The following is a 230,686-nucleotide window of genomic DNA, read 5'->3' on the forward strand; positions in this document are numbered from 1 at the left end:
ATCAGCACGCTGGCGACGACCAGGTCGATGATCAGGAACGGAATGAAGATCATGAAGCCGATCTGGAACGCGGTCTTCAGTTCGGAGGTGACAAACGCCGGCACCAGAATGGTCAGCGGCGCCTGATCCGGCGTCGCGATATCGGTGCGCTTGGACAGACGCATGAACAGCTCAAGGTCGCTGGAGCGGGTCTGCGCGAGCATGAAGTCCTTGATCGGCACCTGCGCCTTTTCCACCGCTTGCTGCGCGGTGAGTTTTTCCGCCAGATAGGGCTGCAACGCATCGTTGTTCACCCGGTCGAACACCGGCGCCATGATGAACATCGTGAGGAACAGCGCCATGCCGGTGAGGATCTGGTTCGACGGCGTCTGCTGCAGGCCGAGAGCCTGACGCAGAATCGAGAAGACGATGATGATCCGGGTGAAACTGGTCATCAGCATGACGAACGCCGGAATGAAACTCAGCGCCGTCATGATCAGCAGGATCTGCAGGCTGACCGAGTATTCCTGCGCGCCGTCGGCGTTGGTGCCAAGTGTGATCGCCGGAATCGACAACGGATCTGCGGCCAGCGCCAGCGGCGCGACCAGCATCAAGGCCAGGGTCAAGACGATGCGCAAAGCGCCCATTACTTCTTATCCTTTTGATCCTTGCCGAGCATCTTCAACAAATGCTGGGCAAACTCCGGGGTCGCTTTTTCAGTTGTTGCCGGCATCGGCACCGGCTCTTTGAGCACGTGCAGCGCCGTAATGGTGCCTGGACTCAGACCGAGCAGAATCTGCTCGTTGCCGACTTGCACCAGCATCAACCGGTCACGCGGGCCGAGCGCGCGCGAACCGATCAGCTCGATCACCTGCCCCTTACCCGCCGGCCCGGCCTGCTGCACACGTCGCAACAGCCAGGCGAGGAAGAAGATCAAACCCAGCACCAGCAACAGACCAAACACCAGTTGCGTCAATTGCCCGGCCACGCCGCTGCTGACGACGGGCGCCGCAGCGGTGGCGGCAGTGGTTGCCGGCTCGGCTGCCAGCACGCTCAAGGGCAGCGCCAGCAACGCCCACAAAAGCCTTTTCACTCAGCGCAGCTTCTTGATGCGTTCGCTTGGGCTGATCACGTCAGTCAGGCGGATGCCGAACTTTTCGTTGACCACGACCACTTCGCCGTGGGCGATCAGCGTGCCGTTGACCAATACGTCCAGCGGCTCACCGGCCAGACGATCGAGCTCGATCACCGAACCCTGGTTCAGCTGCAGCAGGTTGCGGATGTTGATGTCGGTGCTGCCCACTTCCATCGAGATCGACACCGGGATATCGAGGATCACGTCCAGGTTCGGGCCGTCCAGGGTCACCGGATCGTTGTTCTTCGGCACGCTGCCGAATTCTTCCATCGGCAGACGGTTGGAGCTGGCAGCGCCGGCGTCGGCGGCCAGCAGTGCGTCGATGTCAGCCTGGCCGTCACCGGTTTCTTCAAGAGCCGCAGCCCACTCGTCAGCCAGAGCCTGATCGTCCTGGGCGTTCATATCGTCGTTCATCATTTGTCCTCGGCGGGCAACAATTCAGTTAAATGCGTGGGGGTGAGAGCGCCGCTTCAGCGACGCTCGATCGGCTCGATCACCTGCAACGCGAGGTTGCCTTTGTGCGAGCCCATCTTGACCTTGAAGGCCGGTACGCCGTTGGCGCGCATGATCATGTCTTCCGGCATTTCCACCGGGATCACATCCCCCGGCTGCATGTGCAGGATGTCGCGCAGCTTCAACTGGCGGCGGGCAACCGTGGCGCCGATCGGCACGTCGACATCGAGCACGTCCTGACGCAGGGCGTTGACCCAGCGCTCGTCCTGATCGTCGAGGTCCGACTGGAAACCGGCGTCGAGCATTTCGCGCACCGGCTCGATCATCGAGTACGGCATGGTCACGTGCAGGTCGCCGCCACCGCCGTCGAGTTCGATGTGGAACGTGGAGACCACAATCGCTTCGCTCGGGCCGACGATGTTGGCCATGGCCGGGTTCACCTCCGAGTTGATGTACTCGAAATTGACTTCCATGATCGCCTGCCAGGCTTCCTTCAGATCGACGAAGGCCTGCTCCAGCACCATGCGCACCACGCGCAGTTCGGTCGGGGTGAATTCACGCCCTTCGATCTTCGCGTGACGACCGTCGCCGCCGAAGAAATTGTCCACCAGTTTGAACACCAGTTTGGCGTCGAGGATGAACAGCGCGGTGCCGCGCAGGGGTTTGATCTTGACCAGGTTGAGGCTGGTCGGCACGTACAGCGAGTGCACGTATTCGCCGAACTTCATCACCTGTACGCCACCGACGGCAACGTCCGCCGAGCGGCGCAACATGTTGAACATGCTGATGCGGGTGTAACGGGCAAAACGCTCGTTGATCATCTCAAGAGTCGGCATGCGTCCACGGACGATGCGATCCTGGCTGGTCAGGTCGTAGCTTTTGACACTGCCGGGTTCGGCAGCGTTATCGGTCTGTACCAGACCATCGTCGACGCCATGCAACAGCGCGTCGATTTCATCCTGGGACAGCAGATCCTGCACGGCCATGTCGTGTTCCTACTGCAGTACGAAATTAGTGAAAAGCAACTGTTCGATCACCACTTTGCCCAGCTCTTTCTGCGCCACTTCCTGGACGCTCGCTGTGGCCTTCTGGCGCAACATCTCTTGCCCGACCGGGGTCGCCAGCGTGGCGAAATCCTGACCGGAGAACAGCATGACCAGGTTGTTGCGGATCACCGGCATGTGCACTTTGAGCGCTTCCAGATCGGCTTGATTGCGGCCAAGCATGGTGATGCTCACCTGCATGTAGCGTTGACGACCGTTCTGGTTATAGTTGGCGACAAACGCCGGCGCCATCGGCTCGAAAATCGCCGGCTGTTTGCCCAGCGGCGCAGCCTCGGCGGCTTCGGCAGGCTTGCTCTGAGCGCTGTGCATGAAGAACCAGGTCGCCCCCACGGACGCGCCAATGGCCAGCAGCAACGCCAGCACGATCACAATGATCAGCTTGAGTTTGCCTTTGGTTGCGGGGTCTTTCACTGCTGCTGTTTCGCTCTTCGCCATGCCAATAATCCGTCACTAATCGGGTTTTCACAGTCGCACGGCAAGGCAAGAGCAAGTGTTATGCCAGAAGTGTCGGAGGTGGTGGAGACAACGCTAAAGTCAAAGGCTGCCCTCACCCCAGCCCTCTCCCGGAGGGAGAGGGAGCCGACCGAGGTGTCAGACGTCAAACATCGACCTGAAAGACCGAGTCGATGATGGATTCACAGCCGAAGTATCAGGTCGGCGTACTTCGAGGGCATCCCCCGATCAGTCCCCTCTCCCCTTGGGAGAGGGCTAGGGTGAGGGGCTCTTGATTTGATCAGGCGTAATAGTCGACGGCGCTGGAGCCAATGACATGGGTAGTCTGAGCCGCGGCTTCAGCCGCCGTCGCAGGCTTCAGCTCTTCTTCAGCCGAGTCCAGGCGACCGCCGGCAGCACTGGTGCGACCGCCCTGCCCCTGCTGCGCCTGCTCCTGACCTTGCTGGCCCTGCCAGCCACGGTTCTGGTCGGACACATTGACGTCGACCTGGCCCATGCCCTGCTGCGTGAACATCTCGCGCAGGCGATGCATCTGGCCGTCGAGCGCTTCACGCACACTCGGGTGCGCGCTCATGAACGTTACCTGGGTCTGCTGATCCGGCACCATGTTCACGCGAATATCCAGACGACCGAGCTCTGCCGGCTGCAACTGAATGTCCGCCGCCTTCAGATTGGCGCTGGACAGGTACATCACACGGTTGACCACTTCTTCTGTCCAGCCGTTCTGATGCATGGCGATTGGCTGGTTGACCGGCAAGGCATTCGCGGTCTTCGGCGTTGCGGCCTGAGTCAGCGCCGCCAGACGGTTGGCGAAGTCATCGACGCGGGTATCGCTGGTGGCGGACTTGAGGTCTTTGAGGCCGTCATCGATCAGGCCGCTGAACGCCTTGTCGCCACCCTGGCTGGTACTGTCCTTGTCGGCCTGCACGTCGAGCATGCTCGCCATGCCAGCGGCAAAGTTTTGCGCCGAGGTCAATTCACCGTCGGCTTGGGCCTGCGCAGGCGAAGCTTTCGGCTGCGCCTGACTGGCAGCGGAAATGTGCCCGCCCTGCTCCATCGCCATGCGCACTGCGGGCAAGGCGTCGAGCGGATCGGCTTCGGGGTCGAAAGCGCTGTCGGCGGCGGCCGCAGGCTCTTTGACCACGGCTGGCAATACTGCAACGGCTGGCGTTTCGGGCTGTGGTTGTGTCGGCGTCGCGACGACCGGAGTTGGCGCGACGGGCGGCGTCACCGACGGCTGAACGACCTGCGCCAGGGCCGGGTCGAGCGTCGGGTCCACCGGAGCGGCATCGGCCACGGGGGTTTGCGTGGAATCCGGGGTGTCATCGTCGCTGGCCGCTTTGTCGTCGGCAGCCACCGGCTTGTCGGCAGGCAACGTTTTGCCGCTATCGGCAACCGCCGGTTCCGGGGCGGCAGACTGATCCTTGCCAAGATCCTTTTTGCCGCTGTTGTCCGATGCCTTGTCGCGTGCCGGTTTTACCGCGTTATCTGTGGCGGCGGCAGGCTTGGCCGGGCCTTGATCGGCGAACACCTGAGCGAAGCTTGAGGCCTTGTCCCCGGCGTCTGCGGCCACGGCCGACGTTTTGGCAGAGGCGGCTTGCGCCTTGGCCTGAGCGGCGGTCTGAAGAAGAATGTTGGGGGTCGCAGGCATGAAACGGTCTCCGCTGCACTGGAATCGTAGGTACAGTTGCGGGAGATGACTGCAAGTGCCGGGCCAATTTTGCCAGAGCTCCGACAAAACCGCCCGGCGGCAGGATCAGTGCGTCAGCGAGCGCTGTCGCTCGGCGACATAAACGGGCCGCACGTCGGCGAATTCGTTATGGATATCGGCGACCAACTTGATGATTTCAGAAGGGCTTTTGTCTTTGGCATGCTGTTCCAGCTCTTGGCACAGCACCGCAAGACGGGTCGCGCCCATGTTGCTGCTGCTGCCCTTGAAGCTGTGCGCAACGGAAGACAATGCATCGGCATCAGCAGTCTGCTGCAACTCGCGCAGGCGATTTTCGGAATCAGCGAGGAAGGTATCCAGCAGTTCCGGATAGCTGTCTTCCATCACTTCCCGCAGCGCGCTTAGCGCCTCGTGGTCCACATGTGTATCAGCCACTTGCTCACTCCTTGATCAAGAATTGCGCGGATTATGCCTGAACCTCCCAGAAAAACTCCACGCAGGCACTACGACCCTCGTCCGCCCAACTCGCATTGCGCCCCAATTGCCGGACCAGGCTGACACCACGCCCCGACAGACGGACACCGTCCAACGGCCGCTCCATCACCCGCGCCACGTCGAAACCCTTGCCACTGTCCTCAACCCGAATCTGCAGGCAACCGCCGCCCGCGACCGGCCTGACTTGCAAGTGCACGCGAACGTAACCGTCCTGCAGCGCCTCGAGCCGCGTGTTGCGCTGCTCATAATAGCGGGCGAATCCCGAGGCATCGCGCTTGAGACTGGAATCCAGCCCCAGCACGCCGTGTTCCAGCGCATTGGAATACAGCTCGGCGAGCACGCTGTACAGCGCGCCACTTTGCGTGCGCAAGCCATGCACTTCGAGCAGCAGTTGCAACAGATACGGCAACGGATTGAAACGTTTGAGCGTGGCGCCGCGAAACTCGAAACTCACCGACCAATCGAGCGGGCATGACTGGCCGCTGTCGGAGTACACCGGCGGTGACAGACTGACCTGCGCAGGTTCGGGCAGACTGACCTCGACCATGCTCACGTCATCACGCGCCTCGCCGCGAAAATCACGCAGCGCCTGTTCGATGTCCTCGAACAGCCGGTCAGGCTCCCGGTTAGCAGCGAATACCCGCTGCAAACGCTCGACACCGAACAACTGGTCATTGGCATCGCTGGTATCGATCACGCCGTCGGACAACAGAAAGACCCGATCACCCACGGCCATCGAATGCACTTCAGTGCGGTCATCGAAAGCCTGCGGGCTGAGCACGCCCAGTGGCAGATGCCGCGCGGCCAGCGGTTCGCGCTCGCCAGTGGCAATGCGATGCAGGTAACCGTCGGGCATGCCACCGTTCCACACCTCCACCGAACGCCGCTGAAAGCTCAGGCACAACAGCGTCGCGCAGCAGAACATGTCCACCGGCAGAATCCGTTTGAGCTTGGCGTTCATCTCGCGCAGGGTTTCGGCCAGGCCATAACCCTTGGCGGTCATGCCGTAGAACACTTCGGCCAACGGCATTGCCCCGACCGCCGCTGGCAGACCGTGGCCGGTAAAGTCACCGAGCAACACATGCATGTCGCCGGCCGGCGTATAGGACGCCAGCAACAGGTCACCATTGAACAAGGCATAGGGCGATTGCAGGTAACGGATGTTCGCCGCATTCAGGCAGCCGGAGTGGGCCACTTTGTCGAACACGGCTTTGGCGACACGTTGTTCGTTGAGCAGATAATCGTGATGTTTGGCGATCAGGTCGCGTTGCTGCAATACCGTGTCTTGCAGACGACGCAAGCGATCCATCGCCTTGATTTTGGCGGCGAGGATCACCTGGTTGTATGGCTTCGCCAGAAAATCGTCGCCGCCAGCCTCCAGACACCGGGCCAGCGCTTCGCTTTCGGTCAGCGAAGTGAGGAAGATGATCGGCACCAGGGTTTCCCCCGCCAGCGCCTTGATCCGCTGCGCGGCCTGAAAGCCGTCCATCACCGGCATCATCGCATCCATCAGTACCAGATGCGGTTGCTGCTGACGGAACACCTCGACCGCTTCGGCACCGTTGGCGGCGGTCAGGACGTCATGGCCCTGGCGACGCACAATAGTCGACAGCAATAAGCGGTCGGCGGCGCTGTCCTCGGCAATCAGAATCGTCAGCGGCTCTTGCGCCTGCATGGCTGTCAACTGATGTCGAACAGTTTGTCGAAGTTGGAAATGGCGAGGATCTTGCGCACGTCGGAGCTGCTGTTGACGACCCGCACATCGGAATCGTCGCCGCCGGCGTGATCCCGCAGCAGGAGCAGCATACCCAGCGCAGAGCTGTCGAGATAAGTCGCCTCTTTCAGGTCGACCACGATGGATTCGGGCTTCTTGTTGAGCCGCTCATAGGACTCGCGAAATTCCTGATGACGACCAAAATCGAATCGACCCTTGACCGAGATCGTCAGCTTTTGCCCATCCGGGGAGACTTCTGTAACGACTGACATTGACTGGCTTCCTTGTCATTGACGAACGTGTACAAGGTTTAGCACCTGGAAAGGCTTGGGGCAAGGCGCGAAGCAAGATCACATGCAGGTGGGGCGCGGCCGTATAGAGTGAACGACGCTGACACGGTGGGAGGGGGCTTGCTCTTGAAGGCGTCGTGTCAGCCTACATCAGCATCGAATCATCCACCGCATTCGGGAGCAAGCTCCCTCCCACAGCGATTGTGGCGCTGTTTTAAAAAGACTGATGGCGCGGCAAGCGCTGGGACAACTCGTCCAGCAGCTTCTGCTCACGCTTGTCTTCGAGGCGTTGCGCCTCTTCACGGTAACGCTGCACCAGTTTGCGCAAGCCTTCGACCCGGGCGAACGCCTGTTGCCAGGCGTCCCGGGCCTTTTCCAGATTGTTCTGGTGCCAGACCAGGCTCTGGCGCTGCTGGTCGATGGCGGTGTCGAGTTGCGCGAGAAAGCCGTGGTAACCGAGCAGCCACTGGCCAGACACGCCGTCGCTGCCGCGCACGACCCACTGCTCCTGATAATCGAGACGAAAGGCATCAAGGTCGGCGAGTTTGCTTTCGGCTACCTTCACCTGCCCCTGGAAATAGCCCAGGCGCTGCACGGCGGTTTTCTCGGCCTTCTCGGCCATGTCCACCACCGGTGCCAGACGCGCAGCTCGACTCAGGGCCATGGCCGGTTAACCGCCGGGAGCCGGGGCGAAAATCGAGGCCAACTGATTGGCACTGGCGCCCATGTTTATGTTGTCGTTCAAGCCCTGACGCAGGTACATCGACATCGTCGGTTGCAGATTGATCGCGGTGTCAGTTTCCCGGTCACCACCCGCCACATAGGCGCCGACGCTGATCAAGTCGCGACTCTGCTGATAACGCGACCAGTACTGCTTGAACATCTGTGCATGGTTGAGGTGTTTGATGCCCACCACCGACGGCATCACCCGGCTGATGGAGGCCTCGATGTCGATGGCCGGATAGTGACCTTCCTCGGCCAGCCGTCGCGACAACACGATGTGACCGTCGAGCACACCCCGCGCCGAGTCGGCAATCGGATCCTGCTGGTCGTCACCCTCGGACAACACGGTGTAGAACGCGGTGATCGACCCCCCGCCCTTCTCGGCGTTACCGGCACGCTCGACCAGTTTCGGCAGTTTGGCGAACACCGACGGCGGATAACCCTTGGTCGCCGGCGGCTCGCCAATGGCCAGGGCAATTTCCCGCTGAGCCTGGGCGAAACGGGTCAGCGAATCCATGAGCAACAGAACGTTCTTGCCCTTGTCGCGGAAATACTCGGCAATGCGCGTGCAGTACATCGCTGCGCGCAAACGCATCAGCGGCGCATCGTCCGCTGGCGAGGCAACGACCACTGAACGTTTGAGGCCTTCTTCACCGAGGATGTGCTCGATGAATTCTTTAACTTCACGACCCCGCTCACCGATCAGGCCGACGACGATAATGTCGGCCTCGGTGAAGCGCGTCATCATCCCCAGCAGCACGGATTTACCGACACCCGTACCGGCGAACAGACCGAGACGCTGGCCGCGACCGACCGTCAACAAACCGTTGATACAACGGATGCCGACGTCCAGCGGCACGCTGATCGGATCACGGTTGAGCGGGTTGATCGTCGGGCCATCCATCGGCACCCAGTCTTCGGCCTTCATGCCGCCCTTGCCGTCCAGCGCACGTCCGGCGCCATCGAGCACGCGACCGAGCATGCTCATGCCCATCGGCAGGCGACCGGTGTCCGCCAGCGGCACCACGCGGGCGCCCGGGGCGATGCCGGCGACACTGCCGACCGGCATCAGAAAGACTTTACTGCCGGAGAAACCCATGACCTCGGCTTCGACCTGCGAAGGATGGTAACTGTCGTCGTTGATCACCAGGCAGCGCGTGCCCATGGCGGCGCGCAGACCTTCGGCTTCCAGCGTGAGGCCGACCATGCGCAGCAGGCGACCTTCGAGAATCGGCGCCCCGGCAATTTCGGTGGCCTCGGCGTAGGTGCTCAGGCGTTTGGCGAAACTGGTGCGTTCAAGGCGCATCGGGATTGTCCGCGAGCGACTCGTCAGCGGCGACGGCCGGTTTGGCGTCTTCGGGGATTTCCAGGCTCAGGTCCGCTGCCGCCGGATGCAGGGCCTGTTCGTGCAACTGATCGAACAGTTTGGCCATGACCTGACTGACACGCGACTCGATACTGGCGTCGATGCGGCTGTGCTCGGTTTCAACCCGGCAACCGCCCGGCAACAGCGAGTCGTCTTCGACGATGCGCCAGGTTTCCTCATGACGTTCGCGCAGGGCTTTGACCTGAGCGAAATCCTGCGGATTGACGTACAGTCGCACGTTCTCCACGCCCAGCGGCAACAGCTTGAGGGCGTCGCGCATGACGTGTTCGATCTGCGTCGAATCGATGGCCAGCTCGCGCTTGATCACTTGCCTGGTGATGTGCTGAACGAGGTCGACCAGCGACTTTTCAATCTGCGTGTCTTGTTCGGCAATCGGTTCGAACAGGTGGGCCATCAATTGCTCGAGGCTGGCGATTTTCGCCGCCAGCGCCACTTCGGCTTCCTGACGCACCTTCAGCGTGGTGCTATGAAAACCTTCTTTTTCGCCGATGGCGAAACCCTCGTTGTAGGCCTCCTGACGGATGCTTTCGAGTTCTTCGAGGGTCAGTGGCTGGACTTCTTCCAGCGGCACTTCTTCCATTTCCGGCGGTTCGGGTTCCGGTTCCGGCTCGGGTTCAGGGGCCGGCGGATCGAAGCTGGGCATCGCCCAGGATTCGAAACCACGGACATCCCGGGCACGGATCAGATCCGTCACATCGTCATCGTGCTTATCCATGGGCTTAGATCATTTCCTCGCCGCCCTTGCCACCGAGCACGATTTCGCCGGCTTCGGCCATGCGACGGGCAATCGTGAGGATTTCTTTCTGCGCGGTTTCCACATCGCTGACGCGCACCGGGCCTTTGGCCTCGAGGTCGTCGCGCAACAGTTCGGCGGCACGCTTGGACATGTTCTTGAAGATCTTCTCTTTGACGCCTTCGTCCGAGCCCTTGAGGGCCAGCACCAACACGTCGGAGGAGACTTCGCGCAGCAACGCCTGAATGCCACGGTCGTCGACATCGGCAAGGTTGTTGAACACGAACATGAGGTCTTCGATCTGACCGGACAGGTCTTCGTCGACTTCGCGGATCGAGTCCATGAGCTGGCCTTCGATCGAACTGTCGAGGAAGTTCATGATGTCCGCCGCACGCTTGATGCCACCCAGGGTGGTGCGCGAGGCATTCGAGTTGCCGGAGAACTGCTTCTCGAGAATCTGGTTCAATTCTTTCAGCGCCGCTGGCTGTACGGTGTTCAACGACGACACGCGCAGGATGATGTCCAGACGCACTTTGTGGTCGAAGTTGCCGAGCACTTCACCAGCCTGATCCGGGTCGAGGTACGCGACCACGATGGCCTGAATCTGCGGGTGTTCGTAACGGATCACGTCGGCAACCGCGCGTGGCTCCATCCATTTCAGGCTGTCCAGACCGCTGGTGTTGCCACCGAGCAGAATGCGATCGATCAGGCCGTTGGCCTTGTCTTCACCCAGAGCCTGAGTAAGCATTTTGCGCACGTAGTCGTCGGAACCGACGCCCAGGCTGGTCTGGTCGCCGACGATGTCGACGAACTCACTCATGACCTGTTCGACCTGCTCACGATGGACGTTGCCCATCTGCGCCATGGCCACGCCAACGCGCTGAACCTCTTTGGGGCCCATGTGACGCAGCACTTGTGCGGCATCGGTCGAACCCAGGGACAGCAGCAGAATCGCGGCTTTGTCGACCTTGTTCAGTTTGACGGTAGCGGCTCGGTTATCACTCATCTGCGTTAATCCACTCTTTCACGACCTGAGCCACGCGACCCGGATCCTCGGCCACCAGACTCTTGATTGCATTCAGCTGCGCGTCATAACCCTCGCTCGGGCTCGGCAACAGAATGCTCTGCGGACCACCGAGGCTCACGCGGTCGTTGGCCAGTTCGCCGTCCAGGCCGCCCATGCCACCGAGTTCCACGTCGCTGCCAAGACCGGCCAGCTCCTTGCCTTTGCCGCCGCCGGTGATGTTGTTGAGCACCGGACGCAGCACACCAAACACCAGCACCAGGATGAACAACACACCCAGCACTTGTTTGACGATGTCCCAAAACCATGGTTGGGAGTAGAACGGAATATCGGCAATCACTTCACCGCGCTCGGCAGAGAACGGCATGTTGATCACGCTGACGCTGTCGCCACGACTGGCGTCGAAACCGACGGCGTCCTGCACCAGACGGGTGAAGCGCGCCAATTCGTCGGCGCTCCACGGCGCGCGAGTGGTTTCACCGTTGGCGGCATTGACCTTGACCTGGTCGTCGACCACCACCGACACCGACAGACGATTCAGGCGACCCTGCTGCTGCTTGGTGTGGCTGATGGAACGGTCAAGCTCGAAGTTCTTGGTGGATTGTTGACGCTTGTCTGCCGGATACGGCGCGAGCATCGGCTGCCCGGTGGCCGGGTCCATGATCTGCTGACCGTTGGCGTCAACCAATGGCTGACCTGGCTGCACCATGCCGGCGGCGGCTTGTGCGCCACCCGTGGTTTGCGGAGCAGAGGCTGGCGACGGCGGCTGATTGCTCAGGGCACCCGGCACACCTTGCGGGCCATTGCTGGCGGTGCGTTGTTCGTTGACCGACTGCTCGCTGCGCAACGCCGGCTGATCCGGGTTGAACTGCTCGGCAGTCGATTCGACGGCACTGAAGTCGACGTCGGCCGACACTTCAGCCTTGTAACGGTCGTTGCCCAGTACCGGTTGCAGAATGTTGTGCACGCGCTGCGTAAGCATGCTTTCCATGCGGCGGCTGTAATCGAACTGCTTGCCGGCCATGGTCATTTCGGAATTTTCCGCCTGATCGGAAAGCAGGTTGCCCTTCTGATCGACGACGGTGATCTGCGATTTGCTCAGCTCGGGAACGGAAGTCGCCACCAGGTTGATGATTGCAACCACCTGACCTGGCTCCAGCGAACGACCGCTATACAACTCGACCAGGACCGATGCGCTCGGTTTGCGTTCGTCACGCACGAACACCGAACTCTTCGGAATTGCCAGGTGCACACGGGCACCCTTGACGTTGTTCAGACTGGAAATGGTGCGCGCCAGCTCACCTTCGAGTCCGCGACGATAACGGGTCGCTTCCATGAACTGGCTGGTGCCCAGCCCCTGTTCCTTGTCGAGGATTTCAAAACCGATGTTGCCGTCGCTGGGAGTGACACCAGCGGCCGCGAGCTTGAGTCGCGCACGGGACAGGTCATCGGCCTTGACCAACAAGGCACCGGAGTTGGGTTCGACGGTATAAGGGATATCAGCGGAGGCCAAGGTGTCCATGACCTGCTTGGCGTCCATGCCGGCAAGGCTGCCGTACAACGGACGGTAATCCGGCTGCTGCGACCACAGCACCACGGCAAAGCCAATCGCCACGCTCGCAGCCAGGCCGACCAACAGGCCCACCTGACGCAGCATGGTCATCTCGGAGAGGTTTTCCAGGAAGGACAGGCCGAACAGCGGCGGTTTGCCGTCTATCGGGGTGGCCTTGGCCGGAACGTTATCGGCGACTGCTTCTGCCATGACTCAATCTCGTCCTTAAACCGGCATCTGCATGATGTCTTGATACGCCTGAACCAGTTTGTTGCGCACCTGGGTCAGAGCCTGGAACGACACGCTGGCTTTCTGTGAGGAAATCATCACGTCCGTCAGATCTACGCCGCTTTTGCCTACTTCAAATGCATTGGCCAACTGAGTCGACGCCTGCTGGGTATCGCTGACTTTGTTGATCGCCTGACCGAGCATGTCGGAAAAGCTGCTGCCCGCCAGTTCAGGGACAGCGGCAGTCGATTTCGGCGCAGACATGGCATCCATTTGCATGGCCTTCATGTCCATCATCAACCGATTAAATTCAATACCTTGGCTCATGGTCTACTCTCTTGGGCGGCCCGCAATTTTTTGACACTCACTCGGCGGGTACACAGGTGTTAGCAACAAGGGTGCCAGCTCGGCGAGTCACGCTTCACAAAAGCTGACCGGGCTACGCGCGGACTGTTTAATCACCGCAAAACCGTGGGAGGGGGCTTGCTCCCGAAGGCGGTCTGTCATTCACGATGTTGTGACTGACAGGGACTCTTCGGGAGCAAGCCCCCTCGCACATTTGCTTGCGTCAACTTTCAAGTGGCGAACAGATAGCCTTCGACGTCCATGCCGGCGTCACGCATTTGCGCCAGTTTGTAGCGCAAGGTACGCGGGCTGATGCCGAGCTTTTCGGCGGCCTCCTTGCGTCGGCCACGCTCGGTGCGCAGGGTGTCGATGATCATCTGAAACTCGCGCCGGCGCAGGTCATCGCCCAGTGCACCGGCGGATTCGGCCTCGACTTCGATCTCGCGCACCGGCGACTGCACCGGCGTAACGGCGGGCGTAGCGGCAAACGTCACCGCGCCCGTCAGGCAGAAATCCTGCGGTTGAATCAAACCGCCCTGCTGCAAGATCAGCGCGCGCTGAATCGCGTTATCCAGTTCACGCACATTGCCAGGCCACGGGTAACCGGTCAGACACGCCTGCGCCTCCGGCGACAGTTTCGCTGCGGCATGCTTCATTTTATTGACGTGTTTGGCCAGCAACCGCTCAGCCAGCGGCAAGATATCGGCAGTGCGCTCGCGAAGTGGACGCCAGGCCAGAGGGAAAACCGACAGACGGTAAAAAAGATCTTCACGGAAACGCCCCGCCGCCACCTCTGCCGCCAGATCGCGGTTAGTGGTGGCAACCACGCGGATATCCAGGGAGATCGGTTTGCGCGCACCGACGCGCTCGACTTCGCGTTCCTGCAGAACCCGCAGCAATTTGGCTTGCAGCCCCAAAGGCATTTCGGAAATTTCATCGAGCAGAATCGTGCCGCCGTCAGCCTGCTCGAACTTGCCTGCCTGCGCCGCGATGGCGCCGGTGAATGACCCCTTTTCGTGACCGAACAATGTCGCTTCGAGCATGTTGTCGGGAATCGCCGCGCAGTTGATCGCGATGAATGGCTGGCTGGCGCGACGGGATTGCTGGTGAATGTAGCGCGCCAGCACTTCCTTGCCGGTGCCGGACTCTCCGGAAATCAACACGGTGGAATCACTGCGCGCGACTCGCGCCGCCAGCTCCAGCAATTGCGCGCTGGCCGGCTCGACGGCCACCGGCCCCTCGCCTTCGCTCGTACCGACGCTGCCTAGCGCATGCCGCGCGACCAGATCAAGCAAGGCCTTGGGTTCGAACGGTTTGACCAGGTAATCCGCCGCCCCCTGGCGCATCGCATCGACCGCGCGCTCGACCGCACCGTGCGCGGTCATGAGCAATACCGGCAATTGCGGCTGTCGCCCACGCAGCAGCGCGAGCAATTGATGGCCGTCCATACCGGGCATGTTGACGTCGCTGACCACCAGACTGAACGCCTCGCGCGCCACCGCCGTCAGCGCTTCTTCAGCACTGCCGACTGCGTGATAGTCGTGCCCGGCCAACAGCAATGTGTCAGCCAGCGCCTCGCGCAACGAACGGTCATCCTCGACCAGCAAAACCTTGATGCCCATGACGTTTACTCAGCTCCCTGTACAGCGGAAAACAACGGCAGAATCACCTGCGCGCACGTGCCGCGCCCAACGCGCGAACGCAGCTGCAATTCTCCCTGATGCGCCCGCGCCACAGCCTTGACCACGGTCAGGCCGAGGCCGGTGCCGGTGACTTTGGTAGTGAAAAACGGCTCGCCGAGTCGCGCCAGCACGATCGGCTCAATCCCGCTGCCGCTGTCACTGACGCACAGGCGCAACGTGTTATCGCGGGTGTAGCAATGCACTTTCAGGCGCACGTTGCCTGAACTGGCCTGAATCGCGTTTTCGATCAAATTGAGAATGGCCCCGACCAGCGTGTCGCGATTGCACAGCAACTCGCCGGCGTGACTGTCGCACTGCCAGCGGATCGGCAGATCCTGCACATGGGTCAGCGCGGCAGCCTGAAGCGACTGCATCAAGGCATTGGGCGTGAGGCGATCGGTCAGCGGCAATTCACCGCGGGCAAACACCAGCATGTCGCGCACTTGATGCTCCAGTTCGTGCAGGCGCTCTTTCAACCGACCGGCAAAGCGCTGCTGCGTGGCGACCGGCAGTTCCTGCTCAGTCAAATGACTGGCGTAGAGCAGCGCAGCCGACAGTGGTGTACGAATCTGATGGGCCAGCGAAGCGACCATGCGCCCCAGAGAAGACAAGCGTTCGTGACGAGCCAGTTGATCCTGCAGATGACGGGTTTCTGTCAGGTCATTGAGCAGCACCAACTGCCCCGGCTCGGCGTCCAGCGAGCGGGTCGCAATCGACAGCCGTCGACCGTTTTTCAGCGAGATTTCGTGACCATCGTCTTCGCGCGGAGCGAAGCAGCGGGCAATGACGTGGCGCCACAGTTCACCTTCCAGCGGCAGGCCGAGCAGATCACTGGCGGCCGGATTGGCTTCACGGACAATGCCGTGGCCGTCGATCACAATGACGCCACCGGGCAGCAAATCAAGGAGGTTTTGCAGACGATTGGCCAGACGCTCTTTTTCCGCCAGTTCCTGCATGCGCTGGGCACTGACCACGGCCAGCTCACCCTTGAGCTCGGTGACCCGCGCTTCGAGCATGCTGTAGGAATCGGTCAACTGACTGGACATCTGATTGAACAGCGCGAACGCCTGCTCAAGACCCTGTCGGCTTGCCTGCTCTACGGAGGACGATTGCCCCTCGGGACTGGAGGCAGAGGAGATCTGGGCGGCTTGGGGCATTGTGCTCTCTCGCTTGGCTGACCGTCAGTTAAACGGAACGTTGCGAGGGATGTAGCAATACCCGTGCCTAAAAAAAACTGCTTATAAATGAAGCAGTTGAAAAACAGGCGTCAATCATCCGCCTGTTCGTCTCCATCACGTCGGCTCATGCCGTACTTGCGCATTTTCTCGACGAGCGTGGTGCGGCGGATGCGCAGACGTTCGGCGGCACGCGCCACGATTCCGTTGGCATCATCCAGCGCCTGCTGGATCAGTCCCTGCTCGAGACCACCGAGGTAGTCCTTCAGGTCCAGACCTTCCGGCGGCAACATAGCGTTGGCGGTGAAGTCCGGAGTATGGCCATTGATTGCCACGCGCTCTTCAAGATCGCTGCGCAGGCTATCGACCATTTGTTCGTCTTCATCATCGACGTAGCGGAATTTCTTCGGCAACTCGACGACGCCGATCACCCCGTATGGGTGCATGATCGCCATGCGCTCCACCAGGTTGGCCAGCTCACGGACATTGCCCGGCCAGCCGTGGCGGCACAGCGACATGATCGCCGCCGAGTTGAAGCGGATCGAACCGCGCTTCTCGTGCTCCATGCGCGAGATCAGTTCGTTCATCAACAACGGAATATCTTCAACGCGCTCACGCAGCGGCGCCATCTCGATCGGGAACACGTTCAGGCGATAGTAGAGGTCTTCGCGGAATGTGCCGATCTCGATCATGCTTTCGAGATTCTTGTGGGTCGCGGCGATGATGCGCACGTCGACGCTCTGGGTCTTGTTGCTACCCACGCGTTCAAAGGTGCGCTCCTGCAAGACGCGCAGCAGCTTGACCTGCATCGGCAGCGGCATGTCGCCGATTTCGTCGAGGAACAGCGTACCGCCGTTGGCCAGTTCAAAGCGGCCGGCACGGCTGGTGATTGCGCCGGTGAAGGCGCCCTTTTCGTGGCCGAACAATTCGCTTTCCAGCAGTTCTGCCGGAATCGCCCCGCAGTTGACCGGCACGAACGGCGCATCGCGGCGCTTGGAATGGTAATGCAGGTTACGCGCAACCACTTCCTTGCCGGTGCCGGACTCGCCAAGGATCAACACGCTGGCGTCGGTATCGGCCACTTGCTGCATCATCTGGCGCACGTGCTGAATCGCCCGGCTAGTGCCGACGAGACTACGGAAAAGATTGGGTTCACGATGACGGCCGCGCTCGCGGGCCTGGTCATACATTTCGCGATAGACCTGTGCGCGGTGCAGGGAGTCGAGCAGTTTACTGTAGCTGGGCGGCATTTCGAGGGTCGAAAGCACGCGGCGGCGCTGGTCTTCAGGCAGGTCGACGGAAGAATTATCGCCCATCAACAAAACCGGAAGGAACTCATCCCAGGTTGAGAGTGTCTTTAACAGGCCCAAAAGCGCACCAGGAGCATTAACCGTCCCGATCAGTACGCAAATGACCTCACGACTAGACGACAAAGAGCCGACGGCCTGCTGCCAGTCATGGCTACCGCAGGGTAAATTTTCTTCGCCGAGAAAATTTAAAATCACCGCCAGGTCGCGGCGGCGGACGCTATCGTCATCGATCAGCAGAATTTTGGTTTCACGCCACATGCAATAGCAACTTCCCTAGTCAACTCAATGCCCGAAAAATGGGGCAAGCGAGACGCTTGCAGGACACCATGTGCCTGTAGACGCCTGAAATCTCAAATCAGCCACTAGTTAAGTCAAAAAACCGTGCACAGTCAAATTTATGGCGCACATGTCTGGATTAACTGGGGGTTAATTAACCAAACAGATGGTAAACCTTTGCCGCGTTCTGCGCTTGGGTGATCTGCGACATCTCATCGACTATCGCCTGGCGCTCACCGGTCGCTGCATCCAGCAACTGTTTGTACACCCCGAGCAATTCCTCAAGGTTGTCGCGCAACGCGGCCTCGTCCACCGAAGCTTCACTCAAGACATCTTCCATGCAGGAACGGCAAGCCATATCCAGCTCGCTGATCGCTTCCCAGTTGCGCTCGGCCAGAGCACCGACCAGAGCCTCGCGGGTTTCTTCGATTCGCTGCAATACAAGACTCATGGTGATCTCCTTAAAACTGTGGAGCCGGTACCGGACTGATGGCATCCCAGCCATCCTTGACCGTGCGCAGCAGGTCAGCGACTTCGTCGAGGATCTTCGGATCGGTCTTGGCGTTGGCTTCGGTCAGACGCTTCATCATGTATTCGTAGAGATTGGCCAGCTCACCGACCTCGCCCGAACGATTGTCCAGATCCAGCCCCTCGAGCAGACCACCGATGATGCCGATGGCCTTACCAATCAGGATGCCCTTGTTCGGGATGTCCTTGCGCTCCATGGCGCCTTTGGCCTGGGCAATACGGTCGAGGCCGCCTTCCATCAGCATCTGTACCAGACGGTGCGGGCTGGCTTCGGAAGTCTGGGCCTGAGCGCCAATCTTCTGGTATTGGCGAAGGGCTAACATCGGATTCATGTTCTACCTCATCAAAATTCTGTGGTTCGCATATCGAGTGTATCGACGACGCGTCAAAAAACTTTAGATTGAAATACAAAAAGCCCGGAGCGTGGAAATACGCTGCCGGGCTTTTGGCGTTTCAGGCCTTAGCCTTTCTGCTGAGCGGTCAACGCCTCGAACATCGACGTGATGTTGCTGGCGGTGGCTTTCAGCTTGCCGACCAAGGTGTCCATGTCATTGTACTTTTTGGTCAGTACAGCGGTCAGGGTCTCGACACGACGATCCAGTGCAGCCTGATCGTTGGTCAGTTTGGTCTTGGTCTTGTTCAGGCTGGTGGTGCGTTGATCAAGGATACCGCCGGTGGTGGAGAACGGGTTGATCGCTTTCTGCATGCGCTTGAGCAGACCGTTGTCGGAGCCCAGGTCGCCGACGAACATCTTCTGCACTTCGCCGCCCAGCTTCTTGTCGTTCATGGCCGCGGTGAACTTGGTGGTGTCGAAATTGAGCGCACCGGTTTTCTGATCGGTGGTAATGCCCAACTGTGCCAGAACGGTCAGTTTGTCGCCCGACCCCGTCTGCGATAGCGGCTCGCGAATGGCCGACAGGATCGAACGCGGCAATGCATCGCCGGTCAGTGCTGCGGCAACGGTCGGCTTGCCATCGTCATCGAGGGACGGCTTGGTCAGCGCAGTGATGCCGTTGGCCAGTGCATTGTAGGCGTCGACGAACTTCTGAATGGAAGCCTTCAGACCGTCGTTGTTGCTGGCCACGGTGACGGTGGACGTACCGGTCGCCACCAGGTTCAACGTCAGGCCGGAAACAGCCTTGTCGACCGTGTTGCTCTTGCTGGTCAGGGCCATACCGTCAATGGTGAACTCGGCATCGATCGCCAGCGCACCGATGGAACCTGCGGAGGTCGCCGTCATCGGAGAGCCGCTGGTACCAATCACGGTGCCGCCGTTGATGGTCAATTCCGGAATGCCGCTGACGGAGATGTCGGAACCGGCACCCGTGGTGGTCGAACCGAGCACCAGACGCGAACCGAAGGAGTCAGTCACGATGTTGGCGCTGATGCCTGCACCCTTGAGCTTGTCATCGGCGTTGATCGAGTCACGCACCGATTGCAATGTGGCACCGGCCTTGATGTCGAGGTTGTAGGAGCCGGTGCCTTGCTTGATGGTCAGCGTGCCCGCTGAAATCGCGCTGGTGTTACCACCGGCGAACGCGGCGCTGGCGACCTTCGAGGAGGTGGCAAGCTTGCCTACATTCACCACGTAATTTCCGTTCACCGCCGTGTTGCTGGCAGTGGCGCCGAGGATCTTGGGATCGGAGGAGGTCGCTGCAAAACCCGGAAACTGCGGATTGGAGATGCTGCCCAAGTCGGTCAAGGTCTGAGTAAACGCCGACATCAACGACTTCAAGGTACCGATACCGGAAATGCTTGCGGTGTTGGTCGCAGTCCCACGGTCGATCTGACCTTGCTTGGCCGCTTTGTCAGCGTTTACCAGGGCTTTGACGATAGCACCGGTATCAAGGCCGGAGCCTAAACCCGTGCCCGGTAGAATTGGACTTGCCATGCGGAACTCCCTTCAGTGTGTCGCCGGTCTTTTGACCACTACAACGCCCAAAAGAACATAGCAACAAAATTCGTGCCAGCTGTCAGACTTTTGCGCTGAACAACAGGCTGCTTGCATCATTCAAACTGTTTGCCAGTTTCAGCACTTCTTCGTTGGGGATCTGACGGATCACCTCACCGGATTCGCTGGCAATCACTTTGACCACTACTTTGCCTGAAGGCTCATCAATCGAGAACTCCAGGTTGCGCTTGACCGACTGCACAAACTTTTCGATTTCCTGGACGGCCATCTTCAGTTTTTCCTGCTCGGTCTGATCGCTTTTGCTTTCTTCCTTGACGGCAGCCACCGGGGCAACCACCGGGCGAGGCTTCTCCGCAGGCTTGTCGGCAACAGTCGTCGCCTGCTTCGCCGCAGGATAAGACAAGTTCAGCTTGGCGCTCATATCCATGTCCATCACCTCTTAAAAAAGTAAAAAGCGAGAGAGCGCGACAAGCGCACTCCCCCGCCAAAACTCATCAGCTATTACTGAAGCAGTTTCAGTACAGCGGATGGCAGTTGGTTGGCCTGGGCCAGAACTGCGGTGGAAGCTTGTTGCAGAGTTTGTTGCTTGGTCAGCTGTGCAGTTTCAGCAGCGAAGTCGGTATCTTGTACGCGACCCAGTGCAGCACTGGCGTTTTCGTTGATGTTCTGCAGGTTGGAGATAGTGCTGGTCAGACGGTTCTGAGCAGCACCGAGGTCCGCACGGCTGGTGTTGATGGTTTTCAGAGCTTTGTCGATCGCGTCGATTGCAGCTTTGGTGCTGGCTTCAGCAGTGGTGCTGTCAGTACCGGTAACAGCGATGGTGGCCGAACCTACGCTCAGAGTAGCAGCGTCGAAGCCGCTGTTCAGAGTGATGGTGATCTGGTTGGTAGCACCGGTGTTGGAACCGACCTGGAAGGTCATGGTGCCAGCAGTACCGTCGATCAGGTTTTTGCCGTTCAGGTTGGTCGACTTGGCGATACGAGTCAGCTCGTCCGACATGGTCGCGAATTCTTTGTTCAGAGCAGCACGGTCGTCGGTGCCGTTCGAGTCGTTTCGAGCTTGAACAGCCAGTTCACGCATACGCTGCAGAATGTTGGTCGATTCTTGCATCGCGCCTTCAGCGGTCTGAGCGATCGAGATACCGTCGTTGGCGTTTTTGATCGCCATGGTCTGACCACGGATCTGCGAAGTCATACGGGTAGCGATTTGCAGGCCGGCGGCGTCGTCTTTAGCGCTGTTGATTTTCAGGCCGGAGGACAGACGGGTCATCGAAGTCGACAGAGCGTCGGAAGCACGGTTCAGGTTTTTCTGAACGTTCAACGATGTGACGTTAGTGTTTACTGTTAAAGCCATGACGAATTCCTCGTTGGTTGGGTACTGCGGCTTCCGGCCCTGGCAACCGCCGGGTATGGCCTAGAGAACCTTCGTAATAGTTATCGTCGGGATTGGAACTTGCTTTAGGGGATTTTCGAAAAAATTTGCCATCAGACGGCCACCCCTCGTAAATCAAGGACTTGGCGGCTACAGACGAACGAAAAAATGGCGTCAGGAATACGCCGGAAGCTCACGAGCGGGAGCCAGAACCGGCGCTGGAAGAGAAATTGTTTAAACGGACAGGGTGTCGCTGATCAACTGAGTCAATTCGTATTCGAGGTAGTCGGCCAGCGCCAGCCAGTTTTGCGCCTCCTGACACTCGAGCAGCAAAGCGAGGATTTGCAGCCATTGCCCCTGACGATTCATGTCAGCGCGATCAAACGACGGCTGCAGTGCGGCGGCCAGATCGATCATCGCCAACCCCGCCTCGACATCCCGCCCCAGCCGAAACAATGTCGCACACTGCTGTGCCTGACTGATAAACCCCTCACTCATACCGCCAACTCCGGATGAAACGCAGTTCCGGCAATCATTGCCCCGGCCCGACTGCTGTTATAGAAGCGCACCTGCGGATGCCCGGCGATGAAGCGCTCCAGTTCACACAGATAGCTGCGAAAGTTGAGCTGGGTCTTGATCCGCTGGCCGTGACCATCGAGCACCCAGTGCTTCGCCGCTACCAGTTGCGGCCCCAGCTCGCCGTCTCCCCACCCGGCATGGGTCTTGTCGCCCGGGAAGGCAAAGTCAGCGCCGAACAGAGTGATGTCCCCGGCGCCCATTTTCACCGCCAGATCCACTGCCGGGTGGATGACACTGCCGCCACCGTGCAGCTCGCCCTTGGCCAATTGCTGACGCATCGCCTGGTAAATCGGGCTTGGCGAATACGCCACATAGCGCGGGCCTTGCCACGCACCAAGCACCGCCGGGTCGACCATGGGCATATACACCAGACGAATGGCGGCCGTATCGGCGGGCGGCAGGTGGCGCTCGGAAATACGCTGATCGATGGTGACCACAATATCGGGTCGAATCCCCTGCGCCAGCAATGGCCGGTACGCGGTGTCGACGCAAATGAACAGGGGTCGCTGTGGTTGCTCGCGAATCGCCCGCAGCGCCTGAAAATGGCTTTCGAGACTGGGTCCCGTCGCGATGACAAACACCGGCATGCCCGCGCACGAGCCGAACAGCTCGGCCACGTCTGCATCGCCGCGAACCAGAGCCTGGCTGGCCTGCAAGCGCTCGACAATCTCCGGCGAACGCGGATCGAACTCGCGATTATTGAACGTGAGGTGAGTTTCGCTGATCAGGCGGTCACGGATTTTCGCATTGTAATCGTCGGCCAGCACCAGTTCCGACGGCAAGGCAAAGAATGGCAGGCAGATTTCCCCGCGATCACCGGCGTAGTGCAGTTGAATACGCGAGTCCGATAGCCACGGTGTCTGATCAAGCAATTGCAACACCAGCGAGAATACTGCGCCGTTGAGAATGTGCACGTGCAGTTGCGCAAGTGCCGGACGTTGCAGCAATTCCAGTTGCAGATCGCCCAGACCGGTGCCGTAGACATGCAGCACTTCGTTGTCCGTCGGCAGGCTGGCGGCCTGTAACTGCGCTTCTCGCGTGCGGTCATGGCGACTGGTCAGTTGAATGCCGTAGATGCTCAGGGTCGAGCCGAGCCCTTCGACCAGATCGGCCTGCAACGGGCGCGAGTCTTCAGTCAGCAGACGTGCCGCCACCGCCGGCCAGCGCGTTTCGATGATCTGGGCATTGGCTTGAAAAAACTCGCTCATGGCGCCTCGCGTTGCATCCGGGCAAAAAAATAGCGCTCAAGGTTACACCTTGAGCGCTTTTTTGTGCCCGCGTTTTATGGACTACGGGACAAGTCAGGGACGGTAAATGATCGCCGAACCCCACGACAGACCGACACCAAAACCGCTGAGCGCCACACGTTGCCACTGCGAATCGAGCGCGTGTTTTTCCAGCAGCAGCGGAATGCTCGACGACACTGTGTTACCGGTTTCGACCATGTCCTTGATGAACTTCTCCGGCTCGCCTTCGAAACGCCGGGCCACGGCATCGACAATCGCCGCACTGCCCTGGTGAATGCAGAAGGCATCGATGTCATCGGCCTTGAGGCCAGAGTCGTCGAGCAGTTCGTGCAGATGCGCCGGGACTTTCAACAGTGCAAAGTTGAACACCTGACGCCCGTTCATGAAGAACACACCGTCGGTTACTTTCAGATGCGGTGCGCCGGAACCGTCGGTGCCGAACTTGGCCTTGCCCAGCGCCCAGACCGGGTCTTCGCCCATCCAGGTGGCAGTGGCGGCATCGCCAAACAGCATGGTGGTGTTGCGGTCTTCCGGGTCGACGATCTTCGAATAAGGATCAGCGGTGATCAGCAGGCCGTTCTTCAGGCCGGCGGCTTCCATGAAGCCTTTGATTGCGTAGATGCCGTAAACGTAGCCCGAGCAGCCGAGCGAGATGTCGAACGCGGCAACATTGGTTGGCAAACCGAGTTTGTCCTGAACGATGGCGGCAGTGTGCGGCAAGCCTTCTTCATCACCGTTCTGGGTGACGACGATCAGCGCATCGATGGATTCACGCTTGAGTTGCGGATTGCTGGCGAACAGCGCATTGGCCGCTTCCACACACAGATCGGAAGTTTCTTGATCAGCGTCTTTGCGCGGCAGAAACGCCGAGCCGATTTTGCCAAGGATGAATTCTTCATCCTTTTCGAATTTTGCACCTTGTGCGTAATTGTCCACGCCGGCTACAGGAACGTAGCTCGCAATGCTTTTTATGCCAATCATTACGGCTTCCCAATAAAAAACAGCCCAAGACCACCGCTCGCAAGGATTCGAGGGGCGCCGACAAACAGAAAACGGCCGCCACAACGGGCAGCCACGGGGAGCGCAAAGGGCTATCACTGGAACCGATAACGGGCCAGGCGCCATCTCCCCGACAAATACAATACAGTGAAGATGCGCGTTATGACTCGCAGGTCACGCTATTTTGCCGAATCGGTTGCAGATCGGGTTATTCGACCAACGACCAATCCAGCGGCGTGCCGCGCTTGATCGGGCCGCGAGCGCGGCGACCGAGGATGGCATCGGTGTGCTTGGGCGGCAGACCGAGGCCCGGACGAATGGCGCGCAGATTGTCCCCGGTAAAGGGGTCGCCGGCGGCCATGTCGGCGGTGACGTACAGCGAACGGCGGTAAACCAGAGACTTCTGCTCGGCCTCGGTGGCGCCGTATTGCACCTGACCCAGCGCCTGCCAGGCGCGTTCGGTTTCGACGACCAGACTGGCCATTTCCGCAGGTTCCAGCGAGAAACTGGCATCGACGCCACCCGCCGAACGGTCGAGGGTGAAGTGTTTTTCCACCACCGTTGCGCCGAGAGCCACTGCCGCCACCGACACCCCGACGCCCATCGAGTGATCGGACAAACCGACCTCACAACCGAACAATTCACGCAAATGGGGAATCGTCCGTACGTTGCTGTTCAGCGGCGTCGCCGGGTAAGTGCTGGTGCACTTGAGCAGCACCAGATCCTTGCAGCCGGCCTCACGGGCAGCGCGAACGGTTTCATCCAGCTCGGCAATGCTGGCCATGCCGGTGGAAATGATCAGCGGCTTGCCGGTGGCGGCGACGCGGCGGATCAACGGCAAATCGGTGTTCTCGAAACTGGCGATCTTGTAGGCCGGCACGTCGAGGCTTTCGAGAAAGTCCACCGCCGAGTCATCGAACGGCGTCGAAAACGCGAGCATGCCCAGTTCTTTGGCCCGGGCAAAAATCGGCGCATGCCATTCCCACGGCGTGTGGGCCTTTTCATAGAGTTCGTACAGCGATGTACCTGCCCACAGGCTGCCCGGATCCTTGATGAAGAACTCGCCTTCAGCAATGTCCAGCGTCATGGTTTCGGCGGTGTAAGTTTGCAGCTTCAAGGCGTGCGCGCCGGATCTGGCCGCCGCCTCGACAATCTGCAGGGCCACATCCAGCGACTGGTTATGGTTGCCGCTCATCTCGGCAATGATGAATGGCGGTGCGTCGGCACCGATCAGACGATTGCCAATCCTGAAACTGCTCATTTGCGCTGATCCTTCAAAACACGGGTGAACGCGCAGGCACTTTGAGTGAACCCGGCGTCGCGAAAAACATTCAATGAAGCCTGATTGGCCGGCAGTACTTGAGCGGTGATGGCGTGCATGTGCGGCCAGTGCGCAGTGGCGAACGTTTCGCCGCGTGCCAGCAGCGCCCTGCCCCAACCCAGACCAAATCGCCCTTGCAGCAAATACAGCGACACCTCGGCGTCAAAACCGCGCAAGTCGTAGCGCAGAACGCCGACCGGGCCGTCATCGGCTTCAGCGATCAACAGCAGCCGCTGAGGATTGCGCAGGCTCGCGTTCAGCCAGTCCAGATGCTGCGCCCAGTCGATAATCCCGGCGTCCAGCGACCAACGCCGGACCGCTTCGGCATTACGCCCGTCGAACAACAACTGCGCGTCCTCCAGCGTGGCCGGCCGCACCTTGAGCACGGCCCCCGCCAACGCCGCCGCGACACGCTGGGCACCTCGCCCGTCGACCAACTGTCGCGAACGCTCGGCGAGACTGCGGCGCAGATAAACATTGTCGACAACCAGGCCGATGGCCTGCCGCAGTTGCTCGACCGTAACGTGCGCGCGCGCGCCCATGAATACATGCGCACCGGCCGCGGCCATCACCTCGCCGTTGGCTTGCTGGTTATTCGACACGGCGATGCAGATCGTCGGCAAGCCCATGGCCGCGCGCTCCCAACTGGTGCCGCCACCGGCGCCGATAAACAGGTCAGCCTCGGTCATGCGTTGATGGAAATCGCTGACAAAACTGTGCAGCCGCCAATGCGGCCGGTTCTCGGCAAGAGCCTGCATCTGTGCCCACGCCGGATTGTCGGCGCCAGCGACAAAATCCACTTCCAGCTCAGCAAAATCAGCCAGTGCGAGCATGGCGTGATGAGTCTGGCAAGCGGCATCGAAGCCGCCGAAATTCACCAGAACACGACTGGCCTTCTGCTTGATCTCGATGGCCGGGCAGATGAACTCTTCGCGCAACATCGCATAGCGCGGGCCCAGCAATGTACGGCAGCCAGCCGGCAACAACGGCGCGTAGTTTTCACTGAGGCCGGAGAGATTCTGATTGAGCAACAGGTCGACGTCGTAACGGCGCGTCGCCAGATCATCGACGGCGGCAATCCGTGGCGCCCACTGACGGGCAGCGGTTTGCCAGTGATGATCGAGGCCGTAGTGGTCGGCGATGATCCAGTCGAATCCGGGATGATCACTCAGCAAAGCGGCCAGCGCGTCAATATCCGCTTGCCACGGCAGCATCGACTCGATGGCTTGCCGAGGATCCTCATCGGGGTAGCGCTCCGGCAGCACGAAGGTCTCGAAACCTTCGGTCCGCAATTCGTCAAGCCGATGCCCCGGCAACCGCCGGCAAGCGAACGCGACCTCACTGCCCTGCGCACGCAGCACCCGCGCCAATGTCAGGCAACGGGCGATGTGGCCGCTGCCAATGGTCGGCGAGGCGTCGGCGCGGATCAGCACCTTCATTGCAACTCCCCACCAGCCTTGAGCGCGGCGTACAAGTATTCGGCGCGCTTCCAGTCTTCGACGGTGTCAATGTCCTGCACCAGATGCCGGGGCAGGATCACCGGGAGACTGGACGGCGAATACAACACTTCACCGTTGAGCCATGCGTCGCGGCGGCCCCAATAGAACTGACCGGCATCCTGAAAAGCCTCGGGCAGATCCTGCGAACGAGTGTTGCGAAACTCCGGATACAAGGCACTCAACGCGCCCTCGCCGTTCACCGTCAGCGCGCGCTGTACGGGAAAGCCAAAGCTGCACACCGAAAAGGCAAAAGACTTTTCGGGATGCTGCGCGAGTAACTCAAAACCCTCACACAGAAACCGCGCCTGCAACAGCGGCGCCGTGGCATAGAGACAACAGGCGTAATCGAACGCCGGCAACTGCTCCAGCGCATGCACAATCACCGCGGCGGTGCCGGTGAAATCATCCGCCAGAGTTGCCGGGCGCATGAATGGCACGGTGGCGCCATGCGCCCGCGCAACGTCGGCAATTTCTTCGTCATCGGTGCTCACCACCACTTGCTCGAACAAGCCGCAATCCAGCGCCGTACGAATCGAACGGGCAATCATCGGCACGCCGTCGAACAGCGCCAGATTCTTGCGCGGAATGCGTTTGCTGCCTCCGCGAGCCGGGATGATGACGACATTGCTCAAGGGCGTTTTTCCAGAAGGAACCAGGTGACATCGTCGGCCGGGAACTGGGGATCGCGGTGATACACGAAGCCGTAATCCAGCAACTGCAGATCCGCAAAGCGATCAAGCATTTCGCCAGCGAAATCGCGCTTGAACAACTTGCCACTGTTGCCGCGATAAGTGACTTCCACCGGCGCCGGGTTGTAATACTCGGCGATCAGGATGTAACGCTGGCTCAACGCGTACAACTGCGCGTACGCCAGCGGCAAAAGCTCCGGCGCCAGATGAATCAGCACGCCTTTGCTCAGGGTCAGATCGTAGGTGCGATCGCGGGGAAAATCGAACAGTGAACCGTGCCAGACCTGCGCAATGTCCAGCGCTCGGGCCTGCGCACACGCGTTGGCGTTGATCTCGACACCGAACAATTCACAGCCTGGCATCAACTGATGCAGCGCCTGCAAGTTGTTGCCGGCATTGGTGCCGAGTTCTACCAGACTGCCGATACGCCCGGCGCGTCCCAACGCCCGGGCAAACAACGCCAGGTTGGCCGACACCAGCGATTGCCCGACATTGCGCGCAACGTACTGATTGCCAAACTCACCCTGCCAGAATTGTTCCTGCTCACTCAAATTACGCATAACCGTTTTCCATTCAACATCCCGCAGATGCTCACTCAATCAACCGTCGCAATTGCTCGACCACATAATCCTGCTGCTCCTCGCTAAGCAACGGAAACAGCGGCAGGCTGATAGCTTCGGCGTAATAGTGCTCGGCCTCGGGAAAGTCACCCTCGGCAAAACCCAGGTCACGATAGTACGGCTGCAAGTGCACGGGAATATAGTGCAGATTCACTCCGACCCCGGCCGCGCGCAAGCCTTCGAACACCTGACGGTGGCGGAGCGTGATGCGCCCGGCTTGCAGGCGAATCACATACAGATGCCACGCCGATTCGGCTTCGGTCTGCGCGCTCGGCAGCGTCACCGGCAGGTACGCCAGCAAGCGGTCGTAACGCGCCGCCAGCTCGCGTCGACGAGCGACAAAATCATCCAGTTTGCCAAGCTGCGACAGGCCCAGTGCGGCTTGCAGATCGGTGATCCGGTAATTGAAGCCCAGTTCCACTTGCTGGTAATACCAAGGCCCGTGGCTGGGCTCGGTCATCTGTTGCGGATCGCGGGTCATGCCGTGGCTGCGCAGCCGTTGCAGGCGCTCGGCCAGTTCCCGGCGATTGGTCAAGACCATGCCGCCCTCGGCACTGGTGATGATTTTCACCGGGTGAAAACTGAACACGGTCATCGCCGCGAAATCGCCACAACCCACCGGGCGTCCCGCGTAAGACGCACCCACCGCGTGGGAGGCGTCTTCGATCACGGTAAAATTGTAGCGCTCGGCCAGTTCAGCGATCCGGCGCATGTCACAGCTCTGCCCGGAGAACGCCACCGCCACCAAGACTTTCGGCAGCGTGCCGTCGCGCTCGGCCCGTTCAAGCTTCGCATGCAGCGCAAACGCATCAAGGTTCCAGGTCAGCGGATCGATATCGACAAAGTCGACGTCGGCGCCGCAATAGCGCCCGCAGTTGGCCGAAGCCAGAAAGGTATTCGGCGTCGTCCACAAACGGTCGCCTGCTCCCAAACCCGCCGCCAGACAGGCAATGTGCAGCGCCGCCGTGGCGTTGCACACCGCTACCGCGAAATCCGCCTGACAGCGCTCGGCCATCGCTTGCTCAAAGCGCTCGATGGTCGGACCCTGGGTCAGCCAGTCAGACTGCAACACCTCGACCACCGCATCGATGTCGGCCTGATCGAGGCTCTGGCGACCGTAGGGAATCATGCCGAGAGCTTCGCGTGCAGGTCGGCGATCTGTCCCACCGAGAGGAAGTGCGGATTGGTGTCGGAGCGATACTCGAAGTCCTCGCCCACCGGCCGGCCGCGCTCACCGAGCTTGTCGAGCGCGAAATCGACATCGACGCTGGTGAAGCGGATCGACGGCTGAATGGTGTAGTGATCGGCGAATTCCAGGGTCATCCGTGCATCGTCCAGCGGCACCATCAGTTCGTGCAGCTTCTCGCCAGGGCGGATGCCGACGTTCTTGTGCGGCAAGTGCTCGGCCATACCACGAGCCAGATCGACCACACGAATCGACGGGATCTTCGGTACGAACACTTCACCGCCGTGCATCCGCGCGAAGCTGTCGAGAACAAACTGCACGCCGTGATCGAGGGTGATCCAGAAACGCGTCATGCGCTCGTCGGTGATCGGCAATTCGCTAGCGCCGTCGGCGATCAGTTTGCTGAAGAACGGCACCACCGAGCCCCGCGAACCGGCAACGTTGCCGTAGCGCACTACGGCAAACCGGGTCTGCTGCTCGCCAGCAATATTGTTGGCGGCGACGAACAATTTGTCCGACAGCAACTTGGTCGCGCCGTACAGGTTGATCGGGCTGGCCGCCTTGTCGGTGGATAGCGCGACGACTTTCTTCACGCCGTTGTCGATGGCCGCTGCAATGATGTTTTCGGCGCCGTTGACGTTGGTGCGAATGCATTCGGTCGGGTTGTATTCCGCTGCCGGCACTTGCTTGAGAGCGGCCGCGTGCACCACGTAATCAATGCCACGCATGGCTTGGCGCAGACGATCGGCATCGCGCACATCGCCGAGGAAGTAACGCATGCACGGCGCGTTGAACGTCTGCTGCATTTCGTACTGCTTGAGCTCATCGCGGGAGAACACCACCACGCGCTTGGGCTGGTATTGCTCAAGCAGGCGGCGGATGAAATTGCGCCCGAACGAACCGGTGCCGCCAGAGATGAAAATCGATTTACCGTTGAACATGTCTTGAGTCCTGTTTCCCGTGCACGAGGCGTCAGGCGAGCAACTGCGCCCAGTTCACACTGGACGCTGCGCCGAGAGTAAAGCCCTTGCCGGTCAGGGAAAGGTTCTGGTTATAAGCCGTGTCTTGAGCGAAACGCGCCTGCCACTTGTCACGCAGTGCGGCGGCCAGTTGCGGCGCTTCGGGCAGCACGCCCGGATGCTGGATCTGTGCCTGCGGGCACCAGACCGTCAGGTAACCGGCGTCAGCCGCTTTCAGGCACAAGTCAATGTCGGCGAACGCTGTGTCGAAATGCTCTTCGTCCAGACCGCCCAGCGCTTCGAACAAGGCTTTGCGAATCATCAGGCACGCACCGGACACCGCCGAATAGTTCTGCTCGACCTGATGCCCGAACAAGTACCCCGGCGCGTCTTTCTTCTCACCGACATACACCGCGCCCAGCAGATCGTTAAGCCCCAGGATCAGACCACCCTGAGTGGTCACGCCGCGCGCATCCACCAGTTTGGCGCCGACAATCCCGACTTCCGGTCGCTGTGCCTGATTGAGCAGCGCATCGAGCCAGTTGGCATTGACCACTTCAGCCTGGGCAGAGAACAGCACCAGATACTCGCCTTTGGCGTGGGTGCCCGCGAGGTTGTACAGCGCCGATTCACTCAGCCGCGCGTCGCTGCGCACGACGCGAATCCGCTCACCCTTGCCTTGCAGACTGCCCAGCCACTCAGCCAGTTCTGCCGATTGGCTGTGGTTGTCGACAATAAGGATTTCGTGGCGCTGATAACGCGTGCGCTGCAGCAGGCTGACCAGCGCCGGTTGCAGTTCTGCAAGGTTGTCCTGACTGCGCAGAATGATCGACACCATCGGCCGCTCACTGTGCTGATAATCGATCTGCCAGGTTTGCGCCAGCGTCGAACCGACCTGGCCACGGTAGCCGCGCTTGGCCAGCGAACGTGTCAGAGCCTGACGCTCATGCGCGTTTTCTTCAGCAGGTGCGGCATCGCAGATCAGCAACGGCTCCGCCAGGTGCGCCAGCCCTGCCAGACCGCCGTCTTCGATCAGACGCAGCAGCAGGTCAAACTCCAGCGCATTGCTGTACTCGGTGGCAAAACCTTTGGCTTGCACCAGCACGTCGCGCTGGAACAACCAGTGCCGTGCCATCATCGACGGCGCAGTTTGCAGCAGATCGAGGTTGACGCCCGGACGGAATACATCCGCCAGCGCACCACTTGGTTGACGCTGAATCTCATCCATCGCCACAGCGCGCACACCTTCAACGCCGATCAGTTCGAGGCTGGCGCGCAGCAAACCGCTGGCAGTGAACTGGTCGCCAGCCTCGGCGAGCATGATCCAGTCGCTGTTGAGTTGCGGCAGCAGTTGATTGATCCGCTCGACGTAGTTGCCCGGGGTCACTTTGACAAAATGCACGGTGTCGCGCACGGTCGTGGTTGCCGGCAAATCGCCGGTGGTCAGCACCACCAGTTTGAACGCCTTGCAGTGGCCACCGACGAGGCTGTCGAAGGTCATCTGCAGTTTGGCCATATCGGCTTGCAGATCCAGCAGGAAGATCCCCACTTGCGGGCCGCCGTCATGACTGCCCAGGTGCCGGGCGATTGCCGGCAACTGCGCAGTCTCGGGATTGCGCGCTTCAAGCCACTGAAGCAAACGCCCGGTGGGCATGTTTTCAAAGAGCTTGCGATCCTGCTGCCCCGGCACCGAATTCAGGCGCTGCAGCCAGGCTTGCAGCTTCAGCCCTTCCTCATGCTCTTCACTGGCAAGCATCGAGTCGGCCAGGCGTTTCACCACCTCGCGGTTGAACATGTTGAGGGTCAGTGCTTCCCAGAGACGGGCGCGGATTGTCCGCTCATCGTCGTTGGGATGAACGCGCATCAACTCGTGCTGACGCAGCAACACGCCTTCCAGTTCTTGCAACTGCAAACGCCCGGCAGGCATGGCGTGCAGCAGGAATTCAAACTCGGTCAACAAGTCGAATACCGGTTTGTTGTAGATCGGCATTTCAACAAATTGCTCAGGCGCGAACGAACGCACCGGCTCCTTCCCCGGCTCGATCCAGGCCGAGCGGAAAATCGCGGCACCGGCCAGGGAACGGCCGGTGAGCAAGCAGTCAGCCATTTCGGCAAAACTGTTCAGGGCGATCTGTTTGATGGCTGCCGGATCCTGACCGCTGAAAGCGGTTGGAATCGACGCCAGAAACTCGGCAAAACGCTCACGCTCGGCCACGGTTTTCGCATCCTGCCAGCTCAGCACGGTCAACACGTTGGTGTTGTGGTCGGAGCTGCCGTAGTTGGCCTCGCGCACTGCGAAGGCAATCGGCAGAACCCGTGCCTTGGCACAGGCCAGCAGGTAAAACGTGTGACCGATTTCCTGCCATTCGAAACTGGTGCCTGCCGGCAGCAGGCTGTACCACTGTTGCAGCAGATCGGTGCGAGTCACCGCATAAAACGGTGGCAGAAACTGCCCCATGAACTCCATGACGCGAGTTTCCGGCTGCGTCGAGTCGTAGTCTTCCTGAACGCGCTTGTCGCGACGGTAGTACGTCACTTCATTGGCACGGGTCAGGTACATGATCCCGTAGCCGTGGCACAAGCCGTAATCGGGATTGGCCTGGAGAAACTCCACCGACGTCGTCAAGGCGTCATGAATCAGGAAGTCATCGTCGGCTGCAAACACCATGTAAGGCGTGGTGACCTGCTGTACGCCCCAACTGAGTTTTTCCTGCAGGCCCGTGTAGGAATATTGCGGCAAATGCCGGTAGTCGACCGACGGGAAATCGACAGCGATGCGGTCATCGCCCTGCACCGACGAATCGAGCACCAGTACCTTGGCCGCATAGCTGCTGTAGTACTGCAATGTCCGGCGCAGAAACGCATTGCGGTTGTGGGTGATCACCACCACCGTGAACAGCTCGTTCAGCGGTGTCACGTTGGTTTGAGTGCTGCTTTGAACCTGCATTTTTCCTATCCCCACAACCGGTCTTCGACGATCTTTTTGATTAACGAACGCGACGCAGATAGCCGTCCGGCGCCACGGTGATCAGCAGCTTGTTTTGCAACTGCACATCGATTTCGAAATCCTTGTTCTCTTCCAGGTACTTCCACACGGCGGTTTTCGGGTTGTCGCCCGGGCCCCATGGACGATCCGGGAAGAAATCGGCCGGCATGTCTTCCACCACGGTGTCCATCACCACGCAGTAGCTGTCCACGGACACCAGCGGTGCATACAAACGCAACTCTTCCAGTACGTGGTCGTGGGTGTGGTTGGAGTCGAGCACCAGAATGACTTTTTTGCCTTCGGCGACAGCGCGCACTTTGGTGGCGATGGCCGGGTCGATGCTCGAACCTTCGATCATCGAGATGCGCTTGGCCATCGGGTGGCTTTCGATCGCTTCACGGTTGTGCGGACGAATGTCGAGGTCGATGCCCAGCACTTCGCCGTGACCTTGCAGTTCCAGCAACGAGGCGTAGTAGATGATCGAACCGCCGTGGGCGATGCCGCACTCGATGACCAGATCCGGTTTCACCTGCCAGATGATTTCCTGCATCGCCATCATGTCTTGCGGCAGTTGGATGATCGGACGACCCATCCATGAGAAGTGGTAGCTGTATTTGTGTTTGGCCGATTCGTTGAAGAAATCACGGGCAAGGCCAGTGAGTTTCTGGTCGTCACCCTGTTGGGCGATCTGCTCGCGGCATTCGGCTTCGAAAGCTTGATTGATGCTGTTGTCGGTCATGTTCAAAATCTCAATGGTCACTGGAACGAAGCGCTATCGACGGCGTGATAGACGTAGCGTCCACCGGTCATCCGCTTGATTTCTTCGAGGTAATTGGAGTTCATCACAAACAGGTTGGCGCCTTCGGGCAGCGCGTCCATGGCCTCTTGTGGCGAAGACACCCGTGCACCGCTCAGCGGCAGGTAACGCCCCTGCTTGGCCGGGTTGATATCGACCACACGATCCACCGCCACGCCCGCGCGTTGCAGGAACAGCGAATAGATCACGCCCTTGGACGACGCACCCCAGATCGCCGAACCCTGTTCCGGCGCGGACTGGATGATCTGCACCGCACGCTCGAGGCTGGCGGTGAAATCGTCTGGCAATGCCAACCGCTGCACCGGTTGTTCCGGGGTCAGGCGCAGCGTGGCAAGGTCAGCGACGATGTACAGGTACTGGCCGCCGAACAGGTGGCCGGCCTCATGCACCGTGCCGAACATCCGGCGCAGGTCATCGAGGCGGAAGTAATTGACGTGCTCGTAGAACAGATCGAACCAGGCGCGGTGTTCGAGGATCCAGTCGAAGCACGGCACTTCGATGTAGATCTGCCCAGCACCCTGATTGGCTTCGGCGATCACCGCCAGAAAGCTCAGCGGATCCTCAATGTGCTCCAGCACATGGCGCAACACGATGGCGTCCGCCTCCAGGCCCAGACCACGGGTGAACGGGGCCTTGATCACGTCGGCGTTCTCGCCCTCGTAGGCCGGATCGATGCCGGTGATCGAGTAGCCGAGGCCCTTGAGCAATTCGAGAAAGTAGCCTTTGCCGCAGCCGACCTCGATTAGCTCCTGACCTTTGAAGTGCCGGGCAATGATGCCTTCGACATCGCTCAGGTGCTTCTGGAACTGGCCGGAATGTGCCTGCTCGTTCTGATAGTCGGCGTCGTAGCTGAGCTTGTCGGCGTCGAACGCCGCATTGAAGATCAGCCCGCTGTGTTCATCCTGCACCAGCAACATGTCGGCGCTGGCCGATGCCTTCGCCGATTCGGGATCGACAAAGGTGCGGTTCTGCAACACCGGCAGGTCGGTGACCCGATACAACTCGTGCCTCATTGCGACTCTCCCAATAACTGTTGCAAACGCTCGGTCACCGCCCAGAATGCCAGGGGTTCGTGGCTCGGGTACGGGTAGTGGCCGAGGTTCAGCTCGATACTCGCGCCGCGTTCGCGCAGACGCTGTTCGACCAGCGCACGCACCGACACCGGCTGGCCGCTGGCGCAATTGATCGTGCCGTCGAAATCGCGTTTGTGCAGGATCGCGGCGAGATGACCGGCAGCTGTTTCAATCGGCAGAAAATCGCGCAGTTGCTCACCCGCCGACATGTTGAACATCGCATCGCCGGCATCGATTGCCCGGTCCAGCGCCGCCAACAGACTGCTGGGGTTCTGCCCTTCACCGTGCAGGTAAAACAGGCGCGCCCATTGCAGGGTGAACGGATGCTCCTGCTGCAGATTTTGCAAAAACAGGTGCAGGGTGTGCTTGGCCAGACCGTAAGGATTGGCGGGCTGCGCGTCGTTCTGCTCGCTCAACAGGCCGCTCTGCATGCCGTACTCGAAGCAGGTGCCGGTCACCAGCACCTGCTTCACGCCCGCCTCTACCGCACCTTTGATGAAGCGGTAGTCGGCCATCAGGTTGTGCTCGAAATGGAACAGCGCCCGATAGTTCGGCAGCCCCGGCCACGCCAGGTGCGCGAGCGCATCGATGCCCTCGGTCAGCGCTGCGACATTCAGATCCGCCGCGTGAATATCCCCGCTCAGGAACTCGACATCATTGATCCACGGCATGTCGGCGGCTTTCTGCGCGTCGCGCGCGACCGCCCGCACCGTGCAGCCACGAGCCAGCAATGCCCTAACCAGGTGTCGACCGACGAAGCCTGTGGCTCCCGTGACGAGCACTTTCACAGGACTTTCATCTCAGGCACGGCGATCACGAAGCGACCGTCCCACTGACGCACCTGAGCCAGCTGCTGACTGACTTCGTGCAGCAGGTTCCACGGCAGCACCAGTACGTAATCCGGCTTCTCGATGTCGATCTGCGCCGGCGCGACGATTGGAATACGGCTGCCCGGCAGGAACTTGCCCTGTTTGTGCGGGTTGGCATCGGCGACCCAGGCCAGCAGATCCGGTTTGACTCCGGCGTAGTTGAGCAAGGTGTTGCCCTTGGCCGCCGCGCCATAACCGACCACGCGCTTGCCATCGGCTTTGGCCTGCAACAGGAAGCGCAGCAGTTCGTGCTTGATGCGTTCTGCGGCCGGCGCGAGGGTAGCGTAGTACCCGGCGGTTTTTACCCCGGCATCGAGCTCGGCCTGCAACTGCTGTTGCACCGCTGGCTGCACGGCGCGGCGTTCGCCATCCTTGCGCTGGACGAACACCCGCAGCGATCCGCCATGGGTGGTCAACTGGCTGACGTCGAACACTTCCAGCCCGTTGCGTTCGCACAGCGTCTGCACGGCAGTCAGGGACAGGTAGGAATAGTGTTCGTGATAGAGCGTGTCGAACTGCGCGCCCGCCATCAGCGTCAGCAGTTGCGGGAATTCGAAGGTGGCGACGCCGGTCGGCTTGAGCAGCGTGGCGAAACCGCCGAGGAAATCGTTGATGTCCGGCACATGAGCGAGCACGTTGTTGGCGGCCATCAGGTCGGCGGCCCAGCCTTCGCTTTTCATCTGTGCGGCGGTGTCGCGACCGAAGAACAGTTCACGAATCTCCAGGCCTTTTTCCCGTGCCGCCTGCGCGGTGCTGCGGGTCGGCTCGACGCCCAGGCACTGAATGCCGCGACCGGCCACGTATTGCAGCAGGTAGCCGTCGTTGGCAGCGACCTCCACCACCCGGCTGTCAGCCGTCAGGCCAAAGCGCTCGACCATCTCAGCCACATAACGCTCGGCGTGAGCCAGCCAAGTGCTGGAGAACGAACTGAAGTAGGCGTACTCGGCATCGAACAGGCTGTCGGCAGAGGTGTAATCCTCAGTCTGCACCAGCCAGCATTGCTGACACACGGCAACCTTGAGCGGCACCCATTGCTCGGCCTGCTCCAGTCGATGGGCGTGCACATAGGCGTTGGACGGCGGCGAGGTGCCGAGGTCGATCAGCGGCAGGCTCAGCGGTGCGGCGCACCCACGGCAGTTCATAAACGCACTCCGGCAAAGTGTTGATCGAGCGCGGGATGGCTGGAATCACGCACCGACAAATTATTGACAGGCAACGGCCAGGCGATCGCCAGCCGAGGATCATTCACCGACAGCCCGCCCTCGTGCTCCGGGGCGTAATCGGCGCTGTGCAGGTAAAGCAGCTCGGCATCATCGGTGAGTGTCTGGAAACCGTGGGCGAACCCGGCCGGAATCAGCAGGCCGCGACCGTCGCCGGCCTTCAGGTGCTCGGCGTGCCAGTGCAGGAAGGTCGCGGAATCCGGACGCAAATCCACCGCCACGTCCCACACTTCACCGCGCAGGCAAGTGATCAGTTTGGCTTCCGGTGCATGCGCGTTCTGATAATGCAGACCCCGCACACTGCCCTTCTCGCGGGTGCAGGAATGATTGATCTGACGGATATGAAATTCGCTGCCAAACGCACTCAGGCTGCCTTCGCAGAACAGCCGGGCGAAATGCCCGCGCTGGTCTTCGAAGCGTTTGTGCTGGACGCTGAACAGTCCGGCCAGCGGCAGCGCCTTCAGGGAAAACTCGCTCACAACGCGCCTCGGTACAGGTTCAGTTGGCCAAGGGTGACGGCGCGCATGTCATCGCCGTTCTGCCACGCCAGGTGCCAGTCGAGGGTTTGCGTCAGGCATTGCTGCAAGGTCCAGCGCGGTTGCCAGCCCAGCAGTTGCCGCGCCCGGCTGCTGTCCAGACGCAGCAGACCGGCTTCGTGCAACTCACTCGGTTCGATGCGCAGACCACGGGCCTGTGGCCAGCGATTGGCGAGCAGTTCGACAACTTCACCGACGCTGCACATGTCCGCTTCGCCCGGGCCAAAGTTCCATGCCCCGGCGTATTCCGGGCCTTGTTCGTAGAGGCCGGCAGCCAGTTGCAGGTAACCGGCCAGCGGCTCCAGCGCGTGCTGCCACGGGCGCACGGCCTGCGGGAAGCGCAGGGTCACCGGCTCGTCCGCCGACCAGGCTTTCAGCACATCGGGAATCAGTCGTTCCGGGGCGAAATCGCCGCCGCCCAGCACGTTGCCGGCGCGCGCGGTGGCCAGGGCCAGACCGTGCCCGGCGTACTTGTCGGCGGGGAAGAACGATGCGGCATAGGATTGCGCCAACAGCTCGCAGCAGGCCTTGCTGCTGCTGTATGGGTCGTGGCCACCGAGGGCTTCGTCTTCGCGGTATGGCCACAGCCATTCCTTGTTGGCGTAGACCTTGTCGGTGGTCACCAGCACACAGGCGCGCACGCAACCGACCTGACGAATCGCTTCGAGCAGGTTGAGCGTGCCCATCACGTTGCTTGAATAAGTGCCCAGCGGATCGCGATAGCCTTCGCGCACCAGTGGCTGCGCCGCCAGGTGCAGGACGATTTGCGGCTCGGTGTCGGCGATGATCTCGAGCAAGGCGCCGAGATCACGCAGATCGCCGCGCTGGTCATTGATACCTTCGTGAACGCGCGCGAGTTCGAACAGGCTCGGCTCGGTCGCCGGATCAAGGGCAAAACCGCTGACTTGCGCGCCGAGGCTTTGCAGCCACAGGGTCAGCCAACTGCCTTTGAAACCGGTGTGGCCGGTGACCAGCACACGCTTGCCGCGCCAGAAATCAGCACTCAGGCCCATTGTTTCCATGGGGCCTCCCCGCTCTGCCACAGCGCTTCGAGATGGTTCTTGTCACGCAGGGTGTCCATCGGATGCCAGAAGCCTTCGTGCTCGAAGGCCTGCAACTGTTCGTCCTGAGCCAGGCGTGCCAGAGGCTCGGCTTCCCACGTGGTGGCGTCATCGGTGATGTAGGGCAGTACCTTTGGCGAAAGCACGAAGAAACCACCGTTGATCCAGCCACCGTCGCCACGGGGTTTCTCGGTGAAACCAAGCACCTGATCGCCATGTCGCTCAAGGGCGCCGTATCGGCCCGGCGGCTGCACCGCAGTGACGGTAGCCAGACGCCCGTGAGCCGTGTGGAAGTCCACCAACTGGCGAATGTTGATGTCGGACACGCCGTCGCCGTAGGTGAAGCAGAACGCCTCTTCATCCTGCAGATAACGACCGGCTCGCAGCAGTCGGCCACCGGTCATGGTTTCCTCGCCGGTATCGATCAGGGTGACGCTCCACGGCTCGCTGTAATTCTGGTGCACGTCCATGCGGTTTTCGCGCATGTTAAAGGTGACGTCAGAGGTGTGCAGGAAGTAGTTGGCGAAGAAGTCCTTGATCGCGTAGCCCTTGTAGCCGAGGCAGATCACGAAGTCGTGAATTCCGTGTGCGGAATACTGCTTCATGATGTGCCAGAGAATTGGCTTGCCGCCGATTTCAATCATCGGCTTGGGCTTGAGGTGCGACTCTTCACTGATGCGCGTGCCGAGGCCACCCGCCAAAATAACTGCCTTCATCGTCTCCCCTCTTGTTCGTCACCGAGCCGCGCGTGGCGCTGTTACGCGTTGCGGGCCTTCTGGCTAAACCTTTTTGCCGTCTCGAACGCCAGTGCAAAGACCGTGAGCGCTCGTTTTATGGCGATTTGAGGGGGACTTGCAGGAAACGCGCCAGCTATACAGGCGCTGCGTCGGCGGGTGGTGCCGGCATGAAAAAAGGGATGAATCCGACAGCGGATTCATCCCTTCAAGGGAGCTTTCTGGTTGGGTGCTCAGTCCGGCAACCAGCCCCACAGCCAGTGATTAAGGTTGTCGCCACGCAACATGAAGTCGCGATGCACGGCCTCTTTCAATTCATCGCCCATGCGAAAGCTCGCATCCGGGTCGGCGAGGTGCATGCGGATTGCTTGCAGCCATTCCTCGGTGCTGTTGCTGTAAACCCGGGTGCATGGCAGGTGACCGCGATAAGCCTCGGTGTCGGTGCAGATCACCGGGTAGCCGCAGGCTCCGTATTCCAGCAGACGCAGGTTGCTCTTGCAGTCGTTGAAGATGTGAAACTCCAGCGGCGCGAGTGCCAGATCGAGGTTCAGGCTGGCCAGTTTGAACGGGTAGCTTTGCAGGCTGATCGCCGAGTGGAATTCGTGGATATACGGACGCAACTCGTCCGGGCACATGCCGAAAAAAACCCACTCGACTTCGTTTGCCAGTTCACGCACAACCTCGGCGATGATCTCCAGATCGCCCGTGTGACTGGTGCCGCCCCCCCAACCGACGCGCGGCTTGCTCGAAGTACGGCGGTGACTGGTCAATGTCGCCCACGGATCCGGCGACAGCATGTTCGGCACAATGCGGATGTCGCTGTGCATGCTCGACAACGCATCGGACAGCGCCTGCGTGGTGACCACCACGCGATCACACAAGGCAATGCCTTCGCGCAGCATCTGTTCGGTGTTCACCGGTTTGTTGCGCGCATGGGTGTTTTTCTTCGGTGCACTGACCACATAGTCGTCAAGTTCGAAGATCCGCAGCGCACTGGAGTACTTTTTGATGCGCTGAATATCACTGACCGCGCCGTCGCTGTAACGGCATTGCAGGATGATCGAATCCGGCGCCAGACGCTCGATTTCAACGGTCGACGGCGATTCGTACGCCCAGCGGCCAAGGGCACGACCGCAGGCTTCAAGTTCAGCCAAGGGGCCGGTGACGCGGTAATGGCCGACGGCCGAACTGTTGACCGGCAGACCGAGAATCAGCGGCAAGTGCCGCGAGCAGAAGGGGTTCCAGTTATTGCGCAGCGACGGCTCCAGGCTGAAGCTCGACACACCGAGACTCAGTGATGGGCTGTACGCCGGATCCTTGATGATTTTCGGCATCCATTTGTGGTGAAACGCCTCCTCTTCAACAGCGGAAACGGCAAGCGGTGCAGACTCCGTCAGCGCCGCGATCACCACGCTGGCATAAGGCGTCCAGACCACCAGATAACCGTCATTGCCCGCACGCAGACACAGATCGACATCGCTCAAACCACTGCTGAACGTCTGCGCATCGAACTGCCCGAGCTCATCAAACACCTGCTTGCGCACCATCAGGCACTGACCGCTCACCGCGCTCCAGTTCTGCGTCACGTGCAGGCGCTGCATGTAACCGCGACTGCTGGCCAACTCACCGTAAAATGGCGAACCGACCGGCCCGGCCAATCCGAGAATCTGGCCGGCGCTGACAATCGCCCCTTCCGGGCTGAGCAAACGCGCACCGACCACGGCGACCTCAGGTCGCTGAGCCTGATTGAGCAGCTCGTCGAGCCAGTCGCTTTCACAGATCACTGCCTGGACATCGAGCAGCAACAGATACTCGCCGCGGGCCTGCTCTGCGGCGAAGTTGCGGATGGCAGCGGTGTTGTTATCACCGGCATAACGCAACACCCGCAACATCGAAGCACTCAACTGCGCCATGGCGCTCAGCCACCCGAGCATCTGCGGATCAGTGACGCCGCTATCAACAATCAGGAGTTCGTACTGGCTGTAAGCCGTGTGCTCGATAAGGCTCTCGGTGCAACGCTGCAAGGCGTGCAGCGAATCGCCCGTCTGAATGATGATCGACACCTGCGGGCGTGCCGCGTGCCGATAGTCGATACGGTTGATCAGCGGCAGCGCTTCGTGGCGAATGAGGTGATCGACGCCAATACGCTGCAGATGGGCCGTCACTGCCGCCGCGTTGTAATCGATGACTTCAGGCAACGACAACCATTGCGCGTAGGTCAGCGTCGACTCCACCTGAACCTCGGCAATGTGCTCGATGGTCTGTGGGCCCGCCTCTTCGACCAGACGCCACAACAGGTCGTGCGGCGCCAGTTCGCCATGAACCGCATCGAAGCCACCCTCACTGATGAAACGCTGACGTTCGAAGGCCAGCGCGCGCCCCACATACGGGTAGGCGCGCATCAGATCGAGATTGAAATCGGGCTTGAACACCGGCTCCGTCGATTCGCCTTCGACCAGCGCGCCCTCGTCACTGTAGGCGCACAAAATGCCCGGCGTCGCAGCGATTCGTTCGGCCAGAATCAACAGCGCTGAATCGCGCAGGGCATCGCCGGCACGCAACAGGTAAAACCAGTCGCTGCCTTCCAGTTGCGGGATGACGGCATTGAGTTGTTGCGCCCAGTCGGCCTGATACGGCAACTGCAACACACGCGTACCGACGTCGCACTGCGCATCGGACAACAACACCACAGCCGCCGGCGCATACAGCTGAGCATCGATGCTGCGCAGCGTGGCTTGCACGGCGTCGGCATCGCCCGTGGTGTCGATCACGATCGGCACAATCTGCGCACGTCTGGCCCAACTGGCGATGCGCTGAGGCATCTGCTGTTGCTCGACCGGCGAGAAACAGCGGATCGACAGCCACTCACGGTAGAAGTCGGCGTAGCTTTCGCTTTCGGCGCCGACCCGACCGCTGACCACGGTATTGCGGTTGCCGAGAATGCGCGTCACGCACAGTTCCTGCCAGGCGTGGGGCAAATCATGGATGTTGGCCAGATCGATGTAGCGTACCCAGCCGGCGGCAGGTGCCGCTTCACCGCTGCGAGCGACGAGCATTTGCTTGAGCCACTCCCACTCGACCTTGGCAGCCTTGAGCATCTCCGGCGTTTTGCTCAGACGCTCCGGGTGCAGGCGCTCGGTGCTCAGCACGGTGTTGAGCGAAACCAGATTGCCACGCCGCATCAGGCACACGAACAAGGCGAAATCGAGGGTGGCGACGAAACCGGCGCCCTCCTGTATCAACGCCGGCAACAGCTCCAGCACATCGGCGCGGCGCATCAATGCCGCGGTGAAATTGCCAACGAAGTTCAACGGCGTGGACTCGAAGATCGCCAGCATGTCGTCGCCCTTGAACAAGGCGTCGTTGGGGCTGAACCGGCAATTGTCGACGCGCGGCGGCAAGAGAAAATTGCCGGCATCGCTGAGCATGCGCAAGGCGAACACCAGATTGACATCGGCGTGCTCGATCAGCACTTGTGCCTGCAAGGCGATGCTCGGCGCAAACAGGCGATCGTCATCACACAAGACTTTGATGTACTCGCCGCGCGCCTCTTCGACACAGCGCAGTACGTTTTGCTGCAACCCCAGACGCTGCGGATTGCGCAAGTAACGGATCGGGTGTGCCGGCTCACCGAACGACTCGACGATATCGCGGATCTGCTGGTCGTCCGAGTCATCGCAAATAACGATTTCGAGGTGTTCGTAGGTCTGCACGAGCGCGCTCATCAGCGCCTGATCAAAAAAGCGCGGGTTATAAGCGGGGATGACGATGCTGACGAGGGGGAGTTGATTCACGACGGGAAACTCTCGAGCGGCGGGTTCCTGCCCTGTTCAGGCAGAAACCCCGTAACCGCTTAGGAAAAGACGGTTGGCAGCTCGACGGGCACAGACTCAGATCTTGTTGAACAAGCCCAGTTGCGCAATCTTGCTGAAAGCCAGTTGCGAAGCCTGCAACATGGTTTGCTGCAGCGTCAGACGGGTCATCACCTCAGCCGGATCGGAATCACGGATCGACGATTGGGTCTGCGCGTTGGCCAGCACCAGCGACTGGTTGGTATCACTCTGGGTCATCAGCGATGAGCCACGGCCACCCACCGAACTGATCGCGCTGGACAACTGATCGGTGCCGCTGGCCAGGTTACCCAGGCCGGACGCCAGACCGGCCTGCAACTGCTGAATAGCCAAGGCGTTACCGTTGGTTGGCGTGTTCAGCACGTTCTTCAACTGGCTGACGCTGTCGAGAATGTTCTGGGTTTCGTGGGTGTTGACTGAAACGTTGAACTGATCATTGGCAGACGGTGTGCCGCTGATATTGAAGCTCACGCCGGAAGCCGTAGCCACGCCCGCCGTCACGGTACCGCTGGACACAGGCTTGCTGTCGGCGGTCAACGGTGCGGCATACAGATCAAACGCGGTAGCGCTGGTGAATTTCATCACCGCCGAACCGGTCGGGAAACTGGCTTTGTAATCTGCCGAGTTGGTGATGCTGCTGCCGGTGATCTGCGCCGACGACGGGTTGCCCGGGCTGCGGGTGCCGGTGAAGGTGTCAGGTTTGGCGGCCAGCGTGAACGAGTGACCCGGCAGCACAGTGCCCGGCACATCGCCCGATTGCAGATTGATGTTCAGGGTCAGGTCCACACCCCGGAAGCTGACGGTCTGACCGGCGGTGCTTTGCGGGTCGAATGTACCGCCCTGACTGGCTTCGGCCGTCACGTCATTGCCCAAGGCATCAGTGATCTTCAACTGGGTACCGCTGACGAACGACACGCTATACGGCTCGCCACTGCGGAACTTGCTGTTGTAGCTGACGTTCGACGAGACCTGACCGTTGGACAGCACCACGCGATTGTCATTGACCGGCGGCGCGGTCATGGTGACCTGGCTGCGGCTGGTGTTGATCGCTTGCTGGAAGGCTTCCCAACCGGTGGTGTTGGTGGCCATTTTCATGTTGTCGCCGATCGCCAGATCGAGGGTCACCTGGTCGCCGTTGTAGCTGTAGGTGCCGTCGTCGTTACGCGTGAACGGAACGGTATCGCCCTTGGAGCCGGCGAAGATGTATTTGCCGTTCTCGTCCTTGGTGTTCATCAGGCTGAGCAGTTGCTCTTCGATCTGACCCAGTTCGGAAGCAGTGGCCTGACGGTCGGCGTCGGTGTAACCGGCGTTGCCGGCACTCACGGCCAGCTCCTTGGCACGCTGCAGCACGTTGGTGATGCTGGTCATCACCGCTTCAGCGGTACCCAGGGTGCCTTTGATGGTGGTGGCGTTGGCTTCGTACTGATCGAGCATCGAAGCCTGCTGCCCCAACTGCAGCAGACGCGAAGCGCCGACCGGATCATCCGCCGCGGTGTTGACGCGAACAAGACTGCTCGCCTCTTCGCTGCTCTTGACCACGTTGGCGAAGTTTTTCTGATAGTTGGCTGCCGAGGACTCGTAAAACTGGCCGGTAGAAATGCGCATGGTTTACGACTCCTTAAAGACTGTTGATCAGTGTGCTGAAGATTTCCTGCGCAGCCTTGATGATCTGCGAGGACGCGGTGTAGTACTGCTGAAACTTGACCAGGTTGCCGGTTTCTTCGTCGAGGTCGACACCGGACAGAGAATCCCGCGCGCCCTTGGCGTTGGCCAGGATGGCGTCGGTGGCGGCGCTGTCGAGCTTGCCCTGCGCCGCTTTGGCACCCACGCCCTCAACCAGTTTGCCGTAAGCGTCGGTCAGGGAAATGCCCTTGCTGGCCGAACCGGTGTCCACAGTTTGCTTGGTTTGCAGGTCGGCCAGTACGCCGCCGTTACGGTTGTCCAGGGTACCCGGCTGGCTGAGGCTGACGTTGATCGTCGAACCCTTGCCCGGGGCGCCGGCGACGGTCATGTCGAAGCTGACCGAGTACTGCGTGGCCGGTGCCGGCGGGATCGGTGCACCGGTCGAATCCTTGAGCGGAATGCTCAGGCTCAACGTGTTGTTCTGACCCGGCTTGATGGTGCCGCTGCTCAGCACGCCACCCTGGGCATCGAGCAATTGATAACCCTGACTGGTGCCGTCCGCCGACGGATCACCGAACACCACTTTGACCGGCGTCGAGTACTTCATACCGTTCTGCATCGCAGTGGTCGTCGTCGGGTCGTAAATGTCGAACTTAGTGGTCAGGGTCGGTTGGCCGCTGGCCGGGATGGTCAGCGTACCGCTGCCGCCCGGGGCGATGGCGGCGCCCAACGGCGCGGCGATGGCCAGACGCTTGGAGTCGGTCATCTCGGTCTTGATGTTGGCCGCAGCGTTGCGGGTCGGGGTGATCTTGAACGTGTCGCCCGCCGCTGCCGTGCCGTTCGTGAGCTTCAACGAGAAACCGTCGATCACCGGTGGCGGGTTGGTGGTAGTGCTGAACGCGCCCATGGCGGTGCCTTCCGGCAGACGCTGCACGGTGTAGTCCGTGGCGCTGGTGAAGGTCACTTTGTAATCGTTGATGGTCAGCTTGCCGGTGTCCTCGATGCTCACATCGAAGTTGCCGGAACCGGCGCTGTTGCCAACAGTGGCCGTGCTGCGCGAAGCCATGTTGGCTGCGGTGTTGATGCTGGTGAACAGGTTGCCGCCAAAAGCACCGTTCTTGTCGATGCCTTGCGCCTGAATCGTGTTCATCTGATCGGCGACGACCAGCGCCACGCGGCCCAGCTCGTTCATCGCCGGATCCAGCACGGTGCTGCGATAACGCAGCAGACCACCGATCTCGCCACCGGTAATGCCCGAGGTGATGTCGACGGTGCTGGAACCGTTGTTGAGCTGCAGGCCCATGCGCGAAGGGTCAGTCTTGCTAGGGGTGACTTCCAGCTTGCTGGCAGTACCGCCCATGACCAGCGGCTGACCGTTGCCCAGGTAAATGTCCATGTTGCCGTCGCGCTCAACGACCTGCGCACCGGTGAAGGTCGAGAGTTGGCGAATGGTCTCGTTACGCGCGTCGAGCAGCTCGTTGGGCTGGCCGCCGGCGTTGGAAATTTCAGAGATCTTCTGGTTCAGTTGCGCAACGGTCGCGGCGAGTTTGTTGACCTGATCGGCCATGCTCGTCAGGTTGCCGTTGATGTCCGAGTTCTGCGCGTTCAACTGGCTGGAAACCGAGTTGAAACGGGCGCTCAAGGCTTGCGCATCGCTGAGCAGCAACTGGCGCGAAGCATCGTCGCCTGGCTTGGCGTTGACGTTCTGCACCGAGGCGAAGAACTTGGTCAGCGCACCATTGAGGCCGGTGCCGCTGTCGGACAGCAACTTGTCCAGCGGCGTGACCTGACCCAGATAAGCCGCCGCATCGCTGTTGAGCGAGGTGGTGGTCTGCAACTGCGCATCGATGTAGCTGTTGTACACCCGGCGCACGTCAGCCAGGGTTGTACCGGTGCCGATCCAGAGGTTGCCGTTCTGAATCGAGCTCTTTGAATTCTGCACGGTTTGCTGGCGCGAGTAGCCGGCCGTATCGACGTTGGCAATGTTGTTGCCCGTAACCATCAATGACTGTTGGCTAGCGGATAAACCCGACATCCCGATGTTGAGCAAACTCATGGTTCAAACCTTACTTTATGTTTTATAGAGGCGTTGTCGAAACGCCCGCCGCAGCGTAGTTCTGGTTAACGTTCATCTGCTTGGCAATCTGCGAAATCTTGCTTGCGTAGTTCGGGTCGGTGGCGTAACCGGCCTTTTGCAACTCGCGTACAAACTGTTCTGGGTTATCGGCCGACTTCAGCACATCTTGATAGCGATTATTGCTCTGCAGCAAAGTCACCAGATCGTGAAAGCTGTCCTTGTACGAGGCGTAGGAACGGAACTCGGCCGTCTCCTTGACCATCTCGCCATTACGGAACTCGCTGGTGATCGCCCGGGCCGAATCGCCCTTCCAGTTGCTGCTTGCCTTGATGCCGAACAGGTTGTGGCTGCTGCTGCCATCCTGGGCACGCATGACCGATTTGCCCCAGCCGGTTTCCAGTGCAGCCTGCGCCACCAGATAACGCGGATCGACGCCAATGCGCGCAGCGGCTTCTTTGGCCATCGGCAGCATGGTGTTGACGAATTCGTCGGCGTTGCTGAACGCACGCTTGGCCGGTGCCAATGGAATCTGCGCCATCGCACGACCGTAAATCTGCATCTGCCCGCCGGAGGATTTTTCAGCCTCGGCGCGGGCCAGCCAGTCACCGTTGTACAACGGGCCCGAGCCGGTAGCGGCGGCGGTTATGGAGCGTTGCGGCAACTGGGTCGTGGCATTTGTCGTCGCCGACGGCACCAGACCGGCGAGCAAGCGATCGGCCAGCTTGGGCGGCAAGGCCAGACGACGCTGATTGATCATTGCCATGTCATTGCGATGCGTCAGTTCGGTGTTCGGCGCATGCACCGAACGCGACGCCCACAGCGGACGCTCACCGTTGAGACGCGACAACGGGCCATTGGTGGCGACCGTGCCGGCGGCAACCGGCGTGACCACGGCGGCAGCCTTGGCTTTGGCTTCTTCCTGTTTGGCGGCGGACGCGGCCGCGGCCTCACCCGGCGCCATCGGCTTGTTCTTCGACATCTGCCGCATCAGCACGTCCGCCAGACCGATACCGCCACCCTCGCGGGAAAGCGAGACAGCCAGTTGCTGGTCGTACATTTCCTGATACTGCTTGGCGGCCGGCGTGTTCAGCGGATTGTCCTGGCCCAGTGCTTCGGTGGCCGAACGCATCGACTTGAGCATTTCGCCGAGGAACAGCGATTCGAACTCCTGCGCGACCTTGCGCATGTTCGCATCGCTGTCCTTGTCGCCGACCTTGAGCTGGTTCAGTCGATTGAGGTCAGAGTACGAACCCGAATCGCTGCTGCTGACCAGACCGCTCTTGCGCATATCCATGGTCGTCGTCCTCAGATCACGATCAGGTCGGCTTGCAACGCGCCGGCCTGCTTCAGTGCTTCGAGGATCGCCATCAAGTCACCCGGTGCTGCGCCGACCTGGTTCACCGCCCGCACGATCTCGTCGAGGGTAGTGCCCGGGCCGAACTTGAACATCGGCTTGGCTTCCTGTTCGGCGTTAACCCGCGAGCGTGGCACGACGGCGGTCTGGCCGTTGGACAGCGGGCCCGGCTGGCTGACGATCGGGTCTTCGGTGATGGTCACGGTCAGGCTGCCGTGGGTCACGGCGGCCGGCGATACCTTCACGTTCTGGCCGATGACAATGGTGCCGGTGCGCGAGTTGATGATGACTTTTGCTACGGCCTGACCCGGATCGACTTCAAGGTTTTCGAGGATCGACAGGTAGTCGACACGCTGGCTTGGATCGAGCGGCGCGGTCACACGGATCGAACCGCCGTCGATGGCTTGCGCCACACCTGGGCCGAGCATGTCGTTGATCTTGTCGACAATGCGTTTGGCGGTGGTGAAGTCGGAGCGATTGAGGTTCAGCGTCAGGCTGTTGCCCTGGTTGAAACCACTCGGCACCGAACGCTCCACCGAAGCACCGCCGGGAATACGACCGGCCGACGGAACGTTGACGGTGATCTTCGAACCGTCACGACCTTCGGCATCGAAACCGCCGACCACCAGGTTGCCCTGAGCGATGGCGTAGACGTTGCCGTCGATACCTTTGAGCGGCGTCAGCAGCAAGGTGCCGCCACGCAGGCTCTTGGAGTTACCGATCGAGGAAACGGTGATGTCGACCTGCTGACCCGGTTTGGCGAACGCCGGCAGATCGGCACTCACCGAAACCGCCGCGACGTTTTTCAACTGCACGTTGCCCGATCCAGGCGGCACCTTGATGCCGAACTGCGAGAGCATGTTGTTGAAGGTCTGCAGGGTGAACGGGGTTTGCGTCGTCTGGTCACCGGTGCCGTTAAGCCCGACCACCAGGCCGTAACCGATCAACTGGTTGGAGCGCACGCCGGAAATGCTGGCGATATCTTTCAGCCGCTCGGCGTGGGCACCAAAGGCTGCGGACATTAGTGCGGCAGCCAGCATCAGGTGTTTGAAATTCAACGTAGCCACCTAGAAAGGGAACAGCGGGCTGAGGAAGAAACGGTCGAACCAGCCTGGCTGACTCGCATCGGCGAACGAACCGGTGCCCGAATAGGTGATGCGTGCATCGGCGACGCGGGTCGACGACACGGTGTTGTCAGTGGCGATGTCATCGGCGCGCACCAGACCGGCAATCCGCACCAGCTCATCGCCGGTGTTGAGGGTCATCCACTTCTCGCCCCGCACGGCAATGATGCCGTTGGGCAAGACGTCGGCGACGGTCACGGTGACCGAGCCGGTCAGGGTGTTGCCCTGGGCCGCCTTGCTGTCACCTTTGGTCGCACGGTCGCCGCTGTAACCGACATCCAGACTCAGGTCGTTGCCGCCCAGCGGGTTGTTGGTGGTGCCGCTGCCGCCGAACAACGAAGTCAGACCGATGCCGGTCTTGCTGTTCTTGGCCACTTGCGAGTTGGCGTTTTTGCTCGCCTGGGTCTTCTCGTTCAGGGTGATGGTGATGATGTCACCGACCCGGAAGGCCTTGCGGTCGCTGTACAGGTTCTGCTCGAAACCGGCCTGATAAATCGAGCCGTTGTTGGCGGCTGCCGGCAACGGCGTGCGCGGCAACACCGGAGCGTAGTAAGGGTCATTGGGCTTGGGCGTCGGAGCGACGCAGCCCGCGAGCGAGACGACTCCACTCAATGCCAGAACAGATACGAAGCGATTCATGACCCTACCTCACGGTGTTGCAGGCAGCCTCATGGCCGCCTCTTGGACTTGATTACAGATTCTGCGTTACGAACGAGAGCATCTGGTCGGCGGTGGAGATCACCTTGGAGTTCATCTCGTAGGCGCGCTGAGTGGTGATCATATTGACCATCTCTTCAACGGTGCTGACGTTGGACGTTTCCAGGGTGTTCTGCAGCGTGGTACCGAAACCGTTCAGGCCTGGCGTGCCGACTTGCGGCGCACCGGAAGCGGCGGTTTCCAGGAACAGGTTGTTGCCCACGGCTTGCAGACCGGCCGGGTTGATGAAGTCGGCGGTTTGCAGGTTGCCGATCACCTGGGAAGCCGGGTTGCCGGCGATGGTGATCGAGACGGTGCCGTCGCGGCCGACGGTGAAGGTCTGCGCGTCGTTCGGAATGACAATGGCCGGCTCCAGGGCGAAACCGCTGGCATTGACGACCTGGCCGTTGGAATCGAGGTGGAAAGTACCGTCACGGGTGTAGGACGTGGTGCCGTCCGGCTGCAGAATCTGGAAGAAACCGCGACCGTCGATGGCCATGTCCAGCGGCTGCTCGGTGGTTTGCAGGCTGCCGGCGGTGAAGTTTTTCTGAGTGCCGACGATGCGCACACCGGTACCCACTTGCAGACCCGACGGCAATTCGCTGTCCTGAGTCGACTGGGCGCCAGGCTGACGCTTGATCTGATACAGCAGGTCCTGGAACTCGGCGCGGTCACGTTTGAAACCCGTGGTCGAGACGTTCGCCAGGTTGTTGGAAATGGTGGTCAGGTTGGTGTCCTGGGCGGACAGACCGGTTTTGGCAACCCATAGAGCCGGAAGCATTCGATTCTCCTCGTGCGCCTGTTTTACGGCGCGACGTTCTGATAATTAGCTGATCTGCAAGACCCGAGCCATGGCCTGGTCGTCGTCTTTGGCGGTGTTCATCATCTTGACGTGCAACTCGAACTGCTTGGCCAGGGCCAGCACCGAGGTCATTTCTTCCACGGCATTGACGTTGCTCGATTCAAGGAAACCCGACACCAGTTTGACGTTGGCATCGGCCGGCGCCGGCTGGCCGTCCTTGGTGTAAATCGAACCGTCCAGACCCTTGTTCATGTTCTTGATGTCCGGGTTGACCAGTTTGATCCGGTCGACTTCCGCCATGACGCGCGGGCCTTCGCCCATCGCACGAATACTGATGGTGCCGTCTTCACCGACTTCGATCTGCTGCTCGGGCGGCACGGCGATCGGACCGCCATTGCCCATCACTGGCATGCCGTTGCCGGCACGCAACACGCCGAGGGCGTCGACATTGAGGCTGCCGGTGCGCACGTAGCTTTCGCCACCGTTCGGGTTCTGCACGGCGATCCAGCCATTGCCGGTGACGGCCACGTCGAGGTCACGACCGGTCTGCACCAGCGAGCCTGGCGTGAAGTCGGTGGCGGGCCGTTCGCTCATGGCAAACGCTCGCGCCGGAAAGCTGTCACCGAACACCGGCATCGAACGCGCCTGCTCCAGGTCGCGCTGAAAACCGTTGGTGGAGATGTTCGCCAGGTTGTTGGCATGAGCCTTCTGCGCCAGTGCGTTCTGGCTGGCGCCGGTCATTGCCACATAAAGGTACTTGTCCACACTCTTTCCTCTGCATGCCGGACGTTTGCCGCCCACCGCTGTACTGCTGAGCCATAAGCAATTTGCAGACCAACTTTTTTCTGACGGCTTGAGGCCCGGTAAACAAAGGACTTGGGGGATCGAGAGGGGAAAATTGAAATGTATCGAAGACGAAAAACCGGCGGTGTCATGCCGCTTGGCGGCAATCCCTATCTCGGGCTGGGCGAATAACCCTGTGGCGAGGGGATAAATCCCCTCGCCACAGGAGTTTTACTTAGCTTTCGGGGTCTTTGCCGACTTCGTATTCACGCAGCTTGTTGGCAATGGTGGTATGGGAAACCCCAAGCCGCTTGCCCAACTGGCGGCTGCTCGGATGCTCGGAATACAGCCGCTCCAGCACCGCTTTCTCGAAGCGCCCGACAATCTCGTCCAGCCCGCCCTCCAGGGAAAAATCGCCAAGCGGCTGACGCACGCCGTAGTCCGGCAAACGGATGTGCTCGGCCTTGACCGTGCCGCCGTCGCACAGCGAAACCGCCTGAAACAACACGTTCTCCAGTTGGCGCACATTGCCTGGCCAGTGGTAATGACTGAGCCGGTCCATCGCCGCCGGCGCCAGTTTCGGCAGTGCGCAACCGATCTGCCGACTGGCCTGATCGAGGAAGTGCTCCACCAGCGGCGTCAACCCGTCGAGGCATTCGCGCAGCGGTGGAATGTGCAGCGAAAGCACATTCAAACGGTGATACAAATCCTGACGAAACTCCCCGCGTGCGCACAATTCGGACAGATCGACCTGGGTCGCGCAGATCACCCGCACGTCGAGATAAACCTCCTCGTCACTGCCGACCCGACGAAAGCAACCGTCCTGCAGAAAACGCAGCAATTTCACCTGCAAACGCGGACTCATTTCGCCGACGCCATCGAGAAACAACGTGCCGCCCGCCGTCAATTCCAGCAGCCCGAGCTTGCCTTCGGCCCGTGCACCTTCGAACGCTCCCGGGCCGTAGCCAAACAGTTCGGTTTCGGCCATCGACTCTGGCAGCCCCGCGCAATTAAGCGCCATCAGCGGCGACTGCCCACGCGGGCTGGCGAGGTGGCAGGCCCGGGCGAGCAATTCCTTGCCGGTGCCGGTTTCGCCTTCGATCAACAGCGGCGCATCAAGCGGCGCCATGCGCCGCGCTTCGCGCACCACGGCCGCCATCACTTTCGAGCTCTGGAAGATGCTGTCGAAGCCCCGCAATTCCTGTTTGCGCACGTTATAGATGCGTTCGCCGACGCGGTCGGCGCGATGCAATGTCAGTACAGCACCGGCCATGGCTTCGCTGTCGTCATGCTCCGATTGCAGCGGCGCGATGTCAGCCAGAAAGATGTCGCCCTTGACCTTGACGCGCATGCCGTTGATTCGCGATTTGTTGGCGCGCACCAGTTCCGGCAAATCGAAATCCTCGGCATAACGCGACAGCGGAATCCCCGGCACTTCATCGACCCGCACGCCGAGCAATTGCGCCGCCGCACGGTTGGCCGCAACGATCGAGCCGCCCATGTCGATCGACAGCACCGGAAACTCCAGGGCACCGAGCAGAGCATTCAGCTCCATATGCCGGCGCTCGCTGGGCATCAGTCCTACGCGCTTGACGCCGAATACCCCGGCAATCGCCTCGAATTTCGGGCGAAGGGCCTGGAACTGGATGTTGATCAGGTTCGGGCAATGCAGATAAATCGCGTTGCCATGCTCGCCACCGACCTCGCCGCGCGCGACGTTGATCCCGTACTCCACCAACAGATTGAGGATGTCGCGCAGGATGCCGATGCGGTTCTGGCAATGGACTTTGATACGCATATAAAAGGCCCGAAAGGGTGGAATTGAACACAACTCCTGTAGGAGCGGACTTGCTCGCGAAAGGGTAGTGTCAGTCGACAAACTTTTAACTGAAACACCGCTTTCGCGAGCACGCCCGCTCCCACAGGGACTCACTTCGACCTGAAATTTCTGCAGGGGCGCAAAGATAGTCGTCAAGATTATGTGACACCTATCCGCTATTTCAAACCCGAAAATCTCCGCAATCGCGAACCCGAAGCCATTCCGTAACGAATACTTTACGAATCTTCGAGATTTTTCCTACACGGAATGCGCACAAGAGGCTGCACAGCGCCCTGCTCTGCGGTAAATCTGACTCCATCGCTGGACATAACAAGAACGAATTCCCCTAGCAGGAGAGCAGTATGAAGCAGACGCAATACGTGGCTCGCGAGCCCGATGCGCAAGGTTTTATCGACTACCCCGCCGAAGAACATGCGGTGTGGAACACGCTGATCACTCGCCAACTGAAAGTGATCGAAGGGCGTGCCTGCCAGGAGTACCTGGACGGTATCGAAAAACTCGGTCTGCCCCACGACCGCATTCCGCAACTCGGCGAGATCAACAAGGTGCTCGGTGAGACCACCGGGTGGCAGGTCGCCCGCGTCCCGGCGCTGATCCCCTTCCAGACCTTTTTCGAACTGCTGGCCAGCAAGCAGTTTCCGGTGGCCACGTTTATTCGTACCCGTGAAGAACTGGACTACCTGCAAGAGCCAGACATTTTCCACGAGATCTTTGGTCACTGCCCTTTGCTGACCAACCCGTGGTTCGCTGAATTCACCCACACCTACGGCAAGCTCGGCCTGCAGGCGACCAAGGAAGAACGCGTGTACCTGGCGCGCCTGTACTGGATGACCATCGAGTTCGGTCTGGTCGACACCCCGCAAGGCAAACGCATTTACGGCGGCGGCATTCTGTCTTCGCCGAAAGAAACCGTTTACTCGCTGTCGGACGAGCCCGAGCATCAGGTCTTCGACCCGCTGGAAGCCATGCGCACGCCGTACCGCATCGACATTCTGCAACCGCTGTATTTTGTCCTGCCCAACCTCAAGCGCCTGTTCGACGTGGCCCATGAAGACATCATGGCCATGGTCAGACAAGGCATGCAGCTGGGTCTGCACGCGCCAAAATTTCCGCCAAAACCCAAAGCGGCGTGAACCGCAGCTTTTGCTGACACGTGAGCCTGTCAGTGAGCGCCACTTTGGTTTAGCGTGGCGGCATTGACGACCGTTAAAACTTCTATAAAAAAAACACACCCGATTTCAGGAAACACACCATGTCCACTTTGAACCAAGCCCATTGCGAAGCGTGCCGTGCCGATGCCCCTCAGGTCAGCGATGAAGAACTGCCGATCCTGATCAAGCAGATCCCTGACTGGAACATCGAAGTGCGTGACAGCATCATGCAGCTGGAAAAAGTCTTCCTGTTCAAGAACTTCAAGCACGCGCTGGCCTTCACCAACGCCGTCGGCGAGATCTCCGAGGCCGAAGGTCATCACCCGGGCCTGCTCACCGAGTGGGGCAAAGTCACCGTGACCTGGTGGAGCCACTCGATCAAAGGCCTGCACCGCAACGACTTCATCATGGCCGCGCGCACTGACGAAGTGGCCAAGACCGCAGAAGGACGCAAGTAATGCACTTCGACGCCATCGGCCGGGTGCCCGGCGACCCGATCCTCGGTTTGATGGAGGCTTATGCGCAGGACGCTAACCCGCGCAAATTCGACCTCGGCGTTGGCGTCTACAAGGACGCCCAGGGTCTGACGCCGATTCCCGAGGCGGTGAAAATCGCCGAAGCGCGTCTGGTCGAAAGCCAGGACACCAAGACCTACATCGGTGGCCACGGCAATCCACTGTTCGGCAAGGTCATCAACGAGTTGGTGCTCGGCGCCGACTCGAAGCTGATCACCGAACAACGTGCCGGCGCTACCCAAACGCCGGGCGGCACCGGCGCCCTGCGCCTGGCCGCTGATTTCATCGCACAATGCCTGCCGGGCAAAGGTGTGTGGTTGAGCAATCCGACCTGGCCGATCCACGAAACCATTTTCGCGGCGGCCGGGGTCAAGGTCAGTCATTACCCGTATGTGGGCAGCGACAACCGTCTCGACGTCGATGCGATGCTCGCTGTGCTCAATGAAGTGCCGAAAGGCGATGTGGTGCTGCTGCATGCGTGCTGCCACAACCCGACCGGTTTTGACTTGAGTCACGACGACTGGCAGCGCGTGCTCGATGTGGTGCGTCGCCGTGACTTGCTGCCGCTGATCGACTTTGCCTATCAGGGCTTTGGCGATGGGCTGGATCAGGACGCATGGTCGACCCGACTGTTCGCCGCTGAGGTGCCAGAGCTGCTCATCACCAGCTCCTGCTCGAAGAACTTCGGCCTGTACCGCGACCGCACCGGTGCCCTGATCGTCTGCGCGAAAACCGCTGACAAGCTCATCGACATCCGCAGCCAACTGGCCAACATCGCCCGCAACCTGTGGTCGACGCCACCGGATCACGGTGCGGCGGTTGTCGCGACCATCCTCGCCGACCCGGAGCTGAAGCGCCGCTGGGCCGATGAAGTGGAAACCATGCGCCTGCGCATCGCCCAGTTGCGCAGCGGTCTGGTGGAAGCGCTGGAGCCGCACGGTTTGCGCGAACGTTTTGCGCACATCGGCGTGCAACGCGGGATGTTCTCCTACACCGGTCTGTCGCCTGAGCAGGTGAAACAACTGCGCGAGCATCACAGCGTGTACATGGTCAGCTCGGGCCGGGCCAACGTCGCCGGCATCGATGCCACGCGCCTGGATCTGCTGGCCGACGCCATCGCCAACGTCTGCAAGTAACAGCGCTCCCACATTTGCATCCTCGGTGATCTTTTGTTTTTGCCCTCCCCCTGCGGCCATCTGTCGCATTAATTTGAATTAAAAGTCTGATTGTCATTTTTCCTGCTGTATCCTGCGCAGGCTTTTTCAGAAGCGCGGATCTACCAGATCTATCAACAGACTTAGCGAGGAGCGCAACCATGCACGAGATTCCTAATCTCCCCTTCCCAAGCCTGCACGTACCTGAGCAGACGACCACGCAACAAGCCGGCGCGGCGCAGCCCGAGCCGAAAGAAGCCGTTGAGAGCCGTCCGGCCGACAGCGAAGAGTAAAACCCGCCGTACAGACCGTGTGGAAAGCGCTAACATGCGCTTTCCACACTGCCTGAAATCCCGAGCCCGCCATGACCGACGAATTCTCCGAAAGCCAAGCTGCCGTTTTGATCGGCGCCACCGAGAAAATGATCGAGATCTGGAACCGGCTCTCCCCCGAGAAACAGGCCGCCCTGCTCGCCCGTTTCGGCAGCGAGGAAAATGCCCTCGCCGCCCTGGTCACCACGCAACTGGTGGCGCCGGCCAAGTCTTGATTCTGCCCTCCGGCAAATAGTTTTACTTTTCCCCGCCCCTGACACGTCCGCGCCGGTATCATAAGCAGCCTATCTAATCCTGCTTTCCTGTGGATCGTTGCCCATGTCGTTCTCCAAGTCAGAGCCCCAGCGCCCCCTGGCAGTCACGCTGCAAGTCGTTTCCATCGTCCTGTTCACCTTCATCGGCTACCTGAACATCGGCATTCCGCTCGCGGTACTGCCGGGTTACGTCCACAGCGACCTCGGTTTCGGCGCAGTCATCGCCGGGCTGGTTATCAGCGTGCAATACCTCGCCACCCTCCTCAGCCGTCCGTACGCCGGCAAGATCATCGACAACAAGGGCAGCAAACTGGCAGTGATGTACGGCCTCGCCGGTTGCGGTTTGAGCGGTGTGTTCATGCTGATTTCGGCGTGGACGCCGAACTTGCCGATGCTCAGCCTGATCAGTCTGTTGATCGGCCGACTGGTGCTGGGCAGCGCGGAAAGCCTGGTCGGTTCCGGATCGATCGGCTGGGGCATCGGCCGCGTCGGTGCGGCCAACACCGCCAAAGTGATCTCGTGGAACGGCATCGCCAGTTACGGCGCACTGGCGGTCGGCGCGCCTTTTGGCGTGTGGCTGGTCGGCCGGTTGGGTTTGTGGAGCATGGGCGTCAGCATCATCTTGCTGGCGATGCTCGGTCTGGCACTGGCGTGGCCGAAAACCGCAGCGCCGATTGTCGCCGGAGAGCGACTGCCATTCATGCACGTCCTCGGGCGAGTCTTCCCGCACGGTTGCGGACTGGCGCTGGGCTCGATCGGCTTCGGCACTATCGCGACCTTCATCACCCTGTATTACGCCACTCAACACTGGGACAACGCCGTGCTGTGCCTGAGCCTGTTCGGCGCCAGCTTCATCGGTGCGCGGCTGTTGTTCGGCAACCTGATCAACCGCCTCGGCGGCTTCCGCGTGGCGATTGCCTGCCTGTCAGTGGAGACGCTGGGCTTGTTGCTGCTGTGGCTGGCGCCCGACGCACACTGGGCGCTCGCCGGTGCGGCACTCAGTGGTTTTGGTTTTTCGCTGGTGTTCCCGGCGCTGGGCGTAGAGGCGGTTAACCTCGTGCCAGCCTCCAGCCGTGGCGCGGCGGTTGGCGCCTATTCGCTGTTCATTGACTTGTCGCTGGGGATTACCGGGCCATTGGCCGGAGCGATTGCGGCGGGATTCGGTTTTGCTTCGATCTTCCTGTTCGCTGCGCTGGCATCACTGAGCGGACTGGCCCTGAGCGTCTATCTGTACAAGCACACGGCCAAGTACCGCGAAGACTAGAAGTCCACCTTGCCACGCCCGGCCTTGATGCTGCCGCGCTTGGTCTTCGATTCGAGCCGGCGCTTCTTTGAACCGAGGGTCGGTTTGGTCGGGCGCCGTTTCTTTTCGACTTTGGTGGCGCTGAGGATCAACTCGACCAGACGCTCCAGGGCATCGGCGCGATTGGCTTCCTGCGTGCGGTACTGCTGAGCCTTGATGATCAGCACGCCCTCACTGGTAATGCGACTGTCACGCAGCGCCAGCAACCGTTCCTTGTAGAACTCGGGCAACGACGAAGCCGCAATGTCGAAGCGCAGGTGCACGGCACTGGAGACCTTGTTGACGTTCTGCCCGCCGGCGCCTTGCGCGCGGATGGCCGTCAGTTCGATCTCGGCATCCGGCAGATGCACATTGTTGGAAATCACCAGCATGGAAAAGCGTCCGTATTCAGAACGCGCAGGATACCGCGAATCGACAAAAAACCCGGCACTTGGCCGGGTTTGTTGTTTTTGCTTGCGGTATTACTTCGCGGTCGCCGGCACTGCAGGCTGCGCGCTGCGCTTGTTCTTGATCACGTAGCAAACCCACATGAACACGACCCACACCGGAATCGCGTACACCGAGATCTGGATGCCAGGGATCAGCAGCATCACGCCGAGAATGAATGCGACGAAGGCCAGGCAGATGTAGTTGCCGTATGGATACCACAGAGCCTTGAACAGCGGCGTCTGTCTGGTCTTGTTCATGTGCTGACGGAACTTGAAGTGCGAGAAGCTGATCATCGCCCAGTTGATCACCAGCGTCGCCACAACCAGCGACATCAGCAGTTCCAGCGCGTGCTGCGGGATCAGGTAGTTGAGCAGCACGGCCACCAGCGTTACCGCTGCGGACGCGAGGATCGAACGAACCGGCACGCCGCGCTTGTCGATCTTCGCCAGACCTTTCGGCGCATCGCCCTGCTCGGCCATACCCAGCAGCATGCGGCTGTTGCAGTAGGTGCCGCTGTTGTAAACCGACAGCGCTGCCGTCAGAACCACGAAGTTGAGGATGTGCGCGGCGGTGCTGCTGCCGAGCATCGAGAACACTTGCACGAACGGGCTGCCGCTGTAGGAGTCGCCGGACGCATTGAGGGTTTCCAGCAGGCTGTCCCAAGGGGTCAGCGACAGCAGGATCACCAAGGCGCCGATGTAGAAAATCAGGATCCGGTAGATCACCTGATTGATCGCTTTCGGGATCACGGTTTTCGGCTTGTCGGCTTCGGCTGCGGTGAAACCGAGCATTTCCAGACCGCCGAAGGAGAACATGATGATCGCCATGGCCATCACCAGGCCGCTGACGCCGTTGGGGAAGAAGCCGCCGTGGGACCACAGATTGCTGACCGAGGCTTGCGGGCCGCCGTGGCCGCTGACCAGCAGATAGCTGCCCAAGGCAATCATGCCGACAATTGCCACAACCTTGATGATCGCGAACCAGAATTCGGCTTCACCGAAGACTTTGACGTTGGCCAGGTTGATCGCGTTGATCAGCACGAAGAACGCGGCAGCGGTGACCCAGCTCGGGATCTCCGGCGCCCAGTAGTGAATGTATTTGCCGACCGCAGTCAGCTCGGACATGCCGACCAGGATGTACAGGATCCAGCAGTTCCAGCCCGACAGGAAACCGGCGAAGCCGCCCCAGTACTTGTGCGCGAAATGGCTGAAGGAACCGGCCACCGGCTCTTCGACGATCATCTCGCCGAGTTGGCGCATGATCATGAAGGCGATGAAGCCGCAGATGGCATAGCCGAGGATCATCGACGGGCCGGCGGATTTCAGTACCCCGGCCGAGCCGAGGAACAATCCGGTACCGATCGCGCCACCGAGGGCGATCAGTTGAATGTGGCGATTTTTCAGGCCGCGTTTCAGCTCGCCTGATTGCGAGGGTTGTCCACTCATGAAAAAGGTCTCACGCAAGGTTTGATGATGTTCAGTAGACGTTGCTGCAAGGTTGCGATTTCAGCCAACCCTGATCAAACCCCAGCGCAAGCACCAGGAATTCAGCTTTTTTACAACGGTCATGCGTCACCTGTTTGTTTTTATCTGTGACGAAATCGAACCCGACACGCTTGTGACGCGGCGGAGTGAACAAGGCGGATAGCCTTGAGATTTGCGCGATTACGCAGAGGGTCACAGTTAAAACGCGGCGCATTGTACACCGCTAACCCCCTGCTGCCAGACCCCGCTGGATCAGCGTGGCGGTTGCCGGGATTGCGTGTGTCCGCCTCGAGAAGCCCGGGCGGCTGCAAAAAATGAGTCAGGCCTTTGCAGGCCATCGGCGGGGTCGCTGGAAAAACCGACCCACGGAGAGAAGTGGAGATCAGTCACGGCGTTCATTGCGCCTCCTTCTTGTTATGCACCTGCACGACAGGCATGGGGCGCATCTCACCCTTCAAACGCCTCTGAAACAAGCGCGCCAGAGCCTCCCAAGGCGCCCACGCCACGGGCGTTCGGCAGCTTTTCCTTACAGCGCTCACGTGCGGATTGATTCACTGGGTTTTATCGGCTTTTTCGTAAACAAATCTTTACGAGGCGTAACGCAAACTTTCCGTTTCAGAAATTTCTGACAGACGTCTGCAAATTGACGGTAGCTAGCTTGCTATCGAAAAAGATCGCTTAGTTTTCTGTTTTTAAATAAGAAACTTCATTCAAAAAAACAGAATAAAAAGTCTATTTAAAAATTAAATAAATAATTTTTTGCACATTAAAAGTCCCTGAACTAGGTTCTTCACGTCTTGCCGGCCACCTCGACCGGTCAGTCACAACCGTGAAAGTCATCTAGGAGATCGACCATGCAAGCACTGGAAAAAGACGTGGATACCGAACTGCAACTGGACGAGTGGTTTGAAGCACCGACCCATGAGGCCGCCGTGGAAATGATGCAAGCCGACGCGGTCGTGCCGTTCGGCACGGCGATGTGGCCTCTGTAAGACACCCCGGGCAGGCACGATCCGGCCGGTCGTGCCTGCCGCTTTCTTCACGGTCAGTCAGGGAGGACTCATGGATAAGCCCCGCGCGATCTCGCATTTCCTTTACTACCTGGAACATCACCCCGCCCTCGCCGGCCTCGATTCGGCGAAGATCCTGCTCGGCCACACCGCTGATTACGAAGCCTTGACCGGCGCCATCGCCGAACAGGCCGGCGATCACCCACGTTTTCGGTTCAGCGCCCGACGCCTGGATCTGGAAAGCAACGCAGCGCTGACATCGGCCATCACCGACAGCGATCTGTACATTTTCTTCTACGACTCTTCCACCCTGCCCAACCCGCGTCCCGACGGCCCGGAGTTCGTTCGTGCCTTGCAGGCGGTCATGGCGGAAAACTGGAAGAAGTCGCTGCTGTTCAAGGATTACGGAGACTACTTCTACGACACGTTCAGCGTCACCCCGCAGCGCATCGCGGGGCTGAACAGCCACTTGATCCAGCGCATGTCACAAGCGACGACCCTGAGCTTCAAGGACGATCACGGCTCTTGGTTTGAAACGCCGCTGAGCAGCATCAAGAAATGGACCGACATCAACGGTGTCGGCAACTTCGACCTGGCCCCCGGCGAAATCGCCACTCACAGTGAAGCGATCAATGGCCATGTGAAGTTCAAGGGCACCTTCCTCAGCACCATTCCGTTTGCGCGCAAGTACGGCGTGCTGGAGTCGCCGCTGGAGTTGTGGATCGAGAACTCGACCATCAGCCGCATCGCCACGGAGGTGCCGGGACTGGAGCACGATTTCAACAAGTACCTGGACGCCAATCCTTCAAACCGGCGCATCGAGGAATTGGGGATTGGCACCAACGAAGGCGTGAAGAATTTGTACGCGCGCAATGCCGGGTTCGAGGAACGGCATTGCGGGCTGCATCTCGGGCTTGGCGGTGGGGCCAAGGGCAGTCATCACCTGGATCTGATCTTCTCTGGCGGGGTGTTGGCGCTGGATGACAAGCCGGTGTTTGATGGGCGTTTTGTGTTCTAGCCTGAAATTTCTTTATTGAGGCTACCGGCCTCTTCGCGAGCAAGACCGCTCCCACAGGGGATTTGTGTACGACACCGATCCAACGCGGGAGCGGGCTTGCTCGCGAAGAGCCCCTGAAAGACACCACAACCTTTTTAGGTGAGACGAAAAAAAACGCCAACCCTGCGGTTGGCGTTTTTTCAGCTGCGGCTAAACCTGATTACTCAGGCTTCTTGCGACCAAACCCCGGACGCTGGCCGGAACCGGCCGGTGCGCCGCGACGCTTGCCCGATGGCTTATCGCCGTCGACCAGTTTGATCCCCGGACGCTTCGGCGCAGGCTTGGCCGGACGCTTGTTGGTGGTGTCCGCCGGACGATCCGCCACTGGCGTGCCACGACCGGCAGGTGCACCGCGCTCGCCACGCTCAGTGCGACCGTTGGCCGGACGCGGAGCGCGCTCGCCGTCACGGGTAACTGGCTTGCGGGCTGGGCGCTCGCCTTCGATCTGCGGCTCACGCCCCGGACGCGGGCCAGTTGGCGCGCCAGCCGCGGGACGCAAGGTACGCACGCGCTCGGTCTTGGCCATCGGCCGCGACGATTTGCGCTGCATGCGCTCCAGCTTGTCTTTGCTCTTGGCGTTCAGTTGCGGCATCGCCACTGGGGTCAGACCCACTTCAGCGCTGAGGATGTCGACTTCGTACTGGCTCATTTCGCGCCAGCGGCCCATCGGCAGGTCAGAATTGAGGAACACTGGACCGAAACGCACGCGTTTCAGACGGCTGACCACCAGACCTTGCGATTCCCAGAGGCGACGAACCTCACGGTTACGGCCTTCCATCACCACGCAGTGATACCAGTGGTTGAAGCCTTCGCCACCCGGCGCCTGCTTGATGTCGGTGAACTTGGCCGGGCCGTCTTCCAGCACGACGCCGGCCTTCAGGCGCTCGATCATTTCGTCATCGACTTCACCGCGTACACGCACGGCGTACTCGCGGTCCATCTCGTAGGACGGGTGCATCAGGCGGTTGGCCAATTCACCGTCGGTGGTGAACATCAGCAAACCGGTGGTGTTGATGTCGAGACGACCGATGTTGATCCAGCGCCCTTCTTTCGGACGCGGCAGCTTGTCGAACACGGTCGGACGGCCTTCCGGGTCGTCACGGGTGCAGATCTCGCCATCGGGTTTGTTGTACATGATCACGCGGCGCACCGATTCGGCAGCCTCTTCGCGCTTGATCACCTTGCCATCAATGGTGATGGCGTCGTGCATGTCGACGCGCAGACCGAGGGTGGCGTCTTTGCCATTGACCTTGATCCGGCCCTGGCTGATCCAGGATTCCACGTCACGGCGCGAGCCGACGCCGATACGGGCGAGGACTTTCTGCAGCTTTTCGCCTGCTGGGCCGATTTCCTGGTCGTCTTTCTGATTGATGTCACTCATCTGGGCACCTCCCGGTGTGGTCTGTTCAGGCGCTCTGAATTGGACGCCTGAAGCATTGAAATCTGGGTTCCTGGCCGAAGGGATCGGCGAAGGGTCGCGAATCATACGCGGATGTGGGCCATCGCGCATCAGAGAGTAGTTGATCGTTGTGCAGTTATTTCTTTTTCCGCCGACCGGCGCTGCCCAGTTTGATCAGGCGCAACGCGGCTTCAGCCAGCACCGTGCGCTTGTCGTCCTTGTCGATTTTTTTCCAAGCCTTGATCTCGCGCTTGCTGCGGCCGCAACCGAGGCAGATGTCGTCGGTGAACTTGCAGACGCTGATGCAGGGGTCTTTTGTCGAGCTCATCAGCTTCTCCTGGCTGGACGTAGATCCAAATGTGGGAGCGGGCTTGCTCGCGAATGTGGTGTGTCAGGCGACCTCTCTAGTGCCTGTCACTCCGTCTTCGCGAGCAAGCCCGCTCCCACAGGAATCAACAGTGATCTTGAATACCGTATCAGTCTTCAAACTCGCGGCGTTCGGCTTCAATGGCTTCGGCCAGCGCACGCGCCTCGGCTTCTTCTTCGCTCAGCTCCGGTTCGGTCTCTGGCGCCGGTTGTTCAAGGGCGGCGATGGCGGCCAACAGCTTCTCGCGGGCTTCGGCGACGCCGAGGATGTCCTCTTCCGGTTCGGCTTCAGGCTCGGCTTCAAGTTCAACTTCAATCGCCGGCTCGTCGGCCTCGACTTCAGGCTCGGTCGGCGGTGCTTCACTGTCGTCCGCCTCAGCATCGGCCGCATCACGCAACAAATCGTCGAAGTCGGTCTTGATCCCCTCCTCCATGCTGTCCAGTTCCAGCAGCAAGGAGTGGAAACTCGTCTCTTCCTTCTCTTCCTCCGGCTCAGCGCTGGCGTCGGCCAACTCCTGCAAGCTTTGCGGCACGGGCGCGTCGTCGAAGTCGAGCACCGGGTCGGCCTCCATCTCGCGCAGCTCGGCCAGCGGCGGCAGGTCTTCGAGATTCTTCAGGTTGAAGTGATCGAGAAAGGCCTTGGTGGTCGCGAACATGGCCGGTTTGCCCGGCACGTCGCGGTAGCCGACGATGCGGATCCACTCGCGCTCGATCAGGGTTTTGACGATGTTGCTGTTGACCGCCACACCGCGCACGTCCTCGATCTCGCCACGAGTGATCGGCTGGCGGTAGGCAATCAGCGCGATGGTTTCCAGCAAGGCGCGGGAATAGCGCTGCGGACGCTCTTCCCACAGACGCCCGACCCACGGCGAAAACTTCTCGCGGATCTGCAAGCGATAACCCGACGAGACTTCCTTGAGCTCGAACGCGCGGCCCTCGCAGGACTTGCCCAACAGGGTCAGGGCTTTCTTGAAGACTGCCGGCTCAGGCCGTTCGCCCTCTTCGAACAGTTCGAAAAGGCGTTCAAGGGATTGCGGTTTTCCCGAGGCCAACAGAAAGGCTTCAAGCAGGGGGGCCAGCTCGCGGGGTTCAGTCAGGTTCATGTTTCGACTCGTTATTCGGCTCGGGCTCGCACGTGGATCGCGGCGAACGGCTCATTCTGCACCAGCTCGACCAAGGATTCCTTGACCAGTTCAAGGATCGCCATAAAGGTCACCACCACACCGAGGCGGCCTTCTTCGGCAGTGAACAGCTCGACGAACGGCACGAAACCGCCGCCCTTGAGCCGTTCCAGTACATCGCTCATACGCTCGCGGGTCGACAGCGCCTCACGGCTGACCTGGTGGCTTTCAAACATGTCGCCACGGCGCAGCACTTCGGCCATGCACATCAAAATCTCTTCCAGCGCCACATCGGGCAACAGCTTGCGCGCGCGGGCTTCCGGGGCGTCGAGCTTGGGCACGACGACGTCGCGGCCAACCCGGCTCAAGCCATCGATACCCTCGGCAGCAGCCTTGAAGCGTTCGTATTCCTGCAAGCGGCGGATCAGTTCGGCGCGCGGGTCGTCTTCTTCGTCTTCGACGGTTTCGGCGCGCGGCAGGAGCATGCGCGACTTGATCTCGGCAAGCATCGCGGCCATCACCAGATACTCGGCGGCCAATTCCAGACGCACCGACTGCATCAACTCGACATACCCCATGTACTGGCGGGTGATTTCCGCCACCGGGATGTCGAGGATGTTGATGTTCTGTTTACGGATCAGGTAGAGCAGCAGGTCGAGCGGGCCTTCGAAGGCTTCAAGAAAGACCTCCAGCGCATCCGGCGGAATGTACAGGTCGAGCGGCATTTCCATGACCGCCTGGCCATAGACCATGGCGAACGGCAGCTCCTGCTGAGCGCCGGCCTGGGGATCGACAACGGTTTCCACTGCGGACATTCAGGCCTCGACCATGAACGGTGCCGGATCGCCACAACCGACGCGGATCACTTCCGGATCGTCGCCGGTCAGGTCGATCACGGTGGAGGCTTTGATGCCGCCGAACCCGCCGTCGATGATCAAGTCCACTTGATGCTCAAGCAATTGACGCATTTCATAGGGATCGCTTAGCGGGTCTTCATCGCCCGGCATGATCAGCGTCACGCTCATCAAGGGCTCGCCCAGCTCGGCCAATAACGCCAGCGCAATCGGATGGCTCGGCACGCGCAGGCCGATGGTGCGCTTCTTCGGATGCAGAAGCAGACGCGGCACTTCGCGGGTGGCATTGAGAATAAAGGTGTAAGGGCCCGGCAGGTGCGCCTTGAGAATGCGGAAGGTGCCGGTGTCGATCTTGGCGTAATTGCCCAGTTGCGACAGGTCGCTGCAGATGAGCGCGAAGTTGTGCTTTTCGTCGAGCTGGCGCAAACGGCGAACGCGCTCGATGGCCGTCTTGTCGCCGATCTGGCAACCGATGGCGTAGGAAGAGTCCGTGGGATAAATCACCACCCCGCCCTTGCGGATGATCTCGACCGCCTGTTTGATCAGGCGCGCTTGCGGGTTTTCCGGATGTATCTGGAAAAATTGACTCACATTCTCTACCTGTTCAGACGGCGGCAATAACTGTGTCATGTTTGAACCGACACCACAGGGGTGGAAGGTCCTCGGGAACCGGCCGGTACTGGCCGATCTCGGACCAGCCGCCAGGGCCATGGAAGTCACTGCCGGCGCTGACCAGCAGACCGAACTCACGGGCAAGGATTGCCAGGCTGCCGACCTGTTCCGCAGGCTGATGGCCATTGACCACCTCGATCGCATGCCCGCCTGCTTGAATATAGTCGGCAATCAGCTTTCGGCGCTTGCTGCGGGTGAAATCGTAGTGCCACGGATGCGCCAGACTGACCCAGGCACCCGCAGCGCGCAGTGTGCCGACGGTGTCTTCCAGGGTCGGCCAGTGTTGCTTGACGTCACCGAGCTTGCCGGCGCCGAGCCATTTGCGAAAAGCCTCGGCGCGATCCTTGACGAAACCTTCACGCACCATCCAGTCGGCAAAATGCGGACGGGCCGGCGCGTTGCCGCTATCGCCCAGTTCCTGCTGAATCTCCCGGGCGCCATCGAGGGCACCGGGCATGCCTTTGAGGGCGAGTTTGCGGCTTATTTCTTCCGACCGCAGCCAGCGGCCATCGTGCAATTTGGCGATGGCCTCGACCAGTGGCGCGGCGTTGACGTCGAAACCGTAGCCCAACACATGGATGGTTGCTCCGCCCCAGGTGCAGGACAGTTCGACGCCGTTGACCAGTTGCATGCCCAACGCGTTGGCGGCCGTGCGCGCTTCGGCGAGGCCTTCGAGGGTGTCGTGGTCGGTCAATGCCAGGACTCGCACGCCGTTCTCGAACGCACGCGCAACCAGAACCGCAGGCGCCAAGGCGCCATCGGAGGCCGTGCTGTGGCAGTGCAAATCTACATTCACGGAGAGTTGTAACCTCAAATCAGCTGGCGCTATCGCGCGCCCATATGTTTGTTATTATGCCGCCACATCCAGCTTCTGGCTCTCACTGTGAAACAATTCATCGATTTCATCCCGCTTCTGCTGTTTTTCATCGTTTACAAACTTGATCCACGGGTCGTCGACATCGCTGGCCATGAAGTGACTGTAGGCGGTATTTACAGCGCCACCGCGATGCTGATCATCAGTTCCCTGGTGGTTTATGGCGCGTTGTTCATCAAGCAGCGCAAGCTGGAAAAGAGCCAGTGGCTGACGCTGATCGCCTGCCTGGTCTTCGGCAGCCTGACGCTGGCCTTCCACAGCGAGACCTTCCTGAAATGGAAAGCCCCGGTGGTCAACTGGCTGTTCGCTGCCGCCTTCATCGGCAGCCACTTCATCGGTGACCGCCTGCTGATCAAACGCATCATGGGCCATGCGCTGACCTTGCCGGATCCGGTCTGGACTCGCCTGAACATCGCCTGGATCGCTTTTTTCCTGTTCTGCGGGGCCGCCAACCTGTTCGTCGCCTTCACCTTCCAGAGCATCTGGGTGGACTTCAAGGTGTTCGGCAGCCTGGGCATGACCGTGCTGTTCCTGGTCGCACAGGGCATTTACCTGTCCCGTCACCTGCACGACGCCGATACCACAACACCAAAAACCGAGGACTGACATGCTTTACGCCATCATTGCCACCGACGTCGCCAACTCTCTGGAAGCCCGCCTGGCCGCCCGCCCTGCGCACCTGGAGCGCCTGCAAGCGCTCAAGGGCGAAGGCCGCATCGTATTGGCCGGCCCGCACCCGGCCGTCGACAGCAATGATCCGGGCGCAGCGGGTTTCACCGGCAGCCTGATCGTCGCCGAGTTCGACTCCCTGAGCGCCGCACAGGCCTGGGCCGATGCCGATCCGTACATTGCCGCTGGTGTGTACGCCAATGTAATCGTCAAGCCGTTCAAGCAAGTCCTCCCTTAAACAAATTTGCAGTGTGGCGAGGGGTTTATGTGGCGAGGGGATTTATCCCCGTTGGGTGGCGAAGCCGCCCCAAAACCATCCAATGCGGTGTGCCTGACACACCGCATACTCCCATTTCAGGACTGCTACGCAGCCCAACGGGGCGGTGCGACGGTTCGCTAAATCCCCTCGCCACAGAATATCGATCAGCCACAAAATATCTGTCAGCCACCAATATCCCCTCCCGAGCACTGAACCTTCCCGATTCCCACCGCTCTCAATCGCTCATTATTCTCGTTTGCCTGCCGACAACCTGCCCAATATCCATTTGGAAGCAGGAGTCGCGATGCGCAAGGGTCCGTTGTGTCTGATGTTGGTCACGTTGTCGATCATGGCGCCCGCCCATGGTGAAGAATCCACCGAGGGCGGCAGCTCCACGCCGTTGTCGCTGAGTGCCGGCAGCCAGATCACCGAGCTGCAGCAACGCCTAAAAGCCAGTGAACAGCAGCGGGAAGAACTGAGCAAACAGCTGCAAAACGCCGACAACACACGCGAAAGCGCTCAGTTGGCCCGGTTGCGCCAAGAGAACCAGCGCCTCAAGCTGCAACTCAAGGAAGCCCAGGCCAGCCCGCTGCCGCGACTGTTGACCGAGCAACAGCAATGGTTCGTCACCGGCGCCGGGGTAGCGCTATTGGCGCTGCTCTGCGGTATCTTTGCCAGTGGTGCAAGCCGAAAACGTCGGCAATGGTTAAATTGAGTGAGTCATGAGCGAGCTGTTACTGATTGATGATGACCAGGAGTTGTGTGAACTCCTGAGCAGTTGGCTGAGCCAGGAAGGCTTCCAGGTACGCGCTTGCCACGATGGCCAGAGTGCGCGCAAGGCACTGGCCGAAACCGCTCCGGCGGCGGTGGTGCTGGACGTGATGTTGCCCGACGGCAGCGGTCTGGAACTGCTCAAGCAACTGCGCAACGATCACGCCGACCTGCCGGTGCTGATGCTCTCGGCACGCGGCGAGCCGCTGGATCGTATCCTCGGCCTGGAACTGGGCGCCGACGATTACCTGGCCAAACCTTGCGATCCCCGTGAACTGACCGCTCGTTTGCGCGCCGTGCTGCGCCGCAGCCATCCGGCCGCCGTGTCGACGCAGCTGGAGCTGGGCGACCTGAGCTTCAGTCCGGTGCGCGGCGTGGTCAGCATCGATGAGAAAGAACTGACCCTGACCGTTTCCGAAAGCCGTCTGCTCGAAGCCCTGCTCAAGCAACCCGGCGAGCCGCTGGACAAACAGGAACTGGCGCAGATCGCCCTCGGCCGCAAGCTGACCCTGTACGACCGCAGCCTCGACATGCACGTGAGCAACCTGCGCAAAAAAATCGGCCCCCACCCCGACGGTCGCCCGCGTATCGTCGCCCTGCGCAGCCGTGGCTACTACTACAGCCTCTGATCGTCTGTAAGTTTTGTCAGGTCGGCGCGAAAGCGTGTTTACCCAAGCTTTACACAGCGCTGACCGCCGCTGACCTTGATCTCCGTAATCTGAACTCATCCGGAACGTACCGGGAACGAGACAAGGAGATACACCATGCGCAAGACTCTTATCGCTCTGATGTTCGCTGCCGCTCTGCCAACCGTCGCCATGGCCATGCCGCAAGATGGCGGCCCGATGGGTGGCCCGATGGATGGCGCTCGCCACGGCGGTCAGATGCACGGCATGCACGGCAAAGGCCCGTACAGCCAACTCGACCTGTCCCGCGAACAGCGCGATCAGATCCGCAAGATCATGGGCGAGCAGATGCACGAGCGTAAGCAAGTGGTCGACAAGTACCTGGAAAAACTCTCGCCGGCTGACCAGAAAGCCATGAAGGACGAGATGGCGGCCAACCACAAGAAAGCCGAATCCGATGTCCGCGCTGTGCTGAAACCGGATCAACAGAAGAAATTCGACGAGATCCAGAAGAAACAGGCCGAACGCCGCGCCGAATGGGCCGAGTTCAAGGCGTGGAAAGCGCAACAGCCGCAAAAAGCGCAATAATGCAGTAACCCCGAACCCGACGGCCAACGCCGTCGGGTTTGCCTTTGTGGCGAGGGGATTTATCCCCGTTCGGCTGCGGAGCAGTCGCCAAATCATTGCATGCGATATTTCTGATGTTTCTCAATCGCAGGTTTTGGGGTCGCTGCGCGACCCAACGGGGATAAATCCCCTCGCCACAGGAGCCCCATTCCAACATGGGCTTTTATGTTTGATTGAGGATTTTCCGTGCGTTCACTGTTCTGGCGTATTCTCGCGAGCTTCTGGCTGGCCATTGCTCTCGTGGCAGGGCTTTCGATTCTGCTGGGGCACATGCTCAATCAGGACGCGTGGATCCTCAGCCGCCATCCAGGTCTCAACAGCCTCGCCGCCGAATGGACGCAAACCTACGAAGCCCAGGGCGAAGACGCCGCGCAGGACATCCTCCAGCAGCGCAAACGCCAGTACCACATCGACGTTCAGGTGCTGAACGAGAGCGGTGATCCGGTGGTGCGCGGCACCTTTCCGCGTCGCGCGGCAGCCTTCGAAGCACGGCAGAACAACGATGACCGGCGCCTGCCCTGGCGGCGTCTGACCGACGAGTTCACCAGCGAAAAAACCGGCGACACCTACCTGTTCATCTACCGCATCCCGCACCCGGAACTCGACGCCTGGCACCGCGAAAGCCTGCTCTGGCCGTTGAGCGCACTGGGTATCGCGCTGGTGGTGCTGACCCTGTTCAGTCTGTTGGTGACGCTGTCCATCACCCGCCCGCTCAGCCGTTTGCGCGGCGCGGTGCACGACCTGGGGCAAACCACTTACCAGCAGAACAGCCTGGCGAAACTGGCCAACCGGCGTGACGAATTTGGCGTGCTGGCGACCGACTTCAACCGCATGGGCGCTCGCCTGCAGAGCCTGATCGGCAGTCAGCGTCAGTTGCTGCGCGACGTATCCCACGAACTGCGCTCGCCGCTGGCGCGACTGCGCATCGCGCTGGCGCTGGCCGAACGGGCCAACCCCGAAGAGCGCGAAAAACTCTGGCCACGCCTGACCCGCGAGTGTGATCGGCTGGAAGCGTTGATCAGTGAAATCCTCGTGCTGGCGCGCGTCGACGCCGATAACGCCAGCGCTGAAGAGGTTGATCTGAACGCGCTGCTCGGCACCTTGCAGAAGGACGCGAAACTCGGTTCACCTGAGCAGAACGTGCACCTGGACGCCGAACAGCACCTACGCCTCAAGGGTTGGCCGACCATGATTGAGCGCGCCATCGACAACCTGCTGCGCAACGCTCAACGCTTCAACCCTGAAGGTCAGGCCATTGAAATGCAGGCTTCGCGTCAGGGCGAAAAAATTGTCGTGAGTGTGCGCGACCATGGGCCAGGGGTGCAGGCCGAACATTTGCGTCAGTTGGGTGAGCCGTTCTATCGGGCGCCGGGGCAGACAGCGGCTGGGCATGGTCTGGGCCTGGCGATTGCGCGGCGAGCGGCGGAGCGGCATGGCGGCAGTCTGACGCTGGCCAATCATCCGCAGGGCGGGTTTATTGCCAGCCTCGAATTGCCGCTGGTGCCGGGCGCCATCGTCCAGCCGTAAAACAAATGTGGGGGGGTCTTGCTCTCGAAGGCAGTGTGTCAGGCAACACAATGATGTCTGATACGCCGCTTTCGGGAGCAAGCCCCCTCCCACAGGGACATCAAAATGTCAGGCTTTGCCGGGCCAGGCGCTGACGAACTCGGCCAGATCAACTTTCTCTGCCACACGCGGCTCCTTCTGCGGCGTGCCGAGGTACAGAAACGCGATCACTTCCTCACCTTCCGCCAGGCCCAGGCCTTTGGCCACGTGGCTGGAATACGCCAGATCACCCGTGCGCCACACGGCACCAATTCCCTGCGCATACGCCGCGAGCAAAATCCCGTGGGCCGCACACCCGGCTGCGAGCAACTGCTCGGCTTTGGGGTATTTAACGTGTTCCTGCAATTTAGCGATGACCACCACCACCAGCGGCGCCCGCAGCGGGCCGTTGCGCGCCTTGTCGATCATCGCTTCAGTGACTTCGCCTTCCTGCATCTGTGCAGCCTCGGCCAGCAACTCGCCCATTTGCTCGCGCGCGGCACCTTCCACGGTCAAAAAGCGGTACGGCTGCAAGTGGCCGTGATCCGGCGCGCGCAACGCTGCGCCAAACAGGGCTTCGCGCTGCTCGGCAGTGGGGGCCGGTTCGACCAGACGTGGAACGGAAACACGGTTGAGCAAAGCGTCGAGAGCCTGCATCGGCCACCTCCTGAGAAAAATGTGCGGCTATTCTAGCGGTATCTCCGCCGGGATGGCGGTTTACATGCCCTGCCCCACGGGTAGAATGGCGCCCTTCCCACATCAGCCCGAGCGGACTTCATGGCGTTGCCGACCTTACGGATCATTGGTTTCATCATCGGCATCTTCCTGATCACCCTGGCCGTCGCCATGGTCGTGCCCATGGCCACCCTGGTGATTTTCGAACGCACCAGCGACCTGCCGTCGTTCCTCTGGGCGAGCATGATCACCTTCGTCGCCGGCCTCGCGCTGGTGATTCCCGGGCGCCCCGAACACATCCACCTGCGCCCGCGCGACATGTATTTGCTGACGGTAAGCAGTTGGCTGGTGGTGTGCATCTTTGCCGCGCTGCCTTTTCTGCTGACCCAGCACATCAGCTACACCGATTCGTTTTTTGAAAGCATGTCCGGCATCACGGCCACCGGTTCGACCGTGCTCAACGGCCTCGACACCATGTCCCCCGGTATCCTGATGTGGCGCTCGCTGCTGCACTGGATCGGCGGCATCGGCTTTATCGGCATGGCGGTGGCGATTCTGCCCCTGCTGCGCATCGGCGGCATGCGCCTGTTCCAGACCGAATCCTCAGACCGTTCGGAAAAGGTCATGCCGCGCTCGCACATGGTGGCGCGGCTGATCGTGGCGGCTTACGTCGGCATCACGATTGTCGGCAGTCTGGCCTTCTGGTGGGCGGGCATGAGCCCGTTCGATGCAATCAACCACGCGATGTCGGCGATTTCCACCGGCGGTTTCTCGACCTCCGACCAGTCGCTGGCCAAGTGGACGCAACCGGCGGTGCACTGGGTCGCCGTGGTCATCATGATTCTCGGCAGCCTGCCGTTCACCCTGTACGTGGCGACCATGCGCGGCAACCGCAAGGCGTTGATCAAGGATCAGCAGGTGCAGGGTTTGCTCGGCATGTTGCTGGTGACCTGGCTGGTGCTCGGCACCTGGTACTGGTGGACGACCAATCTGCATTGGCTGGACGCGTTGCGGCATGTGGCACTGAACGTGACGTCGGTCGTCACCACCACCGGTTTTGCCCTCGGCGACTACAGCCTGTGGGGCAACTTCTCGTTGATGCTGTTTTTCTATCTGGGTTTTGTCGGCGGCTGTTCGGGCTCGACGGCAGGCGGGATCAAGATCTTCCGTTTCCAGGTCGCCTACATTCTGCTCAAGGCCAACCTTAATCAGCTGATCCACCCGCGCGCGGTGATCAAGCAGAAATACAACGGTCACCGCCTCGACGAAGAGATCGTCCGCTCGATTCTGACCTTTTCGTTCTTTTTCGCCATCACCATCTGCGTGATCGCCCTGCTGCTGTCGCTGCTCGGCGTCGACTGGATGACGGCCCTGACGGGCGCTGCGAGCACTGTGTCCGGCGTGGGCCCGGGGCTGGGCGAGACCATCGGTCCGGCGGGCAACTTTGCCAGCCTGCCGGATGCCGCCAAGTGGATCCTGTCGTTCGGCATGCTGCTCGGCCGACTCGAAATCATTACGGTGTTTGTGCTGTGTATTCCGGCGTTCTGGCGGCATTGACCGCGTTCGGCGCTTCCAGCAACCGCGCCCGGTAATCGCCGGGCGTGGTGTCGAACCAGCGGCGGAAGGCGCGAAAGAAGTTGCTCGGATCGGCGAAGCCCAAAAGATAGGCAATTTCCAGCAATGTCATGCTTGGCTGCGCCAGGTATTGCTCGGCCAGTTCGCGGCGAGTGTCGTCGAGCAACTGCTGAAAACTGGTGCCCTCCTCCTGCAACCGACGCTGCAAGGTGCGCTGAGACAAATGCAGGGTCTGCGCCACGGTGTCGCGTTTCGGCTCGCCCTGCGGCAGCAAACGGCACAACACCTGCCGCGCCTTGTGCGTGACGCGGCTTTCGGAGAACCGCGCCAGATACTCCCCGGCAAACCGGTCATGCAACAACGCCATCGCTTCGTTGGCGGTGGGCAGCGGCGCTTCCATGTCGGCGCGTTCGAAAATCAGCGCGTCGTACGGCGCGTTGAACATCAACGGCGCGTGGAAGGCCTGTTTGTAGGGTTGCAGATCGTCCGGCTCATCGCCTTGCAGCAGCACTTTGACCGGGTGCAGCGTGCGCCCGGTCAGCCAGCCGCACAGACCCAATGCACAAGCCAGTGATGCCTCGGCACTTTGCCGGGTCGGCGGCAGGTGATCGCCGTGCACCGTGAGAATCAGCGCGTAGCCTTCTTCCAGCAGACGAAAACTCAGGTCGGCACTTTCGGCGATGATCCGCTGATAACGCACCAGTCGCTGGAAGCCTTCAGCCAGGGTATTACTGGACATCAGCGCGTACCCGGCGACATGAAACGACGCCGGTCGCACCACTTTGCCCATGTTCAGGCCGATCGCCGGATTACCCGACAGCTCGACCGCCCGTTGCCACAGTCGGGTCATGGAATCTTGCGGGAAGCGCGCATCCGGATCATTCAGGGCGGCGTAATCGAGCCCCAATTGCTTGAACAGTACCCGGCAATCCAGGCCGTCCATCTCCAATGCTTTGACAATCCCCATCGCCCAGCTTGCAGAAGTCGTTCGTTCGCTCATGGCGTTTTTCTTTTACATGATGGGCCGCATCTTACGACCTGATTTGCGAAGGATACTAAAGTGGCGCCGATTGTCACTGGCCCACGCCAATGATCACTCTAGACTCAAATAAGCTACCCGCAGAACAACTCGTCGCCAGAACAATAACCACAGAGAACGCGGTCGTGGAAAACATCAAGCATTTCAACAGCTTCGCTGAGTTCTATCCGTATTACCTCAGCGAACACAGCAACAGCACCTGCCGTCGTCTGCATTTTGTCGGCACATCGCTGGTTATTTTCATTCTGGCCCTGACGGTCGCCAAAGGCGCCTGGCTGCTGTTGCTGGCCCTGCCCCTGGCCGGTTACAGCTTTGCCTGGGCCGGACATTTCTTTTTCGAAAAGAACCGACCGGCAACGTTTCAGCACCCGCTGTACAGTCTGCTTGGCGATTTCGTCATGTACCGCGACATGATCCTGGGACGCGTGGCGTTCTGAACAGACCAGTACCAGAGGGTTGCCGATGAACGCCAATGCCCGCTTCACCCATATGCAGGATGGCACGCAGGAAGACTGGGCGATCATCGCCGCGGACTTCAGCGCCTACGCCAGACAGTTGTCATCACGGATCATGACCCACCTGAAGCTGCTGGAAGGCGATTTCGGCGGTTTTCCAGTGGATCGCCTGACGCATTCACTGCAAACCGCAACCCGTGCCTGGCGCGACGGGCGTGACGAGGAATACGTGGTCTGCGCGCTGCTGCACGATATCGGCGATACCCTGGGCTCCTACAACCACCCGGACATTGCCGCGGCGATTCTCAAGCCGTTCGTCAGCGCCGAGAACCTGTGGATGGTCGAGAAACACGGGGTGTTTCAGGGCTACTACTTCTTTCATCACCTGGGCATGGATCGGCACCTGCGCGAACAGTTCAAGGAACATCCGCAGTTCCAGGCCACCGCCGAGTTTTGCGCAAAATACGATGCGGCGGCGTTTGATCCAGCGTACGACACGCTGCCGCTGAGTTTCTTTGAGCCGATGATGGCGCGCTTGTTTGCCCAGCCGAAGAACTCGATCTACAAGGCGGCGATGGAATAACACAACACGGTTTGAGAACTCCACCCCTTAACCTGTGGCGATCCTGGTGGGAGGGGGCTTGCTCCCGAAAACGGTGTATCAGGCGACACAATGTGTGTCTGAGCCGCCGCCTTCGGGAGCAAGCCCCCTCCCACAGTGGTTCAATACCTCACGGCCATGACTCAGGCGATCTCCGGGACTTTGGCAGCCTTGAGTTCCGCCTCCCGCGCCTGCGCATCCGCCAGGCGATACAGCTCGATCGTACCGTCCCAGTGCTCAATCAACGCCGTGCATGATTCGACCCAATCGCCGCAATTGAGGTAGTCCACTTCGCCAACCTTGCGGATTTCGGCGTGGTGAATGTGGCCGCAGACCACGCCGTGCAATTCGCGCTTCACGCATTCGTGAGCAATGGCTTCTTCAAAGTCGCTGATGAAACTCACCGCGGTCTTCACCTTGTGCTTCAAGTACGCCGACAGTGACCAGTAGCCGTAGCCGTAACGCGCGCGCCAGTGGTTGAGCCAACGATTGAGCGTGAGAGTGAACTCGTAGGCCGAGTCGCCGAGAAACGCCAGCCAGCGGTGATAACGGGTGATCACATCAAACTGATCGCCGTGAATCACCAGCAGGTGCCGACCATCGGCCGTGACATGCACCGCCTCGTCGACCAACTGGATGTTGCCCAGAATCAGTTTCGAATAACGGCGCAGGAATTCGTCGTGGTTGCCGGTGACGTAGATCACCTCGGTGCCGCGCTTGCTCATGGTCAGCAAGCGGCGGATCACGTTGGTGTGCGCCTGCGGCCAGTACATGCCACCGCGCAACTTCCAGCCATCAATGATGTCACCGACCAGGTAGATCTTGTCGGCGTGGTAGCCCTTCAGAAACGTCGACAAATGTTCAGCCTGGCAATCCCGGGTGCCCAGATGCACGTCGGAAATCCACAAGGTGCGCACCCGTTGTTTGCGGCTGGGTTTGGCGAGCTCGGCGCTGGTCATGGGCAACCCTCTGCGATGTTTTCAGCAGCTTGCACCCGCCCGGTTAATCGACCATGACAGGCGCGAGTCAGTCGTGTGACAGCGCAGCCTCATGGCGTCGGTGTAGACTGGCGGCCTGCCCGGAGACTTGCCATGCGACCGATTCTCACCCTGCGTCAGTACACCCACGATCTGATCGTCCACAGCCACGACCACGCGCAGTTGGTGTTCGGCCTGTCCGGCGCGCTGGATTTCGAGGTCGAGGGATGTGGCAGTCAGGTGCGGCAGCAGAGCTTCGTGGTCATCCCCTCCGGCGCCCACCACGCCTGCGGCAGCCCGCAAGGCAGTCGTTGTCTGGTGCTGGATATCCCTGACGAACAATGGCTGGTTGACTCACTCGGCGAACATGCCGATGCCAGTCGCCGCCTGCTCGACCGCCCCGCCCGCTTGTTGCTGGACGCAGGGCAAGGGCAATTGGTCAGTTGGCTGGCAAACAGCCCGGTCAGCGATCCATTGATTGCCCGGCAAGGCGCGGTGTTGTTGCTGGCCAGTCTGAATCACGCCCGACCGAGCGAACTCGCCAGCCGCCGCCTGCCCTACGCGGCGCTGGACGCGCACATCGAGCAATACGCCGCGTACCCGCTGCAAGTCGCCGATCTGGCACGCATTGCCGGGCTGTCCAGCGCTCGCCTGCACGCCCGCTTCATGGCCGAATGCGGGCAGACGCCGATGGATTACATTCGCAGCCGCCGACTGCACAAGGCTGTCACCCTGTTGCGTGAAACCGTGCTGCCGATCGGCGAGGTCGCCAGTCGTGTCGGCTACAGCTCGCAAAGTGCGTTCTCGGCGGCAGTGCTGCGCGAGTTCGGTTCTGCGCCCGGCCAATTACGCCGCGAGGCCCGCGACAAAGGACGATAGTCTGCCGACAGACAGCCACCCCGCAGCCTCTCTAAACTTTCGCGGTGATGCTCTGACTTTCAAGGATTGCAATGACTCCGCGTACCGCCCTCGGCGCCCTGCACATTGGCGCATTGATGTTCGGCCTGACCGGCGTGTTCGGCAAACTCGCTGCCGCCTCGCCCGCCGTGATTGTCTTCGGACGTGCCGCTTTCGCGGTGCTCGCACTGGCTTTTTTTGCCCGCTTCGCCAGTCAGCACGGCTGGCAGAAACTGCAAGCGCTGGACTGGCGTCGACTGGCCCTCAGCGGTGTGTTGCTGGCCGGCCACTGGGTGAGCTTTTTCATTTCGGTGAAAGTCGCGGGCGTCGCCATCGCCACGCTGGGTTTTGCCAGTTTCCCGGCGTTCACGGTGATTCTCGAAGGGCTGATCTTCCGCGAACGCATCCGCGCCAATGAAATCATTCTGGTGATTCTGGTCAGCGTCGGTCTGGTATTGGTGACGCCGGCGTTCGATCTCGGCAGCGGCGCGACCATCGGCCTGCTCTGGTCGGTGTTGTCCGGGCTGTTGTTTTCGCTGTTGTCGCTGACCAACCGCGCCAGCTCCGGGCGCATCCCGGCGGTGCAGGCGGCGCTGTGCCAGAACGTCGTCGTCGCCCTGTGCCTGCTGCCGCTGGCGGCACCGCAATTGACTGAAGTGCGCGCACTCGACTGGTTATGGATCGCCCTGCTCGGGGTGTTCTGCACCGGCGTCGCTCACAGCCTGTTTGTGGCCAGCCTCGCCGTAATCAAGGCACGCACGGCGGCCGTGGTGTTCGCGATGGAGCCAGTCTACGGCATCACCGTCGCGTGGCTGCTGTTCGATGAGAACCCGACACTGCGCATGCTGATTGGCGGCGCGCTGATCATCGTCGCCATCGTCGTCTCGGCGCGCATGTCAGGCAGCGCCGACAGAAAAACCGTCGCTGCCGAGGCCGCGTCTCACTGAGTGCGGTCGTTGTGGCCAAGGTCGCGGTCAGGATCGATCTGATCGCGAACGCGCTGCTTCAACACTTTCGCCTCGGGGAAACCGCCGTCAGCCTTGCGTTCCCAGATCTGTACGCCCGCGCAGGTAATCTGAAACACCCCGCCCGTGCCTGGCACCAACGAGACTTTGCCCAGGTCATCGGCAAAGGTGCTGAGCAGCTCCTGCGCCAGCCACGCAGCGCGCAGCAGCCACTGGCATTGGGTGCAATAAGTAATGACGACTTCGGCTTTGGCGACGGACATGTTCACTGAAACTCCTGAGACAGAGGGCGCCGCTATAATAGCCGGCTTTATCGCTTGCCCCGAGACTCACAATGCGCCGTCTGCTGTTCTGCCTGCTGCTTGGTTTCCTTCCACTGTTCGTTTGCGCCGCTGAAGCGCCACGGCCGAAAGTCGGCCTGGTGTTGTCCGGCGGTGCCGCGCGTGGTCTGGCGCACATTGGCGTGCTCAAGGCACTCGAAGAGCAAGGCATCAAGATCGATGCGATCGCCGGCACCAGCATGGGCGCGGTGGTGGGCGGGCTGTACGCTTCGGGCTACAAGATCGATGAACTGGAAAAACTCGCCCTGAGCATCGACTGGCAGCAGGCGCTGTCCGATGCGCCACCGCGTGAAGACGTGCCGTTCCGTCGCAAGCAGGATGACCGCGATTTTCTGGTGAAACAGAAACTCAGCTTTCGTGACGACGGCAGCCTCGGCCTGCCACTGGGCGTGATTCAGGGCCAGAATCTGTCGCTGTTGCTGGAGAGCCTGTTGGCCCACACCAGCGATACCCGGGATTTCGACAAACTCCCCATCCCCTTCCGCGCCGTCGCCACCGACATCGCCAACGGCGAGAAAGTGGTGTTCCGCAAAGGCCATCTGCCCCAGGTGATCCGCGCGAGCATGTCGATTCCGGCGGTGTTCGCCCCGGTCGAACTCGATGGGCGGCTGCTGGTGGACGGCGGCATGACCGACAACATTCCGCTGGATGTAGCGCGGGAAATGGGCGTAGACGTGGCCATCGTCGTCGATATCGGCACGCCACTGCGCAACCGCAAGCAACTGACCACTGTGGTGGACGTGCTCAACCAGTCGATCACCCTGATGACCCGGCGCAACTCCGAGGAACAATTGGCGGCCCTGAAGCCTTCCGACGTGTTGATCCAGCCGTCCCTGGCGGCGTTCGGCGTCACCGATTTCGGCAAGGCGCAGGAAATGATCGACGCCGGTTACCGCGCGACCCGAATCCTCGACGCGCGCCTCGCCACGCTCAAACCCGACGACACCCAGGACGCCGAACTCAACGCCGCGCGTTCGCCGGGCCAGCGCACGCCGATCATCACTGCGATCAAGGTCGAGAACGACTCGAAAGTCGACGACGACGTGATCCGCTACTACATTCGCCAGCACATCGGTGAACCGCTCGACCTGGCGCGCCTGCACTCGGACATGGGCACGTTGTACGGCCTCGACTACTTCGAGCAGGTGCAATACCGCGTGGTGCACAAGGGCCAGGATCACACCCTGGTCATCAGCGCGCGCGGCAAGCGCAGTGGCACGGATTACTTGCGTGTCGGCCTCAATCTGTCGGATGACATGCGCGGCGACAGTGCTTTCAACCTCGGCGCCAGTTACCGCATCAACGGCATCAACCGCCTTGGCGCGGAATGGCTGACCCGTGCGCAACTCGGCGACAAGCAGGAGCTGTACAGCGAGTTCTACCAGCCGCTGGACGTCGGCTCACGTTATTTCATCGCACCTTCGGTGGTGTTCGAAGCGCAGAACGTCGACGCGGTGCTCGACAACGATCCGGTCGCGCAATACCGCGTCGAGCGTTACGGTTTGGCGCTGAATGTCGGTCGGCAGATCGGCAACAACGGCGAAGTGCGTTTCGGGGTTGGCGAGGCGTGGGGCAAGGCGGACGTGCGGATTGGCGATCAGGATCTGCCCAGCGAGAATTTCAACGAGGGCTTCTACTCGCTGAAGTATTCCTACGATTCGCTGGACAACGTTTACTACCCTCACGAGGGCAAGGACATCAGCCTGACGTTTTTGCAATTCGAACCCAGCCTGGGCTCGGACACGCGCTACCGGCAGTGGGAATTCAAACTCGACAAGGCCATGAGCCACGGGCCGGACACGCTGATTCTCGGGGGCCGTTATGGCCGTACGCTGGACGACACCAACGTCGTGACATCGAGTTTCCTGCTCGGCGGCGCCCGACAGTTGTCGGGGTTCCGTGAGGATGCGATTTCCGGGCAGAACGTCAGCCTGTTGCGGGCGGTGTATTACCGCCGGCTGACCCCGCGCTCGTACCTGCCGTTGGATTTCCCGCTGTATGCGGGAGCCTCGCTGGAGCGGGGCCGGGCCTGGAACAATGACAATGAATTCGACAGTGGCTACATCAATGCCGCGAGCGTGTTTATCGGTTTTGATACGCCGCTGGGGCCGTTGAATTTCAGTTACGGGTTGAATGATGCGAATGAGCAGGCGGTTTATCTGAATCTGGGCCAGACCTTCTGAGGTTGCCTGAGGATTGTGCTGCCTGACTCGTCGCTTTCGCGAGCAAGCCCGCTCCCACAGTTGGAATGCGTTCCTCCAGTGGAAGCGGGCTTGCTCGCGAAGGCGCCAGGACAATCACCCCAGCGGCGTCTGACACTCAGATCATCGAATCCCCGCCAGCAATGTTCTGGCGGTTTGCTTCAATGGCTCGTCGCCCTCCTTGAGCAGTTCATTGAGCAAGGCTATCGCGCTGTCGATGTCGCCGTCATCGATGCAGGTTTGCGCCTGTTCAAGTTTTCCGGATCCCTGCGCCTCTAAAAGCTCGGCCGCGTGCAAATCCAGCGGCTCCAGTGCCAGCGAAGGTGGCGGTTCGGCAAACTCATCGAGAAAGTCGTTGTCCAGCGGCTGCGCATCCGGTTCGGGGATCCACTCAAGCTCGGTGTCTTCGCTGGTCGCCGTTTGCGGCAACTCAAAGTCCTGTGGCAGCACTTGCAGGCTGGAGCCGAAAGCCGAAGCTTCTGTCGGTGGCTCTGCCGCAGCAGAACGGTTGTCCTCCAGATCCCAACTGGAATCCATCGACAGCTCATCCAGATTCAACTCGTAATCATCTTCGGATACCGGCGCTGCTGCGGCGACCACGACCGGCGCGATGCCGGCAACTGGCGCGGCCTGCACTTTTGGCGCCTGCCCTTGCAGTTTCGGATGGCGCGCGCGGATATCCTGCAACTCCTGGGCTTGCACGCCCAGCTCACGCAAATGACTTTCCTGCTGCTCGTACGCGGCGTTGTCGCCCTGCCGGCCGAGCACTTCCAGCAATTGCACGCCGAGATCGATACGCTCCGGCTCTTTGTGCAACGCATCGCGTAACAGCCCGACCGCTTCGCCGAGTCGGCCATAAGCCAGATAGATCCCCACCGCTTCCAGCACATCCCCCGCAGCCGGTTCTTCACGATGCTCGGGCGCCGCGTGTGCTCTGACCGGCTCAGTGGTTTCGGCCTCATCCACCTCGGATTCATTGCGCTGGGGCAGAAGCGGCAACGGCGCAACACCCTGCGCCTGCTGCTGACGTCGGCGATGAATGAACAAGCCGCCCAATGCCGCGAGCAACAGCAGCAGACCACCGAGCACAGGCCAGTTCAATCCGTCATCCTGGGCTTCAACTGGAGCAACGACCGGTGCCTGCGCGGCTGCAGGTTTCACTTCGGGTTCTGGCGGCGCTTTCTGCACTTCGACCAGACGCGTCTGCAGATCGCTGATCTGCTTTTTGCCGTCGGCAATCTGCACCTCTTGCGCCTGTAATTTTGCGTTCGATTCGTCGAGGGATTTTTGCAGTTGCTGGTTCTGCAAGACGCTGGCGGCCAATTGCTCGGCCAGCGCATCGCTGGCGGGCGGCGAAGGTGGCGCAGCCGAGCTTTCGCGCTTGCCCTGAGCAGCCTGCGGCGGCGCGGTCGCCGGCTCGACCGTCGGGAATGCCGAGGATTGTGCACGCGGGTCCGGCTCGTCGGTGGCCGGCACAATACCGGGTGAGCCCGGCGGATCAATCAGCACGGTGTATTCGCGCAGCAATCGGCCATTGGGCTGATTGAGCTGCACAAGAAAATTCAGAAAGGGTTCGTTGACCGGTTTGCTCGACGTCACCCGGATCATCTGGCGATTGCCGTGCAGGATCGGCGTGAACTTCAGATCGTTGAGGAAGAACACTCGCTCCACCCCGGCACGACCGAATTCGTCCGCCGTGGCCAGGCTGATCGACAGATCATTAGCGGTGAGGCCACCGACATCCACCAGAGCGATATCGGCCTTGAGCGGCTGATTGAGGGCCGAATGGACGGTGATGTCCCCCAGCCCCAACGCCATTGACCAGCTCGAATAGCTGAACAGGCCAGTGACCAGCAGCCATTTGGCGCAACCGCGCAGTACCACGTGCCGACTTTCGAGCATGAGCATCCCTTAAATAAGCAAAACCGACTTCTATGCGTTCGCACATCCGGTACGAACACGATATTGCCCAGTAGTTCTTATAGTCTGCTCAGCGCGATCCCTCAAAGAACCGGCGCGTGGTTATGCCTCAAGATTTTTCCAGATTGGCCAGAATATGGCCGTGAACGCGCATGCAGACCTTCATATCCGCCTCATCGATACCGACGAACAGTTCGCTGCGCAGTTGCGTGGCAATGGTTTCAATTTGTTCGATCAGCGGCAGGGCCGGCGCGCAGAGGACAATTTTTTTCGCCCGGCGGTCTTCCATCACGGACTGGCGTTGCACCAGCCCCTGACCTTCCAGGCTATCGAGCAAACGCGCGAGCGTCGGCCCTTCGACGCCAACGCTTTGCGCCAGCTCGCGTTGGGTGGGCGCTTCTTCGAAACGCGCCAGATGCAGCAGCACCAGCCAGCGCGCCTGGGACAGTCCCAGGCCGGCCAGTCGGCGATCCAGTTCGGCACGCCAGCCGCGAGACATCTGGGCCAGTTGCATGCCAAAGCGGTGTTGATCGGTTAACGGCATAAAACACTCATGAGTAGACTGACAAATAGAGAAAAACTAATTATTAGTCAGCTAAGCATGGCCTGCAGTTATAGGCAAGAGTGGCTCTGTACTGAATCGTTACAAGTGTATGAGGCTTGGCGCAATCGGCGTCTCACATTTCAAATTCCGATTGCAGCGCAGCCCTTACGCAATACAGCACGCCTTCGGGTACCCGACCGGCAAACAGCTCGGCCACTTCGGCGACCGACGGCAACTCGCCTTCGCCGTCGAGGAACGCGTCCTGCACTTCGCCCATCAGCTCTTCAGGCAAGTCCAGCGCCTGCTCCAGCGACAACTGCTGTTTGCCGATGGCCTCGGCCAGCATCGCATAGACGTTCTTTTCCGAGCACTGCAACTGCCCGGCGATCTGCATCGGCGTCATGCCGGCGCGGGCCAGAGTGATCAGTTCGTGGCGTACGTCGGCCACCACTTTCGGCGCCTCGGCTTCGCCACCGAGCACTTCGAGGAAGGCTTCGCCGTAACGCTCCAGCTTGCGTGCGCCGACGCCGCTGACCCGGGCCATGTCCGCCAGCGAGGTCGGCTGGCTGCGGAGCATTTCCAGCAGGGTCGAGTCGGGGAAGATGACGTACGGCGGCACGCCGTGTTCTTCCGCCAGTTTGCGTCGCAGGGCACGCAACGCCTCCCACTGTTCCCGCTCTTCGCCGCGCACCAGTTGGCTGGCCGGGCTCTTGCTGCCGCTCTTGGCGGTGACTTGCGGTTTCAGGTCGCGGCGCAACTCCAGAGTCACTTCACCCTTGAGCAGCGGTCGGCATGTGTCGCTCAAACGCAAACCGCCGTAGCCCTCGTGATCGACATCGGCCAGACCGCGTGCCACCAACTGGCGGAACAGCGAGCGCCACTCGCTCTCGCTCAGCGCCTTGCCGACGCCGTACACCGACAAGTGCTGATGGCCGAAGCTGCGAACCTTTTCGTTGTCCTTGCCCAGCAACACGTCCACCAGATGGCCGACGCCGTAACGCTGGCCAGTACGATAGATCGCCGACAGCGCCTGACGTGCCGGCTCGGTGGCGTCCCAGGTCTGCACGCCGTCGGTGCAGTTGTCGCAATGACCGCACGGCTCGGGCATGTCTTCGTCGAAGTACGCCAGCAGCGTCTGACGACGGCAGCGGGTTTCTTCGCACAGCGAAAGCATCGCGTCGAGCTTGTGCTGCTCCAGACGCTTGTGCCGCTCATCGCCTTCGGAGTTCTGCAGCATCTGCTTGAGCATCACCACGTCTTGCAGACCGTAGGCCATCCAGGCATCCGCCGGCAGACCGTCACGGCCACCGCGACCGGTTTCCTGGTAATACGCCTCAAGGGACTTCGGCAGATCAAGGTGCGCGACGAACCGCACGTTGGGTTTGTCGATGCCCATGCCGAACGCCACGGTCGCCACCATGATCAGGCCTTCCTCGTTGAGGAAGCGCTTCTGGTGATAAGCGCGCAGATCGTTGGGCAAGCCGGCGTGATACGGCAGCGCCGGGAAGCCCTGCTCGCTCAAGAATGCCGCCACTTCCTCGACTTTTTTGCGTGACAGGCAATAGACGATGCCGGCATCGCTGCGGCGCTCGGCGAGGAACGCCAGCAACTGCTTGCGCGGCTGCTCCTTGGGCACGATGCGGTAGAAGATGTTCGGCCGGTCGAAGCTCGACAGGAAACGCTCGGCGTTCTGCAAATGCAGGCGGGTGACGATTTCTTCGCGGGTGCGTTTGTCGGCTGTGGCGGTCAGGGCGATGCGCGGCACGTCGGGGAACATTTCCGCCAACTGCCCCAGTTGCAGGTATTCCGGGCGGAAGTCATGGCCCCATTGCGACACGCAGTGCGCCTCGTCGATGGCGAACAACGCAATGTTCAAACCTTGCAGGAACGACAGCATGCGCGGTTGCACCAGACGCTCGGGCGCCAGATAGAGCATCTTCACTTCGCCGCGTTTGATGCGGTTGGCGAGGTCGCGCTGCTGTTCGGCGCTCAATGTGGAGTTCAACGCAGCAGCCGCCACGCCCAGCTCTTCAAGGGTGGCGACCTGATCATCCATCAACGCGATCAGCGGCGACACCACCACAGCCAGACCCTCGCGCAACAGCGCCGGCACCTGGAAGCACAGGGATTTGCCGCCACCGGTAGGCATCAGCACCAGCGCATCACCGCCGCTGGCCACGCGCTCAATGATTGCACCCTGACGGCCACGGAAACTGTCGTAGCCGAAGATGTCCTTGAGGACGCGTTGAGCCTGTTCGAGCATAAAAACTCCAAAAATCTACCGAAACATCCCTGCACAGGCTGGTTCAAGACAGCCACGGCTGTTTAAACAAAACGTAAGGGCGCGTTGCATGGCGGCCGATTACGGGCAGGGAGCGCAAAACGCGGCAGTATACCCGAGCGCTCCACTGCACAGGGTGCCGCTGATAAGACACTGCCAATTAGGCCAAATCTGCCGTGCGGCTGGCTTGAGGGCTCAAGAAGGCCTAGAATTCCCGCATTGTTTATTCCCCCAAGGTAGCCCTTTAATGTCCTTCGCCGAGCAACTAACCCGCCTGCAAGTCTTCCTCGACGCCGACGAGCTGCATGAAGAGGCGCTGGACTACGTGGCCGCCCACGGTTACCTGACCGCGCTGTCGATCTGCTCGGAAGAAGTGCCGGAGCGTGAGTGGATCGACGCCCTCTTCTCCGAAGAGCCGCACTACACCGATGAGGCACAGCGCGCAGAGATCGAAGCCACCCTGATCGGCCTGAAGGCGCACATCGCCCGTCAACTGGCGTCCGATGAAGAATTCGAACTGCCGTGCGATCTGGATCTGGGCGATGAGCCGGACGATTCCGAACTGCGCGGCTGGTGCATCGGTTTCATGGAAGGCGTGTTCCTGCGCGAAGCGGCCTGGTTCGAAACCGCCGAAGAAGAAGTCAGCGAAATGCTCTTGCCGATCATGGTCGGTTCGGGTCTGTTCGACGAACAGCCCGAGTTCGAAGACATCGCCAAGGACGCCAACCTGATGGACGACATGATCGTGCAGATCCCGGAAGCCCTGACCGCGCTGTACCTGCTGTGCCAGGCGCCCGACGAAAAACCGGCGATCCTCAAGCCACGTCACCACTAAGATCCGGCCTATGGACAACCCCATAGGCAACCGCTCCCTGATGCTGCGCTACATCCTGCTGGCCGTCGGCTGGCTCAGCGTGGCATTGGGGGTGATCGGTATTTTCCTGCCCGTCCTGCCCACCACCCCTTTCCTTCTGCTGGCGGCCGCGTGCTTCGCCCGCAGCTCCCCACGTTTCTACCGCTGGCTGGTCGAGCATCCCCGGCTCGGGCCATGGATTCGCGATTATCTTGATGGCAATGGAATACCGCTTAAGGGCAAGGTCTACGCGATCGGGCTGATGTGGGCGAGCATTCTGTTCTCGTGTTACCTGGTGCCGCTGGTGTGGGCACGGGGGTTCATGCTGACGAGTGCGGTGCTGGTGACGGTCTATATCCTTCGCCAGAAGACGTTGCGTAAATCCTGAGCCTCCCCGCCCGATACCGTTCGTCGAAAACCCTCTTTTACCTGTCAGATATGACAGTAGGCAAGCCAACGCGTCAGCGCTCTAATCCTTCGTCAATGGTGCCGACATCCAGACATTCGGGCACCCCTTGAGAAGGTGCGCGTACATGAACAGTCCACTAATAGCGTCCGGTTCCACACCCAATACAGTCGTCGTTTTCCCGCCTGACCGCAGCGGCATCGGTGTACTTGCCGTACCCCCGCCTTATCCGGTCGGATACAAGTTTCAGCCGGACGGCAGCCTGGGCGTCAACATCAACATGGTGAACGGCGACCGCGATGGCTTGCTGATTTACATACTCGCCTATGTGAACATGGCCATCGGCGACTACATCAAAGTATTCATCGAAACGAAAAACGTGCCGGTGGTGGAGTTTCCAGTTACCGACGCACATTTCGACAGCAACAGGAACCCGAAAGACATTCCCTGTTATATCTCCGCCGTTAACATGAAAGGCAAGTTTGCTCCCCTGCTATCGGAAAAGAAGGATATCTGGGTCGAGGTTCGCCGTATCAGCGACAACTCTACGGAGGACTCACCGCATGCCCTGCTGTTCTATAAACATCCAGCCCCGGGCGAGCCTGACACGGATGGCGGCAAGCCATTCAATCAGGGTCTGAAATTGCCCGTCGCCTCGAAGCCGATCATCGATAAGAACGTAATCAAGCACGGGATGTCTGTGACGGTACTGGAGTACTTCAATCAGCAAATCGGCGACACCGTGGTACTTGCTTTCGGCCCGCTGGTGCTTGAAATCGAAGTCACCGTACCGGGCGATGTAGTGTTCAAACTCACGCCCGAAATGCTCGCCACCCTCAAACCCACCAACCTGATAATCGTGCGCTGGGAAGTCTTCGATGTGGTTGAGAACTCCAGTGGCTGGTCGGATGCACTGGAGATTGATTTCATACCCGACATCGAATTGCTGGTTGCCCCAGTTTTCGAACTGGCCGATATCAACGACGTGGTGCACCACGATCGGCTCGGCGGCGGCCCTATGCCGATATTGATTACAGGGAATTTCGTGATTGGTGATGTGGTGGTGCTTTTGCTTAAGGGCGTCACCGAAGGGGGCGATCCCGTTAGCCATAGCTACTCGATTCCAGTATTAGCCGCCACTCGCTTGCTGAGACAACATGTCGAAAACTTCCGCGTGCAAAACCTCATCAGAGGCAGTTGCCGCGCGACCTACGCGCTGACCCGAGCCGACAAGCCCCTAGTCGATAAGACCCAGCAGTCGCAACCCGCTGATGTCACCATTACCGGTGGAACATTCAAACTGGGCCAAGCCACCGTCACGCCACTGGAAAATACCGACACCATCCCCGTGGATACCCTGAAGGTCACGGTGCAGTTCGCCGACTATTGGCCCCTGAAATCAGAAGCGACTGTCCAACTACACTGGCAAACCGTCGACGATGCGGGGGTGCCGGCCCTTGTCATTCTCCAAGATATCGTCACCGACCCGACGCTACCCATCATTTTCAAGGTACCTGCCAAATATGTCGGCCCTTACCCCGGTTCGTCGCTGAAAGTGCGATGCGCGATCATCAATCCGAACAAAGTCGGGGTCATGTCCGAACCGCTGCCGTTGAAGATCGGTGACGAGAAGGTCATCGAGTTGCAACCACCGTTTTTGGTGAAGCCGGTGGTGAGCCCGATTGATCCGCTGGCCCATCCCGATGGCGTAACTGCGCGGTTTGAATTTCCTGATGCGGGGAAGGAGGATCTCGCACGATTGATTGTAGTCAGCCCAAAGGGCTCAGTGACGTTTCCATTGGTAGCGTTCAACAGCAACAACCGGGTCAATACCCTCTTGATCGTGGCGATGTTGGCAAGCTGGCACGGGCAAGTGGTTCATTTGCGCTGGAACCTGAATCGTGGGGGCGAGAAGATCGCGCAGTCGCCATTGCTGAAGTTTGATGTGAAGAAGATTGCGGATGGGGATCCACGATTGCCCGTCCCGGTCATTGATCAAGCTGACTCTGCAAAAGTACTGGACCTCAACGCTTTCAAAGAGCAACCGTCAGTAAAATTCAACTCATGGCCATTTTCTGTAGGCAATTATACTGTCGATATAGATATCGAAGGCACCTATACTTTCTCGGTCATCCGGGGTGGAACACTAACTCCCGATGAAACACTGAATGGCTTCAGTCGTCCCATTTCGCGAGAGCAGCTGTTATTACTTAAAAACAATTCAGTATTCCGGGTCAAGACGACCGTGCACTTCAAAAATGACCCGCAAAGCAAGGTGGCATTCCCGTATTCCACCCCCTATATAATCAAAAATGCGCTCCCGATATTGTCGGAAAACTTTGACAACTACGGAACAAATGTCATTGGGGTTGGCGGATACATCCAGTTGCCAAGCATGACCATCAGATTTCTCGAGAAAGATGGCAACTTGGGAATCACCGCCCTGTCGAGTATTGCACCTGTACACGGTGGCCCGTTCCCTGAAATACCGGGCGCCAGTTCGGGGCAGATCCTCCAGATGCACGTCAATGCGACCGGACGTTCGCAGAACATGCTTATTGAATTCAACTGGGGATACTCTTACGTCCAATGCTATTGCCGATTCGTTCAATTCGGCAATATCATTGTTAATTTCTTAGACAAGGACAAAAAGAAAATAAATCCTGATCAATATCTTAAAAATTACCCCTACGAACAGTTAGTGGCCTTCAAAGCGCCAGGAAATTATATTTGGTACATGCAAATCATTACATATCAAATGGATTTGATTGCATTCGACCACTTCACTATGCAGCGCGTGTAACAAGAAAAGAGCATGTAATTGATTTTCAGCCAGACCCTTCAAGCCCGCACCTCCTTTAATCCGGAAGTGCGGGCTTTGTCGTTCCGCGCCTTCGAAAACCCTTGTTGAATAGTGTTGAAACTTATGTCCGAAAAGCCACACGACCTTGCGCCTTTGCCTACGCATCCGCCAGAATCCGCCGGCTTGTGCGTCTTTAATGCGGGTTCTATTGTTTGGCGGTCGCTGAAAAACAGCGATCGGGTTTAGCGATCCGGATCTCTACAGACGCAACAAAGCCCACTCTCAATTGCAGTATCTTCTCTGCACTTGGCGTAATGGTGGCTGTGCGTGGGAGACCTTCGGGTCTACCCGGGGTTTCTGTGACCCGGATCGCTAACCTGCGTACAGCCGCCACCTTTACTTGTTTAGCGATGAGTCGTGGCGGCTCAGTCCAATCACGGAGATTCGCCATGATCAAACCAACGCCAAACCCGCCCGAAGTCGATTCGACTTCGCCCTACGAAACCCTCGACTCAAAGAAATTCCACGAAGCCGCCGACCGCGCCCTCGATCACTACCTCAATCCCCTCCTCCCGCGAAAACCGCTACTCAAACCCAGCACCCGCTACCTCATCGCCCCCGGCATCGACAGCGAAGAACTGCTGGCTGACGCCTGCGAAACCCTCACGTCGGCCAAGGTCATGGCCAACGATTTCGCCGGGCTGCTCGATGCGCCGCAGCGTCATGTGCTGTTGGGGATTGCGCAACTGATCATGCTGGGTGAACTGGCGGTGAATCGGGTGCTGGATAATCTGGAGTTGACTGAGAAAGCGAGTCCTCAGTAGCGAGGGGGTTCTGCGGCGAGGAGGTTCAGCGAAACGTTGCACCGCCCCACCCGGCTGCGACGCCGTCGTAAAACCTGTGTGCGGAGCCTTCCTGATGTACCGAAGTCTCAGGTTTTGGGGCTGCTCCGCAACCCAACGGGGATAAATCCTCTCGCCACATTTGGATGAGTGAACCATAAAAAACCCGCCGCCCCGATCACTCGGGACGGCGGGTTTTGTTGTTTCAGCGCTCAGGTCAGACGGTATCCACCTTCAACGAATGATCATTGAGCATCCCGCTGATGATCGTCGCCGTATCGTGACCGCTGGCGATCATGCCGCCTGCCCCCGGCGTGACGCCGTAGTGGCTGGCGAGGTTGACGCCGGCCAGGTCGATGGTCTGGTTCGGCGTGGCGCCGGCCATGGCGCTGACATCGATGCTGGTCATCACTGATGCACCGCTGCCGGTAACGGTGAAGTGCAGGTAGTCGTCCAGCGACGCCGTGGTGCCGTTTTCACCTTGCAGCAGTTGCGACAGGTCGAGCTTGTCGGTGCCGGGGGTGAAGTCGGTGATCAGGTCGTGGCCGCTGTTGCCTTTGAGCCACTGGAAGGTGTCGGCGCCCGGCCCGCCCGTCATCGTGTTGTTGCCCATGCCGCCGATCAGCAAGTCATCGCCGCCGCCCCCGTTGAGGGTGTCGTTGCCCAGGCCGCCGTTGATCACGTTGTTATTGTTGTCGCCGGTCAGGGTGTCGTTGAAGTTCGAGCCGACGAGGTTTTCGATGCCGGTCAGGGTGTCCGTCCCCGCGCCGATAGTGTTTTGCGCACCGAGCAGGCCGAGGTTGACCGTCACCCCGGCGGTGGCGTGGGCGTAGCTTGCGGTGTCGATGCCGCTGCCACCGTCAAGCAAGTCGTTGCCCGGGCCGCTGTAGAGCAAGTCATTGCCGGCACCACCGTGCATTTCGTTGTTGCCGGAGCCGGCGGTGAGTACGTCGTTGCCATCGCCACCGTTAAGGATGTTGTCGCCAGTGCCGGCCACCAGAATGTCATCCCCCGAAGTGCCGGTGAGGGTGTGGCCATCCTGATAGGTGATGGTCACGGCGGCGGAATCGCTGCCGCCGTGGTTGTCGTTGGCGGTGTAGGTGCCGTGGTAGTCCGGGGTGATGTCGTGGGCCCCGGCGTAGTTGACCGTCATGGTCAGTTGGTAGTTTTCCGCCGCGTTGGTGTTGCTGCCGCTGGTGTTGGTGATGTTGGTCACATGGATCTGGTACGTGCCGTCGGCGCCGGCGGTGATGGTGCCGCCATCGGCGATGCTGACAAACGCGCCGCCGTTCACCGAGTACTCCAGGGTGATGTGCCCGGCCGCCAGGTTGTGGTCGAGGTTGAGGGTTTCGCCCTGTTTCAGTTTGACCGTGATCAAGTCTTCGTCGTTGGCATTGGTGTTGGTCACCGCGCCGAGGTAGCCGCTGACCACCAGCACCGCCGTCATCGCAGCGGTGTTGGCGGCAAACGAATTACGCACGTCAGCGAGGTTCTGGTTGGCGGTGGTGTTACCGGTGCCGTTGAAGGTGATCGCACCGCTGCCAGTAAAGTCCGCGCCCTTCGCCACCCAACCGGTGTTGAAGGTGGTTGGCGAAGCGTTGAGCGTGTCGCCATTCGGATCGGTGTCGTTGGCCAGCAACAGCTCGCCCGGCACCACGATATTGCTCGACAGCACGTTGGTGATGACGTGGTCGTCCGCCGCCACCGGAGGCGCGTTGGGGATTACCTTAACGGTCAGCGTCGAGCTGGCGAGGTCGCCGTCGTTGTCGCTGAGGGTGAAGCCGATATTTTCGGTGATCACCGTCGTGGTGGTTTTCTGTGAGGTGTAGCTGTAGTCGCCAGTATCGAGGTTGACCACCAGCGTGCCGCTGTTGTTGGTGGCGATGCTCACCGTGTTGTTAGCGGTGTTGAAAGTGCCGTGGTTGGTGCCACCACTGGCGACCAGCGAGCCTTGTCCGCCGTTGGCTTTCGGATCGTAGGTGTACGTGGTGCCGTCCACCACGATGGATTTGATGAAACCGCCATCGGCGCCGAACGTACCGCCCTCGCCCAACAGCGAACCGGTGACCGGTGCGCCCTCCACGGTACCCGAGAGCACGGAGTTGAGTTGGTTGAGATCGGTGACCACCACCGCGTTGGTATTGGTGTGGGTGATGCCGTCGTACGCCAGTGGATCGAGGTTGGCGTTGCTCACGCCGCTGCCCAGACCAATCGCGTAGTTCTTGATGTTGTTGGCATCGAGGAACGCTTTGAGCGTGGCTTCGTCGGCGGTGCCGATGTCACCTTCGTTGGGTTTGCCGTCGGAGAAGAAGTAGCCAACGTTCTGCGCCCCGGTGAGTTTGCCCGAGGTGTTGAACGCGTTGTACATGGTTGCCACGGCCGCGTCGTAGTTGGTGCCGCCGCCCGCAGTGAGGCCGGCCAGAATGGACTTGGCCGTGGCGACATCGACCCACACTGAAGTGCGGTCAGTGGCGTTGCTGCTGAAGGTGACGAGCTGCACTTTCACATCGCCAAGGTCGTCGTACTTGTCGAGCAAGGCGCTGATCGCCTGCTTGGCCAGCGCCAGCCGTGAGAGACCCGGCACACCCGAGGCATCGGCCATACTGCCGGAGATGTCGAGGACGATGAGGATGTTCGAGTCGATCTCCACTGCGGCCACCGAACGATCCGACGCGACCGCTTTCGGTACGTCGTCGACGATGTTGACGACGATGGTGCTGGTGGTGCTGTTGCCCAGCGCATCGGTGGCTTTGTAGGTGAAGCTTTCGCTCAGGGTGTTCGGCCCGTCGTTGGCATTCGGCGTGGTTTTCGGTGCCGAAGTCAGCGTGTAGGTGTAAGTGCCGTCGGCGTTGAGCTGGATCTGCCCGTAAGTGCCGGTGGCGCTGCCGACCAAGGTGTAAGTGATCGCGCCACTGCCGCCGGTGACCGCACCGACCAGTGTGCCGGTGGAGGTTTCGCCGGTGTTGGTCGGATCGCTGCCAGTGACCGTGCCGGGGGCCAGGTCTTGCCCGTCCTTAGTCAGGTCGAGGGCTTTTTCGTAGACCGTCACGTCCTGATCGACCGAAGCCACCAGTTTGCTGTCGGCGACATTGATGGTGATGGTGGTGGTGCTTTCGTCGCCGTCACTGTCGCGAATGGTGTAGGTGAAGGTATCGGTGGCGCCCGGTGGGCTCACCGAGTTCGGGTTGCTGTGGTAAACGGCGTTGCCCAACGCATCGAGGGTCAGGTAACCGAAGTTGCCGTTGATGTTGCTGTTGAGGCCGCCAATCGCCGACGTTGCCGTATTGCTACCGGCGCGGACACCGACCACGGCACCGCCTGCGGCAGCGCCATCGGCACCGGTGACGTCGTTACCGAGCACGCTGATGTTGACCGTACCGCCCTCCGCCACCGAACCGGTGTCGGCTTTGGCAGTCGGCAAATCATCGATGATGTTGACGTTGATCTGCCCGGACGCGGTGCTGCCGTCGCCGTCGGTGGCGACCACGTTGAAGTTCTCGGTGAGGCTGTTGGCGCCGTTGCCGGTCGGATGCGCTTCGTTATCGACCAGGGTGTAGCTGTAGCTGACCACGCCAGTGCTGGCGTTGTAACCGGTGATGGTCAGTGTGCTGCCCAGCGGCGTGGTGACCGATTGCGGGAAGCCTGCAGCCACACCGTTGGTGACGACGGCGATGCCGCCGACGGTCAGGGTTTGCAAACCGTCGAGTGCGGTGACGGTGAAGGTGCCGCTTTGAGTCAGCGCCGCTGGGTTGGGGCTAGTGCCGTCGCTGAGGTTTTTCTCGTAAACCGTCAGCTCACCACCGTTGACGTCGAGGCCGTTGAGAATCACCGGGTCGTCGTTGTTGTGGATGTTCAGCACCAGATTGGCGGTGCTGGTGTCGCCGTCGGAATCGGTGAGGGTGTAGGTAAAGGTTTCCGTACCATTGCCACCGCCGTGCAGGTTTTTGAAGTCGGTGTCGTTGGTGTTCAACGTGTAGGTGTACGTGCCGTTGGCGTTCAACACCAGCGTGCCGTAAGTGCCGGTGAAAGTACCTGCGGTGACCGGGCCGGTTGGTACGCGGTCAGCACCTTGCACGTCGTTGGTCAGGACATTGCCGGTCAGCGTGAGATTGGTTTCCGACGCGGTACCGGTGTTGCTGTCGTTCACCGCTTTTGGCAGGTCGTCGATGATGTTCACATCGAGCGTTGCGTTGGCGGTGGTGCCGTTGTCATCGACCACGGTGACGGCGAATTGCTCAGGCAGGTTGTTTGCGCCGTTCGCGGTTGGATGCGCTTCGTTGTCGACCAGGGTGTAGCTGTAGCTGACGACGCCGGTTGTAGCGTTGAAACCGGTGATGGTCAGCGTGCTGCCCAAAGGTGTGGTGACCGACTGCGGGAAACCTGCGGCCACGCCGTTGGTGACCACAGCGATGCCACCGACGGTCAGTGTGGTCACGCCGTCCAGCGCAGTGATGGTGAACGTGCCGTTCTGAGTCAACGCGGCGGAGTCCGGCGCGCTGCCGTCGCTGAGGTTTTTCTCGTAAACGGTGAGTTCGCCGCCGTTCACATCGAGACCGCTGATGACCACTGGATCGTCGTTGTTGTGGATGTTCAGCACCAGATTGGCAGTGCTGGTGTCGCCGTCAGAATCGGTGATGGTGTATGCGAAGGTTTCGGTCCCGTTACCACCGCCGTGCAGGTTTTTGAAGTCGGCGTCGTTGGTGTTCAGCGTATAGGTGTACGTGCCGTTGGCGTTCAACACCAGCGTGCCGTAAGTCCCGGTGAAAGTGCCGGGTGTCACCGGCCCGGACGCGACACGGTCAGCGCCCTGCACATCATTGGTCAGGACGTTACCGGTCAGGGTCAGATTGGTTTCCGACGCGGTGCCGGTGTTGCTGTCGTTCACCGCTTTTGGCAGGTCGTCGATGATGTTGACATCGAGGGTCGCGTTGGCGGTGGTGCCGTTGTCATCGACCACGGTGACGGCGAATTGCTCAGGCAGGTTGTTCGCGCCGTTCGCGGTTGGGTGCGCTTCGTTGTCGACCAGGGTGTAGCTGTAGCTGACGACGCCGGTTGTAGCGTTGAACCCGGTGATGGTCAGTGTGCTGCCCAGCGGTGTGGTGACCGACTGCGGGAAGCCTGCGGCCACGCCGTTGGTGACGACAGCGATGCCACCGACGGTCAGCGTGGTCACGCCGTCCAGCGCCGTGATGGTGAACGTGCCGTTTTGCGTCAACGCAGCGGAGTCAGGCGCACTGCCGTCGCTGAGGTTTTTCTCGTAAACCGTCAACTCACCGCCGTTCACATCGAGACCGCTGATGACCACCGGATCGTCGTTGTTGTGGATCTGCAAGACGAGATTCGCAGTGCTGGTGTCGCCATCGGAGTCAGTGATGGTGTAGGCGAAGGTCTCGGTGCCATTGCCGCCGCCGTGCAGGTTTTTGAAATCGGCGTCGTTGGTGTTCAACGTGTAGGTGTAAGTGCCGTTGGCGTTCAACACCAAGGTGCCGTAGGTGCCGGTGAAGGTGCCGGCAGTGACGGGGCCAGTCGGTACGCGGTCGGCGCCTTGCACGTCGTTGGTCAGGACGTTGCCGGTGAGGATCAGATTGGTTTCCGATGCGGTACCGACGTTGCTGTCGTTCACCGCTTTTGGCAGGTCGTCGATGATGTTGACATCGAGTGTTGCATTGGCCGTGGTGCCGTTGTCATCGACCACGGTGACGGCGAACTGCTCAGGCAGATTGTTCGCACCGTTGGCGGTTGGATGCGCTTCGTTGTCGACCAGGGTGTAGCTGTAGCTGACGACACCGGTTGTGGCGTTGAACCCGGTGATGGTCAACGTGCTGCCCAGCGGCGTGGTGACTGATTGCGGGAAGCCTGCGGCGACGCCATTGGTAACGACGGCGATGCCACCGACGGTCAGCGTGGTCACGCCATCGAGTGCCGTAATGGTGAACGTGCCATTTTGCGTCAACGCAGCGGAGTCCGGCGCACTGCCGTCGCTCAGGTTTTTTTCGTAGACGGTGAGCTCGCCACCATTCACATCGAGGCCGCTGATGACCACCGGATCGTCGTTGTTGTGGATCTGCAAGACGAGATTCGCAGTGCTGGTGTCGCCATCGGAGTCAGTGATGGTGTAGGCGAAGGTCTCGGTGCCATTGCCGCCGCCGTGCAGGTTTTTGAAATCGGCGTCGTTTGTGTTCAACGTGTAGGTGTAAGTGCCGTTGGCGTTCAACACCAAGGTGCCGTAGGTGCCGGTGAAGGTGCCGGCAGTGACGGGGCCAGTCGGTACGCGGTCGGCGCCTTGCACGTCGTTGGTCAGGACGTTCCCGGTGAGGATCAGATTGGTTTCCGACGCGGTTCCGACGTTGCTGTCATTCACCGCTTTTGGCAGGTCGTCGATGATGTTTACATCGAGTGTTGCATTGGCGGTGGTGCCGTTGTCATCGACCACGGTGACGGCGAATTGCTCAGGCAGGTTGTTTGCGCCGTTCGCGGTTGGATGCGCTTCGTTGTCGACCAAGGTGTAGCTGTAACTGACAACACCGGTTGTAGCGTTAAAACCGGTAATGGTCAGCGTGCTGCCCAAAGGCGTAGTGACCGACTGCGGGAAGCCTGCGGCCACGCCATTGGTGACCACAGCGATGCCACCGACGGTCAGCGTGGTCACGCCGTCCAGCGCGGTAATGGTGAACGTGCCGTTCTGAGTCAACGCAGCGGAATCCGGCGCACTGCCATCGCTGAGGTTTTTCTCGTAAACGGTGAGTTCGCCGCCGTACACATCGAGACCGCTGATAACCACTGGATCGTCGTTGTTGTGGATCTGCAAGACGAGGTTTGCGGTGCTGGTGTCGCCGTCGGAGTCAGTGATGGTGTAGGCGAAGGTTTCAGTGCCGTTGCCACCGCCGTGCAGGTTTTTGAAGTCGGTGTCGGTCGGGTTCAAGGTGTAGGTGTACGTGCCGTTGGCGTTCAGCACCAACGTGCCGTAAGTGCCGGTAAAAGTGCCCGCCGTGATCGGCCCGGCATTCTCCCCAGTCGGCACACGGTCGGCGCCTTGCACATCGTTGGTCAGGACGTTGCCCGTGAGCGTCAGACTGGTTTCCGAAGCGGTGCCGGTGTTGCTGTCATCCACGCCTTTGGGCAGGTCGTCGACGATATTCACGTCCAGGGAAGCATTGGCCGTGGTGCCGTTGTCGTCGATAACCGTCACCGCAAATTGCTCGTTGAGCGTGTTGGCACCGTTGGCCGTCGGGTGCGCGTCGTTGTGATCCAGGGTGTAGCTGTAACTGACAACCCCGGTTGTAGCGTTGAAACCGGTAATGGTCAGCGTGCTGCCCAAAGGTGTGGTGACCGACTGCGGGAAGCCTGCGGCCACGCCGCTGGTAACGACGGCAATGCCGCCGACGGTCAGCGTGGTCACACCGTCCAGCGCGGTGATGGTGAACGTGCCGCTTTGCGTCAGCGCAGCCGAGTCTGGCGCGCTGCCCAGGGAGAGGTTTTTCTCGAAAACCGTCAGCTCTCCACCCTCGACGTTCAAGCCGCTGATGACCACTGGATCGTCGTTGTTGTGGATCTGCAAGACGAGGTTTGCGGTGCTGGTGTCGCCGTCGGAGTCAGTGATGGTGTAGGTGAAGGTTTCAGTGCCGTTGCCACCGCCATGCAACGCCTTGAAATCGGCATCGCTGGTGTTGAGCGTGTAGGTGTAAGTGCCGTTGGCGTTCAACACCAGCGTGCCGTAAGTCCCGGTGAAAGTGCCGGGGGTCACCGGCCCGGACGCGACACGGTCAGCGCCCTGCACATCGTTGGTCAGGACGTTGCCGGTCAGAGTCAGATTGGTTTCAGACGCGGTGCCGGTGTTGCTGTCATCCAGCGCTTTTGGCACGTCGTCGGTGATGTTGACGTCCAGCGTGCCGGTCGCGGTGTCGCCATTGCTGTCGCCGGCAATGACGGTGAATTGTTCGCTCAGATTGTTGGCGCCATCGCCGGCGGCATGGGCTTCGTTGCCGTTGAGGGTGTAGCTGTAGCTGACCACACCGGTCGCCGGGTTGTAGCCGGTGATGGTCAGGGTGTTGCCCAGTTGCGTGGTGATCGATTGTGGAAAACCGACCGCCACACCGCCGTTGATCAGGCTGATGCCGCCCACGCTCAGGCTGGTCAGGCCGTCGGGCGCGGTCACGGTAAAACTGCCGCTCTGGGTCAGCGCACCGGGATTGGCGGCGGAACCGTCAGGCAGATTGGCTTCGTTGAGGGTCAGTTCGCCCCCCGGCACGGCCAGCCCCGTGAGGGTCACGATGTTGTTGACGGGGGGCGGCACGATGGGCGCCGGGGTGCCATTGTCGACCACAGCGTTGTGACGCTCTTCGGGAAACTCGGGAATGCCGTTGAACCCGGCGGTGGGGAACCCGATGATCGGATCGACCCGCCCGCCAACTTCGGTCAGCAAGACAAAACTGTGACCACCGCCCGCTTCGCCCGGAGCGCCAGTCGGCGCGTTGGGCCCGGCGGCGGTGGCTTCGGCGTTTTTGCTCGGGTCATCACCAGCAGCAATGGCCTTCTGGATCTGCTCGACATCCGTCAGCTGCGCCTCGCTCGGGGTCACCGCCTCCGGCGCATTCACATGGGCGGCCTGATCGGCGAGCAACTGGCCGGTCATGGTCAGGCTGCTGTCCCGACCGAGGGTCAGTTCCTGGCCATTTTGCAGATGGACGGCAACCGCCCCCTCCGCCCCGGTGATCAATTGATCCCCTGCAAACAGCCGATCGCCTTCGACCAATGCGCGCCGACTTCCGTCTGCCGACTGAGCGAAAACCTGACCAATGACTTTAGTGACGATCCCGATGAGCGTTGCCATGTGCATTCCTCCGCTGCCGACCACCGTCGGCACTGGTTAACGAAGCAGCCCATGGCTCAAGCGGGTTGTCGGGGCGACGCTCGCACCTCGACAGTTCGTTTCGCAGGCCTGGCAAATCGGGAAACTCCAGTGCAATCAAGCACTTCGCAATCCCGATTGATCCAGCATGCCCACTAGCGCTACGTAACGGTGGTGAATCACCCGAGTGACAAAAATCTGTCACCCCTCTGCCGCTACGCGTCCCTCCCCTTTAGCAGTACTTCGCCGTATGTCGCAAAGTGAGTGGAACTTTCCTCAAGCCTTTCTGCACTCCCTAAAGCGCATAAAACAAAGGCTTTCGCGATGAACAATGTGCCGGTTTTTACAAAGCGCATAAGTTTTTTTCGGCATAAGCCTTATGAAAATTTTTTCTTAGCTACGCTTCAGGATGTTCTTAGCTCTGTTGTTACAAGAGTGAAACGCTTTCAACTAAAAATATCGTCAAATATTTGGCGACAGTAACGCACCATCAGGACTCAGGGAGATGCACCCATGCGCGTTCTAACCCCCCTCTGCAGCGCGGTTTTGCTGGCCATGGCTTGCACTTCCCAAGCCCAGGCCATGAACCTCACCGAAGCCATCCAGAGCACCATTGCCACTCACCCGGAACTGGCTTCGCGCGTGGATGCGCGCCTGTCGGCTGATGAACAAGTCAAAGTCGCCAAGGGTGGCTTCTATCCGTCCGTCGATTTGAACGCCGCTTACGGTCGCGGCTACAGCGACAACACCAACACCCGGGCCTTCGGTAATCACCACACCGAAATTCTCAATTACACCCAGTCGGAGCTGCGGCTGCGGCAGATGCTGTTCGACGGCTTCAACACGGCCAACGAAGTCGAGCGCACCAAAGGCGTGTCCAACTCGCGCGCCTACTACGCGCAAGGCACCGCTCAGGATCTGGCCCTGCGCACCATTGAGGTCTACCTCGAAGTGCTCAAACGCCGTGAGCTGGTGACCCTGGCCCGGAACAACCTGCAAGCGCACTTGCGCGTCAACGATCAGATCGGCCTGCGCACCGAGCGCGGCGTCGGCAGCACCGCCGACTCCGATCAATCGGTGGCCCGTAAAGCGCTGGCACAGAACAACCTCGACACCGCCGAAGTCGATCTGGCCGACGCCGAATCGAACTTCTACAGCGTGGTCGGGCGCATGCCCGATGAACTCGAAGCCCCGGCCTCGACCCGTGGCGAGTTGCCCGCCACCCTGCCCGAAGCCCAGCAGAGCATGGTCGAGAACAACCCGTATCTGAAATCCGCCCAGGCCGACGTGCAATCGGCCGAGAGTCAGTACGAAGTCGCCAAGTCGCCGTTCTACCCGCGCTTCGATGCCGAAGCGGCGGTCGGTGCCAACAACAACGTGCAGGGCGACGAGGGCCACGACAATGAATGGCGCGTCGGCGTGGTGATGAACTACAACCTGTTCCGTGGCGGCAGCGACAAGGCGCGACTGGCCTCCGATGCGCACCAGATCAATCAGGCAATGGACATCCGCAACAACGCCCTGCGTCAGCTCAACGAGAACATTCACCTGGCGTGGAACGCCATGGTCAACGCGAAGAAACAGACCCCGACCGCCCGCGAATACGCCGAAACCACCAAGCGTGTACGCGCCGCGTATCAGGATCAGTTCGGCCTCGGCCAACGCACCCTGCTCGACTTGCTCGACAGCGAAAACGAGCTCTACAACGCCAACCGCCGCTACACCGAAATTCGCTACACCGAGGAATATTCGATGTACCGCGTACTGGCGAACATGGGCCAGTTGCTGAGCAAGCAACGGGTGGTACTGCCTGCCGATGCGATTGCTGCGACCGAGGTGAAAAACGAGGCGCGTTTGCCAGAGTTGAAATAAACGGCGCAGAAGTCAGCTTTGCCCTGATCGTTCCCATGCTCCGCGTGGGAATGCAGCCCGTGACGCTCCGCGTCACTGGACGCAGAGCGTCCCTAGAGGCATTCCCACGCAGAGCGTGGGAACGATCATCGGGCAGTCATTTAGAGGGGCGATCAGTATGACCAGCATGGAACCCGGCCATTCCGGGGTCGATCCGCGGCTGAGCTTCGATGATCCGTTACTCGACGGTCTGTTGATCCTCTGCAAACTCCATGGCGCGACGGTCAGTCGCGCCAGCCTGAGTGCCGGGCTGCCCCTGAACAAACAACGCCTGAGCCTGGACCTGCTGCCCCGCGCAGCTGCCCGGGCCGGGTTGCAGGCGCGTTTGTTGCGCCGTGACCTGAAAGACATCTCGCCACTCAACCTGCCGATTCTGTTGTTGCTCAACGACGGTCGCACGGCGGTGTTGCGGCGCTTTGGCGACGACGGCAAAGCGCTGATCCTGCCCAGCGAAGCCGATGGCGGCGAGCAATGGGTCAGCCGTGAAGAACTGACTGAGCATTACAGCGGTCAGGCGCTGTTTGCCCGACCCCGGCATGAACTCGAAGACCTGCGCTCACCGCTGGTGCCGCGCGTGCATGCGTGGTTTCGCGACACCCTGAAGCTGTCGAAATGGCTGTACAGCGACGCGATTCTGGCCAGTTTCCTGATCAACCTGCTGGGTCTGATGGTGCCGCTGTTCGTCATGCAGACGTACGACCGCGTGGTGCCCAACCAGGCCACTTCAACCTTGTGGGTGTTGTCGATCGGGCTTTTGATCGGCACCGGTTTCGAATTGGTGCTGCGGGTGGTGCGCGCGCATTTGCTGGACACCGCCGGCAAAAAAACTGACGTGATCCTTTCCGCGACATTGTTCGAACGTATTACCGGCATGTCGATGAAAGCGCGACCGGCGACCATCGGCGGTTTTGCGCAGAGCATTCATGACTTTCAGGGTCTGCGCGAATTCCTCACGGCCGTCACCCTGACCAGCCTGATCGACCTGCCCTTCGTGGTGTTGATGCTGGTGGTGATCGGCCTGCTCGGCGGTTGGCTGGTGGTGATTCCGCTGCTGGCGTTTCCGATCACCATCATCTTCGCACTGGCGATACAGGTGCGCCTGCGCGACACCGTGCAGAAGAGTCTGAGCCTCGGCGCCGAACGTCAGGCCCTGCTGATCGAAACCCTCGGCGGTCTGGAAACCCTCAAGGCCTGCAGCGCCGAAAGCGAGCGCCAGCACAAATGGGAAAGCACCCACGGCGCCCTCACCCGCCTCGACAGCCACGCGCGCAATTTGTCGGCATTGGCGACCAACGGCACGCTGTTCATTCAACAATTTTCCGGGATGGCGACGATTGTCGCCGGGGTTTACAGCATCATCGCCGGCAACCTCAGCGTCGGTGCGCTGGTCGCCAGCTACATGCTCGGCAGCCGCGTACTCGCGCCGCTGGGGCAGATTGCCGGGCTGATCACCCGCTATCAGCAAGCGCAACTGACGATGAAAAGTACCGATGCACTGATGGGCCTGCCCCAGGAACGTGACGGCAAGCAACGTCCGCTGGAACGTACGCAACTGCAAGGCGCGCTGGACGTCAACGGCGTGACCTTTCACTACAACGGCCAGAATGCGCCGGCCCTGAGCAACGTCAGTTTCAGCCTGAAACCCGGTGAACGGGTCGGCATCATCGGCCGCAGCGGTTCGGGCAAAAGTACGCTGGCACGGCTGGTGATGGGATTCTATGAACCGGAGGAAGGCCAGTTGCTGCTCGACGGTCTCGACCTGCGGCAACTGGATGTCGCCGACCTGCGCCAGCAGATCGGTTACGTCGCCCACGACCTGCCCCTGTTGGCCGGCAGCCTGCGCGACAACCTGACCCTCGGCGCGCGCTACATCAGCGACTCACGCATGCTCGAAGTCGCCGAACTGACCGGCGTCACCGAACTCGCCCGTCAGCACCCGCAAGGCTTCGACCGCCCGGTGGGCGAGCGCGGACAATTGCTCTCCGGCGGCCAGCGCCAGGCGGTGTTGCTGGCGCGGGCCTTGCTGCTCGACCCGCCGATCATGCTGCTCGACGAACCCACCAGCGCCATGGACAACAGCAGCGAAGACCAATTGCGTCAGAAGCTGCACGACTGGGTACAAGGCAAAACCTTGCTGCTGGTCACCCACCGCACCTCGATGCTGAGCCTGGTGGATCGGTTGCTGGTGCTGGACAACGGCCGGGTCGTCGCCGACGGCCCGAAAGAAGCGGTCATCGATGCACTGCGCAAGGGCCGCGTCGGCTCGGCGGCGGTCTAGGAGTTGCCCCATGTCTGCTTCTTCCGGTTCTGATTCAAATGCCAAATCACGCGGCTACTTCGACAGCTTTGGCAAAAGCGCCGAAGCCGAGTTCATGCCGGAAACCGCCGGCGCGTCGTTGCAGGACTCGCCGCGCTGGTCGCGGATCACCGTGTGGCTGGCGGCGGGATTACTGATTTCGGCACTGGTCTGGGCCAAGTTTGCCGTGCTTGAAGAAGTGACCATGGGCGAAGGCAAGGCGATTCCGTCGAGCAAGGTGCAGGTGATCCAGAACCTTGAGGGCGGGATCGTCACCGAGATTTTCGTCCGTGAAGGACAAATGGTGAACAAGGGCGACACCCTGCTACGCCTGGATGACACGCGGTTTCTGTCGAACAAAGGTGAAAGCGAGGCCGACCGTTATGCTTTGACGGCGCAGGTCGAACGGCTGTCGGCGGAATCCGAGGGCCGGCCGTTCAAACTCTCCGACGAAGTGATCGCCAAAGCGCCGCAAGTGGCAGAAGACGAGCGCTCGCTTTACGACCAGCGCCAGCGGAGGCTGGCCAGCGAGCAACGCACCCTCAGCGAACAGTTGCGGCAGAAGACTCAGGAACTCGCCGAATTCCGCTCCAAGCAAGGCCAGTTCAGCTCAAGCCTGGCGCTGTTGCAGCAAGAGATGAACATGTCCGAACCGCTGGTGAAAACCGGTGCGGTGTCACCGGTGGAAATCCTTAGACTCAAGCGCAGCGCGGTGGAAATTCGCGGTTCTTTGAACGCGACGACCCTGGCGATTCCCCGCGCCGAATCGGCGATTGCCGAGATCCGCAGCAAGATCGACGAGTCTGAGCAAACCTTCCGCTCCGAAGCCGCCAAGGAGCTGAATGAGAAACGCACCGACCTGTCGAAAATCACCGCATCGAGCATCGCCATCGACGACCGCGTCAGCCGCACCACCGTGACCTCGCCGGTGCACGGGGTGATCAAACAACTTAAGGTCAACACCATTGGCGGCGTGGTTCAACCGGGCAGCGACATGATCGAAATCGTGCCGTTGGAAGACAACCTGCTGATCGAGGCCAAGGTGCGCCCGCAGGATGTCGCGTTCCTGCACCCGGGCCAGAAAGCCATGGTCAAGTTCAGCGCTTACGACTACACGATCTACGGCGGGCTGAGTGCGAAACTGGAATTGATTGGCGCCGACACGATTACCGACGACAAGGGCAACAGTTTCTACCTGATTCAGGTGCGCACCGATAAAAACCATTTGGGCGGGGATGTGAAACCGCTGCTGATCATTCCCGGGATGGTGGCGACGGTGGACATTATTACCGGGGAGAAAAGTGTGCTGGATTACCTGCTCAAACCGGTGCTCAAGGCCCGGACCGAGGCGATGCGTGAGCGCTAGTCATTATTGAGATTGGCGGTGATTGATCTGGCGCTTTCGCGAGCAAGCCCGCTCCCACAGGGGGAATGCATTCCAAATGTGGGAGCGGGCTTGCTCGCGAAGAGGCCCGCGCCAACAACCATTATTTTGCGTGATTACGCTGAAAGGTCTCCTCCCCCATCGCCGCAATCTGCCCCTCGATCAACGCCTCGAACGGTTTGAGCAACGGCACAAACGTGGTCGGTGCTTCGAGGGTTTCCAGCGCCTGCACAATCGCCTCAATCGTCGACAACGCTCCCGGTCCCGGCGCCTTGCGCAGCCGATACCGCGACACGCCGCCCTCGGCCAACGTCACCCGTGGCAACGCCGCCAGCAGCGGATTAAGGTGCAACATCTTGCGCGCCTTGCGCCACGTACCGTCCGGTACCACCAGCAGCAACGGTTCATCAGACTCGGCGTAGGCCTGCATCGGCTGCGCATCGTCCGCGGGAAACAACAACCGCGCGCGATACCCCGGCCGGTTCAGCAGCGCCGGCAAATCTTCGAACACCTCGCCGACAATCAGCTCGGCATTAGTCAATCCGAGTGCGGCCAGACGCGCGGTGTTGAGTGCGTGACTGACCTCGCTCGGATGCTGCAACAGCAACACGCGGGTGCGGCTGTCGAGGCTTGGAATCAGAGGGCACAGGCAATGGGTTTGTGGGCGCAGGCAGCGCGGGCATTGAGGTCTGGACATCGTTCTTAAGCCTGATTGAGCTGCGCTTTGAGCAGATCACGGAAAGTCTGGATCAGCGGCTCGCGGCTGCGGCCACGGCGCATGATCATGGAGAACGGCGCCTGATAACCGAAAGTCGCCGGCAGCAGCACACGCAAATCGCCCTTGTCGGCCCAGGCCTGGGCGTAATGCTCCGGCAGGTAACCGATGTAGGCGCCGGACAGCACCAGAATCAGTTGCGCCTCCATACTTTCCACGGTCGCGGCGCTGTGCTTGAAACCGTGACGTGCCAGCTCGGCCTGACTCCAGTAACCGCGCCCGACCATGCGCTGCTGGGTAATGACCTGCTCCGGAATCCGCCGTTCGTTGAACAACGGGTGACGGCTGCTGCAATACAGCCAGTGCTGCTCGCGGTACAGCGGCATGTACACCAGACCGCTCATGCGCGTCGAGAACGCGCCGATGGCCAGATCGAGGCGGTTGTCCTGCACGCCGAGTTGCAGTTCATACGGGCTCATCACCGACAGGTGCAAATGCACTGCCGGATGTTCCTGGCTATAGGCGCCGATGGCTTCAGCGAACGGCAACGCCTTGTCGCTGACCGTGGAGTCGATCACCCCGAGGTTGAGCGTGCCGCGCAACTCGCCCTTGAGCGCGGCGGCGTATTGCTCGAAACCTTCAAGCTCGGCCAGCAGGCGCAGGGTTTCCTGATGGAACAGTTCGCCCTTGCTGGTCAGGCTGAAACCGCCACGCCCGCGATGGCACAGCACCAGACCGAGCGCGGCTTCGAGCTGGCTCATGTAGGTGCTGATCGCCGAGGTCGACAGGTTGAGTTCCTGCTGCGCGTTGGCAAACCCCTGATGGCGCACGACGCTGACGAAGATGCGCAAAAGTTTCAGGTCGGGTAAAGCGTTGGCCATGTCTACTCCGGGCTTTGGAACTGTGTCGTCTGCTGGAACCACCCCTCACCCCAGCCCTCTCCCCAAGGGGGAGAGGGGGAGAGGGGGAAAGGGAGCCGATCTCCATGGCCTTCAAATCCTGCGTCTGCCCCAGATTCTATTAAGTTCGACTCGATATTTCAGGTCAATGAAGCTCCTGAGAACAACTCAGTCGGCCCCCTCTCCCTCCGGGAGAGGGCTGGGGTGAGGGCTGCGATCCCGAGCCGATCAAACAATTCGAACCCGGCGAAGTCTATCCCGCCCCTCTCCATTAGTTTAGAAATTTCTGAACTAAGTATTTGCCCGTAGCGATTCTTCCGCCGCACTACATTTCGCAGAATCGGCCCACAGCGGTGCCCGTGACCTTGCGAATGCGGTGCGCCGACATAAATAAAACAAAGACGATGAGGCCTTACCCGTGGACAAGATTCTTCACCAACCACTGGGCGGCAACGAAATGCCGCGCTTCGGCGGCATCGCCACCATGCTCCGACTTCCCCACGTACCGACCGCTGCCGGCCTGGACGCTGCCTTCGTAGGCGTGCCCCTGGACATCGGTACTTCGCTGCGCCCCGGCACCCGCTTCGGGCCACGCGACATCCGCACCGAATCGGTGATGATCCGCCCGTACAACATGGCCACCGGCGCTGCGCCGTTCGACTCGCTGTCGGTTGCCGACATCGGTGACGTAGCGATCAACACCTTCAACCTGCTCGACGCCGTGCGCATCATCGAAGAAGCCTACGACAACATCCTCGAGCACAACGTGATCCCGATGACCCTGGGTGGTGACCACACCATCACCCTGCCGATCCTGCGTGCGATTCATAAAAAGCACGGCAAGGTCGGTCTGGTGCACATCGACGCCCACGCTGATGTCAACGATCACATGTTTGGCGAGAAAATCGCCCACGGCACGACCTTCCGTCGCGCCGTCGAAGAAGGCCTTCTGGACTGCGACCGCGTGGTGCAAATTGGTCTGCGCGCGCAGGGTTACACCGCTGACGACTTCAACTGGAGCCGCGATCAGGGCTTCCGCGTGGTGCAGGCCGAAGAGTGCTGGCACAAGTCACTGGCACCGCTGATGGCCGAAGTCCGCGAGAAAGTCGGTGGCGGCCCGGTGTACCTGAGCTTCGACATCGACGGCATCGACCCGGCCTGGGCGCCTGGCACCGGCACCCCGGAAATCGGTGGTCTGACGACCATTCAGGCAATTGAAATCGTTCGCGGCTGCCAAGGCCTCGACCTGATCGGCTGCGATCTGGTAGAAGTCTCGCCCGCTTATGACACCACCGGCAACACCTCGCTGCTGGCCGCCAATCTGCTGTACGAAATGCTCTGCGTACTGCCTGGCGTGGTCCATCGCTGAGGATCGGGTCATGAACGAACGTGATCAGGTTTTGCAAGCGGCCGCCGATCTGGTGTCCGCCTTCGCCCGTAACGATCGCGAAGCTTACTTCGGTGCGTTCAGCGCCGACGCCAGCTTCGTCTTCTACACCCTCGAACAGCCTCTGCTGTCGCGCGATGCCTATCAGGCCTTGTGGGACAGCTGGCGCGCCGAGGATGGCTTCGAGGTGCTCTCGTGCACCTCGAGCAACGCCTTCGTCAGCCTGCAGGGTGACGTGGCGATTTTCATCCATGACGTGGCCACCGAGCTGCGCATGCAAGGGGAGCAACACTTCAGCCAGGAGCGCGAGACGATTGTTTTCAAGAAACAAGCGTCGAGCCTAGAACAACAAGGCCTTTGGCTGGCCTGCCACGAACATTTGTCCGCAATGCCGGAAGGGCTGCCATCCCCTTAGCCAAGACAGGTGACGCTCACGCACGATGAGCGCGCCTTTATGATCGGAGCAGATCATGAATAACAACAACAAAGACCAAAGCCTTACGCAGATTGAAACCCACGGGGTCGAACAGATCCCGGACAACGAACGCACCGCCGGCCCCGTGGATTTGTTCCGCATGATCTTTGGCGGCGCGAATACCTTTGCCACCGCCGTGCTCGGCAGTTTCCCGGTGCTGTTCGGCCTGTCCTTTCAGGCGGGCGTCTGGGCGATTGTCTCGGGCGTGCTGCTTGGCTCGCTGATCCTCGCACCGATGGGCCTGTTCGGCCCGCTCAACGGCACCAACAATGCCGTGTCGTCCGGTGCGCATTTCGGCGTGCACGGGCGGATCGTCGGTTCGTTCCTGTCGCTGTTGACCGCCATCGCCTTCTTCTCGCTCTCGGTGTGGAGTTCGGGGGATGCGCTGATCGGTGGTGCAAAACGCCTGATCGGCCTGCCGGAAACCGACCTGACTCTGGGCCTGGCCTACGGTCTGTTCGCGATTCTGGTGCTGACCGTGTGCATCTACGGCTTCCGCTTCCTGCTGTGGGTGAACAAAGTCGCGGTGTGGAGCGCGAGCCTGCTGTTCCTGCTGGGCATCTTCGCCTTCGCAGGTTCCTTCGATTCGCACTACGCCGGCACTGTCAGCCTCGGCCAGCCGGGCTTCTGGGCCGCGTTCATCGGCGCCGCACTGGTGGCCATGAGCAACCCGATTTCCTTCGGTGCGTTCCTCGGCGACTGGGCCCGCTACATCCCGCGTGAAACCTCGCGTCAGCGGATCATGGCGGCGGTGGTGCTCTCGCAGATCGCCACCTTCATCCCGTTCCTGTTCGGCCTGACCACCGCGACCATCGTGGCGATCCAGGCGCCGGACTACATCGCGGCCAACAACTACGTCGGTGGCCTGCTGGCGGTGTCGCCGAGCTGGTTCTTCTTGCCGGTGTGCCTGATTGCGGTGATCGGCGGCATGTCCACCGGCACCACGTCGCTGTATGGCACCGGTCTGGATATGTCGAGCGTGTTCCCGCGCCTGCTGTCGCGGGTCAAGGCGACGTTGCTGATCGGCGTGCTGTCGATTGCCTTCATCTTCATCGGGCGCTTTGCGGCGAATCTGGTGCAGAGCGTGTCGACCTTCGCCGTGCTGATCATCACCTGCACCACCCCGTGGATGGTGATCATGATCATCGGCCTGGTGGTGCGTCGCGGCTTCTACTGCCCGGATGACCTGCAAGTGTTCACGCGCGGCGAACAGGGCGGACGCTACTGGTTCAGCCACGGCTGGAACTGGCGTGGTCTGGGCGCATGGATCCCGAGCGCGGCGGTCGGCCTGTGCTTCGTCAATCTGCCGGGGCAGTTCGTCGGCCCGCTCGGTGAACTGGCCGGCGGCATCGACATCAGCCTGCTGGTGACCCTCGGTCTAGCGTCGGTGATGTACCTGACGCTGCTGAGCCTGTTCCCGGAACCGCGCGAAGTGTTCGGCCCCAAGGATGCCCGCAGCCAAGGCGCGGACGCACCGGCTAAAGCGCCGTTGCGACAGGCCGCCTGAAGAAACACATAACCCCTGTGGGAGCAGGCTTGCTCGCGAAAGCGATCTGTCAGTCACATCACTTTTGAATGTGCCGACGCCTTCGCGAGCAAGCCCGCTCCCACAAGGGCAGCAACTCAGAACCAAATTTGTTTCACCATAAAAAAGACAATCGGAGACACGCCATCATGGCTTTGGATTTATTCGTCGTCCTCATCTACGCCGCCGGCATGCTCTTGCTCGGCTACTTCGGCATGCGCAAGGCCAAGACCAACGAGGACTTTCTCGTTGCCGGTCGTAACCTCGGCCCAAGCCTGTACATGGGCACCATGGCCGCGACCGTACTGGGTGGCGCGTCCACCGTCGGCACCGTGCGCCTGGGCTACGTACACGGCATCTCCGGTTTCTGGCTGTGCGCGGCCCTCGGTTGCGGCATCGTCGCGCTGAACCTGTTCCTCGCCAAGCCGCTGCTGAAACTGAAGATCTACACCGTTACCCAGGTCCTGGAAAAACGCTACAACCCGATGGCCCGCTCGGCGAGCGCGGCGATCATGCTGGCCTACGCGCTGATGATCGGCGTGACCTCGATCCTCGCCATCGGCACTGTGCTGCAGGTGCTGTTCGGCCTGCCGTTCTGGGTCTCGGTGCTGCTCGGCGGTGGCGTGGTGGTGGTGTACTCGGCCATCGGCGGCATGTGGTCGCTGACCCTGACCGACATCGTCCAGTTCATCATCAAGACCGTTGGCCTGATGTTCATCCTCCTGCCCATCTGCCTGTACAAAGTCGGCGGCTGGGACGAACTGGTGCTGAAACTGCCGGCCACTGCCTTCAGCTTCACCACCATCGGCTGGGACACGATCATCACCTACTTCATGATCTACTTCTTCGGCATCCTGATCGGTCAAGACATCTGGCAACGGGTGTTCACCGTCAAGACCGCCAAAGTCGCGCAATACGCCGGCAGCATCGCGGGCATCTACTGCATCGTCTACGGCCTCGCCTGCGCCTTGATCGGTATGGCCGCGCACGTGCTGATCCCGGATCTGGACAACGTCAACAACGCCTTCGCCGCCATCGTCAAACTGTCGCTGCCGGACGGCATCCGTGGTCTGGTGATCGCTGCCGCACTCGCGGCAATGATGTCCACCGCCAGCGCCGGCCTGCTCGCCGCCGCCACCACCCTGACCGAAGACCTGCTGCCGAAGCTGCGTGGCGGCAAACAGTCGAGCCTGGGCATCAACCGCCTGTTCACCCTGCTGACCGGTGTGGTCGTGCTGGGTATCGCGTTGGTGGTCAACGACGTGATCAGCGCCCTGACCCTCGCTTACAACCTGTTGGTGGGTGGCATGCTGATCCCGCTGATCGGTGCAATCTTCTGGAAACGCGCCACCACCGCCGGCGCCATCGCCAGCATGGGCCTGGGCTTCGCCACGGCGCTGCTGTTCATGTTCAAGGACGGTCTGGATGCCAACACACCGATCTACTACAGCCTGGCTGTGGGTCTGGTGAGCTTTGTGGTGGTCAGCCTGGTCTCCCCTCGCCCAGCGACGGTAGCCAGCGCGATCTAAGCTTTGCTGTAACGACTTGATGCTTTCTTCGACGGGTGTGGCGTCGGTTGCCACACCCGTTTTTTTCGTCTGGAGAAAAGTGAAGATGAAGATCGTTTCTCGCGATCAGTGGTTTGAAGTGCAGAGTTTGAGCGATGGCATTCGGCTGATTCACGAGCCGTACATTCGGCCGTTCTACCGTTGCAACCTGTGGCATGTGCAGGGCCGCGACAAGGATCTGCTGCTGGACAGTGGTTCGGGATTGGTCAGCCTGCGCGAACAACTGCCGTGGATCACCGAGCGGCCGTTGGTGGCGGTGGCCAGCCATTGCCACTTCGACCACATCGCCGGGCACCACGAATTTGCCGAACGGCTGGTACATCCGGCGGAAGCGGACATTCTAGCGGCGCCGGATGGCGAGAATGACCTGAGCCGCGCTTTCGTCGGCGATGACATGTTCGAGGCGCACCCGGATTGCCCGTTGTGCTACGCCGAGTATCGGGTCAAAGCGGCGCCGGCCACCGGGTTTGTCGAGGATGGCGATGTACTGGATTTGGGTAACCGTACGCTGCAAGTGCTGCACACGCCGGGGCATTCACCGGGCGGGATCAGCCTGTATGAAGCGGCAACTGAAACGCTGTTCAGCGGCGACATCATCTACGACGGCCCGCTGATCGAGGACGCCTACCATTCAGATCTGAATGACTACGCCACCAGTCTGCGGCGTTTGCAGGCATTGCCGATCCGCACCGTGCATGGCGGGCACTTCGGCAGTTTTTCCGGGGAGCATTTGCGTTCGATGATTGACGAGTGGTTGCGCAAGCACGCCTGAGGCCTGCTGTACTCAAACAAAACAATCATCAGAAAATCTGCCATGAGAAGAGCTGCCGTGCGTGCCGCCGTGCACCGATACATTCGTCGCCTGCTGGAAACCCGCGAATTCAATGACAACACCAGCCTGGTGCAATTGGGACTGGAGAAAGCGGATATCGAGGATTTGATCTTTCATCTGGAAGATGAATTCGGACTGACGGCGTTTACCGCGGAGGAAGACCGTATGCTCAAGACCGCGAAAACGGCGAATGACTTGAGTCGGTTTTTAATTGAAATTGGACGGCATTGAGAGGGAATGCCAAATACATCCTTCAGGATGCTGGAAACCCCCTCACCACAAATAACCCCAGTCACCTGATGCTTTCGTGTGCCTACCGCCGACGCGGCTGGCGGCGGCGCTGCTCGTCATCGGTGCGAATCGGGACAGGTTGCAGAGGCGGTTCGATCAAGCCGAGGGCAACACCTAAATCGTGCAGCCAGTTTTGAATTTTCTCTTTCATCGTCATGCCCCCTTCAGGGTGGTGCTGAGCGGCCGGAATTCTGAGGCCGCTTCGCACTGATAATAGTCCGAAGTCCTACGCAATGCTCGGCGAAATCCGCAATGATCTGTTACTGAATTGAACAGAATTCCTGCCCATTCGTTCAAGCCGTTTCCCGGTTTTCATTCAGAGCCGCAGGATAGACGGCTTGCTGCACTTCAATCCACGCATTGAGGTTGGCGCCGAGCATGCCTTTGCGCCACATGAGCCATGTTGTCGCACCCGCGAACGGCTCGGCCAATGGATGCACCGCAACGTTCTCGCGACCCGGCAAACTGGCCAGCATCGACTCCGACATCAGCGCCACACCGCTGCCCGCCACCACACAAGCGAGCATGCCCTGATAGGACTCGATCTCCATCGCCCGGCCCATCGCCGCATGGGCGTGGGCAAACCACGCTTCCAGGCGCATACGGTAGGAACACCCCTGGCGAAACGTGAACACCGAGCGCCCTTCAACATCCGCAGCGCTGCGCACCGGTGGATGATCGATTTCCGTGATCAACACCAGGCGCTCTTCGCACAGCGGCACGCCATCGAGCGCGGCCAGCTCCAGCGGCCCGTCCACCAGCGCCGCGTCGAGGCGACCGGTGAGCAAGCCTTCCAGCAGTTCACCGCTCGGCGCCGACTGCACCTGCAGGTTCACCGCCGGGTACTGCTTGTGATAGCGCGCCAGCAACGCCGGCAAATGGATCGCTGCGGTGCTGTACATCGTGCCCAGGACAAAATCCCCCGCCGGCTGCCCGCCCATCACCGCCGCACTGGCCTGATCACGCAGGGCAAACAGTTTGCCGGTGTAGTCCAGCAAGACTTTTCCCGCAGGTGACAGCTGCAAACGCTGACGCTCGCGGACGAAAAGTTCGACGCCGAGTTGTTCTTCCAGCTGTTTAAGCCGGGTCGACAGATTCGACGGCACTCGATGCAAGCGTTCGGCGGCGCGGGTGATGGATCCCTCCTGCGCAACAGCCTGAAAAATCCGCAGTTGGCTGAATTCCACAACCTTTCTCCAGAACAGAATAGGTTACTCACTATTATTCAATTTTAAAGAAAGTCAATCAGTCCTAGCCTGACGGTCATTGAACCTCCAACGGAATCCAGACCATGTCGCCGCTGATTCGCTTATCCGCTTGCTTCGTCGCCCTGATGATGGCCATGGGCATCGGCCGTTTCGCCCTCACCCCGCAAATGCCGCACCTGCTCAGTGAAGGGCGGATTGATCTGACGGCCGCCGGACTGATTGCCGCCGCCAATTACCTCGGTTACTTGCTCGGTGCGGTGGATGCGATGTTCGCCCGCCGGCCGCAGCAAGTTCAGCGTCGCCTGCACGGTGGCTTGTGGCTGTGCGTTTTGCTGACCCTGGCGTCGTTCTGGGCTGACGGTTTCTGGTCGCATCTGGTATTGCGCTTCGGTACCGGCGTGGCGAGCGCCTGGGTGCTGGTGATGATCACTTCATTGAGTCAGCCACTGGCGGCGGCAGCAGGTCGCCCACGATGGGGTGCGCTGGTCTTTGCCGGACCGGGTCTGGGAATTTTCCTGACGGGGTTGCTGGCACTCATCTCACATCTGCTGAATCAGACGTCAGCGACGTTGTGGCTGATTTACGCCGTGGCCGCATTGTTGATGATGCTCGGGGTCTGGCGGTTTTTGCCGCAATCGGCGGCGGCTTCGTCAGTAGTCGCGACTCAAGTCAGTCCGTCGAATCGAGGTATCGGGCGTCTCGCCGTGATCTACGCGCTGTACGGCATCGGCTACATCATCCCGGCGACGTTTCTGTCGCAAATGGCTAACGCGCAGTTTCACGGGCAATGGCAAGCCGATCTGTTCTGGCCGTGCTTCGGTCTCGGCGCGGCCATCGGCGTGTTGCTGGTGAGCTTGCGCCGTCACGATCCGCAAACCACGCGCCACTGGTTGATGGCGACGTTGTGGCTGCAGGCCGCCGGGGTGTTTGCCTGTCTGCTGGGCAGCGGTTGGGGTCTGGCACTGGGCGTGTTGCTTTGCGGCACACCGTTTCTGGCCTGCATGCAACTGGTCATGCAACGCTCGCGGGAACTGGCGCCCCACGCCACCCAGCGCAACGCCGGCATGCTGACCGCCTGCTTTGCGCTGGGTCAGCTCAGCGGCCCGTTGCTGGCAGCGCTTAGCAGCCATTTCAGCGGTGGTTTGCAGCCGGCGCTGGTGATCGCCGGCTGCGGGTTACTGATCGCCGGCGGTCTGACCCTGCAATCGACTAACGCTGGCCGAGTGCTTTGCGCAAGCGCCGACGCACCCACTGTTCAGCGCTGACAAACGTGATGCCGAGCAACACCAGCACGGCACCGATGATGAAGTTCAGGCTCAGGTGTTCGCCAAGCAGCAACACACCAAAAGTGACGCCGAACAGCGGCGTCATGAACGAAAACACCGCAAGATTCGCCGCCAGATAGCGGCGCAACAGCCAGAACCACACCAGATAGCTGAAGAACGACACCACCAAACCCTGAAACAACACGCTGGCCACCGCCACGCTGGTCAGGCTGACATGGGTGATCTGGCCACTGAACAGCGCGATCAACAACAGGCCGAGGAAACCGACGATCAACTGATAGAACAGGGTCAGTGTCACGGGTGCCTCGGACAGCCGCGAAGCGCGCACCACCACCGTGGTCGCGCCCCAACAAGCGCCGGCGAGTACGCCAAAGGCATCGCCCAGCAGCATGCGTCGGTCGAGGTTATCCCACGACACACCACCGGCGAACGCAATAGCGATACCGATGAATGCGAGGAAAATCCCCAGCCACTGCAACGGCCGCAGACGTTCGCTGGCCAACAGAAAATGCACACCCAGCGCGGTAAAAATCGGCGCGGTGTAGAGGAACACCGACATGTGCGCCGCCGTGGTCAGTTGCAGACCTTCGGCGATGAAAAGGAACTCCAGACCAAACAGCGCACCGGCCAACAAACCTCCGCGCCAAGTGTTGCCGACCTGATCCCAGCCACCCTTCCAGCAGATGAGCAACCCGACCAGCAACGCGGAAATCCCCGAGCGACCCGCCGCTTGCATGACCGGCGCGATATCGGGCGCCGCCCACTTGATCATCACTTGCTGCACGCCCCAGATCAGGCACAGGCCGATCATCACTTGCAGGGCAAAACTGTCGGCATTGCGCCGATCGACACTCACCGCAACACCTCGAACACACACAACATGGCAGGCCATCCAATGGTCAGAAAACAGTGCCGAGGATTATCAATCAGTCAGGCTGAAAAAGCCGTCTGGAAAAGACATTTAGTTCTTCTGCTGCGCCACGGTTAAATGGCGGCGCAGCAACACGCCTCACGCATCAGGTCCGGCCAGCCGTCTCGCCAGCAAAAATCCGACAGTGCAAGCCACCGCAGTGGCAAACGTGCCCCACGCCCAATCCATTACGGCCACCTGCCCCGACCATCCACGCAGCGTCGCCCAATTGGTCAGGTCATACGTCCCGTACGCCACCAGCCCCAACAGCGCACCCTTCTTCGTCGCGTGTTGCCAGTTAGACGCGGGCAGCACCACGAACTGCAAGCAACCAAAAACGTACAGGCAATAAAAAACCGCTGCGGGAACCAGCAGCGGTTTTTCGAGCATCAGCGAACCGAGCAGTTCGCGATAGGTCGGCGCCATCAGCAGGCCAAGCCATATGCCGTCGAGCAAGAGAAACGTCAGCAGTGTGGCGACGTAGGCAATCAGCGCTTTTTTCATTTACCCGACCTCATGTGAGCCCATGCAACATGGGCCACACGCGACTCAGGTTAGTTCAATGCGATCGGCGTGAATGACGATTTTTCCGTCCTTGTACAGAGAGCCGATGGCCTTCTTGAAGTTACCCTTGCTGACACCGAACAGGCTGCTGATCAGTGCCGGGTCACTCTTGTCGCTGACCGCCAGCGTGCCGTCGTTCTCGCGCAACTTGGCGAGGATTTTCGACGACAGGCTGCTGGCCGCTTCCTGACCGACCGGTTGCAGGCTCAGGCTGATCTTGCCGTCGCTGCGCACTTCTTTGATAAAACCCTTCTCGCGCATGCCCGATCGCATGAACTTGAAGATCTCATTCTTGTGGATCAGGCCCCAGTGCTTGTTATTGATGATTGCCTTGAAGCCCATGTCGGTGGCTTCGGCGACCAGCAGATCAACTTCCTGGCCAGCGCTGTAAGTGGCCGGTGTCTTGTCCAGGTAGCGATCCAGGCGCGCGGTGGCGGTGATGCGTCGGGTGTGCTTGTCGAGATAGACATGCACCACGCAGTACTCGCCAGCGGTCATCTGACGTTTCTCTTCGGAATACGGCAGCAGCAAGTCCTTCGGCAACCCCCAGTCGAGGAATACGCCGATGCTGTTGACTTCAACAACTTTCAGACTGGCAAACTCGCCCACCTGAACTTTTGGTTTTTCAGTGGTAGCGAGAAGTTTGTCTTCGCTGTCCAGATAAATAAATACGTTGAGCCAGTCTTCATCTTCGCTGGGAATATCTTTAGGGATATAACGGTTGGGCAAAAGAATTTCGCCGTCGGCACCGCCGTCCAGATATAAACCGAAGTTAGTGTGTTTAACCACTTGCAAACTGTTGTAACGCCCGACTAAAGCCATTTCCAGAACCCTCATTACGTGGGCGGCATTCTACCCGGTTTTGCCCTGCGCGTTGGCGGGCCGTGGCGCCGATCGCGGAAATTCTCTGCAAAGCCTTGATTTATCTGGATCTGCACGGCGCAGGGTGCCACTCGTCAGTCCGTCGTGGCACCTGGCGACCATGCACCAAAGCCGCATCCCGCAATAAACTTTTTATTTAAAACAGCAGGTTAGCGGCATATTCCGAATAATTAATCGAGAATAATCCACCTGCGCACTGGGTTATTCCGAGAGATATTTGCCAAGCAATTGTCAAGTTATTCCTGTACGATGCCTGGCCGAGTTACTTTTCTACAGGTTAATGGCCGCCATGCGTGTAAAAGCATCCACCAGCAAAGCAAAGCCTGCTCCAGCCGTTGAAACCAGCGAATCGATCAACGATCAGATCGCAGCGTTCCTCAAGTCCGGCGGCGAGATCCAGCAAATTGCCAAAGGCGTCAGCGGCCAGACGTTCGGCCCGTCCAAGCAGATCAGCCTGGGCAAGAAGTAATACCCGGTTTTACACCCGTCCAGAGGCGCTTTGAGCTTCGAAGCGCCTGGACTGGCACCCTCGCCACACCCCACTTCTGTTTAATCAATCTTGCATAAATCGACGAACGGCCATCAATGCCGATCATTCGCCGGTATCCTTGCACGCGTCTAGATCAAGCGTTTCAGCAGGCCCGCCGGCCAGCGCTCGCTGTTCATGGAGTGACGCATGCGCAAAACATCCTGTTTATTACTTGTAGGCCTGTTGGCATGCACGGCCGCGCACGCGCAAATTTTCCAGCGTGAACTCGGCGACTTCGACCTCAAACTCGGCACGACCCCCAGCCGCAGCATGGCCCAGGGACTGGTCAAACCTTCAGCGGTTGGCTCGTTCCACGGCGGCCTCGACTTGAGTCACGACAGCGGTCTGTATTTTGGCCAGTACGCGCCCAGCATGGGCATCTCGCCGGGCAAGAACCTCGAAATCGATTCCTACGTCGGCTTCAAACAACCTTTCGATCAGACCCTCGGCTACGAAGTCGGGATGATCCACTACAGCTATCCCAAAGTAGACACCCTCGACAGCCAGGAACTGTTCGGAGGTCTGACTTTACTCGGCAGTCGTTTCGGCGTCGCCTTCAGCAATGACCCGGATAAACAGAACAACACCCTGTTCGCCGACCTCGGCGGCAATCAACCGTTCGGCATCGGCGTCAGCATGAAATACACCACCCACCAACTGAACACACCCGTGTCGGTGGACGGCGGATACGTCAGCAGTTTTACCGATTGGTCGGTGAAATTTTCCCGGCCGTTCATGGGTGTCGATCTCGACCTGATCTACAGCAACTCAAGCCTCAGCGGCAGCGATTGCTCGGCCTACTCCGGACATAACAGCGAGTGCGATGGCCTCGTCACGCTCAAGGCCGAACGCGCGTTCTATTGATTGGCTGAACTGCCGCGCGCATTCTGCGTTCACATAAGAATCAGACCCTCGAAGCCAGGCTCACGCAAGGATTCGCCCATGTCTCGCTGGTTCAAACGCATCACCGCGCTGCTGATTTTCACCCTCGCCCTCGGCGCCTGCAGCCGCGTCGGCCTCGCCTACCGCAACCTCGACGTGATCATTCCGTGGACGCTCAGCGACTATGTGGACATGAACGGCGAGCAGAAAGACTGGTTCAACGAACGCCTCAAGGAACACCTGAACTGGCACTGCACCACGCAGTTGCCGGGCTATCTGGATTGGCTGGATCGCTTGCAGACGATGGTCGAAACCAATCAGGTCACCGACGCAGCGCTGCAGGCACGCACCGTGGAAGCCAAACAGGCCATCGCCGAGACGGCGCGCGAAATCACGCCGTCGGCAATCGAGTTGTTGCAGGGACTGGATGACAAGCAGGTCGTGGAAATGAACGACGCGTTTACCAAGGATCTGCGCAAACGCCAGCAGGAATACCTCAAACCACCGCTCAGCCAACAGATCGCCGAACGTGCTGCGCGTATGGATAAACGCTTGAACGACTGGCTTGGCCCGCTGAGCGTGACCCAGGAACAACGCGTTACGGCCTGGTCAACGGCGCTGGGCGATCAAAACACTCAATGGATCGCCAACCGTGCGCATTGGCAGAAGCAATTCAGCGCCGCTGTCGCACAACGCAGCAGTCCAGAATTCCCACAGAGAATCGAGACTCTTCTGGTCAATCGCGAGAGTTTATGGACAGCGGATTACCGCAAGGCCTACGCCGATACCGAAGCGCAGGCGCGTTTGCTGGCGGTTGATCTGATGGCCGAAAGTACGCCGCAACAGCGTCAGCGGTTGTTGAAGAAGATCGAGGGTGTGCGCAAAGACTTCAACGACCTCAAATGCTTGAAGGCCGCAAACAAAATGTAAGCCTGATTTCATTCCAATGTGGGAGCGGGCTTGCTCGCGAAAGCTTCGCATCAGTCAAAATTGTCGTTAACTGACACACCGCTTTCGCGAGCAAGCCCGCTCCCACATGGAGATGATCGTTACCTGTCAGGCAATCTGCGCCTTGGAAGCCACGTGATCAAACGTCGCCTCGGCCAGCGCATCGTCCTGCTCATCCAGCACCTGACGCGGGTGGTCATTACCGGGAATGCTGCTGTCTATCAGGCTCAGCAGGCTCGAACCGCGTGGCGTCAGTACAAAATTGTTGCCCGTGCTGCCCTCTTCATCCGGACGCGGTGCAATGTAGCCGCGCAAGAGCAGCAACCTTTCATAGTCACAGGCCAACGTTTTCAGGTGATCAAGGTTCTCGATCGGCTCGCCCGCGCTGGCTTTTGCCGCCGCGTAGTCTTCGGCGTAGGCCCGAGGGGCAAAGCTATGGCCGGCGCTGTTCTGCACTTCGTGCAACAAGCGTTCAATCAAATCCCAGTTGTAAGTCGTCATCCTGATTCAACCTCCGGTGCGCGTGATTGTCTGGCGCGTTCATAGGTTGTGACCGGCGCCGTTCGCTGCCGTTCAGGATTATTCGGCGGGTCGACCGACCGGCGGTCTGTCGAATTCCCGGAGGGTTAAACGACTAGTCTGAGACAGACGGTTTCAACCCCGCAGGAGAAATCATCATGAACGTTGAGAATCATCCGGTGGTATCGCGCGAAGAATGGCTCGCCGCCCGCAAACAGCATCTTGCTGACGAAAAAGCTTTCACCAAAGAACGCGACCGCCTCAGCGCCAAACGTCGCGCCTTGCCTTGGGTGAAGGTCGACAAGGACTACCATTTCCAGGGCCCGAACGGCGAATTGAAACTGAGCGACCTGTTCGGCAAACACAGCCAGTTGGTGGTTTACCATTTCATGTTTGCCAAGGACTGGGAGGAAGGCTGCCAGGGCTGCTCGTTCCTCAGCGATCACATCGACGGTGCCAACCAGCACCTGGCCCATCACGACGTCGCTGTCGTTGCTGTTTCCCACGCGCCGTTCAACGAGTTTCAGGACTTTAAACGGCGGATGGGCTGGAAGTTTGACTGGGTGTCATCAGAGGGTTGCGACTTCAACTACGACTTTGGCGTTTGCGCCCGGGCGGAAGACGTTGCCGCTGGAAAGGCTACTTACAATTACGAAAAAACCGAAAGCGCCGAGGAGGAAATGCCGGGGCTGAGCGTGTTTTATCGAAACGCCAAGGGTGAAATTTTCCACACCTATTCAACTTATGCCCGGGGACTGGACATGCTGGTCGGCGCCTACAACTACCTCGACCTCACGCCCAAGGGCAGGAATGAGGACGAGATCATGGAGTGGGTGCGGCATCATGATCGGTATGAAGGTGCGGCAAAATCCGCCTGCTGCCATGAGCAGTGAAACTGCCCGTCAATTCCTAACCGTAGACGCAAACACAAGGGATTTGCGCGGGTCAATCCCTTGTGTGCAATCAATTAAATTCAATCGTCTTGAGGCTCAAGGTATTTAAAGTCAATTTTCAACTTGCCTAAAACGACATCCAACTCAACTACGCACGCGTTCCAGACAGGTAGCCCAGCCGTCAGATCCTGTGCTTTATACAGCTTTCTGAGCGCAATCAGGTTCTCATGAATGCCGACATCCACGTCCGGGCTTCCCGGACTGAACCAGTCCTTCTTCCCGGCCCCATCAATATAATCAAACAGCAACTTACAATGATCGTCCTCGGGAGAAAGTTCAGCCTCAACGATAACTACAGCCGCTGAAGCAGGTGCTGCGTCAATCAGTATCTGGCCGATCTGGCGGTAAATTTCGTCATCACTCATCCCGTTCCCCCTGGAGCATTCACAAATCGTTCACGGACTTCCCGCCCGTTTCCGATTCGGTAGGTTACAACAAAGCTATCAGGGCGAACACTGCTCCCTGAGTACGTCGGCAAGATCTTGACGCTTACGTCCTTACCTTCATCAATGGCCTTGGCCCAACTGTTTTCCATCTTCTTCCAGACACCTTTGTTCAGGTTGCCATCCATTGGCACCATATTGATCCTTTCCCCAGGGCCATCAAAGATGCTGGCAATCAGATGCCCGCCTTCGTCCGCTTCAAGTCCGCATTTACCTGTCTTGCATTGCTGGTATTTATTACGATCCCTGACGATATCCGCAAGATCCGCTTCGACTTTCTCGACACGTCCCAGATGGTCAGTTTGATAAACCTTGTTGCCGTCCACTTTATAAACAGTATTCGGCTGAGGCTTGTTCAGTTCCTTGTTCCAGGCGCCCTTGCCACCCGAGTCAATCTCGACAATACGGGGCGGAACAGGTGGCTTTTTGGGATCAATCGGATGATCCGGTGTTTTGCCGGGGCCGCCACTATCCAGAAGAGGGTGCTCGACTCGGCTAACTCTGACAGGCCTGTTGCCTAGATTCTCGACATTTGGAGTCACCATACCAATAAGTATGGAAGCCATGAGAGAGCCACCGCCGAGCCGCCACGCGTCCAGATCAACGCTTTCTCTAAGCTCTTTACCCACGATACCTTCAGCAATCTTGCGCCCGACAGTTGCTTGCAGATCGCCTTGCAACTCTTCCATCGCCTTACCGAACGGGGTTCCTGAAAACGCTTTTCGAGCGGCGTAGAGAATCATGCCCTTGGGGCCTTGAGATGCAGCGAATATCAACTCAACGGCATCGACCTTGTCAGGGTTGGCTTGTAAATATTGGTTGATTGCCGAAACTCGATCCAGAGCTATCTGGGCATTAGTAATTCCCGGAACCGTGACTAGAATATTTTTCTCACCCAGATCCTTTATGGTTTCTGATACGACCCTCTGCTTTGGCTTGGTCATATCGTCCAGCAACTTCATTTGAGCCAGAACCTGACTCTGGAAGGACTCATCCTCCAGTAATGCCCGGGCGTCTTTCCTGCTGTAACCAGCTTCCACCAGCGCATTCAACGCTTGCTCGGCAATGGCTTCACCGCCTGCTGCCGCAGCGCCTGCGCCCACGCCTTCAAATTGCATCCGGTCTATCTGGTTACCAATGATCAGTGCCATTTCGTTGAAATTTGCCTTCGCGGTGTCGCTGTAATTCACGACGCCATCCGCCCAGCGCTTGACGGTAGTGACCGGCTCAAGCACAGACTTCACCGAACTGTCGCTGATATAAAGATCCGTGCGGTGTTCCTCATCGCGCGTCACTTCATAAGCATGAGCCGGGTCACGATTCAGGCCGACGGTTGAGTCCTGTCCCGTGGTTTTGTCATTGCGCACGATGATGTCGCCAGCTCCCACAGTGGCATGCAACACCTGCTCGCGATCTTTCTCGTAGTTGTAGCCAGAGACGGTCCCGCTACTTTTGCCCTTGTCGTCTTTCTTGGACTCATCTGCAAAGCTGTAACTGCCACTGACGTTCAGGTAGTAACCGTGTTCCTTGTCCTTGCCAACAAGATCGCGGTGACCAAGCGTTTCGGTATCCAGTTTCAGATTGCCGTTATCAGCAGCGATGACTGCACCGTCCAGCTGTGTATGGTTCTGGGTGCGAATATCAACCTTGTCTTTGCCCGTAATCGTGGTCTGGTTCTCGACCCAGTTAGTCTTGCCGGTGGTCTGGCCATAGCCTATCGAGCCGCTGGCGCCCACGAATGACCCGGTAACGCTGATGTCCAGTTCCTTGCCGCTGACCTTTCCGGTATCAGGCAGAGAAGTAACTGTCAGGTTGCGTCCGACATTGCCAATCACTTCGTCGCCGCGTAACTGGGCACCTGCTACGTTGGTATCCCGGCCACTTTCGAACGTCAATTTGTCTCCGGCATACAAATAAGCTTCCTGTTGCTTGATGCCCTCTCGCTCCAGATTGCCCAAGCCAATATCTGCGCTGCCATAGACGCCGAAACCGTTGCGTCCGAACATCAGCCCACCTTCAGCCCCCCAACTGCGTCGACTGCTGTCACTACTGGAGGCGTTCTCCGCTGCGTGGATATTGATGTCGTAGGTCGCTTTGAGCTTGATGTCTCGGTTGGCCGTCACTTGGGTACCAATGAGATTCAGATCATTCTTCGCGTCCAGGCTGATACTGCCGCCAGCATTGAGTTGCGTCGGAGTAGAAGTGCCCTGGGTCGAGTCATCTTTACTACCGGCATTGCTGACACCTACACCAATTTTGAAGCCCCCGGTGGTTCCCCCCTTCAAACCACCCTTGCTTTGAGTCTGGTGACCGTCGGTTGCCTCTGCGCCATGGGCAACGTCGAAGGTGATGTTGCGTCCTGTGACGCTGATGTCGCGACCTGCGTTGAACTGGCTGCCGTGAACGTTCACATCATTGCCGGCATCAACACTAATATCCCCGCCGGCTGAAACACTCGAAGGCCGATTGGTAACCGACGTCTGGGTACGTGTCTGACTGTTACTGGAAGCACCAAAGTGTCCATCAGCTTTTGGCCCGCTGAAGAACTGATCAAGCGCATCCACAGACTTTAATGTGCTGGAACCTTTACTGACACCATCCTCTCCCTTGCCAGTCCCCTTGAGCGTATCCATCGTATTGCCGTAGTTATACGTGATGCTGGTCGTGGTGCCGTTACGTTTGACACTGTCGCGAGTCGTGACTTCGCTGCTTTGATCGACTGCATCAATGTTGATGTCGCGAACGGCCTTGAGCTTGATATTGTTCTCGGCCTGCAGGTCAGATCCTTGCTGATTGATGTCGCGACCGGCATTGATTTTCAGATCCTCACCTGCCTTGATCAGGCTGCCTGCCGCTGTTCGCGCATTACTGTCAACGTCATGCTTGAGGGTTTCACTGCCGACAAAAGTCGTGAAGGCGTTGCTATCGATCGTCTGTTTGAGACCTGTGCTCTTATTGCTTTCCCAGCTCTTGCTGCTTTGTTGGTTGGTGCCGGCAATAACGTTCACATCGCGCCCGGCGTCGAGGAGCACGCTGCTGTTGGCAATGACTCCGCTGCCGGAGATGTTGATATCACGGGCAGAACCGAGAATGGCGTCGTGCCCTGCATTGATCTGGCTGCCAACGCTGGTCGAGCTGACCACCTCGCGCCCGCCCTTGTGCGCAGCATTTACCGTAATGTCCGCCCCCAGTCCCGGCGTGCCGGCAAACAGCCCTACGGTATCCTTGAACGACAGCCCAAACTTTTTCTTGTACTCCTCGGCCCGGCTGTAAGCCTGATCATCCGCCGCGGCGAGGTTGATATCGCCAGTTTTATCGATCACCCCGGCGTGCAGTTCAGCATCGTTGCCAGCGTTGATTTCGCTGGCGTGAAGGTTCACATCCCGGCCGGCAATGATGACTGCATCCCGTCCCGCATTCAGCTCACTGGCTACTTGCGTGACACTTGTCTGCAACTGGCTGCTGCCACTTTTCGAAAGGCCGAAAAGCCCGGTTTTGGTTTTTTTGCTGTAAGCCCCTTCCTCTTCAGTACCGGAAAGCACAGTAACGTCCTTGCCAGCACCCACCACCAGATCGTTACCCGCCTTGAACTGGCTGCCGACGACGGTGACGTTGCGACCACCATTTAGGCTGACCGCACCGTCATCATCCTTGGTCGTATTCACGGTTACGTCACGGCCTGCCTCAATCACCGAGGCAACGTTGTCGCTTTCATAGCTCTCCTGCTCGGTGGTCTTGCTACGACCGAACGAGCCCTTTTTCTTCTTGTAGTAGTAAGACGAACTTTCGTCCTTGGCCGAGGCGACTGTGATGTCCTGAACCGCGTCGAGGCTGACATCTTCCGTGGCCTTGATCCGGCTGGCGATGATGCCCAGATCGTTACCCGCGTTCAGCGCGATATCGCGACCGGCATTCAGTACCGAAGATTGTTGCGTAACGCTGTGAGTTTCATTCACGCGCTTCTTGCTGCGCGAAACGTAGTCGCTTTCGTTTGCTGCAGAGGTGATGACGATATCGTTGCCCGAGCTGAGTCCGATATCGCGTTTGGCATCCAGCCGACTGGCAACAATCGCCACATCCCGATCAGCACTGATCGACAGGTCTCGCCCGGACGTGACTTCAGCACCGTGCTGCGTGATGGTCTGATTGAGGAAACTGCTACCGCGCGAATCCGTGTAACGATTCTGTACCGAGGTGATGTTCACATCGCGATCGGCATCAAGCGTCATGTCCCCACCGCTTTTCAGCACACCGCCGATGTTGCTGATGTCTTTGCCGGACTTGATCGTCAGATCATTGGCCGCTTCGATCCGCGCAGCGTTGTTGAGCACGTCGCGATGTTGCAGCGTGCCGCCATAGTTGGTGTCGTAGCCATACACATCGCGCTGGTTGATTACGTCGCCACGCGTGGCAGTCAGGCTGACATCTCGCCCGGAGATAACACCGCCTCCGCTGTTGACGATGTTATTGCCAGCCTTGAGCGTCAGGCGCTCGCCCGCTTCGATCAGCCCCGTGTTGGTTAGGTTGTTGCCCGCTTCGGCCGCCAGGTTGTTCGAGGCGCGCAGCGTGCCGGCGTTGTTCAGATCGGCACCGGCGATCAGGGTCACGTCGCCGCCCTGAATCAACGCGCCGTTCGGCGCCAGACGGTTATTCGCCTGAGCCAGATACAGCACTGGCACCAGTACCTTTTCACCGTTCACTTCGTGTTCTTCGAGCCAGACGATGTCGTGGGTCAGCGCCGCCACTTGCTGGGCGGTCAGGGTCACGCCCATCGACAGGTTGAGCTCGTTCTTGCTGGCGACGGCGTTGTTCATCAGATACTTGAACATCGCCTCGTCAGACGTCTGGCCGTCGATGAAGCGCTGGCCGGTACGGGCGACCACGGCTTGTTGCACAAGGCGTTGTTCAAACAAGCCATCGCCCAAACGCTTGGCACTGTTGTCGGGGTCATAACCAAGTTTGGCCAACAGGTAATCCGAACTCATGAACTGTTTGAGATCGGTCAGTGCCGGGTTGGTCTCGATCAGATATTTGTGCGGGTTGGAGCGCACGCTGGTGTCGGGCAGACCCTGAACACGCGGCACGTTGAATGAACCATTACCACGATTGGGCAGCATCACCCCCACCGGCCCGTCACCGGCGACACCGCTGACGTTGACCTGTACAGCCTTGTCGTTGAGATTCAGCGACGGGCGAGCAGCCAATGCCAATTCACGATTTTTTACTGACACCGGGTCGTTGGCGTCGAACTGGAAATCGCTGCCCTTCCTGACCGGCATGCCGCCCGCATGCCCCGTTGTTGCGGCAGTGATGGAGCCAATGGTCCAAGACTGCCCCGGGACCATTGCCGGCTCGCTGCCACCCTTGCCACTCAGACGGAACAGACCGTTATCACCGGTTGGCAAGGTGAACCCCGGCAGTGCCAACGGGTTGACTTGTTGTTGCGCAAGATCCGGAGGCAATTGTGGGTTCAGGAAGACCACGGTGGGCTTGGCCGAGTTCTTCACCCCGGTGTCCGCCGTGTCTTTTACCGTGCCACCGAAGTTGGTGTATGGGTTCAGGTTGCCGTTGTTGATGGTGGTTTTGGCGTTGATCTCGACCGCTTGCCCCGCCTGAACGATGGAGGAGACACTACTTCCACCGTTAGTGAAAACTCGGTCATCACGCTCTTTGGTGCCAGCCAGAATCGGCGCGGGCACAGCCACTTCCGGCCCGATACCAAACTTGGTATTGACCTTGTTCATACGTTGCTTGTCCAGCGACTGATAATCCCAGTGAGTCCCGCCCTTATCGGGTTCGTGCCAGGTATCTATGTAGTCATATTGGTTTTTTGAGTTTCGGTCTGCGTAGTTCTGCAGATCGACGCTGACCCAACTGGTTTGTTTGTTCGGTAGCCCGCCAAGCTTATAAACACGCATCCGCGTGAAGCTGCCGGACTGCAACCCGAAGTTGTCGAAGGTGTCGACATCAAGTTTGATGTTCCTGCCAGCAGAAATCAGCGATGCAGTGTTGGTGAAGGCACCGACATTTGCGGTCAGATTGCCCGCAACCGAAAGCGAGGCTTGCGGCCCGGTAATCGTCGAGGTCGATTCAAAGCTTTCATTGACGTAAAACGTAGTGCCGCTGAAGGTAATGTCCCCGGAGATAAACTTCTCCTCGCCAATCACACCCTCAGTCTTGTTATTGAAGCTGTTGGCCGACAGCGAAAAATCCCCATCGACATTGATCGACGCCGCGAGGTTGTTGACGCTGTTTGCGCGCCCGCCGTATTGCCCGCCGATTGTCAGATTGCCAATGCTGTAAACGTCACCGGTCTGGTTGGTGAAGTCGTTGACCAGCAGGCTCATGTTGCCGCCGCTGAACACCAGGCCGCGATTATTGGTGAGACTGGCCGTTCTGATCGTCAGATCCTGAGCAGCGCCCAACGTACCGGTATTGCTCACGCCACCGGCGTTGATCGTCATCGCGTAGTTGGAGGTCAGACGTCCGCCGGCATTGTTCAGCAGGCCACCGACATTAACGTTGGTCACGCCACCACCGCCGATGCTGGAGGCACTGGTCAAGCCCAGTTGCGCCGCGTTGAATGTCATGTCACCAAGGCTGCTGACCCGACCATTGCCGCCGTAAGTGCCGCCGATCTGGAAGTCCATGCCGCCATCACTGGCGATCATCCCGTCGTTGTTCCAGTTGCCGCCACGCGCGACCAACTGGTTTGAAGCGAGCAACTGCCCGCTCGCCGTCTGCACAAAATTGCCGACATTCACCGTCAACCGCCCGGCCTGAATCACGCTGCTGTTGGTCCAGCTGTCCGCGTTCAGTGTCAAGCCGCCACGGGTCACCAGCGAGCCGCCGGCGTTCATCACGTTGGCCGTCGAGATACCGAATTCACCCAACCCGACATGCGTTACCGAGCCGCCGGCATTGAGGAAACCTGGTGCGGCGAGGATGAAGTCAGTGTTGGCGGTTTCCACCAGACCGTTGCGGTTGTCGAACTGGCTGCCGATCTGGAAGTCGGTCTTGCCGCTGGTGCCGAGGGCACGCAGTTTGCCGCCCTGGTTGTCGAGGTTGGCGGCGCGGATCGCCAGTGTGCTGGCGCTTTCGATCAAGCCGCTGCGGTTGCTCAGATTGCCGTCGACACCCAGTTCGATGCTGCTGCCGCTCACCTGACCCGCGTTGTTATTCATCGAGCCGGCGATGGCTTTTACCAGACCACGGGCATAGATTCCGCCACCGCTGTTGTCGAGCGCATTGCCACCGGCGTTGAGCAGAATGTTGCCGGTGTTGGCGGCGATTCGCCCGCCGTCGCTGTAGATCCCACCCAACGCTTGCAGGTCAAGACGGCTGCCTTCGATCTTGCCGCCCTGGCCGTTGCGCAACACGCCGTTGAGGCGGGTTTGCAGCAGACCGTTGAGACTCGACAACACACCCGCGCGGCTGTCGAGGCTGGCGGCGGTAAGGGTCAGATCGCCATTCTGGGCGATGATCTTGCCGCCCTGGTTGTCGATTGCGCCGCTGCCGGTGTTTACGGTCAGCGCAGTCATGCTTTGCACCGCGCCTTTGCCGTTGTTCAGTGCGGCGGCGGTGATGTTGACGCCGGCATCGCGGCTCGACAGCAGGCCATCGGCGTCGTTGCGCAGCGTGCCGCCGGCGGTGATGTCCAATTGGCCGTTGGCCGAAACGGTACCGCGCTGGCTGTTGATCAGATCGCCACTGGTGAGCAGGCTCAGCAGGGTCTGGCTGATCAACTGACCACCCTGGTTGTCGACGCTGGCAGAGCGTTTGATCAGCAGCGCACCGTTACTGCCCAACGCGCCATTGACGTTGGTCAGGGCACCGAGCAGGTCGAGGGTGACGCTGTCGTCACCGACCAGACTGCCGCTGGTGTTGTTCAGTTGGCCGCCAGTGAAGGTCAGGGCTTTTTTCGCCATGACGTTGCCGGTGTTGTTGTTCAGGCTGGTCGCATGGATATCGAGGGTGTCGCCACTTTTGATCAAGCCGCCCGAGGCGTTGCTGATCGCGCCGCCGGTCATGGTCAGGGTTTGCTTGCCGCCACTGCTGACGGTGCCGCCACTGTTGTCCAGATTTGAGGCCTTGATGCTCACATCGCCAGCACCGCCCACGCCGCCCTTGCTGTGGTTGAGCAAGGCGCCACTGAGGTCGATGCTCACGTTGCCGAGCTGGCTGGAGATGGCGCCTTCCTGGCTGTTGTCGACGGCGCCACCGCTGACGCTCACGCCCTTCCAGCCAGACACCAGACCGTTCTGGTTGTTCAGATCGGCCGCCGTCACGGTCAGTTGATCGTTGCTGATCAGGTTGCCGCCACGGTTATCGAGGCTGTTGCCGGTGAGGCTGAAGCTGTTGACGCTGGAGATCTCGCCCTGCTGGTTGTTCAGGTCACGCAGGGTGGCGATGCTCAGCACGCCTTTGCTGTTGATTACGCCGTTCTGGTTATTGAGGTCACGCAGATGGGCAATGCTCAACAGCCCTTTGCTGCTGATCAGGCCGTCCTGGTTGTTCAGATCCTGCACAGTGGCGCCCAGATCCATATTCAGGCCTGAAACACCCACCAGCGTGCCGCCCTGATTGTTCAGGCCGGTGCTGTTGAGGGTCAGTTGTTGCGCAGCGCGGATGCTGCCTTTGTTGGTGTTTTTTAACAAACCATCGACGGTGACCTCGATATCGCTGTCACTGAGCAACACACCACCGTCGCTGTTGTCCAGACTCGCCGCCCGAACCTGCAACGCAGCGGCGGCAATGGTGCCTTTGATCGAGGTCAGCGCGTTGTCTAGGGTCAGGGTGAGTTTCTGGTTGCTCAGCAGTTGGCCGCCGCTGTTGTCCAGCGACTTGGCGATCAGCTCAAAGGCCTGGTCGCTGGAAATCTCGCCGCCACGGTTGTTCACGTCGGCGAGGTTTTTCAGCAGTAACCGGTTCGGCGCGTTGATCACACCGCCCTGATTATTCAGCGCGCCACCGTTCAGATCGAGGCTGACGGTAGCGCCGCTGAACACCTTGCCGCCCTGCTGATCGAGGCTCTGGACATTGGCGTCAAGCGTCTTGCCCGCACCCAGACTGCCACCGGTGTTGGTCACCTGACTGGCGGTGATTTCCACCTGGTCGTCAGCATAGATACTTGCCTGACTGTTGTTGAGGGCGCCGGTGCTGATACTCAGTCTGGCCTTGCTGCTGATCACACCCTTTTGCTGGTTTTCCAGCGCGCTGCTGTTGAGGGTCAGATCACCGTCGGTCAGCAGGCTGCCGCCCTGGTTGCTCACGGCGTCGCGAGTGTCGACGGTGAGCGCTTTGGCGCTGGAGACCGTACCGGCGTTGTTGTTGAGACTTTGCGCGGTAATCGCCAGAGCACCTTCGCTGAAAACACTGCCCTGCGCATTATTGAGATCCGCAGAGAGATTGATCGCCAGATCTTTCTGGCTGGTCAGGCGACCGCTGTTTTCCAGCGTCTTGCCGTTCAGCGTCAGCCCGGTTTCACCGGATAGCAGGCCTTTATTGCGGTTGATGACATCGTTGACGGTCAGCGCCAGGTTGCCGCCGGCGAGCATGTAACCGCTGTCGCTGTTATCGAGCCACGCGCCGATCAGACTCACATCGGCCTTGCTCGACAGCTCGCCGCTGCGGTTGTCGACACGGTCGACGGTGAGTTGCAGCGCTTTTGTCGCGCCTACCAGACCCTCTTGACGGTTATCCAGTTTCGCGGCGACCACGGTTATGCCGTTATCGGCGATGACCACACCGCCCTGGTTGTCGAACAGGTCAGTCACGGCGAGATCGACATCACCCCGGCCACGAATGTCACCCTTGGCGTTGTCGAGGCTGGCGCTGCGCGTTTCGAGGCCGGCGGAAGCGATCACCCCTTTGACGTTGCTCAGGGCACGGTCGATGACCAAAGTGAGCTTTTCATTGCTCAGCAGTTTGCCGCCATCGTTGTTCAGGTTTTGCGCGTTGACACTCCACGCCTTGGCAGCGGAAATTTCCCCGCCGCTGTTGTTCACGTCCTTGAGGTTTTTCAGCAGCAGTTGACCCGGCGTATGAATATTGCCGCGCAGGTTGTTGAGCAGGCCGTTATTCATGTCCAGGGTCAGGTCGCCGTTGCTGAACAGCTCGCCACCGTCCTGTTCCAGCGAAGTGACCGAAGCTTCAAGCTTCTTCTGGCTGCCGATAGTGCCGCCGGCGTTGTCCAGGTGCGCGGCCGTGAGCAGCAGCGTGCCGTCAGTGGCGAGACTGCCGCCCTGACGGTTCTTGAAGTCACCGGTGGTCAGGGTCGAATCAGCCTTGGCGCTGATGATCCCGGTGTTGGTGTTATCGAGGCTGGCACTGCTGAAGGTCAGGCCTTTTTGCGAGGCGATCAGCCCCCCCTGGTTCAACGCCGCACCGACGCTGGTCAGCGCCATCGCTTCGAGGCTCGACAACTTGCCCAAGCGGTTATCGAGGCTGCCGGCCTTGACGGTCATCTGCCCTTCGCTGCTGATCAGACCGCCCTGATTGTCCATGGCGTCGTCGAAGGTCAGGTTCAACGCGTTCTGGCTGACGATGCGCCCGCCGACGTTACTCAAACCGATGCCGCTGAGGGTGCTCGCGCCTTTGCTGAAAATCAGGCCGTTGCTGGCGTTGATGATCTGCGCGACGTTCAGGCCCAACGTGGTATCGGACAGCACCTTGCCGCCCTCGCTGTTGTCCAGGCGTGCGCCGTTGATGTGCAGGTCTTGCTGGCTGGAGAGTGAGCCGCCACGGTTGTCGATCTGCTCGACGTTGACGGTCAGGGTCTTGAGCGAGCCGACAAGACTGTCCTGGCGGCTGGTCAGCGTCTTGCCGGTCAGCAGCAGATTGCCTTCAGCGACCAGTTCGCCGCCCTGCTGGCTGAGATTCTCGATGTTGGCGTCAATATCGTCCTTGCCGGAAATGCGCCCGGCGTCGTTGGTCACGGCTTTGGCTTTGAGGTTCAGCAGTCCGGTCGACGTGAGCAGGCCGCCATTGCTGTTATCCAGCGTGTTGCCTTCGAAGGTCAGCGCGGCTTTGCTTTCGAGGCGGCCCTTTTCGCGGTTGTCCAGCTCACTGATCCGCAGTGTCGCTGCCTGATCGGCGCGAATGGTTCCGCCACGGTTGTCGGTATTGGCGCTGTTGACGGCAAGCGTATCGAGACTGGAAATCTTGCCCGCGCGGTTGTCCAGGCGTGTGGCCTGCACGTCCGTGGCGCCGTTGGCCTGAATCAGGCCCTTGTTGCGGTTGTTCAATTGATCGCTGATGCGGGTGGTCAGCGTGCCTTCGCTGGTCAACTGGCCCTGCTGGCTGTTGTCGAATTGTTGCGCTTTTACAGTCAGGGTCTGTTTTGCACCGATCCTGCCGGTTCGGTTGTTGATTGCGCCGAGCGCACTGATGTCCAGCAAACGTCCGGCCGTCATCAGACCGGCTACGTTATCCAGCGAGGTCACTGTCAGTACGGTGTCGGTCTGGCTGGTGAGTTCGCCGTCAGCGTTGATGAGCTGGCCAATATTGACGGTGAGGCTGGCGTTGCTGTTGATCACGCCTTTGTTGTTCAGCACCTGATTGGCATTGAGGCTCAAGGCGCCGTTACCCTGCACCTTGCCGGCGTTGCGGTTATCCAGCGTGCCCGCCGTGATCGCCGTGCTTTGCCCGCTGAGCGTGCCGCCCTGGTTGTTCAGGGTCTGTGCAGTGTTAACCGTCAGGTTGCGGCTGGCGGTGAGGCTTTTGCCGCTGTTGTCGAGGGTCTGCGCAGTCAGGCTCAGATCACCGCTGGCGTTGCGGCTGCCGTCGGCATTGACGCCGGCATCGATGGCGCCGGCATTGGTCAGTTGACCGCCTGCGTTGAGGGTGATGCTGTCGCGGGCGGCGAGGGTCTGGCGGTTGGTCAGGTTGCCCTGAGTTTGTACGTTGAGAGCGGTGCCGGCGTAGACCGGGCCGCGTGCATCAAGGCTGGCGGCTTTGACGTTGACCGCGCCGGTGGCCGAGGTGTCGGCCAGGCTCAACTGGCCATTGGCATCGAGCTGAATATCACCGCCGCTGGCGATCAGTTTGCCGTCGAGTTTCACCCCGACCCCGGCCTCGGTGCCGACCAGTTTGATCGCCCCGGCGTACATGCCGCCCAGTGCCGAGGAGTCGATGGCCAGTTGCGGCTTGGCGCTGCCGTCACCGGCACGGGCGGTGGCGTTGAGGTTGTCGGCATTGACGTCGTTGCGCCCGGCGACAATCGTCAGGTTCTGTGCCTGGATCTCGGCGTTGATCTTCGCGCTGCGGGTGATGATTTCAAAACGGTCGACGTTGGTCGCGTTGATTCCCGCGCCTTCGATGGCCACCGAACCCTGATCGACCTGAAAGCGATCCAGTCGACCGTTGTCGAGCACCGGTTTGCCGGTGGTCAGCGTCACGCGCGGCGAGTTAATGAACCCGCAACCGTTGCAGGTGATGCCGTACGGGTTGGCGACGATGACCCGCGCCGACTGCCCCGCCACTTCGGTGTAACCGCGCAATTGACTCGGGTTGCCGCTGATGACTTCGTTGAGAATCGCCTGCGCCGAACCGCTGTTTTTCAGGTTCGGGTTGTCAATGATGTGCCCACCCAACTGGGTGAGATTGTTCTGCGTCGAGCCGTTGTTGAGGATGACGCCCTGCGCGCCGACGTTGTAATCATGGAACTGGTTGTGCGACAGCCCGCTGGCATTGGGCGTGGCGATGTTGATGATCGGCACGCCATTGCCGGCGCGATCCAGCGAGGTATTCGGGTTGGCCACCACAATGCCTTCGGCCTGCGCCCACATCGGTTGCCAGAACATGACGTTCGCCAACAGAAACGCCAGCCCGCGCTTGGGCAGGCCCAGGAACGATTCACGGGTTTTCACGACAGCAGAAGACTGGCGAGCGAGAAAGGCGTATTGGCGAACGTCCATGTTTAACTCTCATTGCAACGGCAAAGGGGTCGGGAAATCGACAGGCAAAGCAATCCCTGCCCGGCAACAAACAGCGATGCCGGAAGAGTGAAAGAAACAAATTGGGGGGATTAATGCGCGCCTTGGTCAGAACGTCCAAAGCGATGCGAAACATTCGCAGGATGGCCTGCGAAAAGTCTGTTCGATCCCTCGAAACCACACATTGATATCAACGTGATGGCGCGATGGTAGATTGCCATCATTCTGACGTCAATAAGTCGTAACGCAGCTTTTTCGCCAACCGCTCTAGAACGGGGCTTTACGTGACAATGATGATTTTTTGCCGGAAATCGCGACCCGTTAGTCACACGATGCGAGGCACTTGACGCCACATACCACTGAACTTTTTACGGCCGAGCCCCCTCCACCGGATAACCCGCCTTAACCGGAACCGAGGCTGCCTCCATGAAGACCCTGATCAAACTCACCCTCGCTGCCACCTTCGCCTGCGCCCTGCCGGTGTGGGCCTGCACGCCGGAAGAAGCCACCGCCAAACGTGAACAACTGGCCAAGGAAGTTTCGAAATTGACCGAGCAGAATCCGGCCAAGGCCAAAGAGATCAACGACGAATTGCAGAAAATGGATCTGGGCACCGCCAGCAAGGATCTGCCGGACAAATGCCAGTTGATTGATCAGCGTTTGAAAGAGCTGGATACGGCCGAGAAGAAGACCGAGGGTTGACGACAACCGCAAAACCCGCAGCTTCGATCACTGATTGGAGCTGCGTTTTTTTTGCCCATAAATATGCATTAATGCATTTATTTGTTGCGCTAACGCATATTTCGACTAAGGTTACCTCGAGCAAGCAGATCGGCATCAGCCATTCGACATGGCAACCCTTGAACGCCGATCGCTCGGCAACACCGCAACACCCACACAAGCTGGACGCTTGTTTTCACTCATGGAGGATTGAAAATGTTAACCACTGAAGCAACCCGATTCACCGGCGAGTCATTGCCACGCTGCCTGATCGGCCATTTGCTCGATCCGCACCTCGTCGAGGTCGAAGCGGCTGCACAACCCCGTGCACTGGCCGCCGCCAGCCTTAACTTCAATATGCAGAAGCAGACCCAGACCAACTGGTGCTGGGCCGCCGTTTCTGCCTCGGTCGGCAACTATTACGGCACAGGAAACTGGACCCAGTGCGGCGTTGCCAGCGCTGAACTCGACCGCAACTGCTGCAATCAGCCTGGGCCGTGCAACGTTTATGGCTATCTCGATTCCGCCCTGCGCACCACGCGCAGTTACAACGGCATGAATCAGGGCTCGCTGCAGATGTCGGCCATTCAGAACCAGATCAGCATGGGCCGCCCGGTCGGTCTGCGCTGCGCCTGGTACGGCGGTGGTGCACACTTTCTGACGATCTACGGCACCAACGGCGATTACGTGCTGGTCGCGGACTCGATCTACGGCTACTCGACCCGCGCGCTGAACGCCTTCCCGCGTTCTTATAACGGCGGCGGCAACTGGACCAACACTTACTTCACCGTGAAAAACTAGGAGGGCGACATCATGCAACTGACTTATCCAAAAGCGCCTTCCAACGGCGTTCAAACACTGCGTCCGGCACTGCAAAGCGCGCTGCAAACCCAGGGCTTTGGCGCCAACCGCCAATTCGCCAACGCCGCTGCGGCGAAGATCAGTCTCAGCAAGGCTTACCGTGGTTATTCGCTCAGCCTGGACGACCTGAGCAATGGCAAAGGCCTGCAAAATGCGCGGATCGGCGATTGGCATTACCTGGTGTTTGCCGATGGGGTAACGATTGCCGATGCACAATTGGCTGAAGGACGCGGGCATGTCGAATTCGCCTCGTTGAACCACGGCGATCACGCGGCCGCTATGGTGAGTGCGCTGAAACTGGCAGAGCAATCGCCGCAATTGCACGGCAAAACCGTTGAGCTGCGGCTGTTGTTTGTGTCTGCGCTTAACGTTGTGGCGATCTGGCTGCATGCCGACGGCGAAGAGCTGCTGATCCCGATCGAGCCAACGCCCAAGAACCTGGCCGTCACTCGGTTGTACAGCGAGGCTGCCCTGCTCGCTGCGTTGAAACCGGCGGCGGCTCAGGCGAAACAGCGTTTTGATACCGACACCAGTGGCCTGTTGGGCAACTGATAAACGCTGGACGAAAAAAAACCCGGACACTGTCCGGGTTTTTTCTGTGTGCCTGAAACGACTTACTCAGCCGCTGGCTCTGCCGGCTTGCGGCGCTTGAGCGGCGCCATGCCGTCGCTGCTCACCAACGAGTCCGGCTTCGGACGGTTGGCGCTCTTGCGCTTGGTCGGCGTCTTGGCGGCGGTTTTCTTCTTGTCGCCCTTGGCGTCGGTCTTTTTCTTCTTCACGCCAACGGCTTTACCCGAGGCCTTGACCTTTTTCGGCCCGCCGTAGGTGCCTTTGACTTCCTTGATGGTGCGGCGCTCGAAGCTCTGCTTCAGGTAGCGCTCGATGCTCGACATCAGGTTCCAGTCGCCGTGGCAGATCAGCGAGATCGCCAGACCGTCGTTGCCGGCGCGGCCGGTACGACCGATGCGGTGCACGTATTCGTCGCCGCTGCGTGGCATGTCGAAGTTGATCACCAGATCCAGACCATCGACGTCCAGACCACGGGCCGCCACGTCGGTCGCAACCAGAATCTTCACGCCGCCCTGCTTCAGACGGTCGATCGCCAGTTTGCGATCCTTCTGGTCTTTCTCGCCGTGCAGCACGAACGCCTTGTATTCCTGAGCAACGAGGCGACCGTAGATGCGGTCAGCCATGGCGCGGGTGTTGGTGAAGACGATGGCCTTCTGATAGGTCTCGTTGGCCAGCAGCCAGTTCACAATTTGTTCTTTGTGCTGGTTGTGGTCAGCGGTAATGATCTGCTGACGGGTGGTCGAGTTCAGTTGGCTGACGGCGTTGAGCTGCAAGTGCTCAGGGTTGTTCAGCACTTTGGCAATCATCTCGCGCAGGCCGGAACCGCCGGTGGTGGCGGAGAACAGCATGGTCTGCTGACGGTTCGGGCATTCGTCGACCAGACGCTGCACGTCTTCGGCGAACCCCATGTCGAGCATGCGGTCGGCTTCGTCGAGCACCAGCACTTCGACTTCTTTGAGGTCGAGGTTGCCGGCGTTGAGTTGCTCGATCATGCGGCCGGGGGTGCCAATGAGGATGTCCGGCACCTTGCGCAGCATTGCCGCTTGCACTTTGAAGTCTTCACCGCCGGTGATCAGACCGGACTTGATGAAAGTGAACTGCGAAAAGCGCTCGACTTCCTTCAGGGTCTGCTGGGCCAGCTCGCGGGTCGGCAGCAGGATCAGAGTCTTGATGCTGACGCGAACCTTGGCCGGGCCGATCAGGCGATTGAGGATCGGCAGGACGAAAGCGGCGGTTTTGCCGCTACCGGTTTGCGCAGTCACCCGCAAATCACGCCCCTGGAGCGCCAGCGGGATGGCCGCGGCTTGCACAGGCGTTGGCTCGACAAATTTCAGCTCGGCCACAGCTTTAAGCAGGCGTTCGTGCAGGGCGAATTGGGAAAACACGGGTGCTACCTCGAAGATATGCAAAAAAACAGCTGCATAGGTTACCGGTTTCGAGCGCTCAGGCCGAGTTTCTTTCTTCAAACTGCAGCAATCAGTGGCTTTTTTGTTGCTTGATTTGTCTCCAACGGTAATACGTAGCGTCTTAAATGCTCTAATCGCCCATCGCGTCTTACAGAAGAATCGTTGCTCTTATGGATTTCAAACAGCTCTGGCTCAACGCCCAGGACCTCTGGGGTACTCTCGAACAGCACCCGCTGCTGCAATCCGGCCTGGCGCTGATGGTGCTGTTGGTGGTCGCGCTGGTACTCGGACGAGTGGCGCGCTATCTGATCCTGCATGCCAGTCGCATGCTCGGTCGCCAGCCGGCCCTGCACTGGATCAACGACTTTCGCCACAACAAGGTGTTTCAGCGCCTGGCGCAGATGACGCCGTCGCTGGTGATTCAGTTCGGCTTGCACCTGGTGCCCGAACTGAGCAAAACCGCCATGACCTTTCTCGGCAACGTGGCGCTGTCATTCACCATCCTGTTCCTGCTGCTCTCGGTCAGCGCCCTGCTCAATGCGCTGCTCGACATCTATGCGCGCACCGAGCACGCCCGTACGCGCTCGATCAAAGGCTACGTGCAACTGGCGAAAATGGTGCTGTACGTGTTCGGCGCGATCATCATCGTCGCCACCCTGATCGACCGTTCGCCGCTGTTGCTGCTGTCCGGTCTGGGTGCGATGTCGGCGGTGATCCTGTTGGTCTATAAGGACACGCTGCTGTCGTTCGTCGCCAGCGTGCAACTGACCAGCAACGACATGCTGCGAGTCGGCGACTGGATCGAAATGCCCCAGGTCGGCGCCGATGGCGACGTGGTCGACATCACTTTGCACACGGTCAAGGTGCAGAATTTCGACAAGACGATTGTGTCGATCCCGACCTGGCGTCTGATGTCCGAGTCTTTCAAGAACTGGCGCGGCATGCAGCAATCCGGCGGCCGTCGGATCAAGCGCAGCCTGTTCATCGATGCCAGCGGCGTACGATTCATTCGCGACGACGAAGAGGAAAAGCTCTCCCAGGTGCACCTGCTGACTGACTACATGAGCCGCAAGAAAGCCGAGCTCAAGGCATGGAACGAGGCGCAGGGCAACGTTGCGGCAATGTCGGCCAACCGCCGACGCATGACCAATATCGGCACCTTTCGCGCTTATGCGCTGGCCTATCTGAAGAGCCACCCGGAGATCCAGCCGAATATGACCTGCATGGTGCGCCAGATGCAGACCACGGCGCATGGCATTCCGCTGGAAATCTACTGCTTCACCCGCACCACGGTGTGGGCGGATTACGAGCGGATTCAGGGGGATATTTTCGATTACCTGCTGGCGGTGCTGCCGGAGTTTGGCCTGAGCCTGTACCAGCAGCCGAGTGGCGGGGATTTGCGTAGCGGGTTGCTGCCAGCGGTGCTCGGCTCGGCAACCATCCCCGAGCCGCAAAAACACCTCATGTGATACCCAATGTGGGAGGGGGCTTGCTCCCGAAAGCAGTGTGTCAGTCAGTATATTTTGATCTGACACACCGTCTTCGGGAGCAAGCCCCCTCCCACAGGTATCAGGTGGTGACCAACGACTTGCGGATACCCAATCGACTGATCCACACCGCCATCAAGATCACACTCCCGCCGAGAAACAGCCTTCCCAGTTCCTCATGCTGATTCCAGATCAACAGGTTCAGCAGCAACCCCACCGGCACATGCAGGTTGTTCATCACGGCCAGCGTGCCGCCGTTGACCATGCACGCACCCTTGTTCCACCAGTACAGGCCCAACGCCGTCGAGACCAGCCCGAGGAACACCAGCACGCCCCATTGCAGCGGCGCTTCCGGCAGGAAGTCGGATTTGCCAAACATCAGGAATGCCGGCAATACCACGGCCAGCGCCCCGAGGTAGAAGAAACCGAAGCGACGGTAGTGGGGCAAATCGCTCGGGTGTTTCGCCACCAGATGCTTGTACATCACCTGGCCTGCCGCGTAGGTGAAGTTGGCCAGTTGCAGCAGCAGGAAACCCATGAAGAAGTCCGGATTGATCCGGTCAAAGCGAATCACTGCCGCACCGCCCACAGCCACCAACGCCGCAATCAGCGCCCATGGGTTGAAGCGACGATTCAATGCATCTTCGATCAGTGTCACGTGCAACGGCGTGAGAATGGTAAAGAGCAACACTTCCGGCACCGTCAGCACGCGGAAGCTCAGGTATAGACACACGTAGGTCACGCCGAACTGCAACGCGCCAATCAGCAGCATGCCGCGCATGAACGCCGGCTCCACCGATCGCCAGCGTGTCAACGGAATGAACACCAGCCCGGCGAGTACCACACGCACCAGCACCGCGAAGTAACTGTCGACATGACCGGCCAGGTATTCGCCGATCAGACTGAAGGAAAACGCCTGGATCAGCGTGACAAAAAGTAGATAGCCCATGCTCGCCCCTAATTCGAATGGCGGCGACGATAGCGGGTTTTGCTCCTGATCGCGAACCCTGTGCAAAGGCTGCCAACGAGGGAACAGCACTGCTCGTCCCCACAGCATCAGTGTCAGCCTTTCAGGCACTCCTCCGTGCCGTGTCCGCCGCCTTCGTACTCAGGGCCGTAATAGTATTTGTTGAACGAGAATTTGCCGTCAGACCCTGCCTCTACCTTGGCGGCACCCACACCATAATCTTTCAGGGACGGGTCGGTGTGGGCGAAGTAAATGGCCAGTGAATCGGCATTGGCTGCTGCAAACCCGTCATACACGGATTTGTCCGCCAGCGTCAGCTTGAAGCTGTAGGCGCCGTAATGACCCGTGCTCTGCTCAGCGTTGAGCTTCATGTCAACCGTGCCTTTGAACTCGCCAATGTGACTGTCCATGCCTTTGCACTGATAGACACCACTGAAATCAGTGCCGGTGAACGGTGACGGGCTCGCCCAGGCGGGCGCCGAAATGAATGCAACTGCGGTAATGACTTTCTTCAGCATCTTGATCTCCCTGTCTTGTTTATCAGATGTGTCGACGCTTGACTCGCCGAGTCCTTCCACCTGATCGCTGACTGTTCAGCTAACGCAAAAGCCTAGGGACGCCGCTTCCGACGGACAACCTGAAAACCATGTAGGAATTTTCTGTTTTTGCGTTCCCCATGAAACGACAGGCAAAAAAAAGCCCGATCTCGCTAAAGCGTTCAATCGGGCTACAGCACTCAGGAGCAACAAGTGCAAAGGGAGGTTCGATGCGCGTAGAGCCTTGAAGGGGGTGCGCCAGGTCACTTAAACAATCGGCGATTATCTGGCGATTAACATATCAAGCGACCTGGGACAGCTTGGCGTTGGCCTGATTCAAGCCCTTCTCCTGGAAGTCACCGCCCAGGTTCATGCCTTCAGCGTGAATGAAGGTCACGTCGTGGATGCCGATGAAACCCATCACCTGACGCAGGTACGGTTCCTGATGGTCGGCCGGGCCGCCGGCGTAAATGCCGCCGCGAGCGGTCAGCACATAGGCACGCTTGCCGCTGAGCAGACCTTGCGGGCCAGTCTCGGTGTATTTGAAGGTGACGCCGGCACGCAGCACGTGGTCGAGCCAGGCCTTGAGGGTGCTCGGGATGGCGAAGTTGTACATCGGCGCGGCCATGACCAGCACGTCGGCGGCGAGCAATTCATCAGTCAATTCGTTGGAACGATCCAGCGACGCTTGCTCGCTGTCGTTACGCTGCTCGGCAGCTTTCATCCAGCCGCCCAGCAGGTTGATGTCCAGGTGTGGCACTGGGTTCACGGCGAGGTCACGTACGGTGATCTGATCGGCAGGGTGCGCTGCTTTCCACTGACTGATGAAGGTCTGGGTCAGTTGACGGGATACCGAGTCTTGCTGGCGGGCGCTGCTTTCGATGATCAGAACGCGGGACATGGTGTGTAGCCTCCATCCGGGAATGTTGTAAGTCGATGGAGTGAAGGTTAAACAGAGTTGTATCGATGAAAAAGCGCAAATAATTGCTGCAAAGCATCGAAAAATTCGTTTAGATGCAACTCATGACCTGTGGGAGGGGGCTTGCTCCCGAATGCGGTGTATCAGTCACAAAGACGGTCCTGACACTCCGCATTCGGGAGCAAGCCCCCTCCCACAAAAAATCACGGTGTTATTTCGGGGTGCAGGTCAGCTTGATGCGCAGTTTGATAATGGTGCGGGTGAACTTGGCCGTGGCGTTCTTGTGTTTGCCGGCCGCCACTTCAATGTTGCGCGTGCGCGGTGCTTCCGGGCCGTTGGTAAACACAGCCTTGCAGACTGCATCGACATCGCCGTAGTTGACGACCCGGATGGAGCCAATGTCGTTGTCGGTATCGAAGGTCTCGTAGTCGATCTTGAGGCCGTTGAGATCCTTTTCCACATCGATCGGATACGCAAACGCCGTCAGCGGCAGCAGCGCCAGCAACACACAACAGAATTTTTTCATTCGGCAGTCTCCATGAGGGACTGCCAGCTTAGGACAAGAGGAGCTATTGATGAAAGCGCCCCGCGTGACCCTTGATCAATGGCGAACATTGCAGGCCGTGGTCGACCATGGCGGCTTTGCGCAGGCCGCCGAGGCCCTGCACCGTTCGCAATCGTCGGTGAGCTACACCGTCGCCCGCATGCAGGATCAGCTCGGCGTGCCGTTGCTGCGCATCGACGGGCGGAAAGCAGTACTCACCGAAGCCGGCGGCGTGTTGCTGCGCCGCTCGCGGCAACTGGTGAAACAGGCCAGCCAACTGGAAGACCTCGCCCACCACATGGAGCAAGGCTGGGAAGCCGAAGTGCGGCTGGTGGTCGACGCGGCGTACCCGAGCGCGCGCATCGTCCGCGCGTTGACCGCGTTCATGCCGCAGAGCCGTGGCTGCCGGGTGCGTCTGCGTGAAGAAGTGTTATCCGGCGTGGAAGAAGTGCTGCTCGAAGGCGTGGCCGATCTGGCCATCACCGGCCTGAGCATTCCGGGCTACCTCGGCGCGGAGCTGAGCGATGTCGAGTTCGTCGCCGTCGCCCACCCCGATCACGCCTTGCATCGATTGAATCGCGAGCTGAGCTTCCAGGATCTGGAAACCCAGATGCAGGTGGTGATCCGCGACTCCGGCCGCCAACAGCCACGCGACGTCGGCTGGCTCGGCGCCGAACAGCGCTGGACCGTCGGCAGCCTCGCCACCGCCGCGACGTTTGTCAGCAGTGGCCTGGGTTTTGCCTGGTTACCTCGACACATGATCGAACGCGAACTCAAAGAAGGTACGCTCAAGCTGCTACCGTTAGACCAGGGCGGCAGCCGCAACCCGAGCTTCTACCTGTACTCGAACAAGGACAAACCGCTGGGCCCGGCCACGCAAATCCTTATTGAATTGCTGCGTACCTTCGACACCTTGCCGCTGGACGCACCGTTCGCCGCCCCCGAACAAGCCTGACACGGAGTTCATCGATGGCGTATTTCGAGCATGAAGGTTGCAACCTGCACTACGAGGAATATGGCCACGGCGATCCGTTGCTGCTGGTTCACGGTCTGGGCTCCAGCACGCTGGACTGGGAAATGCAGATTCCGGCATTGGCCGCGCATTACCGGGTGATCGTCCCTGACGTGCGCGGCCACGGCCGTTCTGACAAACCCCGCGAGCGTTACAGCATCGCCGGTTTCAGCGCCGACATGCTGGCCCTGATCGAACATTTGAACCTCGGCCCGGTACACTACGTCGGACTGTCGATGGGCGGCATGATCGGCTTCCAGTTCGCCGTCGATCAGCCGCAACTGCTCAAAAGCCTGACCATCGTAAACAGCGCCCCCGAAGTCAAAATCCGCAGCCGCGACGACTACTGGCAGTGGTTCAAGCGCTGGAGCCTGATGCGCGTGCTCAGCCTCGCCACGATCGGCAAAGCGCTGGGCAGCAAACTTTTTCCGAAACCGGAACAGGCTGATCTGCGGCAGAAAATGGCCGAACGCTGGGCAAAAAACGACAAACGTGCTTATCTCGCCAGCTTCGATGCGATTGTGGGCTGGGGGGTTCAGGAACGACTTTCCCGAGTGACCTGTCCAACCCTCATCGTCAGCGCCGACCGTGATTACACACCGGTGGCACTGAAAGAAACCTATGTAAAACTGCTGCCCGATGCGCGGCTGGTGGTGATTGCCGATTCACGCCACGCCACCCCGCTCGATCAACCCGAACGCTTCAACCAAACGCTGCTGGCGTTTCTTGCCGCAGCCGATATTCAATCTCAGGATCACTGACCCATGCTGAAAAAACTCGCCCTCGCCGCCGGTACCGTGCTGTTCGCTGCCAACCTGATGGCGGCCACGCCAGCCAAGGCGCCACACGTGCTGCTGGACACCACCAACGGCCAGATCGAAATCGAGCTGGACCCGGTCAAGGCACCGATCAGTACCAAAAACTTTCTGGATTACGTCAACAGCGGTTTCTACACCAACACGATTTTCCACCGTGTGATCCCGGGCTTCATGGCTCAGGGCGGCGGCTTCACCCAGCAAATGTCGCAAAAAGAAACCAAGGCACCGATCAAGAACGAAGCCAACAATGGCCTGCACAACGTTCGCGGCACCCTGTCGATGGCCCGTACTTCCAACCCTGACTCGGCCACCAGCCAGTTCTTCATCAACGTGGCTGACAACGCATTCCTCGACCCGGGCCGTGACGCCGGTTACGCGGTGTTTGCCAAAGTGGTCAAGGGCATGGACGTCGTCGACATTATCGTCAACTCGCAAACCACCACTAAAAGCGGCATGCAAAACGTGCCTGTCGACCCTGTGATCATCAAGTCGGCCAAAGTCATCGACTAAGCTGTACAGGGCGTATCGAGCGGCGCTGGACTAATGCCACGCCGCTCACACCGATAAAAGGAGAGCCCGTACTCCGGGCGGTTATCTGATGCTCTATCGCCGTTTCGAACAACTGATCGACATATTCCGCGACGCCCCGACGGCGTCCCCGCCGGATCGTGTGCTCCCCTTCTACACCTATTACCTCAAGCAGGTCTGGCCGAGTTTCGCCGCCCTGCTGGTGGTGGGTCTGTTTGCCGCGCTGATCGAAGTGGCGCTGTTCAGTTACCTGAGCCGCATCATCGATCTGGCCCAAGGCACGCCCAACCCGAATTTCTTCAGCGACCACGCCCTTGAACTGACGTGGATGCTGGTGGTCGCGCTCATCCTGCGGCCGATTTTCTTTGGTCTGCACGACCTGCTGGTGCACCAGACCCTGAGCCCGGGCATGACCAGCATGATCCGCTGGCAGAACCACAGTTACGTGCTCAAGCAGAGTCTGAACTTCTTCCAGAACGACTTCGCCGGACGTATCGCCCAACGCATCATGCAGACCGGCAATTCGTTGCGCGATTCCGCCGTTCAGGCAGTGGATGCGCTGTGGCATGTGTTGATCTACGCGATCAGCTCGCTGGTGCTGTTTGCCGAGGCCGACTGGCGCCTGATGATTCCGTTGCTGACGTGGATCGTCGCGTACATCGGCGCGCTGTATTACTTCGTGCCACGGGTGAAGGATCGCTCGGTGGAAGCGTCCGACGCGCGCTCGAAACTGATGGGGCGAATCGTCGACGGCTACACCAACATCGCCACGCTGAAGCTGTTCGCCCACACCAATTTCGAGCAGCACTACGCCAAGGAAGCCATCGAAGAGCAGACCGTCAAAGCGCAAATGGCCGGCCGCGTGGTCACCAGCATGGACGTGGCGATCACCGCCATGAACGGCTTGCTGATCGTCGGCACCACCGCCCTCGCGCTGTGGCTGTGGACGCAGTCGCTGATCACCGTCGGTGCGATCGCCCTGGCCACCGGCCTGGTGATCCGCATCGTCAACATGTCCGGGTGGATCATGTGGGTGGTCACCGGCATTTTCGAGAACATCGGCATGGTGCAGGACGGTCTGCGAACCATCTCGCAACCGGTCAGCGTCACCGATCACGAGCAGGCCAAACCGCTGACGGTGGCTCGTGGCGAAGTGCGTTTCGAGCACGTGGATTTTCACTACGGCAAGAAGAAAGGCATCATCGGCGACCTCAACCTGACCATCAAGCCGGGTGAGAAAATCGGCCTGATCGGGCCGTCGGGCGCCGGCAAATCGACCCTGGTCAACCTGCTGCTGCGCCTGTACGACGTTGAAGGCGGACGCATTCTGGTCGACGGTCAGAACATCGCCGAAGTCGGCCAGGAAAGCCTGCGTGCACGCATCGGCATGATCACCCAGGACACCTCGCTGCTGCACCGTTCGATCCGCGACAATTTGCTGTACGGCAAACCCGACGCCACCGACGCCGAGCTTTGGGACGCGGTGCACAAGGCCCGTGCCGATGAGTTCATTCCGGTGTTGTCGGACGCCGAAGGCCGCACCGGCTTCGATGCACACGTCGGTGAACGCGGCGTGAAGTTGTCCGGTGGCCAGCGCCAGCGCATCGCCATTGCCCGGGTACTGCTCAAGGACGCGCCGATCCTGATCATGGACGAAGCGACCTCAGCGCTGGACTCGGAGGTCGAAGCGGCGATTCAGGAAAGCCTGGAAACCCTGATGCAGGGCAAAACCGTGATCGCGATTGCCCATCGCCTCTCGACCATCGCACGCATGGATCGGCTGGTGGTACTGGAAAACGGCAAGATCGCCGAGAGCGGCACCCACGCCGAGTTGCTGGCGCATCGCGGTTTGTATGCCAGATTGTGGGCGCACCAGACCGGAGGGTTTGTCGGCATCGATTGATCATTTGGCCAACAAAAACCTAGTGTGGGAGGGGGCTTGCTCCCGAAAGCGGGGTGTCAGTACCGAACATTTGACTGGCACGCCGCCTTCGGGAGCAAGCCCCCTCCCACATTGGCCGGTAACCAACCTGAAGATCGCCACAGCCCTCTAACTACGGGCGCTGGCGGTTTTTTTCGCCTGCTGGAAATCCACGAAATCCCTGCTGTACTGAGCCAAGGCTCCAGCACGAAGCCTGTCGTAAGTCTGCAGGGACGCACCACTCGATGCAGTCTCGATAGCATGCCTATCAAGGACTCTCTCTCATGTCTCTGTTCAAGCGTTCAGTCACGGAGTTGCTGGGTACGTTCTGGTTGGTTTTGGGTGGTTGTGGCAGTGCGGTGATCGCCGCCTCTTCACCATTGGGAATCGGGGTGCTGGGGGTGGCCCTGGCGTTTGGTCTGACAGTGCTGACCATGGCGTTCGCCATCGGCCGCATCAGCGGTTGTCACCTGAACCCGGCGGTCTCGGTCGGGCTGGTGGTCGGCGGTCGATTTCCGGCCAAAGATTTGCCTGCCTACATCATCGCCCAAGTGCTCGGCGCGATCCTCGCGGCAGCGCTGATCGCGCACATCGCCAGCGGCAAGGAAGGCTTCGACATCGCCGCCGGCCTGGCGTCCAACGGTTATGGCGATCACTCGCCCGGCAAGTATTCGATGGCCGCAGGGTTCGTCACGGAACTGGTGATGACGGCGATGTTCGTGATCATCATTCTGGGCGCCACCGACAAACGCGCGCCGGCGGGACTGGCACCGATCGCCATCGGCCTGGCCCTGACGCTCATTCACCTGATCTCGATTCCAGTGACCAACACCTCGGTGAACCCGGCGCGCAGCACCGGCCCGGCGCTGATAGTCGGTGGCTGGGCGATTGCGCAACTGTGGATGTTCTGGGTCGCGCCACTGATTGGCGCGGTGATTGGCGGCGGGATTTATCGCTGGCTGGGTAAAGAGGAGTCCTGATACCACTGTAGATCCCCTGTGGGAGGGGGCTTGCTCCCGAAGGCGTCGTTTCAGTCATATTTGCCGTACTGACCCACCGCATTCGGGAGCAAGCCCCCTCCCCCAAAAGCGGATCTATGTCTGGCGGTAGGGCAAGGCGCTTTTTGCCTCCTCGGCATAGGCCAGCACGCCAGCACGCTCCTGGTGCAGGAAGTCTTTGACCGCCGCTTTCAGCCCCGGATGGCGCAAGTAGTGCCACGAGTGGGTGATCACCGGTTCAAAGCCGCGAATCAGTTTGTGCTCGCCCTGAGCACCGGCGTCGAAGCGCTGAAATCCGTTGGCAATTGCATAGTCCATGCCCTGATAAAAACAGGTCTCGAAGTGCAGCCGATCAAACTCGGCGAGGCAGCCCCAATAGCGCCCATAGAAGCTGTCGCCCCCGACCAGACTGAACGCCATCGCCACCGGCCGTGAACCCTGTTTGGCCAGCACCACTCGGATCGACTCGGGCATGCGCTCGGCCAGCAGACTGAAAAATTCCCGGGTCAGATACGGCGCTTGTCGACGCACTGCGTAGGTATTGGCGTAGCAGGCGTAAACGAAATCCCACTGCGCCTCGTCCAGTTCTCGCCCCTCCAGCCATTCAAACTCAAAGCCCTGCCCCGCCACCTGTTCGCGCTCCTTGCGCATCTGCTTACGCTTGCGCGAACTGAGCACGTCGAGAAAATCCTGAAAGTCGCGATAACCGCGATTTTGCCAGTGGTACTGACAGCCGATGCGCTGCAGCCAGCCAGGCTGTTCGGCCATCGCGGCATCGGTAAACGGATCGGTGAAATTGATGTGCGCGCTGAAGAGTTCTTCGATTTCCAGATAACCCGGCAAGCTCTTGAGCAGTTCAAAACCGTCCTCGACGCTGGCCGCCAACAGCCGCGGGCCGCTGACCGGACTGAACGGCACGGCGATCAGCAATTTGGGGTAGTAGTCGATCCCGGCCCGGGCGCAGGCATCGGCCCAGCCATGGTCAAACACATACTCGCCGTAGGAATGCCACTTGCGATAACCGGGCAATGCCGCGATCAATCGCCCCTCTTCGATATGCAGTAAATGCTCAGGTTGCCAACCGGTGTGGGGGCCAACGCTACCACTGTCTTCCAGTGCACTGAGAAACGCATGGCGCAAGAACGGCTGATTCTCCGGCACCAGTGCGTCCCACGTGGGCGGGGCAATTTCTGACAGGTTTTGCAGGCATTGCAAAGGCATCGACAAGCTCTCCACATCTGGGCTTCAGCGCCCGGCGAGTATCGCCGATCGCGTGGCATTACACACCCGCAATCGGGCGACAGCGCTCTAGATCAATAGTTCACGAGCACTTCGCATCGTCATCAACCTGCCATCATCGTGCCACTGCTCTGTCATAAACCATCGCGATACTGGCGCCTGTTTTTAGAGCGCCGGGTTCTACCCGGACACTGTTTTCCGACCTCACGTCGGTTGTGCCCAGGATGGTTCAGCCATCCCCTCTCATCTTCGGAGATTGCTATGCGTCTTGCTTCCACGAAAACTGCGGCGGCCCTGTGCGGTGGCCTGTTACTGGCCATGAGCGTTCCGGCCAGTGCTGCAGTCGACGCCAAACTGCTCGACATGCTCAAGGCTAACGGTTCGATTTCCCAGGCGCAGTACATTGAACTGCAAACTGAACTGGCCAAGGATCAGAAGGCTCAGCAAATCGCGCAGCAGGCGCAGCAAGAGACCAATGAACAAGTCGCGGCTGTCGCGAAGAAGACCAACGAACAAAGCGCCTTCGATCAGAAACTGGCGTGGGCCGCCAAGACCCAGTTCAAGGGTGACGTACGTTTCCGTCAGGAAACCATCAAGATCGACGGCGAGCCGAACAACGGCGGCCGCGACAAGGATCGCCAGCGTATCCGTGCCCGTCTGGGTGCGTACACCGAGATCAACCCGCAAGTCGACACTGGCATCCGTATCGCCACCGGCGGCGGCGACGACGCGCGTTCGACCAACCAGGATCAGGACAACTACTTCGACAAGAAGCAGATCTGGCTCGACCTGGGTTACATCGACTACCACCCTGATCAGATCAAGAACCTGCACATCATCGGCGGCAAGATGCTGCAGCCATGGGTGAGCATGGGCGACGTGATCTGGGATAGCGACATCAACCCGGAAGGTCTGGCCGTTACCTACAAGTACCCGCTGGGCAGCAGCGCCGAACTGTTCGGCAGCCTGGGTAACTACAACCTCAAGGACAACGTCGACGGCGATGGCGTGCAATTCCGTCACGACCTGCGTCTGACGTCCGGCCAGTTGGGTAGCCGCTTCAACATCACCGACAACCTGAAAGTGACCCTGGGCGGCAGCATCTACGCCTACCAGAACGACGATGACAGCCGCTGCACCGGTACTTCCACGCCGTGCGCCCTGGCGGTCAACGGCAACTCGGCCAACAACGAATTCCGTCTGTATGAAGGGTTCAGCCAGGTCGACATCGGCGGTCTGCCGATGCCTTTGTCGTTCTACGGCCAGTACGTGAAGAACAACGATGCCGTGACCGATCAGGACACCGCCTGGCTGCTCGGCGCCAAGTCGAAAGTCTTCGGCCTGAACCTCGATTACAACTATCGTGACGTGCAGCGCAATGCGGTGGTCGGCGCCTTCACCGACTCCGACTTCGCCAACGGCACCACTGGTTCGCGTGGTCACAAGTTCAAGGTTGGCTACGACATCGACAAGAACTTCGCCATCGGCGCTACCTACTTCCTGACCAAGGCTGACTTCGCCAGCCGTACCCAGCGTGATGCAGACGCCAACACCCTGCAGCTGGACGCGGAAGCCAAGTTCTAAGAAAACAGCTACAAGCTTCGAGCGACAAGCTGCAAGTCACCGCTCCCCTTGCGACTTGCCGATCGAAGCGGATTTACCTGCAGTCCGGTGCAGCAACAGCGATCCCCATCATCCGTTCGCTGGCGTTGCACCGGGCTGATTTTTTATCAGCTCCGATCCTTGCGGCGTTGCTCGGCCAATCGCTCGGCCAACGCGTCCACGCCCTCTTCAGGCTTCTGCGGCATCGCCTTCAACGTGGCCTGCATCAATTTCATTTGCCGAATAAAGCGTCGGCAGTTGGGGCAGAACATCAGGTGATGACGCACCATCAGCTTCTCGCGAAAGCTCAGTTGGCCATCGAGATAATCGCTGGAGCGCGCCACTTGCTCCTTACAGGTCAGCATTCCCCGGTCTCCTCAAAATGCTCCACGGTCGCGAAGACTTTCAGCCGCGCACGATGCAGCAGCACACGGACATTGGAGAGCGAGATCTCCAGAAGATTACAGATCTCTTCCAGCTCCAGACCCTGACGCTCGCGCAGCAGCAAAACGCTGCTCTGCAGCTCCGACAGGCTGGCCAGAGTGTGTTCCAGACAGTCACGCAATTCGCCTTCGGTCAGCAACGCCTCGGGCGTGTCCTGATGCCAGGCAAACGGCGCCACCAGCCAATGACCGTCACCGGGGGAAAAACGATCATCGTCGACAGTGCCGTGGGGTGACGGCAGGTCATCCATCAGCACTTCGCGGCGATTCTGTTTGTAGCGACTTTTGGCCGAGTTGGCCGTGATGGTCAGCAGCCAGGTCTTGAGACTGGAGCGCCCCTCGAAGCTGCCGATATGGCGCACCACTGACAACCAGGCGTCCTGCACCACTTCCTCGACATGACGCTGGCCGACAATCGCATAGGCCACGGCGCGCATGGCGCTCTGGTAGGTCGTGACCAGTTCCTTGAAAGCCTTTTGCTCACCGGCGAGCAGGCGTTCGAGCAGTTGGGTGTCATCTACCGCCATCCAGAAATCTCCTTGTTCCTACTTCGAGATGCTAACGGCAGGACTTCGCATCAACCGATGTCCTGCCGATATTTCCGAAAATTACAGCGTTTGTGCTGCCTTGGATGTAGGAAAATTCAGAGATATTAAGGGGAAATGAACCCTCAATCTCAGCGCTTGCGCAGAATCACACTGCCAATCGAGTAACCGGCACCGAACGAACTCAGCACGGCCAGCGAACCGGCAGCCAGATCATCCTGATACTTGTGGAAAGCAATCACGGAACCGGCAGAGCTGGTGTTGGCGTAAGTGTCGAGAATCACCGGCGCTTCTTCTTCGGTCGCCTCGCGGCCGAGCAGCTTGCGCACGATCAGGTGGTTCATGCTCAGGTTGGCCTGGTGCAGCCAGAAGCGCTTGACGTCACCGACGTTGAGCTTGTTCTCTTCCAGGTGCTCGCCAATCAGCTCGGCCACCATCGGGCAGACATCCTTGAACACCTTGCGGCCTTCCTGCACGAACAGTTTGTCGCGAGCGCCAATGCCCTCTTCCGCCGCGCGGTTGAGGAAACCGAAGTTGTTGCGGATGTTGTTGGAGAACTTGGTCAGCAGTTTGGTGCTGACCACGTCGAACTGGTGTTTGGAGGTGGCGGTGTCCGCGCGCTCGATGATCACCGCAGTCGCAGCGTCGCCGAAGATGAAGTGGCTATCGCGGTCACGGAAGTTCAGGTGACCGGTGCAGACTTCCGGGTTGACCATCAGAATGGCCCGCGCCTGGCCCAGTTGCACGCTGTTGGCAGCTTGCTGGATGCCGAAGGTTGCCGACGAGCAAGCAACGTTCATGTCGAAACCGAAGCCTTGAATGCCCAAAGCTTCCTGGACTTCGATGGCGATGGCCGGGTAGGCGCGCTGCAGGTTGGAGCAGGCGACGATCACACCGTCGATGTCAGCGGCGGTTTTGCCGGCGCGCTGCAAGGCTTGCTCAGCAGCACCGATGGCCATCTGGCAAAGCACCGACCATTCGTCGTTGGAACGCTCCGGCAGGCGTGGCGCCATGCGCTGCGGATCAAGAATGCCGTCCTTGTCCATGACGAAGCGGCTCTTGATGCCCGAGGCTTTTTCAATGAACGCGGCGCTGGATTCGGTCAGAGCCTGGATCTCGCCGCTGGCGATGGCGTCAGCGTTGTCCGCGTTGAACTGCGCGACGTAGGTATTGAAAGACTGCACCAGCTCTTCGTTGGAGATGCTGTTGGCCGGGGTGTACAGGCCGGTGCCGCTGATGACGACGTTATGCATGGTCGTTTCTCTAATCTGTTCAGGCAGAAAGTGCTGGGACCGTCGTTCCAACACGCAAAGGGTCTATTCCCATCCGGGGGACGCAAACCTGGCATCGTTTTATTCCGCCGCGCGACATGGCCGAAGGCTCTGGGTCGCGAAACCGGCGTTTATGGTCGCGAAGTTTGCCATAAACCCGAGGTTTTAGCCCCTTTCTCAAGCACAACCGCCATTCACTGCAAGGGCGCACTTTTGTGGCGAGGGATCGGGGGATTACTCCCGGTCAGGGTTCGACCTGGCTCCACTGTTTGCTCAGGCGTTTGTCGGAGATCGGCACTTTCGTCCCCAATTGCTGGGCGAACAGCGAAACCCGGTATTCCTCCAGCCACCAGCGGTACAGCTCAAGCTGCGGATCGCGCTTGCCTTCCTGCGCATGCTTGGCCGCGCGAGTCTGGTATTGCGCCCAGAGCCCGGCGAGTTCGCCGCTCCAGACACGATCCTTCTGCACCTGCGCACCGAGCTTTTCGAAACGCTGCTCGACCGCTTTCAGATAACGCGGCAGCTCTTTAAGCCACTGCATTGGCGTTTCGCGGACAAAACCCGAATAAACCAGATTGTTGATCTGCTGCTTGATGTCGTTCAACGCCACGGCTTGGGCGAGATCGATTTTGCCCTTGAAGCGCTTTTGCAGACCATGCCAAAGCTTGAGGATTTCCAGCGTCAGGCGTGCCACGCGCTCGGCATGCTCGGTCCAGTTGCCGCGCTTGCGCTCGGCCAATGCCGCCAGCCCGGCACCGTCGCGCGGCAGCGGGTCTTCACCTTCAAGAATGCAACTGTCGAGGCTGGCCAGCAGAATGTCTTCAACCAGCGCATCAACACGACCCAACTCACGGTACAGCAAGCCCAGCTCGGTCTGCCCCGGCAACTTGCCACGCAGGAACTTGGCCGGTTCCGCCAATTGCTGCATCAGCAGACGCTGCAACGCCCGGCGGTGCTGAAATTCGGCTTCGGCCGGGGTTGAGAAGCGCCCTTCCTTGACCGTACCGCCCTCTTCCACCAGCGCCGGATAGACCGTCATCGACAGCCCGGCGATCTTCTGCTGAGTCTTTTCCGCCACCGGCGCGAAAACCTTGGCCTCCACCGGCTGCTGGCTTTTCGCACTTTGCGGTACGGCAAGCGCGGCCTGACTGGCTTCGGCGAAGCGCGCGGTCAATTCGGCCAGATCGCGTCCTTCACCCAGGAACTTGCCCTGGCCGTCGACGATTTCCAGATTCATCCGCAGATGCCCTTCGACACCTTGCTCGGCTTCCGCCCACGCCTCATCGCTGACCCGCGCACCGGTCATGCGCAGCAATTCCCGGCCCAGCGCTTGCGGTAACGAACCTTCGGCAAACGTCATGCGTTGCAACGCAGCTTTGATGAAGTCCGGCACCGGCACGAAGTTCTTGCGCAGTGCTTTTGGCAGGTTGCGCACGAGGGCGATGCACTTGGCCTCAATCAACCCCGGCACCAGCCACTCCAGCCGCTCCGGCGGCAGCATCGGCAACAGCGGCGCCGGTACGCGCAGGGTCACGCCGTCGCGTGGGTGATTGGGTTCGAAGTGGTAGGTCAGCGCCAGTTCCAGATCGCCGATGTGCAGCGTATCCGGGTAATCCCGCGCGGTGACTTCACTGGCCTCGCGGGCCAGCACGTCTTCTTCGCGCATGATCAGCAACTGCGGGTTTTTCTGGCTGTTGACCCGGTACCAACTATCGAACGTCGCGGTCTGATGAATCTCCGCCGGCAACCGCGCATCGTAAAAGGCATAGAGGGTTTCTTCGTCGGCAAGAATGTCGCGGCGACGGGCCTTGGCTTCCAGTTCGTCGAGCTGTTCCAGCAGTTTCTGATTGGCGCTCAGGCACTTGGCTTTCGACTGAATCTCGCCACGCACCAGACCTTCACGAATGAACAACTCGCGGGAAACCACCGGGTCCACCGGGCCGTAATGCACCGGCCGACGACCGACCACGATCAGCCCAAACAGAGTGATCTGCTCGAACGCCACGACTTGGCCGCGCTTCTTCTCCCAGTGCGGTTCGAAGTGGTTTTTCTTGATCAGGTGCCCGGCCAGCGGCTCGATCCAGTCGGCGTCGATCTTGGCGACCATGCGTGCATAAAGCTTGGTGGTTTCCACCAGTTCGGCGGTCATCAGCCACTGCGGACGCTTCTTGCCAATGCCCGACGACGGATGAATCCAGAAGCGCCGCTGACGTGCGCCAAGGTAATCGCCGTCCTCGGTTTTCTGGCCGATCTGGCTGAGCAGGCCGACCAGCACCGCTTTGTGCAATTTCGGGTAATCGGCCGGCTCTTTATTCAGGCTTAGCTGCATGTCGCGACAGATCAGGCTCAACTGGCGATGGGAATCACGCCACTCGCGCAGACGCAGGTAATTCAGGAAATTCTTGCGGCACCAGTTACGCAGCGGGCTCGCGGTCAAGGCCTGGCGCTGCTCTTCGAAACCGCGCCACAGATTGACCAGTCCGGCGAAGTCGGAGTCGGTGTCCTTCCATTGTGCGTGCGCCTGATCGGCAGCTTGCTGACGCTCGGGCGGGCGTTCACGCGGATCCTGAATCGACATGGCACTGGCGACGATCAGTACTTCTTGCAGGCTGCCGAGCTTGGCCGCTTCGAGCAACATACGGCCCATGCGCGGATCCACCGGCAAGCGCGCCAGTTGGCGACCGAGTGGCGTCAGTTGACTGTTGCGATCCACCGCCGAGAGTTCTTGCAGCAGGTTGAAACCGTCGCTGATCGCCTTGCCGTCCGGCGGCTCGATAAACGGGAACGCGGTAATTTCGCCGAGGCGCAGATGGAGCATCTGCAAAATGACCGCGGCAAGGTTGGTGCGCAGAATCTCCGGATCGGTAAATTCCGGGCGACCGAGGAAATCCTCTTCGCTGTACAAGCGCACGCAAATGCCTGGCTCGACCCGGCCGCAACGCCCCTTACGCTGATTGGCGCTGGCCTGGGAAATCGCCTCGATCGGCAAGCGCTGCACTTTCGCACGGTAGCTGTAACGGCTGATGCGCGCGGTGCCGCTGTCTATCACGTAGCGGATGCCCGGCACGGTCAGCGAGGTCTCGGCAACGTTGGTCGCCAACACCACGCGACGGCCCGGATGCGACTGAAAAATCCGCTGCTGTTCGGCCGGCGACAGGCGAGCGTACAACGGCAGAATTTCGGTGTGTTTGAGCTGGGCTTTACGCAGCATGTCGGCGGCATCGCGGATTTCGCGCTCGCCGGGCAGGAACACCAGCACATCGCCGGGACTGCGGCGTTCGCTGCGCTCATAAGCAGCGATTTCATCGAGGGTGGCGAGGATCGCCTGATCCACGGTCAGGTCATCTTCGACGCGGTTGCCCTCTTCGTCCTGCTCAAGGGTCAGCGGGCGATACCAGGTGTCCACCGGGAAGGTGCGGCCGGAAACCTCAACAATCGGCGCATCGTCAAAGTGCTTGGAGAAGCGCTCCAGATCGATGGTCGCCGAGGTGATGATGACTTTCAGGTCCGGGCGGCGCGGCAGCAGGGTTTTCAGGTAACCGAGCAGGAAGTCGATGTTGAGGCTGCGTTCGTGGGCTTCGTCGACGATGATCGTGTCGTAGCGTTCCAGATAACGGTCGTTCTGGGTTTCCGCCAGCAGGATGCCGTCGGTCATCAGTTTGATCAGCGTATTGGAATCGCTCTGATCTTCGAAACGCACCTGATAGCCAACCAGCGCCCCGAGCGGCGTGCCGAGTTCTTCGGCGACGCGGCTGGCGACACTGCGTGCAGCAATTCGACGCGGCTGGGTGTGACCGATCAAGCCGTGCTGACCGCGACCGATTTCCAGACAGATCTTGGGCAACTGCGTGGTTTTACCCGAACCGGTTTCACCGGCAATGATCAGCACCTGGTGCTTTTCCAGCGCAGCCTTGATTTCGTCACGCTTGGCGGCAATCGGCAGGCTGTCGTCGTAACGAATCACCGGCAGGCTGGCGCGGCGCGCCAATACCTGATCGCAGGACGCCTGCATGCGCGTCACCCACTGGGCCAGTTTGGCCTCATCGGGTTTCTTGCGCAGCTCAAGCAACTGCCGCCGCAGCCGGTGGCGGTCGGCGAGCATGGCGTAATCGAGGTTTTTCAGCAGTTTGTCGATGGAGGGCGATTCGTCGGTCATCGGGTACGCAATTCGGTCGTCTATTTGTGCAGGGGCGGATTGTCGCAGATTTGCTCGATGTTTGGCGTGTCAGTCGGATTGCCTGCCCTCACCCTAGCCCTCTCCCAGGGGTAGAGGGGACCGACCGGGGGTTGCTTCAGAGCTACATCGACCTGAACGAACTCTACCGAATCCATAATCGCCAAGATCTTTCAGGTCGATGTTTGACGCCGGACACTTCGGTCGGCCCCCTCTACCTCTGGGAGAGGGCTGGGGTGAGGGGCTTTTGCAGGCTACTCGTTATCCAGGCCTTTGCGCCGATACGGAAAGACGTCGATGACTTTCCCCGCCCGAATCGCCTCCTGCAAACCCTTCCAGTAATCGGCGTTGTACAACTCACCGTGCAGTTGATCGAACAACTTGCGCTGTCCCGAATCGGCGAACAGGAACGGAGGAAACTCCTCAGGGAACACATCCAGCGGCCCGATCGAATACCACGGCTCGGAGGCCATTTCGTCCTCCGGCGTACGCGGTGCCGGGATATGGCGAAAGTTCGCCTCGGTCAGAAAACAGATCTCGTCGTAGTCGTAGAACACCACCCGCCCGTGCCGCGTGACGCCGAAGTTCTTCAGCAACATGTCGCCGGGAAAAATGTTCGCCGCCGCCAGTTGCTTGATTGCCAAACCATAGTCCTCCAGCGCCTCACGCACTTGCGCTTCGTTGGCGTTTTCCAGGTACAGGTTGAGCGGCGTCATGCGCCGCTCGGTCCAGCAGTGGCGAATCAGCACGGTATCGCCCTCGACCGACACCGTCGACGGCGCGACTTCGAGCAATTCTTCAAGGCACGCCGGATCGAACTTGCTCAGCGGGAAACGGAAGTCGGCAAATTCTTGGGTATCGGCCATGCGCCCGACCCGGTCGACACTTTTCACCAGTCGGTACTTCTCGATCACCGTGGCGCGGTCGACGTTTTTTGATGGCGAGAAGCGATCCTTGATGATTTTGAACACCGTATTGAAGCCCGGCAGGGTAAACACGCTCATGACCATGCCGCGCACACCGGGGGCCATGATGAACTGGTCGTCGGTGTTGGCCAGATGATTGATCAGTGCGCGATAGAACTCGGATTTGCCATGCTTGTAGAAACCAATCGAGGTGTACAGCTCGGCGATGTGTTTGCCCGGCAAAATGCGCCGCAGGAAACCGATGAATTCCGCCGGCACCGGCACATCGACCATGAAGTACGAACGGGTGAAGGAAAAGATGATCGACACATCGGCTTCGTCGGTGATCAACGCATCGATCTGAATGCCGCGCCCTTCGCGGTGCAACAACGGAATCACCAACGGCCACTGTTCGTCGCGGGTGTAAATGCGCCCGACCAGGTACGCGCCTTTGTTGCGGTACAGCACCGAAGAAAACAGCTCGACGCTCAGTTCAGGATCCTTGCACACCCAGTCCGGCAGGTTTTCGCGCAACTGCGCTTCGAGCCGGCGCAGGTCGCCCGGCAGATCGGCGTAATCCTCGCTGAAACGGTAGTCGGCGAAAATGCTCGCCAGCATTCCCGATAGCTGGCCCTGCGGTTTATAGGTGCGGGTTTGCGCGGCGCGGGCACGGCGCAGGCTCGGGCGTGTGGTGTGGATGAACATGCAGCCGTCGCTGATCAGGTCATGGCTGAACAGCCCGCAGAAAATCGAGTTGTACCAGGTTTCCGACAGCTCATCGTCGAAGCGCAGGTCAATGACGCTGATGTAGGCGCTTTTCACCAGCGGCCAGCAACTGACATTCATCAGCGCTTCGTCATCGAAATACTCGCGCAGGCGAGCGATGGTTTCGCCGACCTTTTCCTCATAGAGGTTGATCCGCGCCGCCGACGCGGTTTGCGTCTCCTGCCAGCGCGCCTGTTCGAAACGCTCCCGGGCACCGTCGGTGATCCGGCGGAAATGCTCGCGGTAATCATCAAAGCCATCGAGGATCATGCGGGCGATATCGGTGGCTGGCCATTGCTGCGGCATAGATGAGACCTCGGCGTGCATGTGGAAATCTGTGCCTGAGCTTAGCCACGGAACCGTGCGCAGGTGAAGTGCAATTTCTGCCAAATCTGCGGCAGACCTGTACAGCGACACAGTTTTTATCAAAGTTTTTTTAATCGACCGTTCGGTCAATAAACAGCCTTTCTGGTGCTCTCTGCCGGCCACCGCCAGCCCACGGATTCTCTGGCTTTGGGATCCAATCCAGCATCCACCTCTCTAGCTCGCGTGTGGGCGATTGATGATAAGCCGCGACTTGAGAGCAACCGGATTGGTCTTACCAAAATAGTGGCACTTTGATATACAGCCCGCCATTACCCGCCTGACAACAAGATCCTCGGTTCACGAGGACGACCTCTCCCTCAAAGATCAAGGAGCACATTGATGTCTATCCGGAATCTGCGCATCGGTTTGCGCGCCAGTTTGAGTTTTGCCGTGTTGGCCGGCCTGCTGGTCGTGGTCGGCCTGTTTGGCCTGGGACAAATGAAGACCCTGCGCGAGAGCGCCGCCGTGATCGAAGAGTCCTGGATGCCCAGCATCGAGAGCATTCATGACAGTGCGGCGAATATCGCCAGCATTCGCCTCGAATCCCTGCGTCTGATCGCCAATAACCAGCCTGCCAGCCGTGACAAGAGCAAAAGCATCATCAAGGCGCAACGCGAGGAATTGCTCAAACGCCTCAACGACCATAAAGACCTGCTGACGAACGAGCAGGAACGCCTGATGCTCGACAACCTGAGTGCCGGCGCCGCCCGTTACATCAGCATTCTTGAGCAGATCATCGGCCAGATCGATGCAGGCCAGGATCAACAAGCCTACGCCCGCCTGAACAATGAGCTGGCGCCACAGGGCAGCGAACTCGACAAGCTGCTCGAACAGATGATCAGTTTCAACCAGCAAGGCGCCGATGCTGCCGCCGACGCAGCAGCCGAGATGTACCAGCGCGCACTGTGGATCGTCGCGAGCATCATCGTCATCGCGTTGATCGCCACCTTGTTGCTGGCCTGGCTGCTGACCCGCAGCATCACCACGCCAATCAATCAGGCCCTGGATGTGGCACGGCGGATTGCTTCGGGCGATCTCAGTGGCCAGATCGTCAGTGCGGGCAAGGATGAAGCCGCGCAGTTGCTCGACGCCCTGGCCAATATGCAGATCAATTTGCGCTCGACCATTCGCGGCATCAGCGAATCCGCCCAGCAACTGGCGTCCGCCGCCGAGGAAATGAGCTCGGTGATGGAGCAAAGCACCCGAGGCCTGCAGCAGCAGAATGATCAAATCGAACAGGCGGCCACCGCTGTCACCGAAATGAGCACGGCGGTGGATGAAGTCGCAGCCAACGCAGTGTCGAGTGCCGAAGCCTCTCAGGCCTCGAACGAAGACAGCAAGCACGGTCATGTTCAGGTCAGTGAGACCATCAACTCGATTCAGGAATTGGTCAGCGCGGTACTCGGCGCTTCGGAGCAGGCCGAAGGTCTCGCCACGCAAGCCCAGGACATCAGCAAGGTGCTGGAGGTGATTCGCGGCATCGCCGGACAGACCAATCTGCTGGCGCTCAACGCGGCCATTGAGGCCGCGCGTGCCGGTGAGGCCGGGCGCGGTTTTGCGGTGGTGGCTGACGAGGTGCGCTCGCTGGCGCAACGGACACAGAACTCCACCGAAGAAATCGAGCTGATGATCAGCAGTATCCAGCACGGCACCGGCGCGACGGTCAGTGCGCTGCAAAGCAGTGCCGAACAGGCCGGGCAGACATTGCGTCGCGCCAACAGCGCCGGGCAGGCACTGGAAAAAATCACCGCGTCGATTTCGCAGATCAACCAGCGCAATCTGGTGATCGCCAGCGCCGCCGAGCAACAGGCGCTGGTGGCGCGTGAGGTCGATGAAAATCTGGTGAACATCCGTGACCTCTCGACACAAACCGCTGCCGGCGCCACGCAAACGTCTGCCGCCAGCCAGGAACTGTCGCGTCTGGCAGTCGACCTCAATGGCCTGGTTACGCGGTTTGTGATTTAAGCGAAAAGTTAAATGCCTGATTAGCGGTTGCCTTCGACAAGGCGCTCGGCAACACTCTCGTCCCGATCAAGGAAGGAGGCCGCCGTGAGCCCTGTCGATATTTTCCGTATGTTGTCGCTGGCAGCCATCTGGGGCGCGAGTTTTCTGTTCATGCGCATTATTGCGCCGGTGATCGGCACGATTCCGACGGCGTTCTTTCGCGTGTCGATCGCGGCCGTCGGTCTGCTGGTGATCCTCGGCCTGATGCGCATCAGCTGGGACTTCAAAGGCAAGCTGAAGACCGTGATGTTGCTGGGGGTGATCAACTCGGGGATTCCGGCGACGCTGTATTCGGTGGCCGCTCAAGTGCTGCCGGCGGGTTACTCGGCGATCTTCAATGCCACCACGCCGCTGATGGGCGTGTTGATTGGCGGACTGTTCTTCAGTGAAAAACTCACAGTCGCGAAATTGACCGGCGTGTTCCTCGGGCTGTTCGGTGTCGGCGTGCTGACGCGCGCCGGGCCCGTGGCTTTCGACCTGGAGTTGCTGATGGGCGCCCTCGCCTGCCTGCTCGCCACCACGTGCTACGGTTTCGCCGGTTTTCTCACCCGGCGCTGGCTGGATCACAGCGGCGGACTCGACAGCCGACTCTCGGCGGTCGGCAGCATGCTTGGCGCGTCGCTGTTCCTTCTGCCGTTGTTCGGCTACAGCGTCATCACTCAGCCACCGGTCAGCTGGGGCGGCTGGAATGTCTGGCTGTCGCTGCTGGGCCTGGGCCTGGGCTGCACGGCGTTCGCCTACATCATTTACTTCCGCCTGCTCAGCTCCATCGGCCCGGTGAAGTCGATGACCGTGACCTTCATGATCCCGGCGTTCGGCGTGTTGTGGGGCGCGTTGTTGCTGGATGAGCCGCTGTCGATGGCGCACTTGTATGGCGGGGTGTTGATTGCGCTGGCGCTTTGGCTGGTGTTGAAGCCTGCGGTGGTGAAGCCGACAGAAAACACTGCACGATAATCGACAGATGAAAAAAGGCCCGGCAGTCACCTCCCGGGCCTTTTTCATGTGCAACGCTTAAGCAGATTTACGGAAAACGAACGCCAACCCGACAACGATCAGCAGCATTCCCAGCACGCTCAGTGCGGCAAGGCGATTGCCGAAAATCAGGTAATCCATCACCGCCGTCACCGCGGGGACCAGATAGAACAGGCTGGTGACATTCACCAGATTGCCCCGTGCGATCAGGCGATACAGCAACAGCGTCGCCAGCACCGACACCACCAGCCCCATCCACAACACCGGCACGATGAAACCGGCGCTGTGTTCGAAGTGGAATGGCTGGAACGGCACGAAGATTCCACACAGCAACAGCCCCGCCAGGTACTGCACCGGCAGCGTACCGAGAGGATTGTCAGTGATGCGTTTCTGCATGATCGAACCCAGCGTCATGCTCGCCAGCGCCAGCAGGCCAAACAGCATCCCCGCCACGGACATCCCGGCCAGACCGATGCCTTGGTAAACCACCATGATCAGCCCCGCCAGCCCCAGCGCCAGGCCGAACAGACGGCTCGCCGAACGCTGCCGTTCCATCAGCACCACAGTGAGGATCGGCTGCACGCCCATGATGGTCGCCATCACGCCTGGGGTGACTTTGGTGTTGAGGGCCAGCAGATAGAAAATCTGATAAGCGCCCAACAACACCACACCCGTGGCAAGCGCATACAGCATCGGCTTGCCGCCCTTGGGCAACTTCAGTTTGAGCACTGGCACCAACAACACCAGCCCGCAGAGGGCAATGACAAAACGGATCAGCAGAAAGGCAAACGGCGAGGCGTGGGCCAGCCCCCACTTGGAGAAAATCGCCCCGCTGCTCCACAGCAGAACGAACAGGCTCGTGGACGCCGCCGCGAGCGCGGTTTTTTTCGAAAGGACAAACATGAATACCACCTGTAGTCAGGCAAAAAGCCAACTCAGCCGAAGCTGAAATTCAGTAGGTTTTTCTGGCGGGCGCAGGGGTCAGCAGAAACTGCCGATCAGCCCGAAACGCCAACGCCCGGCGGTGATACGACTGCGCACACCGGCGTGCTACTGACAGGTGGGGGGTAGTGACTGATCTGCTTTGGCTGCTGATTCCCGCACGGCACGACGCCAGCGTTGACCGCTGAATCGACTACCGCGTTGATGAGGGATGCAGGCATTGGGGCAGATCTTTTTTGAAGGGTTGGACAGTGAGCCGTGCGGCTCACGAGCGCCGACTATAACCAGCGCGGGACATGGATTGCAATGATTTGGACAAAGGGCCAGTAGCGACGGATGCATGAGCGCTGAATAGGCTGTTGAGCAACGGCTACACCTATCGATGGGGAGACATGGAATGCTCGAAATCATATGCCAAGAGAACGGACGTATTTGCGGTATCAGTTGTATCGGTCAGAGGCTCGACAGCAGGCCGCTATCGTCATTCTCCAATTACAGCATCAGTTGGAATGCCATGGCCCTACTGCCATCGATTTATCGAAAGTTCGCTTCGAACCGATCGACCAGCAAGCGCTGCAAGCATCAACGCTCTGGAAAGACCAGCACTTTTGGTGGAGTGAGGTCGTTGAGTGGAAGGGGCGAGAGCCCTTATCTCTGGACATCGCTATCTGGTTTGAAGAGGAGCTTTGCGGGCTGTGTTTCGCGAATCCAAATGCGAGCAAAAACAGAATACGAATTGTGCGTCTGGAGGGACGTCCCTTCGAACCCCATCCGTTAAAAAAACGTATCGGCGCACTGGCGATGATTGTGATTGAACGATACGCCCAGCTCATTGGCAGCAAGGTTCTCGAGATTCAAGAACCTTCAAGGGGCGCAATTTCCCACTATCAAGAGCTTGGCTTCGACTTCGACGCTGGGGGCCGCCTTGTCAAAACCTTGGAGAACCTAGTATCGTGAAAACTGTTCAATTAACGATCAACGCTGGTGGAAAAATGAGCAAATCAACAAAAAAGCTTTCCTCCAGAAAAGACATACTTTCTCGCGGTAGAAAATCCGCCGAGGTAACGCTCACCGCGAGTCAGAGGCGTCTGCTGCATTTACTGGTAACGGGCACTGAAACTGAAGAGCCAGATGTACTCGCCGATGGGCGGCTATAGTTTTATCTGCATACAAAAAAACCGCTCACAAGGAGCGGTTTTTTTATTGCCTGATTCAGCCTCAGCCAAACAACCAATACCCCAGCAACGTCAGCACCACCACGGCCAGGATCGGGCGCATGATGCGGTAGGCCTTGGGGTTACGGCGTTTCCACTGTTTGACGACGCCACTGAATTTGTCGCTGAAATTCTTGCTCCAGGCGTAGGCCTGATTGATCCCGCCAACACGTTCATCATCAAGGTTTTGCGGAGCAGTCGCACGGCCGAGCCAGGCGCTGATCGAGCGGTTGATGCGCGTCATGAAGCGGTTGCTCAGCGGACGCTCGATGTCGCAGAACAGGATGACCCGGGTCTTTTCGGTTTCGTTCTTGACCCAGTGCACGTAGGTCTCGTCGAACATCACGTCTTCACCGTCGCGCCAGGCGTAAACCTGGCCGTCGACAAAAATCCGGCAATCGTCAGAGTTCGGTGTGGACAGCCCCAGGTGATAACGCAGGGAACCGGCAAACGGGTCGCGGTGCGGGTTGAGGTGACTGCCACCCGGCAACAGCGCAAACATCGCGCCCTTGACGTTGGGAATCGCGCTGACCAGCGCCACGGTTTTCGGGCACAAGGTTTCGGCTGAAGGCAGCGGTTTGTCGTACCACTTGAGGTAAAAACGCTTCCAGCCCTTTTTGAAGAACGAGCCGAAACCAGCGTCGTTGTTCTTCTCGGCGGCGCGAATGTAGCCCTCATCGAACAGGTGCATCGCCTCGTCGCGAATGGTTTCCCAGTTATCGCGCAGTACATCCAGTTCAGGAAACTTGCTGCGGTCCAGATACGGCTTGGACGGCACGCCGGAGAACAGGTACATCAAAGCGTTGTACGGGGCGAACAGCGCCGAGTGGTTGACGAACTGGCGCAGCACGGGCAGGCGCGCCTTGCCGCGCAAATGCACGTAAAGGATGCTGCCCACAAACAGCAGCAACACCAACACCTTGGCGGCTAACGAAAAGGTCATCAACGACTCCTTGAATAAAGACAACACTGCGCGATGCCCTTTACCCGGCATGGCAGCCGGCCATGATAAACACTACCGGCCCGGGGAAAAACCCGTTCAACCTAATATTCAGTGTTAAGAATTGCGCAATAAAGCATTTATTAACATAACGGTGCTGAACGGCGGCTGACCTGAGTCAAGGATCAAAAGATCGCAGCCTGCACTGCGATCTTTTGCGCTAACGGTTTACTGCTGGTTCTCCTGCTCGGTAAACAGATCACTGAACAGCATGCTCGACAGGTACCGCTCACCCGAGTCCGGCAAGATCACCACAATGGTCTTGCCCTGCATTTCCGGCGTTTCCGCCAGACGCACCGCCACGGCCATCGCCGCACCGCAAGAGATGCCGCACAAAATCCCTTCTTCCTGCATCAGGCGCAAAGCCATGGCCTTGGACTCTTCGTCGGTGACCTGCTCGACCCGGTCAACCATGGCCAGATCAAGGTTCTTCGGCACAAACCCGGCACCGATGCCTTGAATCTTGTGCGGGCTTGGCTTGATTTCCTCGCCGGCCAGCGCTTGCGTAATGACCGGTGATGCCATCGGCTCTACCGCCACCGAGAGAATCGGTTTGCCCTGGGTATTCTTGATATACCGCGAAACGCCGGTGATGGTTCCGCCCGTACCGACGCCAGCCACCAGCACATCGACCGCGCCGTCGGTGTCGTTCCAGATTTCCGGACCCGTGGTCTTTTCGTGAATCGCCGGGTTGGCCGGGTTATCGAACTGCGCCGGCATGAAGTATTTGTCCGCGTCGCTGGCAACAATCTCGGCGGCCTTCTCGATGGCGCCTTTCATGCCTTTGGCCGGCTCGGTCAGTACCAGCTCCGCGCCCAACGCTTTCAACACTTTGCGACGTTCGATACTCATCGACGCCGGCATGGTCAGCATCAATTTATACCCACGGGCAGCGGCGACGAACGCCAGACCAATGCCGGTGTTACCGGAAGTCGGCTCGACGATGGTCATGCCCGGCTTGAGTTTGCCGCTGCTTTCGGCGTCCCAGATCATGTTGGCGCCGATCCGGCACTTGACCGAATAACCGGGGTTGCGCCCCTCGATCTTGGCCAGAATGGTCACGCCGCGCGGCGCGATGCGGTTGATCTGCACCAGCGGCGTATTACCGATGGAATGGGCATTGTCAGCGAAAATACGGCTCATGGCTGGGTCCTTATGCAGCGTTGAATTCAGCCTTCCAAGGTAAGCCTGTTGACCAGCACAGTCCAGTCGGGGCGAACGTCTGCGGCCACGGGCAGTCAATCGCTTACACCGTCCGGGAAATACCGTCATGAAGCGTCGCTACAGCTGGCCATTAGGGATTTTCGCCGTCATCGTCGTGTTGCTGATCGCCCTGCACATCGCGTTGCCGTACGTTGTGCGCGATTACCTCAACGACAAACTGGCGAACATGGGCGATTACCGTGGGCAGATCACTGACGTTGATCTGGCGCTGTGGCGCGGGGCGTACAGGATCAACGGGTTGAAAATCGTCAAGGCCGACGGCAAGGTGCCGGTGCCGTTCGTCGATGCGCCGTTGATCGACCTCGCTGTCAGTTGGCATTCACTGTGGTACGACCATGCAGTCGTGGCGCAAGTGAAGTTCTTCAAACCGCAGGTGAACTTCGTCGACGGTGGCGCCAACAAGCAGAACTCGCAGACCGGTAAAGGCACTGATTGGCGCGCGCAACTGGGCAAACTGCTGCCCATTACTCTCGACGAAGTGCAGATCAACGACGGCAAAATCAGCTTCCGCAACTTCAACTCCCAGCCACCGGTGAACATGAATGCCACCAACGTCGACGCGAGCATCTACAACCTGACCAACGTGGTCGACAAACAGGGGAAGCGCGACGCGCGTTTCGAAGGCAAGGCCCTGTTGCTTGGGCATGCGCCACTGGAAACCAGTGCCACCTTCGATCCATTGAGCAACTTCGAAGACTTCCAGTTCCGCCTGCGTGCCCGTGACATCGAGCTCAAACGCATGAACGACTTCGCTTCGGCCTACGGCAAGTTCGACTTCAACGCCGGCCATGGCGACGTGGTCATTGAGGCCCAGGCGAAAAAAGCCCAGGTCAGCGGCTACATCAAGCCACTGCTGCGCGACGTCGAAGTGTTCAACTGGCAGCAGGACGTGGAAAACCAGAACAAGAGCATCTTCCGCTCAGTCTGGGAGGCACTGGTGGGTGGCACGGAAACCGTGTTGAAGAATCAGGCGAAAAACCAGTTCGCTACAAAAGTCGAACTCAGTGGCAACGTGCATCAGCAAAATATCAACGCGTTCGAGGCGTTTTTGCAGATTTTGCGCAATGGCTTTATTCAGGCCTTCAATGCCCGGTATGAACGGCCCAAGCCGGATGCGGGTTAAGGCTTTCGATTGACAATGTAGCGACCAGACTCCTCTGCTGCCATCGTCGAATTTTGCTGTAACGAGTCCCAGCCCAGGCAAGCCAGCGCCAATGAACGTGGAACTGGCTCACGTCCACTGCTGTAGCGACTGATGCTGCGAGCGCTGACACCCAATGCCTCCGCAGCCTGATTAAGTGACAGTCCCGTACGGGCACGCCAATCAATGAAAGTTCGAGTATTTTCATCTGCTGCATTTTGAGCCAGCGCATCCATATAAAGCGTGTTTGCACCAATTTGTATATCGGGCTCAAGCCATTCGACTGTCCAACCGTCGTCATCCATTGTTGCAGTCGCAAAAACTTTGGGATCGAGCAATGGCTGCAGACCTGGATAAGTGTGAATATCCCGGCCCAGATCAAGAATCAGTTCCTGACCATCAATAAAGGTCAGTGCCAATCGAAAGTCTGACAGTGCCTGCACAACTGACAGACGAGGCCTTTTCATGAGTAACATCGTTTCCAGTCCTCCAACAGTTGCGCTTGATGAGCAGAAACCCACGCCAGCGCTTCCTTGATAATCAGCAGCGGCGCCTTGCCCGTCATGACCTCAACGGTTTCAAGGCTCAGCATCACTTCAAAGCCGCCACCGATGAGGTGAACATGGGGCGGCGGCTGATCCTTCTCGCGCAACTGAACGCGGTATTTGTCGCGAAATCGGTATTTAGTCGTCACGCCCGAAAGGCTATCGCCAAATCGGCGATACCTGAATACTGGCCATCAGCCGAGACTGAGTCAACATGTGACGCCCCATTCAGAGACTGAATAAGCCGTCTGCGTTCACAGTCGACCGGCGTGCGCGTTATAGTCGGGCATCCGATTATTTCGCCCCCGCCCTGCCCCGTCAGGTCGGCGTTACCGTTCGAGGATTAGCAGATGAAGTTCGAAGGCACCCAGGCCTACGTCGCCACCGATGACCTGAAGCTGGCGGTCAACGCCGCCATCACCCTGGAGCGGCCGCTGCTGGTCAAGGGCGAGCCGGGTACCGGCAAGACCATGCTCGCCGAGCAACTGGCCGAATCGTTCGGCGCCAAGTTGATCACCTGGCACATCAAGTCCACCACCAAGGCCCATCAGGGTCTGTACGAGTACGACGCGGTCAGCCGTCTGCGCGACTCGCAACTGGGCAATGAGAAAGTCCACGATGTGCGCAACTACCTGAAGAAGGGCAAGCTCTGGGAGGCTTTCGAGTCCGAAGAACGCGTCATTCTGCTGATCGACGAAATCGACAAGGCCGACATCGAGTTCCCCAACGACCTGCTGCAAGAACTCGACAAGATGGAGTTCTACGTTTACGAGATCGACGAGACCATCAAGGCCAAGAAGCGTCCGATCATCATCATTACCTCCAATAACGAGAAAGAGCTGCCTGACGCCTTCCTGCGACGCTGCTTCTTCCACTACATCGCCTTCCCCGACCGCACCACCCTGCAGAAAATCGTCGACGTGCACTACCCGGACATCAAAAAGGATCTGGTCAGCGAAGCGCTCGACGTGTTCTTCGACGTACGCAAGGTGCCGGGCCTGAAGAAGAAGCCGTCGACATCGGAACTGGTCGACTGGCTGAAACTGCTGATGGCCGACAACATCGGCGAAGCGGTGCTGCGCGAGCGCGATCCGACCAAAGCCATCCCGCCGCTGGCCGGCGCTTTGGTGAAGAACGAGCAAGACGTGCAACTGCTTGAGCGTCTGGCGTTCATGAGCCGTCGTGGCACCCGCTAAGAGGCTGATGCCATGTTGCTCAACCTGTTCAATGAAATGCGTGCAGCCAAGGTGCCGGTGTCGGTGCGCGAGCTGCTCGACCTGATCAACGCGCTGAAGCAGCGTGTGACGTTCGCCGACATGGACGAGTTTTATTACCTGTCGCGGGCGATTCTGGTGAAGGACGAACGGCATTTCGACAAGTTCGACCGTGCGTTCGGCGCCTACTTCAATGGCCTGGAAAAGCTCGACGATCATTTGCAGGCGCTGATTCCCGAAGATTGGCTGCGCAAGGAATTCGAGCGTTCGCTGACCGATGAGGAACGCGCGCAGATCCAGTCCCTCGGCGGTCTGGACAAGCTGATCGAAGAGTTCAAGAAGCGTCTGGAAGAACAGAAAGAACGCCACGCCGGCGGCAACAAATGGATCGGCACCGGCGGCACCAGCCCGTTCGGCTCCGGCGGTTTCAACCCGGAAGGCATCCGGGTCGGCGACGCCGGCAAGCGCCAGGGCAAAGCGGTGAAAGTCTGGGATCAACGCGAGTACAAGAACCTCGACGACTCCGTGGAACTGGGCACGCGCAACATCAAGGTCGCCCTGCGTCGCCTGCGCAAATTCGCTCGCCAGGGCGCGGCGGAGGAGCTGGATATCGACGGCACCATCGACCACACCGCCAAGGATGCCGGCCTGCTGAACATCCAGATGCGCCCGGAACGACGCAACACGGTGAAGCTGTTGCTGCTGTTCGACATCGGCGGCTCGATGGACGCCCACGTGAAGATCTGCGAGGAACTGTTCTCGGCCTGCAAGACCGAGTTCAAGCACCTGGAGTACTTCTACTTCCACAACTTCATTTATGAATCGGTGTGGAAGAACAACATGCGCCGCACTTCCGAGCGCACCTCGACCCAGGACCTGCTGCACAAGTACGGCGCCGACTACAAAGTGATCTTCATCGGTGACGCGGCGATGGCGCCCTATGAAATCACCCAGGCCGGCGGCAGCGTCGAGCACTGGAACGAAGAGCCCGGTTACGTGTGGATGCAGCGCTTCATGGAGAAATACAAGAAGCTCATCTGGATCAACCCGTATCCGAAAGATACGTGGGGTTACACCTCGTCGACCAACATCGTGCGGGATCTGATCGAAGATCAGATGTATCCGTTGACCCTGCGCGGGCTGGAAGAAGGGATGCGGTTTCTGTCCAAATAATCTTCGTCGTCAGTGACGGCCCCTTCGCGAGCAAGCCCGCTCCCACAGTTGGCATGCGTTTCAATGTGGGAGCGGGCTTGCTCGCGAAGCTTTTAACGGTTTTTGAAGCGCTGCAAATACTCGATATGCTCGCGGTGTGCGACCTCCTGCACCACCGGTCGCAACCTGACCTGCGTCCCCGGCAGACACTGCGCCAGCCGCGCCAGTGCCAACGGCGTCAACGCCCCCAATCGCGGATAACCACCGATAGTCTGCCGATCATTGAGCAGCACAATCGGCTGTCCATCCGGCGGTACCTGTACCGCCCCGAGCGGAATGCCCTCGGAAATCATCGGCCGGCCCTGATACTGCAACGCCTTGCCCAGCAAACGGATGCCCATGCGATCTGCGCGACTGTCCAGCGTCCACGGACTGTTGAACACATCAAACAGGCTCTGCCCGCTGAACTGGCCGATCTGCGCGCCAAGCACAAGGTCCAGCGGAGTGCTCAGCCGCAGGTCCGGACGATGCTCCATCGGCACTTCACGAACCAACAAGCTGTGCCCCTGATAACTCAGCGTCGCACCTTTGGCCAACGGCAGGCCCATGCCATCCAGACCGCCGAGTTCTTCGCGCACCACCGTGGCGCTGCTGCCCAACACCTTCGGCGCCTCGAATCCACCGGGCGCCGCGAGATAAGCACGGGCGCCGAGCAGCGGCTGGGTAAACTGCAACTTCTGCCCTTGGCGCAGTTTGAAACTGCGCCAGGGCGCCAGTGACTGACCGTCGATCTGCGCGCCGAGATCGGCTCCGGCCAATGCCAGCGAGCAGTCCTGCTCAGCCACCACGGCAAACCCACCAAGGGTAATTTCGATCGCCGGCACGTCCAGCCCATTGCCCAGCAGCCAGTTGGCCCAACCCATCGAACACCAGTCCGCCGCGCCGCCCTGGGTCACGCCCAGATGCCGCACGCCGAAGCGCCCGGCATCCTGCAACAGACACAGCGGCGTGCTCGCCTCAATCGTCAGTCGGCTCATGCCAGTGCCTCCAGAGGCGTGTCGTCACCGCCCAGTCGGATGAACTCGGCATGGCTCACCGCTTCGAAACGCACGGTGTCGCCCGGTTGCATCAGGCTGTAGCCATCGCGCTGACGGTCGAACAATTTTGCCGGCGTGCGCCCGATCAGATTCCAGCCGCCGGGGGACACCGCGGGATAAGCGGCGGTCTGCCGTTCGGCAATCCCGACACTGCCGGCGGCGACTTTTTTGCGCGGCGTATCCAGGCGCGGCGCGGCGAGGATTTCTTCAACCAGGCCCATGAACGCGAATCCCGGTGCAAAACCCAAGGCAAACACCTGGTATTCGCGGCCACTGTGCCGGCGAATCACCTCCTCCACCGCCAGACCGCTGCGCTTGGCGAGCAAGCTCAATTCCGGGCCGACGCTCAGGTCATACCAGACCGGCAGCACATGGCAGTGGCCGCCGGCTCGCGCATTCGGTGACAGGTCGACCAGCGCTTGCGCGATCAATTCCCGCGCCTGATTCGGACTCAAAGACGTCAGATCGTAATGCACCATCAATGTCGTGTAGGACGGCACCAGATCGATCAGTTGCGCGCCGAACGCCGCCCGCAGGCGCTCGCTGGCGGCAAGCATCCAGGGCATGTTGGCCTCGGCGATTTCATCGAACAGACGCAGCATCAGGCAATCCAGTGCCACCACTTCAATCCTTGGATTCATGATGCGCTCTGCTGATTCAGGGTCTGGCGAATGCGCTGTACGGCGGCCACCGAACTGGCGTTGTCACCGTGCACACAGAGGGTGTTGGCGTGCAGACGCAATGCACTGCCGTCGCTGGCCGTGAGGTTGTCGCCACGGGCGATGGTCAGTGCCTGTTCGATGATGGTTTCAGGATCGTGGTGCACGGCGCCCGGCAGTTGCCGCGAGACCAGTTTGCCGGCGCTGTCGTAAGCGCGGTCGGCGAAAGCTTCGAACCACAGGGTCACGCCGTACTCATCGCCGATTTGCTGCGCAGCAGAGTTGTCGCGAATGGCCATCAGCATCAGCGGCAGATTGCGATCGTACGCCGCCACGGCCTGAATCACCGCACGCAACTGCGCCGGGTTAGCCATCATGTCGTTGTACATCGCGCCGTGGGGTTTGACGTAACTGACCCGCCCGCCCTGGGCACGGCAGATGCCGTCGAGGGCGCCGATCTGGTAATGCAGAATGTCCTGCAGTTCCTGCGCGGAGTACGCCATCGAACGGCGGCCGAAACCGACCAGATCCTGATAGGCCGGATGCGCACCGATCTGCACGCCGTGGCTCAGGGCCAGGCTGACAGTTTTGCGCATGATGCCCGGGTCACCGGCATGAAAGCCGCAGGCCACGTTGGCGCAATCGATGAAGGGCATGACCTCGGCGTCCAGACCCATGGTCCAGCTGCCGAAACTCTCGCCAATATCGCAATTCAATAACAGGCGGCTCACGGTAAACACTCCTGTAGCTTCTTGTCTTTCTATCCGTAGGACAAATACCCATCGGGTATTGTCCTCGCAGGTTATCAGTTACTGCGCATCCAGTTGCTTGCCACGGGTTTCCGGCAGGCTCAACGCCGCCAGAATCACCACGCCATAAGACACCGCCGCGAACGCACCGATACCCATGCTCAGCGGTACTTTCTGGCTGAGCAGGCCAATCAGCAATGGAAACAGCGCCGCCAGCGCCCGGCCGATGTTGTAGCAAAAGCCCTGCCCCGAACCACGAATCCGCGTTGGAAACAGCTCAGTGAGAAACGCGCCCATGCCGCTGAAAATCCCCGAAGCGAAGAAACCCAACGGGAAGCCCAGCCACAGCATTACACCGTTGCTGACCGGCAGTTGCGTGTAGAGCAAAACAATGGTGAACGAGCCGACGGCGAACAGAACGAAGTTCTTTTTGCGCCCCAACAGGTCGGTGAGATAAGCGCTGATCACGTAACCGACGTAAGACCCAACGATCACCATCGCCAGATAGCCGCCAGTACCGAGCACGCTCAAGCCGCGCTCGTTTTTCAGGAAGGTCGGCAGCCACGAAGTGATCGCGTAATAACCGCCCAGTGCACCGGTGGTCAGCAGCGAGGCGCGAAACGTAGTGAAGAGCATGCCGGGGGCAAAAATCTCATAGAACTTCGCCGGGTTTTCCGGCGTTTGCTGCGCCTTGGCTTCGCGATAGATTTCCGGGTCTTTCACCAGACGTCGCACGAAAATCACGAAAATCGCCGGGACGATGCCGAGGATGAACAGCGCACGCCAGGCGTCTTCCGGCGGCAACACCGAGAACAGCAGCGCATACAGAATCGCGGTCAGCCCCCAACCCAGCGCCCAGCCGGATTGCACCATGCCCACCGCTTTGCCACGGTCTTTGGCGCGGATCACTTCGCCGATCAGTACCGCGCCAGCCGTCCATTCACCGCCGAAACCGAAGCCCATCAAGGTGCGGGCGATCAACAGTTGTTCGTAGTTCTGGGCGAAGCCGCAGAGGAAGGTGAAGAAGGCGAACCACAGCACCGTCAGTTGCAGCGTGCGCACACGGCCAATGCGGTCGGAAAGAATGCCGGCGACCCAACCGCCAATCGCCGAGGCGATCAAGGTACTGGTGTGAATCAGCCCGGCCTCGCCGGTGGTGATGCCCCACATTGCGATCAGTGTCGGCACCACGAAACTGAGCATTTGCGTGTCCATGCCGTCCAGACCGTAACCGATCTTGCAGCTCCAGAAGGTGCGACGTTCCTGCTGATTGATGTTGCGATACCAGTCGAACGGGCCGGGGCGGGCCGTGGTCTTGGCGAGTTGGAGGGTGTCGGGCGCACTCATGGCAAGTCTCCGCAGGCTTTTATTGGTCTTGTTCGTAGTCCCGACGACGCCTATCGTGGGAACCGGATGCGCCGATTTTTGGACGCACCGCCCTGCTGCGTCCAACGAATAAAAACCCGCCTTAGGCATAAGAAAAATTTGTCACCCGAGCCGTAGCCATGAACCTGAAGTTTCTCGAGACCTTTGTCTGGGTCGCCCGGCTGAAGAGTTTTCGCCTGACCGCCGACAAGCTGTTCACCACCCAGGCGTCGATTTCCAGCCGCATCGCAGTGCTCGAAGGCGAGCTTGGCGTGAAGTTGTTCCTGCGAGATTCTCGCGGAGTCAGCCTCACTCCCGAAGGCTTGAAAGTGCTGGACTATGCCGAGCAGATGCTCGACACCATGAGCGCCCTAAAGCAATCAATCGAAACCCGTTCGAGCAAGGTCGGCCGGGTGCGCATCGGCGTGATGGACACGGTGATTCACACCTGGCTCAGCCCGTTGGTGGCGCAGATGACCGATCTTTATCCGCGAGTCGAGATCGAGCTGGTAGCGGACACGTCGCTGAACCTCTGCGATCAACTGCAAAAAGGCTTTCTCGATCTGATTCTGCAAACCGATCTGGTGCGACATGAAAGCGTGCGCAGCCTGGAACTGGCCAGCCATCCGCTGGGCTGGATCGTCGCCAGCAATTCCATCTACAACCGCGACTACGCCGACCTCGCCGAGCTGGCGCAGGAGCGGATCATCACTTATTCGAAAAACTCCCGGCCGCATCAAGACATTCTGGCGCTGATGCAAGCGAGCGGCGTGATAGCGCCGCGCTTGAATTGCGTGAACTCGGTGTCGGCGATTACGCGGTTGCTGCGTGACGGGTTTGGTATCGGAGTTCTACCACCGGTGTTGGTCGCCGAGGAGCTGGCAAGGGGCGAACTGACATTGCTCGATATCGACCAGCGCCCACCGAACCTGCAAGTGGTGGTGTCGTGGCGAGTGGGGGTTGAGTGGGTCGAGGAGATTGTGACGTTGTGTCAGCAAGTGCTGGTGGGGTATGCGCGCAAGGTGGGCAAGGACTACATCACTTTAAGTTGATCGTTCCCACGCTCTGCGTGGGAATGCAGCCCGGGACGCTCCGCGTCCCTAATAGCCGAACGCGGAGCGTCCGTTGAGGCATTCCCACGCAGAGCGTAGGAACGATCATCAGAGGCCGCGCACATCGCGGTCTTCGATCGGCCGGCTCTGGCGCAGGCGTCGGCCGCCGAGCACCACCCAGTCGATCAGGCGGAACAGGCACTCGATCCCGAACGACAACAACAACGCGCCGCTCATGCCCCAGATCATCGCTTCCGGGGTCAGCAGAATCTGGTAGCTGTAGCCGTTCCAGGTTTCCTTGCGAATATCCGGATCGGCAGCCAGCACCACTTGCAGGAAGCGGATGTGCCACGGGCCTTGCATCGCCTGGAACTGCTTGTCCAGCGCGACCTGCCGATTGAGCAAAGTGCTCAGGCTGTCGGCATCGCTGCGAAACACCGGGTCTTCACTGGCGCGATAATGCGCGACCAGCGCCTGCAAATCGCCCTTGAAAAACTGCTCGGCAGTGCCCTGAAACCCGCGCAGGCCAGTCTGCGCCTCGATCAGATGCGCCTCGACGCGTTTTGCGTAATCGTTGATGAACCCCGGCACCTGGACACCGATCAACAGGCCCGCCGCAAACAACACCAGCCGTAGATAACTGAGCAACATGGGGTGCAATCCTTATTCGGTCTTGCCCTGACTGACGCATTCGCCGCGTCGCCACAGGCTCCATTGGCCCGGTTCGTAGCGGGTCCAGGTTTCGTTTTCGGTCAAAGGCTCGGTGGCGATCACCGTGACCACGTCGTTGGGCGTGGTTTCCGCCTGAAAATCGACGATCACATCGACATCCTTCAGACGCGCCGGGCCGAACGGTGCCCGCCGGGTGATTTGCGCCAGTTTGGTCGAGCAATAGCAGAACAGCCAGTCGCCATCGCTGAGCAGGCAGTTGAACACGCCTTTGCTGCGGTATTCGGCGCACGCCGCCACCAGATCCGGCAGCAGCACTTCTATATCGACCGGTTCCGGAAACGCTGCACGTACGCGGTTGAGCAAATCGCAGAACGCCGCCTCGCTGTCGGTATCGCCGACCGGGCGGTAGAAACTCTTGATCGGCGTGAAATCGGCGAGCTGGCCGTTGTGCGCGAAGCACCAGTTGCGCCCCCACAGTTCACGCACGAACGGGTGGGTGTTGGACAGGCAGACCTTGCCGACGTTGGCCTGGCGGATGTGGCCGATGACCACTTCGCTCTTGATCGGATAACGCTGCACCAGATTGGCGACTTCGGATTCGCAACTCGCCGCCGGATCCTGAAACAGACGCAGGCCACGGCCTTCATAGAAAGCGATACCCCAGCCGTCGCGGTGCGGGCCGGTGCGGCCGCCACGCTGCATCAGGCCGGTGAAGCTGAACACGATATCGGTCGGCACGTTGGCACTCATGCCCAGTAATTCACACATGTGCGGACTCTCGGGATTACAGACGCGGCTCGACCCGCATGCGCTGCGGGTTGTTCGGCACCGGCGGACGGCCGTAGCGATCATCACCGGCACCGCCGAATGGCTGATCGTCGTCACGGTCATCAGCGCGGGCTGCGGCCTTGGCGGCTTCGGCCTGTTCGCGGCGGGCACGGGAAGCGCGTTCGATCGGGAAGCGGATCAGCACGAAAACCAGGTAGAGGCCGAAAGCGATCATGCCGTACATGAACAGATCGGAGATCGCCCGCCAGGCGTTGTTGCCGACCTTGAAGGCCAGGTCCAGCGCGGTGATGGCGATGGCCGGCGCATCCTTGCCCTTCGTCGGATCAATCGCGGTCGGGCTGAACAGCAACACCGCCATCAATACGCGCAGCGGCTCGCGCAGCCAGCGCCACATCCAGGTGGTCAGGCGCATCCATACCAACAGGCAGCCCACAGCGGCAAAGGCGTAGAGGCCCCAGGCGATCAGATAGTCGTTCTCGGTCATGGTGTCCATGGCAAGGCAGGCAAAGAGGCGCTTATAGTAACGACTTTTCGCCCGTCAGGCTTGTCCCAATAGACACACGACCTGTAGGAGTGAGCCTGCTCGCGATGACGGACTGCCAGACGACATTGATGTTGAAGCTGCCGGCCTCATCGCGAGCAGGCTCGCTCCTACAGAGATTGCGGTGATATCCAGAGCTGCGAAAAACCCTATTCCGTAATTTGTCCGAGAGCCTTCCATGCCCCAATCCGCCAACGTCAGCAGCGCCCCGATTGCCCACAAGACGGCCGGTGCCGACCCGTATGCCTGGCTGCAAGAACGCGACACCGACGCTGTGCTCGATTATCTCAAGGCCGAAAACGCTTACCAGGAAGCACAAACCGCCGATCAGGCCGAACTGCGCGAAAGCCTGTTCGAAGAGATCAAGGGCCGCATCCTCGAAACCGACCTGTCCCTGCCCTCGCCGTGGGGGCCGTACCTGTATTACACCCGCACCACCGCTGGCGACGAATACGCCCGCCACTACCGTTGCCCGCGTCCGGCTGACGACAGCCTGACCCTCGACGAAAGCCGCGAGCAGCTGCTGCTCGACCCGAACGTGCTGGCCAATGGCGGCTTCTTCTCCCTGGGCGCGTTCAGCATCAGCCCGGACCATCAACGCCTGGCCTACAGTGTCGATGCTTCCGGCGACGAAATTTACACGCTGTTCGTCAAGGAGCTGGCCAACGACAAAGTCAGCGAACTGGAATTCGAAGACTGCGACGGCAGCATGACCTGGGCCAATGACAGCCTGACCCTGTTCTTCGGCGTACTCGACGACACCCATCGCCCGCACAAACTGTTCCGTTATCGTCTCGACGGTACGGCGGCCGAAGAGGTGTTCCATGAGCCGGACGGGCGTTTCTTCCTGCATTGCTACCGATCCACCTCCGAGCAGCAGTTGTTGTTGTCGCTGGGCAGCAAGACCACCAGCGAAGTCTGGGCGCTGGATGCCAATCAGCCGCAGTTGCCGTTCACGTGTCTGGCGCCGCGGGTCGAGGATCACGAATACGACGTCGATCACGGCATGCTCGATGGCGTATGGACATGGTTCATCCGCACCAACCGCGACGGTATCAACTACGCCCTGTATCAGGCGCCGGACACTGGCGTCGTGCCGAGCGAAGCCGACTGGCAGAACCTGATCGCGCACAACGACAGCGTGATGCTCGATGGTGTGACGCTCAACAGCGAGGCCATGACCCTGAGCCTGCGTGAGGGGGGGCTGCCAATCATCGAAGTTCACCCACACGGCGTGGCGCCTTATCGCGTGCAATTGCCGGATGCGGCCTACAGCCTTTATGTGCAGAACAGCCTGGAATTCGAGAGTGACCGTATTCGTCTGCGCTACGAGGCGTTGAACCGTCCGGCGCAGGTGCGGCAGTTGATCCTGGCAACGGGCGAGCAAGCCGTACTCAAGGAAACCCCGGTACTCGGCCCGTTCGACGCTGATGCTTACGTCAGCCAACGCCTGTGGGCCACTGCGCCGGATGGCACACAAGTGCCGATCAGCCTGGTGATGAAACGTGAAATGGTGGGTAAACCGGTGCCGCTGTACCTGTACGGTTACGGCGCTTACGGTTCGAGCCTAGACCCGTGGTTCTCCCACGCCCGCCTGAGCCTGCTTGATCGCGGCATGGCATTCGCCATCGCTCACGTGCGCGGTGGCGGTGAACTGGGTGAAGCCTGGTATCGAGCGGGCAAGCAGGAGCACAAGCACAACACCTTTAGCGACTTCATTGCCTGCGCCGAGTTCTTGATCCTCAACGGCATCACCACGGCGGAAAAACTGGCGATCAGCGGTGGCAGCGCGGGTGGGCTGTTGATCGGTGCGGTGCTCAATCAGCGCCCGGACCTGTTTGGCGTGGCGATTGCCGAAGTGCCGTTCGTCGATGTGCTCAACACCATGCTCGACCCGGAACTGCCGCTGACCGTCACTGAATACGACGAATGGGGCAACCCTGAGGAACCAGAGGTTTACCAGTGGATCAAGGCTTACGCGCCGTACGAAAACGTCAGCGCGCAGACTTATCCGCCAACCCTGGTCATCGCCGGCTACAACGACAGCCGCGTGCAGTACTGGGAAGCAGCCAAGTGGGTGGCAAAATTGCGCGCAACGAAAACCGACGACAACGTGCTGCTGCTCAAGACCGAACTGGGCGCCGGGCATGGCGGCATGAGCGGGCGTTATCAGGGATTACGTGACGTAGCGCTCGAATATGCATTTGTGTTCAAGGTTTTGGGGCTGGCCTGAGGAACTCCGTCGGTCACTTGGGTCTTAATTGCAGCCCCCTGTGGCCGATACTCCGCAAGGATGTGCAGTGCCTGCAATCCGAGACAACAAGAAAAGACCGCAACGACATGTCAGAACCGACCTTACTGAACAACGAAATCCGCGACTGGCTGATGGACTGTGGCCTGTTCGATCAATTGCAACTGGCCGACTTCGCCGCCGCTTCCGGCTACTTCAGCATCAGCACCGTGGCGCAAGGCGAGGCGATTTTCCGTGAGGGAGATGCCGGCAGTTTCATGTGCATCCTCCACACCGGCCAGGTGGCCGTGCAGAAAACCGGGCCCGACGGTCAGGTGATCACCATGGCCACTCTGCGCAGCGGACGGGCGTTTGGTGAAATGGCGGTGCTCGACGGTGAACGGCGCTCAGCCACGTGCATCGCAGCGAGCAATTGTCAGTTGCTGAACCTGGGCAAGGACTCGCTGGAAAAGATGATCAACGAGGCGCCGAAAATCGCCGCGAAGATCATCCGCGCCCTCGCCGTCTCGCTGTCGAAACGCTTGCGCATGGCCGACGGCCAACTGGCGGCGCAACAGATTTAACCGCCGGGGGACTTGGCCTTGGTGCCATTGGGTTCAATGCCCGGCACCGGTTGATCCTTGCTCGGCGGGCTGGGCATTTCGATCGGCACCAGCGGCGGGCTGCCGCTGCCGGCACCGGACTTGGGAATGGTGATGGGCGTGATCTGCGGATACGGTGTCGGTGTCGCGGTGCCGGGCGAGCCGGGTTGCGGCGACGGACTGACCGGAATGGTCTGCTGTGCCTGTACTGCAGTAATCGAGAGCGCGGCCAGGGCAATGACCGTTAGAATGGTGCGCTTCATCAAGGGCTCCGTTGGCCTTAGTCTGCGTTCAGGCTACTCCCAACCGGGCTGCTTGCCTTCCCCCCTGTAGAGATTTCCATGAAACGTTTCGTTCTGCTCGACACCACGCCGATCCCTGACAACGGTGGCGCCCTGTGCCTGTTCGAGTATGGCGAGGATTTCGTCATCAAGATCCAGGGCGGCGACGGCGGGCAATTGATGAACACGCGCATGCACGGTTCCGAAGATGCGCTGGCCGAGATTCCTTGCCGCAAGGTCGCCGGACGGCCGGATTCGCGAGTGCTGATCGGTGGTCTGGGCATGGGTTTCACCCTCGCCTCCGCGCTCAAGCATCTGGGCAAAAGTGCCGAAGTGGTGGTCGCCGAACTGGTGCCCGGCGTTGTCGAATGGAACCGTGGCCCGCTCGGTGAAAAGTCCGGGCGACCGCTGCTCGATCCGCGCACCGTGATCCGTCAGGACGATGTGGCCAAAGTGCTGCAAAGCGAACCGAACGGCTTCGACGCGATCATGCTCGACGTCGACAACGGCCCCGAAGGCCTGACGCAGAAGGCCAACAGTTGGCTGTACTCCGCCGCCGGTCTGAATGCCTGCGCCAAGGCCCTGCGCCCCAAAGGCGTGCTCGCCGTGTGGTCGGCCAGCGCCGACCGGCAGTTTTCCGACAAATTGAAGAAGGCCGGTTTCAAGGCCGAGGAAGTGCAGGTATTTGCCCATGGCAACAAGGGTACCCGCCACACGATCTGGATTGCCGAGAAGCTCAAGGGCTGAGCTAAACTCTGCACATAACCGTCATTAGTCTTTTACAAAGGTGAACCCATGAGTTCGTCCACCCCAACCAACACGTCAAAGCTGGATCGTATCCTCGCCGACAACCAGCGCGACAAGGAAATGGGCTACCGCGACAAAGCCCTGAAGATGTACCCGCACGTCTGCGGCCGCTGCGCCCGTGAGTTCTCCGGCAAGCGACTGAGCGAGCTGACCGTGCACCACCGCGACCACAATCACGATAACAACCCGCAGGACGGCTCGAACTGGGAACTGTTGTGCCTGTACTGCCACGACAACGAGCACTCGCGCTACACCGATCAACAATACTTCGGCGACGGTTCGCTGAGCACGCCAAAAATCGCCAAGGCCACGCACAACCCGTTTGCGGCGCTGGCCGGCCTCATGAAGAAAGACGACTGAAGATCCTTATTGCCCGTTCCGGCCTCTTCGGGAGCCAGCCCCCTCCCACGACATAGACTCAATGTGGGAGGGGGGCTTGCTCCCGAAGGCGGCCGGTCTGACACCACAAGTCTTGAATCTGCCACCCCTCCTCCAATCCCCGTATAATCGCCCTCTTTTTCCCGAAGGCACCCCGCTCGTGGCAGACAAACGGTACAGCTGCATTGGTTTGTATAACCCCAAATCACCGGAGAACGTCGGTTCGGTGATGCGCGCCGCAGGCTGTTACGGCGTGGCGTCGGTGTTCTACACCGGCAAGCGTTATGAACGCGCCGCAGACTTCGTCACCGACACCAAGCGCGTGCATTACGACATTCCGCTGATCGGCATCGATGATCTGAAAAAGATCCTCCCGCTCAACTGCGTGCCGGTTGCCGTGGAACTGGTCGAAGGCGCCCGCCCGTTGCCGGAATACACCCACCCGGATCGCGCGCTGTATATCTTCGGCCCGGAAGACGGCTCGCTGGATAAAGAGATCCGCGACTGGTGCGAAGACGTCGTGTACATCCCGACCACGGGCTGCATGAACCTCGCCGCCACGGTCAACGTCGTGCTCTACGACCGCATGGCCAAAGGCCTGAACACCCGCTCCGGGCCGAAATTTCGCTGAAGCGTCGCACATCCGATGGAACAAGCTGAGCCCTCGGGCAGTCAGCTTGTTTATCCATCATTGAATACCTGGAGAAAGATCATGACCGAGCTCAAACGCGTCGAGCGTATCGAATCCACTCCGTTCCAGAGCCGCTCCGAACAAAACGTCGAAGGCTGGGAACGCATCGGCTCACTGGCCGGTGGCGTGATCATGGTCGGCAAAGGCCTGCGCCGTGGCGGTGTGTTCGGTCTGATTCAGGTGGCGATTGGCGGCGTGGCCATGGCACGCGGGATTACCGGGCACAGTTCGGTGAAAAGCCTGCTGGAGAAAAGCCGTCAGGACATGAACAACGTGCGGGCAAAAATCGAACGCGCCGGGGAAGAGTTGAGCAAGCTGAAGGCCAATGCCGAAGCAGCTACGAAGACAGCCACGGTGACCGGTAATGATTCAGTGAAATCGCCGAAAGCCGGGGTTTGATTCTGAATTTGCTTTGGGGCTGATGGCTCTATCGCGAGCAGGCTCACTCCTACAGGGAAACGCATTTCCACTGTAGGAGTGAGCGTGCTCGCGGTGGCGACGTTACTGAAGTAACCCGGTATCAAGGACTTTGGAGGACTCGCCCAGAACACTCTCGGCAAGCTGCACAAACTCCTTGGTACTCACCGTCCCCAGATGCATCGCCCCGCGCAGCACATCATCCAGCGAGCGTTTGTTGTGCGTCTTCAAACGAATCTCGCCATCCAGCTCCTGCAACACCACCACCGCTTTTGACACCTGTGCCGGGCTGATCTGCTCACCGCGCAGTGTCGTGACTTTCTGGCTGTCCTTCACCAGTTTCGCCTGCAGCGCCTGATAACGCTCATCGCTCATCCCACCCGCGCGGCGTACCATTTCGATCGCGTAATACTCGGCAAAACCCTCGCTGATCCAGTCGCTGCGCTGCTCGTCGTTGATCCGCCCGAACACTTGCGCCAGTTCACGCACCAACGCGCTGCTGCCGCTTTCGCTGACCAGTGGCAGGCGCGTATTGAGGTAGATCGACTCATGTGCGGCGAGGCTGCCGCGCCACATCGGGTCGTTGGCGCCGACGACCAGTAGCTTGGTCGGATGACGTGGATACAGCGCTTGCACTTGCGGCCAGACAAACGTGAGCAAGGTCAGCACGTCCATCCGCCGCATGCCCTGCCCTTGCGGCGAGGCGACGGTGACCTCGGTTTCGCCCAGGCGCGCGCGGCGGCTGCCGAGATGACCGGCGAGCATCCAGCCGGTCGGGCGGTCGAACAGCCGTGAAGGGTTATCGATGCGGAATTTGTTTTTGCCGATGCGTGGCCAGGCGGTCTCGACGCTTTTCCAGCCGTCAGGCAATTCGAATTGCAGACGCGAGACCAGTTCGGTGCCGTCCTGCTGATCGAGCTTTGCCGGTGGCACCAGCTCATCGCCGCGCATCAGCGCCCAGCTTGAGGTCATGCGCGTGTCGAAGCTGCCGTTCTTGCGGCCGTGGCTGATGCGCACGCGGTAGGTCAGACTGGACTTGTCACTGGCCGGCCGCCAGACGCCACGGGCCTGTTTACCGGGCGTCAGCAGCCATTGGCCATCGGTCTTGAAGTCGCTGTAATGGCTGCCGTCGCCGAGGTCGAAATCGAGACTGCGCACGGCCTCGCCTTTGGCCAGAGTCAGGCGTACTTCGGCCTGGTCACTTTGCGGCAACAGGCGCACGTGATAATCCAGATCGACTTTCTTCGCCGCCCAGGCCTGCGCGCTCAGCGCCAGCAATCCGACCAGCAACGCCCGTTGCAATCCCCCCGCCATACGCACTCCTTGGTAAAGCTTGAATCGCCGGGCGCTTAACCCGCGCGGAAAATCAGGTGATCTTCCCAGTCATCTTCCGGCACGCTGCCCTCGGCAAGCATTCGCCCGGACTGGGAAATGCGCTCGTGGTGCACCGCGTCGCGGTCGCCGCAGACCAGGTGGTGCCACAACGGCAGATCCTTGCCTTCGCTGACCAGACGATAACCGCAGGTCGGCGGCAGCCATTTGAACGCTTCGGCCTGACCCGGGGTGAGCTGAATGCAGTCCGGGACAAACTTGATGCGGTTCGGGTAGTCGCTGCACTGACAGGTTTTCAGGTCGAGCAGTTTGCAGGCGATACGCGTGTAATAGACGCTGTTGTCTTCTTCGTCTTCGAGCTTCTGCAGGCAGCACAGACCGCAGCCGTCGCACAGCGATTCCCATTCCTCGTGATCCAGTTGATCGAGGGTTTTGCGTATCCAGAACGGTTCGACTTTGGCGGCCATGGTTCAAGCATCAACATCAGGTTGTGAAAAGGCCGCCAGTCTAGTGCCCAAGGCCTTGCGGGCCAAGCGCTGGCGACTGCCGGTTGCCCGGGGCTTGTCAGTTTTTGCCCGGCGAAGTAGCTTTGCCAGTCACCAACAGCCTTGGCCGGATGCCATTAACGCTCGACCGCGTTGCATTCCGGTGAACCCCGGGCTTGCGCCATAACCCCATCGTTCAGCCCAACTGATCCCGCCGGGTTTCGATTCAAACCTTTACTCAAACGTAGCAAGGAATCTCTTGATGAGTGCCAACCCTCGCGTTGCCGATTACGCCATTCACCCGCAGTTCACTGACCGCTGGTCGCCGCGCGCCTTCACCGGCGAAGCGATCCCGGAAGAAACCCTGCTGAGCTTTTTCGAAGCCGCGCGCTGGGCGCCGTCGGCCTACAACTCGCAGCCGTGGCGCTTCCTCTATGCGCGTCGTGACACACCGAACTGGGAGCGCTATCTGGGCCTGCTCAATGAATTCAACCGCAGTTGGGCGCAGCATGCGTCGGCGCTGGTGATCGTGATTTCGAAAACCACGTTCGCCGTGCCGGGCGCGACCGAAGAGACGCCGGCGCTGTGGAGCACGTTCGATACCGGTTCGGCCTGGGGCCATCTGGCGCTGCAAGCGAGCATCAGCGGCTGGCACACCCACGGCATGGCCGGTTTCGATCAGGAGCTGACGCGCAAGGAACTGAATATTCCTGAGGGTTATGCACTGCACGCAGCCGTCGCCGTCGGCAAACTCGGCGACAAGGCAACCCTGGCGGACTACCTGCAAGCGCGCGAAGAACCAAGCCCGCGTCGTCCGTTGAGCGAGCTGGCGGCGGAAGGTGACTTCACCCTCTAAGCCACAGCGCTAACGAATTGTGGGAGCGGGCAGGCTCGCGAAAGCGGTGATCAGTCAACCAATATGTCGACTGCTATCCCCTCTCCGCGAGCCAGCCCGCTCCCACATTTTTTATTGCGGTGTGCTTAATAGCCTCGGTTGAAATCCACTTCCCCGCGCAACGCCTCGCCCGCCTGATACGCCCGCAAGTTATCGACAAACAACTGCACCATCAAGGCCGGTGAAGTCGGTGCCGAACTGTGCCCCGTCAGCAACAGGCCCCAGGCCGTCCAGAAGGGATGACGCTGTGGCAACGGCTCCTGACGGCAGACGTCAATCACCGCGCCCGCCAGATGCCCTTCCTTCAGCGCTTCCACCAGGTCCGCATCGACCACCGCAACCCCGCGCCCGGCGTTGATGAACAACCCGGTCGGTTTGAATTGCTTGAACAGTGCGGCGTCATAAATGTCGTGGGTGTGCTCGGTGTTGGGCAGCAGGTTGACCACGTAATCCGCCTCGCCCACCAGCCGCGGCAGATCCGCCATCGACCCGACCTCGACAAACGGCGCCTGCTCACGGGCGCTGCTGGCGATGCCGTACAACTCGACGCCGAACGGCGACAGAAACTGCGCCACGCTCTGGCCGATGTCGCCGGTGCCGACGATCAGCACTTTGCGTCCGACCAGGCTCTGGCCGGTGCGGTTGTCCCATTTGCGTTCAACCTGGCTGACCAGCCGCGCCAGCACTTCGCGCTCGTGGCCGAGCATGTAAGTCAGCACGTATTCGGCCATCACCTGGCCGAAGATCCCCACCGCGCGGGTCAGGCGGTAATCGCGGCGCAAGCCGTCGGCGAGCAACGGCGTGATGCCGGCCCAGGTCGATTGCAGCCATTGCGGTTGATGGCCCTGACGCAGCAGGGTCGCGAGCAAATCCGGCTGCCCCAGCCACACCGGGCAATCGGCGGCCTGACGGGCCAGCTCGGCAGAGTCGCCGCTGGTCAATACTTCCAGCTCCGGCGCTGCCTGACGCAGCAGTCGGGCGTATATCGCGTGGTCGTGTTCAGCAATCAGAACGCGCATCTTCAAACCTTTCGCAAACCGTGCAGATGGCCGCCGCTTTCGGGGGCGGCCATCGCGGTAAAAACAGTTCCAGGGTTAACCGAGGCCCAGAACAGGGCCTCGCGGATCAGACCGGATCGTTGCGTCGCAGCAACTCTTCGGGCAAGTGCTCGATGTACTCGTCCTCGGCCGGCGGCATCTGCAGGTGGTAGCCCTGCTTGTCGAGGTTTTCCAGCACGACGACGATGTCTTCGCTGGCGAGCTTGCGCTCGGGCGACAGCACCAGGTCGAAGGAATGTTTCGCTTTACCGAACGCCAGCATCAGCGCCTCAGGCACTTTTTCTAGTGCGTCGCTCTTGAGCACATAAAGGTACATGCCGCTGCGCTTGGAGCTTTGGTAGATGGAACAAATACGTTTCAAGGCTGTTCTCCGGCGGTGGCCAGGCTGTCGAGCAGCTTCTGGCCCATGAGTTCGCGGCGCCAGCCACGCAGCGACTCAGGCAATTGGTAAGGGCCCTCGGGGAAGCCGCTTTTGACCAGTGCTTCGAGGGTTTTCTTGCGCAGCATCAGTTCCGGGGCGATGCCCAGACGTTCGGCTTCGGCCTGACCGAGGGCGCGCAGTTGTTTGATCAGTGCAGCCGCTTCGATCGGCAGCGGCTCCGGCACGGCCGGCGGCCATTGATCAGGCCCCACACTGCCAGAGCGCTTGATCAGATCAAGCAGAAATTGGCCGTCCTGACGCACGGTACGCGGGTGCATGTCTTCGATCTTGCCCAGCGCGGCGAGGCTGTCCGGTTGCGTGCGGGCCAGCGGCCACAGCGAATGCTCACGGACGATCCGATTGCGCGGCAGATCGCGGGCGCGGGCTTCTGTTTCACGCCAGGCGCACAGCTCACGCAGGACCGCCAGTTGCGCGCGAGACAGTTTCCACGCCAGTTTGGCTTCGCGATATACCTCATAGGGGTCGACTTCGCGGCGCAGGTTGGCGACCAGTTCGGCGCCATCCTCCAGCACCCAGGCGTATTTGTCGTCAGACAGTTTCGGCCGCAGCTGTACGAAAACCTCCGCCAGATGCACGGCATCTTCGGCGGCGTAGCTGATTTGTGTGTCGGACAGCGGACGCTGCAACCAGTCGGAACGGGTTTCACCCTTCGGCAGCTCGATACCGAGCACTTCTTGCACCAGGCGCGAATAGCCCATCGAGAAACCGAGGTTCAGGTAAGCGGCGGCCAGTTGCGTGTCGAACAGCGGCGCCGGCAGGCTGCCGGTCAGGCGCAACAGGACTTCGAGGTCTTCGCTGCACGCGTGCAGGACTTTGAGCACTGCCGGGTTTTCCAGCAACGCGGCGAGCGGTTGCCAGGCATTGATGGTCAGCGGATCAATCAGGTAGGCGCGCTTGCCGTCGCCAACCTGCAACAGACCGGCAATCGGGTAAAAGGTGTCGACCCGCATGAATTCGGTGTCGAGGGCAACGAAAGGCAGCTGCTGCCACTCGACGCAAAACTGCGCGAGGCTATCGTTGTCGCGAATCCAGTGAATATCGATGGCCACACGGCTCTCCCTTGAAGAATGGCGCGCAGTATATATCGCCACTGGCGATTTACGCGCCTGCGAAGGGCAAGAGCTGTAACGAAATGTCCTGCCAAAGAGCAAGAATAGTCTGACAGAGAAAACAGACAGGCCTGTCGCGTCAGAACGACAGGCCCGAGCGACTTCAGTCCTTGGCCAGCACGCCGTCGATCACCGCGCCCCGACAACCGGCGAACATATCCAGATCCGGCTGATAGACCTTGCTGCGCACCTCCAGCAGGCCGAGCATCGAGTGAAACAGATTGTCCTGGCTCAGCGGTTTGTCACGGCTCATTTGCAGGCAGTGGGTGTCCACCGAATAAGCCTTTTGATAGTTGTCGGAGAACCACGCCAACATCGCCACGTGCTTTTGTTGCTCCGGCGCAAGCATGTAAGGCGTACCGTGCAGGAACAAGTTGTACTCACCCAGCGACTCACCGTGATCGGACAGATACAACATCGCCGTATCGACTTTGTCCTGATTGTTGCGCAAGACATCGATCAGGCTCGACAGCACATGGTCGGTATAAACCAGCGTGTTGTCGTACCCGTTGACGATACTTTCGCGACTGCAGTTATTCAGCGCATTACTTTCACAGACCGGCGTGAAGTGTTCGTATTCCTTTGGATAACGCTTGAAGTATTCAGGGCCATGACTGCCCATCTGGTGCAGCACCAGAACGGTGTCCTTGTCGAGGTGATCGATGAAGCTTTGCAGGCCTTGCAGCAGGATTTCGTCGCGGCATTCGCTGTTGGCGCACAGCGCCGGGTCTTTCAGGTTGCTGACATCCTGCAACGTGACCCGATCACAAGTACCTTTGCAGCCAGATTGGTTATCGCGCCAGATCACGTCGATACCGGCCCGCTTGAGCACATCGAGCAGGCCTTCTTCGTTCTTCGCCTTGCTGGCGTCGTAGTCCTTGCGGCCCATGTTGGAGAACATGCACGGTACGGAAACGGCGGTTTCGGTGCCGCAGGAATGCACATCGGTGAAGGCGATCAGCCCGGCTTCCTTGTCCAGCTGCGGCGTGGTGTCGCGGTTGTAACCAAGAATGCCGAAGTTTTCGGCCCGAGCACTTTCGCCCACCACCAGTACGGTCAGGGATTTGCGTGGCCGGGTTTTCAGGTCAGGGTTGCGTTGTGCGTCTTCGCCGATCTTGACGAACGGTTGCTGCGCCGAGACCACCTGCTCACGCAGATAACCTGCCGACGCGCCAATGTAGTTGCTCGGCACGAGCATCAAACGCAATTCATGGTGATTGCGAAACAAGGAGGACAGGCCCTGATAGTTGGCCAATGCAACACCGCCGATTACCGCAGTCGAGGCGACCGTGACAATAACTTTGCTGAACAACTCGCGATGCCAGCGGCGATAACTTACGGGAACTTTCCACAATAAAACCGACGGCAATACGCCAAGAAAAACGATATAGGCAAACAACTTCAACGAGAGCAGATCACGCACTTCCGTGGCATTGGTTTCGGCAAAATTGCGAAACATCCCTGCATCAATCATCACGCCATATTGGCTCATGAAGTAAGCCACGCCGGCGCTGATCAAAAACATCAACATCAAAAGCGGTTTGAGCACCGGACGGAACGCCAGCAACGTCAGCACGATGTTGAACGCCGCGAGGATCATCACCCCGAACGCCACGCGCATGGCGATGCCCTTGCCATCCGCAGCAGTAATCTCGAACAGGTGCTGCCAGAGCACAAAATTGAAACCGAGTAAAAGGAAGGCACTGGCAATCAACGTCACCCATTCCGGGCGCACGGCTTTTAACTTCAACATGGTGTGGGGCGGTTCCTGAAAAGAAGAGTCTTGTTCAACTTTTCAAATTCAATTGTGAAAAATTCATTAAACAAGGCCGTACAAACTTTAGGCAGGCAACCATCAATTTTTTGTGAAAAAGACGCCAACGATTAGTTGGCAAGCAGTAATAAGGCAAAACCAGTGAAGTATTTGAGAATGATTCAGGTCTGGTTAAGTTTTTGGATCAGGCACTTTTCCTGTGGGAGCGGGCTTGCTCGCGAAGAGGTCGGCACATTCCGCACTGGGGGTGACTGACACGCCGCTTTCGGGAGCAAGCCCCCTCCCACAAGGAAAAAGGAGTGATATCGAATTTTTAAATACTGCTCGGGATTTTCTGGTTTGCCGGGATCGGTCGGTGGTGCGCCTAATCGCCATCCCCCGTACCAAGGTCTGAAAATGCCAACCCTGCGCGATACCGCCCGCCCCACTGCCTGGTTGATGCTCGGCATCATGCTGGTCGCTCTCAACCTGCGCCCATCGATGGCTGCCGTCGGGCCGCTGCTCTCGGCGATTCGCGGCGACATTGCGCTCAGCTTCAGCCTGGCTTCGCTGCTGACCATGCTGCCCGTAATGGCCATGGGGCTGGCGATGTTCTTCGGCATCGGACTCAGTCAACGCTTGGGCGAGCGGCGCACGGTGCTGTTGTCGCTGGCGATCATCGGTTTGGCAACGTTGTCACGGCTGTATATCGACTCGGCTGCAGGTCTGATTGTCAGCGCGGTATTGGCGGGGATTGGCATCGCGTTGATTCAAGCGTTGATGCCGGTGCTGATCAAGTCGCGCTTCACCAACAACGTGGCGCAGTGTATGGGCCTGTACGTCACCTCGATCATGGGCGGCGCGGCAATTGCCGCTTCATTCGCTCCATTGGTGATGGCGCAGACTGGCAGTTGGCGAACGGGTCTGGCGATCTGGGCGGCACTGGCATTGCTGGCCTTGCTGTTCTGGCGAGCGCAACGTGCCGATGTGCAGACTGCACCGAGTACCAAAGCGCGCAACGAAGCCTTTTTCAGCCATCGCCGCGCCTGGCTGCTGGCGATTTTTTTCGGCCTCGGTACAGCGTCCTACACCTGCGTACTCGCCTGGCTGGCGCCGTATTACGTCGAGAAAGGCTGGAGCGAACAACATGCCGGGCTGTTGCTGGGATTTCTTACCGCGATGGAAGTCATTTCCGGACTGCTAGTGCCAGCCATCGCCAATCGCCGCCGGGATCGGCGCGGGGTGTTAGCGACGCTGCTGGTATTGATCATCGCCGGGTTCTGCGGTCTCATTCTCAGCCCGCAGCACCTCAGTCTGTTGTGGCCGGGCCTGTTGGGTCTGGGCATTGGTGGCTTGTTTCCGATGAGCCTGATCGTCTCGCTCGATCACCTCGACAACCCGCAACGCGCTGGAGGCCTGACCGCGTTCGTGCAAGGTATCGGCTACCTGATTGCCGGGCTCTCGCCGCTGCTGGCCGGAATGATCCGCGATCAACTGGGCAGTTTCGAATGGGCCTGGTGGTCGCTGACGTTTGTGATGGTGGTCATGCTGCTGATCGTCCTGCGCTTTGATCCGCGCCATTACACACGACATTTTCAGTGATGGTCGTGCCCCATACCTGAAGGCCTCTGGCCATGTTTTGCCGGTTTGATGGCTGACGTCGTATTGCTAAAAGTTTCTGTCCCACAACTGTCCGTGAAATGTCCTACAGGGCTTTGTCCTGGCACCATCGTTCCGTTAGGATCGTTCGCACACGTTTGCGCGGATTCAGCGCAAGGAGCACAGCGAGACAGAACGGATGCTGAACAGTAACTTGCTTAGAAAGCTCGACATGCAGGACCTCATGGTGTTTATCGCCGTGTATGAGCAAAGCAGCGTCACGGAGGTGTCGGAAACGCTGTTCGTCAGCCAGTCCACCGTCAGTTACTGCCTGAAAAAACTGCGCACCAGTTTCGAAGATGAACTGTTCATCAACACCCGCACCGGCATGCGCCCGACCTACAAGGCCAGCAGCATGTACGGACACGTGGTGAAAATTCTCGAAAACATCAATCTTTGCCACGCCGGCGCCCCCGCGTTCGACCCGACCCTGCAACCGGTGACCTTCAATATCTGCGCGCCGGAGTACTTCGAGCAATTGGTGCTGCCGCGCCTGTTGAAGCGCTTCGACTTCGATGATTTGCCGGTGATGGTCAACATGCACAAGTTTGAAACCGATGTGCCGGCCGATGAGTTGCGCGACGGCACGCTTGATCTGGTGATCTGCTTCGGCCCTAACTTCCACCGCAATCACACCGACCTGAAATCACGCATGTTGCTGGAAGATGATCTGGTCTGCGTCTTCGACAAACGCGCGACACCACTGGAGCCGCGCCTGAGCCTGCAAGCGTTTACCGAGCGGCGACACGTGTTCCCGACGCCATGGACGTCCACCACAAACATGGTCGATGGCTGGCTGGCGCGGCAAGCGCAGAAACGGCAGATCGTCGCGCGCTCCAACAGCTACAGCGCCGCGCTGAAGATGATCACCGGCACCGATTTCATCCTCACCCTGCCCCGGCGGATTCAGCGTTTGCTGACCAACGAAGCAGTGTTCAACCATTGCGAAGCACCGAACGGGCTGCCGGGCTTCACCCTCGACATGCAATGGAGCCAGAACGCCGATCAGAACAGCGCCAACGTCTGGCTTCGCGAGCAAGTAATCAAGACATGCAGCGAACTTGAAGCAGCCTGAGTCCTACACGCCGATGGCGGTTTTGCTGTAGGACTCACGGTCGATGTCGAGTAGCTCGACACACAATTGCACTTCAACCCCGGCCGGCCATTCGCACAAGTCCTGCAACACCGCCAGCAGGCTTTGCGACAGCTGCTTCTTGATCTCCGGCGAACGGCCACTGAGTAGCGCCAGCTTCACATGCACGAACGCCCGCTCCCCCATGGCCGTGCCGACCTTGAAGGTTTCGACTTTGACGGCGCGGCTCTTGATATCGAATTCCGCGGCAAACTGACCGGAACCCACCAGTGTATTGTTGAGCCGAATCAACGCCACGTCGGCATTCAGTTGCGGCAGGTTCGCGGTGTATTCCATGTGCAGGTGTGGCATTGACAGGCTCCAGTCTTCGGGCGCAAAAGCTGTAGATATAACACAGGCAGTGACAGCCCCCTCTTAGGGAATCGGGGTCAGCGGCCGCTCGCTCATGAAGGCTTCCAGCCGGGAACGCAACCAACGCTCGGCAGGGTCGCTGTCGACATGACTGAGCCAGACCATCGACAGGTCGAGGGTCGGCGTCTTGAACGGGAACGGTTCCTTGAACAACAGCCCCGATGTGGCCATGGCCGCCGCGGTGTAATCCGGCAGGCTGGCGATCAGATCAGTACCGGCCAGCAGCGCCGGCAGCGCACTGTATTGCGGCACTGACAACACCACCTGACGGGTGCGGCCCAGCTCTGCCAGCCACTCATCGGCGAAGCCACTGACGTTGGCGGTGTGGGACACCAACACATGCGGACGCGCACAATATTCATCAAGCGTCAGCGGCGTATCAGAGGCGTCGGCGCGCAGGATGCTCGGCTGAATGTGGCGCAGCAATTTGCGCTTGGCATTGGCCGGCAGACCACGGGTCTGACTGATGCCCACGGTGATGTCGCCGGCAGCCAGCAAGTCGGGAATTCGCCAGTAATCGACGTGCTGCACGACAAATACGACGTTCGGCGCTTCCTGACGCAACGCGCGCAGCAAGGGCGGCAACAGGCCGAACTCGACATCATCCGACAGGCCGATGCGGAAGGTCATGGTGCTCACGGCAGGGTCGAAATCACGGGTCAGGCTCAGGGCCACCGACAGCGAATCCAGCGCCGGTTTCAGATGACGAAAGATGTCTTCCGCGCGAGCCGTCGGCTCCATGCGGTGGCCGACACGGATAAACAGCGGATCATTGAGCATTGTGCGCAAGCGATTGAGCGCCGAACTGATGGTCGGCTGGCCGAGAAACAGTTTCTCGGCGGCGCGAGTCACATTGCGTTCAAGCATCAAGGTCTCGAACACCACCATCAGGTTGATGTCGGCCTTGCGTAGTTCATTGCGATTCATCCATTGCCCCCCGATCCCCAGTCTGCGGGCAGTGTAGAAAGACCCGAGGGCTGGCGTCTACGGGCCTGCGCGATGGGCAGGCCCGATGAGCATTCTGTCGCTGTCAATTCACTGTAAGTGCCTGCATGCCGATGGCCAGTTTGCGCGCATCCTTACTCATGCCCAGCTCACCAGGACTGATGGCATTGGCGTATTTGAATCGAATATTCAATACACCCTGACTCTCAATCCGCTGTTGCACATGCGCCGGCAGTTCGATGTTTAGCTGGTTCGCTTCCGGCTTGACCAGGCGGGTAGACAGCACTCGTTCATCATTGACGAAAATCTCCAGAGACTGCTCGGTGTGCCTGGGTGCCAGCAGCGCAGTGGTTTCCAGCAACAATGAATGCACCCTGGCGGTGGGTCGCAGAACGATTTGCGACTCGGCGCCCTCGGACCAGGTTCCCCAGGGTTCACTGAGGGACCAGCCTTTAGCAAGATAAACCGCCGCCTGACCGGTATTGTTGAAGACCATTCTTTCACCCTGCCTGACCGCCGGAATCAATGCCAACGGATTCGTCGCCGGCAAAGTCGCACATTCGGTACAGCGCTTCCACCCCGGCGCCAAGACATTCAAACCGTCGATTCTGGCAAGCACATCGGTATCGCGATTCAGGGTAAGGGCAGCTTGCAGCAAGGCGCGGTTATCCAGCACATAAAGGGTATCGGCCGCGTAACGCCCGGTATCGAGCATTTGCTCCGAGCGCGCTTGTGCCGTCTCGGTAGCGACGCTACTGACGCGTCCCAGGTAAACGGCATTGGTCGGCAAATGATGGTGGACCGCGTAGTCGGCCAGGATCATCCAGTGATCCGAGTAATTGCGCGGATGCAACCAGCGCACCGCCTGATAATGCTTCGCCGCTTGCTCCCAGAAAGGATCTGTCATCGGCGTGTCCCACTTGGCAGCCGGTGAGGTCATGAAGAAATTGCGCGACACCGCCCACCCGGATCGGGTATCGGCGACCTGAAGCACCAACGCAATGCCCAGCAGCACCAGCGCGGTACGCGAAGAGTGCCCGCGAACCACCAGGTAAAGAATGCCGAAAAGTGCGATGTACATCGCCGGCCAGATCATTCGCCCCGACCCGCGAAAAACCGTTGCCACGGCAACGACCGCATCCGGTAGCGGAACCGAATATTCGAAAGCACCGATACCGATATTGTTAGAGAACGCAAAGATCGTCAGACACGCGAGGGCAAGCAAAAGCAAGGGATAGCGGCGGATCTTCGCACCAAGGCCTGTCGCCCCCTGCAGCCAAGGCACCAATGCGCAGATCAGCAGAAAAATTCCTCCCAACCCGAGGAATGCGAACCCGTCACCATCCCCCGGCACACCCGGCATGTCCTGCAGGACGTAAGACCACACCCCCGGATCGAAAAGGGTCAAAACGTTAGCCCGATACAAGCCATAACCCGTTAACGCCAGTCCGCCATCGCCGACACTGAAATAACCCGCTTGCCAACAACAGAAACTTACCAGCAGAAACAACCCGATCAACTCGATCACCGCCTTACCCGGCGTCAGCCACCGCTGCAGAGCCTTCCACGACAGGTCCGCGAGCCATATCAAAGCGATCATCGCCAATAGATAAGCGTGCACCAACGCTGCGCAAGCCAAAACCGCCCCCCACGCCAGATAACGCTTGGACGTAAACGGACGCAACGCCAGATAAAGTGCCGCCAATACCAGAAAATGGCCGCCGAGGGACAAGTGCACACCCATCCGGACAATCATCGCCGGAATGAACAGAAACAGCCCTGCCCCCAATAACCGTGCAGCCACATCGCGACTGAACAAGCCGATCAGTTTCCAGGCAAACCAGCTCTGCAGGATGAAACAGGTCAATAGCCACAGGCCGAAATACTGGAATGGCTCAGGCAACAGCGCCGAGAATGGCTTGAAGATAAACGCGAACAGTGGATTGGAGTCCGAGAAAATTATCCCGTTGCCTAACTCCAGTCCGTAGCTCGGATTGAGTCCCAGCGGAAAGGTCCATGGTGAATGCCGGAAAAACGCCCAGCCCATGTAATGGGTGGCGGGATCCCCATCTCCCAACCACGCAATATTCATCGGGTTCAATGCTCGCGGGCCTACCACGATGAAAAACGCGAGGATGCCCAAAAGGACAGGCAGCATCGCTGCCGCCCGACGAGTTGCTGAAAGCTTCATCGATACGTCCAGAAATTGTGCAAAACAAAAGTGAATGCCGGAATCGTCAGCGCCACGGCAGCGATTCCAAGCAGATAATGCAACCCGGCGATTTGCGCGGCCCAGGCAACAAACATCGCCAGCAGAAAACCGCCAGCCGACACCAGCATGAAGCGCATCAGAGTCTTGCCATGCAGGCGCGCAGAGAAACTCCACGTCGTATTGATCACATAAGACACCACAGTCGCCACGGCAAAAGCCACACCATTGGCCAGCGGCGGTTGATCGGCGATAAGGTTGATGAACAACACCGCAACCAACGCATGCAGCGCAGTGACGAACAACCCGGTCACAGCGAAGCGCAAGCCACGCTGGATCAACGCGTTTTTTTCAGCCGATGTCACGGTTTGCGCGCCAGTACGAAAACACTCAGACCCGCCAGACGATTCATTCCCATCAAAGGCAATTCGAACGAGCACAGGGTCTTGAGAATGCCGTTCACCAATGGATGGTGGCGTTTGAGTTGTGAGCGTGGTGGCTGCGCCTGCGCGCCTTGTGGCAACAGGCGAAGTGCCGCTGCGATCGGGAATACAGCGCCGAAATAGTAGGCGCCGCGCTGCACCGTCAAACCAGCGTCACGGGCCAATGTTTCGAACTGCGCCAAGGTGTAGCGACGTTTGTGTTCGAGGAAATCATCGTGCCCGCTCCAGAGAAACTGGAAGGCCGGCACAGTCATCAGAAAGCGGCTGCCGGACGGCACTTTATCGACGTAAGTCTTGAGCAGACCAAGGTCGTCATCGACATGTTCGAGCACGTCCATCAGCAGCACGAGGTCGGCGTCAACGCTATCGATCCCTTGTCGGTAATGCACCGGTTTGCCGGCAGTACTGGCGTCAGAATCAGCGGGATAACTGATATCGACACACCAGGCTTCCTGCGCAGCGGTGTGTGTCAGCAAATGATGTGAGAAAAAACCCGAGCCGGCGCCCACGTCGAGAATTCGCCTGATCGCCGTATCGCCCAGCAAACGAGTGGTTGCCGCCGCTTTCGAGCAGTAATACCAATGCTCGCCAATGCCTTCGCCGAGGATGTCGGTTTCCTTGAGATCCATGGGTCAGTCCTTGGGATCGTAGATACGCCGTACCAGAAAAACTGGCCGGCGTTTGGATTCGATATAGGTTCGACCGAGGTACTCACCGAGCACGCCGATGCCGATCAATTGCAGCCCGCCGAGGAAGGTCACGGCGACCATCAACGAGGCATAACCGGGCATGTCGACACCGTGGATCAACGTGCGCACGACAATGAAAATGGCGAAGGCAAATGACACCAGCGACACCAGCGCCCCGATGTAAGTCCAGATACGCAGCGGTTCGGTGCTGAAACTGGTGATGCCTTCCAGGGCAAAATTCCACAGCCGCCAGCCGTTGAACTTGCTCTGCCCGGCCACACGCTCGGGACGCTCGTAATCGACATGGGTGGTACGAAATCCGACCCAGGCAAACAGGCCTTTCATAAAGCGCCGCGATTCCGGCAGGGTCAGCAAAGCATCGACCACACAGCGATCCATCAGGCGGAAATCGCCGACATTCTCGGGCAATGGCTGTTCGGCGATTTTGTTGTGCAAGCGGTAGAACCAATGAGCGGAAGTCTGCTTTGCCCACGTATCGCTGCGGCGGCTGATGCGGTGCCCCAGCACCACTTCAAAGCCCTCACGCCAGCGCTCGATCATTTGCACAATGATTTCGGGCGGATCCTGAAGATCCGCGTCGATCGGCACCACGATTTGCCCGGTAGCGACCTGCAAGCCTGCGGACAACGCTGCCTCTTTGCCGAAATTGCGGCTCAAATCGACGATGCGCAGGCGAGAATCGTGCTGCTGACATTCAAGCAGGCGCACGAGCGAGGCATCGGTGCTGCCGTCGTTGACGAACACCAACTCAAGATCGATCAACGGCTGCTGTTGAAAAACATCATTGATGCGCAGGAGAAACGTATCGAGACTGTCCTCTTCGTTAAAAACGGGGACCACCAGCGATAACGTCACTCGTGAGGCCTGTTGCATTCCATGCTCGGTCAAGTGAGTGCTCTTTCTTATTAGTGATTGCGGTCATCGAATGATTTTCGACGCCATGAGCCGTCCCCGTATTAAGCAATAGCACCAACAGCGATGCAAGAGCGAAAAAACGACGTTCCAGCCAATCACAAGGCCGTTCCCTGCGCTCTAGCCCGCGCCCTTCAGAAACATCCACGAACGATTGGAAACAAATCCTCGATGGCCAAAAAACAGCCCTGCGCTAGGCTTGCGTCAATGCGGCACACAGGCTGTCGCACAATCCATCGCATGGAGCGAACTGAATGTATTTCGAGATTTACAGGCAATCCAGAGGCACCCCGAGTTCCGGCCAGGGACAATGGCGCTGGAGATTGCGCGCGGGTAATCACGAGACCATCGCCAGCGGCGAGTCTTATGTGAACAAGGCGGATTGTTTGCACGTGATCGCGTTGATCAAGGCAGTGCAGGGTGAGACGCCGGTGAAGGAGATTTAAGGGTTTTAGCGGATAGCCCTTCTAGAACGAAAAAGCCTCGTAGGTTTTGATCTACGGGGCTTCGTTGATGTTGCGAATTACGTGAAAAAGGAGCGCTCTCTTGCAAACACCTTTCCCAGGCACAAACAAAAAAGCCCCGCAGCTTCTCAGCTACGGGGCTTTTTCTATGTAATGGCGGAGAGATAGGGATTCGAACCCTAGGTACCGGTGAAGGTACAACGGATTTCGAATCCGTCCCATTCGGCCACTCTGGCATCTCTCCAACGGCGCGCATCATAACAACACTTTTACCGAAAGCAAACCCTCTTTCGAAAATTTCTTCGTGCTATCAGATGCTTGCGTCGATTAAAGCGGTACACCCAGACGGTTGGCGACTTCTTCGTAGGCTTCGATGACGTCACCGAGGCCCTGACGGAAGCGATCCTTGTCCATCTTCTTCTTGGTGTCCTTGTCCCACAGACGGCAGCCGTCCGGGCTGAACTCGTCGCCAAGGACGATGGAGCCGTCGCTGAACACGCCGAATTCAAGCTTGAAGTCGACCAGCAGCAGGCCGGCGTCGTCGAACAGCTTGGTCAGGACTTCGTTGACCTTGAGCGACAGTTCTTTCATGCGAACCAGTTGCTCGGCGGTGCCCCAACCGAATGCCACGACGTGTGATTCGTTGATGAACGGGTCGCCCTTGGCGTCGTCCTTCAGAAACAGTTCGAAGGTGTAAGGGTTGAGCTTCATGCCCTCTTCTACACCCAGGCGCTTGACCAGGCTGCCGGCGGCGTAGTTACGCACAACGCACTCGACCGGGATCATGTCGAGCTTCTTCACCAGGACTTCGTTATCGGCCAGCAGTTTGTCGAATTGGGTCGGAATGCCGGCCGCTTCGAGTTTCTGCATGATGAAGGCGTTGAACTTGTTGTTCACCATGCCTTTGCGGTCGAGCTGCTCGATACGCTTGCCGTCGAACGCCGAGGTGTCGTTGCGAAACAGCAGGATCAAGCGGTCAGCGTCGTCGGTCTTGTAAACCGATTTGGCTTTGCCGCGGTAGAGTTCTTCACGTTTTTCCATGATGGGCTCCGCTTGCTAAGTAGGTGGGCTAGGCGATGTGACGCCAGTCGAGCCCTGAATCTTGATCGGCCAGTTGCAGCCAGTCCGGGTCGCACCCGAGGGTGTCGACAAAACATTGCCGGGCCAGCTGCGGCAAGTTGTTCTTGCTGCTCAGGTGGGCTAGAACCAGGTGTTGCAGACCCTGCCAGCCCAACTCGGACACCAGGAATGCCGCCTGATGGTTGTTCAAATGTCCCAGCTCGCCGCCCACCCGCTGCTTGAGAAAGTACGGGTAATGACCACGGACCAGCATGTCGCGACAATGGTTGGATTCGATCATCAACGCATCGAGATCCCGATAACCCTCCAGCACCCGCTCGCACCAGGACCCCAGGTCGGTCAGCAGACCGAAACGCCGCTGCTCGTGATCACTGAAGACATACTGGGTCGGCTCCTGCGCATCATGGGCCACGGCAATGACCCCGATGTTCAGAGCACCGATCTGCAGTTGCTCGCCGCCGGCCAGAAAGCCTGCGGGTTCAATCGGTTTGCGCATCCCGCGCAGTGTGCCGCGACTGAGGTAGACCGGTAGATTGTAGCGCCGAGACAGTAAACCCACGCCATGCACGTGGTCGGCATGTTCGTGGGTTACGAGTATCGCACTCAGTTGCGCCGGGTTCACACCCAGGCGCAACAGGCGTTTTTCGGTTTCCCGAAGGGAAAAACCACAATCCACCAGCACATACGTATCAGCACTGGCGATCAGCGTGCCGTTCCCTTGGCTACCGCTGCCGAGAACGGCAAAACGCATGTGATCAGCCCAGGTTGTCCTGAATCACGCTCAACACTTTGCGGGCCACATCGGCCGGCGCAACGGTGTTGATGTTTTTCTCGACGGTGACCTGAACGTTTTCACCGACCTTGCTCAGGCGAACCTGATAGCGCTCGGCGCGGGCTTCAACTTCTTCCTTGCTCGGCGCGCTGCCGAACAGGCTGCTGAAGAAGCCAGGCTTGTCGTCTTTCTTCTCGGCCTTTTCGGACAAGTTGATGTAGTACAGGCCCAGGCTACGGTTGATGTCTTCAACGCGCCATTCACCTTGCTCCAGTGCACGGCCAACGCTCGACCAGGCACGATCCAGATCGGAACCGACGTTCAATACCGGGTTGCCGCTGCCGTCTTCGCTGAGGCTGACACGGCTCGGGGTATCGAAATCGCGCGATGCCAGCATCGACACCGAACCGCCCTTCTCGGAGATACGGCTCATGCTCGCCAGCATGTCGTCGACCAGCGCGGCGTCCAGGCCAGTGTTGACCGAACGGTTGGTGAAGGCCACGTCGGCCGTGCTGCCGGCAGGACGCTCGGCACTGACCACGTAGATTTCACTGGTATTGCGCTGCACGCCCGGCTCGATACGCACACGAACGCGGGTTTCGCTGTCGGCACCGACGCCAGCGGCAGTCAGACGCTTGGCCATGGCGGCGGACAGCTCATCGGAATGCTGCCAGGTAGTAGTGAACTCGCCAGTTTGCGGGCGCTGCTCGTCCAGACGGAAGCCGTTGTCCTGGAAGAACTGCACAGCCACTGGCCAGACTTCGGCCGGAGGATGCTGAGCCACGACCCAACGCGAATCTCCGCTCTTCTGCAGCGAGTAATCGCTGGCATCGGCAACGGCAGACAGCGGCTGAGGACGTGGAACCACGTATTCGCCCTTGGCGGTATCGTCAGCCACGTTACGCGGGATCGGCAGCAGCGGATCCAGGCGCTTGGAGGTACTGACATCCGGTGGCAGTTGCATCGGTGCAGTCTGTTGCGCTTCCAGGTAATCGCTACCACGGTCACGGAAATAACCTTCCGGGCCCCAGACCCATCCGCAGCCACTGGTGCTGGAGATAATCAAGGCAAGTGCGGAAAGTCCGGCCATTCGCTTCATGCGTTGTACTTCCTCAATTAAACCAGGACGCTGCACTGGCGCAGGGCCGAGCGCAACGTTTCATGACAAGGTGTGCTCAGCCAGGTCAGCGGCAGGCGGATGCCTTCGTGCATCAGGCCCATTTCAACCAGAGCCCACTTCACCGGAATCGGGTTGGCTTCGATGAACAGGTCCTTGTGCAGCGGCATCAGTTTTTCGTTGATGGCTCGTGCGGTTTCGGCGTCGCCCTTGAGCGCAGCCTCGCACAGGTCGGCCATTTCGCGCGGCGCGACGTTGGCGGTGACGGAGATGTTGCCTTTGCCGCCCAGCAGGATCAGCTCGACTGCGGTCGGATCATCGCCGGACAGCACGATGAAGTCCTTGCTCACGCCGTCGATGATTGCCTTGGCGCGCTTCAGGTCACCGGTGGCTTCCTTGATGCCGATGATGTTCGGCACGGTGGACAGGCGAATCACGGTCTCGGCCTGCATGTCGCAAGACGTGCGGCCAGGTACGTTGTAGAGAATCTGTGGAATGTCGACCGCTTCAGCGATGTGCTTGAAGTGCTGGTACAGGCCTTCCTGGGTCGGCTTGTTGTAGTACGGAACCACCAGCAGGCAGGCATCGGCGCCGGCTTCTTTGGCATTGCGGGTCAGCTCGACGGCTTCGCGGGTCGAGTTGGCGCCAGTGCCGGCGATGACCGGAATGCGCCCGGCAACCTGTTTGACCACGGCTTTGATGACGGCGATGTGTTCTTCTACATCAAGGGTCGCCGACTCGCCGGTAGTACCGACCGCGACAATGGCATGGGTGCCGTTCTTGAGATGGAAGTCCACGAGTTTGCTGAGGCTGTCCCAGTCAAGACGCCCTTGTGCATCCATGGGAGTGACCAGTGCCACCATACTGCCCGCAATCATGAAACCGCTCCTGCCGGAAAAAGAGAGCGGTAATGGTACTGGCGCCAAGATGCTTGCACAAGCAAAGTACTGCGCCGCCGCCATTCCCCTTGGCGTCGCTTTTCGCTACCCTTCAGACTTTGATCGGTACTGATCAGCTTGTACGCCGGGTTCCAGCCTCCCTTTTCGGCCTCCCAGACCCCGTTCCTGCGTCGCATCGACGCGCTCCCGCTATAGTGGAGCGAGCCGCGAGCGCTTGCCGGGGCATTTTGAACGGATCGCCTGAATCGGCACACACTGGCGCTACCCGGCGCTCGACGTCCGTAACCTACCGACCGCTCATCGCTTTAGGAATGCTGCATGTCCACCCCCACAGTTCGCGAACAATTCCTTGTCATCAGTGCCCTCGGCGCCAACCCCATGGAGCTGACTAACGTCCTGTGCCGCGCCAGCCATGAAAATCGCTGCGCCGTGGTTACTTCTCGCCTGACCCGCCACGGCGAGTGCAGCGCGCTGATCCTCGAGATCTCCGGCAGCTGGGACGCCCTCGCGCGCCTTGAAGGCAGCCTGTCAGGCCTCGCCAAAAAGCATGCGTTCACCGTCAACGTGGTGCGCAGCGCGGCACTGGAAAATCGCCCGCAAGCTCTGCCGTACGTGGCGTATGTCAGCTCGGCGTATCGCCCGGACATCATCAACGAGCTGTGCCAGTTCTTCATGGATCACAACGTCGAACTGGAAAACCTGACCTGCGATACGTATCAGGCCCCACAGACCGGCGGCACCATGCTCAACGCCACGTTCACCGTGACATTGCCGGCCGGCACCCAGATCAGTTGGCTGCGTGATCAGTTCCTCGATTTCGCTGACGCAATGAACCTTGACGCACTGATCGAGCCTTGGCGCCCACAAAACCCAATGTAAGGAAGCTTTCATGGCCGTTGTCATCGACCAACCGGTTGCGGATTTCGAAGCACCTGCCACCAGCGGGCAAACCGTCAGCCTGACTGCCCTGAAGGGCAAGCAAGTGGTGATCTACTTCTACCCGAAGGACAGCACCCCGGGCTGCACCACCGAAGGTCAGGGCTTTCGCGACCAGTACGCGGCATTCCAGGCTGCCAATACCGAGATTTTCGGTATATCCCGCGACAGCCTGAAGTCCCACGAGAACTTCAAGTGCAAGCAAGAGTTTCCGTTCGAGCTGATCAGCGACAAGGACGAAGCCGTCTGCCAGCTGTTCGACGTGATCAAGTTGAAGAAACTGTATGGCAAGGAATACCTGGGTGTTGATCGCAGCACCTTCCTGATTGATAAGGACGGTGTGTTGCGTCAGGAGTGGCGCGGCGTGAAAGTGCCGGGGCATGTCGATGCGGTGCTGGCTGCTGCTCAGGCTTTGAATAAAGCCTGATGTTTTTGCGTCAATCTCATTGACGCCTTCGCGAGCAAGCCCGCTCCCACATTGAATCTGTGGTATTCACAAATTCAATGTGGGAGCGGGCTTGCTCGCGAAGAGGCCCTAAGCCTCACCGAATAATCAGGAACAACCGCTACAGCAGTGGCGCCACCACCGGCTCCTTGCGCGGCCAGGCATCCAGCACTGCCTTGAACAGCGTCGCCAGCGGGATCGCAAAGAACACACCCCAGAACCCCCACAAACCGCCGAACAACAGCACCGCGCAGATAATTGCCACCGGGTGCAAGTTGACTGCTTCGGAAAACAGCAACGGCACCAGCACGTTGCCATCCAGTGTCTGGATGATTCCGTAGACCGCCATCATATAAATGAACTGATCGCTCCAGCCCCACTGGAACAGTGCAATCAAAAGCACCGGCACGGTCACCACCACCGCACCGACATACGGCACAACTACCGACACACCGACCAGCAACGCGAGCAGCGCCGCATAGTTAAGACCGAGCGTTACAAAAGCGATGTAGGTCACGCCACCGCAGATCACAATCTCGATGACTTTGCCGCGAATGTAATTGGCGATTTGCCGGTTCATTTCCTGGGCGACCCGAGTGATCAGCGCGCGCTCACGCGGCAAATATCCGCGCACCCATTCGCCGATCATCGCCCGATCCTTGAGGAAGAAGAACACCAGAATCGGCACCAGAACGAGGTAGATCATGATGTTCACCAGCAGCGGCAAACTCGACAGCGAGAACGTCAGCGCCCACTGGCCGAACTTGCCGATTTCGCCACGGGCGGCCTCGATCGCTTGCAGCACTTGCTCATCGGACACCAGATGCGGATAGCGTTCCGGCAGCAACAGCAGCAACGATTGCCACTTGGCGAGCATGCCCGGCAGTTCATTGAACAGCGTGATCAACTGATGCCAGAGCAGCGGCATCACCACGACGATGAACAGCATCAGCACGCCCATGAACAATGCAAACACCAACCCCACCGCCGCACCGCCCGGCACCCGCAGTCGCTCGAGCGTGACCACCAGACCCTGCATCAGGTACGCCAACACCATCCCGGCCAGTACGGGCGCCAGCATGCCACCGAGGGTAAGCACGGCGGTAAAGGCCAGCACCAGCAATACCGCCAGCACCACGGCCTCTTCATCGGAGAAGTAGCGCTGAATCCAGTCGCGTAACACTTTGAACATCAATAATCCTTAGGTCTGTACGCGTTTTTTCAGGCTTTTTTCAACCAGTAGCGGTAAACGCCTGCTTCGTCTTCTTCGCGCAGCAGCGTATGACCGGCCAAACGGGCAAAGGTGCGGAAGTCACGTTGCGAACCGGCATCGGTGGCGATCACCTTGAGCACGGCACCGCTTTGCAGCTTGTTCAGCTCCATTTTTGCCTTGAGCAACGGTAACGGGCAATTCAGGCCACTGGCGTCCAGTTCCGCATCATGGGCTACAGCGTCAGTCATTGCGTCACTCCGGATCAGGTCAGTCGAGCTGCCTAGAATATCTGGTCGCAGGCCCGGTGTCCGGCTACAGTAAGGTCTTTGTCTTCTAAGGCTTTGTGCATGACTTTTCTGCGCCCTACCCTGCTGACGCTCGCTTGCCTGCTCGCCTCACCGGGCTTTGCCGACGATCTGCCGTCACTCGGCGACGCCAGTTCTGCCATTGTCTCGCCGCAACAGGAATATCAGCTCGGTCGCGCCTGGCTGGCCATGTTGCGCAGTCAGGTTTCACAGCTCAACGATCCGCAGCTCAAGGACTATGTCGAATCCAGCGTGTACAAGCTGGTGGAGACCAGTCAGGTCACGGATCGGCGTCTCGAATTCATTCTGATCAACAGCCCGCAGCTCAACGCCTTCGCGGCACCGGGCGGCGTGGTCGGGGTCAACGGTGGTTTGTTTCTGAACGCACAGACCGAAGGTGAATACGCCTCGGTACTGGCGCACGAACTGGCTCACTTGTCGCAACGCCACTTTGCTCGCGGCGTCGAAGCCTCGCAGCGGATGCAGGTACCGATGATGGCCGCCTTGTTGGCCGGTATCGTGATTGCGGCAGCGGGCGGCGGTGACGCCGGTATCGCGACCATCGCGGGCACCCAGGCGGCAGCGATTCAGTCGCAACGCACTTTCTCTCGCCAGAACGAGCAGGAAGCCGACCGCATCGGCATCCTCAATCTGGAAAAGGCCGGATACGATCCTCGCTCGATGCCGACCATGTTTGAACGCTTGATGCGCCAGTATCGCTTCGACGCCAAACCACCGGAATTTTTGCTGACTCACCCCGTCACCGAATCGCGTATCGCCGACACCCGCAACCGTGCCGAGCAAGCGAAACCGGGCGGTATCGAAGACAGCCTGCGTTACCAGCTGATTCGTGCGCGAGTGCAATTGATCTACGAAGAAACGCCGGGGCTGGGCGCCAAACGCTTCCGTGCGCAACTGGATGAAAACCCCAAAAACGACGTGGCGCGTTATGGTCTGGCGATTGCGCAGATCAAGGGCGGCCAGTTGAACGAAGCGCGCGAAAACCTTAAACAACTGCTGGCCACGGCGCCGAACGAGATCATCTATAACCTCGCCCAGGTCGATCTGGACATCACTAACAACCGCTTACCCGATGCGCAGTCGCGGGTTGACCGGATGCTCGCGCAGTACCCGGGCAACTACCCGCTGAATCAGGTTCGCGTGGATCTGCTGCTGAAACAGAATCGCGCCCCCGATGCCGAGAAAGCCCTGGAAGGCTTGCTGAAATCACGCCCGGATGATCCGGACGTCTGGTATCAGGTTGCCGAAACCCGTGGCCTGTCGGGCAACATCATCGGCTTGCACCAAGCTCGCGCCGAGTACTTCGCGCTGGTGGGCGATTACCGTCAGGCGATTCAGCAACTGGACTTTGCCAAGCGCAAGGCAGGCAATAACTTCCCGCTGTCGTCGCGAATCGATGCCCGCCAGCGCGAGCTGATGGAGCAGGAACGCATGATCAAGGACATGATGGGCTGAGTTTCCATTGGCCACCTAAAAGCTTCAGGCATAAAAAAACCGCCTCTTTCGAGGCGGTTTTTTTTTACCTTACCGCTGGATTACTCAGCCAGTTTGAAGGTGATGAAGCTGGCACGTCCCTGACGCAGAACCCGCATCGACACCGAACGATTCTTCGGCAGCGCCTTGGCGATCTCGGCAAACTCCTTGGCGGAACCGATGGCCTGGTTGTTCAGGTGAGTGATGACGTCACCCGGTTGCAGACCGATCAGGGCCGCAGGACCGTCCTGCACTTCCTTGATCACCACACCACCTTTGAGGTCGTAGGTTTTCTTCTGCTCGGCGGTCAACTCTCCCACCGAAACGCCGAGGCGGTTGCTGTTGGTTTCCGCACCGGATTTCGGCAGTGCATCCAGCTCTTTGTCTTCGTCCGGGATCGCGCCAACTGTCAGTTCGACATTCTTGCGCTTGCCCTCACGGATCACTTCCAGATTGGCTTTGGCACCCGCTTTCAGCGCCCCTACCAGATGAGGCAGGTCAGCGGACATGACGATCGGCTGGCCGTTCATGCTGAGGATCACGTCGCCGACTTGCAGGCCGCCCTTGGCCGCCGGGCCATCATCCTGAATCTGCGCAACCAGCGCACCGGCCGGTTTCTCCAGACCGAACGATTCGGCCAGATCCTTGTTCACTTCCTGGATAACCACACCCAGCCAGCCACGGCTGACCTTGCCACCGCTCTTGAGCTGATTGGAAACATCCATCGCCACATCGATAGGGATCGCGAACGACACGCCCATGAAGCCGCCGGAACGGGTATAGATCTGCGAGTTGATCCCGACCACTTCACCGTTCAGGTTGAACAGCGGACCACCGGAGTTGCCCGGGTTGATCGGCACGTCGGTCTGGATGAATGGCACATAGTTTTCGTTCGGCAGGCTACGGCCCACGGCGCTGACGATACCTTGGGTCACGGTGTGGTCAAAGCCGAAAGGCGAACCGATTGCCACGACCCACTGGCCGGCTTTCAGATCTTGGGATTTACCCAGTTTGAGCACCGGCAAATCCTTGCCTTCGATTTTCAGCAGAGCCACGTCGGAACGCGGGTCGGTGCCGATCAGTTTGGCTTTCATCTCACTGCGATCAGCCAGACGCACAAGAATTTCGTCGGCATCGGCAATCACGTGATTGTTGGTGAGGATGTAGCCATCCGGCGAAATGATGAAGCCCGAGCCCAGCGACTGCGCTTCACGCTGACGATCACCGCGCGGCGAACGCGACTGAGGCGGCATGCCGCGCTCGAAGAATTCGCGAAGCATCGGCGGCAGGCCTTCCAGATCCGGCATCTGCTGGTTCACTTTGCGATCCGGCAGTTTCTGCGTGGTACTGATGTTCACCACCGCAGGCGAAGCCTGTTCGACCAGTTGAGTGAAGTCAGGCAGGTCGGCCGCCTGTGCGGCAGGGACAGCCTGACCGAGCAGCAGCACCGTGGCGAATATGGATAGATAAGATTTCAAGCTAGGTATCGACATACAGCTCCCGTTACGACGAGCAGGTTTAAGCGATATGGAACAAGGAACACCGGAAACCACCGGCCGGCATTTTTCTTCCAGGAACAACAAACAAGGCCAGAGCCGTGAGGCTCTGACCTATAAAAAACTTTCGGGTGATTTGCAAATGAAAATGCTCAGCAAACATTTCTACGTCTCGATGACGAAGTGAAATCGGCTTGCGTCAGCTCACTGCTTGCTGGTCGCAGCAGCATCGTTGCGCATCGACAGAGCTATTCGCTCGGCAGTGCCAATCGGAATCTCGCCGACCACTGTCACCATCATTTCGCCTTGCGGCGTGGTCAGGCGACGAGAGACAGCGACGGTTGGCCCCAGCTGAGTGCGCGTATCGGTAACCGTCGCGCCGTTGAGCGGCTCAAGAAACACCGAGAATCGCGCCAGACCGTCGTCATACATCAGGCTGTTGACCTGAGTCTTGGTTTCCGGATCTTTGTGCGATGAACTGCTGGTAAGTTCGAAGCCAGGTGGCAACCAGTCCGAGCGCCAGACTTGCGCAGCCTTGACCGCAGAAGCCTTGTCGCTGTCGAGGGTAATTGCCTTGCAATCGGCATCGGCCTGCAAGTCTTTGTCCGAGGGGACATCATCCGTATCGAGACTGGTGAACTGGAAACGCTCGAGCAACTGCCCCTTGTCGTTTAACAATAACGATTTCAAAGGCAGGCCCGTCTGCTTGTCCAAGTGCAATTCAAACCCGTAACGATGCTGATCACGCGGCGTCAGCGACACGATCACCGCATCTCGGCCGGCCACGCGCGATTTGCCAATGACGGCAAGGTCATACCAGTTTTTCAGCTTTTGGGGATCGAGAGGACGAGCGGCAGAATTGGGAGAATCCCCCAGTCCCGCAATCAGGGTGCCGCTGACGCATTGAGTATGTCCATCAATGCGCACGACTTCCTGCGCCGAGCCATCGAGCTGAAGCAAACGCTCGCGGACCTGGCCATTCTGGACGCGATGCCAGATATTGTGGGTAGAAAAACTACCGTTACGCTCGTAAACGAAAGTACCGTGAAAGCTTTGCTGCTGTTCGGCCTGGCCCAGACGGGTCAACCAGTCCTGGGCCTCATCGGCATGGGCTGGAACAATGAACCAGCCACTGAGCAGAAGCGAAAGTAGAGGTATGGCGCGCATGATCCTCCTTAACGGTTTTCCAGGCTTGCAGCACGTGCGTAGGGCAGCGCGCTTTCAGTACCTTTCAGTGCAGCCTGTTGCGCATGTTGGCGCAAGTAGCCTGGCAGACGCTGATCGTGCCAGCCTGGTTGACCCTGCAGAACGCCGTTGGCCATAGGGCCAGTAGCTTCCGAACTCTCACTATAGCCTGCCAGAACAGCCGGGCCTTTGACTTGTGGAGCGGACAGGGTTGGCTGATTCGATTGCTGAGCCAGTTCAACACCAGCGATTTCATCCTGGTTGTACAGGCGAACACCTGCCAGAACGGCAACAGTTACCGACGCTGCAACGGCCAGACGGCCAAGGTTGCGCCATGGGCTGCGGGATACTTTGGCCGGGGCCGTTTCGTGTTCCAGCGCAGCAGACACTGCCGCAGCGATGTCCAGACGCGGAAGCAGCAGATCCTTGTGCATGGCTGCCCGAGCGATCTGGTAACGAGCCCAGGTCTCACGGGTTTCTACGTCGTCCAGTGCATTGAGCACTCGACGCAATTCCAGTTCGTCCGCTTCGTTATCCATCACCGCGGACAGCGATTCCTGCAGGGCTTCACGACTCATGGCGTTCCTCTCTTGGCTGTCGCCGCTGTCTCAGTTTTCCTGCAACAACGGCTGCAGGGCTTTATCGATGGCCTCCCGGGCGCGGAAAATCCGGGAGCGCACGGTACCCACCGGACACTGCATGACGCTCGCAATGTCCTCGTAACTCAGACCATCGAATTCACGTAAAGTTAAAGCCGTACGCAAATCCTCTGGCAGTTGCTGAATGGTTCGATGGACGGTGCCTTCGATCTCATCCCGCAGCAGTGCACGTTCTGGTGACTCGAGATCCTTCAGGCCATGATCGCCATCGTAGAACTCTGCGTCTTCAGAACTCACATCGCTATCCGGCGGCCGACGACCGCGTGAAACCAGGTAATTCTTCGCCGTGTTAATGGCAATACGGTACAGCCACGTATAAAACGCACTGTCGCCGCGAAAGTTTCCAAGTGCTCGATACGCCTTGATAAAGGCTTCCTGAGCCACGTCCTGGGCTTCATGGGTGTCGTGCACAAAACGCACGATCAACCCGAGAATCTTGTGCTGATACTTCAGCACCAACAGATCGAAAGCTCGCTTGTCGCCACGCTGAACGCGCTCGACCAGCTGCTGATCCTCTTCCTGGGTTAGCATGAACACTCCTCGATAAGCCCGGAGGAGACTTGCATAACTAAACGACCAGACTTGCAAACATAGACTCGGGCTTTTCGCAAAAGTTCTCCCCCTCCAGGCAAGTTTCCTGCGCGCTCTGATTTGGCACGCACGAAAAACGCAGCGCGGGATAAACCGGCTGCGCGAATAATCTTGTCATCGGTTTCGCCGGCAGGAACCCCAACCGCAGATTCCGCACTGAAGCCGACACTGTCCCTTATTTCTGGCACGGTCTATTGATCTTGGGCCTTTGGCAAAAGTTCCAATTATTTATAGACGCACCCACCCGACATAGAGCAACTCAGGGCAGAAAAAGTCTGTTTCAGCGCCGATACAGTCGTCTTTTCCCGAAACACGGGGAAAAATCTTCCGACGAAGCGCCCGGCTTTTTCCGTCACTGTAGTTTCACAATGCCATACAGGCCCGGCTATTGTGCCGCCCCACCCCTCTATATACTAGTGGGCTGTGTGGCTGTCTTGACTCGCCGATCCAGCTGTCTTGCGCCAACCCCGACCCGGGTCGCTTTAAGCGGAATCCTGTAATGAGCCAACAATTCCAACACGATGTTCTGGTCATTGGCAGCGGTGCTGCCGGTTTGAGTCTCGCGCTGACCCTCCCCGGTCATTTGCGCATTGCGGTCTTGAGTAAAGGCGATCTGGCCAACGGATCGACGTTCTGGGCACAGGGTGGCGTCGCTGCCGTGCTGGACGATACCGACACTGTCGAATCCCACGTTGACGACACCCTCAATGCCGGCGGTGGTCTGTGCCACGAAGACGCCGTGCGTTTCACCGTCGAGCACAGCCGCGAAGCCATTCAGTGGCTGATCGACCAGGGTGTGCCGTTTACCCGCGACGAACAGTCGGGCACCGAAGACGGCGGTTTCGAATTTCACCTGACCCGCGAGGGCGGCCACAGCCACCGGCGTATCATTCACGCGGCCGACGCCACCGGCGCGGCGATCTTCAAAACCCTGCTGGCCCAGGCCAAACAGCGTTCGAACGTTGAATTGCTGGAACAGCGGGTGGCCGTCGACCTGATTACCGAACGGCGCCTGGGTCTGGACGGTGAGCGCTGCCTCGGCGCCTACGTTCTTAATCGAAAGACCGGCGAAGTCGACACTTACGGCGCCCGTTTCGTGATTCTGGCGTCGGGCGGTGCAGCCAAGGTTTACCTCTATACCAGCAACCCCGACGGCGCCTGCGGTGATGGTATCGCCATGGCCTGGCGTTCGGGCTGTCGAGTGGCGAACCTGGAATTCAATCAGTTCCACCCCACCTGCCTGTATCACCCGCAAGCCAAGAGCTTCCTGATCACCGAAGCCCTGCGCGGCGAAGGCGCTCACTTGAAGCTGCCGAACGGCGAACGCTTCATGTACCGCTTCGACAAGCGTGCCGAACTGGCACCGCGTGACATCGTCGCACGGGCCATCGACCATGAAATGAAGCGGCTGGGCATCGACTGCGTCTATCTCGACATCAGCCACAAGCCCGAAGCGTTCATCAAGACGCACTTCCCGACGGTTTATGAGCGCTGCCTGGGCTTTGGCATCGACATCACCAAGCAACCGATCCCGGTCGTACCGGCGGCGCACTACACCTGCGGCGGCGTCATGGTCGATCAAAACGGTCGCACCGACGTGCCCGGTCTGTATGCCATCGGCGAAACCAGCTTCACCGGCCTGCATGGCGCCAATCGCATGGCCAGTAATTCGCTGCTGGAATGTTTCGTTTATGCCCGCTCGGCGGCGGCGGACATTCTCGCGCAGCTCGACGACATTGCGGCGCCCAACATCCTGCCCGTCTGGGACGCCAGCCAGGTGACCGACTCCGACGAAGACGTGATCATCGCGCACAACTGGGACGAGCTGCGGCGGTTCATGTGGGACTACGTCGGCATCGTGCGGACCAACAAGCGTCTGCAAAGGGCGCAGCACCGCGTGCGATTGTTGCTGGATGAGATCGACGAGTTTTACAGCAACTACAAAGTCAGCCGCGACCTGATCGAGCTGCGTAATCTGGCGCAAGTCGCCGAACTGATGATCAGCTCAGCCATGGAGCGCAAGGAAAGTCGCGGCTTGCATTACACCCTCGACTACCCGCAGATGCTGCCTGAGGCGCTCGACACTATTCTGGTGCCGCCCACCTACGCCGGCTGAACTTGAGACGAACCCGCAGGCGTCGGTGCAAATCCGCCGTCTGCGAGTCTTGAGGCACGCAGATCGACCTGACCCGCCACTCGCCGCGCAGGCGAAACCTGAGCACCACGATCAGCGGCAGCGCGAGACTGTCCGGGCGCAACTGCACGGCCTGCCAGCCATCGGCCTGATTCCACAATTGCCAGCCATCGGCATCGCGACGCAAGCCGCGAAACGCCTTGGAATGAGTCAGCAGAATCTGCCGCGGCATCACCCAAAAGCCGTGAAGCAAACAGCCAAAAGCCCCGAGCAGACTCGCCCAGAGTGGAATAGACAGAAGAAACAACGAACCTAGGGCGAATGCCTGGGCCAACAGATACGCCGCCAGCAACTGCCGTGAGGCATGCCAGCGGCATTCGAACGTATTACTTGGGCTGGACACGATCCAGAATCATCCGGACCATGCGCTGCAGTTCCGGATCTTCAGACTCGCTGCGCTCCATGAACCAGCCGAACATGTCCTGATCCTCGCACGTCAGCAGACGCACATACAGATCGCGATCCACCTGATTCAACGTCGCGTAAACCTCCTGCACGAAAGGCACCAGCAACACGTCAAGCTCAAGCATGCCGCGACGGCTGTGCCAAAAGAGGCGATTCAGTTCAACTTGTTCGACCATGGGGTCCTCCTCAAATTTGGCGGCAAGTATACAGCCCGCGCGCAAGTCGCACAGTCGGCTTTGGTCGGGCACCACCGATCCTTTATCAACTACCCATTTCAACAACGCGCCCTTATGATGTGCCCCAGTCTATTTACCCTGCGATGACCCATGGCCGATTCTGCTTTTTTCTGCACCCTGTCTCATGAAGGCGTTCTCGCGGTTCGCGGCGCGGATGCCGGAAAATTCCTGCAAGGCCAGCTGACCTGCAATATCAATTACTTGAGCGATTCCCGGGCCAGCCTCGGCGCGCGCTGCACGCAGAAAGGCCGGATGCAGTCGAGTTTCCGCATTCTGCTGGAAGGTGACGGCGTGGTGCTGGCCATGGCCAGCGAACTGCTGGAGCCGCAACTGGCGGATCTGAAAAAGTACGCAGTGTTCTCCAAGTCGAAACTGACCGACGAAAGTGCCTCATGGGTACGCTTCGGCCTGGAGCAGGCCGACAATGCACTGGCCAGCCTTGGTCTGGACTTGCCGGCGGAAACCGACAGCGTCGTGCGCAGTGAAGGTTTGATCGCCATTCGCGTCTCGCCTGATCGTGCCGAACTTTGGGCCCCTGTCGATCAGGCTGATGCAATCAAGGCCGAACTGGCCGCAACGTTGCCTGAAGGCGAACTGAACCAATGGCTGCTGGGCCAGATCCGCGCCGGTATCGGTCAGGTCATGCCGAGCACCCGTGAGCTGTTCATCCCGCAAATGCTCAACCTGCAAGCGGTGGGTGGCGTTAGCTTCAAGAAAGGTTGCTACACCGGTCAGGAAATCGTCGCGCGCATGCAATACCTGGGCAAACTCAAGCGACGTCTGTATCGCTTGAGCCTCGACGTCGCGGAATTGCCGGAGCCGGGCACTCAGTTGTTCGCCCCCAGCCACAACAGCGCCATCGGCGAAGTGGTGCTGGCCGCCAGCGCCGGGCAAAACATTGAACTCCTGGCGGTGTTGCAGGCCGAAGCTGCCGAAGCGGGCGATGTGCACCTGGGCGCCCTCGAAGGCCCGGCGCTGCGGTTGCTCGACTTGCCCTACGAACTGGATCGCGACCGCGAAATCCAGCGTTGATCGCAGCATTTGTTGCAACACCCTAGAGAGTCTAAATGAGCGAACTGGCGGATAAGGTCCAACAGGATTTGGTTGAGGCCATCGATAACGATGACCTGGTTCTGCCAACGTTGCCGGAAGTGGCCCTGCAAATTCGCAAGGCCGCCGAAGACCCGGAAATCAGCGTGAGTGACCTGAGCAAAGTGATCGGCCGTGACACCGCGCTGTCGGCGCGGCTGATCAAAGTGGTCAACAGCCCGCTGCTGCGCGCCGCGCAGGAAGTCACCGACCTGCACACCGCCATTACTCGACTGGGCATCAATTACAGCAGCAACCTGGCAATCGGCCTGGTGATGGAGCAGATTTTCCACGCTCGATCCGAGGTGGTTGAACAGAAGATGCGCGACGTCTGGCGCAAGAGTCTGGAAATCGCCGGGGTCAGCTACGCGCTGTGCCGTCGCTACACTCAGCTCAAGCCCGATCAGGCAGCGTTGGGCGGTCTGGTGCATCAGATCGGTGTGCTGCCGATTCTGACTTACGCCGAAGATCACTACGAGCTGCTCTCCGATCCGGTCAGCCTCAACCATGTCATCGACCACATTCACCCGCTGCTCGGTGACAAGCTGTTGCGCGTCTGGGAGTTTCCGGAGCGGTTGGTGGAACTGCCGGGGTTGTATCAGGATTTCAAACGCGACTCGGCCGACATCGATTACGTCGATCTGGTGCAAGTGGCCAGCCTGTATTGCCACAAGAACAGCGATCATCCGTTTGCGCGGATTGATCCGTTGAGTGTCCCGGCCTTCAGAAAACTCGGGATCGATCCGGAGAACAAGGCGTTGTGCGCAGACCTGGAAGAATCCCGGACGATGTTTTACTGATCCAGGCCTGCGGCGCGGCCTTCGCGAGCAAGCCCGCCACAATTATCCGGCAATAAAACTGACCCGCACTTTCAACCCCGCCTGTTCACCATCGTGCAAGCTGATCTGCGCCAGATGCGCCCGGCAGATCTCGCCGACAATCGCCAGCCCCAGCCCTGAACCCGCCACCTGCTGATTGCGCCGGTAGAACCGCTCGAACACCCGGTCGCGTTCTTCCAGGGGGATCCCCGGCCCGTCATCTTCAACCTCCAGCACGGCCGGCGCGGTCACTCGCAGAATCACGTTGCCGCCCGGCGGTGTGTGCGCCAGTGCGTTGTCCACCAGATTGCTCAACAGCTCGTTGAGCAGCGTCGGCTCGCCGCGAAGCCACACCGGTTCATCCGCCTCCAGCGCCAGCGCCACGCCGCGTTTGTGCGCCAGCGGCGCCATGGCCATGCCCAATTCCCGGGCCAACTGGCTGAGATCGAGTAACTGCGCACCGCCCTCGGCAATCGCCCGTGCGCCGTTTTCGACCCGGGCCAGCGACAGCAACTGATTGGCCAAATGAGTCAGGCGATCGGTGCTTTGCGCCGAAGACTCCAGCGTATCGCGCCAGGTCTGCGGTTCATTGGAGCGCAGGCCCAGCTCCAGTCGCGCTTTCAACGCCGCCAGCGGCGTGCGCAACTCGTGGGCGGCATCGGCGATGAACTGCGCCTGTCGCTCGAACTGCCCCCGCAAACGCTCGGTGAAATGGTTGAGGCTGCGCACCAGCGGCCCAAACTCATGCTGGACTTCGACCAGAGGTAACGGGCGCAAGTCGTCGGGCTGACGCTCCTCCACCGCCGTGCGCAAACGCTCCAGCGGACGCAACGCCGCACTCACCGCAAACCACACCAACAACAACGCACCAATCGCCAACATGCCCAGACGCAGCAAGGTATCAGCCGCCAGACTCTGGGCCATGCTGACCCGCGCCTCGTCGGTTTCAGCGACGCGAATCTCCGCCATGCCGTTCATGTTCGGCTCGGTGACAGCCTTGAGCAGGCTGACCACACGCACGTTCTGACCTTTGTAAGTCGCGTTGTAAAAACGCGCCAATGCCGGGTAGCTATCAGTGCGCGGCGTGCCGGGCGGTGGTCCGGGGAGGTTTTCGTAACCGGAAATCAGCTTCTGATGGATGTCGTTGACCTGGTAATAAATCCGCCCGGCGCTGTCGTAGGCGAAGGTGTCGAGAGCCACGTAAGGCACGTCGGCACTGAGGCTGCCGTCGCGTTGCGACAGGCCGGCCGCGATGGTTCGTGCCGAGGCCAGCAAGGTGCGGTCATAGGCAGTGTCAGCCGCTTCGCGGCCATTCCAGTAAGCACTCAAGCCACTGGCGAGCATCAGCACCACCAACAACAACGCGAGGTTCCACAACAACCGCCAACGCAGGCTGCTGGGCTTATGCATCGCGGCTTTCCAGCAGATAGCCGAGGCCGCGGAACGTCACGATCGCCACCGGTTGACCGTCGAGTTTCTTGCGCAGGCGATGCACGTAGATTTCGATGGCATCGGGGCTGGCTTCTTCATCGAGACCAAACACCTGCGCGGCCAGTTGCTCCTTGCTCATCACCCGGCCAGGGCGTGCGATCAGCGCTTCAAGCACCGCTTGCTCGCGCGAGGTCAGGGTGAGCAATTCTTCGCCGAGGGTGAAGCGCCGGGTGTCGAGGTCATAGGCCAGAACACCGCAGCGCTGCTGGCGTTCGCCGCCGAGCACACTGCGGCGCAACAGGGCTTTGACCCGGGCTTCCAGTTCGGTCAATTCGAACGGTTTGGCGAGGTAATCGTCGGCACCCAGATTGAGGCCATGCACACGATCTTTCACATCGCTGCGTGCGGTCAGCATCAGCACCGGCAGATTTTTTCCGCGAGCACGCAAGCGCGCCAGCACCTCAAAACCGTCCATGCGTGGCAGACCGACATCGAGGATCACCACGGCGTATTCCTCGCTGGCGAGCGCCAGGTCGGCGGCCACGCCATCGTGCAACACATCCACGGTCAGACCGGTGCTCTTGAGCGCCTGAGCGACGCTTTCGGCCAATTGCAGATGGTCTTCGACGAGCAGGACACGCATGGATTTTTACCTCGTTCAGGGATGGCCGGCGCCACGCTTTGCCGCGGAGTTTACAGCCGCAACCGCCGCTGTGAAGCCCGAAAACCGCGAAAGTCAGCTGAAAGGTTAGCGAAAGGTTAGCCCGTTAGAGTCCAGCCACGGACAGTTTCGACTGCCGTCGCTGCTGCCACACAGCGATACGAAAAACGCCTCGAAGCGTTTTCGACCAATAAGAACAATAATCGGAGTACACCGCGCATGCCGTCCTTGCAGACCAAGGCTTTCACGCCTGCTCGCCCTTCCCGCTTCAGCCACACCGCTCTCGCCAGTGCCGCCGCCCTCGCCGGTTTTTCGCCGCTGAGTTTTGCCGACTTCATTGAAGACAGCAGCGCCACCTTCGAAACCCGCAACATGTATTTCAACCGCGACTTTCGCGATGGCACCAGCGCCCAGCAATCCAAGCGTGATGAATGGGCACAGGGTTTCATGCTCAATCTGCAATCGGGTTACACCGACGGCACCGTAGGGTTCGGTGTCGATGCACTCGGCATGCTCGGGGTCAAGCTCGATTCGAGCCCGGACCGCACCGGCACTGGCCTGCTGCCAACCCACGATGACGGGCGCGCGGCGGACGAGTACTCCAAGGTCGGCCTGACCGGCAAAGTGAAAATCTCCGCCACGGAACTGAAAATCGGCAGCCTGATTCCCGAACTGCCGATTCTCAAGCCCAACGACGGGCGCATCCTGCCGCAGACCTTTGAAGGCGGCTTGCTGACCTCCAAAGAGATCAAGAACCTCACCTTCACCGGCGGACGCCTGGAGAAAGCCAAGGATCGCGACAGCACCGATTTCGAGGACATCGCCCTTAACAACAAGAACAGCCGTTTTGCTGGCACTGCTGCCGGCAAGCACTTTGATTTTGGCGGCGTGGACTACAAGTTCACCGACAAGATCACCGGCAGTTACCACTTCGCCCAACTCGACGAAGTCTACAACCAGCACTTCTTCGGTCTGGTTGCCTCGCGCCCGATGGGCCCGGGTACGTTTGCCTCCGACCTGCGCTTCGCGGTCAGTGACGATCAAGGCGCGGCCCGTGGCGGCAAGATCGACAACCGCTCGCTCAACGGTCTGGTCAGTTATGCCCTGAGTGGCCACAAATTCAGCGCCGGTTATCAGCACATGTCCGGCGACAGCGCCTTCCCGTACGTCGATGGCAGCGACCCGTATCTGGTCAACTTCGTGCAGATCAACGACTTCGCCGGCGCCGAAGAACGCTCCTGGCAGGCACGCTACGACTTCGACTTCGCCAAGCTCGGTATTCCCGGCCTGAGCTTCATGAGCCGCTACCTGAGCGGTGACAACATCAAGCTCAAGAACGGCGAAGAAGGCAAAGAGTGGGAGCGCAACACCGAGATCAAATATGTAGTACAAAGCGGCGCCTTGAAGGATGTCGCCGTGCGTTTGCGTAATGCCACTTACCGCTCCAACTACTCCGCCCGCGACGCTGATGAAGTGCGTCTGCTGGTGAGCTACAGCGTTGCCCTGTGGTAATGCCCACCGGTCAATGCCCGTTGGTGAACAACACGTCGAATAACAACAATGCCCGTGGAGAATCGAATGAACCTGTCACTGCGTAAAGTTGCACTGGCCGCCAGTTGCGTCCTGTTTGCCGGCCATCTCATGGCCGAACCCAAACGTCCGGAATGCATCGCCCCGGCCTCGCCGGGCGGTGGTTTCGACCTGACCTGCAAACTGGCGCAAAGCGCGCTGGTCAACGAAAAACTGCTGACCAAACCGATGCGCGTGACCTACATGCCCGGCGGTGTCGGCGCGGTGGCGTACAACGCGGTGGTTGCGCAGCGCCCGGCCGATGCCGGCACGCTGGTGGCGTGGTCGAGCGGTTCGCTGTTGAACCTGGCACAAGGCAAGTTCGGCCGTTTCGATGAAACCAACGTCCGTTGGCTCGCGGCAGTCGGCACCAGCTACGGTGCCATCGCGGTGAAAAGCGATTCGCCCTACAAGACCCTCGACGATCTCGTTCAGGCCTTGAAGAAAGATCCAAGCTCCGTGGTCATCGGTTCCGGCGGCACGGTCGGCAGCCAGGACTGGATGCAGACCGCGCTGATCGCCAAGGCTGCCGGGATCAACCCGCGTGACCTGCGTTACGTCGCCCTCGAAGGTGGCGGCGAGATCGCTACCGCGCTGCTCGGTGGTCACATCCAGGTCGGCAGTACCGACATCTCCGACTCCATGCCGCATATCCAGAGCGGCGACATGCGCCTGCTCGCAGTGTTCGCCGACAAACGCCTCGACGAGCCGGAAATGAAAGACATCCCGACCGCTCGCGAGCAGGGCTACGACATCGTCTGGCCGGTGGTGCGCGGCTTCTACCTCGGGCCGAAAGTCAGCGATGAAGATTACGCCTGGTGGAAAGGCGCGTTCGACAAACTGCTGGCCTCCGAAGACTTCGCCAAACTGCGCGATCAGCGTGAACTGTTTCCGTTCGCCATGACCGGCCCGGAGCTCGACACCTACGTGAAGAAGCAGGTCGCGGACTACAAAGTGCTGGCCAAAGAGTTCGGCCTGATTCAGTGATCGCCTCTGTCTAGCGGCCGCCGCCCCCATTCGCGGGGCGGCGGCACAGGAGTTTCCCATGCTCTTACAACGCATTTTCGCCTCGGTGCTGTTGCTGGTCTGCGTCGGCCTGGCCCTGATGGCGTGGCCGTACCAAGCGGCTTTTTCCTACGAACCGGTCGGCCCCCGCGCCTTTCCCCTGCTGATGCTCGGGCTGATGGGCGCAGCGCTGCTGTACATGGTGTTCCGCCCGGCGCCGATCAAACACAGTGCTGACGAGCCGCCGCTCGACCGCGCCACCCTGACCAAGATCGGCATCTGCGTGGTGCTGTTGCTGGTGTTCGCCGGCACCTTCGAGCCTTTGGGCTTCATTGCCGCCAGCATCATCACCGGTGTTCCGATGGCTCGTCTGTATGGCGGCCGCTGGCTGCCGAGCGTGGTGATCATCAGCCTGATGGCTATCGGACTTTACCTGCTGTTCGACCGTTTGATGGACGTTCCGCTGCCTCTCGGCCTGCTCGACGTTCTGGAGAACTGATATGGATACTCTTGGCTATTTGGGTCAGGGTTTCGGCGTCGCGCTGAGCCCGTACAACCTGGTGACCGCCCTGTGCGGCACGCTGATCGGCACCGTCGTCGGCCTGCTGCCGGGCCTCGGCCCGATCAATGGCGTAGCGCTGCTGATTCCGATCGCATTCGCCCTCGGCCTGCCGCCGGAATCGGCGTTGATTCTGTTGGCGGCGGTGTATCTGGGCTGCGAATACGGCGGGCGGATCAGCTCGATTCTGCTGAACATTCCGGGTGAAGCGTCCACCGTGATGACCACCCTCGACGGCTACCCGATGGCCCGCAAAGGCCTGGCCGGTGTAGCGCTGTCGCTGTCGGCATGGAGTTCGTTCATCGGCGCATTTATCGCCACCTGCGGCATGGTGCTGTTCGCGCCGTTGCTGGCGAAATGGGCGATTGCCTTTGGTCCGGCGGAATATTTCGTGTTGATGGTGTTCGCGATTGTCTGTCTCGGCGGCATGGCCGGTGATCGACCGTTGAAGACATTTATCGCCGCGTTGATCGGTCTGTTCCTGTCCACCGTCGGCATCGATGCCAACAGCGGCGTGTACCGTTTTACCGGCGACAATATTCACCTCACCGACGGCATTCAATTTGTCGTGCTGGTGCTGGGCCTGTTCTCCATCAGCGAAATTCTGCTGCTGCTGGAAAAAACCCACCACGGCCAGGAAGCGGTGAAAGCCACCGGCCGGATGATGTTCAACTTCAAGGAAGCGGCCTCGGTGTTCGTGGTGAATATCCGTTGCGGCGTGCTCGGTTTCATCATGGGCGTACTGCCGGGTGCCGGCGCGACGCTGGCCAGCGCTGTGGCTTATATGACCGAGAAGCGCATCGCCGGCGCCAGCGGCAAATTCGGTGAAGGCGACGCCCGTGGCCTCGCGGCGCCGGAAACCGCCATCGGCGGCGCGGCGTGCGGCGCACTGGTGCCGATGCTGACCCTCGGTGTTCCAGGTTCCGGCACCACAGCAGTGATGATCGGCGCACTGTCGTTGTACAACATCACCCCGGGGCCGTTGCTGTTCCAGCAACAACCGGACATCGTCTGGGGGCTGATCGCTTCGTTGTTCATCGCCAACGTCATGCTGGTGATCCTCAACATCCCGATGATCCGCGTGTTCACCCGCATCCTCGCCGTGCCGAACTGGGCGCTGGTGCCGGTTATCGCGATCATCACCGGGATCGGCGTGTACGCCGTGCATGCAACGACCTTCGATCTGTTCCTGATGATCGGCATCGGCATCTTCGGTTACATCCTGCGCAAGCTGGACTTCCCGCTGTCGCCGCTGTTGCTCGGTTTCATCCTCGGCGGCCTGATGGAGCAAAACCTGCGTCGCGCCCTGTCGATCTCCAACGGTGCGCTGGAAATCCTTTGGTCGAGCCCGATCACCTTCGGCTGCTGGATTCTGACGGCGATCATGCTGTTGATGCCGATCATCCGTATCTGGCGCAAACGCTCGGCCGCGCAACGCGCCATTGCCGATGTTTGATCGCTCCTCGCTCAAGTCCTGGTGGGGAACCCCGCTGGTCGGTCTGCTTGGCGGCTTTGTCGCCAGCCAGATCGGCTGGCCACTGCCGTGGATGGTCGGCTCGTTGCTGGCGATCATCCTCGTGCGCTGCCTGACCCCGTGGCAACTCACGGAAATCCCCGGCGGGCGCAAGTGCGGTCAGTGGATTGTCGGGATCGGCATCGGCCTGCACTTCACCCCGGTGGTGATGGAGCAGGTGCTCAGTCATTTCGGTCTGATCTTCTTCGGCGCACTGGTCACCAGTGTTTCGGCGGTGGTCGGCGTTTGGTTGATGCGTCGCACCGGCGAGGATCGCGCCACAGCGTTCTTCTCCAGCATGCCTGGCGGGTCTGGCGAGATGGTCAACCTCGGCGCACGCAATGGCGCGATGCTCAGCCACGTTGCGGCAGGGCAGAGTTTGCGGGTGTTGGTGGTCGTCCTGTGTGTACCGGCGGCGTTCAAATATCTGCTCGGTGACGGTACACCGATTGCTCACGCCGGCAGCGTCGATTGGCGCTGGCTGGCGATTCTGTTTCCGGCGGGCGGTCTGCTTGCCTGGCTCTGGCAGCGTTTGCGCCAACCCAATCCCTGGCTGTTCGGGCCGTTGCTGGTAAGTGCGGCGGTGAGTATTGGCTGGGATTTGCACATCGGCTTGCCCAATGGTGGCAGTCAGATTGGCCAGTGGCTGATCGGCAGCGGCCTGGGTTGCCACTTCAATCGGCAGTTCTTTCGGCGGGCGCCGTCATTCATGGGCCGCACGTTGATCGGCACGGCGCTGACCATGTTGATCGCGACTCTGGCGGCACTGGGGTTGAGTGCGCTGACCCATCTGGATCTTCGCTCGTTGACCTTGGGCATGATGCCCGGCGGGATCGCTGAAATGAGCCTGACGGCGGAGACGCTGCAACTGTCGGTGCCGCTGGTGACGGCGATGCAGGTGATGCGACTGTTGTTTGTGCTGTTTCTGGCGGAGCCGTTGTTCAAGTACTGGAACCGTAATCCCGAGTAACCAGATAAACCGAGTTGCCTTCTTCGCGAGCAAGCCCGCTCCCACAATGGTCATGTGAACGCCACAAAACCAATGTGGGAGCGGGCTTGCTCGCGAAGGAGCCCGCCCAGTCAGCCCATCAAACCGGTGGAAGGCGCCATTCGATCGGCGCTTCACCATTCTGCTCAAGAAACTTGTTGGTGCGGCTGAAGTGCCCGCAACCCAAAAATCCGCGATACGCCGACAGTGGCGACGGGTGCACCGAGGTCAGCACCAAGTGCTTGGTCGCGTCGATCAGCTTCTGCTTGCTCTGTGCATGCGCGCCCCACAGCATGAACACCAGATGCGGCTGTCGCTCGCTGACCAGTTCAATGATCCGGTCAGTGAAAAACTGCCAGCCTTTATCCTTGTGCGCGTTGGCGTTGGCGCGCTCGACGGTCATGGTGGTGTTGAGCATCAACACGCCCTGATCGGCCCAGCTCTGCAGGTAGCCGTGGCTGGGGATGTCGATGTTCAGGTCGCGCTTCAGCTCTTTATAGATGTTGACCAGCGACGGCGGTGCCGGCACGCCCGGCTGCACCGAGAAGCACAAGCCATGGGCCTGGCCCGGGCCGTGATAGGGATCTTGGCCGAGGATGACCACTTTCACCTTTTCCAGCGGCGTGGAATTCAGCGCGTTGAAAATCAGCGGCCCCGGCGGATAAATTTCCTTGCCGGCCGCCCGCTCCTGCTGGAGAAAATTGCGCAACTCTGTCATGTAGGGCTGGTCGAATTCAGCACGCAGTGCCTCCTTCCAGCTCGGTTCGAGTTTGATACGGTCGTCAGCAGTCATGGTCATACCCGGCAAAAACAATGGGGCGAACCCTAGGAAAGCCGACCACGCTTGTCAATTGATCTGACGCAGATCCGGCACTTTCCCCCACAGCGATCATACTGATCGTTCAAATTCCCGATCGAGGTCACGATGAATCTGCACTTCGAAGAACTCACCGGCACCGACGGCGCACGCATCGGTATCGCCAGCCTGGACGCTGAAAAGTCGCTCAACGCGCTGTCCCTGCCGATGATCAACGCCCTCAGCGATAAATTGAATGCCTGGGCCAAGGATCCACAAATCGTCTGCATACTGCTGCGTGGCAACGGCGCCAAGGCCTTCTGCGCCGGCGGCGAGGTGCGAAGCCTGGTCGAGGCGTGTCGCGCCCATCCCGGCGAGGTGCCGCCACTGGCCGCGCAATTTTTCAGCGCGGAATACCGTCTGGATTACAGCCTGCACACCTATCCGAAACCGCTGATCTGCTGGGGCCACGGTTACGTGCTGGGCGGCGGCATGGGCTTGTTGCAAGGCGCCAGCACGCGGATCGTCACACCGAGCAGCCGTCTGGCGATGCCGGAAATCACCATTGGTCTGTACCCGGACGTCGGCGCCAGTTGGTTTCTGGCGCGTCTGCCGGGCAAGCTCGGTTTGTTTCTCGGCCTGACCGGCGCACACATGAACGGCCGTGATGCGCTCGATCTGGATCTGGCGGATCGCTTCCTGCTGGATGAACAGCAACCGGAATTGATCGAAGGCCTGCTGCAACTGAACTGGCAGGAACAGACCGACATGCAGCTCAACAGCCTGCTCAAGGCTTTGCAGCAGGAAGCCGTTTCGCAGATGCCCGAGGCGCAATGGTTGCCGCGCCGTCAGCAGATCGATGAACTGCTCGACGTCAGTGACGTGACTTGCGCCTGGAAAGCCATCAGCCTGCAACGCGACAGCAGCGATCCGTTGATCGCCCGGGCGGCGAAAACCATGAGCGAAGGCTCGCCACTGACCGCGCATCTGGTCTGGGAACAGATCGTCCGCGCGCGGCACATGTCACTGGCCGAGGTTTTCCAGATGGAATACACCCTGAGCCTCAATTGTTGCCGGCATCCGGAGTTCAGCGAGGGCGTTCGCGCACGATTGATCGACAAGGATCAGAAACCGCACTGGCATTGGCCGGACATCAACAATGTGCCGGACGCGGTGGTGGACGCGCACTTTCACAAGGTCTGGGAGGGACGGCATCCGTTGGCGGATCTGACGCAATACTGACCCCTCCAATAAAAATCAGGAACAAAAAAAGCGGCGCTTCATGCGCCGCTTTTCATTTGCTGGTGATCACCAGCGGTTGCCACGTCCGTTGTGGTCACCGCGTCCGCTGTGCCGGTCGTAGTTGCCGCGACCGCGATGATCGTTGTCCCAACCGCCGCGGCGGTGGCCGTCCCAGCGCCCGCGATCGTTGTCGTGCCAACGACGGCTTTCGTAATAGCGCGGGGCCGGTTGGTAATAGCGTGGCGCCTGCTGGTAGTAACGCGGTGCCTGGTAGTACCGCGGAGCGGGTTGGTAGTAGCGCGGCGCCGAGTAATACGTGCTGCCGCCGCTGTAATAAGAGCCACCTGTGTTGTAGTACGCCGGTGCGGGTGAGGTGTAGACCTGTGAGCTGTAATACGAGTCCGCGTAGGAGTACGGGACGCAACCGGCAACGGAAAACATCAACGCAGCAAGCAGAAGAATTCGTCTATACATGGCGGCCTCCTGGACCGCGGGTAGCCACACCAGCGACGCTGGCAGGCGTCAGTCGTTTATTCGGTGACTGACGCAAAATCAGACAGCGTTTTCAGCATCTGGTGCGTTCCTGCAACAAGTTGAAACAAGTGATTGATGAAACCTTGTTCATCCGTCAACGCTGTCATTCAGCCGCTGATTAATGGTGCCCACCATGGTATCCGCCGCCGTGATAACCCCGGCCGTAATACCCGCGATAACCGTATCCGCCGTAGTAATAACGCGCGCCGCCGTAGTAGCGCGGGCCGTAATAACCACCGTAGTAATAAGGCGAGTAATAACCGGGAGAGTAGTAAGTGGCGGGATAACCATCGTAAGGACCGGCGTAGTAATAACAGCCAGACAGCCCAAGGCCGAGCACCGCTCCCAGCAGCACTCGACGCAGCGTTTTGTGAGTAAGCATGGCGGCCTCCTGAAAGACCTGCGACAGCAGTCGGCACAGACCGGCTGACAACTGATTTGACTGGCATTCCTGAGCCGAGTGCCAACGGCGCAGAACCATCGGATCAGCGGCTAATACGCTGCACGACGGTGCACCCGCGCACCAACACAAAGCGTCGCACTCCCCTCAGGACTAACGCGATTCAAGCCGAACACCCGTGCCAGAGGGCTCGACGCAACTTGGCACGCCTCTCGCTTTAGCAAACCCGTGCAGGAGTCATCACAGGTTCGCGGCACCACAATTTGCAATGGCTGACTAGGGTTCCGGCTCGCAATCGCGAGTGACTGGTCCGAGAGTTGGCGACCTCCAGTTGAGGTTACACGGCGGGACAAAAGCCCGGGAGACAAGCCACCGTTCGCGGTGCCGCGTTGCCTTCCTGTCCGCCCTTGATCAACTGGAGAATCCCATCATGTCCCGACTACGTTTGCCCGCCCTGCTCGCCGCCGCGCTCGCTGCGCTCATCAGCACCCAATCCCCCGCCGCACAGAAAGACCACTTCAGCGTCTGCTGGACGATCTATGCCGGCTGGATGCCATGGGAATACGCCGGCAGCCAAGGCATCGTCGACAAATGGGCGAAGAAGTACGGGATCAAGATTGATGTCGTGCAGCTCAACGACTACGTCGAATCGATCAACCAATACACCGCCGGCCAGTTCGACGGCTGCACCATGACCAACATGGACGCTCTGACCATTCCAGCCGCCGGCGGCGTCGACAGCACCGCACTGATCGTCAGCGACTTCTCCAACGGCAACGACGGCATCGTCCTCAAGGGCGACGGTAAAAAGGTCACCGATCTCAAGGGCATGGACGTCAATCTGGTCGAGCTGTCGGTCTCCCACTACCTGCTCGCCCGCGCGCTGGATTCTGTGGATCTGACCGAGAAAGACCTGAAAGTGGTCAACACCTCCGACGCCGATATTTCCGCCGCCTTCAACACCGAACAGGTCAACGCGGTAACGACGTGGAACCCGATGCTCTCGGACATCAAGGCCAAACCGGGCGTGACCGAAGTATTCAATTCCAGTCAGATCCCCGGCGAGATCATGGACATGATGGTGGTCAATAGCGCCACCCTCAAAGACAACCCGGCGCTGGGCAAAGCGCTGACCGGGGCGTGGTTCGAAGTCGTCGATTTGATGAACGCGAAAAACGCCGCGAGCAAAGCTGCGCTGGAACACATGGCCAAGGCCTCGGGCACCGATCTGGCCGGATTCCAGGCGCAACTCGACACCACCAAATTGTTCGCCACGCCGCGTGAAGCCCTGACTTTCGCCACCAGCAAACAACTGCCGGAAACCATGCGCAAAGTCGCCGAATTCTCGTTCCAGCACGGCTTGCTCGGTGAAGGCGCGAAAGACACCAGCGCGGTCGGCATGGCCTTCGCCAACGGCGTGACCAGCGGCGACACCGGTAACCTCAAGCTACGTTTCGACCCGACCTACGTGCAGATGGCCGCCGACGCCAAGCTGTAAGCCACGGAGGATTTGGCCATGCGCCTGATCAATCGCCACCCGGATCGCCCCAGCCGTTTGCTGCTGGTGATCCTGCCGTTCGCGCTGCTGCTGTTTGCCTACTTCATGGGCTCGGCCGAGCGACTGGCGGACAACCCCAACGACAAACTGCTGCCCAGCGCCGTGCAGATGACCGACGCAGTTAAACGTCTGGCCTTCAATGCTGACAGCCGCACCGGTGATTACCTGTTGTGGCAAGACACCGCTTCGAGTCTGCGACGCCTGGCCATCGGCCTCGGCATCGCTGCGCTGGCCGGGCTGTGCCTGGGCATCGCCGCTGGCACGCTGCCGTTGTTCGGCGCGCCGTTGTCGCCGCTGCTGACGGTGTTGTCGATGGTGCCGCCGCTGGCGATCCTGCCGATTCTGTTCATCGTTTTCGGCTTGGGCGAGCTGTCGAAAGTCATGCTGATCGTGATCGGCATCACCCCGGCACTCGCCCGCGATCTGGAACAGCGCGCCCGGGAAATTCCCGTCGAACTGCTGATCAAGGCGCAGACCCTCGGCGCCTCGACCTGGACGCTGATGCTGCGCGTGGTGCTGCCGCAACTGTTGCCGCGCCTACTGATCTCGTTGCGGCTGATGCTCGGTTCGGCGTGGTTGTTCCTGATTGCCGCCGAAGCGATTGCCTCCACCGACGGTCTCGGCTACAGGATTTTCCTGGTACGGCGTTATCTGGCGATGGACGTGATCCTGCCATACGTAGTGTGGATCACCCTCCTCGCCTGGCTGATGGACTGGGGTCTCAAGCACCTGACCCGGCGCGCCTTCCCTTGGTATGAGGGGGCCGCCAAATGAGCTTCATCACGGTGAAAAACGTCTGGCAGCAATACGCCGATCAAGTGGTTCTGGAAGGCCTGAATCTGCAAGTCAACGAGGGCGAGTTCTGCACGCTGGTCGGTACGTCCGGTTGCGGCAAATCGACCTTTTTGCGCCTGCTGCTCGGCCAGGAAACCGCCAGTCGCGGCGAGATTCTGCTCGACGGTCAACCGCTGGCCAGCGAACCGGACGCCAGCCGTGGCGTGGTGTTCCAGCGCTACTCGGTGTTCCCGCACTTGAGCGTGCTCGACAACGTCGCCCTCGGCCTCGAACTGCCGCGTGCGCCGTTGTTGGGTCGATTGTTCGGCAGCGCCAAACGTGAGGCACAAGAACAGGCCTCGGCGCTGTTGCACAAAGTCGGCCTCG

The 230,686-nt window shown here is 59.8% G+C and carries 207 protein-coding genes, 1 tRNA gene, 2 pseudogenes and 1 riboswitch (2 of these 211 cut by a window edge); of the genes and pseudogenes, 81 read left to right on the forward strand and 129 right to left on the reverse strand.

The features are described from left to right. From fliP to F2P67_RS19280, 49 genes are all read right to left on the reverse strand, one after another. Nucleotides 1–626, reverse strand: partial view of a flagellar type III secretion system pore protein FliP gene (gene fliP, locus F2P67_RS19040; protein WP_166222421.1) — the 5' portion only. It extends 133 nt beyond the left edge of the window; the window shows 626 of its 759 coding nt (coding positions 1–626); it begins with the start codon at nt 624–626; its stop codon lies beyond the left edge, outside the window. After that, nucleotides 626–1,072, reverse strand: a complete 447-nt coding sequence (fliO, locus tag F2P67_RS19045) for a flagellar biosynthetic protein FliO (protein WP_166222422.1) — start codon at nt 1,070–1,072, stop codon at nt 626–628. Before fliO ends, fliP begins: the two co-directional genes overlap by 1 nt. Then, nucleotides 1,073–1,528: a flagellar motor switch protein FliN gene (gene fliN / locus F2P67_RS19050; protein WP_025111935.1), complete on the reverse strand. Its 456-nt coding sequence runs from the start codon at nt 1,526–1,528 to the stop codon at nt 1,073–1,075. 56 nt (nt 1,529–1,584) lie between these two features. Beyond that, nucleotides 1,585–2,553, reverse strand: a complete 969-nt coding sequence (fliM, locus tag F2P67_RS19055; protein ID WP_003222890.1) for a flagellar motor switch protein FliM — start codon at nt 2,551–2,553, stop codon at nt 1,585–1,587. 9 nt (nt 2,554–2,562) lie between these two features. Next, entirely contained in the window at nt 2,563–3,066 is a 504-nt protein-coding gene (gene fliL, locus F2P67_RS19060; protein ID WP_166222424.1) for a flagellar basal body-associated protein FliL, read from the reverse strand. A 298-nt stretch (nt 3,067–3,364) separates the two neighbouring features. Further along, complete coding sequence (locus F2P67_RS19065) at nt 3,365–4,735, reverse strand: flagellar hook-length control protein FliK (protein ID WP_166222425.1); 1,371 nt, start codon at nt 4,733–4,735, stop codon at nt 3,365–3,367. Between the two features lie 105 nt (nt 4,736–4,840). Next, on the reverse strand, nt 4,841–5,188 hold the full coding sequence (locus F2P67_RS19070) for an Hpt domain-containing protein (RefSeq protein ID WP_166222426.1): 348 nt from the start codon (nt 5,186–5,188) through the stop codon (nt 4,841–4,843). A gap of 31 nt (nt 5,189–5,219) precedes the next feature. Then, nucleotides 5,220–6,923 carry an ATP-binding SpoIIE family protein phosphatase gene (locus F2P67_RS19075; protein ID WP_166222427.1) on the reverse strand — a complete coding sequence of 568 codons (1,704 nt, stop codon included), beginning with the start codon at nt 6,921–6,923 and terminating at the stop codon, nt 5,220–5,222. 5 nt (nt 6,924–6,928) lie between these two features. After that, nucleotides 6,929–7,234, reverse strand: coding sequence for an STAS domain-containing protein (locus tag F2P67_RS19080; RefSeq protein WP_166222428.1), 306 nt, complete (start codon nt 7,232–7,234; stop codon nt 6,929–6,931). A gap of 232 nt (nt 7,235–7,466) precedes the next feature. Next, nucleotides 7,467–7,916, reverse strand: coding sequence for a flagellar export protein FliJ (gene fliJ / locus F2P67_RS19085; protein WP_166222430.1), 450 nt, complete (start codon nt 7,914–7,916; stop codon nt 7,467–7,469). A 6-nt stretch (nt 7,917–7,922) separates the two neighbouring features. Then, entirely contained in the window at nt 7,923–9,281 is a 1,359-nt protein-coding gene (gene fliI / locus F2P67_RS19090) for a flagellar protein export ATPase FliI (RefSeq protein ID WP_166222432.1), read from the reverse strand. Then, on the reverse strand, nt 9,271–10,077 hold the full coding sequence (fliH, locus tag F2P67_RS19095) for a flagellar assembly protein FliH (RefSeq protein ID WP_166222434.1): 807 nt from the start codon (nt 10,075–10,077) through the stop codon (nt 9,271–9,273). Before fliH ends, fliI begins: the two co-directional genes overlap by 11 nt. Before the next feature lie 4 nt (nt 10,078–10,081). After that, nucleotides 10,082–11,101 carry a flagellar motor switch protein FliG gene (fliG, locus tag F2P67_RS19100; protein WP_007920042.1) on the reverse strand — a complete coding sequence of 340 codons (1,020 nt, stop codon included), beginning with the start codon at nt 11,099–11,101 and terminating at the stop codon, nt 10,082–10,084. Next, nucleotides 11,094–12,881, reverse strand: coding sequence for a flagellar basal-body MS-ring/collar protein FliF (fliF, locus tag F2P67_RS19105; RefSeq protein WP_166222436.1), 1,788 nt, complete (start codon nt 12,879–12,881; stop codon nt 11,094–11,096). Before fliF ends, fliG begins: the two co-directional genes overlap by 8 nt. A 15-nt stretch (nt 12,882–12,896) precedes the next feature. Beyond that, nucleotides 12,897–13,226 (reverse strand): flagellar hook-basal body complex protein FliE, encoded by a 330-nt coding sequence (gene fliE, locus F2P67_RS19110; protein ID WP_166222438.1) that lies wholly within the window; start codon nt 13,224–13,226, stop codon nt 12,897–12,899. 248 nt (nt 13,227–13,474) lie between these two features. After that, nucleotides 13,475–14,866 carry a sigma-54-dependent response regulator transcription factor FleR gene (gene fleR, locus F2P67_RS19115; protein WP_166222440.1) on the reverse strand — a complete coding sequence of 464 codons (1,392 nt, stop codon included), beginning with the start codon at nt 14,864–14,866 and terminating at the stop codon, nt 13,475–13,477. Between the two features lie 5 nt (nt 14,867–14,871). Further along, nucleotides 14,872–16,083: a sensor histidine kinase gene (locus tag F2P67_RS19120; RefSeq protein ID WP_218583344.1), complete on the reverse strand. Its 1,212-nt coding sequence runs from the start codon at nt 16,081–16,083 to the stop codon at nt 14,872–14,874. Between the two features lie 110 nt (nt 16,084–16,193). Further along, complete coding sequence (locus F2P67_RS19125; protein WP_016984300.1) at nt 16,194–17,669, reverse strand: sigma-54 dependent transcriptional regulator; 1,476 nt, start codon at nt 17,667–17,669, stop codon at nt 16,194–16,196. A 172-nt stretch (nt 17,670–17,841) separates the two neighbouring features. Beyond that, nucleotides 17,842–18,138 (reverse strand): flagellar protein FliT, encoded by a 297-nt coding sequence (gene fliT / locus F2P67_RS19130; RefSeq protein ID WP_166222441.1) that lies wholly within the window; start codon nt 18,136–18,138, stop codon nt 17,842–17,844. A gap of 10 nt (nt 18,139–18,148) precedes the next feature. After that, nucleotides 18,149–18,547: a flagellar export chaperone FliS gene (gene fliS, locus F2P67_RS19135; protein ID WP_166222442.1), complete on the reverse strand. Its 399-nt coding sequence runs from the start codon at nt 18,545–18,547 to the stop codon at nt 18,149–18,151. Nucleotides 18,548–18,675: 128 nt separating this feature from the next. Then, a complete protein-coding gene (fliD, locus tag F2P67_RS19140; RefSeq protein ID WP_166222443.1) occupies nt 18,676–20,106 on the reverse strand; it encodes a flagellar filament capping protein FliD in 1,431 nt (476 codons plus the stop codon). A gap of 82 nt (nt 20,107–20,188) precedes the next feature. Beyond that, nucleotides 20,189–20,554 (reverse strand): flagellar protein FlaG, encoded by a 366-nt coding sequence (locus F2P67_RS19145; protein WP_166222444.1) that lies wholly within the window; start codon nt 20,552–20,554, stop codon nt 20,189–20,191. A gap of 74 nt (nt 20,555–20,628) precedes the next feature. Beyond that, nucleotides 20,629–21,480: a flagellin domain-containing protein gene (locus F2P67_RS19150; RefSeq protein WP_123465735.1), complete on the reverse strand. Its 852-nt coding sequence runs from the start codon at nt 21,478–21,480 to the stop codon at nt 20,629–20,631. A gap of 252 nt (nt 21,481–21,732) precedes the next feature. Beyond that, entirely contained in the window at nt 21,733–21,996 is a 264-nt protein-coding gene (locus tag F2P67_RS19155) for a hypothetical protein (protein WP_166222445.1), read from the reverse strand. Then, a complete protein-coding gene (locus F2P67_RS19160; RefSeq protein WP_166222446.1) occupies nt 21,993–23,285 on the reverse strand; it encodes a motility associated factor glycosyltransferase family protein in 1,293 nt (430 codons plus the stop codon). Before F2P67_RS19160 ends, F2P67_RS19155 begins: the two co-directional genes overlap by 4 nt. 93 nt (nt 23,286–23,378) lie before the next feature. Further along, nucleotides 23,379–24,305 carry a ketoacyl-ACP synthase III gene (locus tag F2P67_RS19165; RefSeq protein WP_166222447.1) on the reverse strand — a complete coding sequence of 309 codons (927 nt, stop codon included), beginning with the start codon at nt 24,303–24,305 and terminating at the stop codon, nt 23,379–23,381. Between the two features lie 226 nt (nt 24,306–24,531). Next, on the reverse strand, nt 24,532–25,584 hold the full coding sequence (gene pseI, locus F2P67_RS19170) for a pseudaminic acid synthase (protein ID WP_166222448.1): 1,053 nt from the start codon (nt 25,582–25,584) through the stop codon (nt 24,532–24,534). Then, a complete protein-coding gene (gene pseG / locus F2P67_RS19175) occupies nt 25,581–27,083 on the reverse strand; it encodes a UDP-2,4-diacetamido-2,4,6-trideoxy-beta-L-altropyranose hydrolase (protein ID WP_166222450.1) in 1,503 nt (500 codons plus the stop codon). The genes pseI and pseG overlap by 4 nt, the downstream gene beginning before the upstream one ends. Next, nucleotides 27,080–27,775: a pseudaminic acid cytidylyltransferase gene (gene pseF, locus F2P67_RS19180; protein WP_166222452.1), complete on the reverse strand. Its 696-nt coding sequence runs from the start codon at nt 27,773–27,775 to the stop codon at nt 27,080–27,082. Before pseF ends, pseG begins: the two co-directional genes overlap by 4 nt. Continuing rightward, a complete protein-coding gene (locus F2P67_RS19185) occupies nt 27,772–28,392 on the reverse strand; it encodes a pseudaminic acid biosynthesis-associated methylase (RefSeq protein WP_166222454.1) in 621 nt (206 codons plus the stop codon). The genes pseF and F2P67_RS19185 overlap by 4 nt, the downstream gene beginning before the upstream one ends. Nucleotides 28,393–28,423: 31 nt before the next feature. After that, nucleotides 28,424–29,581 (reverse strand): UDP-4-amino-4,6-dideoxy-N-acetyl-beta-L-altrosamine transaminase, encoded by a 1,158-nt coding sequence (gene pseC, locus F2P67_RS19190; protein WP_166222456.1) that lies wholly within the window; start codon nt 29,579–29,581, stop codon nt 28,424–28,426. After that, nucleotides 29,578–30,579, reverse strand: coding sequence for a UDP-N-acetylglucosamine 4,6-dehydratase (inverting) (gene pseB / locus F2P67_RS19195; RefSeq protein WP_166222458.1), 1,002 nt, complete (start codon nt 30,577–30,579; stop codon nt 29,578–29,580). The genes pseC and pseB overlap by 4 nt, the downstream gene beginning before the upstream one ends. A 31-nt stretch (nt 30,580–30,610) precedes the next feature. After that, the gene (locus tag F2P67_RS19200; RefSeq protein ID WP_166222460.1) at nt 30,611–33,544 is read right to left on the reverse strand and encodes a TIGR00180 family glycosyltransferase; all 2,934 of its coding nucleotides are present in this window, start codon (nt 33,542–33,544) and stop codon (nt 30,611–30,613) included. A 40-nt stretch (nt 33,545–33,584) separates the two neighbouring features. Continuing rightward, the gene (locus tag F2P67_RS19205) at nt 33,585–34,322 is read right to left on the reverse strand and encodes a cephalosporin hydroxylase family protein (protein ID WP_166222462.1); all 738 of its coding nucleotides are present in this window, start codon (nt 34,320–34,322) and stop codon (nt 33,585–33,587) included. A gap of 17 nt (nt 34,323–34,339) precedes the next feature. Then, nucleotides 34,340–35,413 carry a class I SAM-dependent methyltransferase gene (locus F2P67_RS19210; protein ID WP_166222464.1) on the reverse strand — a complete coding sequence of 358 codons (1,074 nt, stop codon included), beginning with the start codon at nt 35,411–35,413 and terminating at the stop codon, nt 34,340–34,342. After that, on the reverse strand, nt 35,410–36,261 hold the full coding sequence (locus tag F2P67_RS19215) for an NAD-dependent epimerase/dehydratase family protein (protein WP_166222466.1): 852 nt from the start codon (nt 36,259–36,261) through the stop codon (nt 35,410–35,412). Before F2P67_RS19215 ends, F2P67_RS19210 begins: the two co-directional genes overlap by 4 nt. After that, complete coding sequence (locus tag F2P67_RS19220) at nt 36,258–37,484, reverse strand: class I SAM-dependent methyltransferase (protein WP_166222468.1); 1,227 nt, start codon at nt 37,482–37,484, stop codon at nt 36,258–36,260. The genes F2P67_RS19215 and F2P67_RS19220 overlap by 4 nt, the downstream gene beginning before the upstream one ends. Further along, nucleotides 37,481–38,041 (reverse strand): dTDP-4-dehydrorhamnose 3,5-epimerase family protein, encoded by a 561-nt coding sequence (locus F2P67_RS19225; protein ID WP_166222470.1) that lies wholly within the window; start codon nt 38,039–38,041, stop codon nt 37,481–37,483. The genes F2P67_RS19220 and F2P67_RS19225 overlap by 4 nt, the downstream gene beginning before the upstream one ends. Next, nucleotides 38,038–39,120, reverse strand: coding sequence for a CDP-glucose 4,6-dehydratase (gene rfbG / locus F2P67_RS19230; RefSeq protein WP_166222472.1), 1,083 nt, complete (start codon nt 39,118–39,120; stop codon nt 38,038–38,040). Before rfbG ends, F2P67_RS19225 begins: the two co-directional genes overlap by 4 nt. Then, complete coding sequence (gene rfbF, locus F2P67_RS19235; RefSeq protein ID WP_166222474.1) at nt 39,102–39,875, reverse strand: glucose-1-phosphate cytidylyltransferase; 774 nt, start codon at nt 39,873–39,875, stop codon at nt 39,102–39,104. The genes rfbG and rfbF overlap by 19 nt, the downstream gene beginning before the upstream one ends. A 251-nt stretch (nt 39,876–40,126) precedes the next feature. Then, on the reverse strand, nt 40,127–43,687 hold the full coding sequence (locus F2P67_RS19240) for a glycosyltransferase (RefSeq protein WP_166222476.1): 3,561 nt from the start codon (nt 43,685–43,687) through the stop codon (nt 40,127–40,129). 96 nt (nt 43,688–43,783) lie between these two features. Next, nucleotides 43,784–45,349, reverse strand: a complete 1,566-nt coding sequence (locus F2P67_RS19245) for a flagellar hook-associated protein 3 (RefSeq protein WP_166222477.1) — start codon at nt 45,347–45,349, stop codon at nt 43,784–43,786. Nucleotides 45,350–45,362: 13 nt separating this feature from the next. Next, entirely contained in the window at nt 45,363–47,423 is a 2,061-nt protein-coding gene (flgK, locus tag F2P67_RS19250; protein ID WP_166222479.1) for a flagellar hook-associated protein FlgK, read from the reverse strand. A 22-nt stretch (nt 47,424–47,445) separates the two neighbouring features. Then, a complete protein-coding gene (flgJ, locus tag F2P67_RS19255) occupies nt 47,446–48,738 on the reverse strand; it encodes a flagellar assembly peptidoglycan hydrolase FlgJ (RefSeq protein ID WP_166222481.1) in 1,293 nt (430 codons plus the stop codon). Nucleotides 48,739–48,749: 11 nt separating this feature from the next. Then, on the reverse strand, nt 48,750–49,838 hold the full coding sequence (locus tag F2P67_RS19260) for a flagellar basal body P-ring protein FlgI (RefSeq protein ID WP_011333019.1): 1,089 nt from the start codon (nt 49,836–49,838) through the stop codon (nt 48,750–48,752). 27 nt (nt 49,839–49,865) lie between these two features. Continuing rightward, the gene (flgH, locus tag F2P67_RS19265; protein WP_034153262.1) at nt 49,866–50,561 is read right to left on the reverse strand and encodes a flagellar basal body L-ring protein FlgH; all 696 of its coding nucleotides are present in this window, start codon (nt 50,559–50,561) and stop codon (nt 49,866–49,868) included. Nucleotides 50,562–50,613: 52 nt separating this feature from the next. Continuing rightward, nucleotides 50,614–51,399: a flagellar basal-body rod protein FlgG gene (gene flgG, locus F2P67_RS19270; protein WP_166222483.1), complete on the reverse strand. Its 786-nt coding sequence runs from the start codon at nt 51,397–51,399 to the stop codon at nt 50,614–50,616. Between the two features lie 45 nt (nt 51,400–51,444). After that, a complete protein-coding gene (locus F2P67_RS19275; protein ID WP_093439577.1) occupies nt 51,445–52,185 on the reverse strand; it encodes a flagellar basal body rod protein FlgF in 741 nt (246 codons plus the stop codon). Nucleotides 52,186–52,438: 253 nt separating this feature from the next. Continuing rightward, entirely contained in the window at nt 52,439–54,001 is a 1,563-nt protein-coding gene (locus F2P67_RS19280) for a sigma-54-dependent transcriptional regulator (protein ID WP_166222485.1), read from the reverse strand. A gap of 383 nt (nt 54,002–54,384) precedes the next feature. Here F2P67_RS19280 and phhA point away from each other — a divergent pair, with 383 nt between their 5' ends. The 6 genes from phhA to F2P67_RS19305 all read left to right on the forward strand — a co-directional run bounded on the left by phhA (nt 54,385) and on the right by F2P67_RS19305 (nt 58,713). Continuing rightward, nucleotides 54,385–55,176 carry a phenylalanine 4-monooxygenase gene (gene phhA / locus F2P67_RS19285; RefSeq protein ID WP_064390827.1) on the forward strand — a complete coding sequence of 264 codons (792 nt, stop codon included), beginning with the start codon at nt 54,385–54,387 and terminating at the stop codon, nt 55,174–55,176. A 119-nt stretch (nt 55,177–55,295) separates the two neighbouring features. Then, nucleotides 55,296–55,652 carry a 4a-hydroxytetrahydrobiopterin dehydratase gene (locus tag F2P67_RS19290; RefSeq protein ID WP_003222798.1) on the forward strand — a complete coding sequence of 119 codons (357 nt, stop codon included), beginning with the start codon at nt 55,296–55,298 and terminating at the stop codon, nt 55,650–55,652. Further along, nucleotides 55,652–56,845, forward strand: coding sequence for an amino acid aminotransferase (locus F2P67_RS19295; protein WP_166222487.1), 1,194 nt, complete (start codon nt 55,652–55,654; stop codon nt 56,843–56,845). Before F2P67_RS19290 ends, F2P67_RS19295 begins: the two co-directional genes overlap by 1 nt. Nucleotides 56,846–57,024: 179 nt before the next feature. Further along, a complete protein-coding gene (locus F2P67_RS27940; protein ID WP_281355931.1) occupies nt 57,025–57,156 on the forward strand; it encodes a hypothetical protein in 132 nt (43 codons plus the stop codon). 71 nt (nt 57,157–57,227) lie between these two features. Beyond that, entirely contained in the window at nt 57,228–57,410 is a 183-nt protein-coding gene (locus F2P67_RS19300) for a hypothetical protein (RefSeq protein WP_025113527.1), read from the forward strand. A 103-nt stretch (nt 57,411–57,513) separates the two neighbouring features. Next, entirely contained in the window at nt 57,514–58,713 is a 1,200-nt protein-coding gene (locus F2P67_RS19305) for an MFS transporter (RefSeq protein ID WP_166222489.1), read from the forward strand. On the opposite strand, the gene arfB is transcribed toward F2P67_RS19305, so the two are convergent. Both arfB and F2P67_RS19315 read right to left on the reverse strand, forming a co-directional pair. After that, nucleotides 58,710–59,123, reverse strand: coding sequence for an alternative ribosome rescue aminoacyl-tRNA hydrolase ArfB (gene arfB / locus F2P67_RS19310; RefSeq protein ID WP_166222491.1), 414 nt, complete (start codon nt 59,121–59,123; stop codon nt 58,710–58,712). The genes F2P67_RS19305 and arfB overlap by 4 nt on opposite strands. A 90-nt stretch (nt 59,124–59,213) precedes the next feature. Then, the gene (locus F2P67_RS19315; RefSeq protein WP_166222493.1) at nt 59,214–60,626 is read right to left on the reverse strand and encodes an amino acid permease; all 1,413 of its coding nucleotides are present in this window, start codon (nt 60,624–60,626) and stop codon (nt 59,214–59,216) included. Nucleotides 60,627–61,519: 893 nt separating this feature from the next. Here F2P67_RS19315 and F2P67_RS19320 point away from each other — a divergent pair. Together F2P67_RS19320 and F2P67_RS19325 are read left to right on the forward strand one after the other, a co-directional pair. Further along, the gene (locus tag F2P67_RS19320) at nt 61,520–61,657 is read left to right on the forward strand and encodes a hypothetical protein (RefSeq protein WP_166222495.1); all 138 of its coding nucleotides are present in this window, start codon (nt 61,520–61,522) and stop codon (nt 61,655–61,657) included. A 70-nt stretch (nt 61,658–61,727) separates the two neighbouring features. Further along, a complete protein-coding gene (locus F2P67_RS19325) occupies nt 61,728–62,693 on the forward strand; it encodes a M29 family metallopeptidase (protein WP_166222497.1) in 966 nt (321 codons plus the stop codon). Between the two features lie 199 nt (nt 62,694–62,892). On the opposite strand, the gene rluB is transcribed toward F2P67_RS19325, so the two are convergent. The 6 genes from rluB to F2P67_RS19355 form a co-directional block, all read right to left on the reverse strand. Further along, nucleotides 62,893–64,113: a 23S rRNA pseudouridine(2605) synthase RluB gene (rluB, locus tag F2P67_RS19330; RefSeq protein ID WP_166222499.1), complete on the reverse strand. Its 1,221-nt coding sequence runs from the start codon at nt 64,111–64,113 to the stop codon at nt 62,893–62,895. Nucleotides 64,114–64,267: 154 nt separating this feature from the next. Further along, entirely contained in the window at nt 64,268–64,459 is a 192-nt protein-coding gene (locus tag F2P67_RS19335; RefSeq protein ID WP_166222501.1) for a DUF1289 domain-containing protein, read from the reverse strand. A gap of 148 nt (nt 64,460–64,607) precedes the next feature. Further along, a complete protein-coding gene (scpB, locus tag F2P67_RS19340; protein WP_166222503.1) occupies nt 64,608–65,600 on the reverse strand; it encodes an SMC-Scp complex subunit ScpB in 993 nt (330 codons plus the stop codon). 11 nt (nt 65,601–65,611) lie between these two features. Next, nucleotides 65,612–66,310 carry a segregation and condensation protein A gene (locus F2P67_RS19345; RefSeq protein ID WP_177431432.1) on the reverse strand — a complete coding sequence of 233 codons (699 nt, stop codon included), beginning with the start codon at nt 66,308–66,310 and terminating at the stop codon, nt 65,612–65,614. A 123-nt stretch (nt 66,311–66,433) separates the two neighbouring features. Then, nucleotides 66,434–67,063, reverse strand: a complete 630-nt coding sequence (locus F2P67_RS19350) for an L-threonylcarbamoyladenylate synthase (protein ID WP_007966016.1) — start codon at nt 67,061–67,063, stop codon at nt 66,434–66,436. Nucleotides 67,064–67,076: 13 nt separating this feature from the next. Beyond that, nucleotides 67,077–67,940, reverse strand: a complete 864-nt coding sequence (locus tag F2P67_RS19355) for a PHP domain-containing protein (RefSeq protein ID WP_166222505.1) — start codon at nt 67,938–67,940, stop codon at nt 67,077–67,079. 87 nt (nt 67,941–68,027) lie between these two features. Between F2P67_RS19355 and F2P67_RS19360 the strand changes: the two genes are divergently transcribed. From F2P67_RS19360 to F2P67_RS19385, 6 genes are all read left to right on the forward strand, one after another. After that, a complete protein-coding gene (locus F2P67_RS19360; protein WP_166222507.1) occupies nt 68,028–68,624 on the forward strand; it encodes a septation protein A in 597 nt (198 codons plus the stop codon). A 1-nt stretch (nt 68,625) separates the two neighbouring features. Then, nucleotides 68,626–68,925, forward strand: coding sequence for a YciI family protein (locus tag F2P67_RS19365; RefSeq protein ID WP_016987935.1), 300 nt, complete (start codon nt 68,626–68,628; stop codon nt 68,923–68,925). A gap of 325 nt (nt 68,926–69,250) precedes the next feature. Next, the gene (locus F2P67_RS19370) at nt 69,251–69,661 is read left to right on the forward strand and encodes an SH3 domain-containing protein (RefSeq protein ID WP_166222509.1); all 411 of its coding nucleotides are present in this window, start codon (nt 69,251–69,253) and stop codon (nt 69,659–69,661) included. 7 nt (nt 69,662–69,668) lie between these two features. Beyond that, nucleotides 69,669–70,346 (forward strand): response regulator transcription factor, encoded by a 678-nt coding sequence (locus F2P67_RS19375; RefSeq protein WP_053118261.1) that lies wholly within the window; start codon nt 69,669–69,671, stop codon nt 70,344–70,346. Between the two features lie 135 nt (nt 70,347–70,481). Continuing rightward, the gene (locus F2P67_RS19380) at nt 70,482–70,931 is read left to right on the forward strand and encodes a Spy/CpxP family protein refolding chaperone (RefSeq protein WP_166222511.1); all 450 of its coding nucleotides are present in this window, start codon (nt 70,482–70,484) and stop codon (nt 70,929–70,931) included. Nucleotides 70,932–71,156: 225 nt separating this feature from the next. Further along, nucleotides 71,157–72,497: an ATP-binding protein gene (locus tag F2P67_RS19385; RefSeq protein ID WP_166222513.1), complete on the forward strand. Its 1,341-nt coding sequence runs from the start codon at nt 71,157–71,159 to the stop codon at nt 72,495–72,497. Between the two features lie 108 nt (nt 72,498–72,605). On the opposite strand, the gene F2P67_RS19390 is transcribed toward F2P67_RS19385, so the two are convergent. Then, entirely contained in the window at nt 72,606–73,172 is a 567-nt protein-coding gene (locus F2P67_RS19390; RefSeq protein WP_166222515.1) for a nitroreductase family protein, read from the reverse strand. Between the two features lie 120 nt (nt 73,173–73,292). On the opposite strand from F2P67_RS19390, the gene F2P67_RS19395 reads away from it, so the two are divergent. After that, the gene (locus tag F2P67_RS19395) at nt 73,293–74,747 is read left to right on the forward strand and encodes a TrkH family potassium uptake protein (protein WP_166222517.1); all 1,455 of its coding nucleotides are present in this window, start codon (nt 73,293–73,295) and stop codon (nt 74,745–74,747) included. On the opposite strand, the gene F2P67_RS19400 is transcribed toward F2P67_RS19395, so the two are convergent. Further along, nucleotides 74,704–75,765, reverse strand: coding sequence for an AraC family transcriptional regulator (locus F2P67_RS19400; protein WP_218583346.1), 1,062 nt, complete (start codon nt 75,763–75,765; stop codon nt 74,704–74,706). The two genes, F2P67_RS19395 and F2P67_RS19400, sit on opposite strands and share 44 nt — an antisense overlap. Before the next feature lie 164 nt (nt 75,766–75,929). On the opposite strand from F2P67_RS19400, the gene F2P67_RS19405 reads away from it, so the two are divergent. Together F2P67_RS19405 and F2P67_RS19410 are read left to right on the forward strand one after the other, a co-directional pair. Beyond that, the gene (locus tag F2P67_RS19405) at nt 75,930–76,241 is read left to right on the forward strand and encodes an Mpo1-like protein (RefSeq protein ID WP_166222519.1); all 312 of its coding nucleotides are present in this window, start codon (nt 75,930–75,932) and stop codon (nt 76,239–76,241) included. A gap of 25 nt (nt 76,242–76,266) precedes the next feature. Beyond that, nucleotides 76,267–76,842, forward strand: coding sequence for an HD domain-containing protein (locus tag F2P67_RS19410; RefSeq protein WP_166222521.1), 576 nt, complete (start codon nt 76,267–76,269; stop codon nt 76,840–76,842). A gap of 161 nt (nt 76,843–77,003) precedes the next feature. Here F2P67_RS19410 and F2P67_RS19415 read toward each other — a convergent pair whose 3' ends face one another. Then, on the reverse strand, nt 77,004–77,819 hold the full coding sequence (locus tag F2P67_RS19415) for a UDP-2,3-diacylglucosamine diphosphatase (protein WP_166222523.1): 816 nt from the start codon (nt 77,817–77,819) through the stop codon (nt 77,004–77,006). A gap of 132 nt (nt 77,820–77,951) precedes the next feature. Here F2P67_RS19415 and F2P67_RS19420 point away from each other — a divergent pair, with 132 nt between their 5' ends. After that, entirely contained in the window at nt 77,952–78,716 is a 765-nt protein-coding gene (locus tag F2P67_RS19420; protein WP_166222525.1) for an AraC family transcriptional regulator, read from the forward strand. A gap of 71 nt (nt 78,717–78,787) precedes the next feature. Beyond that, nucleotides 78,788–79,681, forward strand: coding sequence for a DMT family transporter (locus tag F2P67_RS19425; RefSeq protein ID WP_166222527.1), 894 nt, complete (start codon nt 78,788–78,790; stop codon nt 79,679–79,681). Here F2P67_RS19425 and F2P67_RS19430 read toward each other — a convergent pair. Beyond that, nucleotides 79,675–79,962, reverse strand: a complete 288-nt coding sequence (locus tag F2P67_RS19430) for an Rdx family protein (RefSeq protein WP_166222529.1) — start codon at nt 79,960–79,962, stop codon at nt 79,675–79,677. The genes F2P67_RS19425 and F2P67_RS19430 overlap by 7 nt on opposite strands. Nucleotides 79,963–80,033: 71 nt before the next feature. Here F2P67_RS19430 and F2P67_RS19435 point away from each other — a divergent pair, with 71 nt between their 5' ends. Next, entirely contained in the window at nt 80,034–82,223 is a 2,190-nt protein-coding gene (locus F2P67_RS19435; protein WP_166222531.1) for a patatin-like phospholipase family protein, read from the forward strand. 141 nt (nt 82,224–82,364) lie between these two features. On the opposite strand, the gene F2P67_RS19440 is transcribed toward F2P67_RS19435, so the two are convergent. The 3 genes from F2P67_RS19440 to recQ form a co-directional block, all read right to left on the reverse strand. Beyond that, the gene (locus F2P67_RS19440) at nt 82,365–84,143 is read right to left on the reverse strand and encodes a motility hub landmark protein FimV (protein WP_166222533.1); all 1,779 of its coding nucleotides are present in this window, start codon (nt 84,141–84,143) and stop codon (nt 82,365–82,367) included. Between the two features lie 127 nt (nt 84,144–84,270). Beyond that, a complete protein-coding gene (locus tag F2P67_RS19445) occupies nt 84,271–84,705 on the reverse strand; it encodes a MarR family transcriptional regulator (protein WP_166222535.1) in 435 nt (144 codons plus the stop codon). 133 nt (nt 84,706–84,838) lie between these two features. Then, complete coding sequence (recQ, locus tag F2P67_RS19450; protein WP_166222537.1) at nt 84,839–86,968, reverse strand: DNA helicase RecQ; 2,130 nt, start codon at nt 86,966–86,968, stop codon at nt 84,839–84,841. Between the two features lie 265 nt (nt 86,969–87,233). Between recQ and F2P67_RS19455 the strand changes: the two genes are divergently transcribed. The 4 genes from F2P67_RS19455 to F2P67_RS19470 all read left to right on the forward strand — a co-directional run bounded on the left by F2P67_RS19455 (nt 87,234) and on the right by F2P67_RS19470 (nt 91,872). Continuing rightward, nucleotides 87,234–87,821, forward strand: a complete 588-nt coding sequence (locus F2P67_RS19455; RefSeq protein WP_166222539.1) for a UPF0149 family protein — start codon at nt 87,234–87,236, stop codon at nt 87,819–87,821. Between the two features lie 10 nt (nt 87,822–87,831). Then, nucleotides 87,832–88,227, forward strand: coding sequence for a YbaN family protein (locus tag F2P67_RS19460; protein WP_166222541.1), 396 nt, complete (start codon nt 87,832–87,834; stop codon nt 88,225–88,227). A 145-nt stretch (nt 88,228–88,372) separates the two neighbouring features. Then, on the forward strand, nt 88,373–91,048 hold the full coding sequence (locus F2P67_RS19465; protein WP_166222543.1) for a hypothetical protein: 2,676 nt from the start codon (nt 88,373–88,375) through the stop codon (nt 91,046–91,048). A 449-nt stretch (nt 91,049–91,497) separates the two neighbouring features. Beyond that, complete coding sequence (locus F2P67_RS19470; RefSeq protein ID WP_166222545.1) at nt 91,498–91,872, forward strand: DUF6124 family protein; 375 nt, start codon at nt 91,498–91,500, stop codon at nt 91,870–91,872. A 235-nt stretch (nt 91,873–92,107) separates the two neighbouring features. On the opposite strand, the gene F2P67_RS19475 is transcribed toward F2P67_RS19470, so the two are convergent. After that, nucleotides 92,108–100,720 (reverse strand): retention module-containing protein, encoded by an 8,613-nt coding sequence (locus F2P67_RS19475; protein WP_166222547.1) that lies wholly within the window; start codon nt 100,718–100,720, stop codon nt 92,108–92,110. 531 nt (nt 100,721–101,251) lie between these two features. On the opposite strand from F2P67_RS19475, the gene F2P67_RS19480 reads away from it, so the two are divergent. The 3 genes from F2P67_RS19480 (at nt 101,252) to F2P67_RS19490 (ending at nt 106,311) form a co-directional block, all read left to right on the forward strand. Beyond that, nucleotides 101,252–102,610 carry a TolC family outer membrane protein gene (locus F2P67_RS19480; protein ID WP_166222549.1) on the forward strand — a complete coding sequence of 453 codons (1,359 nt, stop codon included), beginning with the start codon at nt 101,252–101,254 and terminating at the stop codon, nt 102,608–102,610. 157 nt (nt 102,611–102,767) lie between these two features. Next, the gene (locus F2P67_RS19485; RefSeq protein ID WP_166222551.1) at nt 102,768–104,927 is read left to right on the forward strand and encodes a type I secretion system permease/ATPase; all 2,160 of its coding nucleotides are present in this window, start codon (nt 102,768–102,770) and stop codon (nt 104,925–104,927) included. Nucleotides 104,928–104,937: 10 nt separating this feature from the next. Continuing rightward, the gene (locus F2P67_RS19490) at nt 104,938–106,311 is read left to right on the forward strand and encodes an HlyD family type I secretion periplasmic adaptor subunit (protein ID WP_166222552.1); all 1,374 of its coding nucleotides are present in this window, start codon (nt 104,938–104,940) and stop codon (nt 106,309–106,311) included. A 121-nt stretch (nt 106,312–106,432) separates the two neighbouring features. On the opposite strand, the gene F2P67_RS19495 is transcribed toward F2P67_RS19490, so the two are convergent. Continuing rightward, nucleotides 106,433–107,026, reverse strand: coding sequence for a tRNA-uridine aminocarboxypropyltransferase (locus F2P67_RS19495; RefSeq protein WP_166222554.1), 594 nt, complete (start codon nt 107,024–107,026; stop codon nt 106,433–106,435). A 5-nt stretch (nt 107,027–107,031) separates the two neighbouring features. Beyond that, nucleotides 107,032–107,925, reverse strand: coding sequence for a LysR family transcriptional regulator (locus F2P67_RS19500; RefSeq protein ID WP_007956593.1), 894 nt, complete (start codon nt 107,923–107,925; stop codon nt 107,032–107,034). A 436-nt stretch (nt 107,926–108,361) separates the two neighbouring features. On the opposite strand from F2P67_RS19500, the gene speB reads away from it, so the two are divergent. The 6 genes from speB (at nt 108,362) to F2P67_RS19530 (ending at nt 113,961) form a co-directional block, all read left to right on the forward strand. Continuing rightward, nucleotides 108,362–109,312, forward strand: coding sequence for an agmatinase (gene speB / locus F2P67_RS19505; protein WP_003222717.1), 951 nt, complete (start codon nt 108,362–108,364; stop codon nt 109,310–109,312). Nucleotides 109,313–109,322: 10 nt separating this feature from the next. Next, on the forward strand, nt 109,323–109,745 hold the full coding sequence (locus F2P67_RS19510) for a YybH family protein (RefSeq protein WP_108225938.1): 423 nt from the start codon (nt 109,323–109,325) through the stop codon (nt 109,743–109,745). A 55-nt stretch (nt 109,746–109,800) separates the two neighbouring features. Continuing rightward, nucleotides 109,801–111,312 (forward strand): purine-cytosine permease family protein, encoded by a 1,512-nt coding sequence (locus F2P67_RS19515; protein ID WP_166222556.1) that lies wholly within the window; start codon nt 109,801–109,803, stop codon nt 111,310–111,312. A 167-nt stretch (nt 111,313–111,479) separates the two neighbouring features. Further along, nucleotides 111,480–112,859 carry a sodium:solute symporter family protein gene (locus tag F2P67_RS19520; RefSeq protein ID WP_166222558.1) on the forward strand — a complete coding sequence of 460 codons (1,380 nt, stop codon included), beginning with the start codon at nt 111,480–111,482 and terminating at the stop codon, nt 112,857–112,859. A gap of 85 nt (nt 112,860–112,944) precedes the next feature. Further along, nucleotides 112,945–113,670, forward strand: coding sequence for an MBL fold metallo-hydrolase (locus tag F2P67_RS19525; protein WP_166222560.1), 726 nt, complete (start codon nt 112,945–112,947; stop codon nt 113,668–113,670). A gap of 42 nt (nt 113,671–113,712) precedes the next feature. Further along, nucleotides 113,713–113,961, forward strand: coding sequence for an acyl carrier protein (locus tag F2P67_RS19530; protein ID WP_166222562.1), 249 nt, complete (start codon nt 113,713–113,715; stop codon nt 113,959–113,961). Nucleotides 113,962–114,043: 82 nt separating this feature from the next. Here F2P67_RS19530 and F2P67_RS27980 read toward each other — a convergent pair whose 3' ends face one another. Then, nucleotides 114,044–114,172, reverse strand: coding sequence for a PA1414 family protein (locus F2P67_RS27980; protein WP_003184145.1), 129 nt, complete (start codon nt 114,170–114,172; stop codon nt 114,044–114,046). 142 nt (nt 114,173–114,314) lie between these two features. Beyond that, nucleotides 114,315–115,208 (reverse strand): putrescine utilization regulator PtrR, encoded by an 894-nt coding sequence (gene ptrR / locus F2P67_RS19535; protein WP_166222564.1) that lies wholly within the window; start codon nt 115,206–115,208, stop codon nt 114,315–114,317. 104 nt (nt 115,209–115,312) lie between these two features. Between ptrR and F2P67_RS19540 the strand changes: the two genes are divergently transcribed. Then, nucleotides 115,313–116,494: an MFS transporter gene (locus tag F2P67_RS19540; protein WP_166222566.1), complete on the forward strand. Its 1,182-nt coding sequence runs from the start codon at nt 115,313–115,315 to the stop codon at nt 116,492–116,494. On the opposite strand, the gene F2P67_RS19545 is transcribed toward F2P67_RS19540, so the two are convergent. The 3 genes from F2P67_RS19545 to F2P67_RS19555 form a co-directional block, all read right to left on the reverse strand. Next, nucleotides 116,439–117,371: an EamA family transporter gene (locus tag F2P67_RS19545; protein WP_166222568.1), complete on the reverse strand. Its 933-nt coding sequence runs from the start codon at nt 117,369–117,371 to the stop codon at nt 116,439–116,441. The genes F2P67_RS19540 and F2P67_RS19545 overlap by 56 nt on opposite strands. Before the next feature lie 153 nt (nt 117,372–117,524). Further along, nucleotides 117,525–117,929: a DUF2177 family protein gene (locus F2P67_RS19550; RefSeq protein WP_166222570.1), complete on the reverse strand. Its 405-nt coding sequence runs from the start codon at nt 117,927–117,929 to the stop codon at nt 117,525–117,527. Nucleotides 117,930–117,974: 45 nt separating this feature from the next. Continuing rightward, the gene (locus tag F2P67_RS19555; RefSeq protein WP_103306187.1) at nt 117,975–118,811 is read right to left on the reverse strand and encodes a CvfB family protein; all 837 of its coding nucleotides are present in this window, start codon (nt 118,809–118,811) and stop codon (nt 117,975–117,977) included. 340 nt (nt 118,812–119,151) lie between these two features. Between F2P67_RS19555 and F2P67_RS19560 the strand changes: the two genes are divergently transcribed. The 3 genes from F2P67_RS19560 to F2P67_RS19570 all read left to right on the forward strand — a co-directional run bounded on the left by F2P67_RS19560 (nt 119,152) and on the right by F2P67_RS19570 (nt 121,212). Then, complete coding sequence (locus tag F2P67_RS19560) at nt 119,152–119,340, forward strand: hypothetical protein (protein ID WP_016985943.1); 189 nt, start codon at nt 119,152–119,154, stop codon at nt 119,338–119,340. A 207-nt stretch (nt 119,341–119,547) separates the two neighbouring features. Next, a complete protein-coding gene (locus tag F2P67_RS19565; RefSeq protein WP_166222572.1) occupies nt 119,548–120,264 on the forward strand; it encodes a TorF family putative porin in 717 nt (238 codons plus the stop codon). Nucleotides 120,265–120,342: 78 nt separating this feature from the next. After that, nucleotides 120,343–121,212 carry a DUF6279 family lipoprotein gene (locus F2P67_RS19570; protein ID WP_166222574.1) on the forward strand — a complete coding sequence of 290 codons (870 nt, stop codon included), beginning with the start codon at nt 120,343–120,345 and terminating at the stop codon, nt 121,210–121,212. 126 nt (nt 121,213–121,338) lie between these two features. Here F2P67_RS19570 and F2P67_RS19575 read toward each other — a convergent pair whose 3' ends face one another. Further along, nucleotides 121,339–121,731, reverse strand: a complete 393-nt coding sequence (locus F2P67_RS19575) for a transcriptional regulator (RefSeq protein WP_166222576.1) — start codon at nt 121,729–121,731, stop codon at nt 121,339–121,341. A 176-nt stretch (nt 121,732–121,907) separates the two neighbouring features. On the opposite strand from F2P67_RS19575, the gene F2P67_RS19580 reads away from it, so the two are divergent. After that, nucleotides 121,908–122,642, forward strand: coding sequence for a DUF899 domain-containing protein (locus tag F2P67_RS19580; protein WP_166222578.1), 735 nt, complete (start codon nt 121,908–121,910; stop codon nt 122,640–122,642). Nucleotides 122,643–122,722: 80 nt separating this feature from the next. On the opposite strand, the gene F2P67_RS19585 is transcribed toward F2P67_RS19580, so the two are convergent. After that, a complete protein-coding gene (locus F2P67_RS19585; protein ID WP_166222580.1) occupies nt 122,723–123,067 on the reverse strand; it encodes a hypothetical protein in 345 nt (114 codons plus the stop codon). Beyond that, nucleotides 123,064–136,062, reverse strand: coding sequence for a hemagglutinin repeat-containing protein (locus F2P67_RS19590; RefSeq protein ID WP_178120943.1), 12,999 nt, complete (start codon nt 136,060–136,062; stop codon nt 123,064–123,066). The genes F2P67_RS19585 and F2P67_RS19590 overlap by 4 nt, the downstream gene beginning before the upstream one ends. A gap of 444 nt (nt 136,063–136,506) precedes the next feature. Here F2P67_RS19590 and F2P67_RS19595 point away from each other — a divergent pair, with 444 nt between their 5' ends. The 3 genes from F2P67_RS19595 to F2P67_RS19605 all read left to right on the forward strand — a co-directional run bounded on the left by F2P67_RS19595 (nt 136,507) and on the right by F2P67_RS19605 (nt 138,213). Then, nucleotides 136,507–136,782 carry a ribosome-recycling factor gene (locus tag F2P67_RS19595; RefSeq protein ID WP_166222582.1) on the forward strand — a complete coding sequence of 92 codons (276 nt, stop codon included), beginning with the start codon at nt 136,507–136,509 and terminating at the stop codon, nt 136,780–136,782. 234 nt (nt 136,783–137,016) lie between these two features. Next, nucleotides 137,017–137,601 (forward strand): papain-like cysteine protease family protein, encoded by a 585-nt coding sequence (locus F2P67_RS19600; RefSeq protein ID WP_166222584.1) that lies wholly within the window; start codon nt 137,017–137,019, stop codon nt 137,599–137,601. A gap of 12 nt (nt 137,602–137,613) precedes the next feature. Then, complete coding sequence (locus F2P67_RS19605; protein WP_166222586.1) at nt 137,614–138,213, forward strand: hypothetical protein; 600 nt, start codon at nt 137,614–137,616, stop codon at nt 138,211–138,213. A 62-nt stretch (nt 138,214–138,275) separates the two neighbouring features. Here the strand turns inward: F2P67_RS19605 and F2P67_RS19610 are convergent, their stop codons facing one another. Next, nucleotides 138,276–139,616 carry a DEAD/DEAH box helicase gene (locus tag F2P67_RS19610; RefSeq protein ID WP_166222587.1) on the reverse strand — a complete coding sequence of 447 codons (1,341 nt, stop codon included), beginning with the start codon at nt 139,614–139,616 and terminating at the stop codon, nt 138,276–138,278. Between the two features lie 191 nt (nt 139,617–139,807). Between F2P67_RS19610 and F2P67_RS19615 the strand changes: the two genes are divergently transcribed. Next, on the forward strand, nt 139,808–141,106 hold the full coding sequence (locus tag F2P67_RS19615; protein ID WP_166222589.1) for a mechanosensitive ion channel family protein: 1,299 nt from the start codon (nt 139,808–139,810) through the stop codon (nt 141,104–141,106). A gap of 100 nt (nt 141,107–141,206) precedes the next feature. Here F2P67_RS19615 and F2P67_RS19620 read toward each other — a convergent pair whose 3' ends face one another. From F2P67_RS19620 to F2P67_RS19635, 4 genes are all read right to left on the reverse strand, one after another. Then, nucleotides 141,207–142,073, reverse strand: coding sequence for a carboxylate/amino acid/amine transporter (locus tag F2P67_RS19620; RefSeq protein WP_166222590.1), 867 nt, complete (start codon nt 142,071–142,073; stop codon nt 141,207–141,209). A gap of 113 nt (nt 142,074–142,186) precedes the next feature. Then, a complete protein-coding gene (locus tag F2P67_RS19625; protein WP_166222591.1) occupies nt 142,187–142,609 on the reverse strand; it encodes a hypothetical protein in 423 nt (140 codons plus the stop codon). A gap of 319 nt (nt 142,610–142,928) precedes the next feature. Continuing rightward, entirely contained in the window at nt 142,929–143,528 is a 600-nt protein-coding gene (locus tag F2P67_RS19630; RefSeq protein WP_166222593.1) for an FMN-dependent NADH-azoreductase, read from the reverse strand. Between the two features lie 229 nt (nt 143,529–143,757). Further along, complete coding sequence (locus F2P67_RS19635) at nt 143,758–144,072, reverse strand: 3-phosphoglycerate kinase (RefSeq protein ID WP_166222594.1); 315 nt, start codon at nt 144,070–144,072, stop codon at nt 143,758–143,760. 49 nt (nt 144,073–144,121) lie between these two features. Here F2P67_RS19635 and F2P67_RS19640 point away from each other — a divergent pair, with 49 nt between their 5' ends. The 5 genes from F2P67_RS19640 (at nt 144,122) to aqpZ (ending at nt 149,349) form a co-directional block, all read left to right on the forward strand. Continuing rightward, nucleotides 144,122–145,045: a PA3225 family LysR-type transcriptional regulator gene (locus tag F2P67_RS19640; protein WP_025110609.1), complete on the forward strand. Its 924-nt coding sequence runs from the start codon at nt 144,122–144,124 to the stop codon at nt 145,043–145,045. A gap of 14 nt (nt 145,046–145,059) precedes the next feature. Continuing rightward, nucleotides 145,060–145,863 carry an alpha/beta fold hydrolase gene (locus F2P67_RS19645; RefSeq protein ID WP_166222596.1) on the forward strand — a complete coding sequence of 268 codons (804 nt, stop codon included), beginning with the start codon at nt 145,060–145,062 and terminating at the stop codon, nt 145,861–145,863. A gap of 3 nt (nt 145,864–145,866) precedes the next feature. Next, nucleotides 145,867–146,430: a peptidylprolyl isomerase gene (locus F2P67_RS19650; RefSeq protein ID WP_166222597.1), complete on the forward strand. Its 564-nt coding sequence runs from the start codon at nt 145,867–145,869 to the stop codon at nt 146,428–146,430. Between the two features lie 88 nt (nt 146,431–146,518). Beyond that, on the forward strand, nt 146,519–148,351 hold the full coding sequence (locus F2P67_RS19655; protein ID WP_166222598.1) for an ABC transporter ATP-binding protein: 1,833 nt from the start codon (nt 146,519–146,521) through the stop codon (nt 148,349–148,351). A 302-nt stretch (nt 148,352–148,653) separates the two neighbouring features. Further along, a complete protein-coding gene (aqpZ, locus tag F2P67_RS19660; protein ID WP_166222600.1) occupies nt 148,654–149,349 on the forward strand; it encodes an aquaporin Z in 696 nt (231 codons plus the stop codon). Between the two features lie 114 nt (nt 149,350–149,463). Here aqpZ and F2P67_RS19665 read toward each other — a convergent pair whose 3' ends face one another. Next, nucleotides 149,464–150,588 carry a GNAT family N-acetyltransferase gene (locus F2P67_RS19665; RefSeq protein ID WP_166222601.1) on the reverse strand — a complete coding sequence of 375 codons (1,125 nt, stop codon included), beginning with the start codon at nt 150,586–150,588 and terminating at the stop codon, nt 149,464–149,466. A 279-nt stretch (nt 150,589–150,867) separates the two neighbouring features. Here F2P67_RS19665 and F2P67_RS19670 point away from each other — a divergent pair, with 279 nt between their 5' ends. Beyond that, nucleotides 150,868–152,190, forward strand: coding sequence for a putative porin (locus tag F2P67_RS19670; protein ID WP_166222603.1), 1,323 nt, complete (start codon nt 150,868–150,870; stop codon nt 152,188–152,190). Nucleotides 152,191–152,336: 146 nt separating this feature from the next. Here F2P67_RS19670 and F2P67_RS19675 read toward each other — a convergent pair whose 3' ends face one another. The 5 genes from F2P67_RS19675 to aceK all read right to left on the reverse strand — a co-directional run bounded on the left by F2P67_RS19675 (nt 152,337) and on the right by aceK (nt 160,617). Then, nucleotides 152,337–152,573 carry an anti-sigma factor family protein gene (locus F2P67_RS19675; protein WP_166222605.1) on the reverse strand — a complete coding sequence of 79 codons (237 nt, stop codon included), beginning with the start codon at nt 152,571–152,573 and terminating at the stop codon, nt 152,337–152,339. After that, entirely contained in the window at nt 152,567–153,178 is a 612-nt protein-coding gene (locus tag F2P67_RS19680) for an RNA polymerase sigma factor (protein WP_166222607.1), read from the reverse strand. The genes F2P67_RS19675 and F2P67_RS19680 overlap by 7 nt, the downstream gene beginning before the upstream one ends. 149 nt (nt 153,179–153,327) lie before the next feature. Further along, a complete protein-coding gene (locus tag F2P67_RS19685) occupies nt 153,328–154,449 on the reverse strand; it encodes a beta-ketoacyl-ACP synthase III (protein ID WP_166222608.1) in 1,122 nt (373 codons plus the stop codon). A gap of 262 nt (nt 154,450–154,711) precedes the next feature. After that, complete coding sequence (gene hrpA / locus F2P67_RS19690) at nt 154,712–158,623, reverse strand: ATP-dependent RNA helicase HrpA (protein WP_166222610.1); 3,912 nt, start codon at nt 158,621–158,623, stop codon at nt 154,712–154,714. A gap of 272 nt (nt 158,624–158,895) precedes the next feature. Next, nucleotides 158,896–160,617: a bifunctional isocitrate dehydrogenase kinase/phosphatase gene (gene aceK, locus F2P67_RS19695; RefSeq protein WP_166222612.1), complete on the reverse strand. Its 1,722-nt coding sequence runs from the start codon at nt 160,615–160,617 to the stop codon at nt 158,896–158,898. Between the two features lie 399 nt (nt 160,618–161,016). Between aceK and F2P67_RS28125 the strand changes: the two are divergent. From F2P67_RS28125 to F2P67_RS19705, 3 genes and pseudogenes are all read left to right on the forward strand, one after another. Next, nucleotides 161,017–161,784 (forward strand): annotated as a pseudogene (locus F2P67_RS28125) (MCP four helix bundle domain-containing protein); the annotation flags it as partial. Nucleotides 161,785–162,045: 261 nt separating this feature from the next. Continuing rightward, nucleotides 162,046–162,642: pseudogene (locus F2P67_RS28130) on the forward strand (methyl-accepting chemotaxis protein); the annotation flags it as partial. An 84-nt stretch (nt 162,643–162,726) separates the two neighbouring features. Continuing rightward, entirely contained in the window at nt 162,727–163,635 is a 909-nt protein-coding gene (locus F2P67_RS19705; protein WP_166222615.1) for an EamA family transporter, read from the forward strand. 57 nt (nt 163,636–163,692) lie between these two features. Here the strand turns inward: F2P67_RS19705 and F2P67_RS19710 are convergent, their stop codons facing one another. Further along, the gene (locus F2P67_RS19710; RefSeq protein WP_166222616.1) at nt 163,693–164,556 is read right to left on the reverse strand and encodes a DMT family transporter; all 864 of its coding nucleotides are present in this window, start codon (nt 164,554–164,556) and stop codon (nt 163,693–163,695) included. A 471-nt stretch (nt 164,557–165,027) separates the two neighbouring features. Between F2P67_RS19710 and F2P67_RS19715 the strand changes: the two genes are divergently transcribed. After that, nucleotides 165,028–165,552 carry a hypothetical protein gene (locus F2P67_RS19715; protein ID WP_343045165.1) on the forward strand — a complete coding sequence of 175 codons (525 nt, stop codon included), beginning with the start codon at nt 165,028–165,030 and terminating at the stop codon, nt 165,550–165,552. Between the two features lie 261 nt (nt 165,553–165,813). Here F2P67_RS19715 and F2P67_RS19720 read toward each other — a convergent pair whose 3' ends face one another. After that, a complete protein-coding gene (locus F2P67_RS19720) occupies nt 165,814–166,752 on the reverse strand; it encodes an aspartyl/asparaginyl beta-hydroxylase domain-containing protein (RefSeq protein ID WP_166222619.1) in 939 nt (312 codons plus the stop codon). A 225-nt stretch (nt 166,753–166,977) separates the two neighbouring features. Further along, nucleotides 166,978–167,952 carry a cysteine synthase A gene (cysK, locus tag F2P67_RS19725; protein ID WP_166222620.1) on the reverse strand — a complete coding sequence of 325 codons (975 nt, stop codon included), beginning with the start codon at nt 167,950–167,952 and terminating at the stop codon, nt 166,978–166,980. Between the two features lie 127 nt (nt 167,953–168,079). On the opposite strand from cysK, the gene F2P67_RS19730 reads away from it, so the two are divergent. Further along, a complete protein-coding gene (locus tag F2P67_RS19730) occupies nt 168,080–169,156 on the forward strand; it encodes a DUF748 domain-containing protein (RefSeq protein ID WP_166222621.1) in 1,077 nt (358 codons plus the stop codon). Here the strand turns inward: F2P67_RS19730 and F2P67_RS19735 are convergent. Further along, nucleotides 169,153–169,650 (reverse strand): helix-turn-helix domain-containing protein, encoded by a 498-nt coding sequence (locus F2P67_RS19735; RefSeq protein WP_166222622.1) that lies wholly within the window; start codon nt 169,648–169,650, stop codon nt 169,153–169,155. The two genes, F2P67_RS19730 and F2P67_RS19735, sit on opposite strands and share 4 nt — an antisense overlap. Next, nucleotides 169,638–169,868: a DUF4160 domain-containing protein gene (locus F2P67_RS19740; protein WP_166222623.1), complete on the reverse strand. Its 231-nt coding sequence runs from the start codon at nt 169,866–169,868 to the stop codon at nt 169,638–169,640. The genes F2P67_RS19735 and F2P67_RS19740 overlap by 13 nt, the downstream gene beginning before the upstream one ends. A gap of 201 nt (nt 169,869–170,069) precedes the next feature. Between F2P67_RS19740 and F2P67_RS19745 the strand changes: the two genes are divergently transcribed. Continuing rightward, nucleotides 170,070–170,915 carry an AAA family ATPase gene (locus F2P67_RS19745; protein ID WP_007911294.1) on the forward strand — a complete coding sequence of 282 codons (846 nt, stop codon included), beginning with the start codon at nt 170,070–170,072 and terminating at the stop codon, nt 170,913–170,915. 12 nt (nt 170,916–170,927) lie between these two features. Beyond that, entirely contained in the window at nt 170,928–172,106 is a 1,179-nt protein-coding gene (locus F2P67_RS19750) for a vWA domain-containing protein (RefSeq protein ID WP_007956512.1), read from the forward strand. Nucleotides 172,107–172,198: 92 nt separating this feature from the next. On the opposite strand, the gene F2P67_RS19755 is transcribed toward F2P67_RS19750, so the two are convergent. From F2P67_RS19755 to F2P67_RS19770, 4 genes are all read right to left on the reverse strand, one after another. Then, entirely contained in the window at nt 172,199–173,122 is a 924-nt protein-coding gene (locus F2P67_RS19755; protein ID WP_166222624.1) for a 5-oxoprolinase subunit C family protein, read from the reverse strand. Beyond that, a complete protein-coding gene (gene pxpB / locus F2P67_RS19760; RefSeq protein ID WP_166222625.1) occupies nt 173,119–173,823 on the reverse strand; it encodes a 5-oxoprolinase subunit PxpB in 705 nt (234 codons plus the stop codon). The genes F2P67_RS19755 and pxpB overlap by 4 nt, the downstream gene beginning before the upstream one ends. Beyond that, nucleotides 173,820–174,572 (reverse strand): 5-oxoprolinase subunit PxpA, encoded by a 753-nt coding sequence (locus F2P67_RS19765; RefSeq protein ID WP_166222626.1) that lies wholly within the window; start codon nt 174,570–174,572, stop codon nt 173,820–173,822. Before F2P67_RS19765 ends, pxpB begins: the two co-directional genes overlap by 4 nt. 78 nt (nt 174,573–174,650) lie before the next feature. Then, entirely contained in the window at nt 174,651–175,937 is a 1,287-nt protein-coding gene (locus tag F2P67_RS19770; RefSeq protein ID WP_166222628.1) for an MFS transporter, read from the reverse strand. 158 nt (nt 175,938–176,095) lie between these two features. On the opposite strand from F2P67_RS19770, the gene F2P67_RS19775 reads away from it, so the two are divergent. Beyond that, on the forward strand, nt 176,096–177,007 hold the full coding sequence (locus F2P67_RS19775; protein WP_166222630.1) for a LysR family transcriptional regulator: 912 nt from the start codon (nt 176,096–176,098) through the stop codon (nt 177,005–177,007). A 108-nt stretch (nt 177,008–177,115) separates the two neighbouring features. On the opposite strand, the gene F2P67_RS19780 is transcribed toward F2P67_RS19775, so the two are convergent. The 3 genes from F2P67_RS19780 to F2P67_RS19790 are packed head-to-tail and all read right to left on the reverse strand — an operon-like array spanning nt 177,116 to nt 178,961. Further along, nucleotides 177,116–177,658 (reverse strand): DUF2937 family protein, encoded by a 543-nt coding sequence (locus F2P67_RS19780; RefSeq protein ID WP_166222632.1) that lies wholly within the window; start codon nt 177,656–177,658, stop codon nt 177,116–177,118. Between the two features lie 12 nt (nt 177,659–177,670). Further along, entirely contained in the window at nt 177,671–178,447 is a 777-nt protein-coding gene (locus F2P67_RS19785) for a class II glutamine amidotransferase (RefSeq protein ID WP_100847538.1), read from the reverse strand. 16 nt (nt 178,448–178,463) lie between these two features. Next, on the reverse strand, nt 178,464–178,961 hold the full coding sequence (locus F2P67_RS19790; RefSeq protein WP_166222634.1) for an MFS transporter: 498 nt from the start codon (nt 178,959–178,961) through the stop codon (nt 178,464–178,466). A 226-nt stretch (nt 178,962–179,187) separates the two neighbouring features. Here F2P67_RS19790 and F2P67_RS19795 point away from each other — a divergent pair, with 226 nt between their 5' ends. After that, the gene (locus F2P67_RS19795; RefSeq protein ID WP_166222636.1) at nt 179,188–181,242 is read left to right on the forward strand and encodes a S9 family peptidase; all 2,055 of its coding nucleotides are present in this window, start codon (nt 179,188–179,190) and stop codon (nt 181,240–181,242) included. Nucleotides 181,243–181,349: 107 nt separating this feature from the next. After that, nucleotides 181,350–181,823 (forward strand): cyclic nucleotide-binding domain-containing protein, encoded by a 474-nt coding sequence (locus F2P67_RS19800; protein WP_166222638.1) that lies wholly within the window; start codon nt 181,350–181,352, stop codon nt 181,821–181,823. On the opposite strand, the gene F2P67_RS19805 is transcribed toward F2P67_RS19800, so the two are convergent. Further along, on the reverse strand, nt 181,820–182,104 hold the full coding sequence (locus tag F2P67_RS19805) for a superantigen-like protein SSL4 (protein ID WP_166222640.1): 285 nt from the start codon (nt 182,102–182,104) through the stop codon (nt 181,820–181,822). The genes F2P67_RS19800 and F2P67_RS19805 overlap by 4 nt on opposite strands. Before the next feature lie 78 nt (nt 182,105–182,182). Here F2P67_RS19805 and F2P67_RS19810 point away from each other — a divergent pair, with 78 nt between their 5' ends. From F2P67_RS19810 to F2P67_RS19825, 4 genes are all read left to right on the forward strand, one after another. Then, a complete protein-coding gene (locus F2P67_RS19810) occupies nt 182,183–182,869 on the forward strand; it encodes a spermidine synthase (protein ID WP_166222642.1) in 687 nt (228 codons plus the stop codon). A gap of 48 nt (nt 182,870–182,917) precedes the next feature. Beyond that, nucleotides 182,918–183,289: a YajD family HNH nuclease gene (locus F2P67_RS19815; protein WP_166222644.1), complete on the forward strand. Its 372-nt coding sequence runs from the start codon at nt 182,918–182,920 to the stop codon at nt 183,287–183,289. Between the two features lie 178 nt (nt 183,290–183,467). Next, a complete protein-coding gene (locus tag F2P67_RS19820; RefSeq protein WP_007911337.1) occupies nt 183,468–183,938 on the forward strand; it encodes an RNA methyltransferase in 471 nt (156 codons plus the stop codon). Between the two features lie 81 nt (nt 183,939–184,019). Next, complete coding sequence (locus F2P67_RS19825) at nt 184,020–184,397, forward strand: YgaP family membrane protein (protein ID WP_007958064.1); 378 nt, start codon at nt 184,020–184,022, stop codon at nt 184,395–184,397. 102 nt (nt 184,398–184,499) lie between these two features. On the opposite strand, the gene F2P67_RS19830 is transcribed toward F2P67_RS19825, so the two are convergent. Beyond that, nucleotides 184,500–185,729, reverse strand: coding sequence for a hypothetical protein (locus tag F2P67_RS19830; RefSeq protein WP_166222646.1), 1,230 nt, complete (start codon nt 185,727–185,729; stop codon nt 184,500–184,502). Nucleotides 185,730–185,764: 35 nt separating this feature from the next. After that, nucleotides 185,765–186,214 carry a YcgN family cysteine cluster protein gene (locus tag F2P67_RS19835; protein ID WP_166222648.1) on the reverse strand — a complete coding sequence of 150 codons (450 nt, stop codon included), beginning with the start codon at nt 186,212–186,214 and terminating at the stop codon, nt 185,765–185,767. 280 nt (nt 186,215–186,494) lie between these two features. Here F2P67_RS19835 and F2P67_RS19840 point away from each other — a divergent pair, with 280 nt between their 5' ends. After that, a complete protein-coding gene (locus F2P67_RS19840) occupies nt 186,495–187,088 on the forward strand; it encodes a nitroreductase family protein (protein ID WP_166222650.1) in 594 nt (197 codons plus the stop codon). 125 nt (nt 187,089–187,213) lie between these two features. On the opposite strand, the gene F2P67_RS19845 is transcribed toward F2P67_RS19840, so the two are convergent. From F2P67_RS19845 to F2P67_RS19860, 4 genes are all read right to left on the reverse strand, one after another. Then, nucleotides 187,214–188,146 (reverse strand): D-2-hydroxyacid dehydrogenase, encoded by a 933-nt coding sequence (locus tag F2P67_RS19845; protein WP_166222652.1) that lies wholly within the window; start codon nt 188,144–188,146, stop codon nt 187,214–187,216. A gap of 106 nt (nt 188,147–188,252) precedes the next feature. After that, nucleotides 188,253–188,546 carry a YcgL domain-containing protein gene (locus tag F2P67_RS19850; protein ID WP_166222654.1) on the reverse strand — a complete coding sequence of 98 codons (294 nt, stop codon included), beginning with the start codon at nt 188,544–188,546 and terminating at the stop codon, nt 188,253–188,255. Further along, nucleotides 188,543–189,676 carry a ribonuclease D gene (rnd, locus tag F2P67_RS19855; RefSeq protein WP_166222655.1) on the reverse strand — a complete coding sequence of 378 codons (1,134 nt, stop codon included), beginning with the start codon at nt 189,674–189,676 and terminating at the stop codon, nt 188,543–188,545. Before rnd ends, F2P67_RS19850 begins: the two co-directional genes overlap by 4 nt. A gap of 163 nt (nt 189,677–189,839) precedes the next feature. Continuing rightward, a complete protein-coding gene (locus F2P67_RS19860) occupies nt 189,840–191,489 on the reverse strand; it encodes a phosphoethanolamine transferase (protein ID WP_166222657.1) in 1,650 nt (549 codons plus the stop codon). A gap of 417 nt (nt 191,490–191,906) precedes the next feature. Here F2P67_RS19860 and F2P67_RS19865 point away from each other — a divergent pair, with 417 nt between their 5' ends. Both F2P67_RS19865 and F2P67_RS19870 read left to right on the forward strand, forming a co-directional pair. Then, the gene (locus F2P67_RS19865; protein WP_166222659.1) at nt 191,907–193,091 is read left to right on the forward strand and encodes a cyanate transporter; all 1,185 of its coding nucleotides are present in this window, start codon (nt 191,907–191,909) and stop codon (nt 193,089–193,091) included. A gap of 196 nt (nt 193,092–193,287) precedes the next feature. Next, nucleotides 193,288–194,223 carry a LysR family transcriptional regulator gene (locus tag F2P67_RS19870; protein ID WP_166222661.1) on the forward strand — a complete coding sequence of 312 codons (936 nt, stop codon included), beginning with the start codon at nt 193,288–193,290 and terminating at the stop codon, nt 194,221–194,223. Between the two features lie 3 nt (nt 194,224–194,226). On the opposite strand, the gene F2P67_RS19875 is transcribed toward F2P67_RS19870, so the two are convergent. The 6 genes from F2P67_RS19875 to F2P67_RS19900 all read right to left on the reverse strand — a co-directional run bounded on the left by F2P67_RS19875 (nt 194,227) and on the right by F2P67_RS19900 (nt 199,847). Further along, nucleotides 194,227–194,592, reverse strand: a complete 366-nt coding sequence (locus F2P67_RS19875) for a 5-carboxymethyl-2-hydroxymuconate Delta-isomerase (protein WP_166222662.1) — start codon at nt 194,590–194,592, stop codon at nt 194,227–194,229. 63 nt (nt 194,593–194,655) lie between these two features. Continuing rightward, entirely contained in the window at nt 194,656–195,579 is a 924-nt protein-coding gene (locus tag F2P67_RS19880; protein WP_166222664.1) for a LysR substrate-binding domain-containing protein, read from the reverse strand. Between the two features lie 103 nt (nt 195,580–195,682). Next, nucleotides 195,683–197,788, reverse strand: a complete 2,106-nt coding sequence (locus F2P67_RS19885) for a DUF6311 domain-containing protein (protein ID WP_166222666.1) — start codon at nt 197,786–197,788, stop codon at nt 195,683–195,685. After that, a complete protein-coding gene (locus F2P67_RS19890; protein WP_166222668.1) occupies nt 197,785–198,171 on the reverse strand; it encodes a GtrA family protein in 387 nt (128 codons plus the stop codon). Before F2P67_RS19890 ends, F2P67_RS19885 begins: the two co-directional genes overlap by 4 nt. Next, complete coding sequence (locus F2P67_RS19895) at nt 198,168–198,878, reverse strand: class I SAM-dependent methyltransferase (protein WP_166222670.1); 711 nt, start codon at nt 198,876–198,878, stop codon at nt 198,168–198,170. The genes F2P67_RS19890 and F2P67_RS19895 overlap by 4 nt, the downstream gene beginning before the upstream one ends. A 3-nt stretch (nt 198,879–198,881) precedes the next feature. Then, nucleotides 198,882–199,847: a glycosyltransferase family 2 protein gene (locus tag F2P67_RS19900; protein WP_166222672.1), complete on the reverse strand. Its 966-nt coding sequence runs from the start codon at nt 199,845–199,847 to the stop codon at nt 198,882–198,884. Between the two features lie 278 nt (nt 199,848–200,125). On the opposite strand from F2P67_RS19900, the gene F2P67_RS19905 reads away from it, so the two are divergent. Then, a complete protein-coding gene (locus F2P67_RS19905) occupies nt 200,126–200,317 on the forward strand; it encodes a YegP family protein (protein ID WP_166222674.1) in 192 nt (63 codons plus the stop codon). 172 nt (nt 200,318–200,489) lie between these two features. Here the strand turns inward: F2P67_RS19905 and F2P67_RS19910 are convergent. The 5 genes from F2P67_RS19910 to dapA all read right to left on the reverse strand — a co-directional run bounded on the left by F2P67_RS19910 (nt 200,490) and on the right by dapA (nt 204,182). Further along, nucleotides 200,490–200,579: transfer RNA gene (locus F2P67_RS19910), tRNA-Ser, on the reverse strand. A gap of 83 nt (nt 200,580–200,662) precedes the next feature. Beyond that, nucleotides 200,663–201,376 (reverse strand): phosphoribosylaminoimidazolesuccinocarboxamide synthase, encoded by a 714-nt coding sequence (gene purC / locus F2P67_RS19915; RefSeq protein WP_103305607.1) that lies wholly within the window; start codon nt 201,374–201,376, stop codon nt 200,663–200,665. 28 nt (nt 201,377–201,404) lie between these two features. After that, nucleotides 201,405–202,166, reverse strand: coding sequence for an MBL fold metallo-hydrolase (locus F2P67_RS19920; RefSeq protein WP_166222676.1), 762 nt, complete (start codon nt 202,164–202,166; stop codon nt 201,405–201,407). 4 nt (nt 202,167–202,170) lie between these two features. Next, nucleotides 202,171–203,286 (reverse strand): outer membrane protein assembly factor BamC, encoded by a 1,116-nt coding sequence (gene bamC / locus F2P67_RS19925; RefSeq protein ID WP_166222678.1) that lies wholly within the window; start codon nt 203,284–203,286, stop codon nt 202,171–202,173. Nucleotides 203,287–203,303: 17 nt separating this feature from the next. Beyond that, nucleotides 203,304–204,182: a 4-hydroxy-tetrahydrodipicolinate synthase gene (gene dapA, locus F2P67_RS19930; RefSeq protein WP_085747220.1), complete on the reverse strand. Its 879-nt coding sequence runs from the start codon at nt 204,180–204,182 to the stop codon at nt 203,304–203,306. A 339-nt stretch (nt 204,183–204,521) separates the two neighbouring features. Between dapA and F2P67_RS19935 the strand changes: the two genes are divergently transcribed. Continuing rightward, nucleotides 204,522–205,082, forward strand: coding sequence for a glycine cleavage system transcriptional repressor (locus tag F2P67_RS19935; protein ID WP_016984694.1), 561 nt, complete (start codon nt 204,522–204,524; stop codon nt 205,080–205,082). A gap of 10 nt (nt 205,083–205,092) precedes the next feature. Next, complete coding sequence (locus tag F2P67_RS19940; protein ID WP_166222680.1) at nt 205,093–205,566, forward strand: peroxiredoxin; 474 nt, start codon at nt 205,093–205,095, stop codon at nt 205,564–205,566. A gap of 139 nt (nt 205,567–205,705) precedes the next feature. Here the strand turns inward: F2P67_RS19940 and F2P67_RS19945 are convergent, their stop codons facing one another. Together F2P67_RS19945 and F2P67_RS19950 are read right to left on the reverse strand one after the other, a co-directional pair. Next, nucleotides 205,706–206,776, reverse strand: a complete 1,071-nt coding sequence (locus F2P67_RS19945) for an AI-2E family transporter (protein WP_166222682.1) — start codon at nt 206,774–206,776, stop codon at nt 205,706–205,708. 29 nt (nt 206,777–206,805) lie between these two features. After that, nucleotides 206,806–207,045, reverse strand: a complete 240-nt coding sequence (locus F2P67_RS19950) for a sulfurtransferase TusA family protein (protein ID WP_166222684.1) — start codon at nt 207,043–207,045, stop codon at nt 206,806–206,808. A 99-nt stretch (nt 207,046–207,144) separates the two neighbouring features. Here F2P67_RS19950 and F2P67_RS19955 point away from each other — a divergent pair, with 99 nt between their 5' ends. Then, on the forward strand, nt 207,145–208,578 hold the full coding sequence (locus F2P67_RS19955) for a M48 family metalloprotease (RefSeq protein ID WP_166222686.1): 1,434 nt from the start codon (nt 207,145–207,147) through the stop codon (nt 208,576–208,578). Nucleotides 208,579–208,658: 80 nt separating this feature from the next. Here the strand turns inward: F2P67_RS19955 and F2P67_RS19960 are convergent, their stop codons facing one another. The 4 genes from F2P67_RS19960 to rpoE all read right to left on the reverse strand — a co-directional run bounded on the left by F2P67_RS19960 (nt 208,659) and on the right by rpoE (nt 212,467). Further along, on the reverse strand, nt 208,659–210,089 hold the full coding sequence (locus F2P67_RS19960; RefSeq protein WP_166222688.1) for a DegQ family serine endoprotease: 1,431 nt from the start codon (nt 210,087–210,089) through the stop codon (nt 208,659–208,661). Between the two features lie 207 nt (nt 210,090–210,296). Continuing rightward, nucleotides 210,297–211,259 (reverse strand): MucB/RseB C-terminal domain-containing protein, encoded by a 963-nt coding sequence (locus F2P67_RS19965; protein ID WP_166222690.1) that lies wholly within the window; start codon nt 211,257–211,259, stop codon nt 210,297–210,299. Between the two features lie 8 nt (nt 211,260–211,267). Further along, the gene (locus F2P67_RS19970) at nt 211,268–211,855 is read right to left on the reverse strand and encodes a sigma-E factor negative regulatory protein (protein ID WP_166222691.1); all 588 of its coding nucleotides are present in this window, start codon (nt 211,853–211,855) and stop codon (nt 211,268–211,270) included. A gap of 30 nt (nt 211,856–211,885) precedes the next feature. Then, nucleotides 211,886–212,467 carry an RNA polymerase sigma factor RpoE/AlgU gene (gene rpoE, locus F2P67_RS19975; RefSeq protein ID WP_003172477.1) on the reverse strand — a complete coding sequence of 194 codons (582 nt, stop codon included), beginning with the start codon at nt 212,465–212,467 and terminating at the stop codon, nt 211,886–211,888. Nucleotides 212,468–213,026: 559 nt separating this feature from the next. On the opposite strand from rpoE, the gene nadB reads away from it, so the two are divergent. After that, on the forward strand, nt 213,027–214,643 hold the full coding sequence (gene nadB / locus F2P67_RS19980; RefSeq protein ID WP_166222693.1) for an L-aspartate oxidase: 1,617 nt from the start codon (nt 213,027–213,029) through the stop codon (nt 214,641–214,643). On the opposite strand, the gene F2P67_RS19985 is transcribed toward nadB, so the two are convergent. Both F2P67_RS19985 and F2P67_RS19990 read right to left on the reverse strand, forming a co-directional pair. Further along, nucleotides 214,612–215,064: a protein YgfX gene (locus F2P67_RS19985; RefSeq protein WP_166222695.1), complete on the reverse strand. Its 453-nt coding sequence runs from the start codon at nt 215,062–215,064 to the stop codon at nt 214,612–214,614. The two genes, nadB and F2P67_RS19985, sit on opposite strands and share 32 nt — an antisense overlap. Beyond that, a complete protein-coding gene (locus F2P67_RS19990; protein ID WP_007911418.1) occupies nt 215,048–215,302 on the reverse strand; it encodes an FAD assembly factor SdhE in 255 nt (84 codons plus the stop codon). Before F2P67_RS19990 ends, F2P67_RS19985 begins: the two co-directional genes overlap by 17 nt. Before the next feature lie 150 nt (nt 215,303–215,452). Here F2P67_RS19990 and ygfZ point away from each other — a divergent pair, with 150 nt between their 5' ends. Both ygfZ and F2P67_RS20000 read left to right on the forward strand, forming a co-directional pair. Beyond that, nucleotides 215,453–216,394: a CAF17-like 4Fe-4S cluster assembly/insertion protein YgfZ gene (gene ygfZ, locus F2P67_RS19995; protein WP_166222697.1), complete on the forward strand. Its 942-nt coding sequence runs from the start codon at nt 215,453–215,455 to the stop codon at nt 216,392–216,394. 35 nt (nt 216,395–216,429) lie between these two features. Further along, complete coding sequence (locus F2P67_RS20000) at nt 216,430–217,251, forward strand: HDOD domain-containing protein (protein ID WP_166222699.1); 822 nt, start codon at nt 216,430–216,432, stop codon at nt 217,249–217,251. A 42-nt stretch (nt 217,252–217,293) separates the two neighbouring features. On the opposite strand, the gene F2P67_RS20005 is transcribed toward F2P67_RS20000, so the two are convergent. Both F2P67_RS20005 and F2P67_RS20010 read right to left on the reverse strand, forming a co-directional pair. Beyond that, nucleotides 217,294–218,679 carry a sensor histidine kinase gene (locus F2P67_RS20005; RefSeq protein ID WP_166222701.1) on the reverse strand — a complete coding sequence of 462 codons (1,386 nt, stop codon included), beginning with the start codon at nt 218,677–218,679 and terminating at the stop codon, nt 217,294–217,296. Beyond that, nucleotides 218,672–219,343, reverse strand: coding sequence for a response regulator (locus F2P67_RS20010; RefSeq protein WP_166222702.1), 672 nt, complete (start codon nt 219,341–219,343; stop codon nt 218,672–218,674). The genes F2P67_RS20005 and F2P67_RS20010 overlap by 8 nt, the downstream gene beginning before the upstream one ends. A 237-nt stretch (nt 219,344–219,580) precedes the next feature. Here F2P67_RS20010 and F2P67_RS20015 point away from each other — a divergent pair, with 237 nt between their 5' ends. The 5 genes from F2P67_RS20015 (at nt 219,581) to F2P67_RS20035 (ending at nt 224,977) form a co-directional block, all read left to right on the forward strand. Further along, nucleotides 219,581–220,873, forward strand: a complete 1,293-nt coding sequence (locus F2P67_RS20015; RefSeq protein ID WP_166222704.1) for an OprD family porin — start codon at nt 219,581–219,583, stop codon at nt 220,871–220,873. 66 nt (nt 220,874–220,939) lie between these two features. Next, nucleotides 220,940–221,917 (forward strand): Bug family tripartite tricarboxylate transporter substrate binding protein, encoded by a 978-nt coding sequence (locus tag F2P67_RS20020; RefSeq protein ID WP_166222706.1) that lies wholly within the window; start codon nt 220,940–220,942, stop codon nt 221,915–221,917. 58 nt (nt 221,918–221,975) lie between these two features. After that, entirely contained in the window at nt 221,976–222,434 is a 459-nt protein-coding gene (locus tag F2P67_RS20025) for a tripartite tricarboxylate transporter TctB family protein (RefSeq protein ID WP_025110678.1), read from the forward strand. Between the two features lies 1 nt (nt 222,435). Then, nucleotides 222,436–223,950, forward strand: a complete 1,515-nt coding sequence (locus F2P67_RS20030; protein ID WP_025110679.1) for a tripartite tricarboxylate transporter permease — start codon at nt 222,436–222,438, stop codon at nt 223,948–223,950. After that, a complete protein-coding gene (locus F2P67_RS20035) occupies nt 223,943–224,977 on the forward strand; it encodes an AbrB family transcriptional regulator (RefSeq protein WP_166222708.1) in 1,035 nt (344 codons plus the stop codon). The genes F2P67_RS20030 and F2P67_RS20035 overlap by 8 nt, the downstream gene beginning before the upstream one ends. A 118-nt stretch (nt 224,978–225,095) precedes the next feature. Here F2P67_RS20035 and ung read toward each other — a convergent pair whose 3' ends face one another. Beyond that, the gene (ung, locus tag F2P67_RS20040) at nt 225,096–225,788 is read right to left on the reverse strand and encodes a uracil-DNA glycosylase (protein ID WP_166222710.1); all 693 of its coding nucleotides are present in this window, start codon (nt 225,786–225,788) and stop codon (nt 225,096–225,098) included. A gap of 132 nt (nt 225,789–225,920) precedes the next feature. On the opposite strand from ung, the gene F2P67_RS20045 reads away from it, so the two are divergent. Then, complete coding sequence (locus F2P67_RS20045) at nt 225,921–227,033, forward strand: enoyl-CoA hydratase/isomerase family protein (protein ID WP_166222712.1); 1,113 nt, start codon at nt 225,921–225,923, stop codon at nt 227,031–227,033. Between the two features lie 66 nt (nt 227,034–227,099). On the opposite strand, the gene F2P67_RS20050 is transcribed toward F2P67_RS20045, so the two are convergent. Continuing rightward, complete coding sequence (locus F2P67_RS20050; RefSeq protein WP_166222714.1) at nt 227,100–227,507, reverse strand: hypothetical protein; 408 nt, start codon at nt 227,505–227,507, stop codon at nt 227,100–227,102. Between the two features lie 178 nt (nt 227,508–227,685). After that, nucleotides 227,686–227,949, reverse strand: a complete 264-nt coding sequence (locus F2P67_RS20055; RefSeq protein ID WP_166222716.1) for a hypothetical protein — start codon at nt 227,947–227,949, stop codon at nt 227,686–227,688. 283 nt (nt 227,950–228,232) lie between these two features. Next, nucleotides 228,233–228,333, forward strand: a riboswitch (guanidine-I (ykkC/yxkD leader). Between the two features lie 64 nt (nt 228,334–228,397). Between F2P67_RS20055 and F2P67_RS20060 the strand changes: the two genes are divergently transcribed. The 3 genes in view from F2P67_RS20060 to F2P67_RS20070 are tightly spaced (at most 18 nt apart) and all read left to right on the forward strand, a layout consistent with a single transcriptional unit that may run on beyond the window. Further along, a complete protein-coding gene (locus F2P67_RS20060) occupies nt 228,398–229,465 on the forward strand; it encodes a putative urea ABC transporter substrate-binding protein (RefSeq protein WP_166222718.1) in 1,068 nt (355 codons plus the stop codon). Between the two features lie 18 nt (nt 229,466–229,483). Beyond that, nucleotides 229,484–230,299: an ABC transporter permease gene (locus F2P67_RS20065; RefSeq protein WP_127926184.1), complete on the forward strand. Its 816-nt coding sequence runs from the start codon at nt 229,484–229,486 to the stop codon at nt 230,297–230,299. After that, nucleotides 230,296–230,686, forward strand: the 5' end (the start) of a protein-coding gene (locus F2P67_RS20070) for an ABC transporter ATP-binding protein (protein WP_166222720.1). Its footprint extends 398 nt past the window's final position; only the first 391 of its 789 coding nucleotides appear in the window; it begins with the start codon at nt 230,296–230,298; its stop codon lies beyond the right edge, outside the window. The genes F2P67_RS20065 and F2P67_RS20070 overlap by 4 nt, the downstream gene beginning before the upstream one ends.

It is taken from the genome of Pseudomonas atagonensis, from assembly GCF_011369485.1.
Classification (GTDB): domain Bacteria; phylum Pseudomonadota; class Gammaproteobacteria; order Pseudomonadales; family Pseudomonadaceae; genus Aquipseudomonas; species Aquipseudomonas atagonensis.

Coding starts and splice junctions, on each gene's coding strand:
- F2P67_RS19080 (WP_166222428.1), bottom strand. CDS start 7,234: ATGTCAGTCGTTACAGAAGTCTCCCCGGATGGGCAAAAGCTGACGATC.
- nadB (WP_166222693.1), top strand. CDS start 213,027: ATGAGCCAACAATTCCAACACGATGTTCTGGTCATTGGCAGCGGTGCT.
- cysK (WP_166222620.1), bottom strand. CDS start 167,952: ATGAGCCGTATTTTCGCTGACAATGCCCATTCCATCGGTAATACGCCG.
- F2P67_RS19495 (WP_166222554.1), bottom strand. CDS start 107,026: ATGTCCAGACCTCAATGCCCGCGCTGCCTGCGCCCACAAACCCATTGC.
- F2P67_RS19860 (WP_166222657.1), bottom strand. CDS start 191,489: ATGTTGAAGTTAAAAGCCGTGCGCCCGGAATGGGTGACGTTGATTGCC.
- F2P67_RS19845 (WP_166222652.1), bottom strand. CDS start 188,146: ATGCGCGTTCTGATTGCTGAACACGACCACGCGATATACGCCCGACTG.
- F2P67_RS20065 (WP_127926184.1), top strand. CDS start 229,484: ATGCGCCTGATCAATCGCCACCCGGATCGCCCCAGCCGTTTGCTGCTG.
- F2P67_RS19420 (WP_166222525.1), top strand. CDS start 77,952: ATGCGACCGATTCTCACCCTGCGTCAGTACACCCACGATCTGATCGTC.
- F2P67_RS19470 (WP_166222545.1), top strand. CDS start 91,498: ATGATCAAACCAACGCCAAACCCGCCCGAAGTCGATTCGACTTCGCCC.
- F2P67_RS19670 (WP_166222603.1), top strand. CDS start 150,868: ATGCGTCTTGCTTCCACGAAAACTGCGGCGGCCCTGTGCGGTGGCCTG.
- F2P67_RS19605 (WP_166222586.1), top strand. CDS start 137,614: ATGCAACTGACTTATCCAAAAGCGCCTTCCAACGGCGTTCAAACACTG.
- F2P67_RS19185 (WP_166222454.1), bottom strand. CDS start 28,392: ATGCGTAATTTGAGTGAGCAGGAACAATTCTGGCAGGGTGAGTTTGGC.
- F2P67_RS19290 (WP_003222798.1), top strand. CDS start 55,296: ATGTCCACTTTGAACCAAGCCCATTGCGAAGCGTGCCGTGCCGATGCC.
- F2P67_RS19755 (WP_166222624.1), bottom strand. CDS start 173,122: ATGAGCCGACTGACGATTGAGGCGAGCACGCCGCTGTGTCTGTTGCAG.
- F2P67_RS19125 (WP_016984300.1), bottom strand. CDS start 17,669: ATGTGGCGTGAAACCAAAATTCTGCTGATCGATGACGATAGCGTCCGC.
- F2P67_RS19485 (WP_166222551.1), top strand. CDS start 102,768: ATGACCAGCATGGAACCCGGCCATTCCGGGGTCGATCCGCGGCTGAGC.
- F2P67_RS19380 (WP_166222511.1), top strand. CDS start 70,482: ATGCGCAAGACTCTTATCGCTCTGATGTTCGCTGCCGCTCTGCCAACC.
- F2P67_RS19785 (WP_100847538.1), bottom strand. CDS start 178,447: ATGTGTGAATTACTGGGCATGAGTGCCAACGTGCCGACCGATATCGTG.
- F2P67_RS19370 (WP_166222509.1), top strand. CDS start 69,251: ATGCGCAAGGGTCCGTTGTGTCTGATGTTGGTCACGTTGTCGATCATG.
- F2P67_RS19630 (WP_166222593.1), bottom strand. CDS start 143,528: ATGTCCCGCGTTCTGATCATCGAAAGCAGCGCCCGCCAGCAAGACTCG.
- F2P67_RS20010 (WP_166222702.1), bottom strand. CDS start 219,343: ATGCGTGTCCTGCTCGTCGAAGACCATCTGCAATTGGCCGAAAGCGTC.
- F2P67_RS19665 (WP_166222601.1), bottom strand. CDS start 150,588: ATGCCTTTGCAATGCCTGCAAAACCTGTCAGAAATTGCCCCGCCCACG.
- F2P67_RS19655 (WP_166222598.1), top strand. CDS start 146,519: ATGCTCTATCGCCGTTTCGAACAACTGATCGACATATTCCGCGACGCC.
- F2P67_RS19260 (WP_011333019.1), bottom strand. CDS start 49,838: ATGCTGGCTGCCGCACTAATGTCCGCAGCCTTTGGTGCCCACGCCGAG.
- F2P67_RS19280 (WP_166222485.1), bottom strand. CDS start 54,001: ATGCGTATCAAAGTCCATTGCCAGAACCGCATCGGCATCCTGCGCGAC.
- F2P67_RS19875 (WP_166222662.1), bottom strand. CDS start 194,592: ATGCCACACCTGCACATGGAATACACCGCGAACCTGCCGCAACTGAAT.
- pseI (WP_166222448.1), bottom strand. CDS start 25,584: ATGAGCAGTTTCAGGATTGGCAATCGTCTGATCGGTGCCGACGCACCG.
- F2P67_RS19570 (WP_166222574.1), top strand. CDS start 120,343: ATGTCTCGCTGGTTCAAACGCATCACCGCGCTGCTGATTTTCACCCTC.
- F2P67_RS19635 (WP_166222594.1), bottom strand. CDS start 144,072: ATGAAAAAATTCTGTTGTGTGTTGCTGGCGCTGCTGCCGCTGACGGCG.
- ung (WP_166222710.1), bottom strand. CDS start 225,788: ATGACTGCTGACGACCGTATCAAACTCGAACCGAGCTGGAAGGAGGCA.
- F2P67_RS19155 (WP_166222445.1), bottom strand. CDS start 21,996: ATGAGTGAGGGGTTTATCAGTCAGGCACAGCAGTGTGCGACATTGTTT.
- F2P67_RS20055 (WP_166222716.1), bottom strand. CDS start 227,949: ATGCTTACTCACAAAACGCTGCGTCGAGTGCTGCTGGGAGCGGTGCTC.
- F2P67_RS19075 (WP_166222427.1), bottom strand. CDS start 6,923: ATGCAGGCGCAAGAGCCGCTGACGATTCTGATTGCCGAGGACAGCGCC.
- F2P67_RS19065 (WP_166222425.1), bottom strand. CDS start 4,735: ATGCCTGCGACCCCCAACATTCTTCTTCAGACCGCCGCTCAGGCCAAG.
- F2P67_RS19960 (WP_166222688.1), bottom strand. CDS start 210,089: ATGTCGATACCTAGCTTGAAATCTTATCTATCCATATTCGCCACGGTG.
- F2P67_RS19950 (WP_166222684.1), bottom strand. CDS start 207,045: ATGACTGACGCTGTAGCCCATGATGCGGAACTGGACGCCAGTGGCCTG.
- F2P67_RS19970 (WP_166222691.1), bottom strand. CDS start 211,855: ATGAGTCGTGAAGCCCTGCAGGAATCGCTGTCCGCGGTGATGGATAAC.
- F2P67_RS20050 (WP_166222714.1), bottom strand. CDS start 227,507: ATGTATAGACGAATTCTTCTGCTTGCTGCGTTGATGTTTTCCGTTGCC.
- rluB (WP_166222499.1), bottom strand. CDS start 64,113: ATGAGTGACATCAATCAGAAAGACGACCAGGAAATCGGCCCAGCAGGC.
- F2P67_RS19150 (WP_123465735.1), bottom strand. CDS start 21,480: ATGGCTTTAACAGTAAACACTAACGTCACATCGTTGAACGTTCAGAAA.
- fliJ (WP_166222430.1), bottom strand. CDS start 7,916: ATGGCCCTGAGTCGAGCTGCGCGTCTGGCACCGGTGGTGGACATGGCC.
- phhA (WP_064390827.1), top strand. CDS start 54,385: ATGAAGCAGACGCAATACGTGGCTCGCGAGCCCGATGCGCAAGGTTTT.
- F2P67_RS19415 (WP_166222523.1), bottom strand. CDS start 77,819: ATGACCAGCGCCGAGCTCGCCAAACCCAGCCGCAAACAACGGGTGCGC.
- F2P67_RS19640 (WP_025110609.1), top strand. CDS start 144,122: ATGAAAGCGCCCCGCGTGACCCTTGATCAATGGCGAACATTGCAGGCC.
- F2P67_RS19555 (WP_103306187.1), bottom strand. CDS start 118,811: ATGGCTTTAGTCGGGCGTTACAACAGTTTGCAAGTGGTTAAACACACT.
- F2P67_RS19825 (WP_007958064.1), top strand. CDS start 184,020: ATGACCGAGCTCAAACGCGTCGAGCGTATCGAATCCACTCCGTTCCAG.
- F2P67_RS19745 (WP_007911294.1), top strand. CDS start 170,070: ATGAAGTTCGAAGGCACCCAGGCCTACGTCGCCACCGATGACCTGAAG.
- F2P67_RS19220 (WP_166222468.1), bottom strand. CDS start 37,484: ATGAACTGCCGTGGGTGCGCCGCACCGCTGAGCCTGCCGCTGATCGAC.
- F2P67_RS19620 (WP_166222590.1), bottom strand. CDS start 142,073: ATGGGCTATCTACTTTTTGTCACGCTGATCCAGGCGTTTTCCTTCAGT.
- F2P67_RS19550 (WP_166222570.1), bottom strand. CDS start 117,929: ATGAAAAAAGCGCTGATTGCCTACGTCGCCACACTGCTGACGTTTCTC.
- F2P67_RS19400 (WP_218583346.1), bottom strand. CDS start 75,765: ATGAGCGAACGAACGACTTCTGCAAGCTGGGCGATGGGGATTGTCAAA.
- F2P67_RS19205 (WP_166222462.1), bottom strand. CDS start 34,322: ATGACCGACAACAGCATCAATCAAGCTTTCGAAGCCGAATGCCGCGAG.
- F2P67_RS19200 (WP_166222460.1), bottom strand. CDS start 33,544: ATGCAGGTTCAAAGCAGCACTCAAACCAACGTGACACCGCTGAACGAG.
- F2P67_RS19525 (WP_166222560.1), top strand. CDS start 112,945: ATGAAGATCGTTTCTCGCGATCAGTGGTTTGAAGTGCAGAGTTTGAGC.
- F2P67_RS19500 (WP_007956593.1), bottom strand. CDS start 107,925: ATGGCCAACGCTTTACCCGACCTGAAACTTTTGCGCATCTTCGTCAGC.
- F2P67_RS19390 (WP_166222515.1), bottom strand. CDS start 73,172: ATGCAGGCTCTCGACGCTTTGCTCAACCGTGTTTCCGTTCCACGTCTG.
- F2P67_RS19835 (WP_166222648.1), bottom strand. CDS start 186,214: ATGGCCGCCAAAGTCGAACCGTTCTGGATACGCAAAACCCTCGATCAA.
- F2P67_RS19770 (WP_166222628.1), bottom strand. CDS start 175,937: ATGAGTGCGCCCGACACCCTCCAACTCGCCAAGACCACGGCCCGCCCC.
- F2P67_RS19580 (WP_166222578.1), top strand. CDS start 121,908: ATGAACGTTGAGAATCATCCGGTGGTATCGCGCGAAGAATGGCTCGCC.
- F2P67_RS20045 (WP_166222712.1), top strand. CDS start 225,921: ATGAATCTGCACTTCGAAGAACTCACCGGCACCGACGGCGCACGCATC.
- F2P67_RS19645 (WP_166222596.1), top strand. CDS start 145,060: ATGGCGTATTTCGAGCATGAAGGTTGCAACCTGCACTACGAGGAATAT.
- F2P67_RS19295 (WP_166222487.1), top strand. CDS start 55,652: ATGCACTTCGACGCCATCGGCCGGGTGCCCGGCGACCCGATCCTCGGT.
- F2P67_RS19625 (WP_166222591.1), bottom strand. CDS start 142,609: ATGCTGAAGAAAGTCATTACCGCAGTTGCATTCATTTCGGCGCCCGCC.
- F2P67_RS20035 (WP_166222708.1), top strand. CDS start 223,943: ATGTTTGATCGCTCCTCGCTCAAGTCCTGGTGGGGAACCCCGCTGGTC.
- F2P67_RS19965 (WP_166222690.1), bottom strand. CDS start 211,259: ATGCGCGCCATACCTCTACTTTCGCTTCTGCTCAGTGGCTGGTTCATT.
- fliG (WP_007920042.1), bottom strand. CDS start 11,101: ATGAGTGATAACCGAGCCGCTACCGTCAAACTGAACAAGGTCGACAAA.
- F2P67_RS20020 (WP_166222706.1), top strand. CDS start 220,940: ATGAACCTGTCACTGCGTAAAGTTGCACTGGCCGCCAGTTGCGTCCTG.
- pseB (WP_166222458.1), bottom strand. CDS start 30,579: ATGTTCAACGGTAAATCGATTTTCATCTCTGGCGGCACCGGTTCGTTC.
- F2P67_RS19325 (WP_166222497.1), top strand. CDS start 61,728: ATGGATAAGCCCCGCGCGATCTCGCATTTCCTTTACTACCTGGAACAT.
- F2P67_RS19565 (WP_166222572.1), top strand. CDS start 119,548: ATGCGCAAAACATCCTGTTTATTACTTGTAGGCCTGTTGGCATGCACG.
- F2P67_RS19530 (WP_166222562.1), top strand. CDS start 113,713: ATGAGAAGAGCTGCCGTGCGTGCCGCCGTGCACCGATACATTCGTCGC.
- fliD (WP_166222443.1), bottom strand. CDS start 20,106: ATGGCAAGTCCAATTCTACCGGGCACGGGTTTAGGCTCCGGCCTTGAT.
- F2P67_RS19165 (WP_166222447.1), bottom strand. CDS start 24,305: ATGATTGGCATAAAAAGCATTGCGAGCTACGTTCCTGTAGCCGGCGTG.
- F2P67_RS19920 (WP_166222676.1), bottom strand. CDS start 202,166: ATGCGTTTTGCCGTTCTCGGCAGCGGTAGCCAAGGGAACGGCACGCTG.
- F2P67_RS19990 (WP_007911418.1), bottom strand. CDS start 215,302: ATGGTCGAACAAGTTGAACTGAATCGCCTCTTTTGGCACAGCCGTCGC.
- pseG (WP_166222450.1), bottom strand. CDS start 27,083: ATGAAGGTGCTGATCCGCGCCGACGCCTCGCCGACCATTGGCAGCGGC.
- fliL (WP_166222424.1), bottom strand. CDS start 3,066: ATGGCGAAGAGCGAAACAGCAGCAGTGAAAGACCCCGCAACCAAAGGC.
- hrpA (WP_166222610.1), bottom strand. CDS start 158,623: ATGACCGACGAATCGCCCTCCATCGACAAACTGCTGAAAAACCTCGAT.
- F2P67_RS20030 (WP_025110679.1), top strand. CDS start 222,436: ATGGATACTCTTGGCTATTTGGGTCAGGGTTTCGGCGTCGCGCTGAGC.
- F2P67_RS19805 (WP_166222640.1), bottom strand. CDS start 182,104: ATGAAGCGCACCATTCTAACGGTCATTGCCCTGGCCGCGCTCTCGATT.
- F2P67_RS19575 (WP_166222576.1), bottom strand. CDS start 121,731: ATGACGACTTACAACTGGGATTTGATTGAACGCTTGTTGCACGAAGTG.
- F2P67_RS19750 (WP_007956512.1), top strand. CDS start 170,928: ATGTTGCTCAACCTGTTCAATGAAATGCGTGCAGCCAAGGTGCCGGTG.
- F2P67_RS19245 (WP_166222477.1), bottom strand. CDS start 45,349: ATGCGCATTTCTACCGGCCAGTTTTACGAGTCCTCGGCAGCCAACTAT.
- F2P67_RS19520 (WP_166222558.1), top strand. CDS start 111,480: ATGGCTTTGGATTTATTCGTCGTCCTCATCTACGCCGCCGGCATGCTC.
- aceK (WP_166222612.1), bottom strand. CDS start 160,617: ATGCCGCAGCAATGGCCAGCCACCGATATCGCCCGCATGATCCTCGAT.
- F2P67_RS19800 (WP_166222638.1), top strand. CDS start 181,350: ATGTCAGAACCGACCTTACTGAACAACGAAATCCGCGACTGGCTGATG.
- F2P67_RS19480 (WP_166222549.1), top strand. CDS start 101,252: ATGCGCGTTCTAACCCCCCTCTGCAGCGCGGTTTTGCTGGCCATGGCT.
- F2P67_RS19595 (WP_166222582.1), top strand. CDS start 136,507: ATGAAGACCCTGATCAAACTCACCCTCGCTGCCACCTTCGCCTGCGCC.
- fliH (WP_166222434.1), bottom strand. CDS start 10,077: ATGGATAAGCACGATGACGATGTGACGGATCTGATCCGTGCCCGGGAT.
- F2P67_RS19810 (WP_166222642.1), top strand. CDS start 182,183: ATGAAACGTTTCGTTCTGCTCGACACCACGCCGATCCCTGACAACGGT.
- dapA (WP_085747220.1), bottom strand. CDS start 204,182: ATGATTGCGGGCAGTATGGTGGCACTGGTCACTCCCATGGATGCACAA.
- F2P67_RS19790 (WP_166222634.1), bottom strand. CDS start 178,961: ATGGACACCATGACCGAGAACGACTATCTGATCGCCTGGGGCCTCTAC.
- pxpB (WP_166222625.1), bottom strand. CDS start 173,823: ATGAATCCAAGGATTGAAGTGGTGGCACTGGATTGCCTGATGCTGCGT.
- rpoE (WP_003172477.1), bottom strand. CDS start 212,467: ATGCTAACCCAGGAAGAGGATCAGCAGCTGGTCGAGCGCGTTCAGCGT.
- F2P67_RS19335 (WP_166222501.1), bottom strand. CDS start 64,459: ATGAGCTCGACAAAAGACCCCTGCATCAGCGTCTGCAAGTTCACCGAC.
- F2P67_RS19615 (WP_166222589.1), top strand. CDS start 139,808: ATGGATTTCAAACAGCTCTGGCTCAACGCCCAGGACCTCTGGGGTACT.
- ygfZ (WP_166222697.1), top strand. CDS start 215,453: ATGGCCGATTCTGCTTTTTTCTGCACCCTGTCTCATGAAGGCGTTCTC.
- F2P67_RS27940 (WP_281355931.1), top strand. CDS start 57,025: ATGCACGAGATTCCTAATCTCCCCTTCCCAAGCCTGCACGTACCTGAG.
- F2P67_RS19365 (WP_016987935.1), top strand. CDS start 68,626: ATGCTTTACGCCATCATTGCCACCGACGTCGCCAACTCTCTGGAAGCC.
- fliM (WP_003222890.1), bottom strand. CDS start 2,553: ATGGCCGTGCAGGATCTGCTGTCCCAGGATGAAATCGACGCGCTGTTG.
- F2P67_RS19730 (WP_166222621.1), top strand. CDS start 168,080: ATGAAGCGTCGCTACAGCTGGCCATTAGGGATTTTCGCCGTCATCGTC.
- F2P67_RS19120 (WP_218583344.1), bottom strand. CDS start 16,083: ATGCCCCAAGCCGCCCAGATCTCCTCTGCCTCCAGTCCCGAGGGGCAA.
- fleR (WP_166222440.1), bottom strand. CDS start 14,866: ATGGGCATCAAGGTTTTGCTGGTCGAGGATGACCGTTCGTTGCGCGAG.
- rfbG (WP_166222472.1), bottom strand. CDS start 39,120: ATGGAAACAATGGGCCTGAGTGCTGATTTCTGGCGCGGCAAGCGTGTG.
- aqpZ (WP_166222600.1), top strand. CDS start 148,654: ATGTCTCTGTTCAAGCGTTCAGTCACGGAGTTGCTGGGTACGTTCTGG.
- F2P67_RS19905 (WP_166222674.1), top strand. CDS start 200,126: ATGTATTTCGAGATTTACAGGCAATCCAGAGGCACCCCGAGTTCCGGC.
- F2P67_RS19145 (WP_166222444.1), bottom strand. CDS start 20,554: ATGGATATGAGCGCCAAGCTGAACTTGTCTTATCCTGCGGCGAAGCAG.
- flgK (WP_166222479.1), bottom strand. CDS start 47,423: ATGAGTTTGCTCAACATCGGGATGTCGGGTTTATCCGCTAGCCAACAG.
- F2P67_RS19685 (WP_166222608.1), bottom strand. CDS start 154,449: ATGCATAACGTCGTCATCAGCGGCACCGGCCTGTACACCCCGGCCAAC.
- F2P67_RS19885 (WP_166222666.1), bottom strand. CDS start 197,788: ATGAAGCTTTCAGCAACTCGTCGGGCGGCAGCGATGCTGCCTGTCCTT.
- F2P67_RS19455 (WP_166222539.1), top strand. CDS start 87,234: ATGTCCTTCGCCGAGCAACTAACCCGCCTGCAAGTCTTCCTCGACGCC.
- F2P67_RS19840 (WP_166222650.1), top strand. CDS start 186,495: ATGAGTGCCAACCCTCGCGTTGCCGATTACGCCATTCACCCGCAGTTC.
- F2P67_RS20005 (WP_166222701.1), bottom strand. CDS start 218,679: ATGCATAAGCCCAGCAGCCTGCGTTGGCGGTTGTTGTGGAACCTCGCG.
- F2P67_RS19510 (WP_108225938.1), top strand. CDS start 109,323: ATGAACGAACGTGATCAGGTTTTGCAAGCGGCCGCCGATCTGGTGTCC.
- F2P67_RS19435 (WP_166222531.1), top strand. CDS start 80,034: ATGCGCCGTCTGCTGTTCTGCCTGCTGCTTGGTTTCCTTCCACTGTTC.
- F2P67_RS19710 (WP_166222616.1), bottom strand. CDS start 164,556: ATGTTTGTCCTTTCGAAAAAAACCGCGCTCGCGGCGGCGTCCACGAGC.
- F2P67_RS19675 (WP_166222605.1), bottom strand. CDS start 152,573: ATGCTGACCTGTAAGGAGCAAGTGGCGCGCTCCAGCGATTATCTCGAT.
- F2P67_RS19300 (WP_025113527.1), top strand. CDS start 57,228: ATGACCGACGAATTCTCCGAAAGCCAAGCTGCCGTTTTGATCGGCGCC.
- scpB (WP_166222503.1), bottom strand. CDS start 65,600: ATGAACCTGACTGAACCCCGCGAGCTGGCCCCCCTGCTTGAAGCCTTT.
- F2P67_RS19210 (WP_166222464.1), bottom strand. CDS start 35,413: ATGAGGCACGAGTTGTATCGGGTCACCGACCTGCCGGTGTTGCAGAAC.
- purC (WP_103305607.1), bottom strand. CDS start 201,376: ATGGAAAAACGTGAAGAACTCTACCGCGGCAAAGCCAAATCGGTTTAC.
- F2P67_RS19815 (WP_166222644.1), top strand. CDS start 182,918: ATGAGTTCGTCCACCCCAACCAACACGTCAAAGCTGGATCGTATCCTC.
- F2P67_RS19955 (WP_166222686.1), top strand. CDS start 207,145: ATGACTTTTCTGCGCCCTACCCTGCTGACGCTCGCTTGCCTGCTCGCC.
- F2P67_RS19315 (WP_166222493.1), bottom strand. CDS start 60,626: ATGAGTGGACAACCCTCGCAATCAGGCGAGCTGAAACGCGGCCTGAAA.
- rfbF (WP_166222474.1), bottom strand. CDS start 39,875: ATGAAGGCAGTTATTTTGGCGGGTGGCCTCGGCACGCGCATCAGTGAA.
- F2P67_RS19460 (WP_166222541.1), top strand. CDS start 87,832: ATGGACAACCCCATAGGCAACCGCTCCCTGATGCTGCGCTACATCCTG.
- F2P67_RS19775 (WP_166222630.1), top strand. CDS start 176,096: ATGAACCTGAAGTTTCTCGAGACCTTTGTCTGGGTCGCCCGGCTGAAG.
- F2P67_RS19935 (WP_016984694.1), top strand. CDS start 204,522: ATGTCCACCCCCACAGTTCGCGAACAATTCCTTGTCATCAGTGCCCTC.
- F2P67_RS19780 (WP_166222632.1), bottom strand. CDS start 177,658: ATGTTGCTCAGTTATCTACGGCTGGTGTTGTTTGCGGCGGGCCTGTTG.
- fliI (WP_166222432.1), bottom strand. CDS start 9,281: ATGCGCCTTGAACGCACCAGTTTCGCCAAACGCCTGAGCACCTACGCC.
- fliE (WP_166222438.1), bottom strand. CDS start 13,226: ATGAGCCAAGGTATTGAATTTAATCGGTTGATGATGGACATGAAGGCC.
- fliS (WP_166222442.1), bottom strand. CDS start 18,547: ATGAATCCGATGTTAGCCCTTCGCCAATACCAGAAGATTGGCGCTCAG.
- F2P67_RS27980 (WP_003184145.1), bottom strand. CDS start 114,172: ATGAAAGAGAAAATTCAAAACTGGCTGCACGATTTAGGTGTTGCCCTC.
- F2P67_RS19880 (WP_166222664.1), bottom strand. CDS start 195,579: ATGAATCGCAATGAACTACGCAAGGCCGACATCAACCTGATGGTGGTG.
- F2P67_RS19865 (WP_166222659.1), top strand. CDS start 191,907: ATGCCAACCCTGCGCGATACCGCCCGCCCCACTGCCTGGTTGATGCTC.
- fliT (WP_166222441.1), bottom strand. CDS start 18,138: ATGAGTCTTGTATTGCAGCGAATCGAAGAAACCCGCGAGGCTCTGGTC.
- flgG (WP_166222483.1), bottom strand. CDS start 51,399: ATGCTTCCGGCTCTATGGGTTGCCAAAACCGGTCTGTCCGCCCAGGAC.
- F2P67_RS19895 (WP_166222670.1), bottom strand. CDS start 198,878: ATGGATCTCAAGGAAACCGACATCCTCGGCGAAGGCATTGGCGAGCAT.
- F2P67_RS19515 (WP_166222556.1), top strand. CDS start 109,801: ATGAATAACAACAACAAAGACCAAAGCCTTACGCAGATTGAAACCCAC.
- F2P67_RS19430 (WP_166222529.1), bottom strand. CDS start 79,962: ATGTCCGTCGCCAAAGCCGAAGTCGTCATTACTTATTGCACCCAATGC.
- F2P67_RS20025 (WP_025110678.1), top strand. CDS start 221,976: ATGCTCTTACAACGCATTTTCGCCTCGGTGCTGTTGCTGGTCTGCGTC.
- bamC (WP_166222678.1), bottom strand. CDS start 203,286: ATGAAGCGAATGGCCGGACTTTCCGCACTTGCCTTGATTATCTCCAGC.
- F2P67_RS19375 (WP_053118261.1), top strand. CDS start 69,669: ATGAGCGAGCTGTTACTGATTGATGATGACCAGGAGTTGTGTGAACTC.
- fliF (WP_166222436.1), bottom strand. CDS start 12,881: ATGGCAGAAGCAGTCGCCGATAACGTTCCGGCCAAGGCCACCCCGATA.
- F2P67_RS19540 (WP_166222566.1), top strand. CDS start 115,313: ATGTCGCCGCTGATTCGCTTATCCGCTTGCTTCGTCGCCCTGATGATG.
- F2P67_RS19585 (WP_166222580.1), bottom strand. CDS start 123,067: ATGAGTGATGACGAAATTTACCGCCAGATCGGCCAGATACTGATTGAC.
- pseC (WP_166222456.1), bottom strand. CDS start 29,581: ATGATTCCCTACGGTCGCCAGAGCCTCGATCAGGCCGACATCGATGCG.
- F2P67_RS19795 (WP_166222636.1), top strand. CDS start 179,188: ATGCCCCAATCCGCCAACGTCAGCAGCGCCCCGATTGCCCACAAGACG.
- F2P67_RS19600 (WP_166222584.1), top strand. CDS start 137,017: ATGTTAACCACTGAAGCAACCCGATTCACCGGCGAGTCATTGCCACGC.
- F2P67_RS20000 (WP_166222699.1), top strand. CDS start 216,430: ATGAGCGAACTGGCGGATAAGGTCCAACAGGATTTGGTTGAGGCCATC.
- F2P67_RS19650 (WP_166222597.1), top strand. CDS start 145,867: ATGCTGAAAAAACTCGCCCTCGCCGCCGGTACCGTGCTGTTCGCTGCC.
- F2P67_RS20015 (WP_166222704.1), top strand. CDS start 219,581: ATGCCGTCCTTGCAGACCAAGGCTTTCACGCCTGCTCGCCCTTCCCGC.
- F2P67_RS19590 (WP_178120943.1), bottom strand. CDS start 136,062: ATGGACGTTCGCCAATACGCCTTTCTCGCTCGCCAGTCTTCTGCTGTC.
- F2P67_RS19320 (WP_166222495.1), top strand. CDS start 61,520: ATGCAAGCACTGGAAAAAGACGTGGATACCGAACTGCAACTGGACGAG.
- recQ (WP_166222537.1), bottom strand. CDS start 86,968: ATGCTCGAACAGGCTCAACGCGTCCTCAAGGACATCTTCGGCTACGAC.
- F2P67_RS19425 (WP_166222527.1), top strand. CDS start 78,788: ATGACTCCGCGTACCGCCCTCGGCGCCCTGCACATTGGCGCATTGATG.
- F2P67_RS19830 (WP_166222646.1), bottom strand. CDS start 185,729: ATGGCGGGGGGATTGCAACGGGCGTTGCTGGTCGGATTGCTGGCGCTG.
- F2P67_RS19440 (WP_166222533.1), bottom strand. CDS start 84,143: ATGCTCGAAAGTCGGCACGTGGTACTGCGCGGTTGCGCCAAATGGCTG.
- F2P67_RS19410 (WP_166222521.1), top strand. CDS start 76,267: ATGAACGCCAATGCCCGCTTCACCCATATGCAGGATGGCACGCAGGAA.
- fliN (WP_025111935.1), bottom strand. CDS start 1,528: ATGAACGACGATATGAACGCCCAGGACGATCAGGCTCTGGCTGACGAG.
- F2P67_RS19720 (WP_166222619.1), bottom strand. CDS start 166,752: ATGACCTTTTCGTTAGCCGCCAAGGTGTTGGTGTTGCTGCTGTTTGTG.
- F2P67_RS20060 (WP_166222718.1), top strand. CDS start 228,398: ATGTCCCGACTACGTTTGCCCGCCCTGCTCGCCGCCGCGCTCGCTGCG.
- F2P67_RS19475 (WP_166222547.1), bottom strand. CDS start 100,720: ATGGCAACGCTCATCGGGATCGTCACTAAAGTCATTGGTCAGGTTTTC.
- F2P67_RS19735 (WP_166222622.1), bottom strand. CDS start 169,650: ATGTTACTCATGAAAAGGCCTCGTCTGTCAGTTGTGCAGGCACTGTCA.
- F2P67_RS19940 (WP_166222680.1), top strand. CDS start 205,093: ATGGCCGTTGTCATCGACCAACCGGTTGCGGATTTCGAAGCACCTGCC.
- flgH (WP_034153262.1), bottom strand. CDS start 50,561: ATGAATCGCTTCGTATCTGTTCTGGCATTGAGTGGAGTCGTCTCGCTC.
- F2P67_RS19395 (WP_166222517.1), top strand. CDS start 73,293: ATGGCGTTGCCGACCTTACGGATCATTGGTTTCATCATCGGCATCTTC.
- F2P67_RS19160 (WP_166222446.1), bottom strand. CDS start 23,285: ATGAGCGAGTTTTTTCAAGCCAATGCCCAGATCATCGAAACGCGCTGG.
- F2P67_RS19680 (WP_166222607.1), bottom strand. CDS start 153,178: ATGGCGGTAGATGACACCCAACTGCTCGAACGCCTGCTCGCCGGTGAG.
- F2P67_RS19465 (WP_166222543.1), top strand. CDS start 88,373: ATGAACAGTCCACTAATAGCGTCCGGTTCCACACCCAATACAGTCGTC.
- F2P67_RS19945 (WP_166222682.1), bottom strand. CDS start 206,776: ATGTTCAAAGTGTTACGCGACTGGATTCAGCGCTACTTCTCCGATGAA.
- F2P67_RS19445 (WP_166222535.1), bottom strand. CDS start 84,705: ATGCCGTTAACCGATCAACACCGCTTTGGCATGCAACTGGCCCAGATG.
- flgJ (WP_166222481.1), bottom strand. CDS start 48,738: ATGGATATGCGCAAGAGCGGTCTGGTCAGCAGCAGCGATTCGGGTTCG.
- F2P67_RS19490 (WP_166222552.1), top strand. CDS start 104,938: ATGTCTGCTTCTTCCGGTTCTGATTCAAATGCCAAATCACGCGGCTAC.
- F2P67_RS19870 (WP_166222661.1), top strand. CDS start 193,288: ATGCTGAACAGTAACTTGCTTAGAAAGCTCGACATGCAGGACCTCATG.
- F2P67_RS19560 (WP_016985943.1), top strand. CDS start 119,152: ATGGCCGCCATGCGTGTAAAAGCATCCACCAGCAAAGCAAAGCCTGCT.
- F2P67_RS19305 (WP_166222489.1), top strand. CDS start 57,514: ATGTCGTTCTCCAAGTCAGAGCCCCAGCGCCCCCTGGCAGTCACGCTG.
- arfB (WP_166222491.1), bottom strand. CDS start 59,123: ATGCTGGTGATTTCCAACAATGTGCATCTGCCGGATGCCGAGATCGAA.